This window comes from Nitrococcus mobilis Nb-231, assembly GCF_000153205.1.
Lineage (GTDB): Bacteria > Pseudomonadota > Gammaproteobacteria > Nitrococcales > Nitrococcaceae > Nitrococcus > Nitrococcus mobilis.
In genome coordinates, this window is record NZ_CH672427.1 from 2,906,596 (window position 1) to 3,134,841 (window position 228,246).

At 61.2% G+C, this 228,246-nt stretch carries 217 protein-coding genes, 1 tRNA gene and 7 pseudogenes (1 of these 225 only partly in view); 114 read left to right on the forward strand and 111 right to left on the reverse strand.

Features of this window, described 5'->3' with window-relative positions; genetic code table 11:
* Positions 1–91: 91 nt before the first annotated feature.
* Genes NB231_RS13240 through NB231_RS13250 form a run of 3 tightly spaced genes read left to right on the forward strand, consistent with a single transcriptional unit; the run spans position 92 to position 2,155 of the window.
* Entirely contained in the window at positions 92–877 is a 786-nt protein-coding gene (locus NB231_RS13240) for an energy transducer TonB (protein ID WP_156777016.1), read from the forward strand.
* 9 nt (positions 878–886) lie between these two features.
* Positions 887–1,648, forward strand: coding sequence for a MotA/TolQ/ExbB proton channel family protein (locus NB231_RS13245; RefSeq protein ID WP_232210472.1), 762 nt, complete (start codon positions 887–889; stop codon positions 1,646–1,648).
* Between the two features lie 54 nt (positions 1,649–1,702).
* Positions 1,703–2,155 carry an ExbD/TolR family protein gene (locus NB231_RS13250; protein ID WP_408634383.1) on the forward strand — a complete coding sequence of 151 codons (453 nt, stop codon included), beginning with the start codon at positions 1,703–1,705 and terminating at the stop codon, positions 2,153–2,155.
* Positions 2,156–2,659: 504 nt separating this feature from the next.
* Here the strand turns inward: NB231_RS13250 and NB231_RS13255 are convergent.
* On the reverse strand, positions 2,660–3,199 hold the full coding sequence (locus NB231_RS13255) for a thermonuclease family protein (protein WP_005003729.1): 540 nt from the start codon (positions 3,197–3,199) through the stop codon (positions 2,660–2,662).
* A gap of 24 nt (positions 3,200–3,223) precedes the next feature.
* Positions 3,224–3,445 (reverse strand): addiction module protein, encoded by a 222-nt coding sequence (locus NB231_RS17935; protein WP_084766337.1) that lies wholly within the window; start codon positions 3,443–3,445, stop codon positions 3,224–3,226.
* A 169-nt stretch (positions 3,446–3,614) separates the two neighbouring features.
* Here NB231_RS17935 and NB231_RS13260 point away from each other — a divergent pair, with 169 nt between their 5' ends.
* The 3 genes from NB231_RS13260 (at position 3,615) to NB231_RS13270 (ending at position 4,576) form a co-directional block, all read left to right on the forward strand.
* Positions 3,615–3,896, forward strand: a complete 282-nt coding sequence (locus NB231_RS13260) for a type II toxin-antitoxin system Phd/YefM family antitoxin (RefSeq protein ID WP_005003731.1) — start codon at positions 3,615–3,617, stop codon at positions 3,894–3,896.
* Positions 3,893–4,078, forward strand: a complete 186-nt coding sequence (locus NB231_RS13265) for a PIN domain-containing protein (RefSeq protein WP_005003733.1) — start codon at positions 3,893–3,895, stop codon at positions 4,076–4,078. Before NB231_RS13260 ends, NB231_RS13265 begins: the two co-directional genes overlap by 4 nt.
* Positions 4,079–4,174: 96 nt before the next feature.
* Positions 4,175–4,576, forward strand: coding sequence for an RNA-binding S4 domain-containing protein (locus tag NB231_RS13270; protein ID WP_005003736.1), 402 nt, complete (start codon positions 4,175–4,177; stop codon positions 4,574–4,576).
* 132 nt (positions 4,577–4,708) lie between these two features.
* Here NB231_RS13270 and NB231_RS13275 read toward each other — a convergent pair whose 3' ends face one another.
* From NB231_RS13275 to NB231_RS13305, 7 genes are all read right to left on the reverse strand, one after another.
* The gene (locus NB231_RS13275) at positions 4,709–5,128 is read right to left on the reverse strand and encodes an SRPBCC family protein (RefSeq protein WP_005003737.1); all 420 of its coding nucleotides are present in this window, start codon (positions 5,126–5,128) and stop codon (positions 4,709–4,711) included.
* A 194-nt stretch (positions 5,129–5,322) separates the two neighbouring features.
* Positions 5,323–10,929 carry an excinuclease ABC subunit UvrA gene (gene uvrA / locus NB231_RS13280; RefSeq protein WP_005003740.1) on the reverse strand — a complete coding sequence of 1,869 codons (5,607 nt, stop codon included), beginning with the start codon at positions 10,927–10,929 and terminating at the stop codon, positions 5,323–5,325.
* Positions 10,930–11,176: 247 nt separating this feature from the next.
* Complete coding sequence (locus tag NB231_RS13285; RefSeq protein WP_005003750.1) at positions 11,177–11,968, reverse strand: OmpA family protein; 792 nt, start codon at positions 11,966–11,968, stop codon at positions 11,177–11,179.
* Positions 11,965–12,351, reverse strand: coding sequence for a DUF4398 domain-containing protein (locus NB231_RS13290; protein ID WP_040662416.1), 387 nt, complete (start codon positions 12,349–12,351; stop codon positions 11,965–11,967). Before NB231_RS13290 ends, NB231_RS13285 begins: the two co-directional genes overlap by 4 nt.
* Positions 12,352–12,529: 178 nt before the next feature.
* The gene (gene murI / locus NB231_RS13295; RefSeq protein WP_005003752.1) at positions 12,530–13,384 is read right to left on the reverse strand and encodes a glutamate racemase; all 855 of its coding nucleotides are present in this window, start codon (positions 13,382–13,384) and stop codon (positions 12,530–12,532) included.
* Positions 13,385–13,427: 43 nt separating this feature from the next.
* Positions 13,428–14,081 carry a class II aldolase/adducin family protein gene (locus NB231_RS13300; protein WP_005003753.1) on the reverse strand — a complete coding sequence of 218 codons (654 nt, stop codon included), beginning with the start codon at positions 14,079–14,081 and terminating at the stop codon, positions 13,428–13,430.
* A gap of 66 nt (positions 14,082–14,147) precedes the next feature.
* On the reverse strand, positions 14,148–14,723 hold the full coding sequence (locus tag NB231_RS13305; protein WP_005003754.1) for a YcxB family protein: 576 nt from the start codon (positions 14,721–14,723) through the stop codon (positions 14,148–14,150).
* 163 nt (positions 14,724–14,886) lie between these two features.
* On the opposite strand from NB231_RS13305, the gene NB231_RS13310 reads away from it, so the two are divergent.
* The 4 genes from NB231_RS13310 to NB231_RS13325 all read left to right on the forward strand — a co-directional run bounded on the left by NB231_RS13310 (position 14,887) and on the right by NB231_RS13325 (position 20,891).
* Positions 14,887–15,828, forward strand: coding sequence for an ABC transporter ATP-binding protein (locus NB231_RS13310; protein WP_005003755.1), 942 nt, complete (start codon positions 14,887–14,889; stop codon positions 15,826–15,828).
* Positions 15,821–18,718: a Gldg family protein gene (locus tag NB231_RS13315; RefSeq protein ID WP_005003757.1), complete on the forward strand. Its 2,898-nt coding sequence runs from the start codon at positions 15,821–15,823 to the stop codon at positions 18,716–18,718. The genes NB231_RS13310 and NB231_RS13315 overlap by 8 nt, the downstream gene beginning before the upstream one ends.
* A gap of 2 nt (positions 18,719–18,720) precedes the next feature.
* Positions 18,721–19,707: a DUF4340 domain-containing protein gene (locus tag NB231_RS13320; RefSeq protein WP_005003759.1), complete on the forward strand. Its 987-nt coding sequence runs from the start codon at positions 18,721–18,723 to the stop codon at positions 19,705–19,707.
* 155 nt (positions 19,708–19,862) lie between these two features.
* Complete coding sequence (locus tag NB231_RS13325; RefSeq protein ID WP_198007302.1) at positions 19,863–20,891, forward strand: phospholipase A; 1,029 nt, start codon at positions 19,863–19,865, stop codon at positions 20,889–20,891.
* 69 nt (positions 20,892–20,960) lie between these two features.
* On the opposite strand, the gene fdxA is transcribed toward NB231_RS13325, so the two are convergent.
* Both fdxA and NB231_RS13335 read right to left on the reverse strand, forming a co-directional pair.
* Positions 20,961–21,284 carry a ferredoxin FdxA gene (fdxA, locus tag NB231_RS13330; protein WP_005003762.1) on the reverse strand — a complete coding sequence of 108 codons (324 nt, stop codon included), beginning with the start codon at positions 21,282–21,284 and terminating at the stop codon, positions 20,961–20,963.
* A gap of 103 nt (positions 21,285–21,387) precedes the next feature.
* Positions 21,388–21,993 carry an SCO family protein gene (locus NB231_RS13335; RefSeq protein WP_040662421.1) on the reverse strand — a complete coding sequence of 202 codons (606 nt, stop codon included), beginning with the start codon at positions 21,991–21,993 and terminating at the stop codon, positions 21,388–21,390.
* Positions 21,994–22,369: 376 nt separating this feature from the next.
* On the opposite strand from NB231_RS13335, the gene NB231_RS17015 reads away from it, so the two are divergent.
* A complete protein-coding gene (locus tag NB231_RS17015; RefSeq protein ID WP_005003766.1) occupies positions 22,370–22,978 on the forward strand; it encodes an MBL fold metallo-hydrolase in 609 nt (202 codons plus the stop codon).
* 173 nt (positions 22,979–23,151) lie between these two features.
* On the opposite strand, the gene NB231_RS13345 is transcribed toward NB231_RS17015, so the two are convergent.
* A complete protein-coding gene (locus NB231_RS13345; protein ID WP_040662423.1) occupies positions 23,152–23,823 on the reverse strand; it encodes a DUF6629 family protein in 672 nt (223 codons plus the stop codon).
* A gap of 467 nt (positions 23,824–24,290) precedes the next feature.
* Positions 24,291–24,443, reverse strand: a complete 153-nt coding sequence (locus tag NB231_RS18720) for a hypothetical protein (protein WP_005003772.1) — start codon at positions 24,441–24,443, stop codon at positions 24,291–24,293.
* Positions 24,444–24,510: 67 nt separating this feature from the next.
* Here NB231_RS18720 and NB231_RS13350 point away from each other — a divergent pair, with 67 nt between their 5' ends.
* From NB231_RS13350 to NB231_RS13365, 4 genes are read left to right on the forward strand one after another with little or no spacing between them, the layout of a single operon-like run.
* Complete coding sequence (locus tag NB231_RS13350; protein WP_005003774.1) at positions 24,511–24,735, forward strand: hypothetical protein; 225 nt, start codon at positions 24,511–24,513, stop codon at positions 24,733–24,735.
* Complete coding sequence (locus NB231_RS13355; RefSeq protein WP_005003775.1) at positions 24,735–25,190, forward strand: CCDC90 family protein; 456 nt, start codon at positions 24,735–24,737, stop codon at positions 25,188–25,190. The genes NB231_RS13350 and NB231_RS13355 overlap by 1 nt, the downstream gene beginning before the upstream one ends.
* Positions 25,187–25,378, forward strand: a complete 192-nt coding sequence (locus NB231_RS13360) for a helix-turn-helix domain-containing protein (protein WP_005003776.1) — start codon at positions 25,187–25,189, stop codon at positions 25,376–25,378. The genes NB231_RS13355 and NB231_RS13360 overlap by 4 nt, the downstream gene beginning before the upstream one ends.
* Positions 25,379–25,434: 56 nt before the next feature.
* The gene (locus tag NB231_RS13365; RefSeq protein ID WP_005003778.1) at positions 25,435–25,620 is read left to right on the forward strand and encodes a hypothetical protein; all 186 of its coding nucleotides are present in this window, start codon (positions 25,435–25,437) and stop codon (positions 25,618–25,620) included.
* Positions 25,621–25,986: 366 nt separating this feature from the next.
* On the opposite strand, the pseudogene NB231_RS13370 reads toward NB231_RS13365, so the two are convergent.
* Positions 25,987–27,340, reverse strand: a pseudogene (locus tag NB231_RS13370) (IS4-like element ISNmo2 family transposase).
* 440 nt (positions 27,341–27,780) lie between these two features.
* On the opposite strand from NB231_RS13370, the gene NB231_RS13375 reads away from it, so the two are divergent.
* Both NB231_RS13375 and NB231_RS13380 read left to right on the forward strand, forming a co-directional pair.
* Positions 27,781–28,440, forward strand: a complete 660-nt coding sequence (locus NB231_RS13375; protein ID WP_040662426.1) for an OmpA family lipoprotein — start codon at positions 27,781–27,783, stop codon at positions 28,438–28,440.
* Between the two features lie 425 nt (positions 28,441–28,865).
* Positions 28,866–29,795: a mechanosensitive ion channel family protein gene (locus NB231_RS13380; protein ID WP_040662429.1), complete on the forward strand. Its 930-nt coding sequence runs from the start codon at positions 28,866–28,868 to the stop codon at positions 29,793–29,795.
* Positions 29,796–30,087: 292 nt separating this feature from the next.
* Here the strand turns inward: NB231_RS13380 and NB231_RS13385 are convergent, their stop codons facing one another.
* The gene (locus NB231_RS13385; RefSeq protein ID WP_156777017.1) at positions 30,088–30,771 is read right to left on the reverse strand and encodes a hypothetical protein; all 684 of its coding nucleotides are present in this window, start codon (positions 30,769–30,771) and stop codon (positions 30,088–30,090) included.
* Positions 30,772–31,302: 531 nt separating this feature from the next.
* Positions 31,303–32,090: pseudogene (locus NB231_RS20375) on the reverse strand (transposase).
* Between NB231_RS20375 and NB231_RS13395 the strand changes: the two are divergent.
* From NB231_RS13395 to NB231_RS17950, 7 genes are all read left to right on the forward strand, one after another.
* Positions 31,971–32,525 (forward strand): gamma-glutamylcyclotransferase family protein, encoded by a 555-nt coding sequence (locus NB231_RS13395; protein ID WP_005003790.1) that lies wholly within the window; start codon positions 31,971–31,973, stop codon positions 32,523–32,525. The pseudogene NB231_RS20375 and the gene NB231_RS13395 sit on opposite strands and share 120 nt — an antisense overlap.
* 2 nt (positions 32,526–32,527) lie before the next feature.
* Complete coding sequence (locus NB231_RS13400) at positions 32,528–32,845, forward strand: putative signal transducing protein (protein ID WP_005003792.1); 318 nt, start codon at positions 32,528–32,530, stop codon at positions 32,843–32,845.
* 51 nt (positions 32,846–32,896) lie between these two features.
* Positions 32,897–34,801 (forward strand): ATP-binding cassette domain-containing protein, encoded by a 1,905-nt coding sequence (locus NB231_RS13405; RefSeq protein ID WP_005003794.1) that lies wholly within the window; start codon positions 32,897–32,899, stop codon positions 34,799–34,801.
* A gap of 84 nt (positions 34,802–34,885) precedes the next feature.
* Entirely contained in the window at positions 34,886–36,826 is a 1,941-nt protein-coding gene (locus NB231_RS13410) for an aconitate hydratase (protein ID WP_040662432.1), read from the forward strand.
* 89 nt (positions 36,827–36,915) lie between these two features.
* Positions 36,916–37,455, forward strand: a complete 540-nt coding sequence (locus NB231_RS13415) for a Slp family lipoprotein (protein ID WP_005003798.1) — start codon at positions 36,916–36,918, stop codon at positions 37,453–37,455.
* A gap of 436 nt (positions 37,456–37,891) precedes the next feature.
* The gene (locus tag NB231_RS19755) at positions 37,892–39,730 is read left to right on the forward strand and encodes an IS1634 family transposase (protein WP_005003802.1); all 1,839 of its coding nucleotides are present in this window, start codon (positions 37,892–37,894) and stop codon (positions 39,728–39,730) included.
* A gap of 175 nt (positions 39,731–39,905) precedes the next feature.
* Complete coding sequence (locus NB231_RS17950) at positions 39,906–40,382, forward strand: MEKHLA domain-containing protein (RefSeq protein WP_156777125.1); 477 nt, start codon at positions 39,906–39,908, stop codon at positions 40,380–40,382.
* 185 nt (positions 40,383–40,567) lie between these two features.
* Here NB231_RS17950 and NB231_RS13425 read toward each other — a convergent pair whose 3' ends face one another.
* Complete coding sequence (locus tag NB231_RS13425) at positions 40,568–40,810, reverse strand: type II toxin-antitoxin system Phd/YefM family antitoxin (RefSeq protein WP_005003808.1); 243 nt, start codon at positions 40,808–40,810, stop codon at positions 40,568–40,570.
* Between the two features lie 92 nt (positions 40,811–40,902).
* A complete protein-coding gene (locus NB231_RS13430) occupies positions 40,903–42,714 on the reverse strand; it encodes a carboxypeptidase regulatory-like domain-containing protein (RefSeq protein WP_040664099.1) in 1,812 nt (603 codons plus the stop codon).
* 526 nt (positions 42,715–43,240) lie between these two features.
* On the opposite strand from NB231_RS13430, the gene fadI reads away from it, so the two are divergent.
* From fadI to NB231_RS19770, 5 genes are all read left to right on the forward strand, one after another.
* Positions 43,241–44,557, forward strand: a complete 1,317-nt coding sequence (gene fadI / locus NB231_RS13435) for an acetyl-CoA C-acyltransferase FadI (protein WP_040664102.1) — start codon at positions 43,241–43,243, stop codon at positions 44,555–44,557.
* Positions 44,554–46,737 carry a fatty acid oxidation complex subunit alpha FadJ gene (gene fadJ, locus NB231_RS13440; protein WP_232210473.1) on the forward strand — a complete coding sequence of 728 codons (2,184 nt, stop codon included), beginning with the start codon at positions 44,554–44,556 and terminating at the stop codon, positions 46,735–46,737. The genes fadI and fadJ overlap by 4 nt, the downstream gene beginning before the upstream one ends.
* Positions 46,738–47,127: 390 nt before the next feature.
* Positions 47,128–47,898 carry a DEAD/DEAH box helicase family protein gene (locus tag NB231_RS19760; RefSeq protein WP_005003814.1) on the forward strand — a complete coding sequence of 257 codons (771 nt, stop codon included), beginning with the start codon at positions 47,128–47,130 and terminating at the stop codon, positions 47,896–47,898.
* Positions 47,847–48,635, forward strand: a complete 789-nt coding sequence (locus tag NB231_RS19765; protein WP_232210474.1) for a DEAD/DEAH box helicase family protein — start codon at positions 47,847–47,849, stop codon at positions 48,633–48,635. The genes NB231_RS19760 and NB231_RS19765 overlap by 52 nt, the downstream gene beginning before the upstream one ends.
* Positions 48,608–49,120, forward strand: a complete 513-nt coding sequence (locus NB231_RS19770; RefSeq protein WP_005003821.1) for a hypothetical protein — start codon at positions 48,608–48,610, stop codon at positions 49,118–49,120. The genes NB231_RS19765 and NB231_RS19770 overlap by 28 nt, the downstream gene beginning before the upstream one ends.
* Positions 49,121–49,256: 136 nt before the next feature.
* On the opposite strand, the gene NB231_RS13450 is transcribed toward NB231_RS19770, so the two are convergent.
* Both NB231_RS13450 and NB231_RS19775 read right to left on the reverse strand, forming a co-directional pair.
* On the reverse strand, positions 49,257–49,856 hold the full coding sequence (locus NB231_RS13450; protein ID WP_005003823.1) for an REP-associated tyrosine transposase: 600 nt from the start codon (positions 49,854–49,856) through the stop codon (positions 49,257–49,259).
* 559 nt (positions 49,857–50,415) lie between these two features.
* Positions 50,416–50,814 (reverse strand): hypothetical protein, encoded by a 399-nt coding sequence (locus NB231_RS19775; RefSeq protein WP_005003824.1) that lies wholly within the window; start codon positions 50,812–50,814, stop codon positions 50,416–50,418.
* Between the two features lie 46 nt (positions 50,815–50,860).
* Between NB231_RS19775 and NB231_RS19780 the strand changes: the two genes are divergently transcribed.
* The 13 genes and pseudogenes from NB231_RS19780 to NB231_RS18740 all read left to right on the forward strand — a co-directional run bounded on the left by NB231_RS19780 (position 50,861) and on the right by NB231_RS18740 (position 65,918).
* Positions 50,861–53,143 (forward strand): Eco57I restriction-modification methylase domain-containing protein, encoded by a 2,283-nt coding sequence (locus NB231_RS19780; RefSeq protein ID WP_005003826.1) that lies wholly within the window; start codon positions 50,861–50,863, stop codon positions 53,141–53,143.
* A 57-nt stretch (positions 53,144–53,200) separates the two neighbouring features.
* Positions 53,201–54,946: a hypothetical protein gene (locus tag NB231_RS19785; RefSeq protein ID WP_232210475.1), complete on the forward strand. Its 1,746-nt coding sequence runs from the start codon at positions 53,201–53,203 to the stop codon at positions 54,944–54,946.
* A 441-nt stretch (positions 54,947–55,387) separates the two neighbouring features.
* Positions 55,388–57,940 (forward strand): UvrD-helicase domain-containing protein, encoded by a 2,553-nt coding sequence (locus tag NB231_RS13460; protein WP_005003830.1) that lies wholly within the window; start codon positions 55,388–55,390, stop codon positions 57,938–57,940.
* A 139-nt stretch (positions 57,941–58,079) separates the two neighbouring features.
* Entirely contained in the window at positions 58,080–60,173 is a 2,094-nt protein-coding gene (locus tag NB231_RS13465) for a RecQ family ATP-dependent DNA helicase (protein WP_005003831.1), read from the forward strand.
* A gap of 3 nt (positions 60,174–60,176) precedes the next feature.
* Positions 60,177–61,550, forward strand: a complete 1,374-nt coding sequence (locus tag NB231_RS13470) for a DNA-processing protein DprA (protein ID WP_005003832.1) — start codon at positions 60,177–60,179, stop codon at positions 61,548–61,550.
* A gap of 197 nt (positions 61,551–61,747) precedes the next feature.
* The gene (locus NB231_RS13475) at positions 61,748–62,014 is read left to right on the forward strand and encodes a HigA family addiction module antitoxin (protein ID WP_005003837.1); all 267 of its coding nucleotides are present in this window, start codon (positions 61,748–61,750) and stop codon (positions 62,012–62,014) included.
* Positions 62,015–62,076: 62 nt separating this feature from the next.
* On the forward strand, positions 62,077–62,370 hold the full coding sequence (locus NB231_RS13480; RefSeq protein WP_005003839.1) for a CopG family ribbon-helix-helix protein: 294 nt from the start codon (positions 62,077–62,079) through the stop codon (positions 62,368–62,370).
* On the forward strand, positions 62,367–62,663 hold the full coding sequence (locus NB231_RS13485; RefSeq protein WP_005003840.1) for a type II toxin-antitoxin system RelE/ParE family toxin: 297 nt from the start codon (positions 62,367–62,369) through the stop codon (positions 62,661–62,663). The genes NB231_RS13480 and NB231_RS13485 overlap by 4 nt, the downstream gene beginning before the upstream one ends.
* Before the next feature lie 294 nt (positions 62,664–62,957).
* Positions 62,958–64,217 (forward strand): annotated as a pseudogene (locus tag NB231_RS20165) (DEAD/DEAH box helicase).
* Positions 64,193–64,447 carry a hypothetical protein gene (locus NB231_RS13500; RefSeq protein WP_005003843.1) on the forward strand — a complete coding sequence of 85 codons (255 nt, stop codon included), beginning with the start codon at positions 64,193–64,195 and terminating at the stop codon, positions 64,445–64,447. The pseudogene NB231_RS20165 and the gene NB231_RS13500 overlap by 25 nt, the downstream one beginning before the upstream one ends.
* Positions 64,431–65,108 (forward strand): hypothetical protein, encoded by a 678-nt coding sequence (locus NB231_RS13505; protein ID WP_005003845.1) that lies wholly within the window; start codon positions 64,431–64,433, stop codon positions 65,106–65,108. Before NB231_RS13500 ends, NB231_RS13505 begins: the two co-directional genes overlap by 17 nt.
* Before the next feature lie 39 nt (positions 65,109–65,147).
* Positions 65,148–65,711 carry a hypothetical protein gene (locus NB231_RS18735; RefSeq protein WP_156777019.1) on the forward strand — a complete coding sequence of 188 codons (564 nt, stop codon included), beginning with the start codon at positions 65,148–65,150 and terminating at the stop codon, positions 65,709–65,711.
* A 36-nt stretch (positions 65,712–65,747) separates the two neighbouring features.
* Positions 65,748–65,918, forward strand: coding sequence for a glutathione S-transferase family protein (locus tag NB231_RS18740; protein ID WP_005003850.1), 171 nt, complete (start codon positions 65,748–65,750; stop codon positions 65,916–65,918).
* A gap of 80 nt (positions 65,919–65,998) precedes the next feature.
* Here NB231_RS18740 and NB231_RS13515 read toward each other — a convergent pair whose 3' ends face one another.
* Entirely contained in the window at positions 65,999–66,208 is a 210-nt protein-coding gene (locus tag NB231_RS13515) for a dodecin (RefSeq protein ID WP_005003852.1), read from the reverse strand.
* Between the two features lie 286 nt (positions 66,209–66,494).
* Between NB231_RS13515 and NB231_RS13520 the strand changes: the two genes are divergently transcribed.
* On the forward strand, positions 66,495–67,256 hold the full coding sequence (locus NB231_RS13520; protein ID WP_156777020.1) for a hypothetical protein: 762 nt from the start codon (positions 66,495–66,497) through the stop codon (positions 67,254–67,256).
* A gap of 85 nt (positions 67,257–67,341) precedes the next feature.
* Here NB231_RS13520 and NB231_RS13525 read toward each other — a convergent pair whose 3' ends face one another.
* A complete protein-coding gene (locus NB231_RS13525; RefSeq protein WP_005003857.1) occupies positions 67,342–68,742 on the reverse strand; it encodes a YihY/virulence factor BrkB family protein in 1,401 nt (466 codons plus the stop codon).
* Between the two features lie 209 nt (positions 68,743–68,951).
* Here NB231_RS13525 and NB231_RS13530 point away from each other — a divergent pair, with 209 nt between their 5' ends.
* The gene (locus NB231_RS13530; RefSeq protein WP_005003859.1) at positions 68,952–70,607 is read left to right on the forward strand and encodes an isovaleryl-CoA dehydrogenase; all 1,656 of its coding nucleotides are present in this window, start codon (positions 68,952–68,954) and stop codon (positions 70,605–70,607) included.
* A gap of 41 nt (positions 70,608–70,648) precedes the next feature.
* Here NB231_RS13530 and NB231_RS13535 read toward each other — a convergent pair whose 3' ends face one another.
* The 7 genes from NB231_RS13535 to glpK all read right to left on the reverse strand — a co-directional run bounded on the left by NB231_RS13535 (position 70,649) and on the right by glpK (position 77,913).
* The gene (locus NB231_RS13535; RefSeq protein ID WP_232210476.1) at positions 70,649–71,071 is read right to left on the reverse strand and encodes a VOC family protein; all 423 of its coding nucleotides are present in this window, start codon (positions 71,069–71,071) and stop codon (positions 70,649–70,651) included.
* Between the two features lie 102 nt (positions 71,072–71,173).
* Positions 71,174–72,328, reverse strand: coding sequence for a methionine aminotransferase (locus NB231_RS13540; RefSeq protein ID WP_005003862.1), 1,155 nt, complete (start codon positions 72,326–72,328; stop codon positions 71,174–71,176).
* 597 nt (positions 72,329–72,925) lie between these two features.
* Positions 72,926–73,555, reverse strand: a complete 630-nt coding sequence (locus NB231_RS13545; RefSeq protein ID WP_040662436.1) for an ABC-type transport auxiliary lipoprotein family protein — start codon at positions 73,553–73,555, stop codon at positions 72,926–72,928.
* 24 nt (positions 73,556–73,579) lie between these two features.
* Positions 73,580–74,494, reverse strand: a complete 915-nt coding sequence (locus NB231_RS13550; RefSeq protein ID WP_005003866.1) for an MlaD family protein — start codon at positions 74,492–74,494, stop codon at positions 73,580–73,582.
* The gene (locus tag NB231_RS13555; RefSeq protein WP_005003868.1) at positions 74,479–75,252 is read right to left on the reverse strand and encodes an ABC transporter ATP-binding protein; all 774 of its coding nucleotides are present in this window, start codon (positions 75,250–75,252) and stop codon (positions 74,479–74,481) included. The genes NB231_RS13550 and NB231_RS13555 overlap by 16 nt, the downstream gene beginning before the upstream one ends.
* 2 nt (positions 75,253–75,254) lie before the next feature.
* On the reverse strand, positions 75,255–76,349 hold the full coding sequence (locus tag NB231_RS13560; protein ID WP_005003869.1) for an ABC transporter permease: 1,095 nt from the start codon (positions 76,347–76,349) through the stop codon (positions 75,255–75,257).
* A gap of 34 nt (positions 76,350–76,383) precedes the next feature.
* Entirely contained in the window at positions 76,384–77,913 is a 1,530-nt protein-coding gene (gene glpK, locus NB231_RS13565; protein ID WP_040662439.1) for a glycerol kinase GlpK, read from the reverse strand.
* A gap of 620 nt (positions 77,914–78,533) precedes the next feature.
* On the opposite strand from glpK, the gene bfr reads away from it, so the two are divergent.
* The 6 genes from bfr to NB231_RS13595 all read left to right on the forward strand — a co-directional run bounded on the left by bfr (position 78,534) and on the right by NB231_RS13595 (position 83,613).
* Complete coding sequence (bfr, locus tag NB231_RS13570) at positions 78,534–78,998, forward strand: bacterioferritin (protein WP_005003875.1); 465 nt, start codon at positions 78,534–78,536, stop codon at positions 78,996–78,998.
* Between the two features lie 154 nt (positions 78,999–79,152).
* Entirely contained in the window at positions 79,153–80,460 is a 1,308-nt protein-coding gene (locus NB231_RS13575) for a M18 family aminopeptidase (RefSeq protein WP_005003876.1), read from the forward strand.
* A 10-nt stretch (positions 80,461–80,470) separates the two neighbouring features.
* Positions 80,471–81,469, forward strand: coding sequence for a biotin--[acetyl-CoA-carboxylase] ligase (locus tag NB231_RS13580; RefSeq protein WP_005003878.1), 999 nt, complete (start codon positions 80,471–80,473; stop codon positions 81,467–81,469).
* Positions 81,466–82,218 (forward strand): type III pantothenate kinase, encoded by a 753-nt coding sequence (locus tag NB231_RS17035; RefSeq protein ID WP_005003880.1) that lies wholly within the window; start codon positions 81,466–81,468, stop codon positions 82,216–82,218. The genes NB231_RS13580 and NB231_RS17035 overlap by 4 nt, the downstream gene beginning before the upstream one ends.
* A gap of 129 nt (positions 82,219–82,347) precedes the next feature.
* A tRNA-Thr gene (locus NB231_RS13590) sits at positions 82,348–82,423 on the forward strand.
* Between the two features lie 662 nt (positions 82,424–83,085).
* The gene (locus NB231_RS13595; RefSeq protein WP_232210477.1) at positions 83,086–83,613 is read left to right on the forward strand and encodes a hypothetical protein; all 528 of its coding nucleotides are present in this window, start codon (positions 83,086–83,088) and stop codon (positions 83,611–83,613) included.
* Between the two features lie 317 nt (positions 83,614–83,930).
* Here NB231_RS13595 and NB231_RS13600 read toward each other — a convergent pair whose 3' ends face one another.
* Together NB231_RS13600 and NB231_RS17975 are read right to left on the reverse strand one after the other, a co-directional pair.
* The gene (locus NB231_RS13600) at positions 83,931–84,182 is read right to left on the reverse strand and encodes a hypothetical protein (protein ID WP_005003888.1); all 252 of its coding nucleotides are present in this window, start codon (positions 84,180–84,182) and stop codon (positions 83,931–83,933) included.
* Between the two features lie 255 nt (positions 84,183–84,437).
* Positions 84,438–84,695 carry a site-specific integrase gene (locus tag NB231_RS17975; RefSeq protein ID WP_232210547.1) on the reverse strand — a complete coding sequence of 86 codons (258 nt, stop codon included), beginning with the start codon at positions 84,693–84,695 and terminating at the stop codon, positions 84,438–84,440.
* Between NB231_RS17975 and NB231_RS17980 the strand changes: the two genes are divergently transcribed.
* Positions 84,616–84,846 (forward strand): type II toxin-antitoxin system MqsA family antitoxin, encoded by a 231-nt coding sequence (locus tag NB231_RS17980; protein WP_084766439.1) that lies wholly within the window; start codon positions 84,616–84,618, stop codon positions 84,844–84,846. The genes NB231_RS17975 and NB231_RS17980 overlap by 80 nt on opposite strands.
* Before the next feature lie 110 nt (positions 84,847–84,956).
* Here the strand turns inward: NB231_RS17980 and NB231_RS13610 are convergent, their stop codons facing one another.
* A complete protein-coding gene (locus NB231_RS13610; RefSeq protein ID WP_232210478.1) occupies positions 84,957–86,315 on the reverse strand; it encodes a right-handed parallel beta-helix repeat-containing protein in 1,359 nt (452 codons plus the stop codon).
* Between the two features lie 574 nt (positions 86,316–86,889).
* Here NB231_RS13610 and NB231_RS17040 point away from each other — a divergent pair.
* A complete protein-coding gene (locus NB231_RS17040) occupies positions 86,890–89,727 on the forward strand; it encodes a putative bifunctional diguanylate cyclase/phosphodiesterase (RefSeq protein ID WP_005003893.1) in 2,838 nt (945 codons plus the stop codon).
* 295 nt (positions 89,728–90,022) lie between these two features.
* Here NB231_RS17040 and cas2 read toward each other — a convergent pair whose 3' ends face one another.
* From cas2 to csm6, 13 genes are all read right to left on the reverse strand, one after another.
* Positions 90,023–90,352 (reverse strand): CRISPR-associated endonuclease Cas2, encoded by a 330-nt coding sequence (cas2, locus tag NB231_RS13625; protein ID WP_005003896.1) that lies wholly within the window; start codon positions 90,350–90,352, stop codon positions 90,023–90,025.
* Complete coding sequence (locus tag NB231_RS13630) at positions 90,353–91,177, reverse strand: hypothetical protein (RefSeq protein ID WP_005003901.1); 825 nt, start codon at positions 91,175–91,177, stop codon at positions 90,353–90,355.
* Positions 91,174–91,560, reverse strand: a complete 387-nt coding sequence (locus NB231_RS13635) for a CRISPR-associated endonuclease Cas1 (RefSeq protein WP_005003903.1) — start codon at positions 91,558–91,560, stop codon at positions 91,174–91,176. Before NB231_RS13635 ends, NB231_RS13630 begins: the two co-directional genes overlap by 4 nt.
* A 209-nt stretch (positions 91,561–91,769) precedes the next feature.
* Positions 91,770–92,138, reverse strand: a complete 369-nt coding sequence (gene csx16 / locus NB231_RS13640; RefSeq protein ID WP_332247707.1) for a CRISPR-associated protein Csx16 — start codon at positions 92,136–92,138, stop codon at positions 91,770–91,772.
* Positions 92,072–92,947 (reverse strand): CRISPR system precrRNA processing endoribonuclease RAMP protein Cas6, encoded by an 876-nt coding sequence (gene cas6, locus NB231_RS13645; protein WP_005003905.1) that lies wholly within the window; start codon positions 92,945–92,947, stop codon positions 92,072–92,074. Before cas6 ends, csx16 begins: the two co-directional genes overlap by 67 nt.
* Entirely contained in the window at positions 92,944–94,143 is a 1,200-nt protein-coding gene (gene csx2, locus NB231_RS13650) for a TIGR02221 family CRISPR-associated protein (protein ID WP_005003906.1), read from the reverse strand. Before csx2 ends, cas6 begins: the two co-directional genes overlap by 4 nt.
* A gap of 5 nt (positions 94,144–94,148) precedes the next feature.
* Positions 94,149–95,324, reverse strand: a complete 1,176-nt coding sequence (gene cmr6, locus NB231_RS13655; RefSeq protein WP_005003907.1) for a type III-B CRISPR module RAMP protein Cmr6 — start codon at positions 95,322–95,324, stop codon at positions 94,149–94,151.
* Positions 95,325–95,333: 9 nt separating this feature from the next.
* Positions 95,334–95,711: a type III-B CRISPR module-associated protein Cmr5 gene (gene cmr5 / locus NB231_RS13660; RefSeq protein WP_005003908.1), complete on the reverse strand. Its 378-nt coding sequence runs from the start codon at positions 95,709–95,711 to the stop codon at positions 95,334–95,336.
* Between the two features lie 2 nt (positions 95,712–95,713).
* On the reverse strand, positions 95,714–96,619 hold the full coding sequence (gene cmr4 / locus NB231_RS13665) for a type III-B CRISPR module RAMP protein Cmr4 (RefSeq protein ID WP_005003909.1): 906 nt from the start codon (positions 96,617–96,619) through the stop codon (positions 95,714–95,716).
* A 17-nt stretch (positions 96,620–96,636) separates the two neighbouring features.
* Positions 96,637–97,791, reverse strand: coding sequence for a type III-B CRISPR module-associated protein Cmr3 (locus NB231_RS13670; RefSeq protein WP_005003912.1), 1,155 nt, complete (start codon positions 97,789–97,791; stop codon positions 96,637–96,639).
* Positions 97,788–100,661 carry a type III-B CRISPR-associated protein Cas10/Cmr2 gene (gene cas10 / locus NB231_RS13675; RefSeq protein WP_005003915.1) on the reverse strand — a complete coding sequence of 958 codons (2,874 nt, stop codon included), beginning with the start codon at positions 100,659–100,661 and terminating at the stop codon, positions 97,788–97,790. Before cas10 ends, NB231_RS13670 begins: the two co-directional genes overlap by 4 nt.
* Positions 100,662–100,676: 15 nt before the next feature.
* Positions 100,677–101,654, reverse strand: a complete 978-nt coding sequence (locus NB231_RS13680) for an RAMP superfamily CRISPR-associated protein (protein ID WP_005003917.1) — start codon at positions 101,652–101,654, stop codon at positions 100,677–100,679.
* 73 nt (positions 101,655–101,727) lie between these two features.
* Positions 101,728–102,888: a CRISPR-associated ring nuclease Csm6 gene (gene csm6 / locus NB231_RS13685; protein ID WP_005003920.1), complete on the reverse strand. Its 1,161-nt coding sequence runs from the start codon at positions 102,886–102,888 to the stop codon at positions 101,728–101,730.
* A 180-nt stretch (positions 102,889–103,068) separates the two neighbouring features.
* Between csm6 and NB231_RS13690 the strand changes: the two genes are divergently transcribed.
* Positions 103,069–103,383, forward strand: coding sequence for a hypothetical protein (locus tag NB231_RS13690; protein ID WP_005003922.1), 315 nt, complete (start codon positions 103,069–103,071; stop codon positions 103,381–103,383).
* Positions 103,384–103,510: 127 nt separating this feature from the next.
* Here the strand turns inward: NB231_RS13690 and NB231_RS13695 are convergent, their stop codons facing one another.
* Entirely contained in the window at positions 103,511–105,220 is a 1,710-nt protein-coding gene (locus NB231_RS13695) for an aldehyde dehydrogenase family protein (protein ID WP_156777022.1), read from the reverse strand.
* 213 nt (positions 105,221–105,433) lie between these two features.
* On the opposite strand from NB231_RS13695, the gene NB231_RS13700 reads away from it, so the two are divergent.
* Positions 105,434–105,877 carry a cupredoxin domain-containing protein gene (locus NB231_RS13700; protein WP_156777023.1) on the forward strand — a complete coding sequence of 148 codons (444 nt, stop codon included), beginning with the start codon at positions 105,434–105,436 and terminating at the stop codon, positions 105,875–105,877.
* 79 nt (positions 105,878–105,956) lie between these two features.
* On the opposite strand, the gene NB231_RS17045 is transcribed toward NB231_RS13700, so the two are convergent.
* The 10 genes from NB231_RS17045 to arfB all read right to left on the reverse strand — a co-directional run bounded on the left by NB231_RS17045 (position 105,957) and on the right by arfB (position 116,739).
* The gene (locus NB231_RS17045) at positions 105,957–106,817 is read right to left on the reverse strand and encodes a DUF3943 domain-containing protein (RefSeq protein ID WP_050756115.1); all 861 of its coding nucleotides are present in this window, start codon (positions 106,815–106,817) and stop codon (positions 105,957–105,959) included.
* Positions 106,789–107,775: a formyltransferase family protein gene (locus tag NB231_RS17050; protein WP_005003926.1), complete on the reverse strand. Its 987-nt coding sequence runs from the start codon at positions 107,773–107,775 to the stop codon at positions 106,789–106,791. Before NB231_RS17050 ends, NB231_RS17045 begins: the two co-directional genes overlap by 29 nt.
* Positions 107,772–108,989, reverse strand: a complete 1,218-nt coding sequence (locus NB231_RS13715; protein ID WP_156777024.1) for an acyl-CoA dehydrogenase family protein — start codon at positions 108,987–108,989, stop codon at positions 107,772–107,774. Before NB231_RS13715 ends, NB231_RS17050 begins: the two co-directional genes overlap by 4 nt.
* A 115-nt stretch (positions 108,990–109,104) precedes the next feature.
* Complete coding sequence (locus NB231_RS13720; RefSeq protein ID WP_005003929.1) at positions 109,105–110,160, reverse strand: SDR family oxidoreductase; 1,056 nt, start codon at positions 110,158–110,160, stop codon at positions 109,105–109,107.
* Positions 110,157–110,597 (reverse strand): aromatase/cyclase, encoded by a 441-nt coding sequence (locus NB231_RS13725; protein ID WP_005003930.1) that lies wholly within the window; start codon positions 110,595–110,597, stop codon positions 110,157–110,159. Before NB231_RS13725 ends, NB231_RS13720 begins: the two co-directional genes overlap by 4 nt.
* Positions 110,598–110,611: 14 nt before the next feature.
* A complete protein-coding gene (locus NB231_RS13730; protein WP_005003932.1) occupies positions 110,612–111,856 on the reverse strand; it encodes an aspartate aminotransferase family protein in 1,245 nt (414 codons plus the stop codon).
* A 400-nt stretch (positions 111,857–112,256) separates the two neighbouring features.
* On the reverse strand, positions 112,257–113,879 hold the full coding sequence (locus tag NB231_RS13735; RefSeq protein WP_005003934.1) for a protein adenylyltransferase SelO: 1,623 nt from the start codon (positions 113,877–113,879) through the stop codon (positions 112,257–112,259).
* A gap of 102 nt (positions 113,880–113,981) precedes the next feature.
* The gene (locus NB231_RS17055; protein WP_005003937.1) at positions 113,982–116,021 is read right to left on the reverse strand and encodes a GGDEF domain-containing protein; all 2,040 of its coding nucleotides are present in this window, start codon (positions 116,019–116,021) and stop codon (positions 113,982–113,984) included.
* The gene (locus tag NB231_RS18745; RefSeq protein ID WP_005003938.1) at positions 116,018–116,164 is read right to left on the reverse strand and encodes a hypothetical protein; all 147 of its coding nucleotides are present in this window, start codon (positions 116,162–116,164) and stop codon (positions 116,018–116,020) included. The genes NB231_RS17055 and NB231_RS18745 overlap by 4 nt, the downstream gene beginning before the upstream one ends.
* A gap of 161 nt (positions 116,165–116,325) precedes the next feature.
* On the reverse strand, positions 116,326–116,739 hold the full coding sequence (arfB, locus tag NB231_RS13745) for an alternative ribosome rescue aminoacyl-tRNA hydrolase ArfB (RefSeq protein ID WP_005003939.1): 414 nt from the start codon (positions 116,737–116,739) through the stop codon (positions 116,326–116,328).
* A gap of 206 nt (positions 116,740–116,945) precedes the next feature.
* Between arfB and NB231_RS13750 the strand changes: the two genes are divergently transcribed.
* Positions 116,946–117,518: a hypothetical protein gene (locus tag NB231_RS13750; RefSeq protein WP_005003940.1), complete on the forward strand. Its 573-nt coding sequence runs from the start codon at positions 116,946–116,948 to the stop codon at positions 117,516–117,518.
* A 154-nt stretch (positions 117,519–117,672) separates the two neighbouring features.
* Here NB231_RS13750 and NB231_RS13755 read toward each other — a convergent pair whose 3' ends face one another.
* On the reverse strand, positions 117,673–118,872 hold the full coding sequence (locus NB231_RS13755) for an App1 family protein (RefSeq protein WP_005003943.1): 1,200 nt from the start codon (positions 118,870–118,872) through the stop codon (positions 117,673–117,675).
* Positions 118,873–119,110: 238 nt separating this feature from the next.
* Complete coding sequence (corA, locus tag NB231_RS13760) at positions 119,111–120,076, reverse strand: magnesium/cobalt transporter CorA (RefSeq protein WP_005003946.1); 966 nt, start codon at positions 120,074–120,076, stop codon at positions 119,111–119,113.
* A gap of 342 nt (positions 120,077–120,418) precedes the next feature.
* Here corA and NB231_RS13765 point away from each other — a divergent pair, with 342 nt between their 5' ends.
* Positions 120,419–122,029, forward strand: coding sequence for a GGDEF domain-containing protein (locus tag NB231_RS13765; RefSeq protein WP_198007305.1), 1,611 nt, complete (start codon positions 120,419–120,421; stop codon positions 122,027–122,029).
* A 156-nt stretch (positions 122,030–122,185) separates the two neighbouring features.
* Here the strand turns inward: NB231_RS13765 and NB231_RS13770 are convergent, their stop codons facing one another.
* Together NB231_RS13770 and NB231_RS13775 are read right to left on the reverse strand one after the other, a co-directional pair.
* A complete protein-coding gene (locus tag NB231_RS13770; protein ID WP_005003950.1) occupies positions 122,186–122,566 on the reverse strand; it encodes a YajD family HNH nuclease in 381 nt (126 codons plus the stop codon).
* A 74-nt stretch (positions 122,567–122,640) separates the two neighbouring features.
* A complete protein-coding gene (locus tag NB231_RS13775) occupies positions 122,641–125,556 on the reverse strand; it encodes an enoyl-CoA hydratase-related protein (protein WP_005003954.1) in 2,916 nt (971 codons plus the stop codon).
* Between the two features lie 394 nt (positions 125,557–125,950).
* On the opposite strand from NB231_RS13775, the gene NB231_RS13780 reads away from it, so the two are divergent.
* The 5 genes from NB231_RS13780 to NB231_RS13800 all read left to right on the forward strand — a co-directional run bounded on the left by NB231_RS13780 (position 125,951) and on the right by NB231_RS13800 (position 132,012).
* Positions 125,951–127,105: a glycosyltransferase gene (locus NB231_RS13780; RefSeq protein WP_005003956.1), complete on the forward strand. Its 1,155-nt coding sequence runs from the start codon at positions 125,951–125,953 to the stop codon at positions 127,103–127,105.
* Positions 127,080–128,249 carry a glycosyltransferase gene (locus NB231_RS13785; RefSeq protein WP_005003958.1) on the forward strand — a complete coding sequence of 390 codons (1,170 nt, stop codon included), beginning with the start codon at positions 127,080–127,082 and terminating at the stop codon, positions 128,247–128,249. Before NB231_RS13780 ends, NB231_RS13785 begins: the two co-directional genes overlap by 26 nt.
* 15 nt (positions 128,250–128,264) lie before the next feature.
* Entirely contained in the window at positions 128,265–130,079 is a 1,815-nt protein-coding gene (asnB, locus tag NB231_RS13790; protein WP_005003961.1) for an asparagine synthase (glutamine-hydrolyzing), read from the forward strand.
* 7 nt (positions 130,080–130,086) lie between these two features.
* On the forward strand, positions 130,087–131,199 hold the full coding sequence (locus NB231_RS13795; protein ID WP_005003963.1) for a glycosyltransferase: 1,113 nt from the start codon (positions 130,087–130,089) through the stop codon (positions 131,197–131,199).
* Positions 131,200–131,355: 156 nt separating this feature from the next.
* Positions 131,356–132,012 carry a sulfotransferase family 2 domain-containing protein gene (locus NB231_RS13800; RefSeq protein WP_005003964.1) on the forward strand — a complete coding sequence of 219 codons (657 nt, stop codon included), beginning with the start codon at positions 131,356–131,358 and terminating at the stop codon, positions 132,010–132,012.
* 208 nt (positions 132,013–132,220) lie between these two features.
* Here NB231_RS13800 and NB231_RS19790 read toward each other — a convergent pair whose 3' ends face one another.
* From NB231_RS19790 to NB231_RS13810, 5 genes are all read right to left on the reverse strand, one after another.
* Positions 132,221–132,718, reverse strand: coding sequence for a type I restriction-modification enzyme R subunit C-terminal domain-containing protein (locus NB231_RS19790; RefSeq protein WP_005003965.1), 498 nt, complete (start codon positions 132,716–132,718; stop codon positions 132,221–132,223).
* Positions 132,719–132,843: 125 nt separating this feature from the next.
* Positions 132,844–133,122, reverse strand: a complete 279-nt coding sequence (locus NB231_RS19795) for a DEAD/DEAH box helicase family protein (protein WP_005003966.1) — start codon at positions 133,120–133,122, stop codon at positions 132,844–132,846.
* 97 nt (positions 133,123–133,219) lie between these two features.
* A complete protein-coding gene (locus NB231_RS19800) occupies positions 133,220–133,486 on the reverse strand; it encodes a hypothetical protein (protein WP_005003967.1) in 267 nt (88 codons plus the stop codon).
* A gap of 1 nt (position 133,487) precedes the next feature.
* Positions 133,488–133,730 carry a hypothetical protein gene (locus NB231_RS19805; RefSeq protein ID WP_050756116.1) on the reverse strand — a complete coding sequence of 81 codons (243 nt, stop codon included), beginning with the start codon at positions 133,728–133,730 and terminating at the stop codon, positions 133,488–133,490.
* Between the two features lie 635 nt (positions 133,731–134,365).
* The gene (locus tag NB231_RS13810; protein ID WP_040664147.1) at positions 134,366–134,659 is read right to left on the reverse strand and encodes a GIY-YIG nuclease family protein; all 294 of its coding nucleotides are present in this window, start codon (positions 134,657–134,659) and stop codon (positions 134,366–134,368) included.
* A gap of 343 nt (positions 134,660–135,002) precedes the next feature.
* Between NB231_RS13810 and NB231_RS13815 the strand changes: the two genes are divergently transcribed.
* Positions 135,003–136,388, forward strand: a complete 1,386-nt coding sequence (locus NB231_RS13815; protein ID WP_040661712.1) for an IS4-like element ISNmo2 family transposase — start codon at positions 135,003–135,005, stop codon at positions 136,386–136,388.
* 36 nt (positions 136,389–136,424) lie between these two features.
* Here NB231_RS13815 and NB231_RS17085 read toward each other — a convergent pair whose 3' ends face one another.
* The 5 genes from NB231_RS17085 to NB231_RS13825 all read right to left on the reverse strand — a co-directional run bounded on the left by NB231_RS17085 (position 136,425) and on the right by NB231_RS13825 (position 138,251).
* A complete protein-coding gene (locus tag NB231_RS17085) occupies positions 136,425–136,610 on the reverse strand; it encodes a PIN domain-containing protein (protein WP_005003976.1) in 186 nt (61 codons plus the stop codon).
* Between the two features lie 66 nt (positions 136,611–136,676).
* A complete protein-coding gene (locus NB231_RS18760; RefSeq protein ID WP_005003979.1) occupies positions 136,677–136,832 on the reverse strand; it encodes a PIN domain-containing protein in 156 nt (51 codons plus the stop codon).
* A complete protein-coding gene (locus NB231_RS18765; RefSeq protein WP_005003981.1) occupies positions 136,829–137,002 on the reverse strand; it encodes a hypothetical protein in 174 nt (57 codons plus the stop codon). Before NB231_RS18765 ends, NB231_RS18760 begins: the two co-directional genes overlap by 4 nt.
* Positions 136,989–137,084: an AbrB/MazE/SpoVT family DNA-binding domain-containing protein gene (locus tag NB231_RS19820; protein WP_232210479.1), complete on the reverse strand. Its 96-nt coding sequence runs from the start codon at positions 137,082–137,084 to the stop codon at positions 136,989–136,991. The genes NB231_RS18765 and NB231_RS19820 overlap by 14 nt, the downstream gene beginning before the upstream one ends.
* 771 nt (positions 137,085–137,855) lie before the next feature.
* Positions 137,856–138,251, reverse strand: coding sequence for a hypothetical protein (locus NB231_RS13825; RefSeq protein ID WP_005003982.1), 396 nt, complete (start codon positions 138,249–138,251; stop codon positions 137,856–137,858).
* Positions 138,252–138,540: 289 nt separating this feature from the next.
* On the opposite strand from NB231_RS13825, the gene NB231_RS13830 reads away from it, so the two are divergent.
* The 3 genes from NB231_RS13830 (at position 138,541) to NB231_RS13840 (ending at position 140,644) form a co-directional block, all read left to right on the forward strand.
* Positions 138,541–138,996 carry a YaiI/YqxD family protein gene (locus NB231_RS13830; RefSeq protein ID WP_005003984.1) on the forward strand — a complete coding sequence of 152 codons (456 nt, stop codon included), beginning with the start codon at positions 138,541–138,543 and terminating at the stop codon, positions 138,994–138,996.
* A 22-nt stretch (positions 138,997–139,018) separates the two neighbouring features.
* The gene (locus tag NB231_RS13835) at positions 139,019–139,795 is read left to right on the forward strand and encodes an SDR family NAD(P)-dependent oxidoreductase (RefSeq protein WP_005003988.1); all 777 of its coding nucleotides are present in this window, start codon (positions 139,019–139,021) and stop codon (positions 139,793–139,795) included.
* 120 nt (positions 139,796–139,915) lie between these two features.
* On the forward strand, positions 139,916–140,644 hold the full coding sequence (locus NB231_RS13840) for an aspartyl/asparaginyl beta-hydroxylase domain-containing protein (protein WP_232210480.1): 729 nt from the start codon (positions 139,916–139,918) through the stop codon (positions 140,642–140,644).
* A gap of 144 nt (positions 140,645–140,788) precedes the next feature.
* On the opposite strand, the gene NB231_RS13845 is transcribed toward NB231_RS13840, so the two are convergent.
* The 6 genes from NB231_RS13845 to NB231_RS13870 form a co-directional block, all read right to left on the reverse strand.
* Complete coding sequence (locus tag NB231_RS13845; RefSeq protein ID WP_005003991.1) at positions 140,789–143,602, reverse strand: AMP-binding protein; 2,814 nt, start codon at positions 143,600–143,602, stop codon at positions 140,789–140,791.
* Positions 143,603–143,887: 285 nt separating this feature from the next.
* Positions 143,888–145,813, reverse strand: a complete 1,926-nt coding sequence (locus NB231_RS13850; protein ID WP_005003995.1) for an ATP-binding cassette domain-containing protein — start codon at positions 145,811–145,813, stop codon at positions 143,888–143,890.
* Between the two features lie 73 nt (positions 145,814–145,886).
* Entirely contained in the window at positions 145,887–147,548 is a 1,662-nt protein-coding gene (gene betA / locus NB231_RS13855; RefSeq protein WP_005003997.1) for a choline dehydrogenase, read from the reverse strand.
* A gap of 63 nt (positions 147,549–147,611) precedes the next feature.
* Positions 147,612–148,601 carry an alpha-L-glutamate ligase-like protein gene (locus NB231_RS13860; RefSeq protein WP_005004001.1) on the reverse strand — a complete coding sequence of 330 codons (990 nt, stop codon included), beginning with the start codon at positions 148,599–148,601 and terminating at the stop codon, positions 147,612–147,614.
* Positions 148,601–150,142, reverse strand: coding sequence for a UUP1 family membrane protein (locus tag NB231_RS13865; protein ID WP_005004004.1), 1,542 nt, complete (start codon positions 150,140–150,142; stop codon positions 148,601–148,603). The genes NB231_RS13860 and NB231_RS13865 overlap by 1 nt, the downstream gene beginning before the upstream one ends.
* Complete coding sequence (locus NB231_RS13870) at positions 150,139–150,720, reverse strand: ATP-dependent zinc protease family protein (RefSeq protein ID WP_005004008.1); 582 nt, start codon at positions 150,718–150,720, stop codon at positions 150,139–150,141. The genes NB231_RS13865 and NB231_RS13870 overlap by 4 nt, the downstream gene beginning before the upstream one ends.
* Before the next feature lie 176 nt (positions 150,721–150,896).
* On the opposite strand from NB231_RS13870, the gene NB231_RS18770 reads away from it, so the two are divergent.
* A complete protein-coding gene (locus tag NB231_RS18770; protein ID WP_156777028.1) occupies positions 150,897–151,055 on the forward strand; it encodes a hypothetical protein in 159 nt (52 codons plus the stop codon).
* 167 nt (positions 151,056–151,222) lie between these two features.
* Entirely contained in the window at positions 151,223–151,435 is a 213-nt protein-coding gene (locus tag NB231_RS13875; RefSeq protein WP_005004010.1) for an SDR family NAD(P)-dependent oxidoreductase, read from the forward strand.
* Here NB231_RS13875 and NB231_RS13880 read toward each other — a convergent pair.
* On the reverse strand, positions 151,413–152,033 hold the full coding sequence (locus NB231_RS13880; protein WP_005004012.1) for a hypothetical protein: 621 nt from the start codon (positions 152,031–152,033) through the stop codon (positions 151,413–151,415). The two genes, NB231_RS13875 and NB231_RS13880, sit on opposite strands and share 23 nt — an antisense overlap.
* A gap of 450 nt (positions 152,034–152,483) precedes the next feature.
* Positions 152,484–152,873, reverse strand: coding sequence for a hypothetical protein (locus NB231_RS13885; protein WP_232210481.1), 390 nt, complete (start codon positions 152,871–152,873; stop codon positions 152,484–152,486).
* Between NB231_RS13885 and NB231_RS13890 the strand changes: the two genes are divergently transcribed.
* Together NB231_RS13890 and NB231_RS13895 are read left to right on the forward strand one after the other, a co-directional pair.
* Positions 152,867–153,142, forward strand: coding sequence for a YaeQ family protein (locus NB231_RS13890; protein ID WP_005004014.1), 276 nt, complete (start codon positions 152,867–152,869; stop codon positions 153,140–153,142). The genes NB231_RS13885 and NB231_RS13890 overlap by 7 nt on opposite strands.
* Positions 153,143–153,191: 49 nt before the next feature.
* On the forward strand, positions 153,192–153,626 hold the full coding sequence (locus NB231_RS13895) for an FKBP-type peptidyl-prolyl cis-trans isomerase (RefSeq protein ID WP_005004016.1): 435 nt from the start codon (positions 153,192–153,194) through the stop codon (positions 153,624–153,626).
* 41 nt (positions 153,627–153,667) lie between these two features.
* On the opposite strand, the gene NB231_RS13900 is transcribed toward NB231_RS13895, so the two are convergent.
* From NB231_RS13900 to NB231_RS19240, 3 genes are all read right to left on the reverse strand, one after another.
* Positions 153,668–154,525, reverse strand: a complete 858-nt coding sequence (locus NB231_RS13900) for a PA4780 family RIO1-like protein kinase (protein ID WP_005004018.1) — start codon at positions 154,523–154,525, stop codon at positions 153,668–153,670.
* 87 nt (positions 154,526–154,612) lie between these two features.
* Positions 154,613–154,735: a hypothetical protein gene (locus tag NB231_RS20075; RefSeq protein WP_005004022.1), complete on the reverse strand. Its 123-nt coding sequence runs from the start codon at positions 154,733–154,735 to the stop codon at positions 154,613–154,615.
* Entirely contained in the window at positions 154,729–154,887 is a 159-nt protein-coding gene (locus NB231_RS19240; protein WP_005004026.1) for a hypothetical protein, read from the reverse strand. The genes NB231_RS20075 and NB231_RS19240 overlap by 7 nt, the downstream gene beginning before the upstream one ends.
* Before the next feature lie 840 nt (positions 154,888–155,727).
* Between NB231_RS19240 and NB231_RS13905 the strand changes: the two genes are divergently transcribed.
* On the forward strand, positions 155,728–156,582 hold the full coding sequence (locus NB231_RS13905; RefSeq protein ID WP_156777029.1) for a hypothetical protein: 855 nt from the start codon (positions 155,728–155,730) through the stop codon (positions 156,580–156,582).
* Positions 156,583–157,249: 667 nt separating this feature from the next.
* Here the strand turns inward: NB231_RS13905 and NB231_RS13910 are convergent.
* The 4 genes from NB231_RS13910 to NB231_RS18775 are packed head-to-tail and all read right to left on the reverse strand — an operon-like array spanning position 157,250 to position 161,350.
* Entirely contained in the window at positions 157,250–158,404 is a 1,155-nt protein-coding gene (locus tag NB231_RS13910) for an alpha-hydroxy acid oxidase (RefSeq protein WP_005004030.1), read from the reverse strand.
* Between the two features lie 52 nt (positions 158,405–158,456).
* The gene (locus NB231_RS13915; RefSeq protein ID WP_005004039.1) at positions 158,457–160,277 is read right to left on the reverse strand and encodes an ABC transporter ATP-binding protein; all 1,821 of its coding nucleotides are present in this window, start codon (positions 160,275–160,277) and stop codon (positions 158,457–158,459) included.
* Between the two features lie 13 nt (positions 160,278–160,290).
* On the reverse strand, positions 160,291–161,100 hold the full coding sequence (locus NB231_RS13920) for a DUF488 domain-containing protein (protein ID WP_005004042.1): 810 nt from the start codon (positions 161,098–161,100) through the stop codon (positions 160,291–160,293).
* A 55-nt stretch (positions 161,101–161,155) separates the two neighbouring features.
* Positions 161,156–161,350 carry a hypothetical protein gene (locus tag NB231_RS18775; protein ID WP_156777030.1) on the reverse strand — a complete coding sequence of 65 codons (195 nt, stop codon included), beginning with the start codon at positions 161,348–161,350 and terminating at the stop codon, positions 161,156–161,158.
* 33 nt (positions 161,351–161,383) lie between these two features.
* On the opposite strand from NB231_RS18775, the gene NB231_RS13925 reads away from it, so the two are divergent.
* Together NB231_RS13925 and NB231_RS13930 are read left to right on the forward strand one after the other, a co-directional pair.
* Positions 161,384–161,704: a non-heme iron oxygenase ferredoxin subunit gene (locus tag NB231_RS13925; protein WP_005004044.1), complete on the forward strand. Its 321-nt coding sequence runs from the start codon at positions 161,384–161,386 to the stop codon at positions 161,702–161,704.
* Between the two features lie 47 nt (positions 161,705–161,751).
* Complete coding sequence (locus NB231_RS13930; RefSeq protein ID WP_005004046.1) at positions 161,752–161,967, forward strand: hypothetical protein; 216 nt, start codon at positions 161,752–161,754, stop codon at positions 161,965–161,967.
* A 93-nt stretch (positions 161,968–162,060) separates the two neighbouring features.
* Here the strand turns inward: NB231_RS13930 and NB231_RS13935 are convergent, their stop codons facing one another.
* The gene (locus NB231_RS13935) at positions 162,061–162,267 is read right to left on the reverse strand and encodes a DUF3565 domain-containing protein (protein ID WP_005004049.1); all 207 of its coding nucleotides are present in this window, start codon (positions 162,265–162,267) and stop codon (positions 162,061–162,063) included.
* A gap of 301 nt (positions 162,268–162,568) precedes the next feature.
* On the opposite strand from NB231_RS13935, the gene NB231_RS13940 reads away from it, so the two are divergent.
* Positions 162,569–163,423 carry a universal stress protein gene (locus NB231_RS13940; protein WP_198007307.1) on the forward strand — a complete coding sequence of 285 codons (855 nt, stop codon included), beginning with the start codon at positions 162,569–162,571 and terminating at the stop codon, positions 163,421–163,423.
* Between the two features lie 57 nt (positions 163,424–163,480).
* Here NB231_RS13940 and mnhG read toward each other — a convergent pair whose 3' ends face one another.
* From mnhG to NB231_RS13970, 6 genes are read right to left on the reverse strand one after another with little or no spacing between them, the layout of a single operon-like run.
* Entirely contained in the window at positions 163,481–163,942 is a 462-nt protein-coding gene (gene mnhG, locus NB231_RS13945; protein ID WP_005004052.1) for a monovalent cation/H(+) antiporter subunit G, read from the reverse strand.
* The gene (locus NB231_RS13950; protein WP_005004054.1) at positions 163,939–164,220 is read right to left on the reverse strand and encodes a K+/H+ antiporter subunit F; all 282 of its coding nucleotides are present in this window, start codon (positions 164,218–164,220) and stop codon (positions 163,939–163,941) included. The genes mnhG and NB231_RS13950 overlap by 4 nt, the downstream gene beginning before the upstream one ends.
* The gene (locus NB231_RS13955; protein WP_040662460.1) at positions 164,217–164,705 is read right to left on the reverse strand and encodes a Na+/H+ antiporter subunit E; all 489 of its coding nucleotides are present in this window, start codon (positions 164,703–164,705) and stop codon (positions 164,217–164,219) included. Before NB231_RS13955 ends, NB231_RS13950 begins: the two co-directional genes overlap by 4 nt.
* Positions 164,702–166,345 (reverse strand): monovalent cation/H+ antiporter subunit D, encoded by a 1,644-nt coding sequence (locus tag NB231_RS13960; RefSeq protein WP_005004056.1) that lies wholly within the window; start codon positions 166,343–166,345, stop codon positions 164,702–164,704. The genes NB231_RS13955 and NB231_RS13960 overlap by 4 nt, the downstream gene beginning before the upstream one ends.
* Entirely contained in the window at positions 166,342–166,686 is a 345-nt protein-coding gene (locus NB231_RS13965; protein ID WP_005004057.1) for a Na+/H+ antiporter subunit C, read from the reverse strand. Before NB231_RS13965 ends, NB231_RS13960 begins: the two co-directional genes overlap by 4 nt.
* A complete protein-coding gene (locus tag NB231_RS13970; protein WP_005004059.1) occupies positions 166,686–169,610 on the reverse strand; it encodes a monovalent cation/H+ antiporter subunit A in 2,925 nt (974 codons plus the stop codon). The genes NB231_RS13965 and NB231_RS13970 overlap by 1 nt, the downstream gene beginning before the upstream one ends.
* Positions 169,611–170,233: 623 nt before the next feature.
* Here NB231_RS13970 and NB231_RS13980 point away from each other — a divergent pair.
* The 5 genes from NB231_RS13980 (at position 170,234) to NB231_RS14000 (ending at position 178,273) form a co-directional block, all read left to right on the forward strand.
* Positions 170,234–171,352: a helix-turn-helix domain-containing protein gene (locus NB231_RS13980; protein ID WP_005004064.1), complete on the forward strand. Its 1,119-nt coding sequence runs from the start codon at positions 170,234–170,236 to the stop codon at positions 171,350–171,352.
* A 69-nt stretch (positions 171,353–171,421) separates the two neighbouring features.
* A complete protein-coding gene (locus NB231_RS13985) occupies positions 171,422–172,699 on the forward strand; it encodes a metallophosphoesterase family protein (RefSeq protein WP_040662464.1) in 1,278 nt (425 codons plus the stop codon).
* Positions 172,699–176,244 (forward strand): ATP-binding protein, encoded by a 3,546-nt coding sequence (locus tag NB231_RS13990; RefSeq protein ID WP_005004068.1) that lies wholly within the window; start codon positions 172,699–172,701, stop codon positions 176,242–176,244. Before NB231_RS13985 ends, NB231_RS13990 begins: the two co-directional genes overlap by 1 nt.
* 254 nt (positions 176,245–176,498) lie before the next feature.
* The gene (locus NB231_RS13995) at positions 176,499–177,515 is read left to right on the forward strand and encodes an ABC transporter ATP-binding protein (RefSeq protein ID WP_005004069.1); all 1,017 of its coding nucleotides are present in this window, start codon (positions 176,499–176,501) and stop codon (positions 177,513–177,515) included.
* Positions 177,512–178,273 carry an ABC transporter permease gene (locus tag NB231_RS14000; RefSeq protein WP_005004070.1) on the forward strand — a complete coding sequence of 254 codons (762 nt, stop codon included), beginning with the start codon at positions 177,512–177,514 and terminating at the stop codon, positions 178,271–178,273. Before NB231_RS13995 ends, NB231_RS14000 begins: the two co-directional genes overlap by 4 nt.
* A gap of 60 nt (positions 178,274–178,333) precedes the next feature.
* On the opposite strand, the gene NB231_RS14005 is transcribed toward NB231_RS14000, so the two are convergent.
* The 8 genes from NB231_RS14005 to NB231_RS14035 all read right to left on the reverse strand — a co-directional run bounded on the left by NB231_RS14005 (position 178,334) and on the right by NB231_RS14035 (position 186,845).
* A complete protein-coding gene (locus NB231_RS14005) occupies positions 178,334–178,930 on the reverse strand; it encodes a CHRD domain-containing protein (RefSeq protein ID WP_005004072.1) in 597 nt (198 codons plus the stop codon).
* A gap of 189 nt (positions 178,931–179,119) precedes the next feature.
* On the reverse strand, positions 179,120–179,794 hold the full coding sequence (locus NB231_RS14010) for an SOS response-associated peptidase (protein ID WP_005004073.1): 675 nt from the start codon (positions 179,792–179,794) through the stop codon (positions 179,120–179,122).
* A gap of 312 nt (positions 179,795–180,106) precedes the next feature.
* On the reverse strand, positions 180,107–181,552 hold the full coding sequence (locus NB231_RS14015) for a type I restriction-modification system subunit M (protein ID WP_005004074.1): 1,446 nt from the start codon (positions 181,550–181,552) through the stop codon (positions 180,107–180,109).
* A gap of 12 nt (positions 181,553–181,564) precedes the next feature.
* Positions 181,565–181,720 carry a hypothetical protein gene (locus NB231_RS18780; protein ID WP_005004075.1) on the reverse strand — a complete coding sequence of 52 codons (156 nt, stop codon included), beginning with the start codon at positions 181,718–181,720 and terminating at the stop codon, positions 181,565–181,567.
* Entirely contained in the window at positions 181,711–182,229 is a 519-nt protein-coding gene (locus NB231_RS14020) for an REP-associated tyrosine transposase (RefSeq protein WP_005004079.1), read from the reverse strand. The genes NB231_RS18780 and NB231_RS14020 overlap by 10 nt, the downstream gene beginning before the upstream one ends.
* Positions 182,226–182,492, reverse strand: a complete 267-nt coding sequence (locus tag NB231_RS14025; protein ID WP_005004084.1) for a hypothetical protein — start codon at positions 182,490–182,492, stop codon at positions 182,226–182,228. Before NB231_RS14025 ends, NB231_RS14020 begins: the two co-directional genes overlap by 4 nt.
* A 97-nt stretch (positions 182,493–182,589) precedes the next feature.
* Complete coding sequence (locus NB231_RS17090; protein ID WP_005004088.1) at positions 182,590–184,080, reverse strand: restriction endonuclease subunit S; 1,491 nt, start codon at positions 184,078–184,080, stop codon at positions 182,590–182,592.
* Positions 184,080–186,845 (reverse strand): type I restriction endonuclease subunit R, encoded by a 2,766-nt coding sequence (locus tag NB231_RS14035; RefSeq protein WP_005004091.1) that lies wholly within the window; start codon positions 186,843–186,845, stop codon positions 184,080–184,082. The genes NB231_RS17090 and NB231_RS14035 overlap by 1 nt, the downstream gene beginning before the upstream one ends.
* 322 nt (positions 186,846–187,167) lie before the next feature.
* Here NB231_RS14035 and NB231_RS14040 point away from each other — a divergent pair, with 322 nt between their 5' ends.
* The 7 genes and pseudogenes from NB231_RS14040 (at position 187,168) to NB231_RS14070 (ending at position 193,954) form a co-directional block, all read left to right on the forward strand.
* Positions 187,168–187,752 carry an exopolysaccharide biosynthesis protein gene (locus NB231_RS14040; RefSeq protein WP_005004095.1) on the forward strand — a complete coding sequence of 195 codons (585 nt, stop codon included), beginning with the start codon at positions 187,168–187,170 and terminating at the stop codon, positions 187,750–187,752.
* 514 nt (positions 187,753–188,266) lie between these two features.
* Positions 188,267–188,821, forward strand: a complete 555-nt coding sequence (locus tag NB231_RS14045) for a TRAP transporter small permease (RefSeq protein ID WP_005004102.1) — start codon at positions 188,267–188,269, stop codon at positions 188,819–188,821.
* A 2-nt stretch (positions 188,822–188,823) separates the two neighbouring features.
* Positions 188,824–190,116, forward strand: coding sequence for a TRAP transporter large permease (locus NB231_RS14050; RefSeq protein ID WP_005004103.1), 1,293 nt, complete (start codon positions 188,824–188,826; stop codon positions 190,114–190,116).
* An 80-nt stretch (positions 190,117–190,196) separates the two neighbouring features.
* Positions 190,197–191,204, forward strand: coding sequence for a TRAP transporter substrate-binding protein DctP (dctP, locus tag NB231_RS14055; RefSeq protein WP_232210539.1), 1,008 nt, complete (start codon positions 190,197–190,199; stop codon positions 191,202–191,204).
* A 92-nt stretch (positions 191,205–191,296) separates the two neighbouring features.
* Positions 191,297–191,520, forward strand: a pseudogene (locus NB231_RS19825) (transposase); the annotation flags it as partial.
* Positions 191,521–192,038: 518 nt separating this feature from the next.
* Positions 192,039–193,235, forward strand: coding sequence for a hypothetical protein (locus NB231_RS14065; RefSeq protein WP_005004109.1), 1,197 nt, complete (start codon positions 192,039–192,041; stop codon positions 193,233–193,235).
* A complete protein-coding gene (locus NB231_RS14070; RefSeq protein ID WP_005004111.1) occupies positions 193,232–193,954 on the forward strand; it encodes a rhodanese-like domain-containing protein in 723 nt (240 codons plus the stop codon). The genes NB231_RS14065 and NB231_RS14070 overlap by 4 nt, the downstream gene beginning before the upstream one ends.
* On the opposite strand, the gene NB231_RS19830 is transcribed toward NB231_RS14070, so the two are convergent.
* From NB231_RS19830 to NB231_RS14085, 5 genes are all read right to left on the reverse strand, one after another.
* Entirely contained in the window at positions 193,948–194,193 is a 246-nt protein-coding gene (locus NB231_RS19830) for a hypothetical protein (protein WP_040662468.1), read from the reverse strand. The genes NB231_RS14070 and NB231_RS19830 overlap by 7 nt on opposite strands.
* Positions 194,194–194,208: 15 nt before the next feature.
* A complete protein-coding gene (locus NB231_RS19835) occupies positions 194,209–194,670 on the reverse strand; it encodes an acyl-CoA dehydrogenase family protein (protein WP_005004114.1) in 462 nt (153 codons plus the stop codon).
* Positions 194,671–194,728: 58 nt separating this feature from the next.
* Entirely contained in the window at positions 194,729–195,085 is a 357-nt protein-coding gene (locus NB231_RS19840; protein ID WP_005004118.1) for an acyl-CoA dehydrogenase family protein, read from the reverse strand.
* A gap of 7 nt (positions 195,086–195,092) precedes the next feature.
* Positions 195,093–195,359, reverse strand: a complete 267-nt coding sequence (locus NB231_RS19845) for an acyl-CoA dehydrogenase family protein (RefSeq protein WP_005004121.1) — start codon at positions 195,357–195,359, stop codon at positions 195,093–195,095.
* Positions 195,360–195,530: 171 nt separating this feature from the next.
* Positions 195,531–197,033, reverse strand: a complete 1,503-nt coding sequence (locus NB231_RS14085; protein WP_005004123.1) for a CoA-acylating methylmalonate-semialdehyde dehydrogenase — start codon at positions 197,031–197,033, stop codon at positions 195,531–195,533.
* A 199-nt stretch (positions 197,034–197,232) separates the two neighbouring features.
* Here NB231_RS14085 and NB231_RS14090 point away from each other — a divergent pair, with 199 nt between their 5' ends.
* The 4 genes from NB231_RS14090 to NB231_RS17095 all read left to right on the forward strand — a co-directional run bounded on the left by NB231_RS14090 (position 197,233) and on the right by NB231_RS17095 (position 200,415).
* Positions 197,233–197,952, forward strand: a complete 720-nt coding sequence (locus NB231_RS14090) for an SDR family NAD(P)-dependent oxidoreductase (protein ID WP_005004125.1) — start codon at positions 197,233–197,235, stop codon at positions 197,950–197,952.
* 246 nt (positions 197,953–198,198) lie between these two features.
* On the forward strand, positions 198,199–198,948 hold the full coding sequence (locus NB231_RS14095; RefSeq protein ID WP_005004127.1) for an electron transfer flavoprotein subunit beta/FixA family protein: 750 nt from the start codon (positions 198,199–198,201) through the stop codon (positions 198,946–198,948).
* Between the two features lies 1 nt (position 198,949).
* Positions 198,950–199,897 carry an electron transfer flavoprotein subunit alpha/FixB family protein gene (locus NB231_RS14100; RefSeq protein WP_005004128.1) on the forward strand — a complete coding sequence of 316 codons (948 nt, stop codon included), beginning with the start codon at positions 198,950–198,952 and terminating at the stop codon, positions 199,895–199,897.
* Between the two features lie 56 nt (positions 199,898–199,953).
* Entirely contained in the window at positions 199,954–200,415 is a 462-nt protein-coding gene (locus NB231_RS17095) for a DUF5658 family protein (RefSeq protein ID WP_005004129.1), read from the forward strand.
* Between the two features lie 9 nt (positions 200,416–200,424).
* Here the strand turns inward: NB231_RS17095 and folX are convergent, their stop codons facing one another.
* The gene (gene folX / locus NB231_RS14110) at positions 200,425–200,841 is read right to left on the reverse strand and encodes a dihydroneopterin triphosphate 2'-epimerase (RefSeq protein WP_232210482.1); all 417 of its coding nucleotides are present in this window, start codon (positions 200,839–200,841) and stop codon (positions 200,425–200,427) included.
* A gap of 325 nt (positions 200,842–201,166) precedes the next feature.
* Between folX and NB231_RS14115 the strand changes: the two genes are divergently transcribed.
* The 3 genes from NB231_RS14115 to NB231_RS14125 are packed head-to-tail and all read left to right on the forward strand — an operon-like array spanning position 201,167 to position 205,422.
* Positions 201,167–201,763, forward strand: a complete 597-nt coding sequence (locus NB231_RS14115) for a nitroreductase family protein (protein ID WP_005004133.1) — start codon at positions 201,167–201,169, stop codon at positions 201,761–201,763.
* An 18-nt stretch (positions 201,764–201,781) separates the two neighbouring features.
* Complete coding sequence (locus NB231_RS14120; protein ID WP_005004134.1) at positions 201,782–204,136, forward strand: glycoside hydrolase family 15 protein; 2,355 nt, start codon at positions 201,782–201,784, stop codon at positions 204,134–204,136.
* The gene (locus tag NB231_RS14125; protein ID WP_005004136.1) at positions 204,133–205,422 is read left to right on the forward strand and encodes a glycosyltransferase; all 1,290 of its coding nucleotides are present in this window, start codon (positions 204,133–204,135) and stop codon (positions 205,420–205,422) included. The genes NB231_RS14120 and NB231_RS14125 overlap by 4 nt, the downstream gene beginning before the upstream one ends.
* Here the strand turns inward: NB231_RS14125 and NB231_RS14130 are convergent.
* Positions 205,419–206,582 carry a hypothetical protein gene (locus NB231_RS14130; protein WP_005004138.1) on the reverse strand — a complete coding sequence of 388 codons (1,164 nt, stop codon included), beginning with the start codon at positions 206,580–206,582 and terminating at the stop codon, positions 205,419–205,421. The genes NB231_RS14125 and NB231_RS14130 overlap by 4 nt on opposite strands.
* Before the next feature lie 228 nt (positions 206,583–206,810).
* On the opposite strand from NB231_RS14130, the gene NB231_RS14135 reads away from it, so the two are divergent.
* On the forward strand, positions 206,811–207,029 hold the full coding sequence (locus NB231_RS14135) for a dodecin family protein (protein WP_005004139.1): 219 nt from the start codon (positions 206,811–206,813) through the stop codon (positions 207,027–207,029).
* Between the two features lie 454 nt (positions 207,030–207,483).
* Entirely contained in the window at positions 207,484–208,929 is a 1,446-nt protein-coding gene (locus NB231_RS14140; protein WP_005004142.1) for an alginate export family protein, read from the forward strand.
* A 152-nt stretch (positions 208,930–209,081) separates the two neighbouring features.
* On the opposite strand, the pseudogene NB231_RS18790 reads toward NB231_RS14140, so the two are convergent.
* Positions 209,082–209,330, reverse strand: a pseudogene (locus NB231_RS18790) (transposase); the annotation flags it as partial.
* A 146-nt stretch (positions 209,331–209,476) separates the two neighbouring features.
* Here NB231_RS18790 and NB231_RS14150 point away from each other — a divergent pair.
* Positions 209,477–209,929: pseudogene (locus tag NB231_RS14150) on the forward strand (IS5 family transposase); the annotation flags it as partial.
* 12 nt (positions 209,930–209,941) lie between these two features.
* Here the strand turns inward: NB231_RS14150 and NB231_RS14155 are convergent.
* Together NB231_RS14155 and NB231_RS20170 are read right to left on the reverse strand one after the other, a co-directional pair.
* Positions 209,942–210,148 (reverse strand): hypothetical protein, encoded by a 207-nt coding sequence (locus NB231_RS14155; RefSeq protein ID WP_005004149.1) that lies wholly within the window; start codon positions 210,146–210,148, stop codon positions 209,942–209,944.
* 226 nt (positions 210,149–210,374) lie between these two features.
* A complete protein-coding gene (locus NB231_RS20170) occupies positions 210,375–210,767 on the reverse strand; it encodes a putative inorganic carbon transporter subunit DabA (protein WP_156777032.1) in 393 nt (130 codons plus the stop codon).
* Positions 210,768–211,176: 409 nt separating this feature from the next.
* Between NB231_RS20170 and NB231_RS14160 the strand changes: the two genes are divergently transcribed.
* The 5 genes from NB231_RS14160 to NB231_RS14180 all read left to right on the forward strand — a co-directional run bounded on the left by NB231_RS14160 (position 211,177) and on the right by NB231_RS14180 (position 216,056).
* Positions 211,177–212,139 carry a LysR family transcriptional regulator gene (locus tag NB231_RS14160; RefSeq protein WP_005004153.1) on the forward strand — a complete coding sequence of 321 codons (963 nt, stop codon included), beginning with the start codon at positions 211,177–211,179 and terminating at the stop codon, positions 212,137–212,139.
* A 395-nt stretch (positions 212,140–212,534) separates the two neighbouring features.
* Positions 212,535–213,170 carry a carbonic anhydrase gene (locus tag NB231_RS14165; RefSeq protein WP_005004155.1) on the forward strand — a complete coding sequence of 212 codons (636 nt, stop codon included), beginning with the start codon at positions 212,535–212,537 and terminating at the stop codon, positions 213,168–213,170.
* Between the two features lie 91 nt (positions 213,171–213,261).
* The gene (locus NB231_RS14170; protein WP_005004161.1) at positions 213,262–213,648 is read left to right on the forward strand and encodes a Druantia anti-phage system protein DruA; all 387 of its coding nucleotides are present in this window, start codon (positions 213,262–213,264) and stop codon (positions 213,646–213,648) included.
* A gap of 573 nt (positions 213,649–214,221) precedes the next feature.
* Positions 214,222–215,652: a form I ribulose bisphosphate carboxylase large subunit gene (locus NB231_RS14175; protein WP_005004162.1), complete on the forward strand. Its 1,431-nt coding sequence runs from the start codon at positions 214,222–214,224 to the stop codon at positions 215,650–215,652.
* Between the two features lie 59 nt (positions 215,653–215,711).
* Positions 215,712–216,056, forward strand: coding sequence for a ribulose bisphosphate carboxylase small subunit (locus tag NB231_RS14180; protein WP_040662472.1), 345 nt, complete (start codon positions 215,712–215,714; stop codon positions 216,054–216,056).
* Positions 216,057–216,124: 68 nt separating this feature from the next.
* Here NB231_RS14180 and NB231_RS14185 read toward each other — a convergent pair whose 3' ends face one another.
* Positions 216,125–216,697 (reverse strand): hypothetical protein, encoded by a 573-nt coding sequence (locus NB231_RS14185; protein ID WP_084766349.1) that lies wholly within the window; start codon positions 216,695–216,697, stop codon positions 216,125–216,127.
* On the opposite strand from NB231_RS14185, the gene NB231_RS14190 reads away from it, so the two are divergent.
* From NB231_RS14190 to NB231_RS14250, 14 genes and pseudogenes are all read left to right on the forward strand, one after another.
* Positions 216,696–219,062: a CsoS2 family carboxysome shell protein gene (locus tag NB231_RS14190; RefSeq protein ID WP_084766350.1), complete on the forward strand. Its 2,367-nt coding sequence runs from the start codon at positions 216,696–216,698 to the stop codon at positions 219,060–219,062. The two genes, NB231_RS14185 and NB231_RS14190, sit on opposite strands and share 2 nt — an antisense overlap.
* A gap of 41 nt (positions 219,063–219,103) precedes the next feature.
* Positions 219,104–220,588, forward strand: coding sequence for a carboxysome shell carbonic anhydrase (locus NB231_RS14195; protein ID WP_232210483.1), 1,485 nt, complete (start codon positions 219,104–219,106; stop codon positions 220,586–220,588).
* Positions 220,588–220,845 (forward strand): carboxysome peptide A, encoded by a 258-nt coding sequence (locus NB231_RS14200; protein WP_005004170.1) that lies wholly within the window; start codon positions 220,588–220,590, stop codon positions 220,843–220,845. The genes NB231_RS14195 and NB231_RS14200 overlap by 1 nt, the downstream gene beginning before the upstream one ends.
* A 10-nt stretch (positions 220,846–220,855) precedes the next feature.
* Positions 220,856–221,200 carry a carboxysome peptide B gene (locus NB231_RS14205; protein WP_005004171.1) on the forward strand — a complete coding sequence of 115 codons (345 nt, stop codon included), beginning with the start codon at positions 220,856–220,858 and terminating at the stop codon, positions 221,198–221,200.
* Positions 221,190–221,474 (forward strand): BMC domain-containing protein, encoded by a 285-nt coding sequence (locus NB231_RS14210; RefSeq protein WP_005004173.1) that lies wholly within the window; start codon positions 221,190–221,192, stop codon positions 221,472–221,474. Before NB231_RS14205 ends, NB231_RS14210 begins: the two co-directional genes overlap by 11 nt.
* Positions 221,475–221,522: 48 nt before the next feature.
* A complete protein-coding gene (locus tag NB231_RS14215; RefSeq protein WP_005004175.1) occupies positions 221,523–221,840 on the forward strand; it encodes a BMC domain-containing protein in 318 nt (105 codons plus the stop codon).
* A gap of 42 nt (positions 221,841–221,882) precedes the next feature.
* The gene (locus NB231_RS14220; protein WP_040662475.1) at positions 221,883–222,200 is read left to right on the forward strand and encodes a BMC domain-containing protein; all 318 of its coding nucleotides are present in this window, start codon (positions 221,883–221,885) and stop codon (positions 222,198–222,200) included.
* Between the two features lie 43 nt (positions 222,201–222,243).
* Positions 222,244–222,333 (forward strand): annotated as a pseudogene (locus NB231_RS20380) (BMC domain-containing protein); the annotation flags it as partial.
* A gap of 135 nt (positions 222,334–222,468) precedes the next feature.
* On the forward strand, positions 222,469–223,035 hold the full coding sequence (locus NB231_RS14230; protein ID WP_005004179.1) for a ferritin-like domain-containing protein: 567 nt from the start codon (positions 222,469–222,471) through the stop codon (positions 223,033–223,035).
* Complete coding sequence (locus NB231_RS14235; RefSeq protein ID WP_040662478.1) at positions 222,980–223,243, forward strand: 4a-hydroxytetrahydrobiopterin dehydratase; 264 nt, start codon at positions 222,980–222,982, stop codon at positions 223,241–223,243. Before NB231_RS14230 ends, NB231_RS14235 begins: the two co-directional genes overlap by 56 nt.
* 14 nt (positions 223,244–223,257) lie before the next feature.
* Complete coding sequence (locus tag NB231_RS18800; RefSeq protein ID WP_156777033.1) at positions 223,258–223,524, forward strand: hypothetical protein; 267 nt, start codon at positions 223,258–223,260, stop codon at positions 223,522–223,524.
* Between the two features lie 525 nt (positions 223,525–224,049).
* Positions 224,050–225,726 (forward strand): NADH-quinone oxidoreductase subunit 5 family protein, encoded by a 1,677-nt coding sequence (locus NB231_RS14240; RefSeq protein ID WP_005004181.1) that lies wholly within the window; start codon positions 224,050–224,052, stop codon positions 225,724–225,726.
* On the forward strand, positions 225,708–226,478 hold the full coding sequence (locus NB231_RS14245; RefSeq protein ID WP_005004182.1) for a hypothetical protein: 771 nt from the start codon (positions 225,708–225,710) through the stop codon (positions 226,476–226,478). Before NB231_RS14240 ends, NB231_RS14245 begins: the two co-directional genes overlap by 19 nt.
* Positions 226,475–228,246, forward strand: partial view of a DUF2309 domain-containing protein gene (locus NB231_RS14250; protein ID WP_005004183.1) — the 5' portion only. 1,345 nt of this gene lie beyond the right edge of the window; only the first 1,772 of its 3,117 coding nucleotides appear in the window; the start codon lies at positions 226,475–226,477; its stop codon lies beyond the right edge, outside the window. Before NB231_RS14245 ends, NB231_RS14250 begins: the two co-directional genes overlap by 4 nt.

Consider the following 228,246-nt stretch of genomic DNA (forward strand, 5'->3'; position numbering starts at 1 on the left):
CTCGCCGCGCCGAGTTCCTGGTCAAGGGAGCGGCGGCGCGGGGCTGGTCCGAGTCGCAGTAGGCTCATTTTTACGATAACGAGGCGGCACCGTGCCTACAGCGGCAACATGGACCAATTTGTCTACGCAAACGACGCCGAACTGGTCGGTGGTCGGGTTGGTGCTCGCATTGCACGCCGTGTTGCTATGGGGAATAACGCAGATGCAGCAGCCGGCGCCGGGACTAACGCCCGGTGAACCGCTGATGGTGCGCTTCATTGAAGCGCCGCCGGCGCCCGAGCCGGTAGCACCGGAAACCAAACCTGCTCCGAAGGTCAAACCGGTGCCTAAGCCTAAGCCTAAGCCTAAGCCTAAGCCTAAGCCTAAGCCGCGGGTGGAGCGACCGCCTAAACTGGTCAAACGACCCAAGCCGGTGGAAAAACCGCTTATCGCGCAGACTCGACCCGAGCCGGTACCGATGAAAACGGCGCCGCCCGCCCCGCCTCGCCAGGAACCCGTAGCACAGCCACCGCCCAAGCCGTCACCACCCGTGCAATCGCCGCCGGAGCAAGCGCCGCGCTCGGCGCCAACTAGCGACACGGCCAAGGAAGCACCGATCATCCCGCCCAATATCGTGGCGGCTTATCGGGACAACCCACCGCCGAACTATCCGATGCGTTCGCGCCGCTTGGGTGAACAGGGCAAGGTCTTATTGCGGGTGCACGTCACCGCCAGCGGGCACGTCAGCCAGATCAAGGTGCAGCGTTCTTGCGGTCATCGCCGCTTGGATCGGGCGGCGCTGGAGGCCGTACGCAATTGGCGCTTCGCGCCGGCACGCCAGGCCGGACAGCCCACGGCCGCTTGGGTGCTGGTCCCAATTCAATTCGAACTAAGTTAAGGGTTGACCGTGGAAACCGAACATGCGTTAGGCTTCATTAATTTTCTGCAGCAGGCCGACGGCCTCGCCAAAACCATTTTAGCGCTGATGTTGTTCGCTTCGTTGATCAGCTGGTATTTGATCCTGACCAAGACGGTGCACAATAGCCTGGCGATCAGGCGCAGCCGGCAGTTTCTGGAGTTTTTCTGGGCTACGCCCTCGCTAACCGCCGTGGCCGCACACTTGGAGGAGCAACAGCCGAAAGACCCATTCTCGCGCCTGGCCCACCATGGCGTGATCGCCAGCTCTCATCACGAACGCTACGGGGTAAATCGCGTGAGTACAGCGGGCAGCGCCGGCGACTTCGTCACTCGTGCGCTGCGCAAAGTGATCGACGAGGAGACCGCGCGGGCCGAGTCCGGTCTTACGTTGCTCGCCTCAATCGGCTCCACCGCACCCTTTGTCGGACTACTTGGCACGGTGTGGGGTATCTACCACGCGCTCATTGCCATTGCCCAAAGCGGCAGTGGCGGCTTGGATCAGGTGGCCGGACCGGTAGGCGAGGCGCTCATCATGACCGCTATCGGGCTGGCCGTCGCCATCCCGGCGGTACTCGGTTACAACTTTCTAGTGCGTAGCAATCGGCTGATGTTGGCGCGGCTCGATGGCTTCGCCTACGATCTTTTCGCCTTTCTTGCTACCGGCGCTAAACTCGATGGGCAGGCCCAGCCGACCGAAGTCGTTGCTCATTTGCGCACGGCCGAACCGGCCGTGGCCGGCCGACGGAGCTAAGCTATGGCTTTCGGCAGCTTTAGTGGACAAAGTGGCCGCGATGGTGCGACCCCCATGACGGAAATCAACGTGATACCGTTGGTCGATATCATGCTGGTGTTGCTGGTGATCTTCATCGTCACCGCACCGTTGATCACCCATTCCGTGGAAATCGATCTACCCAAAGTGGCAAGCCAACCGAGCGAGGCGGAACCGGAGAGCGTGCAGGTCGCCATCGACTCCGAGGGCCGCTTTTACTGGGACAGCGAATTGATCGACCGGGACGAGTTGAGCGCGCGCCTGCTTACGGCCGGCGAACGACTGCCAACGCCTGAGTTGCACCTGCACGCCGACCGCTCGACCCGCTACGAGGTACTGGCCGAAATCATGGCTGAAGCAGGCAAAGTGGGGTTGGGCCGGATCGGCTTCGTATCCGATCCCCCGCAAGCTGGCGATCCGCATCAAACGCCAGCACAGCCCGCAGCGATTTCGGCCCGACAAGCACAGCCCCCCACTGCCGATCATTGAGGGTTTCGCTACACGGCGCGCTCCTGCTGCGGGCGATTTTAAATGCAACATTTGGGGCACGACAGTTTATGCCGGCGTTCACCTTGTCACCCGGTAGCACCACCTTCAGCTCCGCGTGCACCAAATTCAACCATAATAGCCCCGCGTAAATCCACTATCTAAAATAAGCAAAAAGATGGATGCCAAGGGTGGATTACTGCGAGGGGTCGTAAAATGCTAGTGATTTTGGCCGCGCCCTTGACGACCGCCGGCGGCGACGCGGATAGCACGCGCGCGCCTAAAGCGGCTCACGCCGTTGCCAGTAGACAATCAGCGAAGACGCATCAATCCTAGGCTGGATAGAGAGGTGGATTCGTGTGACTCGCGATAGAGGGTGAGCATCCCTGCTCATGCTATAAATCCTTTGTTGGAAAGTTTACAGAGATGGATCGGTTTTTTCGCGAGGTGTATCGCATTATTAGAAAATAACTCGCTCGACAGATCGCTACCCGCCCGATGGCGCCCCTAGAACCGCCTAAAGCGTCCAGCCGCACCCTGATGACCGAAACCCGGGTAGCCCTTGTCATCCGTAGTATCCGCGTCGTGCCAGAGTGAACGCCATCGCCATGGCATGACGAATGAGCCCGACCAGATACCGACCCCGGCAGCTTTGGCTTGCCACTCTTCGGCTAAGTAAGCACGGCTGCAGCAGCGATAGGCCGGCGCCCAGCCCCAGCGAACCATCCAGGCATTGAGATCCTGCCCTTGGAGATGGCAGACGGCGATCCGGTGCCCAGCGCGATCTCGTTCATTGCCTTCGCAGCGCACCGTCTGCCCGCCGATGCGGGCGGCCAACGCAGCCGCGGCCTTCTGCCCACATCGCCACGGGAATCCGTCCGAGTCGTAACAGGGCTGAGCGCGTTCGGGAGCATCGATGCCATACAGACGAATGCGTTCGCCCTGGATCTCCAGCGTATCGCCGTCCACCACGAGAGGAATGCCGGCTAAAGTCTCTGCAAATACAAGGTTTGGCAGTAACGCGAGCAGAATCAGAAAAAATCGCATGGAGTGCTTGGTTGGCCAAGTAGCTCAAGGCAACTGACGCTGTAGTCTCTCCCGGGCCTCAGTCCAAGGGCTTTGATCTTCCGGATTATTCTCTGCATCCGAAATGCGGGCATCGAGGAGTAATTTTTCTTTTTCAGTAACGGGTACGTCGTCGGGAGACAGCGTTTCCCATACAGCCTCGATCAGCTCCAATCGTTCGGCGGCGCTGAGGCACTTTACCTGCGAGATTAATGCTGCGTCGATCATGTGTGAAGGATACCGTAGAAGCTGAGTGAGGCCCAACGGAGTAGCGATATGCGGTAAAGGGCGCAAGGGGACGGATTTATTTTATAAATCGTCCCCATTTATATTGGTCCGCGGCGGATTTGTGGTTAGATAATGAATGGCGTAACCGCAACTGCAACTCGACGATGACTTGAAGCAGATTGGTACCCGTGAACTCAAGGGTCACCTGTCTGCCGTGTTGCGGCGGATGCGCGACGGTGAGGAGATTTCGGTGACCTCCCACGGCAAGGTGGTGGTGCGTCTTTCGCCACCACCGGCTGAGGGCGGTGTAGAGTCTGATGCGCTGGCGAGATTGCGCCGCCATGGTTGGTTGCGAGCCGGCAGCGGCAGCCGAATCCGCGGTTCAGCGCGTCCAGCCGCCGTGCCTGACGGTACGGTGGATGAGATTCTGCGCTGGGCGCGCGGCGATTGATCCAGTATTGGGATACCTCGGCGCTGTTGAAACTGTACCTCGAGAAGTCGGGGTCCGAGCAGGTACGCGATGAAGCCTGCCGCGCGGTGGTATGTACGCATCTGATCGCCGGGTGGAGGTGCACGCCGGCCAGGCTGAATGCCGCCGGGCGTGAGTTGGGCATGACGTTGCTTGCCGTGTAGGCTTACAGGTAGCTCCGGCCGAAAAAGTTAGCCGGCTGCAACCGGATCGCCGCTTCCAGGTGCGGCTGGCGCGGTCAAATTCGAGGTATGAATCGAATGTCCAAAACCGAGAGTGAGTCGGTTCGAATTGACCGCTGGCTTTGGGCGGCCCGGTTTTTCAAGACTCGGCGGCTCGCCGTCGATGCCATCAAAGGCGGCAAAGTCAGTGTGAACGGTGTGCGGGCCAAACCGGCGAAAGAATTACGGGTCGGCTCCGAGGTCCGTGTGACCAAGGGCTCATATGAATTCGTGGTGATTGTTCAGGCGCTTGCCGAACAGCGCGGTCCCGCGGTGGAGGCCCAGAAACTTTATCAGGAGCTGGAGTCGAGTATCGAGCGCCGCCAGCGCGTCAGAGAGCAGCATAAAATCGCGGCTGCGGCAATGCCACGTGTGGATCATCGACCCGATAAGCGCGCGCGGCGGCACTTAGCAGAGTTCAAACGTAAGCCGGGCGGGTAGTAATCCGGAGTTTAGGCGATCACGGCTCAGGTGGTGGAAACACGACTCTGAGCATCACTCACCGTACAACCCCCGCGCGCTGGCGAGGGTTGCCGGGTCGTGTAGCGCTTGCGCAACGATGAAACTCGCTCGCTAATCAAACGAGCGTTGCAGCTCGGAGAGCATCGCTTGGTAGACCGCGTCGCCGGGTTCGGCAACCGCGCCCGTGCTGGGCTCCCAGCTCGTCGTCCAGACCACCAGGGTGGTGTTATCCTCGGTAATCGGCACGGCCCGGATTTCGCCGACGAATTCTTGGACGTTATCCTTCGAGGCGGAATCGGTACCGACATCGATACGGTAGCGCATGATCCGCGCCTGGTCGTCCAGACCGACCAGCGTCTCGTAGAAGGTTCCGTTGATGATGCGCTTGGCGCCGATCTGGTTGCCGGCGTAAGCACCCACCGGCTCACACTCGACCTCGTCTGCCGCCCAGGACATGTCGTGGAAGTTCCGCAGTGCGCCCCAAACCCTATTGACGGGGGCGTCGACGACGACCGAATTGAAGCAGCCCATGTCTCGCTCCTTCTGTTCCAATAATTAACGAATTTGTTATCGCCGCGCTCTCGCAAGAGCAGTCCGGACGGCCAAATTAATGCTGAAAGTAGTGTAGTTGACGCATCGGGTGAAGTCTATGACAACCAATGCGCCCCGCAGGCATCTTCGATCAGCAAAGGATTCAGCCGCGTTTACCGCGTAGCGGCCGGCTATCAATCGGCGGCCGGCCGCGATTGAACGATAGCCGGGTTCGAGAAGCGGTTGCAAACGGATCCCCGCTCGGCCAGGAATTCATCGAGAAGGCGTGCCGTGTACGAGCCTTCGCTTACCTGGGCGACCGTCTCGGGTGCTCCCTCCGCCACAATTCGACCACCGCCTTGGCCGCCCTCGGGGCCCAAGTCGATGAGCCAGTCGACCTCGGCAAGCATATCCAGATTATGCTCGATGACGACCACGGTGTTGCCGGCGGCCACGAGCCGGTGCAGCACGCGGATGAGTTTTTCCACATCGGCCATGTGCAGTCCCACCGTGGGTTCATCCAGAAGGTAAAGCGTATGCGGCGAGCGGCCGCGGCGCTCGCCGGGCCGGGCCTTGGCGAGCTCCGTGACGAGCTTGAGGCGCTGCGCTTCCCCGCCGGAGAGCGTGGGGCTCGGCTGACCGAGGGCCAGGTAGCCGAGGCCCGTGTCCTGGAGCAAGCGCAGGGCATGCTGGATTTTGCGATGAACGCCGAAGAACTCGGCGGCCTCGGCGACGCTCAGCTGCAGCACAGCGCCGATGGACTGGCCGCGGTATTCGACGGCCAAGGTCTCCGGCGTAAAGCGCAGCCCGTTACACAGATCGCAGCGCAGGGTGACGTCCGGCAGGAAACTCATCGCCACCCGCTGCAGGCCCTGACCCTCGCAGGCTGGGCAACGGCCGTCCTTGGTATTAAAGGAGAAGCGCCCTGGGCCATAGCCGCGCACGCGCGCCTCTTCGGTTTGCGCGAACAGGCGGCGGACATCATCCCAGAAGCCGACATAGGTGGCCGGGCAGGAGCGCGGCGTTTTGCCGATCGGGCTTTGGTCGACTTCCAGTACCCGGTCTATCGACTCCCAGCCTATGAGGTCCTTGCAGTCGCGCAAAGGTGCCCGTGAGCGACTGCGCTTGGCGGCTACGAGCCGTCGTAGGTTGGCGTACAGAACAGTGCGTACCAGGGTGCTCTTACCCGAGCCGGAGACGCCGCTGACCCCCACCAGTCGCCCCAGTGGCAGAGACACATCGATCCCGTGCAGGTTGTGCCGGTTGGCGCCGACGAGCCGGATAACCCGGTCGGGGGTTTGTGGTCGACGGCGGCGGGCAAGCAGTGGATGACGCAGCGGCTCGGCCAGCAAGCGCCCGGTGAGCGAGTCCGCGCTTTGCGCCAGTTGCAGCGGCGTTCCGGTGGCCACCACGTGCCCGCCCGCCGCGCCGGCCGCCGGTCCGAGATCGATCACATGTTCGGCGCAGCGGATGGTTTCCTCGTCGTGTTCGACGACAACAATGGTGTTGCCCTTGGCCCGCAACCGCCGGAGGCTGTCGAGCAGCATCCGATTATCCCGCGGATGCAGGCCAATCGTGGGTTCGTCCAGAACATAACAGGCGCCGTGGAGGCTGGAGCCGAGTTGAGCGGCGAGCCGAATCCGTTGCGCCTCACCGCCGGAGAGCGTGGGAGCGGCGCGGTCCAAGGTCAGATAACTAAGCCCCACCTCCTTGAGGAAAGCGAGACGGTGGCATAGTTCCGGCAACAGATCGCGAGCAATCGCGGCCTCGCGCCCAGTAAGCTCGAGGCTGTCGAAAATGTGTGCGGCCGCCTCGACCGACAGAGCAGTGTAATCGGCGATGTTTCGGCCCTGGAACCGGATGGCGAGCGCTTCAGGGCATAGGCGGCGTCCCTGACAAGCCGGGCAAGGGTGCGGTTCGGCATCGCTCTCGGCCACCAGCCACTCGACTTCCTCGCCCGTTTGCAGCGCGTCAAACCCGGCGAGTACGACACCGACCCCATAACAGCTCGGACACCAGCCGTGCTTGGAATTGAACGAGAGGCGTCGCGGGTCGGCTTCTTGGAAGCTACGCCCGCAGTTCGGGCAGGCACGCTGGATAGAAAACAACGCTTCGCCCGGCTTGCCGAAGTCCACCTTGACGCGGCCCTTGCCGAGCTCGAGTGCCCACTGCAGCTGCGCTCGCAGTCGCGCCTCATTTTCGGGCTCGAGCATCAGCTCGGCGACGGGCAGATCAATGTCGTGCTCACGGTAGCGGTCCAGGCGCGGCCAGTTGGCCGTGGGTAGCAGCACACGATCCACGCGCAGTTGCGTGAAGCCTTTGCCCGCGGCCCACTTGGCGAGCTCCGTGTAATAGCCCTTGCGGGCGGTTACAAGCGGTGCGAGTACGTGAGCCGGTCGGCCCCGGTGGGCGCGCAGTAGCCGGGCGACGATGGCGTCCACGGTTTGTGCCTCGATCGGCAGATCGCAGTCCGGACAGTGTTGGACTCCGAGTTTGACGAACAGCAAGCGCAGAAAATGATACAGCTCGGTCTGGGTCGCTACGGTGCTCTTGCGCCCGCCGCGGCTGGTGCGCTGCTCGATTGCGACCGTAGGTGGAATACCGAAGATGGCATCCACCTCCGGTCGGGCGGCCGGTTGGACAAACTGCCGGGCGTAGGCGTTGAGTGATTCGAGGTAACGGCGCTGGCCTTCGTTGTAGAGGATATCGAAGGCCAGAGTGCTTTTGCCGGAGCCGGAAATTCCGGTGATTACCGTAAGCCGATCGCGCGGTACATGCACGTCGATGTTCTTCAGGTTGTGCTCGCGGGCGTGATGGATGTAGATGCTCTCGGCGCCGTGTTGCGCCGCGGGGACCGCCGCACCGGGTTCGGCTGTTGCGCTGTTCGAGGACAACGGCTTTGTTGCACGGGCTTTCAGATACGCCGCCAGGGCCTGCCCAGTATGGCTTGCCGCGACAGCCATGACCTGCGCCGGCGAGCCGCTGCAGACGATCTCGCCGCCGCGCTCACCGCCTTCGGGGCCGAGATCGATGATCCAGTCCGCCGCCGCGATGACATCGAGGTTATGCTCGATGACGAGCAGGGAGTGGCCAGCTTGCAGCAAGCGCTCGAAGGCGTGCAGGAGCGTGGCGATATCCTCGAAATGCAGCCCGGTGGTCGGTTCGTCGAACAGGAACAGCAGCCGTTTATGTTGGGCTTGGCGCCGGGCGGCGCCGGTGAGATGGCCGGCCAGCTTCAAGCGCTGTGCTTCGCCACCGGAGAGCGTCGGGACCGGCTGGCCGAGCTGCAGGTACCCCAAACCGACCGCCTCCAATGGCGTCAAGGCGGCGACGATATCGGGGTAGTCAGCGAAGAAGGCGCTGGCCTGGGTTACGGTCATGGCCAACACGTCGGCCACGGATTTCGGCGTTGTCCGGCAGTCGGCGGAAGGGGCGAGTTTCACTTCCAATACTTCGGCGCGGTAGCGGCGGCCGTCACAATCCGGGCACCGCAGATAGACGTCGCTGAGAAATTGCATCTCCACGTGCTCGAAGCCGTTGCCGCCGCAGCTTGGACAACGCCCGCTGCCGCTGTTGAAACTGAAGGTTCCGGGTTGATAGCCGCGCTCCCGTGCCAGTGGTTCGGCGGCGAACGCCTTGCGGATGGCGGTGAAGGCGCCCACGTAGCTGGCGGGGTTGGAGCGTGTGGTCTTGCCGATGGGTGATTGATCCACCAGCACCACCTCGTCGAGTTGCTCGTGACCGTGCAGTGCGGTGAATTGCCCGGGCCGTTCCGCCGGTCGACCCTGCAGTTTGCGCAGGGCGTTGTAGAGCACGCTTTGCAATAAGGTGGATTTGCCGGACCCGGATACTCCAGTGAGCACCGCGAGCCGCTGCAACGGGAGTCGCACATCGAGGTTTTTGAGGTTGTGCGCGGCAGCGCCGTCAATCTCCAGCCATAGACTGGGTGAGCCGCGTGGGCGTTCTATCTCGGCCGAGCCGATGGTGCGACGTCCGCTGAGATAGTCCGCCGTGAGCGAACCTCGCGCCTGCAGCAGCTCAGCCGGCGGGCCGCAGAAAACGATGTCACCACCGCGCTCGCCGGGCCCGGGCCCCAAATCGAGAATCCGATCGGCCGCGCGCATGACTTGGGGGTCGTGCTCGACAACCAACAGCGTGTTGCCGGCATCGCGCAGGCGCTGCATCACCTCGATGATGCGCTGCATGTCCCGCGGGTGCAGGCCAATGCTGGGCTCGTCCAGCACGAACAGCGTGTTCACCAGCGAGGTGCCGAGTGCCGTGGTCAGATTGATCCGCTGCACCTCGCCGCCGGAGAGCGTGCGTGATTGGCGATCGAGGGTGAGATAGCCGAGTCCGACCTCGCCGAGGTAGCGCAGCCGCGTGCGGATACCCTCGAGCAGCACCTCCGCCGCTTCGTCCATTGGAGCCGGAAGTTGCAGGAGCTGAAAGAAGTGGACGGCGCGCTCGAGCGGTAATCGCATGAGATCGTGAATACTGAGTCCCGGCAGTTTGGTCAGGCGCTCTCGCGGCAGTGCGGCGCCGGCGGGGTAGAAGCGTGCCGCGGGGTCGAGTACCGCGTCGGCGTCTTTGCGGCGGCCCAGGCGCCAAAGCAGGGTCTGCGGTTTGAGTCGCGCTCCGTGGCAGGCCGAGCACAGATCATAGCTGCGGTACTTCGAGAGCAGTACCCGCACATGCATCTTGTAACTTTTCGACTCCAGCCAGTCGAAATAACCTCGCACGCCGTACCAGCGGTCTGCGCCGTCCCCCTCACCGTCGAGGACCCAGCGTCGGTCGCTTTCCGTTAGATTGCACCAGGGGGTATCGGTGGGTAGGTCGCGGTGGCGTGCAAAGCGCAGTAGATCGCGTTGGCATTCGGCGGATTGCCCGGAGCGCCACGGTCGGATAGCCCCTGCGGCGAGGCTGAGTCGTTCATCCGGGATCACCGCAGCGTAGTCGATCCCCAGCGTGCGACCGAAGCCGCGGCAGACAGTGCAGGCGCCGATCGGTGAGTTGAAGGAGAAGAAGCTAGGATGTGGGTCGGTGTAGTGGAGGTCGCAGTCGGCGCAGTGCAGATCCGTTGAGAACCGCCACGGGGCTTGGGGTTGGCGGTGCTCGTCGAGGGGGTAGACGCTCGTTCGGCCGAGGCCATGCTTGAGAGCCGCCTCCAAGGCCTCGACGATCCGATTCCGGTGATTCGCTGCAAGGCGCAGACGATCTTGGCTCACCTCGATACGCTGGTTATCCGTAGAGTGCAGCCGGGTGTAGCCCTGTCGCCCTAGGAGCGCGCGGATCTCCTCCGGCGTGAAGTTTGCCGGCACCTCGACCGCGAAGGTGATTATGGCTCGTTGGCCTTCGCCGCGGGCGATTAACTGCTCGAAGATGCCATCGGCGGTATCGCGTACCACGCGGTGACCGCAGCGCTGGCAATACAGCCGTGCCGCACGGGCGAACAGCAGCTTCAGATGATCGTTCAACTCGGTCATGGTGCCCACGGTGGAGCGTGAGCTGCGCACCGGGTTGGTCTGATCGATGGCGATGGCAGGAGGGATCCCATCGATGCGCTCGGCGGCGGGTTTGTCCATTCGATCCAGGAACTGTCGGGCATACGGTGAGAACGTCTCGACATAGCGGCGCTGGCCTTCCGCGTAGACGGTATCGAAGGCGAGCGAGGATTTGCCCGATCCGCTGACGCCGGTGATCACCACCAATTCGCCTAAGGGGATATCGAGATCGAGATTGCGCAGATTATTTTGGCGCGCACCTCGGATTGAAATGCATCTTTTCGACAAAGACTTAAACATCCCTCTCGTCGCGGTTTGCGAGCAGTGCCTATGTGGAGATGGCGGGCATGGAGTCGCTCATCAAGCGGACTTTAGATCGTTGCGCTAATCGATCATAGGGCGAATGATCACCGGTGGCTGCATTCCGCTATAGGTGGGCTGACTTCGGATCATCGATCAATCCGCCACGGCAGCGCCCTGCAGCGCTCCGTGGCGGGGATGGTGAAGGATTTGAGGTCCCAGCTGGCGCTGGGGCTGGGTCTTACGGTCAGTTTGCTTGGTTCAGGAGGGTGAACTCCACTCGCCGATTGAGTTGCCGTCCCTGCTCCGTCGCATTGGAGGCGACTGGATTACTCTCGCCGCGCCCGACCACACGCATGCTCGCCCGCTCGACCCCCCGCTGTGCCATTGCATCGGCGACCGACTGGGCTCGGCGCTTAGAGAGGCGTTGGTTGTAGTTTGCGGCGCCGGTGCTGTCGGTGTAGCCCACGATTTTTACCTGTATCTGCGGACGCTCACGTAGGTAAGTGGCGAGTTTGTCAAGCGGTGCCTGCGCGGCCGATTGCAGCCGCGCGCTGTCGAAGGCAAACAGCACATGGCTGAGGGTGAGCATGATGCCTTGCTCGGTCTGTTTGGGCTTGAGCTCGGCGAGTTGTTCCCTGAGCACTTCGATCTGGCGTTGTTGCGTCTCCACTAGCTGACTGCGGCTCTGGAGCCGAAGCGTATCGCGTTGCTTCATGATCTGCTGGGATTGCACAATGGCGGCTTGCTTCGCCGCCTCGGCCTGGGCGATCTCGGCGTGCCGTTGTGCCGTGTAGGCTAGATGTTCGGCGCGGGCTTGGTTCTGCTCCTCCGTCCAAGCGGTTTGCGCTGCCTGTAGGCTGTCCTGCGCCCGGCGCAGTTCCACGGCGGTGTAAGCCTGAACCTGCTGGTCGGCGGCGGCTCGGGCGACCGCTTGCTGTGCCGTCCCGAGCGCATCGAGGTTTTGCTGCACGGGGGCCGACCTGCAGGCCGCGAGCAAAGCCGAGCCCAATAAGGCGATTAGGATACGATGGTTCATCGTCCGGCCCCTCCTTGCTGAATCTCCTCGCGCAGCGTCTCAAGACTCTTTTGCAGATCGGCCTTTTGTGCCTGTGCTTGTTTAGCCTCGGCCTGAGTCTGCGCCAAGCGCGCGTCTAGGGTCGCTTCTTCGGCGAGACGGCGCGCCTCGAGGTAGCTTTTAGGCTCGGTGGCGAGCCGGCGGGCCTTATCAAGCCGCTGTTTGGCTTCATACAAGGGTACCGATTGGCTCTCTCGGCCGACCGTCTGCTCGGCCTGGGTGATCGCGTACTGCGCTTTGGACAGCGCATCATCGGGTTTCTCGGGGGGGGGCGAGGCGCATGCTGAAAGCAGCACGGCGGCTGATAGCAGCATGCCATAACGCACGGGAGTTTTGGAGTGCATTCCTTGCTCCTCTGTTGGTTGGTTTATTTTGTGTTTTATTTGGCGTACCGATTACGGAACTCAACCCTTGATGATTTTTAGAGTTCGGTTAATCTTCGTTCCCCGTAACTATAGCCAAATAGGTGGTTTGCTGCGATCTTGGCGACCATATGCTGCTGTGGGAGCCGAGCCGCGTATGCTACCCTCCCGTTGCTTGTCTGCCCGGGTCGGATTGGGATGTGGGCAGCGCCGGTAGCGCATCGATCACCAGTGCGCTGTGGTCGGGGCCGGCCAGGCGTTGCGCAATGGCCCGGGCGGAACTTGTCGTCGCACTCGTCCAGATACGGATCAGGCCGCCGCCGGCGCTTGACCGAACCAAATCCTTTTCCTCGAGCCGCCGCCGAAGCTCGCGCGCGACCGCGGGGCCGGTATCGATGATGGCTATCTCGGGGCCGGCCGCACGCTCGATTAAGGGCCGCAAATGGGGGTAATGCGTGCAACCCAGTACGATCGTATCGCTGCCTTGGTGTAGCAGGTAGCTCACATGCGCCTCGACCCGCCGCATGGCCTCGATCCCGTCGATTTCGCCGCGTTCGACCAGCAGCACCAGATCCGGCGCCGGCCGGGTTACGACCTGCACCGCGCCTGCAAAGCGCGCCAGTAGTCCCGCGAAACGAGCACTCGCCAGCGTGCCTTCGGTTGCAAGTACCCCGACCACATTGCAGCGGGTGGCGGCCGCGGCGCGCTTCACGGCGGGTTCCATGGCGATGATGGGCAATTCGAACTGCCGGCGCAGTGCTTCGGCGGCCGCCGCGGTGGCGGTATTACAGGCGACGACCAGCGCCTTGGCCCGCTGGGTCTGGAGAAAACCGGCCAGCGCCAGGGCGCGCGTGCGGATGAACGCGGCGGAGCACCCACCGTAAGGCGCGTGAGCACAATCTGCAACATAAAGCAGCTGTTCCGTCGGTAGCAGCCGCCGAATGGCGTGGACGACCGACAGTCCGCCCAGGCCAGAGTCGAAAATGCCGATCGGGTCGTCGCACGCAGTGCCCATCGGGAGCCTTGTTCCTTGTCGTGGCCGGCGCGTCGCTTTCCGGTCAGTATCGATCCGTTAGTTCCAATGCTCGAGCCAGCAGGGCGAGCATGGCGCAGCCGGCCGCCTCGGCGCTGGACCCGAAGCTGACAACGCCGTCCTCGTGGCCGCCCAGCGCGAGGGCGCCGCTGCGGCGGACCTCGGCGGCGGCGAGCAGCCGGCCCACCTCGGCGGCCATCGCCGGCGTTCCGTAGGGCACATCGGCCGCAGTGAGCGCAACGCCCAGCGCTTGGGCGTGCCGCCATATCGCGGGACAGTGGGCGTGGAAGACATAGGTGAACTCCGGCGCGGTCGCATAGATGGCGCCGTGGGTCAGTGCCTCGGAAGAAGGATGAATCGGACCCTCGGCTAGAATGCGATTGTGTCTGGTATCGCACTCCCGTACCCACACATAATGCTTTGGTTCCAGTCGGGCGAGGTGGCCTGTTTGGGTGCCGCTGATTAGAAACGCCGGGGCACGCGCGTCATGCGGGTTCTCCTGCCGCCGGCTCAGGTTGCCGAAGTCGAGGCCGGCGTAGCGGGTAGGATCCTGCCCGATCAGCCCGAGCTTGCGCAGCAACTCCCGCCAAGCGTTCAGCGAGCGGATCAGCGCCGTCTCGGGTGGATCGCTCCAGCGGTGATCGAGCCGATATTTGATGACGCCTTCCTGTTCGGTCATCGCTTGCGCCGTGTCGTCGACACCTGACCACCCGCAATTAAAATAATCCGACCACGCCGGCGCGGCTCAGATAATCTCTCCGTCGTTGGCCTCGATTTTGCCCATGATCAACTCACGCAGACCAGGCGAGAGATCGCGCAATGGCAAAATGGTGAAGGCATTGCCGCGCGTGAACAACAACCAGGCTTCATCGAGCCTGAGCAACCGATTGAATTCCTGCCACGCCATTTGGCCTTGGCCGCTGGCGACCCGCGCCTCGATGCCCGCGTCGTCGAATCGGTAGCAAGCCGCCTCGCCTTGTTCGGTCTGATACGCTCGAAGCCAGCGTAGGAACATCAGGGAGCGCAAGAGCATCGGCAGTACGACCACGAAAATCAGCACTCCGACCAATACCCAGGTATACCAGCTGTAATTCTGCTTCAAAAGGAGAGTGGTTACGGCGTAGCCGATGAGAAGCGCCGCCAGATAACGTTTGCGCCCCAAGTAGCTGTTAAGGAGCTTGCGCAATACGCGGCGCAACATGGGCTTTTCGATTCGGACCGTAATCTCGTAAGATCGGGGCGGCTCGTTGCCGGCTTGGTTCGAACCGGAAAGAGGGGTCTGTTCGGGAATCGTGGCTGTATTGTCAACGACGCTGGACATGGCTAAATAGACTCGTATGTGTAACTGGAAAGGCCCATTTTAATCGTTCTAACCTGGCGCTACACTCTGCCCTTGGCAGCGGGTCCGGATCCGCCTGCCTCGTCGCCTCGGGGCGGCCGCACCTCTCGATCACCTAGAACGAATGCAAGGGGCCTGTTTCGCAATGATCGAAGCAGAACAATTGTCGCTTAGCTACGGTGCTGTCAAGGCCGTCTGCGATGTTTCCTTCCGAATAGCCCGTAGCGAGATCGTCGGTTTGTTGGGCCACAATGGGGCTGGTAAGACGACGATCATGAAAATGCTGACCGGCTATCTCGAGCCGAGCGCCGGGCGCATTACCATCGACGGCTTCGATATCACTCGGGAGCGCCATGAAATCCAACGCTGCATCGGCTATTTGCCGGAGAACTGCCCGGTCTATCCAGATATGAGTGTGATCGATTACCTGGATTATCAGGCGTCCTTGCAGGGCGTGCCGTCGGCCGAGCGCGCGGCAGCCACTCGCCAAGCGATCCGCAGCACGGGCCTCGAACCCCGGGCTATGCACAGTGTAGCCACCCTATCGCGCGGCTATCGGCAACGGGTCGGCGTGGCGCGGGCGATCCTGCATAAGCCGCGCATCGTCATCCTGGACGAGCCCACCAATGGGCTTGATCCGAGCCAGATTCAGCACATGCGCAAGTTAATACGCGAGCTCGCCCAGCACGCCACGGTGCTGCTCTCGACACACATTCTGCAGGAGGTCGAGGCGGTATGCACTCGGGTGCTGATGATTCGCCAGGGCCGCCTGGCGCTCGATGCCAAGCTCAGTGAACTTGATCAAACCCACGGCCTGCAGGTCTGCGTGGGCGCGCCGCCCAAGCGGGTCCGCGCCGTGCTTGCCGCGGTCGGCGGCGTTGAGCGTATCGAGGAGACCGGCGCCGAGCAAGGTCGCTACAGTTATCGATTGCAACTGGGAGAGAGCGACCCGGCGGGGATTGCTTGCGCCGTGGGACGCGCCATGCATGCAAACGGCATTGCGCTCTACCGGTTGCAGCCGGAGATCATGGAGCTCGAGGCGGTATTCCGTGAGATCAACGAGGCAGAGGAGGCCGTCCATGCCTGATGTGCTGAGGGTCGCGCGTAAGGAGCTCGCGGCCTTCTTCGGTTCACCGGTTGCCTATATCTTTCTGGCGGCCTTCCTCGGCGTAACGTTATTCGTCTTTTTCTGGGTGGAGACTTTCTTCGCCCGTGATCTTGCCAACGTTCGGCCATTGTTCCAGTGGATGCCGATCCTGCTCATCTTTCTCGTAGCCGCCGTGACCATGCGGATGTGGAGTGAGGAGCGTCGCTCGGGAACGCTGGAGCTGTTGATGACCGTGCCGGTTACTCCGTTACGGCTGGTGCTCGGCAAGTTTCTCGCCTGCCTCGCTCTGGTGGCGGTGGCGTTGGTACTGACCTTGCCGCTGCCGATCATGGTTGCTCTATTGGGGCCGTTGGATTGGGGCCCGGTGGTTGGCGGCTATTTAGCGACGTTATTGCTTGCTGCGGCCTATGCCGCCATTGGCTTGTATGTCTCTTCACGTACCGACAATCAGATCGTCAGTCTTATTGGCAGCGTGTTGATCTGTACGCTGTTCTATCTCATCGGCTCCAGTACCCTCACCGATCTGTTTGGGCAGCGGGTCGCGGATGGATTAGCGTTGCTCGGCACGGGCGCGCGGTTCGACTCCATCACGCGTGGCGTGCTCGATCTGCGCGACCTCTATTACTATCTCAGCCTGGTCGGTGTGTTCTTGACGCTCAACGTCTATTCGCTGGAACGGTTGCGCTGGGCGGGTTCCGAGGCGGCTGGGCAGGGCAGGCACCGGCAGTGGCAGGTCGCAGCGGCGCTGTTCATCGCCAATTTCGTAGCGGCCAATTTCTGGCTGCAACCGATTGGCTGGGCCCGCGCGGATATTACGGCGGGCCAGATCTATTCCATCTCTCCGGCGACTCGCCTCTATCTCTCCCAGCTCCAGGAGCCGCTGCTTATCCGCGGCTATTTCAGCGCCAAGACGCACCCGTTGTTGGCGCCGCTGGTGCCGCAACTCGAGAATCTGCTGCAAGAGTATGCAGTGGTTGGCGGCAAGCGCGTCCATGTGGGCTTGGTCGATCCTCAGCAAGACGCGCAGCTCGAGCGCGAGGCGAACGAGAGTTACGGCATCAAGCCCGTGCCGTTTCGCACCGAAAGCAAGTATCAAGCTGGGGTGGTCAACTCGTATTTCAACATCCTGGTGAAGTACGGCGATCAGTATGGAACGTTGAATTTCCGCGACCTGGTCGAGGTCAAGGGCGGCTCGGCAGGGCAGCTGCAGGTGGAGCTGCGCAATCCCGAGTACCAGATCACGCGGACCATCAAGAAAGTGATCTACGCCTATCAAGGGGGCGGCAACGTGTTCAGTCATATCACCGAGCCGGTCACCTTCCATGGTTTTCTATCGAGCGACCACCGCCTACCCGCCGATCTGGTGCAGTTGCGCAAGGGCTTGGATTCCATTCTTGGAAAGTTGCGTGCCGAGTCGCACGGAATGCTACAGGTTCGAATCCGGGATCCGCAGGCCGATGGCGGTGAACTGGCCCGGCAGATCCAGCAGCAATACGGCTTTCAGCCCATGGTCACGAGCTTGTTGGACTCCAACCGATTCTACTTTTACATGCTGCTGCAACGGGGTGATCAGACGGTGCCGGTGCCATTGCCCGAGAGCCTCGATCGGGCGGATCTCAAGCGCAACATCGAAGCGGCTTTGAAACGCTTCGCAACGGGTTTATTGAAGACCATCGCGCTCTATACTCCGCCGCCGCAGCCGGGCTACTACGGTAGCGGGATGGCGCGCTACCAGGCTTTGGAGGCCAAGTTGCGGGAGAATGCCGCAGTGCGCCCGACCGATCTGAAAACGGGTCGGGTGCCGGCGGCGAGCGATCTGTTACTGGTGGTCTCGCCTTGGGAACTCGACGATAAACAGCTATTCGCCATCGATCAGTTCCTAATGCGGGGTGGTACGGTCGCCATCGCCGCTTCACCGTTCGACGTGGGCCTTGGCCGCGCCGGCCTCACGGTTAGAAAGCGTCGGACCGGCTTGGAGAAGTGGCTCGCGGCCAAGGGCATCAAAATCACCGAGACCATGGTCCTCGATCCACAAAACATCGCGCTGCCGATTCCAGTGGAGCGCATGGCAGGCGGTGTACGGGTACAGGAGATCCGCAGTCTGGCTTACCCCTATTTGGTAGACATCCGGCCGGATGGCATGCTTGCCGACAGCCCCATCACCGCGGGTCTCGAGCAGGTCACCATGGATTGGGCCTCGCCGGTGCGGATCGAGGCGCAGGCCAATGAGGAGCGCAAGGTGATCCGGGTGCTGCAGAGCTCGCCCGAGGCGTGGAGTTCGGAGTCGGAGGTCATCGAACCAAACTTCGAGCGTTACGGGAGCATGGGTTTCGCCACCGGCGAAGACCGCGGCCGCAAGCTACTGGCGGGCGTCGTACAAGGGCGATTCCAGTCTTTTTTCAAAGACAAGCCCTCACCCCTGCTCGCGGATAAGCACGAGGATGACGACGCGGCGGGGGAGGCTAAGACGGATGCGGGCGAAGAGGATACCAAGCTAAAAGTCGCCGGTGTGATCGAGCGCTCGCCTGCCTCCGCCCGGCTTATCCTGTTCGGCTCCAGCAGCTTTCTCGCCGATTCCGCGCTTGATTTGATCGCTAATGCGACCGGGACCCAGTATTTGAATCCAGTACAGCTTGTGCAGAACGCCATCGATTGGTCGCTGGAGGACCCGGGCTTACTTGCAATTCGCGGTCGCAGCCATTTCTCGCGCTTGCTCGAACCCCTTTCGGAGGACACCCAGCGCTTTTGGGAATATCTTAGCTACGGTTTCGGGCTCGGTGGTTTGGCGATCGTCTTTGGTGTTCAACGAGTTATGCGGCGGCGACGGGAGCGCTACTATTTGGCCGTGCTGCGGGAAGGGAAGGTCTGAGCATGAAACGGCTGAACATTATTTTGGCTGGCGTGCTCGCGGCCCAGCTTTTGCTTGCCGGGATGCTATTTTGGAACGCCGAGCGCTACACGCTCGCTCAGCCTGGCCAACCTCTGATCGTTTTCGCACGCGATCAGGTCGACACCATTGTGATCGATACCCGTGAGGAAGGCTCGGTTACGCTGCGCAAGGGTGCCGAGGGTTGGAACCTGCCCTCCCGCGAGGGTTTTCCGGCCGACGCATCCAAGGTGGATGGCTTTCTCGTGGCACTGCGTGACTTGCGGCCGCGGTTGCCGGTGGCCGTTACCGAAGGGGCCGACCAGCGTTTTCATGTAGGCTCGGCGGATTTCGAGCGTCGCATCACGCTGAAACACGGTGAGGATGCGCTGGCCACTCTCTATTTGGGAGACTCGGCTGGACCAAACGAGGTTTTCGCTCGATCGGAGACGGGTAAGGCCGTCTACGAAATTGCCTTTGGACTCTGGCAGGCGAGCATCGAGCCCAACCAGTGGATGGATCGTAATGTCTTGCAACAAAAGCCTCGGGACATCGTCCGCATCGATCTGCCCTCGTTTACGCTGCAGCGTAAGGACGACAAATGGCAGCTCGCTGGGCTGGGCAACGGTGCCGGCACGGATGCGGAGGAAGCCGCTCGGATCATCGATCGATTGGCCCATCTCACGTTCGAAGACGTGCAGGGCAAAGCAGACCAGTCGATCCGAGCGCCGGTGCCCGAGTTGAGTTATACGTTGACGCTGCAAGACGGACGCACGGTGAAATACCGCTTTAGCAAGGCCGCTCAGGGTGATGATTACCTGCTACGGACCTCGGCCGATGACTATGTGTTCAAAGTGAGTAAGGCGGTGGTGGCTGAAATCCACGACCTCAAGCGGGAGGCGCTCGTCAAGCAGACGAAGGAGGAGCCGGCCGATAAGGCGACGACGGGTGCGGATAAGGGCCATACTGGTAATGCCGCCTCCAGTTCCTGATGCCTTTTGGGCCGTGCTCACTCGCTCGTCCGCTCGTTGGTGCCTACTGTCGCGGGCATGCCCTATGCCGCGCCGAGACTGAGCGCGCGCTAGGCGGTCAGTCGACGAGCGCTCTTACTCGGATGCTAGTGCGTTGGTTCGGGTTGTTGGTTCTCATGCTCATACCATCTGCGGTCGTCGCGCTCGACGCTGCGGGTCTGCAGGCCTGTGTCAAGTTGGAGAACGCCCAGGAGCGCTTGCATTGCTACGATGGCGCGATGGGCCGCCAGCCCCAAGAAGGTGGCGAATATGAGCAGCCAGCGGAGCACAGTCGCTCCAGCAGCTCGACGAATGCCTATGCCTCAGTCGAGCAGGCTACGGCCGCAGCCGAGCGGGCGGAGAAGACGCCGACTGCCGTTGGATTGAGCCGGCGCTGGCAAGTCACGTCGCAGCGGGGCTGGGCGCGCTTTTTCACTCCCTATAAGCCCGTCTATGCCCTGCCGCTGTCCTACAATTTCCGGCCCAACCAAAAGCCTACCGGCAGTCGCGACGCTGCCGATATCGACGACCTAGAGGTCAAATTCCAGTTCAGTTTCAAGGCGCCGCTGTGGCGGAATCTGCTCCTCAACGGCGGCGATCTCTGGTTTGGCTATACGCAGCTTTCATTTTGGCAGGCCTACAACAGCAATGTCTCGTCACCCTTTCGGGAGACCAATTACGAGCCGGAGTTGATCTATTCGCTGCGCACCCGTTTCAACCTGCTCGGGCTCCACGGCCGGCTGCTTACGCTGAGCCTCAATCATCAATCCAACGGCCGTTCCGACCCCCTTTCCAGGAGCTGGAATCGACTCATCGGTGGCGTGTTATTCGACAATGAACAGTTCGGCTTCCAGCTTCGAGGTTGGTGGCGGATTCCGGAGTCGGCCAGCAACGACGATAATCCCAACATCGAGAATTTTGTCGGACGCAGTGAATTCTTGGGGGTCTACCGGCACAACGAGCAGACTTTCGGATTGTTGCTGCGCTCCAACCTCAAGCCGGAGGCCCTACGTGGGGCGGTGCAGCTCAACTGGGTATTCCCTTTGTTGGGTGGACCGCTCAAGGGTTATCTGCAATGGTTCTACGGTTACGGGGAGAGCCTGATCGATTACGATCATGTCAACAATCGCTTCAGCCTAGGGCTCTCGCTGCTCGACTGGCTGTGATGATTCGGACCGTGGTGGCAAGCGGTGCCGTCACGGGCGGCGACACTGGACGGGCCTGCGGTGTCGGGTTCAGCGCTCCAAGTACTGGAGTTTGCCCGGTTTGCCGTCCCATTCCTCGGCGTCCTTAGGCGCGTCTTTCATCTCGGTGATCACGGGCCATTTTTGGGCGAGCTCGGCGTTGAGTTCGAGGAAATGATGCTGCTCCTCCGGCAGGTCATCCTCGGAGAATATCGCCTCGGCCGGGCATTCGGGCTCGCACAACGTGCAGTCGATGCACTCCTCGGGATCGATGGCCAGGAAATTGGGTCCTTCGTGGAAGCAGTCGACCGGGCATACCTCCACGCAGTCCGTATATTTGCACTTGATACAGTTTTCGGTGACAACGTAAGTCATGGTGTTCTCCGCAAAGGTTTGCTTTATAGGCATGCTAGGCAGGCGCTGCGGATGCATCAACCTACAGCTTTAAGGGGAAATCGGGTGCCCGGCTGCGAATGAACTAACTCGGATGGTTGATCAGATAGGCGATGTCGCCGGCGATGTCTTTGGGATTGTCGTCGTGGCGGCCCATCAGCCGCATTCGTCCCGTTTGATCGAAAATCAGCAGCGTGCTGGTGTGATTGACGGGGTAGTTGCCCGCAGCGTCCGGTTCTCCGTAGCTGTAGGTCAAATGGTAGCGGCTTGTCAATTTGGGCAGCGCTTCGGGATCGGGTCGCAGGGCGATGAAGCGGGGGTTAAACGAGTGGATGTAGCGTTCGAGCACCGCCGGCGTGTCGCGCTTGGGATCCACTGTTACGAAGACCACCCGTAGGTCATCGGCCGCCTCGCCCAGGCGCTGCACGACGGCTTGGAGTTTTGCGAGGCTAGTAGGGCAGATGTCCGGACAGTGTGTGTAGCCGAAAGACAGCGCCACGATTTTGCCGCGCAAGTCCTCGGCGGTGAGTCGTTTGCCCTCGGCGGTGGGTGCTTTAAAGAGCGCCAGTTTGGCCTGAGAGCCGGATATGTCGGTCAATCGGAACTCATGGGGCGAGGGATTGCACGCGGTGAGCAATAGCACACCCACCAACATAAGGATTTCTCGGCGCAGCACAGCCGCTCTTCGCATGGCGTGATTCATCGCAACCGTAATGATGAGCTTGTATTTACTTCAACCTTCGAGCCGCCGCACGCTGCGCTGACTGGGTTGGAAGCGAAGCTGTGACCCCTAAGCCGACCGGCCGCTAGCCCTCGGGCAGTGGTGGTAAACCCGCTGCCGGGTGCGGCGGCATTCAGCCTATGGAATCTACAGTCATGCTACCGCGTGCCGCGAGGCTCAGTCGAGTGGGTCGGTCGCTGAGTTTAGGTCCGCTCAGTGTACCGGGAGTGGGTACGGTGATCTGGCCCTGGCAGCGAAGCCAAGCAAATTTTATCTTATACTGGTTACGGCTGGCATTGTCCCATAGCCAGCATCGATGCAAGCTACAGATTGAGTGAGGCGAGCCATGCGCGAGATCGTCGCGGGTATTCATATGTGGTCGCGGTTGGCCCAGCCGCAAAACTACAATTTCAACGGCCATCTGGTGATGCACCCCGGAGGTAACCTCGTTATCGATCCGGTCGAAGCCGAAGCCGAGGAGCTGGAACGCCTCGTTGCCACGGGTGTGGCGCAGATCGTGCTCACCAATCGCAACCACTCGCGCGCCGCCAATCAGGTGCGGGAGCATACCGGTGCGCAGGTCCTGATCCATCCAGCGGATGCCGGTCATGCCCGGCAGCAGGGGACCGAAATCGATGGTGATCTGGCCGTGGATCAGACCATCGGACCGTTTCGGGTGCTCGATGCCTCGGGCAAATCACCAGGTGAGGTGGCGCTCTTTTGGCCGGAGCGGCGCCTCCTGTTGGTCGGTGATGCGATCATCAGCGATCCGCCGGGTAAATGCCGGCTGCTGCCGGAGGCGAAGCTCGATGATCCCGCTGCGCTGCGCGCGAGCGTCAAGCGCCTTTGCGAGACGGTCGATTTCGATCGTCTGCTGGTCGGCGACGGTGAGCCGATTCTGAGCGACGCCAAAGCCCGCGTGCGCGAGTTGGTGGAGAGTTTCTCGCAGGCGTAGCGATCGCCTTGCGGGCGCTGGCTTAAAGGCGGTTACTTATTTATAAGCCGTGCGGTGTGGCAGAGGAGCAGCCGCCCGCAACTTAATATCTGCAGCCGGGCGAAACCCAATCTTCATGGGCGTTTGAGTTCAGCTCGCGCCCGAGCAAGCACATCATCAGCTGGAACTGACGCTTAGCTTTTTGGTGGATGTTTTGCCTCATGATGAATTATATAAACAACAAACGCAGAGAGTATTGCGGCAAAGAAGCACCAGATGGATACAAAGGCATAAGCGAATAAGGCGGCACTAATGGTGACAGAGATAAAAATAAGGGCTCCAAAAATCCTGAGGCTGTTAACCGTGGAAAACAGCAAGGGAACTGCGACAATTACCGCATAGACAATTCTCAGCGTTGTTCTCGGTATGATGCCATCATAGATTAAGGTAGACTCATACAGTATTGAACCTTTAACGGTGGTTACAGATAACCAGTCCTGGTTTATCAATAATGGTATGTAGAGTGAGGCCCCAAAGAGAAAGCCGATAATGGTAAATCCCTTGAATAACGTTCTGCGCGAAGTTTTTGTTTCAACAAGAAGGGCGGCCAGGGGAACAAAGAATGGCCATAAGAAATAGGCAAAGAAAAGAAATCCCATTGCGGCCATATCAATACTAAAGCCGGCTCTTTGTTCAAAAGAAAGCCATAGAGCCCCTTCGGTGATTTGCTGTATCCCAAATAAAAGTGGAAAGCTCGCCAGTGCCAGATAACGTTTATCACCACGACAGGATTTGTTTAGAGTATAAACTCCAGTGGGTATCAGAATGGCTGCGGCAGTAAAACAAGCTGTTGCAGAAAAGCACATATAAACCACCCAACTAAATTAATTTATGCTTTCATAATTACATATTACAGATAAACCGAGTCGAAACTTGAAAGGGTAAGCTACTAGTTAGACTCGATGGCTTTTGTTTTACTTACAGGTCACGCTGAATTGGCGGGGAGAGCAAAGGGCTCTATTCGGCCGGTCTTGCATGCCAGGGTCAATGAAGGGTCCTGACATATCGGAGGCGTAGACCGTTCGCTGCCTTTTTGCCTTTGAAAGTATCAATTTTGGTCCTATGCGAGTCCCGCCATCTACTTTGTCAGACTGAATAGCTCTGTATTATACGCGGTCATTTTGTTTTTTGATGTTTGCATGATCGGATTTTATTACGGCACATCAAGCTGTGCTGTCGGTGTTATGGAAGGAAATAACCCGACAATTTTACCTTTAGGTGATCATGGTCGATATATCGTCTAATTTGTATGCCCCGAGTCGTGATTTCATTGCTAGCGCGTAAAGGCGGCATCGGCCCACCCGAGCCGGCGGTTGATGTTACGCGAGCTGCCGTTGACCACCTCGTCGGCCCGACGCAGCTCGCGGCGCAACTGCTCGGTGGTCGCGTCGATGCGGATCAGCAGGTCTTCGGTAGCACTGGGCATCGGATTACCTTGGTATTTGCGTCATAATGACGTAGCTTTACTTTCCAAGCGAGGCACAGAGCGAGACATGACCGACGACAGCCTGATCATCAAGCACCTCCAGGCCATACGCGCAATCCTCGGTGAACACGGCGAGCGCCTGGAGCGGATCGAAACGCGATTATCCAGCATTGAGCACACGGTCGGTTTCATCTACGCCGGCGCGGGCGATGACCGCGCCACGATGCAAGGGCTCGCCCGGCGCGTGGAGCGCATCGAGCGGCGCTTGGAGCTGCGGGAAGGCGACGATTGATGCTCGACACACTCAAATACAGCAAGCAGCTCCAAGAGCTCGGGCTTAGCGAGGCGCAAGCTAAGGCCCACGCCCAGGCGCTCTACAACGCGGCAAAGGAATCGAAAGCCAACTCCGGCGGGCGCTTCGATACGCTCGCCTACGCGCTGCACCTAGAGAGCGCCGGCGTCGATTTGGAGCAGGCCAACGCCCAAGCCCGCGCGCTGCACGAGCTCATGATGGAGTCGATCGCGACCAAGGAACATGTCGACGGTGTCGCCGGTACGCTGCGCTCCGGGATCAAGCTTGTGGAGCAGCGCCTGGAGGCCAAGATCGACGCCGTGGAGCAATCGTTGCGCTCGGGGATCACCGCTGTCGAGCAGCGCCTTGAGGCCAAGATCGATCGTATTCACTGGATGCTCGGCGTGCTGATCGCACTCAACGCCGCCGTGCTGGTCAAGTTGGTGCTGCTGTGACCGCCGAGGAGCTGCGCGCGGTGCGCCGTGAGCTCGGCCTGACCCAAATGCAGATGGCCGCGCAGCTCGGGCTGCACTGGCGCCACTACCAGCGCCTGGAGGCCGGCACGCACAAGATCATGCGGCAAACCGCGCTCGCCGTCGCGGCACTCGCCGGCACGCCGCCCGCCTCGGCGCGGCCACGATAACAAGAAAGTTTTCACCGTGGGCTTGCCGGTACATCACTTGGAATGAGGGGAACCGCATGAAAGACATCCTGATCGTGTTCGTCATACTGGTCGGAATCATCGCCGCCTGGGCGCTACTGCTCACCGCACGCGAGATCGTCGGTCCCATCTTGGTCCTCGGCCTGTTCCTGGCCGTTTATTTCCTGCCCTGGCTGGTCGCTGCCGGGCGCAAACATCACAACGCCGGGGCAATTTTGCCCTAGATTTGTTTTTCGGCTAGACGCTGCTCGGCTGGGTCGCGGCGCTGGTCTGGGCGTTTATGAACCCCGCCCCCGCTGCGCCGATCGCGGCCTCGACAGTGGCGCGCTCAAAACCCCAAGCTTTGGGATACCTACAGTATCCGCTCACTGATCGACGCACACGCGCTATGGCGTGCCGAGAAGGCGCTGCCCGGCTATAGTATCGGCCACTACAACATCACCGCCGGCACCTTCGGCGCGCTGGTGCGCGATGTGCGCCGCCGCTGCTTACGCCCGTAAGCAGCGAAGCGCCCGGTTGGGGGAGTCATCCGGTAGCAGGGTTAGGGTCTAATACTGCTACCTTAACGAATTCGTTGGCCGACGGATGGCTTAGCACGCCGCATGGCGGGGCCTGGTGAGCAAGGGATAGGGCTTAAGGGCGTCGTTTGACTGCACGGGGTTGTGGCAGGCGTTTTTGCCGGCCTATTGGGGACAACGCCATCGCCTGCAGCAATGCGGTGGCAAAAGCCTGCAGTGCCTTTCCAGACAGTAGCAACAGCTGGGAGGCGGCGTTGTTGAGCAATTGTAGCGCCGATTTGAAGCTGAGTTGGCGCGGGATTTTCTCGAAGCACTGCGCGGCTCGGTTCAAGTTGGCGCGCACGAGATTGTAGGCCAACAAATGAGCCGCGATCTCTTTTCTGACCCGCTCTGGGCTCTTGCAGCGCAGCCGCTCCATGGCCATATCGGTTTTGATGCTGCGCAGATCCAACTCGATCGTCCAGCGTGAGCGGTAGTGCTCGGCCAGGGCGCGGCGGGGGTAGCGTTTGGGGTTCGATAGGGTGGTGACGTAGACGATGCCGTTGACTGCCAGCTCGCGAATGGTCAGCGTCGGCGGCAGCTTGAGGTAGTCTTGTGCGCTCATCCACACGGGCTTGCGGGGCGGCTTGGCCCATTTAATGAGATGATCCTTGGCGCCGAGTCGCTCGCCGCGGTGCCAATGCGGCTTTCGCTGGGCATGCTTTTGAAAGAGCCCCTGCACCCCGTGGTGGACCAGCAACGCCATGATCGCGTAGGTGCAGTAGTAGCGGTCGGCGAGTAGCAGGTCGCCCGGCTGCAGGGTGTGCAGGAGGGTGCTGAACAAAGAGCTCTCTCCGCTGCCCTTGCCCTGATAAGGGCCGAGGGCATAATCGAGCACAGCACCCGCGCCGAGCGAAATCAGGGCCACGATGCGCACGATGGGAAACCCGAGGCCGGGTTGTTGGTTGCCCTGTTGGGGGAACTCACGCTGATTATCGAGCGTATCGGGCATCAGTGCGGTAGTGCCATCGGCGAGCACCACGCGATGGCCACGCCAACCCCAGGCTGAAGGCGCGCGTTGGTGCAGCGTCTGTCCGCTCTCCCGGACCGCGTTCTCCAAGGGCGCACGGGGCAGGCGTTGGCGGGCTTTGCAATACGGCCCGGTGTTGATGGAATTGGCGCTTTGGCCGCTTTGCAGCCGCTCGGACAGCACCCGCGCCACCGCGTGTTTGCACGAACCGTCCTGACTGAGCACCTGGAAGAGGAAGGCTTTCAATACCACCAAGGGGGTGAATATCCGATCACGCCCGCCGCACGCGCGTTCGGCGAACTGGCTCAACACACGGGTGGATAAAACATCGAAAAACGGCAGTCCGCGCACTTGTAGGAAGGACCTCTTCAAGCGCTGGATTTGCCATGAGCGGGCGCAGCGAATAGAGTTTTTCATGGCTAGGCTCTCGGGATCGGATGGGAGGGTTTTCTCACAATCAATTCTATCCGAAATGCTCCGAGAGCCTAGCCTTTAATAATCACACAACTTCATGATCAATATACAATTGTGGTCGTTAAGGTAGCAGTATTAGGGTTAGGGTCTACTCATTGGAGCTCGCGGCGATCCTGCAGGCCCCGCTGGGGATATACTGGGGGATCAAACATCTAAGAGAGCTCGCTGTGACAACAGGCGCGCATTGTCTCTCGCTTCGGAACCAACAACGGCCGGGCGGATGGTAATATCCCGCAGTTCGAATACCCCCTGAGTGGCGCCATTATTTATGCGAAATTTCGGTTGGGTGGCGCAGCGTAATCCAATGCGCCTTTTCAGCCGATGAGATAAATTGTTACCGGCGCGTGCCGATGGATGTCAGGGATGCAATTGAGGTTTTCCATATGAAAGAACGTCGTCTGTTTATTGTTGCAGGTGCAGTGAGCGCTGCGCTGGCACTGGCTGCGTGTACGACCAACCCTTACACCGGGGAGCGTCAGGCCGGTAAGGCCGGTGTCGGTGCTGGGGTAGGGGCGGCCGTGGGCGCTGGGATCGGTGCGGCCGCCGCTAAAAAACATCGTGGCAGAGGGGCGCTAATTGGTGCCGCGAGTGGCGCGGCGCTCGGTGGTGGCGTGGGTTATTACATGGACGTGCAGGAAGCCAAGCTGCGCGAAAAAATGCAGGGCACCGGGGTGAGCGTGACGCGTCAGGGCGATGCCATCATTTTGAACATGCCGAACAACGTCACGTTCGATATCGACAGCAGTTCGCTGAAACCGGCCGGTGCTAATACCCTAACCGGCGTGGCTATGGTGCTCAAAGAATACGATCAGACCGGGGTGAATGTAGTGGGCCATACCGACAGCACCGGTGGCCACGCGCACAATATGAAGCTTTCGAAGAAACGCGCCGACAGCGTTGCCAGTTCGTTGATCATACAAGGCGTGGCGGCCAACCGTATCCGCACCGCTGGTGTCGGCCCGGATGACCCGATTGCCTCCAACAGCACCGCCGAGGGCCGCGCCCAGAACCGCCGGGTAGAGATAACGCTGACCCCGCTGTAATAATCTACCCAAAGCCTTGTATTTGATGAGTCGTAGCCGGTCGGCCGACCTCGCCGGCCGGAGCGCGGCTCAGCGTCAGGTGGTGCCGGGCCCGGCACCACCTGGGCCAGTCAGGGCAGAGGCCGGGGTCGGACCAGCGTAATCCTTTGATAAATCAGAAAACCATTGAAAAATAACACTTAAATCAAAGCTTAAACGGACCATTGTTTTATTCAAAACGCTGTTCTAAGGAAGGAACTCAATGCCACGCGCAAACGCCAGACCCGCTGCCCAATAGCATCACACGGAACCTGACACATAAGGCGGCGGGCAATGACGCTTCCCAGAAACCCAGTGCTACTAAAGTCGCTAATCAAGTAAGCTCGTGGGGAGGTTATATTAGTCTACACTATAATAAAATCATGAGCTCCTGATAGGAGAATATTGTGCCAGATGCTGTTGACTCTGTTTCCACTCAAAATGTACCCACGAATATAGAAGAAATTGTTGCTTCTATGCAAGATACCGTGCTGGAAATTTGGGCAAATTTTGTGGATCATAGCCCTTTTCTGGTGATGGGAGTATTGATTTTATTGTTCACGTGGGGAATGTCTGCGCTTGCTGTCCGTCTAGTAGGCGCTTTTTTGAGTCACTCTAAAATTCGGGGGTCATTACGCGAATTGCTCGCTCGGCTGCTTAGTATTGGCATTTGGGTCGTTGGAATATTATTTGCTGCTATGGTGACATTCCCTGGTTTAACACCAGCCCGGGCCTTGGGTGCTATGGGTATTGTATCCATTGCTGTGGGTTTTGCTTTTAAAGATATTTTCGAGAATTTTTTCGCCGGAATTTTGCTGCTTTGGCGTTTTCCATTTGAGAATGGAGATTTTATTGAATGTGAGGGGATTAGCGGAAAGGTGGAAAATATTTCCGTTCGGCAAACTTTAATTCGCCAAACCTCTGGCGAGCTAGTTATTGCCCCTAATTCTTTTCTCTTTCTCAATCCTACTAAGGTGCTAACCGATTTGCCTCAGCGGCGAATAACGATTATTGCCGGAATAGCCTATGGTGAAAATGTAACCGATGCAGTCCGCGTGATTGAGCACGCCGTGGATGGATGTTCGACGGTACACAAGGACCGACCGATTGAAATTTTTCCACAAGCATTTGGAGCCAGCAGTATTGATATTGAAGTAACGTGGTGGGCTGATCCTACACCGGTGGATATTCGCCGTTCGCGGGGCGAGGTGATCGCGGCTATTAAACAGGCTTTGGACGAGGCCGGAATTGAAATTCCGTTCCCCTATCGAACTTTAACCTTCAAGCATCCCTTGAAGACCATGTTGCTGGGAGAAAAAGACGGAGAAATAAGCTAAGCTGAAAAGCGAAAAATATTTTACTAGTGATATTATTGATAAAGCCTCTTCTGGTCAGCCCAATTTCAGCTACACCGCTGCAGTCTAGCGAGGCTTTTTCAAAGCACCCCTTAGTAGAATGAACTTGGCCTATCGAGGTCTGGGTTGTTATTAATTATTTTCTGAACGTCCAAAAAGATGTTTCTTTTCACAAGCAGTTGCTGAATGCCGTCGTGCACAACATTCAGCCAGCGTATCCATTTTTTCAGTCGGTTATCCATTGAATCTAACGACACCCATCAGCCGCGAGCGGTTAGCGAGTCGGCTGGATGGGCTCATTAGGCTTATCAGAAGGCGTATTCGACCTGGTAAATTGCTCTAAGTGGTTCACAAGTTCCTCGTACTCTAATTGGTATTTCAGTGGACCTAATTTTAAAGTGATCTCTTTCGTTCGAAGATCTATCTCATCGATTATTCCAATTAGTGTTCCACCGATTGCACCGATCGTAAACTGACCAAAGCAGCCCTTATCCGGGTGAATAAAGGTCTTACCCTCAGATTGTTTAATAATCTTATCGACAGCCTCTCCGAGACGGTGCTCTGCTCTAACGTCCCCTAGCACCACAGTAAGCAATCGAATCCCCTTTTCATTGAATTCTGATACAGCCGATGCCCATAAACTACTGTTTCTGGTAATGGGCTTACCTTCAAGATCGAAGATCTGAATCTTCGCTCCACGAAAAGCTTCCCTTAAAGTACTCCTCTTCGCTTCTTCAGCTAGTGCCGCGACCAAATTTGAAAAATATGTTTCTATGAGAACGCTAGAACCACAGAGGCCTGCTAGACGTTGTGGCGCAGTGCATGGTGTAGTGGGATAATTATGAGGCAACGAAGCAACCCGATTCTGGAGAATTGTCTGGAGGGCTTTTTGTACCTCTGGGGTAAAAATCTCCTCCGGCCAAGGAGGCGGAGTCCCCGCGGCACGTTCCGAGAACAACTCCTTTGCGCCTCGCGGGTCAAGGCGAACGAGCCACTCGACTAGGGCTTCTCTAGCACTTGCAGTCGTTTGCAGTCTGGTTCTGGTAGCAACTGTCAAGAGACTCTTAGCACTGGTGACCATTCCCCCAGCTGATGCATGGTTGACAGCACTGCATGCCAATGCAAACACACACAGAAGCCACAGCGGGCTTCCATTTAGACACTTCCATTTCATTCTTGTCTTTCCCTCCCCACCTTGCCTGACTTCTAAGCATTTATCCGTCGTGCGTAGCATGGCGGATAAATGTCTGTTGGGCTAATCCGCCACGCGCTGTGTCGAGGCGTCGGCGGTGTTACGGCGCCCGTCAGGGGTGCCGGCGTCCCGAATCACCTCGGTAGGTGGTCGAAAACGGGGGATCATGTCGGTGAATGTGGCGGATTCATGGGGCTCTCCGGGCAATTTCGGTGTTCGGGACGCACGCAAGCTCAGGCCTCTGCGGGGCTTGGCAGCGGCGTGTCGGTGGCATCGGCTCAGCTCAATCGCTCGGCATCATCCGCTCTCCCGTCGTGGCGGCGTTGACAACAGCGTCCCGACGCGCAGCACACCGCCGTGGCAGGCCATGCACGGATAGACTACCGCCGTGTCGGCGGCGTTTGTGCACGCCTCACTGGTTGTCTCCTTGCTCGGTGCCGAGCGGCTCAGGCACTCGCCAATGCGCGCGAGCTTCACGCGGCGAGCGCGATTGGCGAGGAAGCCATAGTGGCGGATGCGCATGAACCCCTTGGGCAGAACGTGGAGCAGGAAGCGGCGCACGAACTCCACACTGGCTAGGCGCATGATCTTGACCCGGTGGCCGTCGGTGTAGCGAAAGGCTACCGACTCGTCCTCAATGCCAGGAGGCGGGTGTTGCTGATGGCGATGCGGTGGCTGTAGCGTGCCAGATACTTGACCACCGCCTTAGTGTGCCCCAGACAGGTGTTCCACGAAAAAGGCAAGATACGAGGTCTTGTAATAACACTCCAAGCGTCTGGGGGGTGCGCGATTGCAAGACAATACCTGACTCGGCACGGGGCAGCCCGAACTCTCCGGTGGCGTTGCGCCGTATTTGATCCGATAGGGCCCGATCTGTTGAGATCGTAGTATAAGCTTTGCGCGGTGCATTCAAACCACCTTAGCTTGGGAACAATGCAAAGCGAGAGAGGGATCGAGAACGGGAGATGACACAATCGCGACCGCGTCATTATTTTGCCTATGGTTCGAATCTGCACCCGCTGCGGCTGGGTCGGCGTACCCCGTCTTGCCGGCTGCTGGGTGTGGCGGAGCTTGCTGGCTACCATTTGCGCTTTCATAAACGCAGCGATGCCGACGGCTCGGCCAAGTGCAACATCCTGCCAACCGATGAGCTCCGGCATACGGTTATGGGCGCCGTCTATCAGCTCGACGCGCAGGACCGGCCCGTTTTGGATCGTATCGAGGGGCTGGGCCCGGGTGGTTATGAGCGGCGAACGGCGGAAGTGGTTTTGGCAGGGCAGCGCACGCCAGTATTCTTCTACGCTGCACTGGAGACCCATATCGACGCTTGGCTGACCCCGTTTACTTGGTACCGTGACCTCGTTTGGTACGGCGCGGCCTGGCACGGGTTCCCGGCGAGCTATGTGGAGCGCATTCGCCGGGTGGCGGCGCGTGCCGATCCCGACCCCGCGCGCTCGGCTGAGCAGCAGGCGTTGTTCCAGGCGATGCAGGTCTGGCGCCCGGAACACGGTTACGTGTAACCGTGCAGCGGGTCTACACATCGTCGGATCTGCTCATTGTCGGGCATTTGGCCGAAATATTGAAACGGCGCAACATCAATCATTTTGTGCGCAACTTCTATCTCACCGGCGGCGCCGGCGAGCTGCCGCCTACGGCCATCTGGCCCGAGCTCTGGGTGGACGACGAGGACTACGAGCTGGCGCGGCGGCTGATCGGCGAAGTGCTCGGCACCACCGGCTTGCCGGCGCCCGCTTGGGTGTGCTCCAGTTGCGGCGAGCGGATCGAAGGCCAATTCGCCGCCTGCTGGAACTGCGCCACCCCGGCGCCGCTCGAGGACTAACGGCGCGTCTGCTTTTGCGCTGAGCGCCTAAGGCGGCTAATCTGCGGCGCCATGATTACACTGCGAAACATTACTCTGCGCCGCGGTCCCGAGCCGCTCCTGGAAGAGGCCAATCTCGTCGTCTACCCCGGCCACAAGATCGGCCTCGTAGGCATGAACGGTTCGGGCAAAAGCTCCCTGTTCGGGTTGCTGCTCGGCGAGTTGCAGGCCGATGCCGGTGACCTGGCATTGCCCAGCGGCTTGGCCGTCGCTCATATGAGCCAGCAGACCCCGGCGCTCGCGCGCGCGGCCATCGATTATGTCCTCGACGGCGATGCGCAGCTGCGTGAAGTGGAGCGCGCCATGGCCGCGGCCGAGGCCTCGGGAGAGGGGGAGGCGATCGCCGCCAGCCACGCCCGCTTCGATGCCATCGATGGTTACAGCGCCCGAGCCCGCGCCGCGGAGCTGCTCGACGGGCTCGGTTTTGCGGCCACCGAGCAGATGCAAGCGGTCAAGGAGTTCTCCGGTGGTTGGCGGGTGCGGCTGAATCTCGCCCGCGCGCTTATACAGCGCTCGGATCTACTGCTACTCGACGAGCCGACCAACCATTTGGATCTGGAGGCGGTCCTTTGGCTCGAGGGCTGGCTGCGTGCCTATCCGGGCACACTCATACTCATCTCCCACGACCGTGAATTTTTGGATGCGGTCATCGACGGAATCGCCCATATCGAGCAGCGGCAGCTGAGTTACTATCGGGGTGGTTACAGCGAGTTCGAGCGGCAGCGGGCGGCCCAACTCGCCCAACAACAGGCCCTGCGCGATAAGCAGCAGCGGGAGATCGCACACCTGCAGCGGTTCATCGACCGGTTCCGGGCCAAAGCGAGCAAGGCGCGTGCCGCGCAGAGCCGGGTCAAGGCGTTGGAGCGCATGGAACGCGTCGCTCCGGCGCATGTGGACTCACCGTTCCAGTTCGCTTTTCCCGAGCCGCCCAAAGCTTCAAACCCCATGCTGCAACTTGAGGGCGTTTCGCTTGGTTATGCCGATCGCGCCGTGCTGTCCGACATTCGCCTGAGTTTGCGCCCGGGCAGCCGGATTGGTCTACTGGGGCCGAACGGTGCCGGCAAGTCCACTCTGGTGCGGGCCTTAGCAGGGAAATTAACACCTAGGAGCGGGGCGCTGACCCGCAGTCCGCGTCTCGAGGTGGGCTATTTTGCTCAGCATCAGCTCGAGCAACTCGACACCGCGGCGAGCCCGCTGCAGCATTTGCAGCGTTTGGCCCCGGCGGCGCAGGTGCAGGAGCTGCGGGATTTTCTAGGTGGCTTTGGCTTCTCGGGCGAGCCGGCCACCGCGGCTTGCGCGCCACTTTCCGGCGGCGAGCGGGCGCGGCTTGTGCTGGCCTTGCTGGTCTGGCAACGCCCCAATTTGTTGCTGCTCGACGAGCCGACCAATCATCTGGATCTGGCGATGCGCCATGCTTTGGTCGTGGCGCTGCAAGGCTTTGCCGGGGCAACGGTCACCATCGCCCACGATCGCCATCTGCTCAATAGCACGGTGGATGAGTATTTGCTGGTGGCCGACGGGAGCGTGCGGCGCTTCGACGGCGATCTGGAGGATTATAGGCAATGGCTTGGTGAGCGCCGCCGTCAACGCCAGGTCTATACTGCCGGTGGTGACACCGAGAAGGTTAACCGCGCGGCGGTGCGCAAGGCGGAGCGGCGTCGAGAAGCGCAGCAACGGGCTGCGTTGCAGCCGTTGCGCCAGCAGGTCGACGAGTTGCTGCAGGAGCTGGAACGGGTGGGCGACGAAATGAGTGCGATTGAAATCGAGCTTGCCGAGCCGGCGGTGTACGAAGCCGGTGAAAAACAGCGTCTAAGGCAGTTGCTGCAGCGCCAGGGCGAACTGCGAGGCCGCCAGACAAGCCTAGAGAGCGCTTGGATGGAGGCCGAGGAGGCTCTCCAGGCGAGGCAGGCTCCATAAACTAAAAGGGGGTTGTAAAACCCGCCGCCGGCCCGTATGCATTAGACTTATAAGCGCATGCTCGTGAAATGGGAGGCCGGGCTCATGGCCTATACTGTCGCCCACAAGCTCATCGCCGATCATCGGTTGGAGGGCGAGATGCAGCCGGGTGCGGAGATTGGACTGCGCATCGATCAGACCCTCACCCAGGACGCCACCGGGACGCTGGCCATGCAGGAGTTCGAGGCCATGGGTCTAGCCCGGGTGCGCACCGAGCTCTCCGCCCAATATGTGGATCACAATCTGCTCCAGGTGGATTTCAAAAACGCCGACGACCACCTCTTTCTGCGCAGTGCCGCACGCAAGTTCGGGTTGTGGTTCAGTCCGCCCGGCAACGGCGTGAGCCATCCCGTTCATATGCAACGTTTCGGCGCCCCCGGCAAAACTTTGCTGGGCTCCGACAGCCATACGTGTGCAGCCGGTTCGCTCGGCATGTTGGCGATCGGCGCCGGTGGGCTGGAGGTCGCCATGGCCATGGCGGGCGAGCCGTTCTATCTCAAGATGCCGCAGATCATGGGGGTGTGCCTGACCGGTAAGCTGCCCGACTGGGTCAGCGCCAAGGATGTGATCTTGGAGATGCTGCGCCGCCACGGCGTGGCGGGCGGGGTGGGTAAAATCATCGAATATTATGGCCCGGGCCTTGCCGAATTGAGCGCCATGGACCGCCATGTGATTGCTAATATGGGGGCGGAACTGGGAGCGACGACGACGGTTTTCCCCTCGGACGAACAGACCCGGCGTTTTCTGCGCCAGCAAGGCCGTGAAGCCGAGTGGCGCCCTCTGCAAGCCGACGCCGGCGCGGACTACGATGTGCACGAGACGATCGACCTCGCCGCGATCGAGCCGCTGATTGCGCTGCCGAGCAGCCCGGGCAATGTGGTGCCGGTACGTGAAGTCGCGGGGCGCCCGATCTATCAGAGCTATCTCGGCTCCTCCGCCAATCCGGGGCTGCGTGACTTCGGCATCGCTGCCAACATGGTCGCCGAGCGGCAGATCGCTCCGGGGGTGTCGTTCGATATCAATCCCACCTCACGCCAACTCCTTGACTCGCTGATCAAGTTCGATTTGCTGAGCGCCTTGCTCGCGGCCGGGGCGCGGCTGCATCAGACCGGTTGTAATGGTTGCATCGGCATGGGGCAGGCGCCGGCCACTGGCCGCATCAGCCTGCGCACGGTGCCGCGCAATTTCCCAGGGCGCTCCGGCACCGAGGAGGACGCGGTTTATTTGTGCAGCCCGGAGACGGCGGCGGCATCGGCTTTGACCGGCGTGATTACGGACCCGCGTACCCTCGATAGGGTTTATCCGCGCTTCGTGGAACCCGAGAGGCTGGCTAGTGCGGCGGATGTGCTGCAGCCGCCGGAGGAGGACGGCGCCGCCGTCGAGCTGCAAAAGGGACCTAATATTCGCGGGCTGCCCGCGCTCGAGCCGCTCCAAGACGAGATCGGGGGGCCGGTGCTGCTAAAGGCCGGCGACGACGTCTCGACCGACGAGATCATGCCGGCCGGCGTGCAGGTGTTGGCGCTGCGCAGCAATATCGAGGCGATCAGCCGGTTCGCCTTCAGCCGTCTGGATGAGAGTTACTACGAACGGGCCATGGAATATCAACGGCACGGCTCGCTTATCGTCGCCGGCAATAATTACGGTCAGGGTTCCAGCCGTGAGCACGCGGCCGTCTGCCCCGCCTATCTCGGCGTGCGGGCGGTGCTTGCCAAATCGTTTGCCCGGATCCATTGGCAGAATCTGATTAATTTTGGTGTGCTGCCGCTGCAATTCCGCAATCCGGAAGATTGGCAGCGGATAGGCCAAGGTGATGTCCTCGAGATCAAGGGGATTCACGAGGCCTTGCGCCAGGGCGATGAACTGCGTGCGAACAATCGGACCCGCGATGAGGTCTATCTACTTAGGCACTCCTTAAGTGAGCGGCAGATCGAGGTTCTGATGCATGGCAGCCTGATCAATTACGTTCGCCACAAGCACGCGGCTTGAGATTGCTATGGGTGTTGCAGAGTCTGTTTTAGCGATGAGAAAGGTTGTTGCACCCGAGCATCATAGCCGTGCAAGCGAGGTGCAATGGTATGCGATTGCAAAGGTGGTGGCTTTTCGCGGGCATGCTACTCGTTTTGAGTGGCTGCGGCTCACAACCGGTGATCCCCGACGCGCCTGCTAATAATCCGCAGCTCGCTCAGGTGCATGCTCGACCGAATGATTATCGGGGGCTGGCTGTGCGCTGGGGTGGAACGCTCGTCGAGGTTGAGAACCGCGCGCAGGAAACTGTATTGCTGATCATGGGCCAGCCGCTGGATGATGACGGTAGGCCGCGGACCGACGGCGCCAATCAAGGGCGCTTCATGGCAAAGATCAATGACTTCCTGGATCCGGTTATCTACTCGGCCGGTCGTTCGGTGACCGTGGTCGGCATGCTGGTAGGTTCGGAGCCGCGCAAGATTGGTGGCTACGCTTACCGCTATCCCGTCGTCGCTGTGGAAGCACATCATCTCTGGCTGCAACCACGGCAAATGGCTTATGGTTCCTGCCCCAATCGGTTCTGGTACAGTTCCCCATTTTATTATCCATGGTACCGATTCGGGTATATAGGGCCGGCTGGTTATTGTTAGCAGCGGGACTGGTCTGGGGGCGAATGCGATTCGCTACCGTGAACTCGCCGATGACCTGACTGCGCTCCACGAGTTCGCGCTGCAGACGTTCGATCGCTTTGGCCTGCTCAGCGCTCAAGGGCGGTTTTTGCCCATTTCGCAAGCTCCCCCTCGACAGCGAAAGTATCACTCACCTCCGTGCCCGGAGAAATCGAAGCTATGCACCATTGCACCTGATTCAGCGCGGCAACACTCGCCGAGCCTGCTTCTTCGCCGAGGAGGACTATCGCGCTAGCCCATCTTTAACGCTCTCTGCCTGATTTCGGGCTGATTTGGGCGTGTATGCGAAGAGAAGTTATTGATTCGTATAGTGGTGAGGGTGGCGCGCTGGATGTAGTGCCATAATATTTGTTGTTACCCCTTGTGCGGAGCGCCCGCCCACGCTAGCCTCGCGGGCATGTTCATCCGCCGCACCCAGACCCGCAGCACGGCCACCGGCGAGTCGTATGTCACGTATCGTCTGGTGCGCTCCGAGCGGCGCGCCGGTAAGGTCCGCCAGCGCACCCTGTTGAACCTGGGGCGGCACTTCCCAGTGGCGCAGGCACACTGGTCGGCGTTGTGTGCGCGCATCGAGCAACGGCTCAGCGGCCAGGCGGCGCTGTTCGACGAGGAGGGGAAGGGCCTCCCGCTCGCCGTCGAGCGCCAGGCCGAGCGTATTGCGGCGCGGCTGCTCGCCGAGCAGGGCGGTACGCCGGCACCGGCCGATGCTGGCGGTGTACCCGGCGGTGGGGGTGACGTGCAGTCGGTGGACGTGGACTCGCTCTCACTGGTGCGCCCGCGCTCGGTGGGCGTCGAGCAGCTCGCCCTGTGGGCGCTGCGCCAGGCGGGCTTGGAGGAGCAGCTCCAAGCGCTGGGGCTGACCGGCCCGCAACGTGCGGCGGCGCTGGGGCTGATCGTTGCCCGCATGGCCGCCCCGGGCTCGGAGCGGGCGACGTATCAGTGGCTCGCCCGGCGCAGCGGCCTCGGCGAGCTGCTGGAGGTGGACTTCGAGGCGATGAGCCCGATGCAGCTCTACCGTACCTCCGATATCCTGCTGCGCCACCGCGCGGCCCTCGAAGGGCATCTGTTCGCCCGGGTGAGCGATCTGTTCGCGCTCGCCCCGACAATCACGCTCTACGATCTGACCAACACTTACTTCGAGGGCGAGGCACCGGTCAATCCGGGCCGCGCGCCACGGCCACTCCAAGGAGCGGCGCAGCGACTGCCCGCTGCTCACCCTGGCGCTGGTGCTCGATGCTGCGGCTTTGTGCGCCGCTCGCGGGTCTTCGCTGGCAATGCGGCCGAGGCGCAGACCCTCCAGGGGATGCTCACCGGCCTCGCGGCGCCCGCCGGCGCGCTTGTGGTCATGGACCGCGGGGTGGCCACCGAGGCCAACCTCGCCTGGCTGGCCGAGCAGGGCTACCGCTATCTGGTGGTCAGCCGCGAGCGCCGCCGCGCGGTCGATTTTAAAGAGGCCATCACCCTCGACAACGCCGGCGGGCAGGCCGTGGAGCTACTCAAAGTGCCCTCGGCCGATGGCCAGGAGGTGCGCCTGTATTGTCGCTCCGAGGGCCGCGTGCGCAAGGAGCAAGCGATCGCCGGACGCCTGATGGACCGCTTCGAGGCTGGGCTCGACAAGCTTGCGACCGGACTCAGCCGGCGGGGCACCACCAAGCGCATCGACAAGCTCTGGGAGCGCATCGGGCGGCTCAAGGAGAAAAGCCGCGGCCTCGGCCAGCACTACCACATTGAAGTGATCGCCGGTGACAGCGGCGAGCGCGCCCGTGCGATCCACTGGCAGCGCCTGCCCGTGAAAGGCTCTCTGGTCACCGAGCCGGGCGTCTATTGCCTGCGCAGCAACGAGACCGGCTGGGACGAGAAGACAATGTGGCGCACCTACATCATGCTCACCGACCTTGAGGCGGTCTTCCGAAGCCTGAAATCGGAGCTCGGCCTGCGCCCGATCTTCCATCACAAGGAAGAGCGCGCCGAGGGGCACCTGTTCATCACCGTGCTCGCCTATCAGTTCGTCCAGCTCATCCGCCACCGCCTCGCCGCCCACGGCATCTGCGAGCGTTGGAGCACGCTACGCGATACCCTCGCCGGCCAGTGCCGGGTCACCGCCACGTTCAACCGCGGCGATGGCCGCACCCTGCACGTGCGCAAGGCCACCCGCGCCGAGCCCGATCAGGCGCGAATCTATCAGGCCCTCGGGGCCGATCCCGCCCCGGGCGGCGTGCAGAAAACAATCGTGTGAGCCCGCTGATTTATAAAATGAACGTAATGTAGTGCCACTCGCCGCCGCGGCCGATCTTAACTCTCTGAGTATCGGGAAGTTATTTTTGGGGACGTTAAACTTGGGCTAGTGTGGGAGAAGCGGGGCCGTGAGGCTTCGCCTTACCCCGATTGGGTTACCAGAGAAACATCCGCATATGAAAGAGATTAGTAAGCCTTGCCCAGAGAATGACTATCTTGGCGAACATGCGGAATTGATCTTGTCGAGCCTGTTTCGTATGACGGGTAGGAATTTGGTCGATCCCACGCTATCTGATAAAGACCGCTATCGATCGCTATTCGAAGCACCATTTGCTATTGTCTCACACAATACGGAAGTTGATCCGGTCTTCAACTATGGCAATAAAATTGCGTTAGAACTCTTCGAGATGAAATGGGTTGATTTTGTCAACTTGCCATCGAGGATTTCAGCAGAGCAGCAAATCAGAGAAGAAAGACAGCAACTGCTTGCACGTGTAACCAAGTATGGTTTTATAGAAGACTATAAAGGTGTGCGAATATCTTCTTCAGGAAAGCGGTTTCTCGTTGAAGATTCTATTGTATGGAATATGATAGATCAGAATGGTACTTATCGTGGTCAAGCCGCTGTTCTATACAGATGGTCAAAACTATGATTATTGATGATTCTAAAAACATAAAAAATGTGCTGTTTCGCCACGCCGCTGATTTGCGTTTTGTCGTTTTGCTGATTGGTATCGCAGTGTTTCGGTTCGTACCTTGAACTCGGCAGGCCGGTGAGTGGGGGCAGGTCTCGGGGCGAGGTCTGCTGGAACGGTCACGGCCGAGACGCTGCGTCACGTCAGAAGCGTGCAAGGATGCGCGATCTCTTCGGCAGCGGCGCCTCCAGAACGGTCTCACCCTGAATGTCGAGCGTGTTGACTTCTTCGGTGATGTCCGGCAAAGGCCCGCGCGCGGCAACATGCCGCACCAGCTCACTCGGTGGATGCCCCCTGCGCAGGATCGCCACCCTGTCGCCAGCTTCCGCCCGATCCAGCAGTTCGCTCAAGCGCCGTCGCGCTTCTGTTAGGCTAATCTCTATCATCGCTTTCCATACTTGTACATAAAGTATGTACAAGTATGAGCCGGCCGAATTACGTGCGCAGTGGGCTTCCGGTCACTACAGATAAGCTCGGTTCAGCGCGGGTGGGTTTGCTCCACCCGATCCTTCCCTCCGCCTTCCGGATCCAAGCAAATGAACGAAGGAACCCCGTCTTCGATGGCGTAGGCCGGGAGGTTCGACGAGCTCGAGCAGACCTTGCCGTCGTCGGTGAACACCAGGTCACGGAGCCAAGTGACGCGAGTCGGGCTCGGGTAGCTAACGAAGCGCTCCTCGCGTGGAATGAAGCGCAGGATGCGATCGGACATATTGGCGGTGATCCAGACGTCTCCGGTCTCGCGCTGAACGTTGAGCGCGTAGGGGGTCTCGTATTCGTCCGGCGAGAGCGTTGGTAGTGGGTAGACCTTGAACTCGGCGGTGGTGGGGTCGAAGCGCAGCAGGGCACTTTCGTCGAAGGAGGGAATCCAAAGGATTCCATCGGCGTCGAAGCGCGGGCGCCTGGGCCCCTTGAGTGGCGTGTCGTACTCGGTGATCTCCAGCGTCTTTGGATCGACGTGGCCGATCTTGTCCGCCCATACTTTTGTGTACCAGACACCGCCATCCCTCGGATTGATGTCGATGCCGTAGGGCAGATTGAAGAGATCCTGGTACTCGATGCCATCGAGCAACTTGTGCGGTGAAAGCTCAATGGGCTTATTGCCGCGCGGTGTTCGAGCCGCGTACCCGAGCAGCGCCGGAAAGAAAGTATCGGTGACCCAACGCCAAAAACCGTTGTGCGGAAGCTGCAGCACCTGGAGCTCTTTGGTCTGCGGGTCGAAGCGTCCCACTTGGTTTGACACGGCAATCGTGAACCAAACGATCCCTTTGTTGTCGATACGGATGGTGTGCGGATAGAGCGCACCCTTGCCGATCTCAATCACCTCGAACTCCTTGCGCTGCGGATCGAAGCCCATCAAGGTTGCCGAAAGGGCATTGGTGATCCAAAAACGCCCGTCCTCAGCTTGCACGAGGCTATGCGGTCCGTGCTTACCGGTGAAGATCCCAATTGGCAGCGCCGCGCCCGAGAACATTCCGCCCACCGGTAAATCCGAATCGGGTAGGGGGATCTCTTCGACTTCGGCCGTCTCGCGATCGAGCACCCAGACGACGTCGTGGCCCTCGTCCACGCCGTAGAGCTTTCCGTCTGCGCCGACCACGGTGTCATGGATGAAGGACATACCGTCGCCAACTAGCCACTCTTCGATCTTGGCACGCGCGAGTTCGGGGCTGGCGTCGTAGGTCTGAACGATGTCGATCGGCTGCCCGTCGAAGCCGGTTGCAAGCACTTCGCTGAACCGCTCGACCTGGGCGTCCGTGACGATCGCCATGTAGCCTTCCATTTTTTTTATCGATTTCTTCCAGGAATTCACACTTCGCTTGCCTCGGGTGAGCGGGTCTCCGATCTGGTGGCAGTAGTTGCACTGCGCGATGAAGGGTTGACGCTCCACGGCGTCATGCCACGGGAGCGACGTGAGGTGCGCCGATGCGGGAAGCGCGTTGGAGCGGTCGAGCTCGGATTCGAACGGACCGATCTGCAGATCGAGCGTTCGCCGATCATTGCGGTCGAGCGTCAACCTCTGCGTTTGATCGGCGAAGTTCGGGACTCGCGCCCGGACCGTCAGCTCGCCACCGAAGCTGACGTCGATGAAATACCGCCCATCGCCATTGGTGAAGACGGTCTCCTTGCGCAGCCGATCGGTGCTGAACACCGTCACCATCGCGCCGTTGATCGGTTGATCCGCCGGCGTGGTTACGATTCCCTCCAACGTCCCTGCCCGTGCCGGCACTGCGCGCTCGAGGGCCATGACGCAGAAGTAGAGCAAAAAGAGTTGTCGCAACGTTCGGTTCACTCTTCTACCACCTATATTGCCCCAGTTGAGCACGGCCAGGTCATTCCGTTCGGCTGGTGAGCCGGTCATTTGGTGGAGTTGATCGCCGGTTTCCGCGCCCAGATTTGGGGCTTAAGCGGGTTGTCGCAGATGGCCGCGCTCCGCTTGCATATCGGCCGTGGGCCGCGCGCACGCCCCAGCTTGGAGCGAGCCTGGCTGGCCATGCCTTATTGCAGCAACTGTTCAATGACATTTCCGAGGTTTATGAGGTTTTTTTCGCTGGAATCCGCAGCCCCAGAGTATAAGCGGAATTCGAAGTGAAATTGGGCGCCGGTAATCTTGGTCCTGGAGCGCGCCCGCCAATTCCCCGGTTCTGTGCCGGATCAAGGGTGATGGCACCGATGCATTCGCGATGCAGGGCTAGGCGGTTATAGTGTCGAAAGTGGGACTGGTTCCGGGGCGAGGGTTGGGGTGACGATTGCATGGAGATGGCGGTATGACGGCTGGGCAACATCCCGATATGGACGAATCGGCCACTGGTGCAGAAATGCGTGACGCGCACCGCCACCCAATGCGCTCCGGGGCGGCCGAGCGGGTCGCCGTGGTTGCGGGGCTGCGTACGCCGTTTGCCCGACAGCTTACGGCCTACCGCGATCTCAATCCCGTCCAGCTTGGTACGCTGGTCACTAACGAGCTGCTGGCCCGTATGGAATTCGACCCCAAGCTGATCGAGCGGGTGGTCTTCGGTCAGGTTCTGGCCTTACCCGAAGCGCCCAACATCGCCCGGGAGGTGGTGCTGCGGGCGGGATTGGACCCGATGACCGATGCCTACAGCGTGACGCGCGCCTGTGCCACCAGCTTTCAGGCTACGGCGGATATTGCGCAGGCCATACGCCTCGGTGACATCGAGGTGGGGTTGGCCGGTGGTGCGGATACGACCTCGGTTCTGCCGATTCGGCTCTCGACGCGGCTCGCCGGTGCCCTGCTGAGAGCCTCGAAGGCGAAGACGCTGCCCAAGCGATTGGCGGCGTTTCGCGCGTTGCGTCCCAAGGATTTTATGCCGCGCTATCCGGCCGTGCGGGATTACACCACTGAGCTGAGCATGGGAGAGATTGGCGAGCAAATGGCGAAGAGTCATGGCATCAGCCGCGCGCGGCAAGATGAGTTCGCACTGCGCTCGCACCGTTTAGCTCATCAAGCCTGGGAGGCGGGCAAGCTGGACGGCGAGGTGATGCATGCCTTCGTGGGTGAGGACCGCCAGCCTATCCACCGCGATAACAACATTCGCGGCGATACGTCGCTGGAAGCGTTGGCCAAGCTCAAACCGGCGTTTGATCGCCGGCACGGCACGGTCACGGCCGGCAACTCCACGCCCTTGACCGATGGCGCGAGCGCTCTGGTGCTGATGAAGGACAGCCGCGCCCGCGCACTTGGCTACGAGCCCTTGGGCTGGATCCGCTCCTGGGCATTCGCGGCGGTGAACCCTTTCCATGATGCGCTCATGGGGCCAAGTTACGTGACGCCGATCGCGCTCGAGCGGGCCGGTCTGCGGCTCGAGGAGCTGACTCTGATCGATATCCATGAAGCCTTCGCCTCCCAGACGCTTGCTAATCTCAAGTATTGGCCGGATCCGAACTTCGCCCGCGAGCAACTGGGCCGGGATGAGCCGATCGGCGAGGTGGATTGGGAGCGGCTTAACGTGCTCGGTGGATCCATCGCCTACGGTCATCCGTTCGCCGCTACCGGCGGGCGCATGATCGTGCAAACGCTGCGCGAGCTGCGCCGGCGCGGCGGGGGTACCGCCTTGGTGACGGCTTGCGCGGCCGGCGGCCTCGGTGCTGCCATGGTTCTGGAGGTGGCATGATGGCAACGCATGAGGCATCGGTGCGAGGTTCGGATACGCCGCGGCCGGCGTTGTGCCTCGAGCGGCGCGAGGATGGCATCGCCTGCATCCGGATCGATTGTCCGGGACAGAGTCAGAATACGCTCGGGCGTGCGGAGATGAACCAGGCCAGCCAGCTGCTCGATCGCCTGGAGCGCGATGAGTCGGTCAAAGGAATTATCTTTATCAGCGGCAAGGCCGGCTCGTTCGTCGCCGGCGTCGATATCCATCTATTTGAGGCTTTCAAAAGCGCCGCAGAGGCCAGTGCCCTCTCCGCTGAGGGGCAAGCAATCTTTGATCGCATCGCGGCTTTTCGGGTGCCTGTGGTGGCCGCCATCGACGGAGTGTGCTTCGGTGGCGGCCTGGAATTGGCGCTGGCCTGTCATGCCCGGGTGTGCACGGGCAGCGAGCAGACTCGTTTGGGTCTGCCCGAAGTTCAGCTCGGCCTGCTGCCCGGCGGTGGCGGCACCCAGCGGTTGCCGCGGTTGATCGGCCTGCCGGCGGCGCTCGATCTGATGCTGACGGGCAAGCGTTTGCGCGCGACGCAGGCACAACGACTCGGGTTGGTCGACGACCGGGTGCCGACATCGATCCTCCTGGATACGGCGCTGCAGTGGGTCGAGGTTTGCCAACGCGGCCGGGTTCGACGCGGTGGCGGTTGGCTCCAAGCGCTGACGGCTTGGGCGCTACGAGGCAATCCGCTGGGCCGCGCCATGGTCTTCAAGCAGGCGCGCAAACAAGTAGCGGCGCGTACCCAAGGCAACTATCCGGCACCAACACGTCTCATCGAGTGCGTGGAGCGCGGTCTGAGCGAAGGAATTGAGCCGGGGCTCAAGGCCGAGGCGCAAGCGTTCGGCGAGCTGGCGATGACCCCCCAGGCGCGTCAGCTCATCAATTTGTACTTCGCCACCAGCGCCATGAAAAAAGACACCGGCGTGGCCGACCCGGATGTGGAGCCTAGGGCGGTGCGGCGGGTAGGGGTGCTGGGCGCCGGGCTGATGGGCGCGGGGATCAGCTTCGTGACCGCCGCGCGGGCCAAAGTACCCGTGCGTCTCAAGGATGTCGAGCCCAAGGGCCTTGCCAGCGGATTGAAGTACATCGATGAGCGCATCGATCAGCGCCTAAGTCGGCATGCCATCAGCCGCTTCGAGGCGGAGCGGGCGCGCTGCCGGGTTACCCCGACCCTGGATTTCAGTGGCTGCCGCAGCCTGGATCTGGTCATCGAGGCGGTGTTCGAAGATCTCGAACTCAAACATCGGATGATTCGCGAGGTGGAGGCGAACTGCAACGCGGATGTCATTTTCGCCAGCAACACCTCGTCGCTGCCGCTCGCTCGGATTGCGCAGGCCGCCGAGCGGCCGCAGAACGTCATCGGCCTGCATTATTTCTCGCCGGTGGATCGCATGCCGTTGTTGGAGGTCATCGCCCACGAGCGTACCGCGCCGGAGGTGATCGCCACGGCGATGGCTTTCGGCCGGGCGCAAGGCAAGACACCGATCGTGGTGCGCGATGGGGTCGGCTTCTACGTCAACCGCATCCTGGCTCCCTATCTCAACGAGGCCGTGCATCTGCTGGAGGAGGGGGTGGCCATCGATCGCATCGATCAGGCGCTGGTGCGCTTCGGCTTTCCAGTGGGTCCGTTCAAGCTGCTGGATGAGGTGGGGATCGACATTATTGCTAAGGTGGCTCCCGTCCTGCATGAGGCTTTCGGCGAGCGCATGCGGCCGGTGAGTGCGGTCGAGCGAATGCTCGAGGCGGACCGGCTCGGCAAGAAAAACGGCCGTGGATTTTACCGCTACGGCGGCAAGCGCAGCGGCAAAGAAGTCGATGAGAGCGTCTATGGCCTATTGGCGGTGAGCACCCGGCAGGAGATGGCTGATACGGCGATCGTCGAGCGCACGCTCATCCTCCTACTCAACGAGGCGGCCCGTTGTCTGGATGAGGGGATCATTCGGGAGGCGCGTGACGGCGATGTCGGGGCGGTATTCGGCATCGGCTTTCCACCGTTTCTGGGCGGGCCTTTTCGGTATATGGACAGCCGCGGCCTCGATGCCGTGGCGAGCGCACTCGCGGGTTTCGAATCCAGCGTGGGCCGCCGCTACGCACCAGCCCCGCTGGTGAGCGCCATGGCCCGGGAGCCGCGTCGTTTCTACCCGGGTTAGGGCCTGTTGCCAACCACTCCGGCTTCTGAAGCTTACAATGCACTCAGTGCTCCGTGAGGCGATGCGGTAGAGCTAGGCCTCCAAAACCCGCTCAGCCGGTGCAGTGTCGAAAGGCATCACCTGGCCTTCTACTCGCATTCCCATGACGAACGCAGCAAAAGGCGCACAGAGCGAGCCTAGCGGTAGTCCTCGTTGATTATCAGCTTCCTGCCTGCCAACCCCACTTAACCGCAGCATTTTTCAGCGAATGGCCCGCAAAAATCGTATCTGCCGGGCGGTAGGCGGTTGGCGATCGGGCAGGTAGAACAGATGGTCGTACTCACAGAGGTATATCAGGCTCGCTTGTGATAGCCGCCACCGATTCGTGACGCCGAGTGGCGCATCAGGCGCGTGGACTATAGCTCGGACGGGGGCTATGTGCTCGCCTGCGGAGGGCTCTCCGAGCTGGTCCAGGGTAGAGAAGGGCTCTTCTTAAACAAGCTGGACGATGTCCGCATCCTGGACCCGAAGGGCACCGGGCTGGTGGACGATACTTCCAGCAACTTTGGTGCCAGCCTCCTGTACATCGATTCCCTGCTGCGTAAGACCGCCCCTTCGGATGAGTGCATTCATCTCGGTCACCGGGCGGCTATCGACGAGTTACCCTATCAGCTCGACCCGACGCTGCAGGCCCTGGCACAGCCGCACCAGCGGCTCCTGATCGCCGACGCGGTTGGCCTCGGTAAGACCCTCGAAGCCGGCATTCTCGCCAGCGAGCTGATCGCCCGCGGTCGCGGCAAGCGCATCCTGGTGCTGGCGGTCAAGTCCATGCTAGCGCAGTTCCAGCAGGAGTTCTGGAACCGCTTCACCATTCCCCTGGTGCGGCTGGACTCGGTGGGCCTGCAACGGGTGCGCAGCCGCATCCCGGCGAACCACAATCCGTTCCACTATTTCGATCGCGCCATTATCTCTATCGATACCCTCAAACAGGACATCGAGTATCGCCACCATTTGGAGCAGGCTTACTGGGACATCATCATCGACGAGGCGCACAACGTCGCCGAACGGGGCCGCCACTCCCAGCGCGCCGGCAGGCGAAGCTCCTGGCGACCCGCTCGGATACGCTCATCATGCTCTCCGCTACACCCCATGACGGCAAGGCGGAGAGCTTTGCCAGCCTAGTGAACATGCTGGACCCGACCGCCATCGCCAACCCCGCTGATTACACCCAGCACGATTATCGCGATAAGAGCCTGGTTATCCGCCGTTTCAAAAAGGATGTCCGGGATCAGCTCCAGGGCAATTTCCCGGAGCGGCAAATCGAGGTGGTGAAGACCCAGGCTACCGCAGCGGAAGAAGAAGCCTACGCCCGGCTGATGGACGTCTCGTTCCATAACCTGGATGGGCGTGGGCAAGGCGTCGGTCAGCTCTTCCGCACAACCCTGGAGAAAGCCCTGTTCCCCAGCCCGGCGGCTTGCCTGTCCACTGTGCGCAACCGCATGGCCCGCCTGCGAAAGCGCCTGGAGAAGGAGCGTGACGGCGAGCGTCAGACCACCTTGGTCGAAGACTTGGATACTTTGCAGGGCCTGGAAGTCGAGCTGCAGGCCATTACCCCGGAGCAGTTCAGCAAGTACCAACTCCTGCGCCGACAGCTCTGCGACGGGTTGGGTTGGGCCCCCATGGATCCGAATGACCGCCTGGTCCTTTTCACCGAAAGCCTGGTGACGCTGGACTTTCTGGCCAAGCGTCTGCCCGACGATCTTAAACTCAACACGGCCACTTCGTCCTCACGCCGGACAAGGCCCGAATCAGCGCCGAGATCCGCCGCGTCCGGCAGGAAGAGGGCACCGCCTGGCCCACGCTGCACTACATCTGGCCGCTGCACCCGGTCATGGAATGGCTCTCCGACCGCGTGCTGAACGCCTTCGGCCGGCACACCGCACCGGTCATCCGTCTGCCGGACAAATTGGCGGCCGATGAGCACATTATTCTCATGCACGGCGGCTTCCCGAACCGCCGCGGCCATGTGCTGATACAGGACTGGGTCGGCGTGCGCCTGCAAGGCACTCAGGTGGTGGAGCAGCTCGACTGGGTCGATGTGGCGAGCCGCCTTGATCTCCGCCCCGGCAAGCTCGCCAACCGCGGCCAAGCCGGCGACACCGCGGCGCTGCGTGCACTGCTGCTGCCGCCGGCGGTCGACGTCGCCTGCCTTCGCCTGCGGGCGCTCAAGGAGCGCTTCGAGGTCGAACGCAAGGATGCCCTCGAGGCCCAGCGCCAGCACCACATCGACCGCGTGTTCCGCGACTACCGGGATTGGCTCGACAACACCCAGACTACTGAAGACGACCCTTACTTACAGGCCGTCGCGGTATTTACCGGTCAAACGGCAAAGGAACAGGGTTAATGCCTCGATTCCTGTATCTGGCCCGCCTTTCCGAGGACCGCGGGCATCCTGCCCGCCACACGGCCGGCAGGCCGTGTGGATTGTCGATGCGGGCAAGATGGCCGCGGTCCAGCGAGACGCCTGCGGACCGTGCTGATCATCCAGACCAGGGCCAGTCCTCAGCCGTAGCGATCAAGCCGGCCTTGACGGGGTTCTGGCGTATGTAATGGATACAGGCATCCAGATGCGCTTGATCACGGATATAGCGATCAAAGTAGTCAGGCATCCACAGTCTGCCGGTACGGTCCAGCTTTTTGTTGATCTGCCGGGCGGTGTAGGACTTCCACGAATGCACGATGGCGGGCAAGGAATGCCCCTTTTCTGCTAGCTCCAGCAACACATGGACATGGTTCGGCATGACACACCAGGCCAGGAGCCGGTACCGCGCGCCGTCAAAATGCAGCAATGCCTTCTGAACGATCTGGGCAATGGCTGGGACTTGCAAGTGGCAAGCGCCATGACCGGCATCGGCGTATTGCTCGACGCTTTCCTGAAGTGCAGCCGCGCGTTCTGACTGGATTGTGTGCTGGGTATCTGTTTCGAGTTCCTGTTTCCAGCACTCTATCAGCACCTTGGGGACCGCGTCAGCGAGCCTGAAAGTCACGAACTGGGTCAGTTGCGTGGCATCGAGGTGAGGCAGGTAGCCGCGTGAATGCCAGCCTTTGGGTTCGGACGGGTTGGGTGTTTTGGATTTCATCGTGTGCGGCTGGTGCGGCGAGAGCTGTTGTCGCTCTGGTTTGTATCACGATGAATGATTGCTTTGCGAGGGCCAACAAGGACCGCAGGCATCCTGCCCGCCACACGGCCGGCAGGCCGTGCTATGCAGGGGAATGCGGGCAAGATGCCCGCGGTCCGGCAAGATGCTCACAGTCTTGGCACTGCAACATGGAGGTAGTTGCCGGATGCACCACATCGGCCTGATCAACGACAACGAGTTCTATTCCGAGCACTACCTTGCCGAGATCTTCGCCGGCGATATCCGCGGCGTGCTGGATGCCTGGCAGGCCCGCGAAACCAAGGCCCGGGAGGCGGCCAAGACCAACGGCGCGGGTGGCGCCGCCTACGCCGGTTATCGCACCCCCGCCAACCGGCTCGCCGGCCTCGCCCGCGAGCTGCTGCAGCGCATCGAAGGCACCGAGCGCCAGCGCCAGGGCACCGAGCGCGTGCGCGCAAGCCGCGCCGTCACGCGCCGGTTGTTGGAGATATTCGAGCTGCCCTTGCTCGGCGAGCTGCGCTCCGGCCAGGGCGAACCGCTGTTATGGATATTGGAAGCCCTGCCCGGCTTCGGCGAGGAGGCGGACCAGAATCCGCTCGCCTGCGCCATCCAGCCCGAACAGCTCAAAACCCTGAGCGACGAACCGCTGCCCAAAGACATCGGCGCAGCCGACGCACCCGACTGGCAGAAGCGCCTGAGCCAGCAGGTCTTCAGCCAGCCCAGCCCGCCGCGCTGGGTTTTGCTCACCGGCTTGCGCCAATGGCTGCTGCTCGATCGCGCCAAGTTCGCTCAGCACCGCCTGTTGCGCTTTGATTGGATGGAGCTGTGCAGTCGCCGGGAGACGGAATCCCTCAAAGCCGTGAGCGCTTTGCTGCACCGGCAATCCCTGCTTGCGAGCCAAGGCCAGGCCCTGCTCGACACCCTGGACGAGAACGCCCACAAGCACGCTACAGCGTTTCCGAGGATCTCAAGTACGCCTTGCGCGAGTGCATCGAGCGGCTCGGCAACGAGGCCGCCGCCAGAAAAAGAGCCTCTACTCGGGAGAAGGGGCCCTCGACCCCGGCGAGCTCAGTTTGGAATGTCTGCGCTACCTCTACCGGCTGCTGTTCCTGTTCTACATCGAGGCTCGCCCGGAATTGCACTATGCGCCGGTGGCCAGCGAAACCTACCTGAAAGGCTATTCCTTGGAGCACCTGCGCGAGCTGGAGCTGATGCCGCTGACCAGCGAGGCGGAACGGGGCGGGCGCTATTTTCACGACAGCCTCGATCGGCTGTTCCATCTAGTCCACGAAGGCTATCAGCCGAAACAGGACCTGTTCGCCGAGCAAAGCCGTCAGACCGGCCGCGATGCTTTCGAGATGCAGGCGCTCAAGAGCCATCTGTTCGACCCGACCCGTACCCCCCGGCTCAACCGGGTGGTGTTCCCAAACCACCTGCTGCAGCAGGTGATCCGACTTATGTCGCTGTCGCAGGAGGGCGGGAGCGGCGCGCGCAAACGCCGCGGGCGCATCTTCTACGCCCAGCTCGGCATCAACCAGCTCGGCGCCGTCTATGAAGCGCTGCTGAGCTACCGGGGCTTCTTCGCCACAACCGATCTCTACGAGGTCAAGCCCAAAGGCGAGCGATGGGATCCGATCGGCATCGGTTTTTTCGTCAAAGCCGAGGCGCTCTCAGACTACGCCGAAGAAGAAAAAGTCTTCCTCCGGGATGAGGCCGGGCACCAGAAGCTCCTCATGCACCCCAAGGGCAGCTTCATCTACCGCTTGGCCGGGCGCGACCGACAGAAATCCGCCTCCTGCTACACGCCGGAGGTGCTCACCCGTAGCTTGGTCAAATACGCGCTTAAGGCGCTCTATAAAGAACAGCTCGACCCGCTGCCGGACGATGCCGCCCGTGCCGAGCGGGTGTTGTCCCTCACCGTCTGCGAGCCCGCGATGGGCAGCGTGGCCTTCCTGAACGAGGCCATCAACCAACTCGCGGACCAGTATCTGCAGCTGGTGCAAAGCGCGAGCGGCACGCGCATCCCTCAGCAGGACTACGCCCGCGAGAAGCAGCAGGTCAAGATGTATCTGGCCGATCAAAACGTGTTCGGCGTGGACTCGAACCCCGTGGCGGTGGAACTGGCGGAGGTCTCTTTATGGCTCAATGCCCTGTCCGCGGACCGTTTCGTGCCCTGGTTCGGCCTGCAGCTCCACCACGGCAACTCCCTGATCGGCGCCCGCCGCGAGGTCTACCGCCGCGCTCAGCCCGGCCACACGAGAGATGGCAGCTGGCTTAAGACGGCTCCGGAACGCTTGCCGCTCGGCCAGACGCGGCCGCAAGGCCGCATCTGGCACTTTCTGCTGCCCGATGCCGGCATGGCCAAGTACACGGCCAGGGATGTTAGGGCACTCTACCCCAATCAAATCAGGAGTATCGAAAGCTGGCGTAGACAATTCACCCGGCCTTTCAGTCAGGACCATATCGCCCGGTTGGAAAAGCTCAGCGCGCGCATCGTGGAGCTTTGGGACCACCACGCCGCCAACCTCGCCGAATTGCGCCGGCGCACCACCGACCCCTACGCCATCCGCGGCCGCGCCGCCCGCGGCGAGCGCACCAGTCTGGAATACAAAGACACCGCTATGGACCAGGAGCTGCTGGCGAACGAGCTGGCGAACGAGCTGGAGAACGCCAGTGCCTACCGCCGCTTGAAACTCGCCATGGATTACTGGTGTGCGCTGTGGTTCTGGCCCATCGCGGCCGCCGCCGAGCTGCCGGAGCGGGATGAATGGCTGCTGAATCTGGAGAACCTGCTGCTCGGCGACACCGTGGCCACCCACTGCGTGGGCGAGCCGATCCAGCTCTACGCCGCCACCAACCCGGAGGCGGGCCGGCGCTTTATGGATAAGTTCGGCGTGGTCAATTTCAAAGGGCTGTTCGCCGCCTTCCCGCGCCTGGCAATGGCCGATGGCATTGCTCGCCGGCGCAAGTTCTTCCACTGGGAGCTCGCCTTCGCCGACATCTTCCGCGACCGCGGCGGCTTTGATTTGATTCTGGGCAATCCACCCTGGATCAAGGTGGAGTGGAGCTCCGGCGACATGCTGGGCGACTACGAACCACGTTTTGTCATCCGTAAGCTTACCGCGCCGCAGCTCGCCCGGCTGCGCGACGAGACCTTCGAGCGCATCCCGGCGCTGAAGCCGGGCTGGACCGAGGAGTTCGAGGAATCGGAAGGCACGCAGAATTTTCTCAACGCGCAGGTGAACTACCCGCAGCTGCGCGGCGTGTAAACCAACCTTTACAAGTGTTTCCTGCCACGGGCGTTGGCCAATGGTAGCGAGAAGGGCGTGAGCGGTTTTCTGCATCCGGAAGGCGTGTATGACGACTCCAAGGGCGGGGTGTTCCGGCGCGAGCTGTACCCGCGGTTGCGGGGGCATTTTCAGTTTGCAAACGAACTGACGCTTTTTGCTGAGGTGGACCATCACACGCGATACAGCATCAACGTCTGCGGGCCGTTACGCGCGCACATTGGTTTTCAGAACATCGCCAATCTCTTCATACCGCAAACGATTGACGCCTCCTTCTCAGACGACGGCGGGGACGCGGTACCGGGTATCAAGGAAGAGGTGGAGCAGCCAAACGGTGCGATCAAGACCGTCTGGAACACTAACGGCCACCGCGACCGCATCATCGAGATCGGTGCCCGTGAGCTGGGGCTGTTCGCCCGGCTCTACGACGAAGCCGGCACCGACGCTCTGGAAGCCCGCCTGCCCGCACTGCACGCCCGGCAGCTGCTGAGCGTACTGGAGAAGTTCGCTGCTCAGCCCCGGCGGCTGGGGGATCTAAAGGGCGAATACCTATCGCTGGAGATGTGGCACGAGCCCAACGCCCAGAAAGACGGCACCATCAAGCGGGAAACCCGCTTCCCTGATAGCCCGGAGCAATGGGTCCTTTCCGGTCCGCACTTCTTCGTCGGCAGTCCGTTCTACAAAACCCCGCGCGTCGAGTGCACCCAGAACAGCCACTACGACGTTCTCGACCTGCAAGCCCTGCCGGACGACTACCGGCCGCGCACCAACTACGTCCCCGCCTGCGATCCCGACACCCACCGCGCCCGCGCGCCGCGGGTGCCCTGGGTGGACGAGGGGGCGAGCAGTCCGAAGCGGGTGACGGAGTATTATCGGCTCACGTCCCGGACAATGATTGGTTCTTCCTCAGAGCGGACCCTGCAAAGCGCAATTATTCAGAAGCATGTTGCGCACATAGATCTCGGCTTTTCTATCCTGCCCAAGGATAAAGAAATATTGCTTACCCTAGCTGCAGGCTATGTGTCCGTCATTTTCGATTTCTTTGTTAAAAGCACAGGAAAGGGCCATTTCCGAAATGACATAGCCGCTCTTTTGCCAGTGTTGGACTTCAAACAACACGCTATTGCTGCCTACTCGCGAATTCTGACGCTGAACGTGATCACAGTTGGATATGCAGAACTCTGGGAGACAAGCTGGCAACCCGACTTCCAGCGCCAACACTGGTCCATCGCCCCCAACAGCGACCACCCCGGTGCCCGTGTACTGCCCCAGGACTTCTTCGCCAACCTGACTCCGCGCTGGCAGCGCGACTGCGCCCTGCGCGCCGACTACGCCCGCCGCCAGACTCTGGTGGAGATCGACGTCCTCGTCGCCCAGGCCCTTGGCCTCACTCTGGACGAGCTGCTCACGATCTATCGTGTCCAGTTCCCGGTCATGCGCCAGTACGAGGCCGAAACCTACTACGATCAGGCCGGCCGCATCGTCTTCACCCCCAGCAAGGGCCTGATCGGCGTCGGCCTGCCGCGCAAGGCCAAAAAGGCTGAGCTCGCGGAAGGCACCCGCTACGCCATCCACACCGCCGGCCGCAGCGAAGCGGGCATTGCCCTCGGCTGGGAAGACATCCAAGACCTGGAGGCCGGCACCGTCACCAAGACCTTCAGCGACGACACCCTCCCGGCGGCCCCACGCGCGCACCGTCGAATACCGCCCCCCCTTCTTCAAACCCGACCGCGAACAGGACTACCGCATCGCCTGGAATGCATTCGGCGTTGGGCGCTAAAATGAGGCGCACTGACTATGTTTTTTTGTGCAAATGCCCTGAAATTCGAAAAAGCGATGCCTTTGATGTAGCCAGCCATGCAACCCACGGTCGGCTTGTTTATCAGCCAGATAAAAAACTGCCGTATGCAGACACTCTCAAAAGGGGGAATGGTGGAAGTCATCGAGGCCGACCATCAGCATGCCTGCACTCCTATGCTGCGACCGGGTCTGAGCCGGAAATTTATGCGTGGCGCCCTCAAACATTCTGGTAACAAGGTCAGGGGTAGACGGTGGGTAGCGGAGTCGAGACTACACTGCGGGGGAACACGTTAGTCACTGACATTAGGTGGACGTCCACATTGAGTGGCCCGGCAGCACCAAGCAGCTCATAACAGCGGTTATACGAAGGATAGGGCAATACATTCCCTAACCGTCAATGAATTCACGCGGCGAGTTCTTAGAACCATGAACGTACTCGAATACAAGAATTACAGAAAATCCCTCACCGCGCTTCGACGCCGTGGAGGTCGTTTTCAGAAGGCTGCTGAAAAAGCGATCGTTTACCAAGACGATTTAAAAGACGAGCGCCTCAGGAAAAAACTTCCCGTAACGAATCATGGTGAAAACAGGATCGACAAGGCTGTTAAATATGACCTTGGGGGTAATGGCTGTCGCTTAGTTACCGTGCAGGACAATGGTCGAATTTTCCTGTGTTTCGCTGGAGCCCACGACGATGTGGACAAATGGTTAGACAAAAACCGTGGTTTAACGATACGGGTGGACGAAGGCAACCGCGTTATTCCTTCTTTCGAGTCTAAAGACTATACCAACCCGGAAGAGCGGCTTCAGCGCGACGCGGGCTACACGGACAAGCCGCTAGTATCGCTTTTGCAGCAACGACATCAGGACGCCATCATGAAGGGGTTGGCCTGGTCGTTAGCCAAGGCTATTGGCGAGGCTACCGTGGAAGTCAGTGATGATGAGATCCAGCAACTCGTTGATCGTATCGAAGACCTAGTGCAACAAACCGCTGTTTTTGATGCCCTGATGTTGTTACGCGAGGAAAATATTGACGGGGCCACCAACCGGATACGTGCGTTTACTGGTGAGCTTTGCAAATTAGGCGACCAGGAGCAAAGTCTGCCCTACCTCGAGGACAGCGAATACTTCCAGAATGTTGATGTGAGCTCCGAGCATTACCAGAAACTCATCGAAAACTTCGCTCGGAACGCGGACTACAAGGACTGGATGCTGTTCATGCGCCCGGCCCAGCAGCGGTTTGTAGATGCCGACTACGCCGGCCCTGCGAAGGTGACTGGTGTCTCAGGATCCGGCAAGACAGCCGTGGTTGTACGCAGGGCCATCGCGCTCACTGAACGGTATCCGGATCAGCAAGTCCTGGTGCTGACGCTCAATCGATCCCTTGCTGTGCTGATTGAGGAATTAGTCAACACTGCTGCCTTGGAGGAGGTGCGTGATCGTATCGAGGTGTTGCCGTTCTTCATGCTCTGTCAACGCTTCCTCTACCAGTTCGAGCCCGATAATACCCGCCTATACGACGATGTTACCTGGAAGTCCAGGGAACACATCGATGCGATCTGGCGCGAATACTATCGTTGCGAGCTTCACAACTACGACGCGCGTGCCCTGCAAAAGGTCCATGACAGCCTTATCTCACGCGGGATCGATGCAGAGAGCTATATCCGCGAGGAATTCGACTGGATTCGCAGCGCTACTGCGCCAGGGAACCGAGACGCTTACCTATCGATGGAGCGTACTGGCAGGACATACCCGCTGGATGCCAATTTCCGACAAGATCTTTTGAGGGGATTGGAGAGCTGGGAAAGGAAGATGACCTTCGTTGGGGTCACCGACTATCTTGGCATTGCCAACGCGCTATATCACCATATCGATAAGATCGAGCCAAGATATCGGTGTGTTCTCGTGGATGAGTCGCAGGATTTCGGGACCATAGATTTTCAGCTTATCAGGCGACTGGTGGCAGAGGACTCCAACGATGTGTTCTTGTGTGGTGATGCCGCACAAAAAGTATCTAGCAAGCATCACAGCTTGTCGGACGCGGGTCTGGCCGTGGCCGGTTCGAGGTCACACAAACTGGTCCTCAACTACCGAAATAGTCGGCAAATATTGGAGCTTGCACACGGCATGCTGATGGACAACCTGTTTAATGAAATGCTACAGATACATGACTTCGAGATATTGGACCCGGAATACGCCAATTTTGGTGGTCCAACCCCACTCTTTCTGTCAGCAGCGAGCCTTGGTGATGAGCTTGCAGCCGCCGTGACGTACGCAAAGTCTGAAGCCGAGGAGAACTCTGCTGCAAAGATCTGCATCGCAATTTGTGGTTTCTCGGAGCACGAACTGGAAGCGTTTGCCCAAAACCAGCGCCTGCCGCTGCTCAACGGCGAGACGGATCTCAAGGGCCACCAGGTTATCGTGTCCGACCTGGAAAACACCAAGGGATTCGAATTCCACTGCATGATCATAGTCAACTGCGCGGATGGCGTTGTACCGAATCCCCGTGCGCCGGTGGAAGAGGCATTTCGTGACTTGTCGCGGCTATACGTCGCTATGACACGAGCGCGCCATCAGCTGGTACTCAGTTGTTGCGGGGCGCCATCACCCTTCTTGGAAGGACAACTCAAGCATCTGAGTCAGTATTTGTGGGAGGAGTACATCGGACAAGAGCAAGACCTTGCGCCACTTGAGCCACCGAAACGCCTGGAGCAGTTGCGGCACGATACGCCGCCACGGGATATTCTCAGCATGACAGGCGAAGAGTACTTGTACCAGGAAGATGCCATAGGATGCCCCGCGCTACTGGTGGAAAAACTCCGAAAGCTAGTTACCGGCAAGAGTCGCATCGTGCAAGGCACTCCAGCTGAGTGGCGCTCTATTTCCGCAGCGCTCAAAGATACCCGGTCTAAACCAAGGTGCAGGCAACTGTTTGGCCCGGAGGGTTACCGCGTGTTTCGAGAGTGGTTCGACAACTAGCCCAGTAAACCTACCCAACACGCCACTGAACAAAAGCTCTCGTTCTTCACCGCAACTATGAAAGTTGGCTCACTGTACCAGGGTTTTGTGCGGCCGATACACGTCTGAAGAGACTGGCTACACAACAAGGAGAACGACAGTGAGAGAATACGCCGAACACATATTGCGTAGCGCACTGGACAATCCACAGGCGAGCTTCCATCCGGGCCAGTGGGAGGCAATCGACGCGCTGGTGAACGAACGCAAGAAGCTACTGGTGGTGCAGCGCACGGGGTGGGGCAAGAGTGTGATCTATTTTCTGGTGGCTCGTTTGCTGCGTGAGCAGGGGCGTGGTCCCAGTGTCATTGTTTCTCCGCTGCTGGCGCTGATGCGCAACCAGATAGATGCCGCGGACAGATTGGGTGTCCGTGCCATAACGCTTAATTCTACCAACTACGATCAGGCTGATGATCTCATCGCGGAGATTCAAGCCAACCGCGTGGACTGTCTGCTGGTGTCGCCGGAAAAATTGGCCAATGAAGATTTTGTGACGCGGGCCATCGAGCCAGTGCTGGAGCAGATTGGCTTCCTGGTAGTGGACGAAGCGCATTGCATTTCCGACTGGGGGCATGATTTTCGCCCCGACTATCGGCGGCTGCTGAATATCCTGATGCAAATGCCGCCCAACATGTCGGTGCTAGCGACGACGGCCACGGCAAACAACCGTGTGATTGACGATGTCGTGGCGCAGTTGGGCCATATCGAAGTGCAGCGTGGCCCGCTGATGCGGCATAGCCTGTCTTTGCAAAACGTTGTGCTGTCTGATCAGGGCAGCCGCCTTGCCTGGCTGGCTGATACTTTGCCGAAGTTGCCCGGCACTGGCGTCATCTACGTCCTTACCAAGCGCGATGCACAACAGGTACGCGACTGGCTCGTCCATTGCGGGATCAATGCCCAGGCATATTACAGCGGCATTGAGCATGACGATTTTACCGACACCAACCATTATCGCGAGCATCTGGAAGCGCGGCTACTCAACAACGAGTTGAAGGTGCTGGTTGCCACCACGGCGCTGGGTATGGGCTATGACAAGCCGGACCTGGCCTTTGTCATCCACTACCAGGCGCCGGGCTCTATCGTGTCTTACTACCAGCAGGTAGGCCGTGCCGGCCGTGGCATCAGTCAGGCTTATGGATTTTTGCTGGCTGGTTGCGAGGACCAGGATATTCACGAGTATTTCCGCCGCTCGGCCTTTCCATCCGAAAATCAGGTGCAGAAACTGCTGGATGTGCTGGGCGAGTCTGATGGTCTGTCAGTGGTAGAGTTGCAAAGGCACCTGAATCTGTGTCAGGGACAAATCGACAAGCTGCTCAAGTTCCTGAGCGTAGAAAGTCCGTCGCCTATCTACAAGCAAGACAGGAAGTGGGTGCGGACGCCAGTTTCCTACCAGATGGATCACGAACAAATCGCTCGTCTGACCAGAATGCGCGAGCAGGAATGGCAGGAGGTGCAGGCTTATGTCCAGACCGATGATTGTCTGATGATGTTTCTCGGAAAGGCACTGGATGACCCTTACCTCAATCCGTGCGGCAGATGTGCCAACTGTCTGGGGCAAACACTCGTTGCTACCGAGCCTTCGCTAGATACCGCGCGCAAAGCCTGCCAGTTCATTCGCCACGCGGAATTCGACTTCCAGTCCAGGAGGCAGGTGGCTTCCGGTGCCTTTCCCAAATACAATTTCACGGGCAATTTGCCGCAACGACTGCGCGCCTCGAAAGGTAAAATCCTTAGCCGCTGGAACGATGCTGCCTGGGGCAGACTGGTGGCTGATGATAAGCACGCCGGCCACTTCCAGGATGCGCTGGTCCTTGCCATGGCTGAGATGATTCGCGAGCGCTGGCAGCTTGCGCCGCCACCGCAGTGGGTCACCTGCGTGCCTTCGCTTCGCCACCCCGAACTGGTGCCGGATTTTACCATGCGGCTTGCAGGCCAACTGGGTCTGCCGTTCCGGGCAGTGATCGACAAGGTCAAGGATAACGCGCCGCAAAAGTTACAGGAAAACCGTTACCATCAGTGCAGCAATCTGGATGGTATTTTTGCCATAACGGGCGATGTTACAAATGAACCGGTGCTGTTGGTAGACGACATTATCGACTCAGGCTGGACGATGACCGTGCTAGCCGCACTTCTCAAACAGTATGGCAGCGGTGATGTGTACCCTGTTGCGCTCGCTTCTGCCGCCCCAGGGAAATAATGCATGCTGACCGCCCATACACAGGCTGTTTTACTGCTGACAGCGCATTTCCCCGGAACACAAGCCGGGGATAGCAGTCCCCTCACCAATACAGAGTGGGCTGAATTTGCCTGTTGGCTCAAGGATCACGACCAGCGTCCGGAAGACTTGCTTGCAGCGGATTTTGCTGGGTACCTGGATGGTTGGTCGCACAAGAAGATCACACTAGAACGCCTTGACTCACTGCTGGCTCGGGGCTCCGCCTTGGCTATGGCGCTGGAAAAATGGCAGCGGGCGGGTATTTGGGTGATTACCCGGTCCGATATTAATTACCCAAAATTACTGAAGAAAAAACTGGGCCAGAAGGCGCCGCCTGTATTCTTTGGGAGTGGCAACAGCAGGCTGCTCAACCAAGCGGGGATCGCTATGGTTGGCTCACGCCGGAGCACTGAGCAGGATCTGCGGTACAGCCGTGAATTGGGTGCATGTTGTGCCGGCGCTGCCTATGCCGTGGTATCCGGTGGCGCGCAGGGCGTGGACGAGTCGGCCATGTTGGGTGCGCTAGATGTCGATGGTACAGCTGTGGGCATACTGGCCAAGGAATTGCTGCGTTCGGCCAATTCCACCAAGTACCGTAGACACTTGATAGCGGGTAACCTGGCGCTGGTTTCGCCCTTTAACCCCGAGGCCAGCTTCAATGCAGGTAATGCCATGCAGCGCAATAAGTATATTTACTGTATGGCCCAAGCCGCCATTTCCGTGCACTCCGGCACCAGCGGCGGCACGTGGAACGGCGTGCGAGAAAACCTCAAGCATGGTTGGGTGCCGATGTGGATTAAGCCTACGCAAGACCCCGAGGCAGGCAATGCACTACTGGTGAAAGAGGGGGGCCACTGGTTGCTGGATAAGCCGTCCGAGATCGATTTTGCCGGGCTCGTTCAGCCTGCTAGCGTCCCCAAGCCTTCGGGCGAGCTGATGTCGTTGGCACAATCGGCGGTGCCTGCTAACGGCGATCGCCTGGAGGCCGCCAACATCAGCCTGCAAGCAGCCAGCGAGTTACCCGAAAACGATGCCCTCGCAGTAAAGTGTGGCGCCTCCAGCCAGACGCAATCGGCAACCGGCGCTGGTCTGAAAGTGCCAGATCCATGGCAGTGGGCCTTGGAGGCTGCCAGCCTGCCCCTGTACGAGTATTTCCTACGCATCCTCAAGTACCAAGCCGCCGCCCCAAAAACCATCGAGGAGCTGCAGGTACTGCCTCAGCTTGCTAAGGTTCACAAGGCGCAATTGCAGGCCTGGGTGAAAAAGGCTGCAAAGGACGGGCATATCGACGAGGTGTCATTGGAGGGTAAAACCGTCTGCTATCAATGGAATGAAAGTAGAAACTTGAATTTGCTTTGAAAATCTCTGAGCAAAGCCAGCACCAGAACGGCATCCCAACGAAACCCGAAGCGGTGCGCTACGTCGCCGAGGTACAGGTCGACCTAATCGAGGACGAAAGTGGCTGGTCGCCTTACCTCAGTGTTGGCGACGCGCCTGTTGGCTGAATGACGTGGAGATCGTCGATTACTATTAGGCGAAGCCGATCGAGAAATGCCATGATCGAACTCGCTAACGTCCATTCCGGCGAGGTGCTCTTGGAGGAGTTCCTCATTCCCATGAACATCAGCCAGAACCGCATTGCTCGAGAGATTGGTGTGCCGCCACGGCGCATCAATGAAATCTGCCTAGGCCAGCGCGCTATCAGCGCCGAGACGGCCATTCTGCTTGCCGATTACTTCGGCAACAGCGCCCGCTTCTGGCTCGGTCTGCAGATGGACTACGACTTGGAAGAGGCGCGCAAGCGGCTTCTTTACACAGCCTAGCGTTGTACGCCAGTGTGTAGATTCAACTCGGGCAAGTATTAGGCTTGTGCTAAATTGTGTACATGAGCACACGAGACGAAGATAACAGCCGGGGCGCTACCACCACCTTGACCGTCCGGCTGCCGCCGGAGATCAAAGACCAGCTGGGCGAGCTCGCCGAGCGCACTCGCCGCACGAAATCTTTTCTTGCCGGGGAAGCCATTGCCCGGTACGTAGCTCGCGAACTGGATATCATCGAAGGCATTCAGCGCGGGCTCGAGGACGTGTGGGCCGGGCGCGTAGTGCCGCATGACGAGGCGATGCGGGAAATCCGGGCGACCATCGCGAAAACCGCCAAAACGCCGCAGCCCCGGTGAGGCAGATTGTCTGGTCACAGGATGCGCTCAGCGAATTCAACGACATTGTCGCCTATATCGCCCGCGACAAATTGACCGCCGCCCTGAAGGTGGCCGACCGCATCGAGGAGGCTATTTCCAGCCTCGCCGCTATGCCAACAGGCCGCCGGGGGCGCGTGGCAGGGACTTACGAAAAGGTTGTTTCCGGCCTGCCCTATATCATCGCCTACACCCTCGAGCCGACGCCTGCCGGTGAGGAAATCCTTGCCGTGTTGCGGATAATCCATGGAGCGCGGGACTGGAAGGAAGGATAATGGCCTTAATCTGTCCTTCTGCTTGGGGGTGATGCACCGCCGCCAAATTCGTTGCAAGCTCCAAAGGGTGCGTCGTGCTGCCGGTGCTGCCGGTGCTGCCGGTGCTGACGATTACCTAAGTTAGCGCCCACGGGAAATACCGCACTGCGTACCAGTCCCGTTTTTCAAACCCGACTACGAATAGGCTGACTGCATCGCCTTAGTAGTGCGCCTCAATGGGGTATCGCCGGAGAGGTCTAGTGCATGTTCGAACAGCCATGGATGGCAGCTGAAACGAATTGAATCGGAGAGAGCATGCTTCCCACCGTTGTCGCCGGGGAGCTGCGCGAGGCCGTCAGCCAATTCCTGCGCAGTGCATTCCCCATTGCAACACCCTATTTCCAGCACTCGGAGCTCGCTGGAAGCGGTCCCCATGCGTTGATCGACGATCTGTTGGCGCGTCCCGGCGCCCTGTTCAAGGGACCGTACCTCGATATCAGACTGCCGTTTCGGTTGGCGGAAACCGGCGAGCTGCCTTTCCGGCATCTGCAGGTGCCGTTCCGACCCTATTTTCATCAACTCACGGCGTTCCAACGTCTCTGTGGTGACGCACCGCAGCCTACCATCGTCGCCACTGGCACCGCCACCGCCACCGCCACCGCCACCGCCACCGGCCCCGGCCCCGGCACCGGCTCCGGCAAGACGGAGTGCTTCATGCTGCCGGTGCTGGATGATTGCCTGAGTCGGCGGCAGCGGGGCATCAAGACCATCGTCATCTACCCGATGAATGCACTGGCGAGCGACCAGGCTCGGCGGTTCGCGCAAGAGGCGCACAAGCTGGACACCCGGTTGACCGTAGGCCTCTTCGTGGGCGGCGAGCAGCAGGATGCGCACACCACCATGGGACCGGAGCATGTCATCACCTGCCAGAAGACGCTGCGCTAGAACCCGCCGGATATCCTGCTGACCAACTACAAGATGCTGGATTTCTTGTTGATCCGGCCCAAGGATCAGCTGTTGTGGCGCTGCAACGTGCCGGGCACGCTGCGGTATCTGGTGGTCGATGAGTTGCACACCTTCGATGGCGCGCAGGGTACCGACCTCGCCTGCCTGATCCGCCGGCTGCGGGATCGGCTGGAGGGCGGGCCGGAGTTGGCCTGTGTGGGGACCTCCGCTACGCTCGGCTCGGATTCCATGGACGCCCTGGTCGGCTATGCCAGCGAGGTATTCACGACGGTATTCGATGAGGCGTCCGTTATCGGCGAGGATCGACTGTCCCCGGAGGAGTACCTGCTGGGTCGGACGCAGACGGAGCGGGCGGTGCGGCGTGAGGCGATTCGGTTTTTCGGTTGGCCGGAGCGCCACGAGCAGCGGCTGGACCCGAGCCGCTACGAGAGGCCGAGGATTATCTGTTTCACCAGGCCCGGCTCTGGCTGCATGACCTACCTAGCGAAGAGATTCCGCCCCTCAATGCCGCCGACCAGCGCAAGCGGGCGGCGGCCGCTGTCCGCCTGGGCGAGTTGCTGCACCAGCACCAGGCCTTCCATGAGTTGGTCCGAGCCACCGGCGAGCTGACGGATCTGAGCGTGCTGGCAGAAGACTGGCGGCAGCGCCTGAACCTGCCGAGCCCGGAGCAGGCCCAACGGCTGCTGACCAGCCTGACCTTGCTGGTGGCCGCGGCGCGCCTGTGGCGTGATCGAGAGAGCGAAGACCCGGAGCAAGGGTGCCAGCCCTTCCTCCAAGTGCGTCAGCAGCTATGGCTGCGGGAGCTGCGCCGCCTGGGGTGCAGTGGCCAAGAAGGGTGATAGTCATCTTAACGCGGATCTGCAGTCCTTCTATCAGGCGTGGTTTCAATACTCGTCGCAATCCACCCTGCTGGTGCCGCTGGTGGACGGGCAGGATTCCGACGGTCTGGCGCGGAGCTTGTGTTGCTGTTGTCTGCGTCTGCAGCCGGCGGCGAGTAACGGCACAGCGTGCGCGGAATGTGGCGGCGAGGCGCTGCGCCGGGTCTGGGTGCCGAACATGGTAAAGCCCAATAGCTCGGGCGAGCACGAGCGCCTGCAGTGCCACCACGATTGCCCGGAATGCGGCGCGCGGGATTCGCTCGCTATCGTGGGGTATCGCGCGGCCACGCTGACCAGTGTGATGACGGGGCGGTTGTTCGCCACCCCTTATAATGATGATTTCAAGCTGATCGCCTTCTCGGATTCGGTGCAGGATGCAGCCCATCGGGCCGGCTTCCTCGGTGCCAACACCTGGCGCCAAGTCGTCCGCCAGGCCATGGCCGGTTGGCTGCGCCAGCAGCCCATGGCGCTGACTTTGAAGGAAATGATCGAGCTGCTGCCGGCGTTCTGGCGCGATCGAATCGATCATGACGGGCGTTTTTGCGGCCTTTTCCTAGCGCCGACATGGCCTGGTTTACGATTACCGAGCGCTGACGCAAACCGGGCGTCTGCCCGCCCGTAGCGATTTTCCGGGGCTGGTCAGCCAGCGCCTCCCCTGGGAGTGCGTGGCGGAGTTCGGGCGGCGCGGCACCCTCGGGCGCTCGCAGCGGCCCCCGGCCGCGGTCACGCTTTCGCACCTGGCGAACAACTTCGAGGCGCTGGTGCTGGGCAGTCGCGATACCTGGGCGGTGCGCTGGCTGAAGAAAACGCTCGCCCGGGACGCCGTATTCGCGGCGGCGGAGGCGCGGCAGATTTTCCAGCTCTTTCGCAGGCGCTGACCCGCGCGGGTTGGCTGGTCGAGCGTGCGGCGAGTGGCGAGAGCGTTTATCTGCTGAACCCGGATCGGCTGTCGATTACCGGGCGGAGCCTGAGCGCCGAGTGCAGCCAGTGCCGGCATAGCCTGAGCTTTGCACCGGACTCGCGTGGTCTGTATGCGGGCCTGCCCTGCTTGCGCCCGCAGTGCCTGGGTGCGCTGGAAGTGCGCACCGAGCCGGAGCGCGCGCCGGCAGTCTATCGCAAGCTCGAGCTTGCGCAGGGGCTGATGGATGCCACCGTTGGCATCATTTCTAACCGCAAGTTCCGCGACGACGCGGACAGCGATCCCATTCTCCGTCGTCGCCGCTAACAGATTCCCACGGCCATCGAGGTTATCGCCCAAGCGGTGGGCGATCCCGAGCAGCCGGATCTGGGCGACCTGGCGATCGCCTCCGCTATTGGCTACCTTGATCTGCGTCTTTCGGAAATCGGCTGGCAGCAGCGCGAGACCGGACTGGCGCAGTGGTGCAAACAGATCGACGAACGCCCATCATTGGCTCAGACACGCCCCGCCTAGGTGCGGGGTCGTGCCGTTCTGGTCGAGGCATAGGAGGCATAGCCGATAGTGGTTGGGTGCTTGACGGTCGGTGAACACCGTTATTGCTCCAACCTGAAGCCGGCCTTGAGCACCACTTGGTAATGGGCGACCCGACCGTTTTCGATGTGCCCACGGGTCTCGATGACCTCGAACCATTGTAAATGGTTGACGGTTTTAGAGGCCCGATCGATGGCGTTGGTTATGGCCTCCTCGATGCTATTGGGCGACGAGCCGGCCAACTCAATCAGCTTATAGATATGATCGCTCATTGGGTCATTCTCTCCGCTTTGTTGGTCCGAATGGGTTGGGATGGTCATGTGTTTCTCAAACTATAATAGTCATGCGTTTCTCGAAGTTATAGCAGATAGGCGGTTGAGGCCATGAGAATGTGCTGCTATACAGTGCCTGCGTTGCGGGACGAGGACGGGTCCATGAAACGAGCTAATTTGATGGTCCAATTTATTCATGCATTAATGCACCCAAGGTTTGTCGTACGTCGCTACGGTGGGTAGCTGCAAGAGCGTGCTTGGGGCTTGAGCTGTCAACGGAGTTCTCATGCGCCACGGTGAGTGTTTGCATCGCTGTATGTGGGTAATCCTGCTGTTATTGATCATCAGCATGGCCGGTTGTGCAACGTACGGCGAGCGGGTCGCCCCGGTGCCTTTGCCCTCGGCTCAGGCTGGCGCAGTGGATGTCGATGGCGCCCAGATCTTGGCCCGTGCCTTCGTCGATTCCAAAGCGGCCGAGCAGGCATTCGGATTCGACATACGTGGTGCGGGGCTGCTGCCGGTGCAGTTCGTGGTGGACAACCAAAGCGGCCAGGCGATGGCCGTGCAGTCGCAGCAGACTTTGTTGATCGACCAGCAAGGCAATGCCTGGCCCTTGCTCTCGGCCAAGCGCGCGCAGGAGCGGGTGCAGTCCACGGTCGTGCAGGGCGAGAGCATCAAGGCCGGCGCCAAGACCTCGTTACTTACGGGGCTGGCGGGAGCGGTGGCCGGTGCAGCGGTCGGCATCGTCACGGGTGGCAAGGTCGGCTTATCCGCGGGCAAGGGTGCCGCGGCCGGCGCCGCGCTCGGCGCGATTGGCGGCGGCGCCTCGCGCTACTCCCAGGTGGGCCAGGATGTGCGCCAGGATTTAGAGCAGAACTCGTTGGAAAATCGGGTCATCGGCAAGGGGGAGCTTGTCCACGGTTATCTGTTCTTCCCAGGGAAGGACGAGGCCGACACGGCGCAGTCTTTGCGTCTCGGGCTACGCATTGGTCAGACGACGCGCGTCGTTACTGTTCCGATCACGGCATCGACGGCGGTGGGGGGGTAGGTCTGGTTTCAGGGTAGTATGGCCGTAGTGGCCGCCATTCGGGTAAATCCGCCTTTCCACCCGCTGTTGGGACGCTGTGCATCGCTTAGGGGGCGTTGCGGCTGCGGTGCGATTTGCGCGCATCGAGAGCGACCGAGCTCGGCTGTTCGGTGCTTGTCCCTGCCGATAGGGCGAGATCGCGGATGCTCAACTCGTCGAATCGCTCCGCGGGCGCCACTTCGATTTGCGTCATGTATTGCTGCACTGCCTCCGGGGCGTGTAATCGCTCGGGAGTCAGGCCGCGGTGCTCGCCGTGCCGGCGCAGCGTCGCGAGCGCCTCGCGAACGTGGATGGCTTCGAGCGGCACCGCCGGCAAATAACTCACCGCCTGCGGGCTCTCGATGCGCTCGAGCAGCCTGCAGTCGCTTAACGTGTTCAACACTTCATCGAACGGCTGCTGGGGGAGACGCAGCCGGGCCGCCAGCTGTTCGGCGCTCCACGGCGGTTCGTGGCGGTAGTAGCGTTCGGCTACCAAGACCAGCACGGTCAGCCCAATCCACTCGATCATGCGTAAGGACAGGCGCGGCTCTCGGTGTAGCCAACGCAGATACCGAGGGTGCTGATGATAGTAGGCGATGTTTGACCCGATCAACAGGATCAGCCAGCTCAGATAGAGCCACATCATAAATAAGATCAGGCCGGCGAAGGCTGAATAGATGGCGGTGTACTTGCTGGACGTGGCGATGACGGCGGCAAAAATCCAGCCCGTGATCTGCCAAAGGATACCCGCCACCATGCCACCGACCAGCGCCGAGCTTACCTGGACCCGAGTATTCGGGACGAACGCGTAGATGAACGTAAATGCGCCGATGATGAGCAGAAAAGGCACTATACGGGTGATCAGCTCGATGGCGAGCCCCAGCGGCTGCACCGCGCTCAGCTGTTGCACCGTCTCAGAGCCGAATACCGCTGCAGTAATGCCCAGGGCCGTGAAGATCAGCACAGGCCCGACGAGCAGCACGCTCAGATAATCGCTGAACAATTGTGCCGGTGCGCGCTGGTGGCGGATATGCCAGAGCTCGTTGAACGCCCGCTCGATCTTCTGCATAAGCCCTACCACTGTGTAGAGCAGCAACGCTAAACCTAAGCTGCCCAATACGCCGACCTGGACGTTCTCTACGAATTCGATGATGCGTTGGGTGATCTCGGCCCCTTTGGGACCGAGGGGTGCAAGGAACTGGTTCAGTGCCGGTTCGATCTGATTGTGGACCCCAAATGCCTTCAGCACCGAGAAGCTCACAGCCAGCAGCGGCACCAGCGAGAGCAAGGTGGTGTATACGAGGCTTGTCGCCTGCAGCATCAGCTGTCCTCGGGACAAATCCCGCAACACGGCGTAGCCGAGGCGCAGTACGAATACGCCCGCCGACTTCCACCAGGGATAATCGGTTGTTTCGGCATTCAGCACCTGCTGGATGAACCAGCGCTTGAGTCTTGTAGTGCTTGTCACGGGTTTTCGATCTTTTGTTACGCATCATTATGAGCTTGGGATAAGGGTATCCTTGGTCGCTTGCAACCGATTTTCAATGGCAACTTTTTTCAGTCATACCACCAAGGGATCGGCGAAATGCCCCTCTTGATGAAGACGGATCGAGCGGCTCGCCGGCTTTTTGGGAGCGTATACTGCTTGGAAGGGGTGCGCTGCTCGGGAGATTGTCCATGTCTTCGCGCCATCCGCTTACTGATTTGCCGACTCATCAAGTCACCAATCAGCCGCCGCCGCTCGGCGACTATCAAGCCTTCTCTACGGATCGGGTGCTGTGTGAGGCCGTCAGCCGCGAAGGGGCGCCGTGGGTCAGCGAGTATCTGCGCGCGTTGGGGGCGCTGACCGGCAGCGAGCAGCTCATGGAGCAAGGCTTTTTGGCGAACCGCCAGCCGCCGGAGCTCGTCACCTTCGATCCCTATGGTCGGCGTATCGATGAGGTGCGTTATCACCCGGCCTACCATGAGTTGATGGGTTTGGCGATTCGCCATGGTGTGCATAGCATCGCCTGGGATCGTCAAGGCGAAGGGGGGCACGTCGCCCATGCGGCGGCCTTGTATTTGTTGACCCAGCCGGAGCAGGGTGTGTGTTGCCCCATCACGATGACCCACGCGGCGGTGCCGGCGCTGCGCCTGGAGTCGGCGGTGGCGCAGGACTGGGAGCCGAGGATTCGGGTGCGTGAATACGATCCGCGCTGCTTGCCCAGTTCCGAGAAGGCGGGTGTCACCTTCGGCATGGCCATGACCGAGAAGCAGGGCGGCTCCGATGTCCGGGCCAATACCACGCGTGCTCAAACATTGAGAGGGGACCAATACACGCTGACCGGACACAAGTGGTTTTGTTCTGCGCCGATGTCGGATGCCTTCCTCAGCTTGGCGCAAACGCCGGCGGGATTGACTTGTTTCCTGGTGCCGAGATGGCGTCCGGATGGCCGGCGCAATCCGTTTTTTATCCAACGGCTGAAGGATAAGCTGGGTAATCGCTCCAATGCCTCGGCCGAGATCGAATATTCCGACACCTGGGCACGGCGGGTGGGCGAGGAGGGGCGTGGCGTGCGCACCATCATCGAAATGGTGCAGCAGACGCGCTTGGATGCCGCAACCGCCCCTGTGGGTATGATGCGGCAAGCTTTCGTACAAGCTCTGCACCACGTTCGCCACCGTAGCGCCTTCGGTAAGCCGCTAATCCATCAGCCGTTGATGCGCAATCTGCTTGCCGATCTGGCGCTTGAGCTGGAGGCGGGTGTGGCCTTGCTGCTGCGCATCGCGCGCACCTTCGATCGAGGCGCGCAAGACCCCCATGAGCGCCTGCTCGGGCGAGTGGGCACGGCATTAGCCAAGTACTGGACCAACAAGCGTGCCCCTGAGTTCATCTACGAAGCGATGGAATGCCTCGGTGGTAACGGTTATGTGGAGGAGTCCATTCTACCGCGGCTCTATCGAGAAGCCCCGGTAAACAGTATCTGGGAGGGCTCCGGCAACGTCATCTGCCTGGATGTGTTGCGGGCCATCGAGCGCGATCCGCAGATCGTCCCCGCTTTCCTGACGGAAGTGGACTCGGCGCGCGGTGGGCACCGTAGGCTCGATGCGGCTATTGAGCGGTTCAAACAGGAGCTCGGCTACCGCGAGGCGGCTGAACTGCGGGCTCGGCGGATAGCGGAGCTCATGGCGCTTACCCTGCAGGCGAGCCTGCTGGTGCGCCATGCCCCGGCCGCGGTGGCCGATGCCTTCTGCGAGAGCCGGCTCGGCGGCACCGGAGGAATGCTTTATGGCACGCTTGCCGCGGGGGTTGGAGTCGATGCCATCCTGGAGCGCGCCTGGAGTGCCGAGTAAGAGCGGCGAGCGGTGCCGCCCGGCGCTCCGGATTCGCCCGCCTACCACGTGCCGGTGTTCTCCATGGAAACCCAGGGTTCTTGCGGTGCCAAAGGCTCGTTTTTCTGCAGCAGTTCGATGGATATGCCATCGGGTGAGCGAACGAACGCCATATGGCCGTCACGCGGCGGCCGGTTAATCGGGACGCCATTGTCCATGAGGCGCTGACAGGTGGCGTAAATATCATCGACCCGAAACGCCAAGTGGCCGAAGTTGCGTCCACCCTCGTAGCGCTCCGGATCCCAATTGTAGGTCAGTTCGAGCATCGGCGCACCTTCGCGCAAAGCCCGCCCCTCGTCCTCGGGTGCGGCCAGGAAGATCAATGTGAATCGGCCCCGTTCGCTCTCGCGCCGCCTGATTTCCTTTAGCCCAAGCGTGTTGCAGTAAAAATCCAGCGACTCCTCGAGGTTGCTGATGCGGACCATGGTGTGTAGGTATTGCACGGCGAATCCCCCTGCGCTGTGAGTGATCGTTGAGCGTGAGCACCGGGATAGGAGATGGGAGCCAGTGGCGGCGAAATCTAGGCCTCAAAGAGCGCATAGACGGGCACTGGCCTGCTCCAAGGTCGGCGCTGTCTTGGCGAAACAAAACCGCAGCAGCCGCTGTTGGGGCGGCGGATGCTGGTAGAAAACGGAGATCGGGATCGAGGCCACTCCGGCGTTCGCTAGCAGCTGATCGGCGTACTCTACATCATTGCACGTGGAAAGCTCGCTGTAGTCCAGGAGCTGGAAATAAGTCCCGCGGGTCGGGGTGAAACGAAAGCGGGAGCGCCGCAACATAGCGCAGAAATGGTCCCGTTTCGCCTGGTAGAAGGCAGGGAGCTGCCTATAGTGTTCCGGCTCCTCGGTCATGAAGTGCGCGAAGGCGTGTTGGGCCGGGGTCATGGTGCTGAAGGTCAGGTACTGATGGACTTTGCGCAGCTCCGCCGTCAACCGAGGTGGAGCGATGCAATACCCCACCTTCCAACCGGTGCAATGGTACGTTTTACCAAAAGAGGAGACCACGAACGATCGTGCCGCGAGCTCGGCGTGGCGCAGCAGACTTTGATGTTGGCAGCGGTCGAATACGATGTGTTCGTAGACTTCATCGGCGAGCAGCAAGACATCGGTACTCTGCGTTATTTGCGCTAACGCTTCCAGATCCGTGGGCTTGAATACTGCCCCGGTGGGGTTGTGCGGTGAGTTGAGGATGATCAGCCGGGTGTGTGCCGTCAGCGCATCGCGCACCCGATCCCAATCCACGCGGAAATTCGGTGGACAAAGCGGCAGGTGCCGAACGTGTCCGCCGGCCAGAGTGACTGCGGGCTCATAGGCGTCGTAAGCCGGATCGAAGACAATCACTTCGTCGCCGGCGCGCACGACGGCGCAGATTGCCGCAAACAGGGCCTCCGTCGCGCCGGAGGTGACCGTAATCGCTGCCTGGGCATCCAGCGCGCACCCATAGAGCGCGCATACCTTCGCAGCAATGGCCTCGCGCAGCATCGGCTCCCCCGCTAACGGTGCGTACTGGTTATGACCGGCATGAACCGCCTCGGCGAGCAACGCGCGCAGCCGCTCAGGGACAGGGAAATCCGGAAAGCCTTGCGAGAGATTGATGGCGCCGTGCTCGAGTGCTTTTTGCGACATCACCGAGAAGATGGTCATGCCGAGGTGCGGTAATTTGCTACGAATGGGGCTCGGCATCGCGGCATCGTCCTCGGCAAGGGGTCATGCCGCCGAGGTTGGCAGAGGAGGTGAGCCAATTCAATGCAGCTAATGGCTGTAAGTGGAGCAAGTCCTGCTCGAACGATTTTCCATGTGCCGGTCAGCTCCTTACGGGCAGCCTTGCTGCGCTTGCCGGTATCGGGGGCATCCCCGCAGTCCATTGTTACCGGAGCAAGCGCCCGCCAGCGATTTGCCTATATGGCTCTATCCCTGTTTGCTTGGCGGTGCATCCCTGCGGCAATCGTTCGAGCAGGCTCGCCCCGCTCCCAGCCGCGACCTTTGTTCATGAAGGTCGTATATTGATAGGCATTAGTCGTGCCAACGAGTAAACCCCTTTTAAACCCGTGCTTCTCGACGCGCCGTGCGACTCGCGCTGTCGCCGTCTGGCGTCGCTGTTTCAGGGGCATTGAGCTGCGCGCTACTCGCCTGCTGCTGACCGCCGTCGTCAGAATGTGACGGCCTGGGTCGTCCGGTTCCAGCCGTACGGCCGCGGCCTCGACGGAGACTTGCCCGGCGGGAAAACTCACAGGGCGGACGGACGGGCGGCCAGCCGTGGTCGCGGTGAGCTACGCTGTGTCAGGATGCGCGGGCCTGGTCTGCCAACGCCTTTCGGCAGAATGTCACCACCTCGGCCGCCAATTGCTGCAAAGCGGTGTTTGCCGCCACCACACCGCCGTACGCATCTTCGCTGGGGGCGGTTGTGTTGAGTTCCAGCACCTGGCTCGCAAGCAGCGTGTCGTGCGCCAAATTCACGAGTTGGACGCGCACCACGAGCCGTTCCCGGCTCGGCGGCGCGTTGCTGAAGTCCTGCTCCAAGCGCAACAGCTCGGTGCGTAGACTGTAGTCCACGGCGATGCCGGCGGGGGAGGCGAATGCCGAGCGGAATGGGCCGAGTTGATTCAATGCGCTAGTGAGCGCTTCCCGCAGCATACGGGCCGGGTCGTCCACCCAGCGGCTCAGCGAATAGTAGCGGATCTCCCAAGGCGTGCGCCGGTAGGCCATGGCCGTTGTGTCGTAGCCCGCGGCGACCTGCGGGGGTTCAACCACGATTGCGCCTTGGCGGTCCTCTGGTGGGGTCGAGGCAACGTTGCCAAGCGGTGCTTTGAGTTGCAGTTGATACAGATGGGTTGCTTCTTGGGGGGGCGACGGTAGTACGGAACAGCCGCTTAGTAGCGTAACGGTGGCAAGCAAGACCGGTCTGAGCACGCCACTCTCCTCGTGGTCGGTTTATTATTCGCCGGGTCCGGATGGGCGCCGCCCCGTGCCCCGCAGCAGAGCGGCGGGTTCGCGTTCGAGCTTCTGGATTAGGCGGTCGAGATGGCTCGTCGTGCGACGAATCTGAGCGAAAAGCGCCTTAAGCTCCGGCATGGTGGTGCGAAGGCCCGTCTCGCCGGAGCGACCGAGCCCTGTCAGGGTGGTCGCCGTTTGATTCAGGCTCCGACTCAACTGATCCAACCCCTGCAGACTGCGATCCAGTCGCCCAAGGGTTTTCGGTATGTGGCGCGTAATTTGGGCGCTGTTTTGCGTAATTTGATCCAGGTGCACCAGGGTCTGCTCGATGCGTTCGCTGTTGGTGGCCAGAGTACTGGATAAGCGGGCGAAATCGGCAAGAATGCTCGCTATGGCTTGGCGGTTGTGCTCCGAGAGCAGCTCTTCGAACTGCTTGCCGATTCGGTTCAATGTGCCGATGCCTTCGGAGAGTGCCTGGTCGAGCTGCGTCAACGCGGAGTTCTTTGATCGAATCACAGGATAGGGCTCACCCGGCGGAGCCGATAGGGGCGCTGCGTTCGCGGCGTAGCCAGAGAGCTCGACCAAGGTCGCGCCCGTTAACCCGCGCGGTTTAAAAGCGGCCCTGGTGGCGGTGTTAATGGGCGTGGATCGTGCCGCGGCAAGCACTACATGCACCCGACTGGGGTCGCGGTGGTCGATTGCGATACGCACGACCTTGCCCACGCCGATCCCTTTGTAGGTTACCTGGGCACCCGGAGTGAGCCCAGCCACCGACCCCGCCGTGTACACTGAGTACTGTCGAAATTGTCCTGTGTGCTTCAGCCCACCGGCGAACCACAGTCCGGTTGCAACTAAACCGATGGTGAGCAGGACGACGAACAGCCCTACCAACGTGTAGCTTACTTTTGATCCCATGAGGCTCCTGCCCGCTGCATCCGAGCGCCTCCGAAATAGCAGCGTACGGCTGGCTCAAGTGACTGCGTGAGCGCCTGCGCGGGACCTGAGGCAAGGACCCGGCCTGCGCCGATGAAAGCGATCTCATCGGCAATTTCCCACAGCGAGACGGGATCATGGGTGACCAGAATCACGGTCAGCCCCAGTAAATTACGTAAATGCACGATCAACTTGTCGAACGCCGTAGCGCCCACCGGGTCGAGCCCGGCCGTGGGTTCGTCCAGGAACAGCAGATCCGGGTCCAGCGCAAGTGAACGGGCGAGCGCCGCGCGCTTGGTCATGCCGCCGGAGAGCTCGCTTGGATAAAGCGTGGCGGCCTCCGGAGCCAACCCGGCCAGGCGAAGTTTAAGCCGTGCAATCTCGTAGACGGCCGAGCGTGGCAGCGCGGTGTGTTCCCGCAGCGGAAAGGCGACGTTATCCAACACCGTCATTCCAGTGAACAGGGCGCCACGCTGGAACATCACGCCCATCCGGCCGCGCAGCCCCCGCTCGGCGGAACGAGACAAGGTGGTCGTGGCCTGGCCGAAGAGCTCGATCGTGCCCGCTACAGGTTGCAACAGCAGCGCCATGGCTCTCAATAAAACGGTTTTGCCCGATCCGCTGCTGCCGGCGATAGCGGTGAGGCAGCCGGCTTGGATATCTAGGTTCAATTCATTATGTACAGTTCGATCGCCAAGGCGGGTCACCAGGTTGCGGATCCGTATTGCCGGGTCAGCCATGCTCAAAGACCTAACCAACTGAAAAGGACGATCGAGAACACGGCGTCAGCCACGATGACCCAGAATATGCCCTGGACCACGCTGATCGTGGTATACCGTCCGACTTCATCGGCGCTGTAACGAATTCGGAAGCCCTGGTAACAACCGATGCTGGCGATCAGGGCGGCAAACACCGGAGCCTTGGCGATGCCGACCCAGAACATGTTCGGGGGCACTGCGGTGGGTAGGCGTCGCAAAAAGACGTCGAAGTCCACGCCGTACAAGAGGCTCGAAACCAACATCCCGCCCAGCAGACCGATGGCGTCTGCCCAGACCGTGAGCAGCGGTAACGCAATGAGCAGCGCTAAAAATTTGGGCAACACCAGCATTTCGAAGGGGGTAACCCCCATGGTGCGCAGCGCATCGACCTCTTCGGTGAGGTGCATGGTCCCAATCTGCGCCGTGTAGGAGGCGCCCGTGCGCCCGGCGACGATGACCGCGGTCATCAATGGCCCCATCTCGCGCAGGATGATAACGCCCAGCAGATCAACCAGGAAAATGTTGGCACCATAAGTTTGCAGGATATCGCCGCTTTGATAGGCCATGACGATGCCGATCAGAAAGGCAAGTAGGCCGATGATTGGTATCGCCATTACCCCTGCGCGTTCGAGCTCTACGGCGATCTCATGCCAGCGTAAGCGATGTGGGCGCAGCATCCGGGGGAGGCTGTCGGCGGTAAGGCGACCGATGAAGGCCAGATACTCGGTTATACCAAAACAGCCGTCGGTGACCCTGCGACCCAGCCGTTCCAATGGATTGCTGTATGGGCGCCGCGGTGTCACCTCCATTTCGCTGGCGACGAGCTTGAGCACGGCGTGTCGCTCGGCGCTGACGTCCTCCAGCTGCACACTGGCACCAGCGGTGCGTAGCCGGCGGCAGAGCCGTTGCACCATGACCGCGCCGGCGGTATCCAGGGTGGAGATTTCGCCCAAGTTGATTCGCCATTCACCGCTTGTCATCGGCGCGTTACGCCGGATTTGCCGCTCTACGGCGGCAAGCCGCTCTACAGACCAATCCCCCGAGCAGATGACACGCCGCTGTGCGACCCGCCAGTTCAATCGGGGCTCGGGTTCTGTGGTTGCAAATGCTTCTCTAATGACGTGTATCCTGGCTGCGACTGGGGTCGTTGTGTCCAGCGGTCAAAACTTGGCGCAGCGCCTGGGCCCAGCCGAGCAGGCATCGTTCGCGTTCGCTCACGCTGATGCTCGGCTGGTAAAGGGCCGCGGGCCGCCAGTGATGCCGAATATCCTCCAACGAGGGCCAGATGCCGGCCTGCAACCCGGCCAGATAGGCGGCGCCGAGCGCGGTGGTTTCGATCACGTGCGGACGCTCCACGGTCAGGTCGACCAGGTCCGCCAGACGCTGCAGTAGCCACGCATTGGCCGCCATGCCACCGTCGACCCGCAGCCTTTGCGGAGGCTCACCGGCGTCGCTCGCCATGGCGACCATGAGATCGTGGGTCTGGTAGCAGACCGCTTCCAGCGCCGCGCGGGCGATTTCCGCCGGCCCGGTATCATGAGTGATCCCGGACAGCGCGCCGCGCGCATGGGGATCCCAATGCGGGGCGCCCAGCCCGGAGAAGGCCGGCACCAGGTAAACGCCTTTGTTCGATTCCAGCCGCCGTGCGTACTCCTCGCTTTCGGCCGCGTTGCGCAGTAGCCCGAGTGAGTCACGCAGCCACTTGATCGCGGCGCCGGCAATAAAGATCGAGCCCTCCAGGGCGTAGGTCGGCTCACCGCCGAGGCGATAGGCGAGCGTGGTGAGCAGCCGATTACGTGAAGCTACCGGCCGCGCACCGGTGTTGAGCAGCGCAAAGCAGCCCGTGCCATAGGTGCTTTTGACCATGCCGGGGCTGAAGCAACCCTGACCCACCATGGCGGCGTGCTGATCGCCGGCGACACCTTGGACGGGTAGGGCGCGGCCGAAATGGGTTGGCTCTGTCCGGCCGAACTCGGCTGCACAGTCGCGTACTTCAGGCAGCATTTTCGGCGGCACCTGGAATAGTGTGAGCAACTCCTCATCCCATTGCTGGGTGTGGATGTTGAACAGCAGAGTGCGGGCGGCATTGGTGGCGTCGGTCGCATGTATGCGCCCGTTGCTGAGCCGCCACAATAGATAGCTATCGACGGTGCCGAAGGCCAGGCGACCCATTTCGGCCTGGCGGCGCGCACCCTCGACATGGTCGAGGATCCAGGCGAGTTTTGTTGCCGAGAAGTAGGGGTCCAGCAGCAGCCCCGTGCGGGCGGTGATGTCTGCCTCGTGCCCTTGGGCGCGTAGCTGGGCACAATGCTCGGCCGTGCGTCGATCTTGCCAGACGATGGCGTTGTAGACAGGCTGTCCGGTCTGTCGGTCCCAGACCAGCGTGGTCTCACGCTGGTTGGTGATGCCCATGCTGAGCACTTCGGCGCCGGCCTTCTCGGCCCGTGCGAGCGCTTCGCGGCAGACGGCCACCGTGGAGCGGTAAATATCGTCCGGGCGCTGCTCCACCCAGCCTGCCTGGGGGTAGAGCTGGGGGAATTCCTGCGCCGCCGCGGCCGCGATGCCTCCTGCAGTGTCAAAGACGATTGCTCGGGAGCTGGTTGTGCCTTGGTCTACGGCGAGAATGGCCGGTCGGTTTGCCATGTCTTTATTTTCGCTAGCCTCTTGCCGACGACAGTGCCGCCGGGGGATGAAATTACTGAGCCCCATCGAGGTAAGTTCGGCTCTGCTTGGAATGTTTCGTTGCCGGCGGCAAATGTCAAGTCGCGGCATGGCGGCTGTTGGGTTTGCCCGTTTATGTTGCACCGGGCAAATTCACTGGGTTCGATATCAGCGTTTTGCGAAATGAGTCACGGTCAGCAAGGCTCGGCGTGCAGCGCTGGGGTTGTTTGCAAAAATTGTAGATAAGTTCGCAGTTTCCCCGGTCGGACGTGGCTAATCTACCCAACAGTCACGATCGGTGCTAATAGCGCCGGTGTGGCGGGATAGGAGTGATGCAACCGTTGCTGCGAGTAGTAGCTGAGCTTGGCCCGAGCCCTGTGGCTCGGGCTTTTTTATGCGCGCCCGGCTCGGTCCGGCCCGGTGCGGGTTAGTGAATCACGCCGTGCCTCCGTCGCTCGAGGTAATGCCAGGCACTTGCCACTGCGGATCGAAACAAGAATACTTATCTAGTCAAATATCAAATTAAATCAATAGTTTATCACTTGAAATAAGAGCTTGCAGCGCCTATGGTACAGATGAACATCTAGCTGGAGGAGCTAGCCATGAAAGGCGACAAGAAAGTCATCGATTATCTGAACAAAGCGCTGACCAATGAGCTGACGGCCATCAATCAGTATTTCCTGCATGCCCGCATGTATAAGAACTGGGGGCTGCACGAGTTGAACGAGCATGAGTATCACGAATCCATCGATGAGATGAAGCACGCTGACAAGCTCATCGAACGGATTCTGTTCCTCGAAGGGCTGCCGAACCTGCAGGACCTCGGCAAGCTGCTGGTCGGTGAGAATCCGAAGGAAATGCTGGAGCTCGACCTCAAGCTCGAACGGGATGCGGTGCCGTTGCTGCGCGAAGCCATCGCGCATTGCGAGACGACTCAGGACTACATCAGCCGCGAACTGTTCGAGGACATCCTCGAGAGCGAGGAAGATCATATCGACTGGCTTGAGACTCAGCTCGACCTGATTAAGCGCGTCGGGCTTGAAAACTACTTACAGTCAAAGATGTAAGATGTTCAGCGCAGGCTGGATAAAAAGCCCAACTGCGGTTGGGCTTTTTTTTGTGGTGGACGCCGGGCAAAGTGCATACCCACGGCGGAGCCGCAATCAATGCTAGTATGAGCCGAATCGGTAATTGTCTTGGGAGCGAGGTTCGGGAGCGGCAATGCAATCACCGCAGGAACGCGAGCCGGCGCGGCGTTTGCTGGAATTCATCGATGAGAGCCCTTCGCCGTGGCATGCGGCTGCACGGCTGACCGCCGCTTTGAGCGCGGCCGGATTCGTCGCGCTGGATGAGGCACAACCCTGGGATCTGGTCCCTGGCCGAGGGTACTACGTCATTCGCGGTGGCTCCTCGGTCATCGCCTTTCGCCTCGGCGAGCGCCCGCTGCAGGGCGCGGGGCTGCGGATTATCGGGGCGCATACGGATTCGCCCGGTTTGCGGGTCAAACCAGCCGGCGCGAGCATCCGCGGCGACATGGCGATGTTGGGCGTGGAAGTCTATGGTGGACCGATCCTCGCGAGCTTTGCCGACCGCGATCTGACGTTGGCCGGGCGGGTATTGGTGCAGACCGGAACGGGCCAGGAAGAGCGGCTCTACCGGTATCCGGGGGCACTGGTGCGGCTGCCCAATCTGGCGATCCACATGAATCGCAACGTCAACGAGGAAGGATTGCGTTTTGACCCACAGGAGCAGCTGCCGCTGATCTTCGAGTGCAGCGAAACCGAGCCGGAGCCGACGGAAGACCGATTTCGGCAGCGCCTCGCCGGTTGGCTGGATATTTCGCCGCAGAGCCTGCGGTCTTGGGAATTGGCCGTGGTGGATACGCAGCCCGGTGCCTTCTTCGGTCCGGCCGAGGAGTTTGTTGCCACGGCCCGACTCGATAATCTGGCTTCCTGTCATGCAGCCCTGGAAGCCATATTAACGGTGGAGCCTACTGCCGGAGTGTCACTGATCGCCTGTTTCGATCACGAGGAGGTGGGCTCGGAGAGCTACCAGGGGGCCGCCGGCTGCTTCCTGCCCGATACGCTAGAGGCTATTCGTGTGGCGCTCGGTGTCGAGCGTGCCGTATTACAGCGCGAGCTCGCCGGCGGTTGGCTGCTCAGCGCGGATATGGCGCATGCCTATCACCCCAATTTCCCAGCTTATTATGACGAGCCCCACGCCCCGCGAGTGAACGCCGGCCCGGTGATCAAGCTCAATGCCAAACAGCGCTATGCCACCGATGCGGTGGGCGATGCTTATTTTCAAGCGCTCTGCGAGCGGGCCGGCGTGCCCTGGCAGCGCTACGTTCACCGCGCAAACCTCCCCTGCGGCAGCACCATAGGCCCGATCTGTGCCGCCCGCCTCGGTCTGCGCACCGTGGACATCGGTGCGCCGATGTGGTCCATGCACAGTATTCGCGAGAGCGCCGGCGCATTCGATCACGGCTACATGATCCGTGCGCTCAGCGCATTTTTTGCCGAGGTGTAAGGAACTCGCCGTGCAGGTATCGACGCGCCGGGCCGCGGGACGAGAGGCGCGGCTTTTCGAGTTGCTGGCCGATGGGCGGTTTCATTCTGGTGAGGCCATTGCCCGGACTTTGGGCGTGAGTCGAGCGGCGGTTTGGAAGAATATGCAACGCCTGCGGGCACTGGGCGGCGCGATCGATGCCGTCCGTGGGCGTGGTTATCGCAGCCGCTATCCCATCGAGGCGCTCTCGGCGGAGAGTATCGCCGCCCATCTGGACCCGCTCGTGCAAGCGCGGCTGGATCGGCTCGATGTCGTGACAAGCATCGATTCCACTAATGCGGCGCTGCTTGGCGAGGCGCTTAGCGATCGGCGGGTGCTTTTTGCCGAGCATCAACGCTGTGGCCGCGGCCGGCGCGGCCGGCGCTGGGAATCACCTTGGTGCGGCGGGCTGTATCTGTCACTGCGCTGGGTTTATACCGATCTGCCTTCAGGCCCTGGTGCGCTGGCCCTGCTAGTCGGGGTGGCACTTGCCGATACGCTGGAGGCGCTCGGCTACGGGGCCATCGGTGTCAAATGGCCGAACGATTTGATCCGGGATGGGCGCAAGCTCGGCGGGGTGCTCATCGAACTCGCCGGCGATCCGACTGGAACGTGCCGGTTGGTCATCGGGGTTGGCATTAATTGGCAATTGCCGCCGGCGCTCGAAGCAGAACTCGATCAGCCCGCCACCGGTCTCATGGATACCGTTCACACTGCTCGGCTGCCGGGCCGCAATCAGGTGGCAGCGGCGCTAATCGATGCCTTGGTGCGCGCTTGTCATGCCTTCCCCGCTGATCTCGACGCCGCGTTGGCCGAGCGCTGGCCGCGGCGCGACGTGCTCTACGGCCGTGAAATCACCATCCGCCAGCCCTCCGGGTTCGTCACCGGGCGCATGGCCGGCATCGACCGGGAAGGCGCTCTGCTGCTCGACACGCCAGTCGGTCAGCAGCGGTTTTACAGCGGCGATATCCGGGTGAGACTCACCGAATGAAGCTGCTGCTCGATATCGGCAATAGCCGGATCAAGTGGGCCTGCGCCGAGGGTGGGCGGCTCGTCGGCGCCGCCGCTGCTGCTGTGCTCCCTCATGGGGGCGCTGTGCTGGAAGAGCTGCTTGCGAGCTGGGCTGTGCTCCAAGCCCCGAGCGGCGGTGTGCTTGGCGTTTCGGTCGCCGCGCCGCGCATCGCCCGCGAGATCGATGATTGGGTCGAACGACACTGGGCCTGTCATCTGCAGTGGCTTACTACCCCGCGCGCCGGGGGCGGCATTCAGATCGCCTACCCGCAGCCGGCGGCATTGGGTGCCGATCGTTGGGCGGCCATGGTAGCTGCTCGGCACCGGGGCTGCTTGCCGGCTTGTGTAGTCGATTGTGGCACCGCCGTGACGCTGGATGCCGTAGACGGCGCGGGGCGCCACCTGGGCGGGGTCATCGTGCCCGGGCTTGGGGCGATGCGGCGCTCGCTCACCGAGCGCGCCCATCAGCTCCCTGCGGTCGGCGACGGTTGCATAGAGGCACTGGCGACGGACACCCCCACCGGCATCCGCAGCGGTACTCTGCTGGGCCTCGCGGCACTGATTGACGGTCTGGTCGATCGATTGGCGGAACGCAGCGGTTTGCCGCTGCAGCCGCTGTTGACCGGGGGAGACGCCGCGCTGCTTCTCCCCTGGCTTACCCGACGGTATGAGCACGCGCCCAACCTGACCCTGGAAGGGCTCGCCGTGCTTGCGGAGGAAGGGATCTGAGGCCAATCGTTATTTTTAAGCTGGCGCCGGATTGACAACCGAATGGCGCGCCGCGCTATGCTAAGCTTCCTAGGTGTGCGGACTGACGATTGCCCGGTGCGCAGCGGGGGTAGCCTGCAAGACAAGCAAGCTGGCGTAGCTCAGTTGGTAGAGCAGCTGATTTGTAATCAGCCGGTCGGGGGTTCGAATCCTCTCGCCAGCTCCATTAAAAACAATTAGTTATAATTGCTGTTCCCCGTGTGTGACTTTCTGTGTAGACGATATGTAGACGCTGACCGCTTCCAGATTACGCTTGCCGACACCTATGAATCCTTCCGGCCATCATCATCTGATGTGGGTGGCTAATTGAGCGGCCGGCCATACGCGTCGCGATCGCTCAATGACCGCGCATTCAGCAGAAGCGGGCATTCAGTTCTAACCGCCTTACGTTCGATATCGACCCGGGGCGAACGGACAAGGGACTGCACGGAACTGGCAGCGACAGTGGGGTTCCATGTGCTCAAGATGAAAGCACGATATTGCGGATAGGGGAGATGCGGCCACTGAAGAGGCCTGTCCATTCAGTGGCTTATGGATGTCTACTCTCTGCTGGACGCTCAGGAGCATCTGATTTATTCATCACACCGGCGGAGGCCGGTGTCCAGGCTCTTGATTTGACTGGATTCCGGCTTTCGCCGGAATGACGAAAAGGCAATTGATCGGGGTTTTCCTCAATATCGTGCCGGCACAGTTATTCAGTATACGTGCCGACTAGATAATCACTGTTGGACGAAGCCGCTTCGCGGAGGAGAACGGCGGCGTTCGATTTACTGAATAATGGCGACTAAACCCCAAGCTAAAGCCATGGCAGCGATCCATCGCGCTCAGGTGCGTGATGAACTACGCCAAGCAGATGAACAGAGCCTTGACGCTCGGGTCGACCGCTACCTTGAGGTCAACCATGCGGGCATCATTGGCAACCACTATTTCGCCGCTGCGTCCTCGGAATGCATCAATTTGTACCGTGACGGGCACTTCATTGCGGCGGTAATGGCTACCCAGGCCGTTAATGAGGGCATGCTCAAGTTCCTGGAGGAGAGGAACGGCCTTTGCTGTGCCAACCACGATGATCTCATGAAGACCTTACGGCAAAGGGACATCATGACGCAGAAATGTGTCGGGGCAGCAGAGAAAATTTGGAAAAGTTTCCGGAACGACGTGCATCACATGAACCCGAAGGTGTCCACCATTTCGTTTCCGGAATTGGCGAGGACGAACCTTCAGTCTTTGGCCGTCGTTGAGGGAGAGATATTTGGAGTTGATATCGTTGATGGGAAACTGTGCCCGAAACAGCCCAAGTACTGGGACATACAGAGCGACGACACCGTCCCAGTCTTCCTGAGGCTCGGCATATGAAAACCGAACAAAGCGTATATGGACTCGGATATCGAAAAGCGATGCTGGTTCCTTGCTCTGATTTTTGCTGCCGGTGATGTGAGGCTTTATGCGGCAACGGGCGAACGCGATGGCGGTGTCACCATGAGCGTATGGAAGCAAGACGATGGGACATGGAGCAACGCGCACGGCGATCGTGGCGCGTGTAGCCCTGATCAGGTCTTGCGATCACGGCTTGTGCCCTGCGGGCGGCTTTGTTCAGCATTCCAAGATTGCCTCCCACCGCCTGGTGCTTGATGCGGCTTGGACTCCACGCGTACTTGACGGCGTGCGGCGGCTTACGAGCCGTGGATTCTGGAGTTGAACCGTGTGTACATCTTCGCCAACCTGTCCCGTGTCTTTCGTTGAGCCCGGGTGGCGCCGCGAGCCCAGTATTCGACGTCGCGCTTCGTGATGCCGTGCTTGAGAAGCTCGGCGGAGTGCTTGCCGGCTTGAACCTGCTTGGCCCAACTGGTGGTGTGGCTCAACTCGTGATTTAGGCGTGCCAGTTCGCCGGCGAGCGCATCCAGGAATTGTTGGTCTGGGTTCATAGCGTTCCCCCTGCCTATATGGTTTTCGAGGACTTCTCGCCGCTGGCCGTGGTTCCGAACGGACGCGGCGTTTGGGGTTATGGAAGCAAAGCCGACGCATATTGAGCATTGGCAATATTTAAGCCGCGATTGTCAATCAATTGACTAATCAAATAGATAAAAGAGAGCAGCGCAACAAATCGCTCAAATACAGTACGTTAGTGTAAAGAAGTTCGACAGTATCATCCGCCGCGCAACAATCAGAAGAATTCGGCATCAGTGTGCTTCTGCGATCCAGGCGCTGGCCGCCTCGCGCGTCTGATCACTCAGGTCGAACTGCACTGGCTGTTGCGTCTTCGACTGCATCACAATTGCCCGCCGAGCGACCTGCGTGCCGGGCTGCACATCGCGGATGCGGAGTCGCACCAGATCACAGCCTCGGAGTTTGCCGTCGATGGTCAGCTTGAACAGCGCAAGCTCGCGAGTCCTATGGGCCAGTTGCAGCTGTAACTTTTTTTTAGAACGCGGTGACACGGCAGTGGTGGTCAAGAGCGTCCCGGCGCAAGTATGCGAGAATTGCGGCGAATATTATCTCGACGGGGCCGTAGCTGCGCGTGTCTCCTCACAAGGAGAAGCCGCTGTTGCCCGCCATGCTGGGGTGGCAGTTCTACGCTATGCGGCTTAGTTTCAGCCTTCAGCGTGCTCCGTATATGTTCGGGTATCAGTCGCGGAACTATGATTTGAGCATTTGAACCATGGAGATTGGCAGTCGGAAGGCGGCCCGTGGCGGCTAGTTCAGCGGACTGATCGATGCCGCAAAGATAGGGGCCGACTCACCCCGGCGCCATAATACACAAAGGCCCCAACAAATCTCTTGTGCCGCAGCGTATTGTAAAAATCCCGATCGGCCGCTGGATCATCGCGCAATGTGCTGGCTAGCCGCTGGCCGCGGAGCTGTTCGGGACGCGGCGACAGGTCAAGGCGCCCTAATGGCGCTTGGGGGGCGCGAAGATAGTCCGAGGCTTTGCCGAGTGGTGCCGTGATATTTGCCCGGCGCTGCATGCGGCCGGTGGTGGGAGTGGACGCAAAGATCGCGTTCGCCTCTGCCACCTGCTGGAACCGACGGTTGGCATTCCAAACGGCGATCCCGATATCGCTGGCCAGCACAGTATTGTGGAAGATATCTATGGACTTCGGCGCCACCCCTTTGTGCGGCATGATCATGATCGCCCGTCCCACACCTGCCGTGTTGACAAAGGCGTTATTGTAGATAGCGGCTCGGCCAGTGGCCTGGAAAAGCGCTTCGGTTGGATTCTGATAAAAAAAATTGCCGTATACAAGATAGCGGTCGAAACGGCCGGCCCCCTTCTGCGGCTGGTATCCAAGCAGCACATTCGGGCGCGCCAGGCCCCCTGTGGCGCCCCCAGCGGCCTTGCTGAACGCGTTGTGGCGCAGGATCGTCACCTGCGGCTGCCGAGGCATGCCGGCAAGCTCCTTCCTGGGCTTCTGCTGCTTGATCTCAATGTTGTAGCCGATGGTGTTGCGGACCACATTTCCCTCGATTACGCCGCCGATAAACGGCGCAGAGCCGTCCGAGTCACCGAAATACATCCCGGTACCCGCGCCGTCGATCACATTACCCCGCACTACCCAGCTCCAAGCAGGACACTTAGTGGAAATGCCGACGATCTGCTGATTGGCATCGTGGTTGGAGATCTTCAGATTCTCGATCGTAATGTGGTGGGCGTAGCGTGAGGTTCCCTCGGCTTTGACGCCGTCGGCGCCGAGTTTTTGCCCATCGAGAACCAGATTCCGGATCGTAATATAGCTCGCGTTCTTGATGCTGATCGTATTGCGGCCGCGATGTGCCAGGAACAGCGCCGAATCGCCACGAGCGGGTCCCTCGATCGTGATCCGCCTCCCAGCCAGCCCATTAAGGTTGTGCGCTGCAAGACCGTAACGATACACGCCGGCTTGCAATCGGAGAATGTCGCCGGGCTGTAGAGTCTGCACCAATTGCCTATAGTCGGTGGGTTCGCCCCTGAGCACCGCGGCCGGCGCAGCACTTGCGAAACTCAGGGCCGTCAAGACGACCAACGGCACTCTATAGGCCACTGATCTCAAAGAGGATACCGCCATAGCGTTCTTTTCCACACCCACCCCCTCGGCGACCACCGGGGTATCAGAAGCTTCGAGGCTGGATCACCCCGTGTGCTTTTGACGCCGCCACTGGTGCTACTTCTCTTTCCTCTCTTTCGAAACCCTTGGCGGCCGCAGCCGCCCGGACCCACATCATTATCCACAACTCGACTCTTGCATGGCACGTGTAGCTTCGAGCGCGAGCACAAAATCGCGACCACGTTACAGCCCGATTTCAGGATGCGAAAATAAATCTCCACTTGCCAGCGACAAAGCTAGCATTGCAGCAGTTCGCGGCGGCTGTGTTCAATCCAACGGATGAGTTGTGGGTAATGATGTGGGTCATGGTGGCGCGTGATGCAGTTGTGCGATCACCGATCAACATCGGTGGTATTATCGCGTTCAGTGTCGTGCAGGTGTTCACCGGGCACAGCATGCGGTTGCTTTTACTGAGGACGATGGCCAGTCCGTGCACCAGTTGTTCGTGGCCGTGAAAAAGTTGTTCAACACCGGCTGATATGTCATGCCGGTACCGTAAGTACAGGGAAGACTTAACCAGGTCGTTTTCGACAGAACGTGGCCTACGCTAATGGATAGCGCCGAGAGCTTGGACACGGGCACGCAGCGTGCCTTTGCAACGGTAAACTTAATCTTGGTTGGGCTGGGCACGGCTGTAATGCTCGGCTGGTCCCTTGAGTTGCCGACCGTCGTACGGGTGAACCCGTCGTTCGTGCCGATGCAATTCAATACCGCAGTCGGGGTTGCCCTCGCTGGGGTGGGTTTGCTTGCTGGGATTTCCCGCCAACGCTGGCTCGGTCTCGTTACGGCCACGCTGGTTTTCCTACTTGGCCTTACCAGCCTCATGCAGGATGTGACCGGGGTTCGGCTCGGGATAGACACCCTGTTCCTCCACCCGTTCATCACGCAGATGAGCACTTTCCCTGGGCGTCCTTCGCCCAACTCGTCCCTTGCGTTCATCTCCCTGGGTGTGGGTATTTTTTTGTTTGCCTGGGGTTTGCGCCAACGTTGGATTTGCTGGGCAATCGGACTTTTGGGCAGTGCAACAGCCACCATAGGGGCTGTATCTCTATTGGGCTATCTCACAGGGGTCGAGGCGGCCTTTCGGTTGGTAAACCATGCGGGAATGGCCCTTCCCGCGGCGGTGGCGTTCGTGGTGGCCGGTGGCAGTCTGTCTGGATTTGTCGCTCAGACGGCGCGACTCGGGATGCCAGATCGGCAGATTGATTGGGCACCGTGGGCCGCTGCATTGTCCGTATTGGTCGCCGCAGCTTTCCTCTGGTGTGGATTGCGAGCGAATGAGGCAGCTTATTCGCAACGACGGTTAACCGCCGAGGCGTATTTCTTGCGCCAGGGTATTGCCGCTCCGATTCGGGAAGACCTTGAGGCATTGCAACGCCTGGCGTGGCGATTGGAGCGCGCCGGGGTGCCGCCGGGCGCCGAATGGTGGGCGGATGCACGGCGGTATCTTGAGACCGAACCCTACTACGTTTTGCTGTGGGCCGACAAAGACTTTGGCATTAGGTCGGCAATCTCTCTCGTACGGCCGGATCAGCGCTACGCGTTGCACCTGCCCACTATAAACGACACATCGAACGGGCCGCTCGTGGAGCTGGGCAGCCGAAAAATTTTCCGCTCCGCGGTGATTGAGTTACCCGAAGGAGGGGCTGGCTTCTACGCGTTTATGCCCATACGCCAGGGCCGGAGTGTGGCGGGTTACCTCGTCGCCCTCGTCGACCTTAATGCCATGCTCTTTCCGCTGTTGGACGAGTATCTACAGCGCGGGTATCGGTTCGTGCTCTTCGAGGACGGCAATAGGCTGGCTTTGAACGGCGGGGCACAACCCTTCGTCGCTGCGCGTTCCGCCGATTACGAGGTTGCGATTCCTATTGCCGGCAAGGCATGGCGGTTGGCCCTATACCGAATGCCGAAGGGGGTGGCTGCTACCCGGACGGCTTTGCCGGAGACGGTCCTCGTCCTCGGGTTGGTGCTTGCGGTGCTGCTCGGTATAGCGCTGCGCAGCCGGCAACTGCTGGCGGTGCGAGCCAGTCATCTGACTCGCTCGAAACAGGGGCTCGAGAAAGAGGTCGCGCAGCGTGGCGAAGAGCTGGCTTACCTTGCTACCCACGACGCGCTGACCGGGTTGCCGAACCGGATGCTGTTCAGTGAACATCTGCGCCAGGCGCTGGTTGAAGCGGATCGCCACAACCGCCGCCTGACGGTTATCTGCCTCGCGATCGACCACTTTCAGGAAGTCAATAATAGTTTGGGGCATGCTGCTGGCGACGATTTGCTGTGTGCGTTCTCGCAGCGCGTGGGTCAGTGCCTGCGCCGCAGCGATGTGCTCGCGCGTCTGGGAGGGGATGAGTTCATCATCCTATGTCCGGAAATAGTCGCCCCAGACTTCACGATTGGCATCACGGAAAAGATTCTTAGCATTATGGAGGAGGGCTTTCATGCGGGCTCGAATGAGGTTGTCGTGACCACCAGCATAGGTGTGGCGCTGTATCCGGAATCCGGCAAGACCGTCGAAGCGCTGATAAAAAACGCCGACGCGGCGATGCGCCAAGCCAAGGCGGCGGGGCGGAATACCTATGTTTTGTACGGGCCGGAGTTGGGGAAAACGGCGCATGCCAGAGTGGACCTGAGACGGGCATTGCGGTACGCCGTTCGCAACGGTGAGTTGCGGGTGCACTATCAACCGCAGGTTGAATTGGCGGACGGTCGTATCGTGGCGGCCGAAGCGCTGGTGCGCTGGGAGCGGCCGGGGCACGGTTTGGTGCCGCCGAACAGCTTCATTCCGCTGGCCGAGGAGAGCGATCTGATCGTACAGATCGACAGTGAAGTCCTGCGTCACGTGGCCGCCGACCTCCAGTGCTGGAGTGAAAACGGTTTCCCGCTGCCAAAAATCAGTGTTAACGTTTCGGCCCGGCAGTTGTATAGAGGCCGGCTGCTGGATGACTTTCGTCAAGTGCTCGACCACTACCCTGCGGCGCGCGGGCGGCTGGAGGTGGAGTTGACCGAGCGCCTGCTGGTCGACGCCGTGCCGCAGAATCGCCGCGTATTGGATGCGTTGGTCGATCTAGGCGTAACCTTTGCCATCGACGATTTCGGTACCGGCTATTCCAGCTTTGGCTATTTCCGCGATTTTCTCATCCACACTCTCAAAATCGACCGCAGCTTCATACAACAGTTAGCGGAGGAAGCCGCTGATGCACGGATCACTCTGGCGATAATCGGGCTGGCGAAAACCTTCGATATAGAGGTCGTGGCCGAAGGCGTGGAGCTTCCGGCGCAACAGGCGTTTCTCTGTCAGCACGGGTGTGCCCGGGCACAAGGTTGGTTGTTCGGCAAACCCATGCCGACCGACGAATTCATCGCGCATTGGAAACAAGCACGAGCTGTTTGATCCCCTACCGCGCCGCCCTCTTATATGGCAGAGGGCCAATTCTCTGCATTGTTGCATCGAGCATCGGCCGACCGTATAGCTCACTGCCGCAACCGTCTTAATCCCTTTTCTGTCAGGGCATGGTTCGAACACTACAGAACAAGGCAAAACACGGGCCGACAAGCTGTCTTAATCCCTTTTCTGTCAGGGCATGGTTCGAACTGTTGGGCCGAAAAAACCTCCTTCGATCAGTAGGCTGAGCGGAGCTGTATCGGGTAGGCGCATTTGCCGAAAGTTAGCTCCTGCAAGCCGGTGGTCAGGCGGCTGAGCTCTGGTCGTCGCCGTCTTGCCAGGGACCGGACAAGCCCAGCAGTTGCACGCCCTCGGGCAATGGCCGGCGTCCCAGCCAGCGGGCCGGTCGGCTTTCTTGCACGGCATAGATGCGCACATCATCGGCTTTGCGGTCGATCAGCTCAGCGAGCTCTTGGGCCAAACGATTGTGCTCCGGCGGCGTCAGCCAGCAGTAGAAGACGCTGTACTGCAGCGGCAAGCCCCAGCGCTTCATGCGCCGGTGCACCCGCGCAAGCCGGCGCGGCTCACAGATATCGTAACAGACCAGATGCGGTGTGCGACGTGCTTGCGCCATCTATGGTATCCGTAGCTTGCGGCGCGCCTCAGCGGCCTGTTCGCTGGTGCGGGATGGTCCATGGGCGCGCGTCATATATTCCCAGCGCAGCGCATCGAGGTGGCGCTGCAACTGCTCCGGCAAGGTGACGGCGGCGGCCAGTTCGAAGAACCGGACCAGCGCCGGGCGCTCGAGCTCGTGGGCTTGCTGGCGACGCCAACGTACGTACCGCCACAGCAGACGAACCTCCAGGCAGCGCTCCAACACCTCGACGAGCTCGCAACCCTTGGAGGACAGCGCCTCAACCACCGGCTGTAGGCCGTGCTGGTCGATTTCGGCTTGCAACCAGGCGTGGAGTAGCTCGCGGAGCAAGGCGCTCTCCCGCTCGGCGGGCACGTCCGGGCGGAATTGGCGCAGATAGCGCAGCAGCCGCTTGCGGTTGGCGGCGAAATCGCCGCGAAACCGGCGCCGGAATGCCAGACTCCAGGCGTGCAAGAGCTGCACCTCGCGCCACCAGCGGAAGGCTCCGGCACCGCTGCTGCAGTCGATGGCCGCGGCCAACTCGCGCACCGCGGCGTTGGCTGTGGGCCGCGCTTGATGGAGCACCGCTTCCATGGCGCCGCCGGCGGTTTGGAAATGAACGGTGCCGCCGCGCCGGACGATCTCAAGGCAAACCGCCAGTAACCCCTCGCCGCTCGCCGTGATCACCGCGCGCCGCACCCGCCGTAGCGGAATTCGGGTGTCGGCCCGCTGCGGGCGGCTTACCCGAATGCTGTCCGACTCCAACTCCAGGCGGACCTCGCGGCGGGCATTCACGTACAGGGCGCGGCTACTTGAAGTGCTCATATCTCGCCCGCCTCTTGCTGCAGACTGATGCAGTGCTCTACCAGCGCGGCACACAGCCGCCGCAGCCAACGCCGGTGCAATATGGCCTGGGTCTCGTAGGCCGCATAGAAGGTGGCGCGGGCGGCTTTGCTCATGCGTACGCCGCCGCCCTCTTGGCTGAACGACTCCGCGCGCAGTTGCCGGTCGGCGAACAAGCGCCAGACCAGACGTTCCACGCGTGGGCGCGCCACCTCGGTGAAATCGCAGGCAAGCGAGTCGCGGTTGTAGCTGCAGTCGTGCAACATGCCGAGCATGGGGTCGAGCCCGGCCTGGGCGATCGCGCGCAGGGCGAGCCGGCGTGGCTCCCGAACATCGTAGGCAGCGAGGTAGAGTTTGCGGGGCATGGAGCCTCCCTTGAAAAACCTCGAACAACTCCCGAATTCCGTCATCCCGGCCTACGCCGGGATGACGATGCGAAATGCGGTTTTTCGAAGTCTCCCTTGGCCTGTGATGGCGCCACCTTAGGCGCAAGAGCGCCGCGATGCAGAAACGGCAAGCTTGCCGCGCCGTCGGCGGGGAATGGCGAATTGTTAAAGAGCCTCGTGAGAACCGATCAGCGGCGCACCGCGGCAATGCGCTCGGCGTAGTAGGGCTCGAGCCGTGCGCCGTGGCGCTCCAGCGTGTCCGCGGAGAGCTCGCGGCCGCGCAGCTCGGCCGGTAGCATGACGCTGAGGTGCTCATAGCGGGCGCCCCGGGCGCAGACCGCGGCCACGAGCTGGACCGGCAGCGTGCCCACCACCCGGTCGCCGGCTTGGATCCAGGCGGGATCGAGGTGCGGCACGATGCGCCCGCCTTGCAGGCCGCGGCGCGCCAGCCACTCCAGCGCGCCGGCATGGCGGGTGACGAGCCACAGTGTCACGGCCGCGCCTCCAGTCGATAGCGCCCCAGTCCCATGACCGCGCCCTTGCCCACGTGTAGCCACTGACCCAGCCAAAGCCAGGGCCAGAGCGGCGCGAACTCACCGCTCAAAGCGAGCTCGCCGATAAGCCCGCCCATGGGTATGCGGCGGCGCTGACGGGCGGAGTAGCGTGCCCAGTCGAACCACTCCAGATGCACGGCGTTGACACGCACGGCGCGGGCCGCCGCGGCGAGCCCGCGGTAGTCCGCGCGCAGCGGTGCCGCGGCTTCGAGATCGTGCAGCATAGACACGCGCCGGGTCAGCGCGGTGAACAGTGTGGCGAAGTCGAACTCCGCCGCGGTCAAATAACGATTCTCCCGGCGCAGCCGCAGCGGGTGCTCTAAAATCATGCGCACCCGGGGCGGCGCGGCCGGTGGCTGGGGTATCTCGGCGGCAAAAGACGTCTTTGCTGCGGCATTGATCGCCAGCGGCCGCGCCTCGCGCAGTGTGAGCGGCACGCCGTTGAGGCGCAGTTTGGCGGCGGCGTCGAGCACTTCGCGGTGGCGGCGGGCCGCCGCGCCGATCAGGGTGAGCTCCAGCGTCACCGATGTGTCTCCGGCATCGGTTCGGGGCGAGACCACGTAAGGGTGGGGCAGCTCGGCATAGTGCCCGGCGAGCCCGCCGGCCTGAGCATGGCCGCGGGTCTCGAACAGCAGCCCATAGCCGCAGCGGCGAATGACCGGACAGTCCGCGCAGGCTTGCGCGCCGGTGATGCAGGCGAGCTCCCGCAATGCTTTGCCGAGCGCCCCGCGCCAGAGCGCGCCGGGATAAGGCGGCAAGCGCAGCGGGGTGGCAGGCGCGAAGGTGAGCCGCATGGGCAGCAGGGGAATCATGGAGTTTGCTCGGGGAGCAGGACGGTGAAGCATTCTTCCAGCAGCGCGCGCAGCCGCTGCGGCGAGGCGAGCGCCTGTTGAACCCTGTCACTCTTAGCTTTGTCGCCATGGGCCAGTGCGTTGCGCGTCTTACGCAGTAATTGGTACTGAGTGTAGCTCGCCGGTTTCTCTGTCTCGAACCACTCTTTCGCTGTCTCACGCTCCGCCTGTTCATTCTGGCGCCCGACGAAGCCGCGCTCTTGGGCCAGCTTGGTAATGAAAGCCTCAAAGCCATAGAGGGAGGCACGCAAGTAGTCATCTTGGCGCAAAGCATTCAGGGCTTGGGTACGCTGACGTTCATAGAGGTAGTTGCCGTCCACCCATTTCATGCGCTCTTCCAGCAGCGGCTGGAAGAGCGCGCCGGGACCGCTAAGCGGATGCTCGTGCAGGTTGTTGCGGGCTTTTTTCAGCAGGCCCCGGGCCCGCTGCCCCTGATGGATGCTCTCGCAAAAGGCGGCTTGGCGCAGGTTTTCAGCAACGGTGGCATGATCGGCTTTGATCAGCTCGGCTACGGCGCCGTAGTCGCCCAGCCAGTCGTGGCGCTGCAGCGCTTCGATCCAGGCGGTGATGTTGAGCAGGCCGGAGAGGTCGCAAACCTCGGCGGTGGCCGTCTCCGGGCGGTAGGCGCCGTACCAGAGCCCCTCGATAGCAAGCTCCGGCCGCGCGGCACGTAGGTAGAGCGCTGCGGTCAGGGCGATCATCGGCAGGTGGCGGTAGGCGTGGGTGACGTCGATCGAGAGGTGCGTGGCGCCTTCGGTGGCCTGATCGAGAATCTGCAGCAGCGCCACCTGCTCGTTTTCTTTCAGAGCTTCGGGGATGATCCGAAGCTCGATCTCGCAGCCCAAAGACGCGGCAAGCAGCGGCGTCAGAGCATCCAAATGTTCCTGGGTTACGGCTTGCCGGTCCACCCAGTCCCCCAGTTCGAGCCGCTTCTCCTCCTCTTGCCCGGCCAAGTCCACGTCCCGTTCGAACAGATGGTCCCACATGCTGCCGGCGGTGCCGAGGATCACCAACCGATCCGGGCGTTGCCAGCGTTGCAGACAGTAGCCGAGGTAGGCAGCTTGCTCCCTGGTGCCGTCGGGCAGGCGGTAGGTTGTCTGCCGGTAGCCGTCTTCGTTCCGGGGAGTACGGCCGAGAAAGGAAACCAATACATACATGGCGCTTATTCTCCGAGGTAGCCACGTACCGTCAAAGTGTGTTTGTGCGCTTTTCTCTGCGCCGGTTTGCTGCCCTTGCCGTCAGGGTTCCATTTGCCCTGCTTTTCCATGCGGGCGCGGATGTCTTTGGCGGCGCGCCGCTTGTCCTCACCCTCGAAGGCGCCCGCTTCGAGCTGCTGGATGAGGTGGACGTAGTCCGGCTGGCTTTTGTCATCACGCTGATCCAGCAATTCCTCGAGGCGCCGGGGAAAAGGATCCATGGCTTCGAGCTCAGCCTTGCGAGTCGCGGCTTGCTGCTTCTCGGCGGCTTCTTGTTCGGCCTGGCCGAGTGCCCACTCATCGACGGCCATGGCGCCGTAGCCCACGGCGGTTTTGGCGCCGAAGCCGAGCCAGTCGAAAGCGTGCCGAAAGGCCGCATCCAGCAGCGCTTGCCAGCGCTGCGCTGCCGCTAGGGAGGCATCCAGGTGCTCGAGCAGCGGCCGGTTGCACTCCACGTAAAAGCTAAAGCGAATGCCTGGGGGCATGGCGAGAAACCGAATCGGGTTGGGCGAGCCCGAGTCGTGGGGGCTTTGCCCACCGGTGTAGTAGTGGGTCTGATGCGGCGTCATGATCTCCACCTGCAACGCTTGCTTATCCTTATCCGGCACCGGATAAGCATCCCAGAAGGCGAGCGCGCCGCGCCGGGTGTCCTCGTCGTCAGCAGCGGGTTTGCCGAACAGCGTGTCGATGGCCGGTTCGCTCCAGCCGTCCGCGTTTGGTTCACCGAATTCGCCCTCGGTCAGCTCACGGGCGGCTTGGCGGACCACGCCCTTGATGCCGCTGCCCGGCAAATAGGGCAGGCCGTAAGGCGAGAGAAAGGCAAAGCCGTTTTCGAGTGGATGTTCCATACCGAGCCCGGTGGCGAACGGCGCCGTGCTGCGTGCGGGCAGTTGCCAGAGCCCTCGACGCGGCTGGTCGAGCAGGGATTGCGCGAGCGCCGCCTGGCGCTCGGCGAGCGCATGCATGCGCCGGCGGTCGTCGTCGGAGAGTGTGCCGGCCTGCCGCGCGGCGTCGGCCTCGGCGCTATCCGGCACGGACCAGGTTGCTCGGTCCCACACGCGAAAATACAGATAAAATTTGTGCCCTGGAGCGGCGTCGGAAAAATCCTGCCCGAGGTAGGCGGGTACGGCGGCGACGGCCATCTAGACCTCCTAATGCTGTTGGCGCTTCTCGACCGCCGGAGCGATCTGGCGCACCCAGCGCAACCAGGCCAGCGCCTCGGCCGTGATTTGCTGGAACGCCCGCGGCTCGGCCACTAGCAGTGCCTGCATGAACGGTGCGAACTCGGAGCGGCCGATTGCTTGCGGAAAACGCCTGGTGAGCCAGCATCGCAGGTGCTCGCCCAGCTTGGAGTGGTGCCCGTTGCGCTCTTTACGCCCTTTCTCCTCGAGAAAAGCCAGTGTCTGCATGAGCCCGCTGTTCATGATCAGCGCCGGCAGACCCTTGGCGAGCTTGGTATAGGGTTCGGTGCAGCCCTCGGCGCACTGCCAGGCATCGGCGGCGCGCTGCTGCTCCAGGGTTTGGGTCATACTCAGCCCTCCACCAGGTTGACGGTGACTAATCCGCGGCCGGTGGTGGCATCGCCGCCAAGCTGGATGAGCGACTCGTGCAGCGCCGTGCGCATCTGGCTCATGACGGCAGCCGCGTCCAGCGACGGGTGGTCGCTGTGCTCGGCCGAGGCCATGAGCGGGGCGAGCAGCAACGACTCCGGCGGCAGATTCTCGGTGTAGAACAACCCGCCGCCGTCCGCCGTTCCGGTCTTCTCGTTGATGCGCACGTGCGGCTCCACCAAGGTGGCGTTGCGCGCGAAATAGCCGAACTCGGTATCGGAGAGCACTACTAGGTGGCGGCGCAGCTTGTCCCGGAAGTAGTCGTAAGCCGTTCCTGGCGGCAGTGCGCGGTCGGCCAGCCAATCGGCCACCGCGCCCACGGCCGCGTCCGGCTCGGCCTGGTATTGAAAGACCTCCAAATTGAGCTTGCCGTCGTCGAGCAGCGGTGTGTTGCCTTCGGCGCCCGCGATGGGCAAGCGGCAGTGCCCGTCCTCCACCTGCGGGAGGCTCCAGCCGGAGTCGGTGCCGGTGAGCCGCAGCAGCCGCTCGGCGCGGGCCAGCGCCTGCGGGCAGGTGGCGTAGACGAAGCCCTGACGGGCGGCACGCACGGGGAAGAGCACGAGCTGGGCATCGCCGAAGCTCACGGCGCCGGCGCGGTGCTCTTCACCATTCGAAGGGCCGAAGATCGCGTCGATTTTGGCGGCATCCCCGCCGAGCTGGGCGAAGCCATGTCGCACGGCGCCCTTGATGCCGGAGCCGGCGAAGCTCGGGTGATGAGTGTGGCACTCCCGTTGGATGGGATTGTCGATGACTCCGGTGGCCGACCCGGCGCCCATGTGCACCGGGCTGACGCAATAGAGGAAGACGGCGGCGGTTCTCTCGTACATGCGGCTTGATCTCTATCTCAGGCGTTGGCGATGGTGCAGCGGTTGAAGCCCTCGGCCCGCCGCTGCGGATCGTTATTCTGATCTTCCAGCTTCCATAGTCCTCTTTCGGCAAGCTTGCCGAGCACTTGCGGGTCGCCTTGCAGCCCTTCGAACCAGTACACGGCCCCGGTGGGGGCGCAGCGCTGGGCGGGCTTGGGCGCGTGGCGGGCCAGGTCCCAGCCGCTCACGGTCACGGCACGCGGTATCGCCGCGCTGACCAGATGGGCCGAAGCGCCGGAGAGATGCCAGCGGCCGCTCGCGTTCAGGCCGGGCAGGCGCCAACCACCGGGGAAGAGCCCCGGAGCGGTGAGCACGACCCGAAAACGCCCGCTCGCGGCGATGCCCTCAAAATCGGTGGCGGGCTCCTTGATGGTTTCGGGGCAGCGCAAGACGGCTCCGCGGCCGTCGCCGCCGAGGCGCAGCAGGCCTTGTACCGGCAGGATGGACGCCGCGACGCCCTCGATACCAACCAAAAACCCGACCTCGGGGCACAGGGCGATCACCTCGGAAGTGTAGAGCTTACCCTCGGCGGCGCTGCGTCGGCTCGGATCCAGCGCGATGCCGAGCCGGCGCTCCGGCTGCCAGAGCGAGTCGGTTTTTATCAGGTGAGCGGCGTCGAGCTCGGTGCCGGTGAGATAGCGGCGCCAGCCCTCGGCGCTGAGCCAGTAACCGGCCGCGGGTTTAGCCGGTGCATCGATGCGCAGCAGCGCCAGCTCCCGCGTGGCCCGGCTGCAGGCGATGCCCTCGGGCAAAAGTCGGGGCTCCAGGCGATGGACCGTAGTCTTGTCGAGATCCTCGGCCAAAGTCACCTGTAGGTCCGCCGGCAGTGGGTACACGGGCTCGATGCCGGCGGCGCTTGCGCGGGCGAGCCGTACCGGCCCCAAAGTAAAGCCTCCGGGTTGCGCCGGCGTGCCCAGGGCCTCGGCGTAGCCTGCGGGCAGGCGCGCGCGGCCTGCGGCGAAGGCATTTGGGTCGACTCCCGCGTCGATCAGCATACGGGTGCGCAGCGCACCGGCGAATACGGACGGCCAGGGCGGCATGAGCGCCTCGCTGTCGGCCCCGGCGCCACCGAAGAGCCGATTGCCGCGCAGATAGAGCACATCGAGCGGCTCGATGAAGCGATACTCGGTCATGTGTCCAAGCTCCGTGTCTCCCGAGCCAGGAATTCGGCTACCGACAGCATGTTCTCGATGAAATCGGCGGCCTTGGCCGGGTTCTCGACGGGGCACAGCTTGGCCAGCCGTTCGGCATGGATCGGAGCGCCTTCTTTCTCCAACTTCTGGCGCTGGAATTGGTAATGCAGCATTTGCCCGAGCAGGCGACGGAACGGCGCCTCTCCGCCTACCGCTACGGGCTTCGGTAGATCCCGCAGCCAGCCGCGGACGTTGTAGGCGGCCCGGCGCGAGGCGCCGGCGTTTTTTTGCAGCGCGGCCGAGAGGGTGCGGAGTGCTCCGATCACGTCCTCGCCGCCCATCTGCCAGGGCAGAGTGAGCTCGAGGGCGCCGCCGGCGCGCTTGATGATGGTGAGTGAGAAGGCATCTCGGCTGCCGCGATTATATGCCTTGGCCGTTTTCTCGGCCCCCCGCAGCGCCCGCAGAACCGCGCCCAGCGGGGCCTGGTGATGGGCGATAACGGCGCCCATGGAGGCAGTGGCGTTTTCGCCCATGGTCAGATACAGCCGTCCGCGGCGCCGCGCGAAACCGTTTTGAAAGCGCATTTCGTGAGCCGCCTCGCCCTCCTCCGGCGCCAGACCGGAGTAGGCAAGACGCAGGCGGCGCATGGCGGAGAGCAGATCGGAGACGGCGAACATGGCCATGAGGTCGTCGCCGCCGGCGTAGAGCACCCGCCCGATGTGCTCGCGCTCCACCACTTCGCGGGCGATCACCGTAGAGAAATCGTTCAAGGCGCCGGAGATCGCCAAATGGCGGCCGGGTGAGACGGCGCGTTGCGCGTTTAGATAATCATCCAGCGGGGAGTTGTCCTGGAAGCGCGCTTGCAACCCGGCCTGTATTTTTGGATGAAAGGCGGCGCGGTACGGGATGGTGAAGCGCTCATCGCCGGAGAGCCAGGCCCCCATATAGTCCCCGTCCATGAGCAGCAGCGCGTAATAGGTCTCGGGTTTGTAGCCGAGCGCGTGGGCCAGCCGGCTAATGGCAGCCTCCGCCTTGCCCTCGTCACGCTGTGCCTCGATCCAGGCCGGGATGCGTTCTATGAGCTCTCGATTCGGGTGCTCGCGCAGCTTGTCGGCCAAGCGCCGGGGCAGGGCCACACGCTCGCCGCGTTGCTCGATTTCATTGCGCAACTCGGTGTCGATCGCCAGTGGTGCGTCGCCCAGTTTGTCCAAGGTAGTGGCCAGCGCCATGGTGTGGGTCGAGACCACGAACCGCGAGAATGACATATTGAGCGTGTCCTTGAGCTCTTCGCAGAACAGCGTCGGCCACAGGCGCTTGAGCGTGGCGAGCGCGCCCAGATGCTCGCCTTTGCGCACCCAGGTCGGCCGCTTACGGCCGAGCCGGCTCCAGAGAGTGTCCGCTTGATCGCGTTGGCCCGGTGGTAGGCTCAGATGTGCGGGGTTGTCAGTGAGCCATTCCGCCTCGGCGGTGAGCGAGCAGCGGTAGCCGTGCTGCTCCAGGGCGTCGAAAGCGCGCACGGACTTGGCGGCGACGAGCACCCGATCTACGAGATCGTAGACCGCCGGGTACAGCACGCCGGGATTGGGTTGGTAAAAGGTGGCCGCGCCATCGAGCTCCAGCGGCCGGCTTAGCACCCGCCAGGCGCGGCTGCCGAGAAAGCCGGGCTCTATCGGGTCGCCCGGATAGAATGGGCGTAGCGCCTCGGCAAGCGCGCCAGTGCGGACCTTGCGCTCACCGTCGGCGGTCAGCGCGCTGTAGGGCACCGCCGCCCAGTGCACCTCGGGGAAGCCTTGGAGTTGCTCGCGGAGTTGGCGATGAGCATGCAGGTCGCGGCGATCCTCGACGCCGGCCTCTTGCAGCACCCGCTGCAGGGCAGCCTCGGTGCGCCCCACGGTCCACTGGCGCAGTTGTTCGGTGATGTCTTGGGCGATGGCCTCGGCCGCGCTCGCGGGCACCAGGGCCAGGAAACGGTTCGGCAGCGCGGCGCTGAACAGCGGGTTGCCGTCGGTAGGGTCACGCATCCAATTCTGTGCGCCAAAGAGGTTGCGGTCGAGCCCGCAATCGCGCAACAGCCACAGATCCACCTGCGGGATGCCGCGCAGCCGGGGAAATAGGATGGCCTCCGGCCCGAGGCGCTCACAGACCACGCGCATGGCTTCCCAGGACAGCCGTGCGAGCAGATGCGAACCGGCCCACAGATCCGAGGTGGTGCGGGCCGCGGCGATGAACTCCTGCACCGGGCCGATGCTTATATTAAGCAGGGCGCACTCGCCGTTTGCATCCGCCACGAAGGCACCGGCGAAGGCGGAGACCAGATCGAGGTGATCCCAGATGCTATGGTCGGGGATGCGGGTATCGGCCGGTAGGAAGCGCCACAGCTCGCCAAGCCGCGCGGTATCATCCGCGGTGTCGAGCTCCGGGCCGAAGCGCCACAATGTGAGTGCCATCCGGCGCGGATCATCACCGCCGGCGGCTTTCAGCAAGCGCTTGAAATGGGCCTGACTTTGGTCCTTGACGGCTTCGATCCTGGTTTCGCGCAACCCGCCCTGTTGGCGCAAGTCGAAGGCCTTGCCGGTCAACGGGTGTATGGGCACCGGCTGCTCGGCGAAGTTGACCTGGCTCCAGCGGGCATAGGGTCCTTCTTTGCCGTCACGGGGAAACTGCGGTCGGTCGGCGGCGGAGGCCCACCAGTCCGCCTTGCGCACAGTCGCGCGTAAATCCCCGGCCATGCCCTGCGGAAACAGGCGCTCGTGCAGCACGCGGCTGGTGCCGCCCTCGGGACCGGCGGGGTCGCGCAGCAGCACCAGCGCTTTCTCGGCCGGATCGTGCAGACGCGCGTGCAACTTGGCTTGCCAGAGTCGGTCGGTCATTGGGTCTTCCTCGGCTCAGGCGTTGACGCGCTCGAGCGCGTTTTCTTCATCCAGATATTTGTGGGCGTCGGTCCAGACATCGATTAGGCGGCGTTTCTTGTCGGCTGCGTCAGACTCGGGCATTTTGTTCCAGAGCGCGTCCGAGGGTCGGCAAGGGAAATGGATGAGCTCGCCGTGTAGGCGCCCGTGCGTATCCTCTACGACTTTGAGGCGCAGACTGTTAGGAAGACGATCCCGCGCGCTCCATCCCGGCAAGGCGTGCTTGGTAACGGGATAGGAGAGCAAACAGCGATCCGCACTTTCTTTTGCAATCGTTGCTCGCACTCTTGCTAGCTGTTGCAGCACCTTGTCCCAAGATGGCCAAGAGTCTCGGGTGCGCCAGATCAGAGGGCCGCGCTCGTCACGGCCGATTCCGCGCACCCAGTCCGAGCACAGCGCGTCGCGCCAGTAGATCAGGTAGTCGTTCCACACGGCATCACGGGCGCCGTCGAGCACATACGAGCCCCAGCCGTTGCGGCTGCGCCCGCCGACCGTGCCGAACCGGCTCATCAACGCCAGGGCCTCCTCGATGCGGTTTGAACCGTTCGCCGCTGCGGCCGGCCAGGCGATGCGCAGCTGCGCCGTCTCGCCGGCGTCGATGGCCGGCTTGGCTTGCGGGTTTCTATCGAAGCGGCCGTAACCAAGATAAATGAGCGCATCCACGTTGCCGCTTATCGAGCGGTTAACTTGTTTGTCACTTACCCGCCACTCGCCAAGCCGCAGCCGAATTTGGCTTTTCATGGCCTTTTGGTCCGGCCACGCATTGCCGAACAGCTCTGCCTCCTCGCCACGAATCCGCCCCCAGTCGCGCCCCCGGACGGCGAGCACCAGGCGCCACCATTGACGTAGCTGAGCTTTGAACGGCGGCGTGCGCCAGGCGCCGCGCTGCTCGGCGTCGCCGAGGAAGGCGGGGCTTAAAAAGCGCACGGTCAACGTTTTGGTGTGCATCGACATGGCGTAGTCTCTTGCTTCGCTCGGCCAGGCTAACGCGCGGCGGCGGATAGTCGCGCAGTGGCAAGCTTTCCGGTTACGGCTCGCCCTCGATGTGGATCGACTGCGGCGGGAGGTCCAGTGCATAGCCGGTGTGCGGACGCCGCCCCGAGGCTTTTATGTGGTAGCGCTCAGCCGCCCGCGGTGTGAGCCCGCTGCGCTCGCTGAGTGCGCGGTTGAGTCGGCTGCGGGTGCGCTCGAAATAATTGCTGCGCTGGCCTTGCTGCAGCTCCAGGGCGGCGCTCGCAACGGCTTCATGAATCGGGGTGATGCCGTGGCCTTCCAGGTATTCGATCAGGCGCAGTAGATCCTTGGCTGCGTTCTCATCGAACGGTATCGGCGGGAGATCGTGGTGAGCGCGCTCGGCGAACCAAACGAGCCAGATGAAATGGGTGCTGGATAGACGTACTTCGTGGCCTTGCAGGTATACTCGGCGCCGGGTCAAGTCGATGCGCAGCTCCGGGCGGTCGAGACTTTGCTGGGCGCGTTCGACGGCGGTGCTGAACGGAATTTCGCCGTCGAGCAATGCCGGGTCCAGCCCATCGCGCAGACGCACGAACGGCAGCCGCGCCAGGCGCACTTCGGCGTGCGCCGTGCTGACGGTTTCCCCGGTGTGCGCCACCTTCAGCCGGCGCGGCTGCGGTGGCGGGTAGAAAAACTCCGGGTGCGATTCGAATGGCGTATTGACCAGCACGTGAGAGAGTTCGTCTTGCGGGCGGGCGTAGAGGGAGAGCGCGTAGCCGGCATAAAAGCCCATAGTCTTGCGCCCCCCGGCGAGCGAAACGTGCAACCGGAGCTGCGGATCGTGAGTTAGCTGCCGCAGTAGTGCATTGATGCAGTCGGCCACGGCCGCGTTGCCGTCGGGGTCCGTGATGTCATCGAGCTCGCGGCCCTGCCGATCGCGGATGACATGCAGGGTCTCGGGGCCGAACCGGATCGCGCCGCGATCGAGACCGTAGTCCGCGCACAAGCGCTGGAATTGTCCCGGCACGCCGCCCGGACGGTCCAGCAGCGTGTGCTCGATGCGACGCCGGCCCTCGCCGGTGGTTACCACATGGATTTCCGTCGGCAGTCGGCGCTGCTCGACCGGTCCACCCACCGCCAGCGCATACAGGGTCTCGGTGACGATCTGAGGCGTCAGCCCGGTGACGCAGACTAAGATATCGCGCGCGTGGCTTAGCCCTTTGTTGCCTTCCATAGCCGATGTTTATTCTATTTCTGCCGGATCCGCATGATTTGACGAGACATCTTATGCGTATGCCGCGTGTGAAGCTGTGAATCAGTGAGCACCTTATGAGCGCGTTGCGCACGGATTGCAGGGCTGGCCGGGGTTAAGGAAGGGTGGACCGCCGCGGGCCCCTTTGCTCTAATAACAGCCATGACACAATCCGACGCTCGAGTCGAGGGCGGACGTTCCGGAGCCCTCGACCTCATTCTGCGTATCTGGACGATGCTCGGGTTCGCCTGTGCGGCCGCCATTATCGCTATGGTGGTGCTTGGCGCTCTGGGTACTTGGGGCCTTTACCTAGGGTCTGTGGCTCTGCTCGGAGGGCCGACTGGATTCTTCTGGTTGGCGCGGCGCGGTGCTCCCGTGCGGGTGCTGCCATTATTGCTGCCGTTTGCCAGCATGATGGCCGGTGCCGTTGGGTTGCTGGTGTCGGGCTGGACGTTCATGATGCTGGTCCGGCATTGATATAGCTGCGGATTCCTTGGGCTCACCCCACGCTCAGGGCAGATCTCCGGGCTCGGCGCGGGTCCGATTATCGCACGCGCTGCTTGGGCGCTGACCCGGCATCAGACTTTCCAGAAGCATGCCCAACTTAGCCGCGCAGCGCCGCCGAGAGCACGGCCGACAGGCGCAGGAGACCCGGTTTGGCTTCGAAGCGCGTCAGCGCCTCACCCAGCCGGTGGGCGGTGCGATGGTCCGCGAACCACGCCGGAGTCGGGCGGACCCGAAAGGGTGCGTATACTACCGAGCGCTCAGGGTGGTCGAACATGAACGTGTTGTGGACCACGCCGCGGCCGGAGCGGATGTCCTCCAGCGGATGGCCGGGGAAGGCGCCCCACGTGGGGCTCGTCATGCCGTAGCTCACGCCAGTCCAGACGTTTATGCCAATGTTGCCGTAGCGCAATCGTTCGATGGCCGAGTCCAGCTTCTTGGCATAGGCACGCTGGGTTTTCGGGTGGATGAGGATTACGCAGGAGAGCGTTCCCCAACAGGCTTCGTTGGCAAATTCCACCATCGCTTCCAGAAAGGAGGCGGGGGTCGAGGCTGGCAGGCGAGTTTGGGCGAGGATGCCGCAGAAGGCTTCGTTGGCGAGGGCGAATTCCCCCGGCTCGGCCGGCACGCCCGGGATGAGGGTCCAGGGTGTGGCGCTGCTCGAGCGTGGGTCAAGTGCTACGGCTTGGGGATAGTGTTCTAGAAACCGTGCGTACCGCGCTTGCGCTCCAGGGTAATACGCCTCGCGCGGTGGGATCGCGGCCAGTGCTTGCGCCACCTTCTTGAAAAAAACCTCACTCTGGGGCCAGCGCTCGGCGACGGCGAGCACCTGCGCCGCGTTGCAGTTGAAGCTCGCGTTGTTTGCCACCATGGCGGCGACGTGGCGAGCCTGGTAGGCGAGGTCTGTGTCGCTCCACGGTCCCGGTACTGCCAGGACCGGCGTTACGGCCCCAAGTTCGCTGCTGATCGGTTTGTCGACCAGGGGTTCGCCCGCTGCTTTGCGCCGGGCTTGCTCCTTGGGATCGGCGCCCCAGAGGATGGCGTCGTGCGTTTGGTTCGAGCCGGTTATGTGGATCGTATCCACTTTCTCATGCTGAACCAAGTGACGGCCGACGTTCGCCCCGCCACGGATCACGTAAAACACACCTTCGTCGATCAGTGGTCGGAACGACGCCTCCCAATAGGGCTGTAAATAGGCATTGACCGGGCTCGTCTTGAGGATGACGACCTTGTTTTCCACGAAGAGCTTATAGAGCGCGTCCATGGGGCCGATGGAGGAGACGTTGCCGGCGCCGAGAACGAGGGCCACATGGCCGGTCGGGAATTCGTCCGCAGCTTTCATCCGGTAGCTGCGGCCCTGGGTAGGCGCTCGGTCGGGTGCGATCCACACCTCCCCGTAAAAGCCGCGGAACAAGAGACGGTCCCACCGGCTGGTCGGAAAGACCCGAGCGACCCATTGGCCGTTGCGGCGCTGGCTCATCTCCGAGAGCTGGGGGCGGCCTCCCTGGGCCAATGCCTCGGCGAGCAGGCGTAGGTTACGGGTGGTGGTCAGGGGGCCACTCAGCCACTCCTCGCCGGCCCGCGGTTCGTTCGGGTCGAGCCCCTTGGCGCGGCACGCCGCCCGTACCCAATCCTTTGCCACGGCCTGCGTGCACGCGATACAGCGATCGAGCAGACGGATGCGCCGCTCAATGGGTGTGCGCACCCAGTCGTCCTTGCGCGCGGCAAGGCGTTCCAGCAACGTGTCCACCCGCTCGCTCGGCGTCGGGCTGACTTCCGGGGCATCGGCGGAGAAATTCGGTGAGTTCATGTTTTTGCGTAAGTGATCCGAGCGCATTACTCCGCACGAATGGAATTGATCGATTTTCAGAGAAGCTTATACTTTTCGGCTACAGCGCGCCTCACGGATTGCTGGCTACTAAGGCGGTTGTTGAAATAGCCACATATCGATCTGCCATAATTTTACGTAGCAACAATACGTTATGAGGCATCCTGGCGTGGCTCTTTCAACGCATTCCTTAGTATGAGTCGAAAAAACAAGCGTACCATGGCTATTGTTGCGCGCTTTATGATCATGGGGTTCCTGCTTTCCCTGCTTGGCGGGTGTGCAACCGCACCTCCGGAGCGATTTTCGCAAGTCACCCGGGCTTCGGTAGGTGAGCAACGCATACAACGTGTCAGTCTCGTTGCCAGCAATTACTGGTTTAGACCGGAGCGGATTATCGTCAAAGCGGGCGTTCCAGTCGAGCTATCCGTTCGGAAGGAACCTGGAATCATCCCGCACAGCTTTGTAATCCATGCGCCCGAAGCCGGTATCAACGTCAATGTTGAGTTGAATATAAAGCCTAAGGTGATTGATTTCGTGCCGCAAAAGGCAGGAATTTTCGAGTTTTATTGCGATAAGTCGGGCTTATTAGAGAGCCATAGAAAAATGGGAATGACCGGGATTATCGAGGTTACTCAATGAGCAAGATACGGCTGTATTTTTCACTAAATTCGCTCTAAGATCAGCCAAGTGGTACTTATCGAATAAATTTAGAGTTTCCTTAAAAATCCCAGCTTAGCCGCAGAGTCGTTCGAATGTTCCCTGTGCGATCTTGGCTTACACCGATATTGAAGTATTCCAGTGTAGTATTAATGGGGTCAATCCACCAATAATTTTTTGGATCGAGCCTCTTTTTCAGGTAATAACGTGCTTCCCCAATTATCCAGCCAACGCCGGTTGTTACTATAAGATCCTGCGTACTGGGCTGCTGAGCCCAGGATTCATAAAAGTATTCCCAGGTAAATGAGGCGCCGAAGCTGAACGCGATACTTCCAGGAACTCCAAAGTGGGCCTCGCGGGCACGCAAGTACGTTTCGGAGCCCCAAAGCGGATGAAGCACGAAGTTGAATAACAGTGGGTCATCATCGAATTTCGGTGGAGATGTGAAAGCTTTGACGAAATTATCGGCGCTTGGACTGTTTTCGAGGATGCCAGCAGCAACAAAACCACCGAAGCCTATTGCCATAAAGCTCAAACTATACAAAACTGGTTTTTTAAAATCGATTTTAGGTGTGGACTGTTGTTCGGCCATGTTCCCGAATGGGTTTCGGGTAGCGGGAGTCGTACCGGTCGCTTTACGCGGCTCGCTCTCGATCCTGTCGTGCTTTTCTTGAGTCGCGCCGTGAGTCTCCTCCTCAAAGATCGCGTCTGGAGAGCCGCTCAGTACTGTCGATACCGCATTCCGGCGGACCATAAAACGCCTGATGGTCATATCGCCGTGGTCGAAAATGAGCGGACAAGTCGCCGATGTTTTCGATACCGAAGTGATCACCGGTTCCGGTACGCTGCGGTGTTCTGCGGAGTTTTGGAACGGTAGGGCGGCGTGTGCTGAACTACTGATGCCCAACACGGCGTTCAGCAACTGAGCGCGCCACCACGTGTGCTTTCCCTTTCGACCCATGTTTTCTGGCCTTCTTGCTCCTCGTTATGGAGGTCTTAGTGGACAAAGGCGTGCAGGCTCCAGCGGAAAGATGCGAGATTGGCGCCGCTGAGAACGAAAAATATCGGCGAATAAATCTAATTAAATTAGCCATGCTGTAGCCTTGTCGATACAAGCTCACAATATCCTCGCGCGATGGGTTTGAAAAATAAGAACCGCCTTCTTGAAGGCGTTTAGTGCTTTTCGCAGCTTCTAGATTTTCGATAATTGATGTAAAGAGCTTGCATCCCAGCAGGTTTATCTGTTCATCCAAGGAGAAAATATCATGTTTTTTTGTTGTCACAATCGGAGTTTGGCCGAGAATTGCACCAGCATCGATCCGACAATCGGTGATCTCGTGGGCCGTCACCGCAAATCGGCAATTATTATTGAGGGCACAATAGAGAATTGGATGAAGCCCTCGACAAAAAGGTAATGGAGCAGGGTGGAAATTAACAACTCCGTGCTTGGGGAGTCTAATAAGAGGCTCCTGTAAAATCTGATCGAAATAATAAATAGCAATTAGATCGATTGCTAATGCATTCAGCTTTTGCTTAATCTCCGGATTATTGATGTCGATTACTCGGAGATAATGAATCCCAAGATCTTCGCATAGGTTTTGAATGGATTGGTAATGTGGCTTTCGACCAAGACGTTTTGCCATCCAGGTCGAGCATTTGGCAAGATGGCGATGAAGAATGAAATTGTAGAATAAATAAGCGGTAAACGATAAGCCCGACCGCCGTAGATGTTTAAATGTCTGAGTGAGGAAAAACCGCCAAGAACCACGGATAGGATCTGTGGTGATGACGATTTTTATTTCATCTTTGTGCCGTTCCAAGATCGACTGAATCGCCTTGGCGCTGGAAAAGCTTTCGATGTTAAACAGCGCTATTTTCATAAGTCACCGCTGCTTATTTCTTGCTGAGTTGGATCCAGGGCGAAATCGAAATCGAGAGTGCCATTCATGGCGGCTTGGCCTAAAATTCGGTCAACCCAAAGCGGAGTGGGTGGGTGGTACTGGATAGCGAGGATGTCCCTTAGGCTTTGGTTTAAGGGATTGGCGGTTAAATAGGAAACCCCGCCGCAGAGCTCGGCCAGCGCGGTCACAATACCGGGGAGCTCGCGGCAACAGTTCTGCTTTAGAGCGAGGGCCTGGGGTAAGGCGCTTACATCGAGAATGTCGTCTTTGGCGAGCAGTTGCGCGAAAAGAGACACCGTTGCTTCAAGGTTCAGGTACTTGGCATATACCTCGCCAAACCGTGTTTGCAGGTGAGGAAGCTCCGAGCGGTAGCGAGTGCCGCCGTCGTTCGTCGGTATCGTCGACTGCTGTACGTGTTGACTCGCGTACTCGAGTGCGCGCCGAGCCACACCGAGATAGACGGCGCTGGCCGACAGACAGAACCACATCAGGCTGGCTTTGAAGATGCCCGAGTCATCGCTGCCTGCGCTGGTTTTGTGCATGACCAATCGAGTGGGCAACAAGCACCCGTCCAAGACGAGCGCATCCGATTCTGAAGCGCGCATGCCCATGAACTCCGGGCCTTTTTGAACTGAAAGACCGGCGGAGGCAGTGGGAAGCAAACCGACGATCAAAGTCTGCGGATCGATTTGAGCATGCAGGCATGCGAACTGCGCTCGGCCGATTAGGCTGCAAGGCACTTTGCGGCCAGTCAGTAAATACCCATCGTCGACTTGAGCCGCTTTCGTATTGGAACGCACGAGACAGCCGCCGAGGTTGGGCTCGGCGAAGGCTGAGGCCACGATGCTGTTTTGCTGAGTGATTGCCTGTAGAAGCATCCAGGATAGATCGCGTGTTCTTTTCCAATGTTCGACGATCATTCCTAAAGTAAAAATATGCATCGTCGTTGCAATGGCGATGCTAGGGAAAACATAACCCAGTTCATGCTGAACGGCACAAACATCGGCAATGCTCGCCCCTTGACCACCGAATTGCTTGGGAATCGCTAAAGTGAAATAACCGCAGTCGGTTAGAGCAGCCATGCACTCCTCAGGAATACTGGTATGCTCTTCCTCCAAGGAGCTTTTCCTAAGTCGCTCCACGACGGTATGAGGGAGGTAGGCTTCAATGGCGTTCCACATGCTTTTTGCCACGATGACCTCCGCTTCCTCTGAAAGTTAGCTAATTAAATTCCTTTGTAATTTCGGCGAAAGCTGGGGTCCAGTAAAATCAAGCTGAATACTGACCTTCGCCGGATTAATCAGCTCCCTATAAAGCCTTGCTTGCATATTCTCGAGCGCTTTTGTTAATGCGCTGCTCACACCAAAACGTGAAACTGCGTAGGAGTAAAGGCGTTGTGTGCTTGCTGATAAAAGCGAACTCGGGTTTTCTGCAGGTATGGATATTGAGATAAGGCCGGAAACACTCGAGCGCTTGCCGCACCATCTCGTAGTTCCGTGGCAAGCTTTTTCTCATAATGGGCAAAAAGAAACGCTCGAATACTTGGGGGTCGATGATCGTGACTTCTCCTCGAGGAGTGAGTCCCGCCTGTTGCCTCGCCCTATTTACCGTGCGCTTGCCTAAAGAGATGACCGTTTCCAAGGTGGGTGCGTGGATGCCCGAGCAGGCATAAACGGTCTTGCCTAAACTGTGTGATGGGTTTTTCAAGCTCCAAATAATGGCTTCGGTGACTGTATCTAGAGAGACGATATCAAGACGAGCGTCGCCGTTGCCAACAAGAAAGGGAAGTAAATTATGATTGTATAAGTAAACTAGCTGATAAATGCTGAGGAAGCGGCTGACTGCGCCATCCGACTGTCGCCCCATCACAATACTCGGGCGGATGACGGTAAATGGGAGTCCCGAATTCTTTACCTCTTCTTCGGCGAGGTACTTGGAATACTCATAAGCGTTATTGAAGTCGGACAAACTCGGAATTTTATCCGGTTTTTTTTGTAAGGTGTCGACAAAAGCTGTCGATATATAAACGAAATTCTGCAGACGAGGTGCATATCGTTTGGCGAAGTCAATCAGCTCTGCAGTAGCTTCTGTATTGCTCCGAAGTGCATTTTGCTCGCTTTGGTTCCAGCGCACATCGGCAGCGCAGTGGATTATAAAATGGGCGTTTTTGAAAACCTCCTTCGGATCCGCAAGCCCAAGATTTTTTTGCTTGAGATCAATAGGAATGAACGGGAGGTTTGAACCCGCAATAGGCTGATTGCTACGCCCGAGTGAAAGGATAGGCCGAAGCTTTGCCACTTCGGGAACGATGGCGGAGCCTACCAGTCCGCTGGCACCTGTAATAATGGCATTCCCGTAGCTCATGACACCCTCAACTGTTTTTCGATGTCTTCTAACATGCCGTGACAGTTTTCCTCCAAAGCCTGGATGGCGATGGGGGTTAGGATATCCTCGATCGAGGGAATGCCAATGCGGAAATTCATAAGCAAGCAAACTCTTGTTTGTCCTGCTTCATTATAAAGCTGCCACGATCCATCCAGACTCTCAAGATCACCTTCCAACTGGCGGAAATCGATTCGTGCACGACTGGCGTCGTAGTGATCTATCTCGGTCCACTCCATAACGGAATCACGCAAGGTGGCCGACCATCGGGAAACGGTCCATTTCGGCCGTTTATCTTCGAGTATTGTGACCTCGTTGACCGACGGCATGAAATTCGGATAGCATGAAATATCTGAGACGATCTCCCAGACATCTTTAATGTGGCGAGTGATGCTTCGATTGACTTCAACGAGTGCCATAATAAGCACCTCTTTTATGAGGATTCCTGCAATGTCCTGCAATGATGCAAGGCTTGCTGTAAAACACCGTGCATGTAATCCACGTCTGAGCGCTCAAGACAGTAAGGAGGCACAAGTCTTAGCACAGTCGGGTTTGACAGGCAGGGGCTGAGAAGTAAACCCGTTTTCAAACAGTATTCCAAGGTTGTCGCTGCATAAATATTGGAAGAAAAGTGCAGCCCTCTCATGAGACCAAAACCAGTACAGGCCGATAGCACATCGGAGAACTGGTTGTGCAAGTGCTCGAGCGCGCTTTCAATCCAGGCGCCTTTCTGCTCCACGTCCGGTAAAAAATTCTTTGCTTGGGCGATCTCGGTCACGGCGATCACAGTTCTGCACGCCAAAGGATTCCCACCATAGGTCGAGCTGTGTAGGTAGGGGTTGTGATCGAAAGGAGAGAAGGCCGATTCGCTTGCTATGAGCGCCGAGACGGGAACGATTCCGCCGCCGAGTGACTTGCCGGCTAGTACAATGTCTGGCTCGATGTTGCTGCGTTCAAAAGCCCAGAGCCTACCGGTTCGACCGAGCCCCGACTGGATTTCGTCAGCGACCAACAAGGTGCCGTACTGCCGGCACAGCTTATAGGCCGTTTGTAAAAAGGCCGGTTCGACGGGGTGGATTCCGCCTTCTCCTTGAACAGCCTCCACGAACAAGCCTGCGATATCCCCGGTGGCCAGAGCGGTTTCGAGTTCGATCGCGTTCTCGCGCTCAATTCTCACCACATCTTGCAACAGCGGATGGGCGTCTGCTTTAAACCCTGCATGGTCGGTCAGAGACAGCGCACCGGCGGTTTTCCCGTGATAAGAGCCGCTAAGGTGCGCTAGTTTTTTTCTTTTTGTCTTGAGACGGCAAAGTTTGATGGCCGCCTCCACGGCTTCGCTACCCGAGTTGAGGAACATGGCTTTCTGTAAATGCGAAGGGGCCAAAGCCACTAGGCTTTCTAAGGCCACAGCCAGTTCGGCGTGGCAGAGGACTCGGCTTGTGCCCGATAAGCCGTCGCTCAGCAGGTCCTGGAGGGCGGTCAGGATTTTCGAATTGCCGTGACCGAACATGAAAAGAGCAAACGATCCGCAATCGAGGAAGCGCTTTCCTTTATGGCCCGTAATCCACGCTCCCCCGGCCGCCCGTTCGTATTCTCCTGCGCCGGAAACCCCGTAGACGATTGCCCAGCCCTTGGAACCGTAGGTTCTGATCTCTTGCAAGAGTGACTGATAGTCCATGTCCGGGCCGGATCGCAAATGCGAATGATTGAGAGAAGACTGATTATAACAAGAGTGTAGCTAATATTCTCTGGTAGATGCGAGATGCCTCGAGCGCCCACGGGATAGCTGTGTCAAACCCTCCAGTTCCAGCTCCTGAGCTATGCTGGACCGGCTTATCGCCGAACAGGACCGTGCTCAGCACGGGCGCGCTCCCGGTGCAGGGCCGGTCGAGGCAATGGGAGCGGCTGGGAGCCAGAGCTGTTCCAGGCGATGCGCCGTAGGCGGACTTGAGGCCGGCATGGCTTGAGCACGAGCCGCCTTGCACACAGGTTTGCCGACAGCGGCGCAAATCCCTATGCAAACCGGGGCCTGATGGCTGCGCGTACGCGAAGCGCTTTACCCGCTCGCGCAAGCGCACTCAAGAGCTGCAGGACAGCATTGAACACCCGGCGCGCTGACGCGCCCACTCGGGGCGTTTGGCGGCAAACTGCTCTTTGTCCGGTTGCTCGTCGTACGGATGGCGCAAGAGTTCCAGCAGCTCATGGAGCAGCGCATAGTCGCCCTGCTCGCACTGGTCGATGGCGAGTTGGGCGAGGTAGTTGCGCAATACGTACTTGGGGTTGACCCGGTTCATGCGCCGCCGCCGTGCCTTGGCATCGTCGGCGCTCTCGGCGCCTAGGCGTTCGAGGTAGCGGCGCAGCCAGGCCGTGGTACGCGCCCTGTGCTCGCCGGTCAGCGCCTCGGGCGCGTAATAAGCGGGCAGCAGCGGCTCGAGCAGCGCCGCGTCGCTCACCTCGTGTGCCCCTGCGCCAGCGGGGCTGAGCCGGGCGAGATTGCGGTAAAAGAGTGTCAGATCGGTTTCGAGGAGCTGCAGCACCTCCAGTAGTTCGTCGATCAGCGGCTTGTCCCGAGCGGGATCGACCTGGCTGAGCCCGAGTTTGCTCGCCATCATGGCCAGCCAAGCGGGTCCGTATTCCTTGGCGTAATTGGCGATGGCCTGCTGCAATGGCTCGACTTGACCGACCACCGGCAAGATGGCGTTGGCGAGCTGAGTGAGGTTCCACAAGGCCACCTGCGGCTGCTGCTCAAAGCGGTAGCGCCGGCCGACGGCGTCGGTGGTGTTGGGCGTCCAATCCGGATCGTAGCCTTCCAGCCAGCCATATGGGCCGTAATCGATGGTTTGGCCGAGAACGGACATGTTGTCGGTGTTCATCACCCCGTGCACGAAGCCGACTCGCATCCAATGCACGACCATGGTCAGGGTTCGCCGGCAGACCTCCTCGAACCAGGCAATGTAGGTCTGTTGGCTCGCCTCTCCGAGGTGGGGGAAGTCCGTGCGGATGGTGTAGTCCAAAAGCTGGCGCAACAGCCGCGTATTTTGATGCGCAGCGAGAATTTCGAAGTGGCCGAAGCGCGTGAAGCTCGGTGCCACCCGGCAGACGATGGCGCCCGGTTCGAGGGCGGGACGGCCGTCGTAGAACATGTCGCGCATCACTTGTTTGCCGCTCAGCACCAGGCTCAGCGCGCGGGTGGTGGGCACTCTCAGATGATGCATGGCCTCGCTGCAGAGAAACTCCCGCAGCGACGAGCGCAGCACGGCAAAGCCGTCGGCCTCGCGTGAATAGGGCGTGGGTCCGGCGCCTTTGAGCTGGAGTATCCAGCGTTCACCATGCGCGTTTACGACCTCGCCGAGATTGATGGCGCGCCCATCGCCGAGCTGGCCGGCCCAGACACCAAACTGGTGCCCGCCGTAGCAGGTGGCGTGCGGGTCCATGCCCGGCAGCAGACGGTTGCCGGCGAATACCTGAGTGAACACCTCGCTGCGGCAGTCGGCCTCGGACAGATCGAGCAGCGCGGCGACTTCCCGCGAAAAGGCGATTAGACGCGGGGCGGTCGCGGGCTGTGGCGACACCCGCGAGAAGCAGGCACCGGTTACCAGGCGCCGCTGGTTATGGCTGTGTGGGTCCGCCGGCAGCTCGCGGGTGAAGCGGTTGTCGAAAACGAGCCGCTCCAGGGACGGGGTTTGCAACTGAGTATTCATGAAAGACCGCATTGGTTGTAAATGCCTACTGTAACAGTAGGCCAGCCCATAAAGGGAAGAGCCTTTAGACTGCGCTGCGCGCGGGACGGGATAAAATGGCCATCATTTGAGCTTGTGGGACTTGCGCGTCTGCGGTGAGGCAACCTGGGGGGGCTTGAGGGTTGCAAATTCCACGCGATTTCGCCCTCGGCTTTTGGCGCGGTAAAGAGCTTTGTCCGCCGCCTCGAGGAGGCGACTGGCGGACAAGGCGGCATCCGGCTTGGCGCAGACAAGGCCGATGCTTACGGTTACATAGCTTGCGGTTTTTGAATCCTGGTGCGGAATGGCCAGATTCTCGACCGCGCGGCGCAGCGTTTCCGCCGTGTCTTGCGCATAAGGGCGCTCCACCTGGGCGAGGACGACGACGAACTCTTCTCCGCCGTAGCGGGCCGCCAGATCCCCGGCGCGCCGAGCTGCCCCGGCAATCACTGCGGCAATTTTCTTCAAGCAGGCATCTCCGGCTTGATGCCCGTATCGGTCGTTGTAACCCTTGAAGTGATCGATATCGATGAATAGCAAAGCGATTCGAGCGTTGCTCCGCATGAGTTGGCGCCATTGCTGATCAAGAAACTCGTCGAAATGACGGCGGTTGGCCAATCCGGTCAGACTGTCACGAATGGACAGCTCCCTAAGGTAACCTTCCGCCCACTTTTGCTGGGTTACGTCTTGCCCATACGCGTAGATGATGCCGCTCTCGGGGATCGGTGTGAGGACGAAGGAGTAGATCGCCCCATCTTGCTCGATCTCCAGCGACCGATGGCGACCGTCTTTGAAAATGCGAGTCACCACGGCACGCCATTCCGGTGGCGCCAGGATCCCGTCGGCGTCTTGGATGAGGCCGAGGAATCGTCGTGCCGGGCCGTTGGCGTAGCCGACGGTCAAGGGGTTGTCGATCCGCAGCACCGGCATCGGGTTTTTATCCGGAAACATGGCCAGCGTGCGGATACGTTGCTCGGTCTTCCAGCGTAAGGTCAGCAACCCAAAGAGCGTAGTGCCGGCAATGATGACGGTGAGGGCAAGCGCCCCCATAAATAGATCGCGCGTCGTGTGGTAGGCGGCAAGCGCCTCGTTTTCATCGATTTCAGTCGCGAGCCCAATCCCGAGCGGCTTGTCCCACAGCCATGCGCCGAGCACCCATACTCCTCGGTAATCCCGGTAACCAATAGCAGAGTGGCCAGCGGCTTGCTGGACGATAGCCGAGCGGGCCATCAGTGTTGGCGGACGCTGCTCGATCGGTACGGTGGGCACCTCGCCCCGCGTCAGATCGACGCCTGGATTACGGATCGAGACAGTGAGTATGCTCGATGCATCCTTGGGGATGAGGCCGATTCTGCGCAGTTGGTCGGTGAAGCGGCTTGCGGTGAGCATCCGCGTCTCCCGATCGAAAAAATAGGTTTCCCCGGATGCGCCGATGCGGCCGACGTGGGCCACCTCGCTGAAGCTCAGCAAGGGGTCGATTCGGATCATCAGCGCCGCAAGAATAGAACCGTTGGCTGAGGTGATGGGTGTCGCGGCAAACATGGCGGGTCGCAAAACGGTCGAGTGGGTTCCAGGCTTCGATTCGGCTTTAATCGGAGGGATGAGCACAGCCTCGCCAGCGAAGAGACGGTTCATGAGATCCGGGCGTTGGCGAGCGATCAGGCGCGCCGTGGTCGCATCTTTCTCTTTCGAGGTGAGGCCCCTCAAGGTGGTGTCGATGATGAAATAGTGCCAAGCGCCGTTGCCGCTTAGGAGTTTGTCTAGATGAGCCGATATAGCGAGGCTTGTGGGGGCTGCGCGATGGAGGGGGCGCTTGGAGGCATCCGGAGCAGAGCCTACGAGCGCTCTTAACTCACGGTTGCCGGCGATGTGCCGGAGTTGCTGCTGGCGCTCGTTGGCCCAGATTCGCAGGGCTTCGTGGCTGGCCCGCAGCGTGGTTTCAAGGCTTTGAATCACCTGCTGGCGCAGCGTGGATTCCACCCGTGTCACGATGACGATGCCAAGCACCGCCACGGCCACGAGGGGGAAGGCGACGAGTGCGCCGGCCATCGCGTCGCGCCACCAGGTGCGGCCTGCCTTGAGCAGGCTAGGTTGATTCGCCTGCGGGCCTATTGCGGCATTCACAACAACCCAAAATCAGCGCTTGAGGGCGCATCGAAACGGCACGCAACCGACTTCACGCTGAAGGGCGTGCCCTTGTCGGTCAGCGTGGGCTTGAGCCGTTCCGCGGTGATCGCCTCGTCACCGCGGGAAAGACTCTGCTGCATTTCGAGAACTATAGCACAATCCGCGATTGCGCCTGCTCAGCCAAGCGGAACCAAGGCCACACCCGGAAACGACTCTGGTACACGCTGGCTGGGGGCGGGGGAGGCCGGTGCTGATTCCTCGGCGGTGGTCACGTCGGTGCAGAATCAGTACAACTCCCGGGTTAAGTGTCAGGCTTGCCCCGCAGGGCCTTGACTCGGGCGCGCTTGGCTTTGCCCGCTAGGCGCCTTTCCCGGGCGCCACGAGTGGGTTTGGTCGGTAGGCGGGGCTTGTGCGGCACCATCACGCTTTGGATCAGATCCCGCAGGCGGTTCAGCGCGTCTTCCCGATTGCCTTCCTGACTGCGCCGGCGCTGGGCCTTTATAACCACCACGCCCTCCTTGGTGATCCGCTGATCATTTAACGCCAAAAGTCGCGTTTGGTAGCGCTCGGGCAGCGATGAGGCGCGGATGTCAAAGCGCAGGTGAATGCCGGTGGCGACTTTGTTGACATTCTGACCGCCCGGTCCCTGGGCCCGGATCGCGGTGATGTCGATTTCATGGTCAGGAATCTGTATGCGTTTGGAGATCTGGAGCATTTCGAAATCGGAACTAGGCCCTGATTCACTAGATTGAAACGTGGTTGGAGAGTTGCGTGGTGCTTGGTATTCAAGCGGATGCGCTCGGTTTCGGGGCGAAATTCGGTCGCCGAGCCCATCGATTGCGGGGCGAAGTCGGCTCGGTTATCGTTTAAATTGTTGAGGTCGAGAGCCGGTTGGTATCCCTGAGAGGGCGATTTATGTCCATGTTCCGGTTTCTTGTGGGAATCATTATCGTTCAAGGCGCGACCGCCGTGCTTGTCTTGGCCGCTGTGCAAACCCCGGCGGTCAACTGGCTGCTTTTCGCGCTGCTTGCTTTGATTGCGAGCGTTTTGAGCGCGTTCTGGTTTGCCTCTATTGCCAATCACATCAAAAAAGACGCTCTCGCTCGCATGAAGGAAACATCGGTGCGGGAGCGGGAGCGACTGCTCGTGTCCACGGAAAAGGAAAAAAACCGCATATTTCAGCAAACCTACCAGCGATTCAATAAGGAAACCAGCCGCGCCCACGCCAAGGCCAATTTCAAGGTGGGAGCGGCCGTCGTTGGTGCCGTGGGCGTGGGCGTGGGACTGCTCTCATTGCAGTTTGTGACTTTGGGCTTGTTGCCTTTGTTCGCGGCCGCCGGCGGATTGGCGGGCTATGGGGTGCGCGCCCGTCAGGAGGCCCTGGCACGCAAAGGGAAACCGGCCAAAGGCTTCTTTGCTCGCCGCCAATCGATAAAGTCACTCGAGGCGGAGCCCTCGCTGCCGATCGTCTCGCCTAAAAAAGCTTCCCGATAGACTGGATACCCTCTCTATAGATGGGCCGAGTGGTTCCAGCCATGACAGCTTATCCATGATCGACCCAACATTGGCGGGGGGATTAATTTCTTCGGCTTTTTTGCGCCGGCTAAGTTCGTTGTTGCATTGGACGGTGAGTCAGCGTCCATCGTATTCAGCGCCAGGTTCTGCTCCCATTTCGCGTTGTTTGGCGGGGGGGGGTGGTCATCTTAGTAAGGGGTCCGTGCACTTCAGGCGCGGACTGGGGTGGCGCTTCGCCTTGCGCGCGGCGCTCTTTGGCGATTTCCGTTACGGCGGCCGGCGCTATCAGGCCTAGCGTTGCGGCATGCTCGGCCATGCTGAAACTATCCGAGGCCAGTACCAGTGTGCTGCCTGCTGCGGCAACTTGCTGGGCGAGCGCTTCGATCTCATGGGTGCGGCGCGTGGCGCGACTGATGGCGCGAATGTAGATGGCGTGTACTTTGTCGGGATACTCCTGGAGGACGCGGGCGTACGTTTCAGGGTCGTGTTGCCCGCTGTCGCCGATCAGCACGCAAGGCAAGTCTTTGTATAGCGCCAGTATGCCGCGGATCAGCTCGAGCTTGTGCTCTTTGGCCCGGCGCGGCAGCGGCCGCAGTAGGGACACTCCCCACTCCCGTAGGAACAGTAAAGGGCCGGCGGGGATGTTGTGGATGTTGAAAAAAGTATCCAGCATTTCATAGAGGCTCCAGGGCCCACGCGAGACGAATAGCACGGGGTTTGTCTCATTGCCCGAGACGCCTTGATACAATGCGCGGTAGAAGGCGGCGACGCCGGGGAAGGCCACGCGGCTCGCTGCATCCTGAACGAACATTCGCCACAGCATCATGAATCGGTTGGCAACGCCGGTGTACATCACCGTGTCGTCGATGTCACTGATCACCACGAAACGGGCCGAATCCGACGGAATGAATACCTCGGCTTGGCATTTGAGATCTATTTTCGGCTCCAAGACTTCGAGTTCGAGCATATGCCAGAGTTGGTCGGGCGCCAGCGCCGAGCCCGGCGCCATCTGCACCCGGAAATAGCCGTCCCGGTCCGTGCTCGTATGCGTTTCGTTGCCATAAAAACGCGCGGCAAGGCGCACCCCGGCGGCGCCGCGGCGCGTGAAATGCCGCACGGCGGCGAGGAGATCGTAGCCGAAGCCACCCTTCGTCCGCCGAGTGTGTCTCATGTTGGACTGACGCAGCACGCGCCCGATAGCGAAAATCTGTTCAGACGAGCCGTAGCCCCGATAGGGATGGAGGGCGAAGCCGTGCTGCTGCGCATCGGTTCTTACCGATTTGCCGAGGACGCGTACCGCGCGCCGCAGCGCCCGCCGTATGTCGTGGCCCATGATCGCTGCCCGATTTCGTAAGATTGAACTTATTGTATTAAGTATATCAACTATATAGGGACTGCAGCTCCGGCGCTAGGCCAACCGGGGGATGAAATGCGGTAGTGGGAAGCCGCAGCAGTGCGCTCAGGGCTGGCGATTCGCTTGATCGATCATGAGGCGCTACGGATGTGCCCGCTTAGATACGCGGCAATGGGGGCGAGAGGCTTGGACACATGATTTTGCGTACGGCTTTGGTTTACAGCCATTCGGCCCGCCGGAACCGATAGTAGAGGTAACCGCAGACCGCTAGGATAACAAGGAGCGCAGCGGGATAGCCGTATTTCCAGTCCAGCTCGGGCATGCCTTTGAAGTTCATGCCCCAGATTCCGGCGAACACCGTCGCTACCGCGAAAATGGCGGCCCAGGCGGCCAACCGCTTGTTCACCTCGGTTTCGTCGAGGGCAATCATCGACAGGTTGACCTGGATGGCCGTCGTGATGGTCTCGCGAATGGTGTCGATGGTCGTGTTGATGCGCTGGAGATGATCGTAGACGTCCCGAAAATATTCGTGGGTATTGATGCACATGGCGGGTACCCGGCCACCGAATAGGCGCCCCGTCGCCTCCATCAACGGCACCACGGCGTGTCTGAGCACCATGGCCTTGCGCTTGAGCTGGTAGAGGCGCTGAATGCTGCTGCGCTCCGAGCCTTTGGTGAACATCTGCTCCTCGAGGATCTCCAGCTCCGTTTCCAGTCCCTCGACCACTGGGAAGTAGCGGTCTACTACCGCGTCCATCAGCGCATAGAGCACGAACGCCGCGCCCTGGCGTAGCAGTTGCGGCTCGCGCTCGCAACGGGCGCGTACGCCGAGCAAGCTCTGCTGGCTGCGGTTGCGCACCGAGAGCACATAATTCGTGCCGACGAAAATGTCCACCTCCCCCTGATGCAACTTGCCATCGACTAGCTCGATGGTGTGCAAGACGACGAACAAGGAGTCCTCGTATTCCTCGATCTTGGGGCGTTGGTGTCCGTGATAGGCGTCTTCCACGGCCAGTTCGTGAAGCTGGAAGGCTCGCTGCAATTGCTCCAGCTCGGCAGGCTCGGCGTCCCGCAGCGCGACCCATACGAAACAGTCCTGGCGCTCGAGGTAGGTGCCGATTTCCGAGACTTGGATGTCACGCAGCTTCTTGCCTTCCTGATAAGCGACGCAGTTGATGAGCATGGTTAGACTCCGGGCGATTCGGACACCAAGCAGCGCTACTCAGTGTACCAGAGCCACTAGCGGCCAGACCGGCCAACCGAACTAAGTGCGTAAATCAACCGAGCGTCGGGCGCGTCACGGCTGGACGGGTTATCGCTCGGTAAAAGATGCGTTGATGGTGTTGACGTGCGGATGTGGTAGGGTCGGTGTGGCTTATGTCTGTAGGGGCTTGAGAAGAAATTTTGAGAATCGAGTGCGAAGACAACAAAATCCGCTTTCTTGGAACTCACCGTGCACAAATGGCTCAATTGTAATATTTTCTAATAATTAAAAAAGAACGAAAGGAAGCATATGAACTCGGAAATGCATGGCCGCCTGCGCTCGTGCGCCAATCTTCCGACGCTTTCGGCCGTTGTTCGACGCATCATCAAAATCGGTCGTAATTCAGACATGGATCTGGGCGAAGTAGCGAAGCTGCTTTCGAGCGATCCGGTGCTTGCAAAGCAAATGTTGCGTGTCGCCAACTCGCCGCTGTATCGGCAGCGCCGCAGGTCCGATAATCTCCGCCAAGCCTTAGTTCTTCTCGGCTTGAACGACGCGGTCATCTTGGCCCTGGGTTTCTCTCTGGCCAGGTGTCTTCGTAATGCTGGCGGGCAAGAGATCGACCTTGATGGCTTCTGGCGGCGCGCCCTCCTTTCCGGGCTGGCTTGCCGGCTGCTCGGTAAGGAGCTGGGCATGCGCTCGCTGGAGGATCTCTTCCTCGCCGGATTCCTGCAAGACATTGGGATGGTGGCTCTGGGTAGCGTTTTCCCCGACTGCTATGCGTCGGCGCTGGAGGGGGCTCTCGATCATGACGCCGTGGCTATGAAAGAGAGAGAGTGGTTTGACGCGGACCACCTGGAGGTGGGCGCGTGGCTTATGCGTGAATGGGGGCTGCCAGAATATCTGCCGTTGGCAGCACTGGCCAGTCACGATTTTGATCAGGCGCATGTTCCGGTGAAGCTGACCTCTTTCATCGGGTGCGTTGCGCTTTCAGGGCACCTCGCGGACATTTTTTTAGCACCGGAGATGGAGACAACCATCGCTGTTGCGGCACAAGCTGGAGACGTATGGTTGGGCATAGATAGTCAAGCTCAGGGTAGGGTTCTGGCGCAGATGGCGAACTCGGTGCCAGAGATTGAAGCTCTGTTTGAAAAACCGGTTTTGCCGGCGGCGCAGGCCATGAGCGTCGTCAATCAAGCCCGGGATTTGCTTGCCGCATATAAGCCCCAGCCGCCCCAGTTAACGACTAAGGTAAAATACAAGGGAGTGGATGAGTTTCCGCAGGTCGATAGCGATTATGGCGAGCCTCGCGACCAACCAATACATCGTGTTGCGGTGTCCGATGCCTTCAGCCGTAGTCACTTCGATGAGTCGCTGTCGAAGGAGTTTGCTTTGGCGAGTGAGCTGCGCTGGCCGCTAAGCCTGGCCTTTTTGGAGCTAGATCCTCTCAATGCGCTTAATGATTGCTATGGCAGTCAGCTTGACGATGCAGCGCTTATGGCCATTGCCCAGAAGATACAGATACAGGCAGGGCTGCGTGCAGGTGATGTGCTGGCGCACTACGAGGACGAGAAATTCATCCTTCTATTGCCCGGTATAGAACTTGCTGCTGCGCATAAGGTCATCGATCGGATTCGGGGTTCTGTGAGGGCGTTGGAATACCCGGGGGCCTCGGCGGAGGTGTTGCGCATGACATTATCCGCGGGCGCTGCAGCTCATATGGATGGTGGGCGCTGTTTCGAGAAACCCGAGGATTTGGTGCGCGCGGCTGAACGCGCGCTTTATTTAGCCAAGCGCGAGAGTCGAAATCACTCGGAATCAATACTGGGCAAGAAGGAGCATTCGGGCAGGTCTGAGCATTCGGTAGACCGGGCCAATACTCGCCGCGATTTTAGCCGTTTGTTTCGCTGGCGCCGTTTGTTTCGCCGGTAAGATAAAGAGTCTATGGCAAACAGCAGGTCGCGGCTAACGGATCGACAACCTATCGAGGCGCTCGACGTCGATCGCGCCTGTCGAGCGGGCGTGCGAAACTGATATGGAAGTCTATTGGCGCTCTGGCCGTTTCACGGCGCTGAGAATAACGGTTGACTAGCGGTTAGGGTTTTTCTCCCATTGTCCCTTGAGATCGGCGAACGGTTTGTAGGTGCTCGGCGCCGCTCGCGGGTCGGCATGGGCGCCCGCTCGACTCGTATCCAAGTGGCGGGCATGTTCGTTCTCATGGCAGTAGAGACAGAGCAGCTCCCAGTTGCTGCCATCGGGCGGATTGTTGTCGTGGTCGTGGTCTTTGTGATGCACGGTGAGCATGGAGAGATTGGTGCGGTCGAACTCGCGGGTGCAGCGCGCGCAGATCCAAGGATAGAGCTTGAGCGCTTGCGCGCGGTAGCCACGCTCCCGTTGCGCGCGGCTGTGCTGCGCCGCGGCAACGAGTCGATCCAGCTTGTCGGCATCGGGTGGTGGTTTCTTCGGCATGGGGTGTCCTCGGAGCAGTAGGACAGACAAGCCAAGCGTCCATAGGGCGTCATTTTAATCAATTAGACTGAATTTCAGCGGCCGCGTTGCACTTTTTGGTCGCCCCAGCGTATCGCGAGCTCGTCCGCGTTTTTCAGACCCGTGCCCGGCAGGGCGTGATTCAACATGGCCTTGCCGGTGCCACCGGTGGCTGAGCTTAGTCGATCCTCCCAGACCGCTTGATGGGCCGTGGGGCATTCGTGCCAGTCGAACAGATGAACCGTAGGAACCTCGATGATCCCTGCTTCGACCAGACGGCGCACCGCATCGGCCTCGGCGGCGTTGCACAGATGGGTGCCAACAATGCGAGCGCCCGGCATGAGAATGCGCCGCTGGCCCTTGCCTACCGCTGGAGCATAGAAGCTGTAACGCCGCTGCGCCATATCCTCGCAGTAGACGATCCGGCCGGTATGGGGGGGCACGAGTAGGGTGGAGAGCGCGAGGGTATCTTGGCGGGCGCGTTCGATGATGAGGTCGGGTACGCCGGAAGGGACGTTGCACTGCCGTAGCAGCTGGCCAAGCGCTCCCGCCAAGGGTTTGACGGTTCGCTCGGTGAATGCTCGCAGCGCGGCCTTGCAACCCGCGCTGTCCGTGCGGCTATCCGGTAGCTCCAGCGGGGCCTCGCCCCAGAGGAATTTGGGCGCGCGTTGTTCCAGCGCCTCGATGGAAAGAACGCCCACAAGCGCATCGCCGAGTTCCAGCGCCCGCACATGATCCTGCTGGGCCTGCGTGCGCGTTATCACGGCGAGCCGGGCCCGGGCGGCCTGGGCGGCCGCCAGCAGATTTTGTCCGGTGGTATCGTCGTCTTCTTCGCCCGTCATGCCGTAGTAGACCACCACGGTTTCGCCGGGGCGCAGCCCGGCTCGCTGCAGCATGTCCGCCGGCTCGGCCGTGCCGGGCTTACCCAGAAACGTCATAAGCTCGTCCGCAGCGGCGCCCTGCAAGGCCAGAGTGCCGCCTTCGGCGAGGGCCTGGAAGCCGCGGGCGAAACCCGGTGCGCCGGCATGGCAGACGGCACAGTCGACTAACACTTGATCGTTTGCGCTCCGTACGGCGGCAAGCCATGTCTCGCCCTGCGTCTGCCATTCGGTCCAGCGGCTCGGATCGACGGGAACCTGGGTGAAGCAGCCCGCGAGATCCTCTGTCTCGCGGTTGATGGCGCCCGCTCCGAGCTCGCGCACGGCCGCGGCGTGCGCTTCGCTCGAGACCAGGCTGGTGGTTTTGACGCCGCGGGCGAGGCCCAGCTTGACCGCCCAGCGACCGGCATCGCAGCCGGTGTCCTCTACCAGCATCCGCTGGCCGGGTTGAATTTTGAGGGCGTTGATGAGGCCGCGGTAGGCCGTGCCTGCCGCGATCAGGAAGCTGCCCGCCGCCTCGAGCGGCACTCCGGCGGGTAGGGGGAGGCATTGCGGGCCCTGCACGAGCATGAATTGCTGATGGGCGCCATCAGGTGTTTCGTAGCCCTGGTGGATGAACCGGCTCATCATTGGCTCCGCGCCGGCCTGCGGATCGAGCAGCTCGCGGCGGCCGGGGTAGATGGCTACCAACTCACCCACCTGCAGGCGGCCCTCGGCCTGAACCGCCTCGCCCAGCTCGGCCACCAATCCCAGACCGCCCGAGCCGGTGACATGCTCATCCTCATCGTGCAGGTCGAAGACGCTGAAGGGCAGACCGGTGATGGCCGAGACGTCGGTGCGGTCGAGCTCCGAGGCGAGGACATAGAGCAGCGCTTCGTTGGGCTTGGGTTGCGGGACCTCCAGCACGATCTCTGTTTCCTTCTCCTTGGGGGCGCCATGCTCGGGCTCCCCGGTGGCGGGATCCTTCACTACGGCCCAGGCGTATTGCATCTGCGGCAACGGCGTCACCCCCGGTACGAAGGGGCTGCCGATGGGTAAGAGCCAGTATTCGTCCTCCAGGCGCTCGAGCTCTGCGGCGCTGAACTGCGGCCGGCGCCGCAGGGGCAGGGCCGGTGAGCACTTGTCCAGGAACAGCCGAATGCCTTTTTTGCCGCCATGCTCGGGGTCCAAGACGAACCGAGTGAAAGCATCCACCTCGGCGGCGAGTCCCACTTCGATTCCCTCTTCGAGCCCCGTTTTGACCAGCTCGGCAATGGCCTCGGCCACCTGGCCGCGGCCCGCGTAACGGGCTTGCGCCAGGCACTGCTGCAGATATGGATCCTGTTCGATCTCCGGCCAGTCCACGACTTCGGGAGCGTCCCACTGCGCCCGCTGTTGGCGGCGAAAGCCCATCGTCTCGGCGACCGGGTTTTGAGTGCCGCGAGCGCATTGGGCGGCGAGCAACCGGGCACGGCTGAGCACATCGGTCGATCCGGTGACCACTTCGTCGAGCAGCCCTCCGTCCTTGGCAATGTCGGCTCGGATTGGGCGCCCGCAGAGCAGCCAGCCAAGCGCGATCGGCAGGCTGGTAAGGGGCTCTGCGAGCGCGGCCTCCACCAAGCGCGGTAGGCGTTGGGTGCCACCAAATGCGGGCGGTAGAAAGAGGTTGATCTCGGGTTGGCCCATGCGGGTGCGCGCATTGCCGATCCGGAAGTGGCAAGCCATGACCAGCTCGCAGCCCCCGCCCAGAGCGGGACCGTCGATGGCGGCGATCACGGGTTTATCCATGGCCTCGATACCGGCGAGCAGCGCATGGGCCTTGGCGGCCAGTGCCCGCGCCGCGGCCGGCTCATTGATCCCCCCCAGCAGCTCGCGGATATCGGCGCCGGCGCTGAAGGAACCGGCCGCGCGGGCGCTGAGTACCACGGCTCTGACCTCCTCGTGATGCTCGAGGTGCTCGAAGACCCTGGCAAGCGCCTCCAAGACCCGGCTCGAGAGAGCGTTGACCGGCGGGTGGTGCAGCAGCACGGTGGCGATCAAGGCGCCCTGACTCGCGGGCACGCGATCGTAGCGCACGCGTAAATATTGCTCATCCTCGAAGACCGGCTGTGGCATGGGGCGTCTCCTGTGTTCGGTTGCGTGCGGCGCGGGGCCGGTCTGTCCGGCGATTCGTTGCAAAGCCCAGAATGTGCGCCGCTCGGCGCCATGGTGCTGAATTGATCCTAACCCTTTAGCGACTGGCTCAGAAGAGCGGGGCGGCGAAGTCCGCTCTGCAGGTGGCGGCCGCTAGTAATACAATGCCCGGGCAGCCGCGTCACCGTGGCCACGATGCATGACGGATTCATCAATGACCGTGCCCATATGGATGCTGCTTGGTTTCGCAGTCTGGACGATCGTGCTGTTGGCGGCCACGGTGGGTGTGTATCGGGGCATGACATACTGAAACGCACTTGAGCAGGTGGGCTCATAGCATATGAACGATTTCCTAACGACGAGGCGGTCCTGATCCGTGGGGGCGCTCGCCAGCGAAGCGCACGGCTCGAGCCGGTATCCGCCTCAGCTCGCCGTCCTGCTTACCGATTTCGGCGATGGCGGGGTCGAGCGCATGCTCGTCAACATCGCCCGTGGGCTGACCGAATGCAATATACGGGTAGATTTTCTGGTGAAACAGGCGAATCTGCCTTATTTGTCCACGTTGCCCAGCCGGGTACGCCTTATCGAGCTCCAGGCGGACCGGGAAGGGGGCTTGCTTGGGGCTCTCGTCGCCTATTTGCGCACCAACGCTCCGGAGATTTTGCTATCGGCCAAAAGTGCCGATGACCGATTGGCGGTCAAGGCGCGCTCAGCAGCGGGCGTTGCCACTCGCGTCGCGCTGCGCACCGGCACGAACCTATCCGCCCGGCTGGCGGTACGTGGAAAAAACCCGCTGCGCCGTTGGCTCGAGCGATACCGAGTGCGCCGGCTCTATACTCAGGCCGATTGCGTGATTTGTGTCTCGCACGGTGTGGCCGACGATTTGGCCCGGATCACCGGGCTCGCCCGGCAAGCCATCCATGTTCCCCATAACCCCGTGGTTACGCCCGAGCTGTTGGCGCTCGCACAGGCGAGCGCGCCTCACCCGTGGCTGGCGGAACAGCGGCAGTGGCCGGTAGTGCTCGGTGCCGGGGGGCTGCGCCGGCAGAAGAACTTCCCCCTTTTGCTGCGCGCCTTCGCAAGCCTGCGTCGGCAGCGGCCCTGCCGGCTGATCATTCTGGGGGAAGGGCGGCAACGCGCGCGGCTTGGTCGTCTCGCCGAGCGCTTGGGGATCACCGAGGATGTCAGCTTGCCGGGCTTCGTCGACAACCCATACGCTTACATGGCGCGAGCAGCGCTGTTCGTGCTCTCCTCTCATTGGGAAGGCTCGCCCAACGTGCTCACCGAAGCCATGGCGGTGGGTACGCCGGTGGTGGCCACGGATTGTCCGAGCGGCCCTCGCGAGATCCTGGACGGGGGGCGCTATGGCGAACTCGTCGATGTCGACGATCCGATCGCCTTGGCCCGGGCCATGGACCGAACCCTGACTAGCCCACCGTCGGCCGAGCGGCTGCGTCAGGCTGTGCGCCGCTACACCTTGGCGCACAGCAGCCGGGAGTATTTGGATGCGCTCGGACTGCGCCACGCTTGACCGGGACGAACCAGGCGTTACGGATTTGGCCATCTTTGTGGCCACCTCCGGTCACAGTGGCATGGATCGCATTATCACCAACCTTCTGCCCGCGCTCGCAGAGCAGGGTTTGCGAATCGATCTGCTGCGTATCGATCGGCACGGCCCTTACCTGGCAACTCTGCCAGCAGGGGTCCGGGAAGTTCGGCTGGGAGCCGTACACGTCGATACCAGCTTGCTCGCCCTGGTTCGTTATTTGCGTCGGGTTCGCCCCCGGGCATTGCTGGCTGACAAGTACCGGGTCAATCGGGTGGCGCTGTGGGCACGCCGTCTGGCACGCAGCGAAACTCGGCTTGTGGTCCGCATTGGCACCACCGTGAGCCACGATCTGGCCCAGCGCGGGGGGCTGGATCCCTGGCTGGAGCGGGTTTGGATCCGCTGGCTCTACCCAAAGGCGGACGCGGTGATCGTCCCGTCGAGAGGCGCAGCGGACGATTTAGCGACGCTCGCCCGATTGTCGCCCCAGCGGATCACGGTGCTTCCCAATCCGGTGGTCAGGCCCGAGCTGGCGGCCCGGGCGGCGGAGGAGCTTCGCCATCCCTGGTTCCAAGACGCCCGTGCGCCGGTTATCCTCGCGGCGGGCGAGCTTGCGCCGAGGAAGGATTTCGCTACCCTGGTGCGCGCTTTTGCCCGCGTGCGCGGCCGTCGTGAGGCCCGGCTGGTCATTTTGGGCGAGGGCCGTAAGCGTGACAATCTGATGCAGTTGGCCGCTGAACTCGGCGTTGCCGAAAGCCTGGATCTGCCCGGTTTCATACCGAACCCGTATCCCTATATGGCCCGCGCCGCCGTGTTCGCCTTAACCTCCACCCTGGAGGGATTTGGCATCGTTTTGGCCGAAGCGCTCAGTTTGGGAACGCCGGTTGTCGCGACGGACTGTCCCAGCGGTCCGGCGGAGATTCTCCAGGGCGGCCGCTACGGCGCCCTGGTACCGGTCGGCGACGACGCCGCACTCGCTGCGGCGCTAGAGCGAGCGCTGGATGCGCCGGCGCCGCCCGCGCAGTTGCAACGGGCGGCGCAGCCGTACACGGTGGCGGCCAGCGCGACCGCCTATGCAAAAATCCTTGGCTTGGTTGGGCAGGGCACGACTAAGCGCTTCGACGGCTGAATAAGGGATGGGGTGATGTGCGGCATCGCGGGGGTTTATCTACGCAGCGGCGAGCCGAATCCCGAAGCGCTCTCGCAAGCGGCCCGCCGGCTGGGCCATCGCGGCCCGGACGCCCAGGGTTTCTGGTGTGGCGCCCGAGTCGGTCTTGCCCATCGCCGGCTCTCGGTCATCGATCTTGCCGGCGGCCAACAGCCTATGGCCAGCCAGGATGGGGCGCTGCAACTGGTCGCCAACGGCGAAATATACAACTTCGTCGAACTGCGCCAGCGGCTGCAGGCGGTCGGCCATCGGTTCACTACGCGCTCGGATGTCGAGACCATCCTGCATGCCTATGCGGAATATGGCCTGGAGTTCGTCCGGCATTTGCACGGAATGTTCGCCTTTGCCCTCTACGATCGAGTCCGCGATCGGCTGATATTGGCGCGCGATCGCCTCGGTCTCAAGCCGCTCTATTTGGGCTGCGCCGCCGCTGGCGTCGCATTTGCCTCCGAGCTGAAAGGGTTGCTGCCCCTGCTTGGCAAGCGCCCGGAGGTGGATCCGGTCGCGCTGATCCAGTACCTGCAAAACCAATTCAGCAGCGGCCCGCGCACCATCCTGGCGGGTGTGGAGCGGGTGTGTCCCGGCGAGCTGGTGGTGATCGAGGCGGGGCGAATATCGCAACGTCGCCACTACTGGTCGGCCACCGAGGTAGCTACCAGCGAGACGAGTTTTGCCGAGGCAAGCCGCCGCTTCGATGAATTGTTCGTGCAGGTCATGACCGAGCACATGCGCTCGGATGTCCCGTTTGGGCTGTTTCTCTCCGGCGGTGTGGACTCTTCGGTACTGCTGGCGATGCTGAGTCGGTTGCAAGATCGGCCGATTGCGACCTACTCGGTGGGTTTCGATGCGCCGGGGATGGTGAACGAATTGCCCGACGCGGCGTGCATCGCCCGGCGCTACGGCAGCCGTCACCACGGTTATGCACCCTCCAAGGAAGTCTTACTCGGGCTGCTGCCGCGCGCCGTTTGGGCAAGCGACGATCTGATGCGCGATTACGCGAATCTGCCGGTGTTGTATCTGGCCAGGCGGGCCGCTCGGGAACTCAAGGTGGTGTTCTCGGGTGAGGGCGGCGACGAAGTGTTCGCCGGCTACGGACGCTATCGGGTCAACCGCCTGGAGCGCTGGCTCAAGGCCATGCGTTACCGCGGTACAGGGGGATTTCGAACCTCGGCCATGCTGCGCGGCCGCGCGGTCGGCGGACTGCTCGGCACGGCGCTGTGGGCGGTGCGCCAAGAGGCGCGCCGACCGTTCATGGAGGCCTGGCAGGCGGCGCCGAGCCACTGGTCCGATCTGCAGCGCATGCAGTACGTCGACCTTACGACGGCCTTGCCCGACAATCTCTTGGTGAAAGCCGACCGCATGCTCATGGCCTGCGGGGTGGAAGGGCGTTTGCCGCTGGTCGATCATCGGATCGTCGAGTTCGGTCTGGCGCTGCCCGACCGGCTCAAAGTGCAAGGCTCGCAAGGTAAGTATTTTCTCAAGCGCTGGGCCGAGCGGCTGGTTGATCGTACGGTTCTCCATGCGCCGAAGCGGGGCTTTCACGTGCCGGTGCGTCGTTGCTTTGATGGCCATCTCGATTGGCTCCAGCGCAGGCTGCCGGCGCACCCGGCCGTGCGCGGGTGGTTTCGGCCCCGGGGCGTGGCGGCGCTGCTGGCACGTGATGCCGCCCGGGGGCAGCTCGGGCGGCCCGGCTTCGCCTTGGTGCAATTCGCCTTGTGGCATCGGCTCCTGCTTGATGGAGAAGGGCACGATCCCGGGTTTCATGTCGATCCATTCGAGCTCTTGTCCTAAGGTGCCTATGGAATCCCAAGGCCGGCGGCTGGCTGTCATGTGCTCCTTCTCCGGTCAGGGGGGCGTGGAGCGCATGATGATGAATTTACTCGAAGGCTTCGCTGCCCGCGGCTGCCGGGTGGATCTGCTGGCGCTGGGTGAGCCCAGGGCCGCATTGAACCACTTGCCGGCCGGCGTGACACACGTGGATCTGGGCGTACGCCATAGCACGCTTGCGGTGCCGGCGTTGGCGCGCTACCTGCGCCGGCACCGCCCCGCGGCAATGCTGGTCGCCAAGGACCGTGCTATTCGCAGCGCCGCCTTGGCACGCCGCCTGGCAGGGGTATCCACACGCCTGATCGGACGCCTGGGCACGAACCTCTCGGCTTCACTGGAGGGGCAAAGTCGGCTCAAGCGTCAGGGCCGCTATCTGCCCATGCGCTGGTGCTACCCTATGGTGGATGCCGTGGTGGCGGTCTCCGAGGGGGTGGCGCAGGATATCCGGCGAATTACCGGATTGTCTGTCGAGCGGACACCGGTCATCCACAACCCGGTGGTAACGGCCGGATTGCGGGCGAGCGCGCGGCAGCCGCTCGATCACCCGTGGTTTCGCCACGGTGAGCCCCCGGTGGTTCTCGGGGTTGGCCGGCTGACCCGGCAGAAAGATTTCCCGACCCTGATGCGGGCGTTCGCGCGCTTGCGCCGCGTGCGCCCGTGTCGTTTGTTCATCTTGGGGGAGGGGCGGCAGCGCGCGCAGCTGCAGGCTTTGACCGAAGCGCTTGGAGTGGCCGCGGATGTGCAGATGCCCGGCGCCGTAGCCAACCCCTATGCTTATTTGCAGCGGGCGGCTTTGTTCGTGCTCGCTTCAATTTGGGAGGGCTCGCCCAATGCGCTGACCGAGGCGCTGGCGTTGGGTACGCCGGTCGTGGCGACCGATTGCCCCAGCGGGCCGCGGGAGATCCTCGCCGATGGACGCTATGGGCCATTGGTGCCGGTCGGCGCTAGCGAGGCCCTGGCCCGCGCCATGGCGGCGGTGCTGGAGCGCCCACTCGCGCCGCAACGCCTGCAAGAGGCGGCGAGCGATTATACGGTCGAGGCGAGCGCGGCGGCGTACCTGCGAGTTTTGGGTATCGATCTCTGATCGTAAGATTGCGCGATTGATCGGAGCGGGAACGGGAGCGGGGCGGCTTGTCGGGACATGCCGTGGATACACCCTTGTAGGCTCGTGGGCCGCCATCCAGGCGGTCTGCGTTTTCGGCCAGCCAACCCACTTCCGCATGGCAACGTTGTGGTTGATATGCTGATCTCCTACACGCATCGATTTCTATTCGTCCACATCGCCAAGACCGGCGGGACCAGCATCCGTGCCGCATTGCGGCGCTATCGCTGGGGCTGGCCCTACAGCGGTCCGCTGCTGCTGTGTGACCTGCTGAGCCAGATGACCCGTCCGCGGCATATCCTCGGGATCAAATTTCCCCGCCACGCCAAAGCCATCGCTGCGCAAGAGATGCTGCCCAGGGCGTTCTACGAGTCGCTGTTCAAGTTCACCGTGGTGCGCAATCCATGGGATCTGCAAGTGAGTTCCTACCACCATCTGCGCCACGAGCACCCACGGTTGCTGGACGGCGTGCCGAGCTTCGAGGCCTTCCTCGAGCGCAAGCTCGATCCGGCTCGCGGGCGCGAGGATCTGCTCGATGTTTCACAGGAGCTGCAGTCGGATTACGTGGTCGATTTAAGAGGCAATCTCATTGTCGACTACATCGCCCACTACGAGCGCCTAGAAGATGATTTCACCGAGATTTGCCGCCGCATCGGGCTCAGCCACCCGCCCTTGCCGCGCCTGCGTCAAGCCGAGGGGCGCACAGACTATCGGGATTATTACAGCGCCAAGGCCCGGGCGCTGGTGACCAGACACTATGCCGCCGACCTCGAGCGCTTCGGCTATTCGTTCTGAGGTTCAGGTTGCGTGATGGAATAGAACTGAAGTTCTTTCGGTGGCTGAGCGAATTTCTTCTTCTAATCTATCTCCAGTCTATCTCCAGTATTCGGGGCCAGCTTTTGTGATCACATACAATCAAGTACTTCCGCCCAGCGTTGTCTCAGCCTGGTGCCGTCACCGGCCTTGAGCTTCTCCGTATACCGCTTGCGGCTCATGCATCCTGTCACCGTGCCTGTCCAACCAACCCGGAATGGATGGTGTCGAGCTGCTGGAAGATCCCCTCGATCACAATCTCCTTCCCGGCGAAGAGCGCATCCGGCCCGCCGGCGTGCAGGTTGCTGAAAGGGGGCTCGTAGAGGGCGGATGCCGCCATCACGCCTCGCGCCGTGAGCTGATCGATTACCATCTCGATGAAGCGGATCTGCCGGACGGTGAGGCTGCGGTCGTTGAGGTATTGCGAGAAGGCGGCCTGGGCGGCGCCGCGATCCATGCCGCCCAGACTCCGCACGAAGTGTGCAAGCGAGGGTGCCCCGCTGCGGGTCAGCAGGCCGGATAGCAGTGCCGCGCCGTCATCCTCGCCGATCTCGGTCAGCACCTTTTCGAGCCCCTGCAGGTCGGTTTCGGTGAGCGGCCGGGTGGTGCGCAGGCGCTGGATGACGATATGGCTTAGGTGGCTGCACAGGTAGCCCCGGACCTTCTTCTCGTCGTGCGCGCCGGTCATCTTCGGTATGGGCACCCCAGCTCCAGCTCGAAGAGCTCGTAGGTGTTCCGATCCAGCTTTTCGCGTGGTGTCGCCGTCAGGCCCACCAGCAGCGCGTCGAAGTAGCGGAAGATCGCGCCGTACTTTTAGTACACCGAGCGGTGCGCCTCGTCGATGATGACGAGATCGAAGTGGCCGACGCCGAAGCGGGCCGCGCCGCCGTCGGTCTCATCAATGAGCCCCATCAGGGTCGGGTAGGTGCAGCCGTAGACGCGGTCTTCGGTGTCCTTCTCCGTGACCAGATTCACCGGGCTGGCTTCCGGCAGGTGCGCCTTGAAGGCATTGCAGGCCTGGTTCACCAGCGAAATGCGGTCGGCGAGGAATAAGGCGCGCTTCACCCAGCCCGCCCGCTGCAGCACATCCACCAGCGCGATGGCGGCGGCGCCGGATCAGGCGCGCCAGCTCGTCCTTTTTGTGGAAGCCCGCCACCCGGCGCGGCGGATAGCTCACATCATCCCACAGTCAAGTGGCGTAGCCGTTGCTGTAGAAGATCACCGGCCGCTGGCCGTGCATCGCCTCCAGGCAGTCGGCGTAGAGCTTCCTCTGCTGCCGGCCCATGGCCGGGTCGGCGGTGGTTTTCTTGGCCTCCACCACCGCCAGCGGCTTGCCGTCGTCGCCCCACAGCATGAAATCGACATAGCCGCTGCCCCGGTTGGTGGGCATCCCGGCGACCTCGTATTCGCGGTCGCGGGGCTGATCCAGCGGCCAGCCGGCGTGATGCAACTCCACGTCAATGAGATAACGGCGAGTCTCCGCCTCGGAGTAGTCGTGGGGGTCTGGCTTTTGCTCCGGCGGTGCGGACCTCGGCGAGCTGTTCGCGCACCGCCTGCAATTCGGCGTCGAGCGCATCCCGCTCGTGCTGGCGCTTGAGCGCTCCGGCATTGTGCTCGGCCAGTTGCTGCTCCAGCGAGCGCCTCCAGCTCCCGGCGCGGCACCGCCGGGGCGCTGTCCGGGGCGGGCGGCACGCGCGCATCCTGCCACGCCGCACCTTGCCGCGAGGCAGCGGGCGTGTACGTGCGCACCAGCCAATAGCAGATGTGGTGTAGCTCCTTCACTACCTGCAGGGCGTCGTCCCGGCGCACGGCACGCTGGCTATGCACCGCCTGGTTGCCCACCTTATGGATCACCCGCGTCTTCTGGAACACCGCCTGCGGCAACAGGTTCTGAAACGTCGGCTCGTGCAGCAGCGCGCCGAGGCTCTAGTCGTAGGGCAGCCGCGGGGAGGCGTCGTGTCGATAGATCCAGTGAACCACCGCATCCAGCGTGAAGCGGGCGTGGAAGCAGGCCGCCCGCGGATCGTCCATGTTCGGCTACAACCCCATGATGTTTGGAAGAATACGCGGGGAAGCTCGCCGAGCCATATTGGGCAGGTTTCTCTATGGCGTTTTCGACATTTCACGGCCGGAATTTTTCAGTATTATTGCCGTATTGCACCAGGCCCGGAATCCAAAACTCTGGCACACACGTAAGTAGGAGCCACTGAAGGCCGTCATGCTGCGCGCAGTCGCAGCATCCAGGGATGATGGATCCTGCAATTGCGTCTGGTGGTTTGTGCAGGGTGACGCAAACCAACTTTCATTCTGCACGCAGCGAGCGCAGCGGCAGAACCTATTTCACCCAGTCAGCCGCGAGATCCGCCCAGCCAGGGTTGGTCTTTTCGATCAACGCAACTTTCCATTTCCTGGGACGATTCTTGATCTTCTTTTCGACGCTGATGGCTTCCGTAATATCATCGCCCTGTTGAAACCAGACCAGCCGGGTGACGTTGTACTTGCGGGTAAAGCCTTCAACCAAGTGTTTTTTGTGTTCGTATACACGACGCTGAAGGTCAGTCGTGACGCCCGTGTAAAGGGTACCGTTTTTTTTGCTTGCCAGAATATAGACGCAGGCTGTCTTGCTCATCATGCTGGCTGTTTGTTGTGGATCCTGCGACGGCGCCTTCGGCTTGCGCAGGATGACAGGCCTGTTCGGTCATGCTGCGCGCAGTCGCAGCATCCAGAGCTGCTGGATCCTGAAACTGCGCCTGACGGCTTGTGCAGGATGGCGTCAAAAACAGGCGCTACAACTCCCCGTTGAAGGCGCGGGACTGGCAATCGATAGGGTCAGACTCTAATACTGCTACCTTAACGACCACAATTGTATATTGATCATGAAGTTGTGTGATTATTAAAGGCTAGGCTCTCGGAGCATTTCGGATAGAATTGATTGTGAGAAAACCCTCCCATCCGATCCCGAGAGCCTAGCCATGAAAAACTCTATTCGCTGCGCCCGCTCATGGCAAATCCAGCGCTTGAAGAGGTCCTTCCTACAAGTGCGCGGACTGCCGTTTTTCGATGTTTTATCCACCCGTGTGTTGAGCCAGTTCGCCGAACGCGCGTGCGGCGGGCGTGATCGGATATTCACCCCCTTGGTGGTATTGAAAGCCTTCCTCTTCCAGGTGCTCAGTCAGGACGGTTCGTGCAAACACGCGGTGGCGCGGGTGCTGTCCGAGCGGCTGCAAAGCGGCCAAAGCGCCAATTCCATCAACACCGGGCCGTATTGCAAAGCCCGCCAACGCCTGCCCCGTGCGCCCTTGGAGAACGCGGTCCGGGAGAGCGGACAGACGCTGCACCAACGCGCGCCTTCAGCCTGGGGTTGGCGTGGCCATCGCGTGGTGCTCGCCGATGGCACTACCGCACTGATGCCCGATACGCTCGATAATCAGCGTGAGTTCCCCCAACAGGGCAACCAACAACCCGGCCTCGGGTTTCCCATCGTGCGCATCGTGGCCCTGATTTCGCTCGGCGCGGGTGCTGTGCTCGATTATGCCCTCGGCCCTTATCAGGGCAAGGGCAGCGGAGAGAGCTCTTTGTTCAGCACCCTCCTGCACACCCTGCAGCCGGGCGACCTGCTACTCGCCGACCGCTACTACTGCACCTACGCGATCATGGCGTTGCTGGTCCACCACGGGGTGCAGGGGCTCTTTCAAAAGCATGCCCAGCGAAAGCCGCATTGGCACCGCGGCGAGCGACTCGGCGCCAAGGATCATCTCATTAAATGGGCCAAGCCGCCCCGCAAGCCCGTGTGGATGAGCGCACAAGACTACCTCAAGCTGCCGCCGACGCTGACCATTCGCGAGCTGGCAGTCAACGGCATCGTCTACGTCACCACCCTATCGAACCCCAAACGCTACCCCCGCCGCGCCCTGGCCGAGCACTACCGCTCACGCTGGACGATCGAGTTGGATCTGCGCAGCATCAAAACCGATATGGCCATGGAGCGGCTGCGCTGCAAGAGCCCAGAGCGGGTCAGAAAAGAGATCGCGGCTCATTTGTTGGCCTACAATCTCGTGCGCGCCAACTTGAACCGAGCCGCGCAGTGCTTCGAGAAAATCCCGCGCCAACTCAGCTTCAAATCGGCGCTACAATTGCTCAACAACGCCGCCTCCCAGCTGTTGCTACTGTCTGGAAAGGCACTGCAAGCTTTTGCCACCGCATTGCTGCAGGCGATGGCGTTGTCCCCAATAGGCCGGCAAAAACGCCTGCCACAACCCCGTGCAGTCAAACGACGCCCTAAGCCCTATCCCTTGCTCACCAGGCCCCGCCATGCGGCGTGCCAAGCCATCCGTCGGCCAACGAATTCGTTAAGGTAGCAGTATTAGAGTCTGGCCCCATTGAATCCAGATTGGTCAAGGCCCGATGTACTCGAACAACGGCTGTCGGCCTGCTTTTGGGTCGAACGTAGCCGTAGCTTCGCAGCCTTCCACGTGCTCAAGCCAAGCGAGCAAATGGTCGGGGAAGTCCGCGTTACCATGGCGGTAGTCCGCTAATGCCCGCCGAACGACTTCGCGGTCGGCGACGATCAACTGGCGCACGTCCAGCAGCGCTTCAATCTCATCGGCAATGGCCGCGCGGTCGAGTTTATAACTGCGCTCCAGTACCTAGGCCAGCTCGCATAGCGCTACGATCGAAATGTAGCAGGGGCTTTCTGGTGTGCATTGTACCTGCATGTACGACGCCGCCTGCTCGTGCTGCTCGGGATCGCCTTGCGCATCCACCAGGAACCGCACCAGCGCATTGGTATCCAATCCTTTCATCCGGATTTCGCGGCGCCGTCACGAATCGCTTGCTCCATGTCCTCAATCGACACGGATTTGCCATGACTCGGGATGCGACCTTTCAGCTCATTCAGGTCAGTCTTGGCGAGCGCGACCGTTACCACACCCTTTTCATCGACGGTCCAGGTCAGCTGGTCACCGCGCCGCACGTCCCAGGGCCTTGCGCACTTCCCGGGGGATCACCAGTTGGCCTTTTTCACTCACGGTAGAGGTGCCTGTTACCTGGCCCATATTTCACGCCTTTCTTCAAGTTGGCTGGCGGGTAGAGCGGCGACTTACTTATTGTAAGTCAATGCGTCTTACGCTAAGGCCGGTGTGGCCGTTTCTCGTATCGTACTTGGGTTAGCACCGTTGATCTCAATGCCGTCGGTCGACTGTGAGTTCGTTCCGAAACTACTACAGCACCAGCTCACGGGCACTGCTGGCGAGGCATTGCGCCGCCGATCTCGATCGCTTCGGTTATTCGTTCTGAGATCCCAGGCCGCGCTCGCACCTCACTTGCCAAGCCGCCTGGCATTGGCCGTGGCCCTGGAGTGGATCGGGTGAGCCCGCGTCGGGTGAGCCGTGCAGATCCGTAGGATGCGGTTCGTTCCTTACCGCATCCTACGCGCTATAGCCAAGCACCTTGGGCTCGACCTGAAGGATAGTCTATGAGGGAGGGTGTTATGCGATACGCCTATCCAGTCAATCTCGAACCGGAGGAAGGGGCGGTTTCGTCGTCTCGTTTCCGGATGTGCCCGAGGCGTTGCCCGAGGGGGATACGCGCGAGGAAGCTCTAGCGGAGACCGCCGACGCGCTGGTCGTGGCGAATGGCCACACGCAGACCGTTGTCCAGAGTTGCAGAGCGTGTTGGCGTGTCGGTTGGTGCTCGCTGCGGCGGGGCCGGCCACAGCGAGCAGGCCGAATCCCAGCAAGACGCCACGCGCTAGCGATTTGGTGTGCTCCATGAAACTACTCGGAGAATACGGCCGATCAAGCAGGCAAGCGACAGCCCTCTACACTTCATTGCGATAAAAACGCAATTGATAACAAGACATTCAGTAAATAGGGCGCGCGGGTGGCGGGAGTGGCAAGCTGATTTGCCCAGTGCGGGCGCGACGAAAAGCGTGCGTATTGCAGCGCTGTCTCCAGTTCGATGATGCGCTGGCCCAGGGCCCGCAAATAACCGTCAATGCCTTCCTCGAAGGCCCAGAAGACAAGCGAAAGGACGAGTGAGAGGAAGATAAAATACCCACGCAGTCCGGTTGCATCAGGCAATGCGCCACCGGCCCCGGTCGCTGCCGCAACCAGGCCGACGAACAGCACCGCGAATACGCCGAGGCTGGTGAAGCGCAGATTGCTGTAATGGCGGTGGCTTGCCAGAGTTTCCGTGTACTCGACTTCCGGGTTGCCGGGCATGGATCGCCTCCTGATGTTGCTGTGCACTTGCCGCTCCGGTTTGTGCCGTAGAGGACGTATGCGAGTCCGTCAGGCCTTTTGCTGGCGGTTTAGGAGGCGAATTCTAAGGCTGACTCGCGAGCCGAGTGAAGGGCGCATGCTGTCTTCGAGGGGCATTCTGTGTTTTTCTTGAAATAGTGCCGGCGAAAATTGTTCAATTGTGCCATCGCGCGATGCGCGCCGGTGCCTTCAGATCATTCAGCGGCGGGATCCTCCACTAAGGGGTTTGTTCTCACACAATGGACTCGTCATGAGGATATGGGTGGATGCGGACGCTTGCCCAAAGGCGATCAAGGCGATTTTGATCCGCGCCGCCGAGCGCGCCGAGGTGGTGCTCACGTTCGTGGCCAATCAGCCGGTACCGATCCCGCGGTCCCGCTATATCAAATCGATCCGGGTAGCACCCGGTTTTGATGGGGCCGATTGCGAAATCGTCAAGCATGTGGCCGATGATGATCTAGTCGTAACGGCCGATATCCCTCTGGCCGCCGAGGCGATCGCTAAAGGCGGCTATGCCCTCAGCCCGCGTGGGGAGCTGTACACATCGGATAATATCAAGGCCCGCTTAACCATGCGGGATTTCATGGATACGCTGCGTGCCAGCGGGATCAACACCGGAGGGCCGGCGCCGCTGAGTCAGAAGGACCGGCAGGCTTTTGCGGGTCAGCTTGATAAGCTATTGGCGCGGCAGGCTAAACAACGATGAACAAGAGCGTATTATCTTTCCGATGAACCGCGACAGGCCGGTTTCGTTCATAACCGGCGCCTCATCCGGAATCGGTCGCAGCCTGGCGCGCCGGATCGTGCAGGATGAGGGCCATGCCGTCGCGCTGATTGCGCGGCGTAAGGATTTGCTTGATGAGCTCGCATTAGAGATCGAGCAGGCCGGTGGCACGGCCTTGGCAATCGAATGCGATGTCACCGACGCCACAAGTGTTCGGGACGCGCTGCGCACGGTGGAGTCGACCCTCGGACCTGTCACACGATTGATCGCCAATGTCGGCGGCGGTGAGCGCACCGATGTGGAGCAGTTTTCGGCCATGCACATCGAGCGCGTATTCACTCTGAATGTGATGAGCACAGCCATCTGTATCGAGGCGGTTTTGCCGGGCATGCTCATGCGAGGGAGCGGGCATATCGTTGCTATGGGCAGCCTGGCAGGCTATCGCGGCCTGCCCGGTGCGGCGGGCTATTCGGCGGCGAAGGCCGCCCTCACCAATATGATGGAAAGCCTGCGTATGGAGTTGCGTCCGCGCGGGGTCCAAGTGACCTTGTTGTTGCCCGGCTTCGTCAGGAGCAAGCCCAAACGCAAAAAAAGACCGTTCGAGCTGGAGCTGGAGGCGGCAACCGCGCGGATGCACCGGGCTATACTGGTGCGTAAGCCACGCTATGCGTTTCCCTGGCCGCTGGTGTGGATCGCCAGTGTCTGTCGGTTGCTGCCGGCATCGGTGTATGATGTTTTGCTCGCCGGGCGTGGGTCCAAGCCCCGTGTTCGCGCGGAGTGAGGCGATATGATCATCGCCGCCAACGCGGGTTAGGACTAAACGATGGGGAATATCGTACAGATGAATGCAACGGCAATGTTCGCGGCCCTGAGAGCGGCTCGAAAAAAATCCGTACGGAGCTTGGGCAAGCGGATCCTTAGAAAAATCGACCGCTACATGGCGGCGAACTCCCTGGTGCCGGATGAACCGGTGCTCGACTCCCAGTCGTTTCCCTGGGTGGCCGATTTGGAGGCGAACTGGCGCGATATTCGCGCCGAGCTCGAAAAAATCCTGGAGTTCCGCGACCACATCCCGCGGTTCCAAGACGTCTCGGCCGATCAATATCGCATCTCTCCGGATGATCAATGGCGCACCTTCATCCTCTATGGGTTCGGCTACCAGTCAGAGCTGAACTGCGGGCTGTGCCCGAAAACCACGGCCGTGCTGCAACGAATTCCCCATTTGCAAACCGCATTTTTTTCCATCCTGGCGCCGGGCAAGCACGTGCCGCGGCACCGGGGCGTAACCAAGAGCCTCATTCGCTGTCATCTCGGGCTGATCGTCCCTCGCCAGCGCGAGCAGTGTTATATGGACGTGGGTGGGGTGCGCTGCGTTTGGGAGGATGGGCGCGCTTTCGTGTTCGATGATCGGTATCCGCACGAGGTTCACAACAATACCGAGGAGGAGCGCGCCGTGCTGCTGCTCGATGTCGAGCGGCCGATGCGGCGCCGGGCGGTGGTGCTCGGTCGAATCTCGCTGTGGCTGCTCAAAAGGACGGCTTACGTGGTCGAGGCGCGGCGCAATTTGGCGCATTGGGAGCAGCGCCTGCAGGCTCATCTGGCCGGGAAAGCGGGAGGTGCTGGCGGCTAGTTCCATTTTCCCTGAGCGAAACGAAGGGTGCACGCGGAGTCTCCGGCGCGTTCATAGTGATGCTTCTAATGATGCCTCGGTACGGTTGGATGACAGCTCGCAAAGCGCTTAAACGGTATGCGCAGGAATCAGCGGTCGTCTCCGTCAGTCCTCTATCAAGTCAGGCTCACCACTCCCAAAAACGATGAAGGTCCGCGCTTCGTCCCTTAAGCGTATGATCTCTTGCCAGTCGTCACCGTGCGGTTCGATCGGCCGCCCCACACTGACCCGCAAATGTAGGCGGCGGGGGAACCATTCGGTTCCACGTAGCACCGAACGCGTGCCCGACAGGGCAACCGGTATCAGCGGTGTTCGCGCGCGGGCCGCGACTTGGAACGCGCCCAGATGGAATCGACGCACGCCTGGGGCTCGCGTGAATGTGCCCTCTGGGAAGAAGGCGAGCGAGTCGCCTGCACACAGGACCTGCTCGGCTCGATCAGCCTCTTGACGGGCGCGCTGTGAGTCGAATCGCTCCACCATCAGGGTCCCTAGGCGCTCGAGCAGTACGCGGGCAAAGAAACTGGAGCGCAGCTCCTGCTTGGCGAGGAAGCGAACGTTCCTCGGCAGGGCGGCCGTCAGCACCAATGGGTCGATGTAGCTAGCGTGATTGGCCACGAATACTACGCGTCGGTCGTTTGGCAGGTTTTCGAGCCCGGCTACCTCTATGGGGATGCCGAGGAGCTTAGCCACGGTCCGCAACGCCGAGCGCGATACCGCCCAGCGCCAGCGTCGGCGCGGTAATACGATCACCGCCAGCCAGGTTGGTAAGGCGATCAGGCCAAAGACGCTCCAGGCGTAGCCGGCATAGAGAGTTTCCTTGGTCCCCTTGAGATGTTGGCTAAGGCGCGCGCCGGCGACCGAGGCACTTAGCCGAGCGATTTGCCACCATACTGAACGGCTGGGCTTGCCAAGCCGGTTGTTCGCGTACAATTCGCAAGTGGCTCGGCGGCGGATTTTCCCGCTGGATGTTTTCAAAACGCTGTGCGCAGGAGGCAGGCGAACGTCATCCGGCGGGATGTCGGTGAGCTCGGTGACCCGCTCCATGATCTGACGCTCCATCAGCTGGCGGCGGTCAGGGTCCTGCTCATGGGTTTCCGCTACAATGACGAGCCGCTCGATGCCGGTGTCCTCCTCTGGGCTGGCGAAGACTGCAACGCAGCCCTTGCGGACGCCTTCAATCTCCCCGACCGCCTGCTCGACCTCATGTGGATAAACGTTACGTCCGGCACGGATGATCATGTCTTTTATCCGCCCGGTGACGAACAGCTCGCCTTTTGCCAAATAGCCAAGGTCTCCGGAATCAAGCCACGTGCCGTGGAAAAGGTCTGCGTTCAGGCGGCGGTTGCGATAGTAGCCGGAAGTGGCGGATGGGCCGCAAAATTGGATAGCCCCCTGGCGACGTTCCGGGAGTTCGCGATCGTTGGTGTCTACCACCCGGACCTCATAGCCGTCCAGTGGAGGCCCGCAGGAGACAAAGTGCAACGGATTGGGGTCGTTTTCAGCAGCGGGCTGCGCCTCGCCGCTGCGGGTAAACACCTCCCGATGTATTGCGTCTACCCAGGGGCCGCGCCCGGGGCGCGAAATAGTCAGCCCGACCGCAGCCTCGGCCAGCCCATAGACGGGCATCAGGGTCTCCCAGCGCAGTCCGTTGGCGCGGAAGGTGGCATAGAAGCGATCGAGGGTCGCCGGACTGACCGACTCGGCCCCGTTGAAGGCGATGCGCCAGCTGGAAAGATCCATTCCCTCCAGCGCGCCGCTGCGAGCGGCACGAACGCACAGTTCGTAGCCGAAGTTGGGGGATGCTGACAGGGTGGCGCGATGCCGGTGGATGGTCCACAGCCATTGCAGCGGATGGGCGAGGAACGCCAGCGGCGACATAATCGCCAGCGGGCAGCCGAAATAGAGGCTGCCGAACCAGGCGCCGATCAGGCCCATGTCATGGTAAAGCGGCAGCCAGCTCACGAAAAAGTCCTCCGAGGTGGCTTCGATGCGCCCTCCTATGGCCCGGATGTTAGCGAGCAGGTGTTTATGGGCCAGGCTGATGCCTTTCGGGTCGCCGGTACTCCCTGACGTATACTGCAGCATGGCCAGATCGTCGGTGCGGCGATTCAAGCCGGGCCGGCCACCGGGGAGCTGTGCCAGGCGGTCGGCGGTGATGACGCACTCCAGCTCGGGGGCTTCCGCCTTGAGGAGTTGGGCAATGCGACGAGCCTGCGGTACCGTGACCAGCACTCGGGCGCCTGCGTTGGTCAGGATGCGGCCGTGGCGGCGCAGGTGTTCCTCCAGCTGGGTGGGTCTGGCCGGAGGATAGAGCGGCACCGGCACGGCTCCGGCAAGCAGGATGCCGATGAAGCTCACGAAGTAGTCCCGGCTCGTTGGTAGCATCAGTGCCACGGTATCGTCGGCGCCGATGCCCCGTTCGCGTAGCCCGGCGGCCACCTCACTCGCGCGGCGGTCGAGCTCGCCGTAGGTCAACTGTTCCGGCTCTTCTTTGTCCCCGTAGATGTAAAGATGTGTGCGTTGCGGGTGTTGTTGGGCGTGCCAATCGAGCGCTTCCAACAACGTCCGGGCCTGTTCCGGGTTGCCGCCGGGTTCCTTGGCCGATGGTGCGTATTGCGGTTCTTTTCGGGGCAGCCGGCGCGGGGTGGCGCCGGCTTTGATCACAGCGTCAAGTAATTGCTCCGGTGTTTCGGCCTGCACGGCCGATTCCGGGAGATTTACCTGGAATTCGCGCTCGCAGCGCATGATCAGCTCTGCGCGCGCCAGACTGTCGATGCCCAGATCCTGATCGAGCCGATCGCCGGGTCGTGGATAGACGGTTCGGGATGGGCCTCCGCTCTCCTTGCCAACCGCTCGAACCAGCTCCAAGAGCTGGTTCATCTCATCACCGTGCCGTCGCTGGATGGACTTGGCTTCCATAGAATGCCGCTCCTTGCCTGTGGGCAAGAAACCTGGTCGTCCCACCACAGATATAGCGGCATCCCGCATCTGGAACAAGTTTTGCCTAAAGGCCGGCTACACGATGGATTACCCGTTCTGTGCGGTCATTGCTAGCAAGTCTTTGCGTGCGACCCGTTGCTGCGCCAAGAGTCGGATGAATTTGTCGAGCGGCGTGCGCTTTGCGCTCAGCGTGGCATTCGGCGTCATATGCCCGGACCGGGTGATGACCTCCGGTGCGCGTCGGTAATTGGGGTGGGTAATGGCTCAGCGCGCGCCGCCTTCCAGTGCCGCTTTCATGTCTTCCAACTCGGCCCAGCGCTCCAGCGCCCGATCGAGTTCTGTCTGGCGGGTGTCCAGCTCGGCAAGGGTCTTCTGGATCGTGGTTTGGGGTTCATTGTAGAACGCCGGGTCACTGATCCGCGCCTGCAGCTCCCCGACCTTAGCCTCCAGAACTTCGATCCGCTCGGGTAGCTGATCGAGCTCCCGCTGGAGCTTGTAGCTGAGCTTGCGGGGCTTGGCGGGGTTCGCCGCCCGTGCGGAGGTCACGGGTGGGGATTTTGGGAGGCTGGGCTGTGGCGCCTCCACCGCGTCGGCCCGTGCCAGCGTATGGCCGCGGCGGAGCCAATCGCTGTAGCCGCCGACGTATTCTCGCACGCGGCCGCGACTTTCGAAGACCAGAGTGCTGGTTACTACATTGTCGACGAACGTCCGATCGTGGCTTACCAGCAGCAGAGTGCCGGGATAGTCCACCAGTCGTTCCTCCAATACCTCGAGCATTTCGATATCGAGATCGTTGGTTGGCTCGTCCATGACCAGCAGGTTGGCCGGGCGCGTGAACAGCTTGGCGAGAATGATTCGGTTGCGCTCGCCGCCGGAGAGGGCGCGCACGGGTTGGCGAGCCCGCCGAGCGCTGAACAGGAAATCCTGCAGGTAGCCGATGATATGGCGGTCCTTGCCGTTGATCCGCACGTGATCGCGGCCCTCACCGACATTGTCCGCGACCGTCTTGTCCAGCTCCAGTGTGGTGCGTAACTGGTCGAAATAGGCCACCTCCAGATTGGTGCCGAGCTGAACGTGACCGCGCTCGGGTGCGAGCTCGCCGAGCAGGATGCGCAGCAGCGTCGTCTTGCCCACACCGTTGTTGCCGATCAGCCCGATGCGGTCGCCGCGCATGATTTTGATCGAAAAATCCTCGATCAGGGTGCGTCCTTGATAGCCGTGGGTGATATGGCGCGCCTCGATGACTTTGCGCCCGGACGGATCCGCCTCCTCCATACGCAGCCGAGCCTTGCCCTGCTGGGCGAGCCGCGCGGCACGTGTCTCGCGCATCGCCTTCAGGGCGCGTACCCGGCCCATGTTACGGGTTCGGCGCGCCTTGATGCCTTGTCGTATCCAGGCCTCCTCCTGCGCCAGCTTGCGGTCGAAGAGCGCATTTTGGCGCTCCTCTGTTTCCAGCCATTGTTCCTTTTGCTCGAGGAAGTTGCGGTAATCGCCGGGCCAACTCGTCAGGCGGCCGCGGTCCAGCTCGACGATGCGGGTGGCGAGCTTTTGCAGGAAGGCGCGATCGTGGGTAATGAACAGCACGGCGCCTGGGAAATCCCGCACCGTCTGTTCCAGCCATTCGATGGTGCCGATATCGAGATGGTTGGTCGGCTCGTCGAGCAGCAGCAAATCCGGCTTGGCCACCAGCGCCTTGCCCAGCGCCACGCGCCGGCGCCAACCCCCGGAGAGGGTCTCCATACGCTTATCGGCCGGCAGCTTGAGCTGCGTGATAAGGGCGTCCACTTGCTGATCCACCTGCCAACCGCCGTGGGCTTCGAGCCGGTGCTGCAGATCCTCGAGCTCGCGTAGGCCCCGAGCGTCCAGCTCCGCGGCGGCACGCGCGTGATAGGCATCCACCAGCGCTTGGACGGCAGCCATGCCCGATTTGACCACCTCCCGCACGGTGCGGGCATCGCCTTCCGGTAGGCTCTGCTCCAGTTGACTGATCTCGATGCCGTCCAGCGACTGAATGCGACCGCTATCGGGTTGCAGCTCGCCGGTGATGAGCTTGAGTAGGGAGGACTTGCCCGCGCCGTTGCGACCGATCAGGCACACCCGCTCGCCGGGGCCGATGGCGAACTCGGCGGTATGCAGCAGGGGCGTGTCGCCGAACTCGAGGGAGACTTGGTCGAAGCGTATCAGGTTCAAGGTGCTCCTATGATATTTAACCCGCTGGCGAATGAGTCATTATACAGGCGCTGGGCCGAGGATTCTGAGCGGGTCAGCGTTGCGTGGATCGCCAACTCTGCGGCTCGTACCAGGCTCTGTCCTCCGGCGGCAGGGGGTCGGCGCCGCGGATGGCATCGGCCAACTTCTCTGCCAGCATGATGACCGGCGCATTGATATTGCCGCTGGTGATCCGCGGCATGATCGAGGCATCCACCACGCGCAGACCCTCCACAGCGTGAACGCGCCCTGTGTCGTCCACCACGGATTCCCCGTCATGACCCATGCGGCAGGTGGCGCAGGGATGGTAGGCGCTCTCAGCCATGCGTCGCACCCAGGCATCGATCTCCTGATCGCTTGCCACTTCGGGTCCAGGGGCCAGCTCCGCGCCCCGAATCCCAGCCAATGGCGTTTGGTGTATGATCTCGCGGGTCAAGCGGATGGCCGCGCGCATCTCGCGGCGGTCGTGCTCGGTGGCCAAGTAGTTGAACAGAATCCGCGGCGCGGCTTTGGGATCGGCGCTGCGCAGTGTTACCTGTCCCCGGCTCTGCGGTCGCATGGGGCCGACGTGCGCCTGAAAGCCGTGGGTGCGGGCGTAGCGGCTGCCATCGTAGCTCATCGCCATGGGCAGGAAATGGTATTGCAGATTGGGGAAGCGCACCCCCGCCGCGCTGCGGATGAAACCGCCGGACTCGAAGTGGTTGGTGGCGCCGAGCCCTCTGCGGAACAGCAGCCATTGCAGGCCGATCAGAGCCTGATTCCAGGGCCGCAAGGCCCGGTAGAGAGTGATGGGTTGGCGGCAGGCATATTGGACGTAAACTTCAATGTGATCCTGCAGGTTCTGACCGACACCGGGTAGATCCTGCTGTACCTCGATGCCGTGCGCGCGCAGGTGCTCTGCTGCTCCCAGCCCCGAGAGCATGAGCAACTGTGGCGAGTTGATGGCACCGGCGCAGAGTAACACCTCGCGTTCAGCCATGACCGTACGCACGGCGCCCCGCTGTTCAATTTCCACGCCGCGCGCTCGTTTGCCCTCGAAGACCAGCCGACGCGCATGGGTGCGCACCTGGATTGTCAGGTTGTGCCGAGCCATGATCGGTCGCAGATAGGCGTTGGCGGTCGATGCGCGTACGCCGTCGCGCACGGTCATGAACATAGGACCGAAGCCTTCCTGCTGATAGCCATTCATGTCCGCGGTGTGGGGATACCCTGCGGCGATCCCAGCCTCGATGAAGGCCCTGTAGAGCGGGTTTTTCATCGCGCCGGTGGTAACGTGCAGCGGACCGCCGCAGCCGTGGTAGTCGTTGGCGCCTTGATCGAAGTCTTCGGCTTTCTTGAAATAGGGCAGAACGTGCCGATAATGCCAGTCGGTCAAACCGAAGTCCTCGGCCCAGCCCTCGTAGTCGAGGGCATTACCGCGCACGTAAGCCATGCCGTTGATGGATGAGGAACCGCCCAGCACCCGCCCACGCGGGCAATACATAGCCCGGTTGTCCATAAACGGATCGGGTTCGGTGTGGTAGTACCAGTTGTAGCGGTCGTTGGCGAGCGGATGGGCGAGCGCCGCGGGCATCTGGAGGAGCAGGCTGCGGTCCATCGGCCCGGCCTCGAGCAACAGCACCGAGATGGCCGGGTTCTCCGTCAGCCGATTGGCCAATACGGCGCCGGCCGAACCGGCGCCAATGATTACGTAATCGTACGCGGTCTCGTTTGCCATCGCCTGGGATTCGTGCGTTTGTCGTTGCGTTGCCGATCGGCGCCGCGTAGGTAAGTGTACAGCCTACCCGGAGCTGATCGAGGCGGGAAGCTCCGCCCGGCGGCCCTCGATTACGCAGGCGCTTGCGATCTCGCGGCCGATCGCCGCTCGTGCGCACGCCTCATGCGGTATCTTTGGCAGCGCATCGACGGCATCCAGCCGGGGGCCGAGGCCGGACCGGTTTGCCAGCTGCACACTGAGCCCGGGGCGGGCGTTGAGCTCCAGCACCAGCGGACCGTGGTCTTGGTCGAGCACCAAATCGACACCGAGATAACCCAACCCGCAAAGCGTCTGGCAATGAGCGGCGAGTTCCAGCAGCCGATCCCAGTCCGGCACCTGCAGGTCGACTACGGAGCTCAGGGTGTCGGGATGGAGGCGTATCGGGCGATCGCGCCATATCGCGGTCGTCGTATGCCCGTCGGCGATGTCGATGCCTACCCCGACCCCGCCGAGGTGCAGGTTCGCCTTGCCATCCGAGGCGTGAGTAGGTAAGCGCATCATGGCCATCACCGGCACGCCGCGGTAGACGACGGTGCGGATATCGGGTACGCCGCGGTAGCTTACCGCATCGAAGCGGGCGTCGAAGCGCACCCGCTGCTCCACCATCACGCGGTCGGGTAGCCCGCCGAGGCTGTGCATACCGGAGAGGATGTTGGCGACATGGTAGCTCAGCTCGTCACGGCTGAACGGCAAACCGCTGGCGCGCCGCCAGTGCTCGCCGAGCCGGCTGGTGACTACCACGATGCCGTTACCTCCGCTACCCTTGGTTGGTTTGATTACGAAATCCTCGCGTCCGTCCAACATGGTTTCAAGGGCGTCGAGTTGGCGTATGCTGGTGATTACGCCGAGCAGCTTCGGCACGGCGATTCCGGCCGCTTCGGCGAGCCGCTTGGTGAGCAGCTTGTCATCTACCAGCGGATAACGCCGGCGCGGATTGTGTTCGAGGATATAGGCCGCGTTGCGTCGGTTCATGCCGACGAGGCCGAGTTCGCGCAGGCGCCGGAAGGGGTTCATCAGGATCGTTGTTCCCAGTCGCGCAGTGCCGTCCGGAAGCGCCACAGCTCGGTGAGGCGGTAGCCGGTGTAGCGACCGAGCAGTAGCGCCACGGCCAGGACCAGCAGCAGCAGCTCGGGGAACACGAAGGCCAGATGGGCGAGCAGCGGCTGGTTCATGGCGAGGTAGGCCAGGATCGCCACGGCGAGGCTGCCGAACCCCTTCTGCAGTGCATCGCGCGCACCGGCTTCCTCCCAGACCACCGACATTCGTTCCACCGTCATCGCCAAAATGACCATCGGGAATAGCGCGACCGAGAGCGCACGGTCGAAACCGAGACTGTGGCTGAACACGCTGATCACCGCCATGATCAAAACCACCACGACCAGTACCGACGCCAGTCGAGGCACGAGCAGCAAGCGCAGGCGCTCGAAATAGAAGCGCACCAGCAATCCGAGCGCCACCACTACGCAGAATAGCGTGATTCCGACGACCAGTTGGGTCTCGCGAAAGGCCATGGCGATCAGCACCGGCATGAAGGTGCCGAAGGTTTGCATGCCCACGATGTTGCGCATCAACACCACGATCAGCGCGCCGACAGGCACCAGCAAAAGGATGCGATAGACACTCTGCGTCTGCACCGGCAGCGAGAACAACGATAGCGAGACCAGCAGCGAGTCCAGGTCTGCGGCGTGTTGGGTGGCCACAGTCATTACGTCCCGTTGGGTACGGGTGGCCGCAAAGCCCCACTCGACTACTCTGGCCCCTTCGACGTGCACCGTCGGATGCTTGCCCGTGCCCCACAGCAGGCGCGTGGCTGGGAGCCCGGTGGCGCCGGTCTCCGGGTCGATGGTGATCCAGTGCCGCTCGTTGTGGACCTGCAGCCACGGTTGCAGGTGCTGGGCACGCATGCCTTTGTTCAGCTCCAAGGTCCAGGCTACGCGCGCCGGGATGCGCGCACCGGCGAGGATTTTGATTAGATTGCGTACGTGCCCCTCGGGGTTGGCTACGCCGTCGCGCAGCAGGCGCACGCGATCGTCGCCGCTTGGTTCGTTGTAGCGCAGAACCAACCGCCGCGCGAACGATTCGATGTCCGCTGAGGCCGCGCGCACGCTATCGAGCAGCCCGCGCACCGCGGCACCTTGCGGCTCCCCGTAATCCGGCACCTCCGGATAACCGGGCACGGGCGAGAGTTGCTGAGCTAGGCCGGTACTCCCCTTGGTGAGCTGCAAACGGTAGTATAGGGTTTGCCTGCCGCGCGCTCGCCGCGCTGTCCAGATCGCGCGGCGCTCGGCCCCCTTGCCGTCGCTGATGGCAGTGAATGCCGTTGCGATGAATTCTTCCTGTAACCGCGTGAAACCGGTGTTGCTATCGGGCAACGGCATATCCACGCGTACTGGGCCACCGTCGGCCCGTAGCTGCACACGCATGTCCACCGTCCACACCTCGGCGGTGGTGTCGGGAGTCAATGGTAGCCCCAACACTTCGGCTTTGTAGGCGGTGATAGCAAGCCCGATCAGGATCAGCGATAGCGCCAGCAGGCGCACGTGTAAGTCTTTCACCGCGAGTCACTAACCGCTGTGCGCGAATGCGCTTCCGCCTCCAGCTTGTGAAGTGAGGTATGTTTGCACTTGCGTTGGGCCAGAAAACTCTCGCGTGGATCGACGAGCGCTATATCGCCGAGAAAGCGCCGCCCCAGGAGCACCGGATAGTTGAAGTTGCCGCGGTCGGCGAGTGAAAATTCCGCCTCGTGTTCGCGTCCATCGATGCAGAATGCCATCTCCACGACATAACGGGGCTGGAGGTGCGCATTCTTGCGCTTGATCAGCACGGTATCCACCACCGGTCGCTCGTAGACGAGCGTGGGCAGCTCGCCCTTGTAGGTCTCCTTGTGTGCTTTCAGCGGCACATTGAAGCGCACCCATTTCGCGCCGTCGCGTTCGAACTCCACCACGTCCACGGCATGCAGCGACGAGGTTTTCGCCCCGGTATCGAGCCGGGCCTTCAGGAGCAGCTTCTGCGGTTCGAGAACTACCCATTCGATCCAGCCGAGCAGCGAGCGCGACTGCGGGTCGTCAGCCGCCTTTACCGGCGCAAGGGGGCCGAGAATGCCAATTGCAAGGGTCACGATCAGCGACATACGGGTCATGACGGGTATCTGTGTTGGGATTAGGGGTTAAAATAATAGGGCGCAGTCTAACTCGAATTCCCTTTGAAAATCTTCCCGGATTTCTGTCTTCAATCAGCGAATGAGCGCTGCGTTCGCCCATTTGATCGATGTTTTCGTGATGCTCTCGAGTGCCGGCGGCGGTGGGTATGACGGCACGCATCGATCTCGCCGGCAGCGAGGCAATTATCGACGCGGTTGCGGCGGATGCCAAGCAGGCCGGTGGCGGTGGTGGTCAATTATCTGGGTGCGCCACTGCGCCGCACGTAAGGGTAATGCCGCAGCGTTGTGGTTCTACGATAGGCTGATCCGCTGTGCGGAGAGCTGCATTGGCGTTGTCATGAGCTCCTCGCGGCGGTCTGCTTGGCTTCCTGCCGGGCAATTGCGAGAAGATCACTACTGGCACCGTCGATGGCGGGGTAGGGAACCGCTTTTAGCAGAGCGTAGAGCGTTTGTCGCGAGTCCGAGGTAGCCCATGAGCAAGCTGGATGGCAAAGTCGCGCTCGTCACTGGCGCCAGCCGCGGTCTCGGCGCGGCCATGGTGATCGGGTTCGCCGCCGAAGGGGCTACGGTCGTGCTTGCCGCCTGTACCCGCGCTGACCTGGACCGCGTGGCCACAGCGCAGGCTGCTAATCGCAGCCTGCGCTCGGTTGACCGCTATGGCCTTAATGCAGCGGGGCCAGTTTGACGTTCTTATATCCCAAGGCATGGGCGATGTCGTACATCGCTTGATTGAGGATTTTATGGGTGTTTTTGTCGGCGGCGTGACCGTGCTTGGCATCGATGTCGGTCATCACCTCGACGTGGATTTTGTGTGATAGCGCGTGGTCGAACAGATAACCGGACCACCAGGTACGATCGGGCGTCGTACCCGCCTCTACCAGCGCCTTGGCGAGCTCTGCACCCTGCAAATCCGCCGGTGCGGCCGGCAGTTTGACGCCCGCCTCGGTGGCACGCTTGAGTGCGGCGTGAACGGCAAAAGTCATGCCGTTGATAAAGTTCGTCACATTTTTTTCGCCGTATTGCTTGTTCAGCTTGGCGACCTCGGCGTTGACGGTCTCCTCGCCGAGCATTGATACCAGCGCCTTCGAAAACGTGAAGTGCTCCGCGCCGCCGCCGGCCTCGACCAAGGCGGCGGTAACCTCTAGCGCCGGCTCGCCGTGGTAGACGGGGCCACCGAACCAGTTGGTCGCCGCATTGTCGTGGCCGCCTGCCGCAAACGTCGCGCCACTTAATAGCAGCCCCAGGCTTGCGGTCAACGCCGCAAAGACCTTGATCATCTTCATCTTGCTCACCTCTTAGAGTTGACTGCCTGTCAGCCGCTGCGCCAAAACGATGCAGCGCCGCTCAGGTTTGAGCTACGGATACCAGTGAGGAAATCCCCGGCGCCTTGGCTAGCTCGTAACCTTGTGCTTGCTGCGGTCGATCAGCGTGGCAAGCCGTCCATCGCCAAATGAATAGTAGTATTCAAGACAACTACTATGAGCGAAGCCAGTTTATTGTCAAGCCCACCGTCTGCTAACGCTCCGCCGCGGCAGGTACGCTCCGTGTGTATTGCGGAACGAGGCCGAGACTTTACGCCAGAGCTTGAGCCTGCTCGTTGATGAGTCGGTGACCGCGCGAGCGACCGGGCCGAGTGGCCACGGAGCCAGCACATAGCGACGTTGATACTCCGTGTCGAACTTGGCGCGGATGACGAAGAAGCCTCTGGCCAAGTGCACAGCCTGAAATGACCATCACTCGATGATCAACGGGTAATCGCCGCCTTCCCAGCGATCTGCGGCTGGCCAGTAGAAGGTGAACACGACCGGGTTGCCCACGGTGAGTTCCGTCGTGGCAAGATCGACAAAGGGAATTCCAAAGCCACTATCTTGCGTCGGCGTGTCGTAACTGGTGCGCCAGCCGTCGATACTCCAGTGGATGGACGCCGCGGCCGTAAGCTTCAGGCGCAGGATGCGGGTCCGCCGGCAGGCAGCGGCACTTGTGGTTGGAACGCCAGATGCCGTGGCGCGCGCCGACCTGGTCGATCTGGTAGCGTTGCCGGGTTGCGGCGGCGTGTCGAAGACACAGCCGGCGGCGAGCGTGTACAATCCGAAGTTTGTCTCCCACGGCACCCTGCATGGCATTGGGCGCCACCATTTACAAGGTCGAGCTGCAGGTCAGCGACATGGACCGGCACTACTCCGCCACCCATGCACTGACTCTGGCGCGCCACAGGAATCTCACCGTACTGGAGATTCCCGGCAGCACGGTCGCCGAGCTGGCCGCGCCGTTGCAGCGTGGCATACGCCTACAATGCTTGATCCAGGATGGCCAGCTGCAACTGATGAATGACGCTGATGCGGCCGCGGTAGCCCCGGTGGTGCGCATGGCACTGCCCGAAACCGTGAGCTGATAGCCCTAACTGTTCGCACCCGCCCATCACTTTTCACCGGAGTCATCCCATGCGTTGGTTACTGTCCCTGCTCGCCCTGCTTACACTCGCCGCCTGCACCGATGCCCCGCCGCCCCAGGCCAACGGGAGCGTGGACAAACTCACTGTGACCGACACCAGAGTCGGCACCGGTGCCGAGGCCACGCCCGGCATGAAGATCACCGTGCACTACACCGGCTGGCTGTATGACGACGGCACCAAGGACAAGCGCGGCAGCAAGTTCGACAGTTCGCACGACCGTGGCGAACCGTTCACCTTCGTGCTCGGCGCGGGCAACGTGATCAAGGGCTGGGATCAGGGTGTCGCCGGCATGCGCGTGGGTGGCGAGCGCACCCTGCTGATTCCAGCTTCGCTGGGCTATGGCGCGCGTGGCGCCGGCGGCGCCATCCCGCCGAACGCATCACTCGTATTCGACGTGGAGCTGGTCGACGTCAGCCCGCACTGAAATCCCGCCGTCAGGCTCCTAACGGGATTTGTGCAAGCTCCTCAGCCTTCCTGCGCTGCTGCCTCGCGGCCCTGCTGGCGGATTATCGCCTCCTCGCGGGCGTCGATGATTGACTGCATCACGCTGTCGACATCGGCGATGCGTTCATCGAACTCGAACTGGCCGGTGAGCTCGCTGTCCGGGTGCAGCTCACCCAGTTCGTACAACGCCCACATCTCCTCGCCGTAGTGGGTGTCGAGCAGCTCCGGCGCGAAGCGCGACAGGCTGATCGTGATATTGCCTACGTCACGGCGCAGCATTGTGCGGGCATTGTTGTTACCCGCGGCGCTCACTACCTGCGGCAGATCGATGATCACCGGGCCGTCCGGCCCGATCAGGACGTTGTATTCGGACAGGTCGCCGTGGATCAGGCCCACGTAGAGCATGCGCGCGACCTGCTGCATCAGGAAACGGTGGTAATCGCGTGCCTCATCCGCCGACAACTCGACCTCACCCAGCCGCGGCGCCGAGTGGCCGTCGGCATCGGTGACCAGTTCCATAACCAGCACACCGCTGAAGTAGCCATAAGGTTGGGGCACGCACACGCCGGCGGCGACGAGCTGGTACAGTGCGTTGACCTCGCTGTTCTTCCAGGCCTCTTCGGTTTCCCGGCGGCCGAACTTCGTCGCCTTGCCCATCGCGCGCGCCTGCCGGCTGCCGCGCACCTTGCGCCCTTCCTGATACTGCACGCGCGCCTGGAAACTGCGCTGCGCCATGTTCTTGTAGACCTTGGCGCAGCGGATATCGTTACCGCAGCGAACGACGTAGACGGAGGCTTCCTTGCCGCTCTTGAGCGGCCGGAGCACCTGGTCGACGACGCCCTCGTCGATCAGTTCTTGCAGTCCCTTGGGAGTTTTCATAGATGGAATAGCTTCACTATGCGGAGCAACGTCTATTATGGCTGATCGATGGCCCGCGATCTGCGCTCACGCGGTCGCCAGGGAATTCTACACTGCCGCGGCGATCTCGAACGAGTGCCGCCGCGCAGTATGCTCGAACACGTTGGCCGTGGGCATCAATTCATTCGGGCGATGCCGCGCGATGAACGCCGTGATGCTACCCGTCACCATGCTGACACCTCGACACCGGCGTTGGGTACGGCACGCACCGGCTGGCCTGGCTGCGCCAGCTCGAAATAGCCGAGCAGCTTCAGCACGTCCTGCGGGAACGCATCGGTGCTGTCGAAGTAGCGGCGCAAGGCGCCGGCGGTGGCCAATAGCAAACACTAAACACTGCGCTGTAAGCACGCCCGCAAAGCGGGGTAAGGGTAACAAAGCCAAGGTATCGGAGGAACCGCCAAGGCCCGCCGAGCGGCGGATCGTCACGGCATGGGCACAGCGATTAAAGCGTGTCTTCAGCATCGAAACTGAAACCGGCGCTGCCTGCAGTAGACCGATGAAAGTCACTGCGCTTGTATCGAAGACCCCAAGGTCGCCCGCCATTAGATCAGTCGCCTACCCGAGAACTGAGGCCCGCCACAGGCCACCTTGTTCGACTAAGGAAAAGCGATCAATGAATCACGGGGAGGTTGCCTGAAGGGCAAGGCAAGGCCGTGGCTGGCCGGTTGTTCGGATATGACCGGAGAAATGGCCGAAATCAAGTGGACTGAGATGGTTATTGCACACCGGCGGCCCGAATATTTAGAGAGTGATGGGCTCTGGCAGGATGGTTTTCAGCAAAAATGGGGTATGCTTCGAATGGCACTTAGTTAAGCCGTAAATTACTGAAAATAAAGTGTAAAATCATAAACAAGGATATTGCAATCGCGTTGTCGAAACCGATCCAAGCCGAAAATTAGCGATTCGTCCCATCATAAGCCATTGAAATCGCTTTGTGTCCTCGCCGAGGCGCGCCATCGTAATCTATTGATATAGTAGAATTTATTAGCTTAAGTAAGTGCCATTGGGGTATGCTTCCTATGTTTTCAGCCCAAAGCCAGGGTCGTATGTAACGGGAATCCGGCCATTCCATCAGGCAAGTTGTTCGTTTGGGTTTCGACGCTGCGGAATTGTGTGGGCTGAGTCTTAGTAGGTGCGCGGTCGGAAAGATGGGGGGAAGGTCCGTGAAACAATTCTGTGTTGCTGTTGGCTTGGTGATCGGCTTGGTCGCGGCGGGGTGTGCGTCTACCGGGCCCTCTACCTCGACGAGCACCGGGTTTTCGCTACCGTTTTCTGGACCAGCCCAATTTGAGCACTTGGCACCTACCAAAGCCACGGACCCGAGTCAGATCAACGTGCCGATCGGGCAGCGGCGCGCCGATCAGATTGCACGGCAATTGGGACTGAAAAAGGAGAACGTGCTCACCGAGCAGCAATTTCTCGAATTCATCAGCGGCGGGGGTGTTGGCGGCGACAAGAAGAGCGCGGCGTTGGCGGACAGGAGCGTCCAGATCTTTACCAATACGAATGGGCGTCCGCTGACTTCTGACGTCGACGGCGTCTCAACGGAAACGGTTCTCGCCAGTTACGGGCTCTTCGTGAACAAAAAAGGGCTGCTGCTAAGCTTGGCCAACCGAATCGCGCCGACGAGGATAGCGAACAGGTTGTTGGCTCCCGACGGTTACATCAACACGTGGTTCATGAACAATGGTGCGGAGGATTCCTTGGTCCAGCTTTACAAGTCGGCGTATACGGTAGAGGCCTTGTATGGCAACCAAGCGCAACAGACGTCGGGTCCATGGCAACTTGTGACCAACACCAAAGATGGCGCGAGCACGCAGGTTGGGATGTCAATGGCACCTGCGCTCTGGCTGACCAACTTCGCCCTGCTCTACACGCTGAAACCAGAAATCGCGGCGTACATGCCCGCCTACTGGACACCGATCCCCACCGCCGTGGCCGACGCAATTCTGGCGACTAAGGCTACTGGTTTTGTCCAGTACAGTGAGTATGCATCCTACTTTCCATCGCCGCGTTGATGCGAGCGTCGAGCTGCTGAATCGTTTCCCCTGACGGTTGGTGATATGACAGTCGCTCGCGTTTCGGGAGAGTTCGACCTGGTGTATCTCTGGCCGAACGGGATCATGAATGTCACCACGCAGGACGGACGCGCAGATCGGGAATCTCCAATTCGTAGGAGATGTTTTGGCTCCGAAATCAACCGGACACGATCGGCATGGTTTTGTGTGAGCGCAGTTGGCCGAACACGTAACCAGCTCACCAGGGCATGATCGGGCGTCGTACCTGCCTTCACCAGCGCGCGGTAACATTTAGCGCCGGCTTGCCGTGGTAAACCGGGCCGCCGAATCAGTTGTTGGTCGCCGCGCTGCCGTGGCCCACCTGCGGTAAACGCGGCGCCGCTTAGCAGCAGTCCCAGGCTTTCGGCCAACGTCGCAAGGCCCTTTATTATCAGTATCTTGCTCACCTCTCATGGTTGGCTGCCTGGTCAGTTATCGCATCAGGAAGATGTGGCGTTGCTCAGGTGGTGGACCTGAACGAGGGAATTCCCGGCGTCTTGGCCGGCTCGGATTGAGCGCGCGGAATCGTCGAAGTTCTTATGCAGCAAGCGACGTTTTCCTCCGGGGGCCCGGAGCTTGCGGCAGCGCCCACTATTGGGCGCGTGACGATGAGTGTCGGCACCCCCATTCATGGGTCGCCGGGACGCTCCGACCAGAGAACCTTTTCGCTCACCTGCCGGATGTTGCGTAACCCGCAGAGCGCCAGGGTGATATCCAGCTCACGGTGGATAAGATCGAGGCAGGTGGTTACTCCTTTTTCTCCCATCGCGCCCAGGCCATACAGAAAGGCCCGGCCGATGAACACCGCTTTGGCGCCCAGGGCGATAGCTTTCAGCACATCCTGGCCGCTGCGGATGCCGCCATCCATATACACTTCCGTGCGGTGGCCGACCGCGGCGACGATTGCCGGTAGGGCGCGAATCGACGACGGTGCACCGTCCAACTGGCGACCGCCGTGATTGGAGACGATAATCGCATCGGCCCCGGCGTCGATGGCGGCGCCGGCATCCTCGGGTTCCATGATACCTTTGATGATCAGCTTGCCGCCCCAGCGCGCTTTAATCCAGGCAACATCGTCCCAGCTCAGGCTCGGATCGAATTGCGCTGCGGTCCAAGCAGAGAGCGAATCGAGATTGCTTGCCTCTTTGACGTGCCCGGCGATGTTGCCGAATGTGCGCCGGCGGGTGCGCAGCATGCCCAAGCACCAGTGCCACTTGGTCGCCAGATCGATCAGATTCTCGAGCGTGAGGCGCGGTGGAACGGTCAAGCCATTGCGCACGTCCTTATGGCGTTGGCCGAGAATCTGCAGATCGGCGGTCAGCACCAACGCGGAGCATCGTGCTGCCTCGGCGCGCTTGATCAGCCGCGCGATGTAGTCCCGGTCGCGCATCATGTAGAGTTGGAACCAGAACGGCTGAGTCGTGTTTGCCGCGACGTCTTCGATGGAGCAGATACTCATCGTCGATAGGGTGAAAGGGACACCGAACGTTTCCGCGGCCCGCGCCGCATGAATCTCGCCGTCCGGATACTGCATGCCGGCCAACCCGATCGGTGCCAACGCAACGGGCATGCGGTATGACCGGCCGAGCAGGGTGCTGCGCAAGCTGCGCTGCGATATGTCCACCATGACGCGTTGGCGTAATTTAAGCGCTGAAAAATCGTCTTGGTTAGCCCGATAGGTGCTTTCTGTCCATGAGCCGGAATCGGCATAATCGTAGAACATTCTGGGCACGCGGCGCTTGGCCAAGCGCTGCAGATCGTCGATGCAGGTAATGATTGGCATAGCGAATCCGGGGGTGTGCGGATCGGTGGTCGGGATGGCGACTGGATGGCGTTCAACGATAGCCCTGCGCTTGGAGCGAGAACAAGTGGGCGTAGTGACCGTCGCGCCCCATCAGCTGCGTGTGACTGCCGCGCTCGACGATACGCCCATCCTGGATGACAATGATTTGATCGGCCATGCGCACAGTCGAGAAGCGGTGCGAGATGAGGATGGCGATGCGCCCACCGGTGAGGCGGCGGAAGTGCTCGAAGATGGCCGCCTCGGCTTCGGCGTCCATGGCGGCAGTGGGCTCGTCGAGTACCAGGATATCGGCCCGCGCGCGCATGAACGCACGCGCCAGTGCGATCTTCTGCCATTGTCCGCCGGAGAGCTCGCGGCCGTCGTGGAACCACTTGCCGAGCTGGGTGTGAAAGCCGCCCGGCAGGGTGTCGATGAATGCCGTGGCCAGGCCCTTGTCGGCCGCCTTGCGCCAGCGCGCCTCGTCCTCGAAGTGGCGGACGTCGCCGGCGCCGACGTTCTCGCCGACGCGCATTTGGTAACGTGCGAAGTCCTGAAAGATCACCCCGATGCGCTCGCGCAGCGTGCGCTCGTCCCACGCGCGCAGGTCGAGCCCATCGAGCAGGATGCGGCCGCGCTCTGGCATATACAGGCGCGCCAACAGCTTGATCAAGGTGGTCTTGCCGGAGCCGTTGCGGCCGACCAGCGCCAGCGATTGGCCGGGGCGAATATGCAGATTGATGTCGTCTAGCGCCGGCGCTGAGGCGCCCGGATAGGTGAAGCCGACCTGCTCGAAGCGGATACCATCGGCCGGATCAGGGCCGTGCTGCGCCCGCCCGCCCCGAGCCGCCACCGGCGTTTCTAAATATTCGTACAGCGTGGACAGGTACAGGTTGTCCTCGTACATGCCGCCGATCGCCGCCAAAATCGCCGACACCGCCGCCTGGCCTTGGCGGAACAGCATCAGATACATGGTCATCTGACCCAGGGTGATGCGCCCGGCGACGGTGGTGACGGCGACCCAGGCGTAGGCGGCGTATAAGGTCGCCGTGCCGATCAAACCGAGGCCGAAGCCCCAGCTGTCGCGCCGGATGGTGAGATCGCGGTCGGCGCGGTAGAGGGTGTCGAAAATGCCGCGATAGCGCTCCAGCAGCAGCGCTCCCAAGCCGTAGAGCTGCACTTCCTTGGCGTGGTCCTCGCGCGCCAGCACGGTTTCCAGGTACATTTGCATGCGCGTCTGCGGCGAGCGCCAGCGGAACAGCCGGAAGGCATCGCCGGAGAACTTGGTTTCGGCCAGAAAGGCCGGCAATCCGGCCAGTAACAGCACCAGCACCGCCCACGGCGAGAACCGCAGCAGCAGCGTGCCATAGCTGATCAAGGAGACCGCGTGTTGAGCCAGCCCAAAGGTGCGCATGACCAGCGACAGCGGCCGACTGGAGGCTTCACGGCGCGCGCGGGTGAGCTTGTCGTAGAATTCCGAATCCTCGAAGTGCGCTAATTCCAGCGTCAGCGCCTTGTCCAGGATCATCACGTTGATCCGCTGCCCGAGCTGCGCGCGCAGCAGCGATTGGCACAGCGACAGACCGCGTTGTGCCCCGGCGAGCGCTGCGACCAGCCCACCTTCGAGCGCCACCCAGGTGAATACCCACCGCAGCGACGCCCCGCCGTCGGCCGCCAATGCGGCGTGGGCGGCGACCACCGCATCGACGATCTGCGCGCCGAGGAAGGCAATACCGGCCGGCAGCAGACCCGCGGCGAGCGTGAGCAGTGCCAGCGCGACGGTCAGCGCCCGGTTGGTGCTCCATACCAGCTCCAGCGCGCGGGCGCTGAACCGGAACACGCCCAAAAAACTACGTGCGCTCAGGTGATCGGGCATCGATACACAGGCATTAACATTCCGGTGCCGTATGGTTGAGGCCCTTTGTCAGGAGGCTGCTGCCCAGCACACAGAAGTAGAGACGGCCGCGCTGCGCGGCGAAGCGCTCGACCAGCCGGCCCACGGTGACTACGCGGGCATCCAGGCTCACTTGCTGAAAGGGAATCACCTTTGCGAATGCCTCGAACCACTCGGCGAATCGCGGCGGTCGCATGCCGCGCAGCGCCAGCGCCGTGGGGTGCAGCGGATCCTCGGTTTGCGCGCGCTGTTCGGCGGCGGTGTTCTTGCCGGGGTAGGTGACTCGCGCCCCTCGCACTTTGGCGAAGCTTGTCAGACGGTGCGGAGTCGAGCGTGAGCCTCCGATGATATGTTCGATCTGTGCGCCTCGCGCCGTGAGCGCATCAGCGACAAGCGAGCGGTGGCATCGCCAGGGCACGGCCTCCGCGCACATCAGCGCGACCGTGCCCTGTGCGAGCAGTGCATGCAGTTCCGCAAGTCCGGTCACGAAGTCCGCAGTTAACATGTAGTCGGCGAACCCCCTGAAACTCTTGTTGCGCCACGCGGTATTGGGTGAATCCTTGTGTGTCCGGCGCAGGCCGCCAAGCTGCGGTAGATGCGCATAGTGAATCCCCCGTGGGCGCAGGGCCGAGGGCAGCGTGTCGCCGTTGAACTGAGGGTTGTGCCGCGAGCGGGGAATGGTTCGGATATCCGCTAACACGTCGATGCCGAAGGCCCGTAGCAGCGCCAGCAGCTCGTCGAGCGTCCGGGTCGTGTGGCCGATCGTATAGAGCCGAGCCCCTTGCCAGTCTTGCGTAGGATTCATTTTTCACCGCTGGTATGCGCGATCGCCACGCCATACGTGGTTCGCAATCGAGATATCAGACTTGAGAACGCTCCGGTTGTTCCTCGATTGTACTGCGGGCGCTTTCAGACTCGCCGCGCTCGCGCTCTTCTCCAAAGGGTGCAATCCGCTCGGTGCTCTCCACCCCGACGCAAAAGTAAGTTTGGTCCATGGGTGAAGGAATATCGCCTTGGCGTAGATCAAGGCTCGGCAGTGGTGTGTAATGGCACATCAAAGCTACGCTGCAAAGTCTCGGAGGTGGACCGTGAGTGATTGGGTTACGGTAGCCGAAGAGGGTGAGATTCCATTGGGCGAGTGCAAAGCAGTATGGGTGGATGGCGATGCGATCGTCGTTTTCCATTTGGAAGATGGCTACTACGCGCTTTACGACTGCTGTACGCACGAGGACTACGAGCTCTCTGAGGGGATCGTGGAAGGTGATGAAGTGGAGTGCTGCATGCACGGCGCGCGTTTTTCGATCAAAACGGGCGAGGCGGTTGCGCCGCCCGCCTATGAGCCGGTGCATGTCTTTCCGGTGCGGGTCGTGGACGGCCGCGTCGAATTGCGCAACGACCTCGATGATTGAATGCTTGTGATACCCGGGTGTTGCGGACCCTCGGGTGCGACCAGCTTATGAACAAAGCCACTAACGCGTTGGCGGGTCATTGTCTGTTTCTGTTTACCGCGCTCGATGAGGCGCTGCACCGGCCGGTACAGGTGCATGGTCGAATTCGGCATCTCGATGCCGCCGCGCATCTGCTCGTCCAGGGCGATCGCGCGGATGTCTTAGGTGGCTCGAGTGTGGCCAGTACGGTGCTGCCACCGAGCGATATGGTCAAAAGTTACTAGGGCTTGTTGTGTCAGTGCAAGAGCGGTTTCGAGGCGATCGAAGCTTGTCGCGGGGGTGTGTTTTTTCGAACCACGCTGATCCGTTTTGACCCCTCAAAGGCGATCCGGAGGAGCGCCGGTGTCGCATTTCTTGCAGTTGAGCGTCCGGCCGAGCATTCGGTTGCGGCCTTGTGGGGTGATCACCCAGGGGCGATTGATCCACGGTGGTTTGTGGCGCACATGCTGATTATGCCCGCATTCGAGCTCGGCGACCCAGTGCCGCTCGTTGTCCCGATGAAAACCGATGATGTGTTGCTGCATATCCTCTGACCTGTTGCCGAGCCAGTCGGTTGCCGCGGGTGTTGTTCATATCGAATCGAAGAGGCGCGCCGCCACCGCGCCTGACTACTCTACTTCAATCACCCATTCATTGTAGTGTTCGCGCGCGACGGAATGAGTCTTTATGAGCTTTCGGATGCCGCCATTGTAAGATTTTATGCGGTTTCGCCGCCGCCCTAAACCCGTGCCCACATCTGATATCAGGGTAAGCTATGGTTGCGGTCTGGGTCAGATGGAACGTGGCGGGGTTGAGATGGGCGTCGTTGCGATCAGGAGTGAGCCTATGAAAATGCTCGTGGCGACGGATTTCTCGGCCCGCTCGCAATGCGCGCTGCGGCGAGCCGGGTGGTTGGCGCGCGTGCAACGTGCTGAGCTCACAATCGTCCATGTGGTGGACGATGATCGGCCGGCACGCCTGGTCGAGCTCGAAAGGCGCGAGGCGCAACGCTATCTCGTTGAACAAGTCGATACGCTTACCGAACTGCGCGAACTGGACTACCGCACCGCCGTGGTTACCGGCGATGCTTTTGACGGCATCCTGCGCACAGCGCAGTCGACGGCCGCCGATCTCATCGTGATGGGCTCGCATCGCAGGCAACTGCTGCGGGATGTTTTCATAGGGACCACAATCGAGCGCGTGATTCGCACGGGGTCGCGGCCGGTTCTCATGGTGAACAACGCGGTCGAGCGTCCTTATCGACGGGTGCTTGCGGCCGTGAATAAGACGGAGCCGGCGGTAAACGCGATCCGGACCGGCAAAGCGCTGGGATTGCTTGATAACGCTCGCCTCAGCTTGGTGCATGGTTTTCAGAGCCTGGCCAAGGGGTCAATGTCGATCGCCGGAATTGAGCGGGAGCGGATCAATGAGTATCTGGCTGAAGAGCTGCTGCGGGTTGGTATGGAGCTGCAGGCGTATTTCAAAGCGAATGCGGTCGATGTTGATAGGCCGTCGCTGCGCATCAGGGAGGGCGGCGCGTTCGAGGTGATTTTCCGCGCCGTGCGGGACATAAGCCCCGATCTCTTAATTATCGGCACGCAAGCTCGAACGGGACTCGCCAAGCTGCTTTTGGGAAGCGTGGCCGAAACGGTGTTGAGGTCCGTCGAGACCGACATCCTTGTCGTGCCGTTTGACCGATGAGTCCGGGCCTTGCCGGCCTACCGATCATTTGAGCGCACGCCCACGACTGGGCGGGCGTTAGCGAGGGTCGTGCTCATGGCCGTCTCCCGGATGATGCCCGCCGGGCAGGTCGATCGGCGCAGGCCGGATCGCTCGGTGGTGGGGGAGCAACGCTCTCTTATCCGCCGACAGCGCGCGCGCTTTAACCTCATCATAGGCTTGGCCTTCGATACGGTCCCGAAACAACGCGGCGCGTACGAGCAGCATCAGGGCGACCGGCGTCGTCAGGGTTAGGAAGATCGCGATCAGTATTTCATGCACGACCGGCCGGGTTTGCAGCGCTGAGAAGAAGACCATCGAGGCGATCAGCACACAGCCCGCGCCGAGCGTTGTTGCCAATGTCGGTGCATGAACGCGCTCGTAAAAACTATTGAACCGCAGCAGTCCCAGCGATCCGGTAAGGGCCAGCCCCGCCCCCAACAGGACCAGCACAGAGGTCAGCAAGGCCGCCCAGGGCGGCAATCCTGTGACAGGCGTCATTCGATCACCTCGCCGCGCATCAGAAACTTCGCCAGCGCCGCTGTTGTAACGAAACCGAGCACGGCGATGACGAGCGCCGCCTCGAAGTATGCTGTGCTGCCCGAGCGGATGCCGAAGATCAGCAGCAGCAGGATGGCGTTGATATAGAGCGTATCGAGGCCCAGCACTCGGTCCTGGGCCCGCGGCCCGCGGAGCATCCGAAAGGTTGCGCCCGCCATGGCGAGTGCCAGGAGGATCTGGGCGATCGTGAGTGACCCGATCAGCACGTTGGCTATCATTCGAATATCTCCAGCAGCAGCCGCTCGTAACGGCCCTTGATGATATCGAGCCAAGCGTTCTCGTCGATCAGATCGAGAATATGGACGGTGACGACCCCGGTGGCGGAGTCGAAGCCTACCCACAGGGTGCCCGGCGTGGCGGTGATGATGCAGGCGAGTACCGCCAGGCCGTATGGATTGCGCAGCTCGAGCGGGATGTTCACGAAGTTCGAGGTTCGCCCCCGCTGGCCGGGGCTGAGAATGATCCAGGCGACGGCGGCGTTGGAGCGGATGATGTCGCCCAGGACTATGAAAAAGAGCCGGATGATGGTTCCCGGTCGTCGCAGCCGGGATTTGCTCGGCTGCACCGCACGCATGGTCCATGGGATGCACAGGGCGAGGGCGGCGCCGAGCAGGAGATGGCCCACGGCCACCGTCTGGTTGAGCAACAGCCACATGGCCAAGAGGCATGCGGAGAGTAGCGGGAAAAGTAGCCAGCGCCTCATGAGTCGCCCCCTCTCGGCGCACTTTGCTCGCTAGGGGTGGCCAGCACACCCCGGACGTAAGTGTGCGGGTTGTGTACAGATCGAGCCGTTGCCTGCACATACTGTAGGATCGGTTCCGCTCGAACCGTCAGCACGGCACAGGCGAGCAAGAGGGCGGCGATCGGTGCCAGTTCGACCAGTCTCACCTGTGGCACGGCGCGCTCCAATGGTATCCAAAAAACGCGCATTCCGGCGCGGCTCATGGCGATGAGGGTGGCGAGCCCGGAGACGATCAGCAAGGCAAGCAATGCCCAGGAGGCCGGCGAAACCACGGCCTCGGCCCCGGGAGTGCTCAAAAGGGCCGTCAGCAGCGCGAACTTGGCTATGAACCCGGACAAAGGCGGCAGCCCAGCGAGCACCAACGCGCAGCCAATAAAGCTCAGACCGAGCACCGCCAGTGTTACCGGTGTGGCGATGCCAACCTCCTCGACCGCCTCTACATCTACCTCGCCCTCCTCACCGAAGACCTCCAGCGTAACGGCGAGTATGTCCGCCCCCGGCCCGCGACCGCGCTCAATGAGTTCGACCAACAGGAAGAACGCGCTGATGGCAAGGGTCGAGCTGATCAGGTAGAACAGCGCCGAGGCGGTTACCCCGGGGTGGCCGGTGCCGATCGCCGCCAGCACGGTGCCCGAGGAGATCAGCACGGCAAAACCGGCGAGCCGCGCCGTATCCTGAGCGGCGAGAACCCCGATCGCGCCGAAGGCGATGGTCGCCATCCCGCCGTACAGCAGCCATTGCTGGCCGAACGGCGCCAGGTTGGTGTCTCCCTCGCTAAACAGCAGCAGCGAGAGCCGCAGCACGGCATAGACGCCGACCTTGCTTAGGATCGCAAAAATAGCCGCCACCGGAGGGGTGGCCACAGAATAAGCGCTCGGCAGCCAGAAGCCCAACGGCCACATTCCCGCCTTGACCAGAAAGGCGATGCCGAGGGCGGCCGCGCCGACTTCCAGTAGCATACGGTCGCTTGCCGGGATAAGCGGAATGCGGGTGGCCAGATCGGCCATGTTGAGGGTCCCGGCCACGGCGTAGAGCAAGCTCACGCCGATTAAGAACAACAACGAGCCGGCGAGATTGACCGCAATATAGTGCAGCCCGGCTTGCACACGGGCGGTGCCCGAACCATGCAGCATGAGACCATAGGAGGCGGCCAGCAGCAGCTCAAAAAAGACGAACAGGTTGAACAGATCGCCGGTCAGGAAAGCGCCGTTGAGTCCCACCAGCAGGAATTGGAACAGGGAATGGAAATGGGCGCCCGCTCGGTGCCAACGGGCGAGCGAAAACACGACGCTAGCGAGTGCCAGCACGCTCGTCATTACCAACATGAGTGCCGCGAGACGGTCGACGACCAGCACGATGCCAAACGGCACGGGCCAGTCCCCGAGTCGATAGACCCCGACCTGAGTGGCGGTGGGCTCGGTGGGCGGTGCATTCGCCAGACCCAACAACGCGAGGCCAGTCCCAGTCAAGGCGATGATCGCGCCGATATTGATGGCCGCTTTGAGCCCGTGCCGGCGCTCATCGATGAGCAGCATCACGGTGCCGGTCACCAAGGGTAGGACGACGGGCATGATCAGTAGGTGGTCGGTCCAGGCGATCACGATTCCCGCTCCGCACCATCGACGTGATCCGTGCCGGTCAAGCCGCGCGCGACCAGCAATACGACCAGAAACAGCGCAGTCGTAGCGAAGCTGATGACGATTGCGGTGAGGATTAGCGCTTGGGGCAGAGGGTCGGCGTAATGGGTGAGATCGCCGCTGCGGTCCACCTCCAGAATCGCGGGAGCGCCGGTTCGCAGCCGCCCCATGGCGAAAATGAACAAATTGACTGCGTAGGAAAGCAACGTCAAACCGATGATCACCTGGAAGGTGCGCGGCCGCAACAGCAGCCAAACGCCGGAGCCAGCCAATACGCCGATGCCGAGGGCCAAGATGATTTCCATTACGTCTCTCCGGCCGAGGGTGGAGTTACCGTGGCCTTGGCGCTCGGCGTTCGATGGCTGCGGATCGACTGGTGGGCGAGTGCCAGCAGGATCAACGCCATAGCTCCCACGACAAGCACGAACACCCCAAGATCGAAGAGCAGAGCGCTGGCGAGTGGCGCTCGACCGATGACGGGTAGTTCGGCATGGGCGGCGTACGAGGTTAAGAAAGGATAGGAGAACAGCCATGCGCCGACTCCGGTGCCCGCCGCGAGTAGAAGCCCCATGGCGATCCAGCGCACAGGACGCACGTGCAGGCGCGCCTCCACCCAGCGGATTCCGCCGGCTATATACAGCAGCAGCAAGCCTACGGTCATCGTGATGCCGGCTATGAAGCCGCCGCCCGGCAAATTGTGCCCGCGGATGAGTAGAAACATGGCCAACACACCGATGAAGGGGAACATAAGCTGCATGATCACCGCTGGGATGGCTAAATAATCGGTCAAGGTGGTGCCGGGTGGCCGCAGTGGGGGGGCGGCGTCTCGGGCGTTTTGGAGCCGTTGCTGCTCCGGGATATCGATGCTGTCGGATGCGGGACGGAAGCGGCGCAGCAGCGCGTAGACGGCGAGGGCGACAATGCCAAGCACGGTGATTTCTCCCAACGTGTCAAAGCCGCGGAAGTCCACCAGGATGACGTTGACGACATTGGTGCCGCCGCCCTCGGTATAGGCGTGCTCCAAGAAAAAACGCGAGATACTCGACGGTGCGGGGCGGCTCATCACCGCATAGGCCAGCAGCGACAAACCACTGCCGGCGACGAGCGCGAGCGCGAGGTCGCCAAGGCGGCGCGCGCGTATCCTGAGACGGGCGCCCGAATCGATGCCTTCGATTCGTTTCGGAAGCCAGCGCAGCCCGAGCAGGATCAAAACGGTCGTAACGATCTCCACCAGCAGCTGCGTCAAAGCGAGATCGGGCGCGGACAGCCAGACGAACGTAATACTGGTGACCAGGCCCGCCCCACCGACCAGGATCAAAGCGGCCAAGCGGTGATATTTGGCCAGACAGGCGGCGCCGACGGCGCAAGTGGCGCCGACCGTCCAGAGCAACGCAAAAGCAGGGTCGAGTGCCGGCGAGGCGGTGTGGTCGACGGCGAGTTCGCGCCCGTAGAGCGACCATAGCGCCGCAATGAGTGCCGTGCCCACCAGCAAGCGCAGTTGGACTTGCAAGTGGCGAGTGCCGAGGAGATTTTTCAGTGCCCCGGCCCACCGCCACGACACCGTAACCAGTACACGCTCGAAGATGTGCTGGCTTTTTAGGTGGCGCCACAAGGGGGGGCCTTCGACGCCGCCTAGCAGGTGTTCCCGCAGCAGCCGATAGATCAAGGCACCGCCCAGCAATGCGGCGACGCTCATCAACAGCGGCAGAGTAAACCCATGCCACACCGCAAGGTTGTATTGCGGCAGGGCGGGGCCGAGCACGGCGTAGGCCGCCGTCTCCAGGACCGGCCCCACCGTGAGTTCCGGAATAATCCCGACCACGAGGCAGGCCACCACGAGCAATTCCACCGGGAAGCGCATCCAACGTGGCGGTTCGTGCGGTACGCGTGGTAACGCCACGGCGGGCGGGCCGAAAAATGTCTCGTGAATGAAGCGCAGCGAATAGGCGACACTGAACATGCCGGCCAGCGTGGCGACAAGCGGCAGCGTCTGATCCACTAGCGAACCATCATGGGCTGCGATGGTTTCGGCGAAGAACATTTCCTTGGAGAGAAATCCGTTCAGCAGCGGTACGCCGGCCATTGCGGCCGCAGCGACCATGGCTAACGTCGCGGTGATGGGCATGAAGCGATACAACCCGCTCAGGCGGCGAATATCGCGCGTGCCGGTCTCGTGATCGATGATACCCGCGCCCATGAACAGGGAAGCCTTGAAAGTCGCATGATTTATAATGTGAAAAATTCCCGCTACCGCCGCGAGTGGTGTGTTCAGACCGAGCAGCAGCGTGATCAAACCCAAATGGCTGATCGTCGAGTATGCCAGCAAACCCTTGAGATCCTGTTGGAAGATCGCGAGATAGGCGCCCAATACGAAGGTTACCAGGCCGGACATTCCCACGATCCAAAGCCAAGCATCGGTGCCGGCTAGGGCCGGCCACAGGCGTGCCAGCAAGAATACCCCGGCTTTCACCAGGGTGGCCGAGTGCAAATAGGCCGAAACCGGGGTTGGGGCCACCATGGCCTGCGGCAGCCAGAAGTGAAATGGAAACTGTGCGCTCTTGGTCAGCGCCCCGAGTAGGATGAGGATCAGCGCCGGCAGATAGAGGGCATGCGAGCGGATCAGCTCACCTGCGGCCAGCACCTCATCGAGATCGTAGCTGCCGACCACGTGTCCGAGGATCAGCATTCCGGCGAGCAGGCACAGCCCGCCGGTCGCGGTGACGGTCAGCGCCATGCGGGCGCCGTCGCGGGCGCCGGCCCTGTGATGCCAGTAACCGATCAGCAGGAACGAGAAAAGACCGGTCAGCTCCCAGAAGAACACCAGCTGGATCAGGTTGCCGGCGAGCACGACGCCCAGCATGGCGCCCATGAACGCCAGGAAGAACGAGAAAAAACGCGGCACCGGGTCTTGCGGTGACATGTAGTAACGCGCATAGAGCACGACTAAAAGCCCGATCCCCGTGACCAGCATCGCGAACAACCAGGCAAAGCCGTCCATGCGCAGGATAAAATTCAGCCCGAGCGTGGGAAGCCACTGCGCCTCGTAACGCATGACCCCGCCGGCAGTTACACTCCAATAGCAAGCCGTCGTCAGGATTAGGGCGGATAGCGCGATCAAACCCGAGAGCCAGGCTTCGATATTGCGGGCGTTGGCGGGTAAGAATGCAGCGACTAAGCTGCCCGCGAATGGGAGAATAGTTAGGCTGATGAGCAGTGTAGCGTTCGACATTATTCTCGGTTAGTCCGCCCCTGTTCGCGTTTGAGCCGTTCCTATCCGGTCGTGCCCAGTCCTGCGCCCCGCGGCTTTCTGTGCTCTCTCTTCGGTTGACCTCATTGGTATCCTCCATGCTGTGCCGGTTTGCCTGGGACCACAGATTATCTTGCCGGCACTATCACATGCCCTCGAGAACAAGCCGCTGCGACCTACTCCTACCTTCAGTGATGCGGTGGTAGTAACGGTGCCTACACTCCTGCCGACCACCGCAATGTACATTGGACGGTATGATTTATGGTTAAAAAAATTACCATTTTGGTAAAATTTATTCTTCCATAAAATAACCCGATGGACATTACCTTAAAGGACAATAAACTGCGTGAGCTATGCGAGAAGGAGGCGGCCGTAAGCTGCCAGCTCAATGCAGTGCACGCCTGTAAGCAGCGCCCGCGGCGGGTTGATTTAAGGGCGGCCGCACCCACTGAAGGGAACGCACGCGGGGCAATATGCCGTCGATCTTCAGGGCGGTTGTAGACTGGTGTTTGAGCCCAATCATCAGCTTATCCCTGAGAGAGCGGATGGGGGCATCGATTGGTCCGACGTCAGCGAAGTTCGTATCGTCTATATCGGAGACTACCATGACCAGTTGTGAAGCGATGTTCACTGCGAACTGGGTGTCTCCTCCAGGCGAGACCATTGCCGATCTGTTGGAAGAGAAGGATTGGTCTCAGGCGGAGCTGGCGAAGCGCTTGGGCTATACCGCAAAGCATGTCAGTCAGCTGATCAACGGCAAGGTGCCGCTCACCGATGATACAGCGTTGCGTCTAGAGCGGGTCCTCGGAGGTGGTGTATCGTTCTGGATGAGTAGAGAGGCGCAATACCAGGAGCAGTTGGCGCGTCTTGCGGCCAGGGAGCGCCTTGGCCGTTGGACCGGTTGGCTCGATGAGTTGCCCACGCGGGAGCTGATGAAGGCCGGCGCCATCTCGAAGCGTCGCCTGGATGCCAAAAATAAGCCGGCTGTGATTGAAGAGCTATTGCGGTTCTTCGGTGTCGCCTCACCGGACGAGTGGCTTAGTCATTACGTTGGCATGCAGATCGCTTATCGACGGACACGTGAGGAACAAAGCGATACGGGCGCTATATCGGCCTGGCTGCGGCTTGGTGAAATCGAAGCGGAGCATCTAGCGGCCTCCAAGTACGACAAGGCGCGGTTCGTCGCCACGCTGCGAAAGATCCGTGCGCTGACGGTCTTGCCCCCCGAAGTATTCGAGCCACAACTGCGGGCGCTATGCCGGGCCGCGGGTGTAACCTTCGTGCTGGTTCCGGCGCTACCCAGAGCGCATGTCAGTGGCGTCGCCCGCTGGCTGAATAGTCATCGGCCGCTGATTCAGTTGTCTTTGTACGGCAAGAGTAATGACCGATTCTGGTTCACGTTCTTTCATGAGGCTGCCCATATTCTCCTGCATGGCAAGGAGGCCGTTTTCTTGGACGAGCTCGTTGGCGACCGGCTCGAATCAGTTCAGGAGAGAGAGGCGGATGAATGGGCTCAGGACGCACTTATCCCACGTGAATATATAAATGAATTGCCCTTCTTGCGTTCCAAAGGTGCGGTTCGCGCATTCGCTGACCGCATTGGCGTTCACCCTGGTATCGTGGTCGGGCGATTGCAGCATGATGCAGTAATCCCGCGCTCCTGGATGAACGATCTCAAGGATTGTGTCCAGTTGCAAAGTCCTGCCGTTGCCGAATCCGGCTGATGCACTACACCAAAAGATCAATATCCACCGGGCCATTACGGGAACACAAGGCTGCCAACTGGAGGGGGCGTGTCATCATTTCGATTCATTCACACGGCGGATATTCACCTCGACAGTCCGCTTAAGGGGCTTTCACGGCATGAGGGCTCTGCCGTGGAGCAGATTCGGTCGGCGACCCGAGTGGCCTTCGACAATCTGATTTCACAGGCTATCGAGGAGGAAGTCAGTTTTGTCATCATCGCCGGTGATCTCTATGACGGCGACTGGCGGGACTTTCAGACCGGCCTCTTTTTCTCCCACCAAATGGGGCGGCTCGGAAAAGTCGGCATTGAGGTTTTCCTTCTCTACGGAAACCACGATGCCGAAAGCCAGATCACAAAGCGACTTTCGTTACCGGAGAACGTGAAGGTCTTTCCGTCGCGAAATCCCGGGACATTCGCGCTCGACGAGCTATCCGTGGTTCTGCACGGGCAAAGCTTCCGCCAACGCGACGTGACCGAAAACCTAGTTCCCCAGTATCCGGACCCGGTTGAGGGCATGTTCAATATCGGGGTCCTGCACACGGCGCTCGGCGGTCTGGGCGGTCATGAGAACTATGCCCCGTGCAGCCTCGATGACCTGGTTGCTAAAGGATACGATTACTGGGCTCTCGGACATGTCCACAACGGCCAGATTCTCCATGAGCATCCGCATGTCGTTTTCCCCGGCAATATCCAAGGGCGCCATATCCGTGAGACCGGTCCTAAAGGCGCGCAGCTTGTTACAGTAGAGGATCGGCAGATTGCCGAGTTTACATCCCTGTTCCCGGATGTCGCTCGCTGGGCACGCCTGCCCGTTTCCGTCGAGAAGTGCGCTCGCACCGCCGACGTGATTGATCGCGTGCGTCAGGCGATTGAAGAGGCCGTTTCGTCCGAGGCCGATGGGCGGCTCCTGGCGTGCCGTATAGAGCTGAGAGGGCAAACCAGCCTTCATGCAGAACTGCTGGTCTCAATGGACCATCTCCTGGCGGAGGCGCGCTCGGCGGCTTTAAGTATCGGCGCCGACGCGGCCTGGATCGAAAAACTCGTTGTTGCGACGGAACCGGCGCTCGATCACAAGGCGGCCGCCGGCCGGCAGGACGCACTCGGAGAGCTGCAGCGCATGATCGGTGAGGCCGGTTCCGATGAAGGCCTCGTCGGCAAGCTCGAAGCGGATATTGCAGAGATGGTTCGCAAACTGCCGCTCGATCTTCGCAAGGACGTGGAAGACCCGGTCCTGCGATCCGCTATGGAGGGCGACTATGCGGCCCTCATCGCTCATGTCGCGGATTACCTGAACGGACGGCTGATAGCGGGGGAGCGTAGCTGATGCGTATCGAAAGACTCGATCTTCTTCGCTATGGCCGGTTCACTGATACGTCTCTCGTTTTCCCGGAAGGGCAATCCGACGTTCACATTGTGTTTGGACCGAACGAAGCCGGCAAATCCACATCTCTTGCCGCCTTTGAGGATCTCCTGTTCGGCGTGCCGCACAATTCGCCGTACAATTTCATTCATGATTACGCGAGCATGCGCGTCGGCGGCGTGCTCCAACACGGCCAAGCCTCACTGGAGGTGCGCCGCCGCAAGGGCAACAAGGATACGCTACTCGGTCCTGATGAACTGCCGCTCCCTGCAGGCGAAAGCGCGTTGGCTGCATTTCTTGGCGGCGCCGACCAAACCTTCTTCACCCGCATGTTCAGTCTTAATCATGAGCGGCTGGCGAGGGGCGGCCGCGAAATCCTGGAAGCCAAGGATGAAGTTGGACAGACGCTGTTCTCGGCCGGTTCCGGGGTTGCCGGTCTGCACGATCAGATCGCCGCGCTTGTGAAAGAGGCTGGCGCCCTCTGGGGACCGCGGCGGGCTGGCCACCGGAAATACTACCAGGCGCTCGATGCTTTGGATGAAGCTGACAAAGAACTGCGCGCGCACACGATTACAGCAAACAAATGGTACGAGGCGAAGCAGGCTCTCGACGCGGCAAAGGACGCCTACGCCGAACTGGAGAAGGATATCGAATCCCGAAGCGCGGAGCAGCGAAAACTGAATCGCATCCGCCGGGTCTATCGCCTCGTGCACAAGCTATCGGTGTTTGAGGAAGAGAGTGCCAGTCTTGGTGATGTGAAATTGCTGCCCGAAGATGCGGGCATGCGACTAGAGACGGCGATGCGGGGTGAGGCGAATGCGCGGTCGAGGATCGAGGAGCTCACGGGCCATCTCGAGCTTGCAAAGACCGAACGTGCGGATCTTGTTTGTGACGAGGCCTTTCTTCGACGCACCGAGGATATCGAGCAGCTTCACAAACAACGCATTGAGGTCCAGAAGGAGAAAGTCGATCTTCCCAAGCGTCGCGCGGAGCTCGAAGTGGCTGAGACACGGCTGCGCACCCTCGCGGAGGAGCTAGGATGGTATGCCGACGACATCGACACCGTCCTGTCCCGACTCCCCCAGCGGGCCAAGGTTGGCGCCGCTCGCACGCTTCTCACCAGCCGTGGCGAATGGGTATCGGCCGTCGATTCCGCCAACACCGCCCTGGATGAGGCAAATGCCGAGCTCCGTGAGCTGAAACGAGATCTGGAAGACTCGCAGAGCGCACTCGACGTGACGATGCTCGCCGCCGCTATTCGCGCGGCTCGCGAACTCGGTGACATCGGCAGTCGGATTAGAGCCGCGGAAATGGAGGTTGAGGACAACCAAGCAGCGGCCGAAAGAGCTTTGAAGCCGCTCCGTCCACAGGTCGCCGGCGAACAGGCGCTCGCTGAAATGCCGGTGCCGCCCCGCCGTGTTGTGCAGGAGCACCGCGACGCCGTTCATAGCCTCGACAAGGAGGTGCGCTCCTGTAACGAGCGGGTCCGCATCGCGGAAAAGGATATCGTCCAGTGGCGGCAAGCTCATGACGAAATGGCGCGCGATGAGGACGTGGTTCCATCGGAAAAGCTCGCACAAGAGCGCGAAAGACGCGAGTTGGGATGGACACTGGTGCGCAGACACTACATCGAGGGTAATACGGTCTCCGAAGAGGAAATTACCGCTTTCAGCGAGAACGCGCAGGCTCTCCCCGAAACTTATGAAAATGCCGTGGCGGCGGCCGATCATCTGGCGGATCAGCGCTTCGAAAATGCTCAAGCGGCCGGCAAGATGGCGGCGATCGCGCGGCAGATTGAAGTGCAGCAGGGATTGCTGAACACGTTGCACGAGGAGAAGGAGGAGCTCGAAACTAAAAAATGCCACTTCGATTCAGAGTGGGCGGAACTCTGGAGTGAGGCGCCCCTCGAGCCGCTTGCGCCCGATTTCATGCTGTCATGGCTCGATGCGCGCAACGAAGTGTTCGAAATTATCGGGCGCCGAGAGCGCGCACACAGCCAGGTCGCGGCGTTACAGAAAGAAGAGGCGGATACCCGGGCGCCAATACTCGACGAGCTGGCGGCCCTCGGTGCAGACACCGAGGGCCTGAAGGATCAGCCCCTGCGGATGCTCCTAGAGGCTGCGGCAGCAGTGCAACAGCTTCACGAGAAAAAGGCAGAAAGCAGGACGGCCCTGGAAGCCAGACTAAGGAAGCTTGAGGCTGACCAAGACCGTAAAACGGCCGCCCTTGAAAAGGCTGAAGCGGCTTGGCGCAAATGGGAAGACGAATGGAAAGAGGCGTGCAAGGCGCTTGATCTCGCCGCCACCGCTGCTCCCGGCGCAGTCGCCGATCAGCTTGAAACCATTGAGGAAATGCGCAGCCTTGCGAAGGATATCGCTCAGTTGCGCCATGAACACATTGGCAAAATTGAGCGGGATATCGAGAGTTTCGCCGCCGCAGTTGAAAGCCTACTAAGCGCTGTGGCGACGGATCTCGCCGCCAGCGAGCCGAACGCGGCAGTCGTTGCCCTGGAAAGCCGGCTTGATGATACGCGCCGGATACGTGATCAGCAGGTGGAAAAAAACAAAGCCATCGCCTCTCTTGAAAAGCGCATCGAGGAATGGGAGATGACTGCGCGCGAAGCCCGCGATACGCTGCGCGAGCTCCAGAATATCAGTGGGGTGGAGGACATCGATCAACTCAAAGATGCGATCGTCAAATCCCGAAGGAAACGGGAACTCGGCGCTGCACAGGCAGAACTTCGAAAAACCCTGACCAAGGAAGGTGACGATCTCCCATTGCCGGATCTAAATGCTGAGTGCGAAGGGGTTGATCTCGACGAAATCGCGGCCAGAGAGCAGACGCTTCAGACGGAACTGGATGATCTTCGTCGTCGGCTGACCAAGGCAACCGAGGAACGCGCCAATGCCCGGCAGGCATTCGAAGCGATTGGTGGCGACCACCGCGCCGCACATGCTGCCGCAGCAAGACAGGAAGCCTTGGCGAGCATGCGCGATTGTGCCGAGAAATTTGTTCGGGTCCGCACGGCGGCCACACTTCTCCAATGGGCCATCGACCGTTACCGGAGAGAAAAGCAAGCCCCGCTTCTCAAGCGAGCCGGTCAAATGTTTGCGATGCTGACGTCGAATTCCTTCAGCGATCTGAGGGTCGAGTATGATGAGCAGGACCGTGCGCATCTTGCCGGTATCCGGCCTGATGACACGACGGTGAGCGTCGATGGCATGAGCGATGGAACTGCCGACCAGCTCTACCTTGCCCTACGTCTGGCGTCGATCGACGAGTATCTGAGCCGTGCGCACCCATTGCCGTTCGTGGCCGACGACCTCTTTATCAATTTCGACGACACGAGAGCGGCGGCAGGCTTTGAGGTGCTCGCCGAGCTTGGATGCAAGACACAGGTCCTCTTTTTTACTCACCATCGGCATTTAGTCGACGTAGCCCGATCAATCCTGGGGCAATCGATCAATGTCGTTACTCTGGGTGAGGATAAGGTGGCTACGGCGGTGTAATTTGGGGAGGCGATGCAAGCGGCTGAGCGCGAGGTGCTGGAATTCATGTCGGGCCGCTTCGATTGGGACGACGCCAGGCTGGTGGGCGAACTGGAGCTTGTGCAAACCAGGGGTTGCACAGCGCATAGGCCTGCAGCAATAGGCAGTCGCAACCGCCAGACTTACCCGTAGTTTGGATTTTTATTGTCTATAAGTTGATTCGAGGTTGTGTGCGGGTACGCTTCAACTCACAATCCGTACGGAGCACGAGGCCAGTGAACCGCAAAAGCAACGTTGTGCGCCAGCGGGCTGAGCGGGATTTGGCTCGCCTCCCGGAGGCCTCCCTCTTGGCGCTACCGCGCCCCCGAGTGGTCATTTCCGTCTCGAACCTCTCCAAGACCTACGCCTCCGGCTTCCATGCCCTAAAGGACATCAACCTGGAGATCCGTCGCGGCGAGATCTTTGCTCTGCTCGGCCCCAACGGGGCCGGCAAGACGACGTTGATCAGCATCATCTGCGGAATCATCAACCCCGGTGTAGGCACGGTGCTGGCGGACGGACACGATATCGTCACCGAGTACCGCGCGGCCCGGTTCAAAATCGGTCTCGTGCCGCAGGAGCTCACCACCGATGCGTTCGAGACCGTTTGGGACACCGTCAGCTTCAGCCGAAGGTTATTCGGCCGGCGGGCGAATCCTGGTTACATCGAAAAAGTACTCAAGGATTTGTCGCTGTGGGATAAGAAGGACAGCAAGCTCATCACGCTCTCTGGCGGCATGAAGCGCCGGGTGCTGATCGCCAAGGCGTTGTCCCACGAGCCGGAGATCCTGTTTCTCGACGAGCCGACGGCCGGCGTCGACGTCGACTTGCGCCGCGAGATGTGGCAACTGGTACGCGCACTGCGCGCAAGCGGCGTTACGATCGTTTTGACTACCCATTACATCGAAGAGGCCGAGGAGATGGCCGATCGAGTGGGAGTGATCAACCAGGGCGAGCTTATTCTGGTGGAAGATAAGGCCGAACTCATGCACAAGCTGGGTCGCAAGCGCCTGATATTGCATTTGGAGGGCTCGCTCGAATGTATCCCGAGCGCGCTCGCCGCCCACGCGCTCGAGCTCGCCGCCGGGGGCACTGAGCTCGTCTATACTTATGACCCGCATGATGAGCAAACCGACATTACCGCTTTGCTCGGCGATCTTTACAAGGCAGACATTCGGTTCAAAGATTTGCGTACCAAGCAAAGCTCGCTAGAAGAAATCTTCGTTAGTTTGCTGAGAGAAGAGCGTCGATGAATCTTCATGCCGTGGGGGCGATTTATCGGTTCGAAATGGCGCGCGCGGCGCGCACTCTATTGCAGAGCATCGTTTCGCCGGTGATTTCGACCTCGCTCTATTTTGTCGTCTTCGGCGCGGCGATCGGTTCACGCATTACCGAGATTGGGGGGGTCAGCTACGGTGCTTTCATCGTGCCGGGGTTGATCATGTTGATGCTTTTGACCCAGAGTGTCTCCAACGCTGCCTTCGGGATTTTTTTTCCGAAATTCTCGGGGACGATCTACGAGATCCTATCGGCGCCCGTTTCCTATTTCGAAGTTGTGCTCGGTTACGTCGGGGCGGCGGCGACCAAATCGATCATTCTGGGCCTGATCATCCTGGCGACGGCGAGTCTGTTCGTGCCGTTCGGGATCGCTCATCCCGCGTGGATGCTCGTCTTTTTATTGCTTACGGCGGTGACGTTCAGCCTGCTCGGCTTCATCATCGGCATTTGGGCCGACAATTTCGATAAGTTGCAACTCGTGCCGCTGTTGATTATCACGCCGCTGACGTTCCTCGGTGGCAGCTTTTACTCCGTCGACATGCTGCCGCCGTTTTGGCAGACGGTTACTTTGTTCAACCCCGTGGTTTACCTCATCAGCGGCTTTCGATGGAGTTTTTACGACATCGCCGACGTAAGCGTGGGCGCGAGCCTCACCATGATCACGGTGTTTCTGGGCCTATGCCTGGCCTTGGTGGGATGGATTTTTAAGACGGGCTATCGGCTCAAGGCGTAAACACCTCTTACAACCGGGGCTGCACTGACGCAAAAACATCGTTTGAGAAACAGAGCAGCTCTACGCCCGTCTCAACCCCGCCGTTGCTGATAAACCCAAGCCGAAGAGGCCGACGACGAACAGGCCAAGGGCTGCGGGTTCAGGTATCGCCACCGCTGTAATCTGACCCCGAAGTTCGCCGCCAGGGAAAGACGGGGTGTGGATATTGATGTACAGCCCCTCGTTCAGGAGGCTGGGTAGCTCGTCGGCGAGCGTGGTGCCGGCGTTGCCTTCGCCGAGATCCCAGACACTGAAGATCGTGCCGGCCGCTGCATCGATCACCAGATCATTGTTAAGATCGTTGTTAGGCGAGATAAAACCAAAGACCACGTCACCATTGGCCCCGGCGGGCGCGCGATGGATATGTGCCGCGCCGACATTGTCACCGTCGACCCCCGATGTCTGGTTGCCGTCTAAGTCCAAGTCGACTATTGAGATCAGTATCGCCAATTCGGTCTGGGTATCGTTCAGAGTCAGCTCGGCGGAACCGCTGGCGAGGCTCGTAACGGGGGGTACTTCCTGGTCCCCCGAGAGATCGGCCTCGAAGACCATGACCGCCTGCGCCTGTAATGCGCTCCAGCTCAACACCGACAGTAGAACCAGTAGGAATGCTTTCATGGCCGGCCTCTCCGTAACAGGTCGTTAGGCACTCCGGAAAATATGTGGCTTCCCTTTCTATAGTCGTTATCCGTAAATAAGCCAGTCCGCTCATTGGATAATTACACTTCATTGCTCAGCGAGGTGGGGCTTTCGAGCGCTGGGTTGTCCGGCAGGGTTTTTAGCGAGCAGCGGTGTGGGTGTTGCGGCTCAGGGAAGGTCTGCTCCGCTCGCTTCGATAAGCGTTGCCTCGTCATTGCGTGGATTGCCGACCCGCGGCGAGACCGGGTAGGCGCGGATTTCTTCGATGGGCAGCGCGACCGTGGCTGTGCGTATCTCGCCACGCTCTGTGAACTCGGGATCCAGCCAAGCGCGCCAGCACGGTGCGCTGAGCACCACGGGCATGCGGGGGTGAACCTGGCGTGCGAGCCCACGCGCCGGCTCGGTGATGATCGCGGCGCGCTCGCCGGGTTCTTGCGCGCTCGGGGTCCACAGCCCGGCCAACAGCAACAACCCGCCGTCGCGCCGAGTGAAGCGATAGGGTTGCTTGCGGCCGGCTTCCTCGCGCCACTCGTACCAGCCGTCGGCGGGGATAATGGCGCGGCGCTTGGCAAAGGCGCTGCGAAAGTAAGCCGAATCGGCGACCTTCTCCGCGCGGGCATTGATCGGGACCGGCGCTCCTTTCTTTTCCTCCGCGTAGGGCGGTTTGAACCCCCAATGCGCCCAGGCCGCTACCGGCCGGCCATCCACGCCGGCATGGATCGTCAGGATGTTCTGGCTCGGGGCGATATTGTAACGGGGCGGCCAATCATCGGCTTCGGCCTCGATGCCGAAAAATCGAAGTATCTCTTGGGCATTGCGGGAGAGATCATAGCGACCGCACATGGCATTCACCGATACGCACTAGAAAAGTGAGCAGTAGTGAGCAGTAGTGAGCTGTAAATAGCTCTGTCGGGCACCACCACTGACGAGCGGTCAGTTTTACACCAATGCGAGATCGAATCGCGATTATTCACCCGCAATGCATCCAACGCATCGCCCAGTGCGCGCCTGCGCGATGAAATGCGCGGCGATGGTACCTCGCCGGCGCCGCGGTAGAGGTCGCGTGGCCGTCTTGGCATGTGCTTGCCCTCATTGATCGAGTTGGCCGACCTGGTGTCAAGAAAACAGGGTCTGCTCCCCTGCTATTATTAATTATCATTCTCGTTCTTCCGCCCCGAGCTCCGTCGCAACGGCGGCGAATTGCTCCAGCGCCGCCTCAAGATTTTCCACGATTTCAGCGGCGATCACATCCGGCGCGGCGAGGCTGTCAAGGTCCTCTAGGGAATCGTCCTTCAGCCAGAAGATATCGAGGTTCAGCTTGTCGCGCTGGGCGAGCTCCTCGTAGGTGAAGCGGCGGAACCGTTCGGTTTCCTGGCGCGCCTGATAGCAGCGGACGAAGTCTTCCAGATCGGCATTCGTCAGCCGCTTGGTCTTTTGCGTCTTGTGGACGTTCGTCCGGTAGTCGTAGACCCAAAGCGCTTTCGTCTGTACTTCGCGTGAGGCGGGTCGCTTGTCGAAGAACAGCACGTTCGCCTTGACGCCCGGGCTGTACCAGATGCCCGTGGGCAGGCGCAGGAGCGTGTGGAAGTTGAACCCCTGCAGCAGCCGCTTACGAATGCCTTCTCCGGCCCGTCCGGCCTCGAAGAGCACGTTGTCCGGCAGCACGACCCCCGCACGGCCGTTCGCCTCCAGGATCGTCATGATGTGCTGAAGGAAGTTGAACTGTTTGTTGGTCGTGGTGAATTTGAAGTCCTCGCGTTCGTAGTGCTCGCGTTCCGTCGTGACCGAACCGTCCTCGCCCACCACCTTGTAGCTGGACTTCTTGCCGAAGGGCGGGTTCGTCAGGACCACCTTGAACCGCTCGCCGCCGTCCGAGGCCAGCGCGTCCCCTTGCTCCACTGGGCTGCTGTCGTTCCCGATGCCGTGCAAATAGAGGTTCATGGCGCAAAGCCTCACAACCTCGTCGACGATATCAAGCCCGTGGAACGCTGTATGACGCAAGGCGCGCAGCTTCTCGCGGTCTTGGGTCTGGGTCTTCAGGTGGTCATAGGCGGCCAGCAGGAAGCCGCCGGTGCCGCAGGCGGGATCGCAGACGGTCTCGCCGATCTTCGGATCGACGCATTTCACGATGGCTTCGATCACCGGTCGCGGGGTGAAGTACTGCCCGGCGCCGGACTTCACTTCCGCGGCGTTGCGTTCCAGCAGCCCCTCATAGATCTCGCCCTTTACGTCGACCTTCAGCTCGATCCACGGGCCTTCCTTGTCGATCAGGCTCACCACCCGCTTCAGCTTGGCGGGGTCGGAGAGCTTGTTCTGGGCCTTGCGGAAAATGGTGCCGATCAGCCCGTCCTCGCGGCCGAGCTGCTCCAGCGTATGGCGATACTGCAGCTCCAGCTCATCGCCGTCCTTGTTCGCCAGTTGCGCCCAGCTCCATAGCGGCGGGATGGCCGAGGTCTCGCCCAGCAGGTCTTCGCGTTCCTGGTCCATCTTCAGGAACAGCAGGTAGGTGATCTGCTCGATGTAGTCGCCGTAGGAAATACCCTGATCGCGCAGCACATGGGCATAGTTCCAGACCTTGGCGACGAGTTGTTCGTTACTCATGTGGCAGAGTCTTCATTGATTGTGTGCCGGGTCGGCCGCCTCGGCAATCAGGTTCATCGTCAGGCGTACCATCAGATCCTTGGCCTTGGGGTCGCTTTCGGCGATCAGTGCCGTAGGGCGGATAAGCAAAGCGCATCCGCCAAACATCGCCGGACGATTCACTCCCATTCGACTCCGGCGATATGGCTCGGCTCACTTTTCCCCCAATCCGCCTCATACCATCCGCGCTCCGCGCACCGTGCGAAGCTCGACCACCGCCAGTCACGCGGGCGCCGGACCAGCCCGTGTTTCACCGGATTGTAATGGACATAATCCATATGGAGTCGCCAGTCGCGATCGTCGCGGATGGTGTGCTCCCAGAACCGGCGCTGCCACAGGGCACGTTCCCCGCGTTCGTCGGAGTGCGGGGTGATGGCACGCGAGGTCAGCTTCTTGATCTCTCGCCAACGGCCGGAATAGTCGGCGTCGTTCTCCGGGAGGCGCCAGATGCAATGCAGGTGATCGGGCAGAACGACGACCGCCTCAACGGCGAAGGGCCGCCTTTCGCGCACTGTTCGGAACGCGCGGCGCAGGGCCTCGATGTTTCGATCGCTCGTGAACACCGGCCTGCGTTCGCGCGTCACCGCGGTGAAAAAGTATGTGCCGCCCGGGATCTTCACGCGGCGGTAGTTGCTCATGCCAGCAAAGCCGCTTCTTGTGCTTCGGGTTCGGCATTTGGCGGATGCGCTGCGCTTATCCGCCCTACGACTAAGAAATCTTTAGCAGTTGCCGTCTCCGACAGTTCGTCCTCTTCGTAGATATTCCGGAGGTGCATGAGAACGTTTTCCGGCGTAGTGCCGAACAGCTCCCCCAACTGCCGCTGAGTGAGCCACAGGGTCTCGCCCTCCAGCCGGACTTCCACCGGCTGGCCATCGCTCTCGAAGATGCCGATCTCGCTCATGGGGACGATGCCCTTTTCGCCATCGTCCCTTCACCCAATCGACGGGCTGGCCGGACAACAGGCCGGGTCGGAGGCCCGAAACAGAACTTCCGGTTGATCATGCCGTGGCCTTCCTGCGGGTTTTCCCTTTCGGCGCGGCCTGGCGGGCGGCGCGGATACGGGCCAGTAGCTCGGCGGCGGGCTCGTCGCTCGGGTTCTGGGGGACCAAGCGGCCCGTGAATGCATCCTTTAGTATGGATTGGCGCAGGGCGGCGGAGCGGGTGAGTTCGGTTTTGCACCACTCAGCCACCGTTGCAACTTCGATCAGCTTTTCTTCCAGACGGCCCACGATCTCTCGTTGTTCGTCAGCACTCGGGAGCGCTATCGGGAAGCCCGAAATCGCCGTCAAACTGATCGAGGCGAGGTTCACAGATTGTTTCCCTTTTTGCATGAAGAAACCTTGCCCAAAGGCATTTGCGTAATAGGAAACAAACCTGGACGATATCTCAGGAATAACGGGTCTTGCTCTGAAAACGTGATTCTGATGAATGCATGGTGCGATTTGGCCGTCCCAGACCCAGCCACGGCCCAGTTTGTCGCGGTCACCCCCTTCATTCAAAAGTATGTCTCCAGCCTTGAGTAAAGTCTGTTCAGCCTTATCGCGGTTGACCGTAATTTCCTTAATTTCTGTAAGATCGATGTGGCCATTTTGGACATTCGCGACACGTAGATAGGGTACCGTCACGGGATTTTTGGATTCGCGTTTCTTGTCTACGGTTACACCACCCTTGATATGAGTCAGTTGAGCGAGACTTGCCCATACCCAGCCGTCAGGGAGATCCGGCAGCCCTGAGGTGCTGGGCGCGATGGGTTCCTTGTATTTCCCCCGGCCTTCCCAGCTTTCGCGGCGGGTTTGCAGGATGCGGGCGAGCAGGTCGCGGCCATGTTCGAGGCGATGGGCGTTTTCCGCGCGCCAGTCGGCGGTGAGCTGGCCGGTGACGGCGGCCTTCAGCACCGACTGGCGATAGCGTGACAGGAGCTTCTGCACGTCGCGCAGCGCCTCTTCGCCCTTGTCCAGTCGGGAGAACAGCGTCTCGATCTTCTCGACGATGCGGCGTTGTTCGTTGGCAGGGGGAAGAGGAAAATCTACATGAAGGATGTGGTCGCGCTTCAGGTTATTAATGTTTGATCCCTTGGCGTCTCCAGAAACACATTCTCTATAGGTTCGCGTTTGAAAGAACCAGCCGAAGAAATGGCAATCTATTTCAGATGTTGGTCTTAGTGCGCCGCAAAAGGATCCAAATGTCTCCCCTTTGACTTTACGTAACTGCGCGGCCTTGCCCACAAGGCCAATACTGCCGCTGGACATCGCAATTAGAACATCGCTCTCTTTAAGCCACTGCTCATTGGATATCCGCGCTTCCCGGACATAGACCAAGTCCTCATGGTTGATTCGGCCATTAATATTGTTTGCGCGGAGAAGCGGCGCAAAACCCGGTTGAGATTCTTTGCTTGCCTCCGATTTTTTGTAAGTCACCCCCCTTATCAGTTGCGCCAACTCTGTGACGCGGCAACGTGCCCAGTTTTCTGGCAGTGCTCGGTTCTCCATCACGCCACCAACGCCCCTTGCAAATCATCCAGCATGTCGTTCAATTTCGGCCCCAAAACCTTGCGTGCTTGAAGAATTCCACCCTTGTCGGCGAGACTCGGCACTTCCTGAAAGTCCCGCGGGGCGATTTCGGCATTGGCGGCGATGAAGGAAGCGATGGCGCGCAGCCAGTCTTCCTGCTCCGCCGTGTACTCCCGCCCTGCTCGTTTCTCACGCCCCATCCAGAGATTGAACCGTTGCTCCACCACGGTGGCGAACGGCTCCAGAACCTCGGTCTGCCCGAGCGCGAAGCGCACCAGGCTCACCACCTCGGTCAGCTGCTCGTCGACGGGTGCGCCGCGCACCTTGGCGGCGTCGAGCCGCTTGTAAGCCTGCCAGACATTGGCGGTGGTCAGGTGGTGCGGCGGGTCGGTCAGGCGCTGCACCAGCTCGCGAATTGCGGCGTAGGTGAGCCGTTGCCGGCCCGGCGACTGATTGTAGAGGATCTGCAAGGCGGTCAGCTCGTCGCGGTTTTCCTCGATGAAGGTCTTGAAGCTGGTGATCGTCGCCTCGGCCTGCTTCATGTCGAAGCCCGCGCTCGTGAGTTTATCAATGGTGATCTCATCGATCACGATGTCGGTCTTCTGCTTGATGTCCTTGAGCACGGAGCGGGTGGCCGGGTTGTCGAAGGGCCGGCAGGCGGCGTCGGCCAGCTCTTCGATGACCTCGCGTTCTTGGTCGGGCGTGGGCGCGGCGCCGTGGCGCGCCTCGATGGCGGCCTGTTGCCGGTCGGTGTCGATGGCGTCGAGCAGATCGCGGGCCAGATCGCGCGGGGTCTTGCCTCCGGTTGCCTCAGTTATGCGGGTGCGGTCCTCGTCACCCAGCTTGCGATCGAGCGCGGCCAGGCGAGCGGCGAGTGATGACAGCGCGTCCTCGTCGCGCCGCCCCATAGCGATCTGCTCGATCAGGGCGTTGAAGCTGATCGAGCGTTTGCGCTCCAGCGGCTGGCTGGCGTTTTTCTTGGTCTCGGATACACCGACCGCGTCGATCAGGATGAAGCGGGTCTTGGTCCTGGCATCCGGCGTGACCGCCTGCAAATCGGCGGCCGGTATGGTTCGCACGCCCCGCCCCTTCATTTGCTCGTAGTAGCCCTCGGATTTCACGTCGCGCATGAAGAGCAGCACCTCGACCGGCTTGATGTCGGTGCCGGTGGCGATCATGTCGACGGTGACGGCAATGCGGGGGAACGGATCGACCCGGAACGCCTTGATCAGCGCCTTGGGGTCTTCGCCGGTGTTGCGGTAGGTGATTTTCTTGGCGAAGTCGTTGCCCTCGCCGAAGACCTCGCGCACCGCGTGGACGATCTCTTCGGCGTGGTTGTCATCCTTGGCGAAGATCAGCGTCTTGGGCAGCCATTCCCCGCTGCGGTCGGGGAACAGTTCGCTGAACACGCGGCTTTTGTAGGTTTGCAGGACGGTTCGGATCTGGTTCGGGTTGACGACGGATCGGTCGAGCTCCCTGGCGGTGTATTCCAGATCGGCATCCAGCGTTTCATAGCGGATCTTGCGGGTGCGCCGGTCACGCACCGGCACCTGAAATCCGGCCGCGTCGGTCTCGACCTTGCCGCCCTGCTCGGTGACATGCGTGCGGATGCGGTAGATCTCGTAGCCGACGTTCACGCCGTCGGCGACGGAGCGTTCATACGGGTATTCGGCGACGAGGTTCTGGTTGAAAAAGCCCAGCGTGTGCTTGGACGGCGTCGCGGTCAGGCCGATGATCGAGGCGTCGAAATACGCCAGCACCTGGCGCCAGAGCCCGTAAATGGAGCGGTGGCATTCATCGGTGACGATGAAGTCGAAGGTCTCGATGGGTATGTCGGGGTTATAGGACACGGGTAGTGGCTCGCCGGGCTCACCCTGCCATTTCTCGAAGCCGGATGTCTCTTCCTCTTCCGCGGCTAGATCCTGGCCGCGGAGCATCGAATAGAGGCGCTGGATCGTGGTGATGACGACCTTCGCGTCGCGGTCGATCCGCTGCGATTGCAAGTGCTGGACGATGTAGGTGTCGGTGAAGCGGTTCGCCGCGCCCGGCGGCTGAAACGCCTGGAACTCGCGCAGGGTCTGATCGCCCAGGTTGTTGCGGTCGACCAGGAACAGAATGCGCTTCGCGCCCGCCTCGCGGATCAGGCGGTAGGAGAAGGAGCACGCCGTGAAGGTCTTTCCCGCGCCGGTGGCAAGCTGAATGAGAGCGCGCGGTTTGGCCTCCGCCAGTGAGGTTTCGAGCCCGTTGATCGCTTCGATCTGGCAGTCTCTCAAGCCCCGCGGGTTGAGCGGCGGCAGGACGCGTAAGCGGGCCCGAAGCGTTTCAGGCTGGTGCAGCCACTCGCGGAGCGTCTCCGGGCGATGAAACGCAAACAGCCGGCGCGACCGGGCCTTCGGATCACGGCGGTTGCAAAAGAACGTCTCCTCCCCCGTGCTCTCATAGTCATAAATGAGCAGATCGTCCCAGCGCGCCAAGTGCTCGGGAAGCCTGACCATATACTTCACGGACTGCTCCGCGACGCCGCTGAGGGTAACCCCGCGCTTCTTCGCCTCGATGACACCGGCCGCCTTACCCGCAACGAACAAAAGGTAATCACAGGTGCCCGCCGGCAGGGGAAACTCCCGCACGGCGACGCCGAGCGCAGCCTTGCGATCGAGTGCCCCGCGGTCTTGCAGAACCCAGCCAGCCGCCGTTAGCAGCGCATCGATTTTCTCTCGCGCAAGCTGTTCAGGCGATGAGTTCACGTAGCAAGCCCCCACCAATTCCCGGCACAAACCGACGCATCAGGCTTCGCGGCACCTGCTCCGTCCTGTCAACCGACCTGGTTTCCCCATACGCACAGCTCATCAGAGTGCCCGGCACATCTGTAGACGTTGGACCAGCTGCGCACGCGGGATACGCTGATGAGTCCAAATGAAAACACGGTAGCAAGGCCATCAGCGACTGACCAATCGTCCTACAAGTATCTAAGTATGGGGCGGATCTGTCCAAGTGCGTGACGGTGGTGCGTTTTTCGATAGCGCCCTGGGGACGCTGCCCGCCCTATGTCGACAGGAGCGTACTACAATGCAAGAAGTCAATAATCTGGAGCAGCTGCTCGAGCGCATTGACGAGGCCGCAGACAGTGGCGGTCAAGTCTCGTTGCGCGAGATCATGGAGACGGTGGGGCGCAGGTCCTTTGGGCCGATCTTGCTGCTCGCCGGGCTTATCAGCGCGGTGCCGGTCATCGGTGGCATCCCGGGCGTGCCGATCGCGATGGGGCTATTCGTGCTGTTGACCGCCGGGCAATTGCTCTTTCGCAGGCGCTATTTCTGGCTGCCGCGCTGGCTGATCGAGCGTTCCGTGGCACGAGGCAAGATCCAAAAGGCACTGCGGTGGCTGCGTCGGCCGGCACGGTCCGTCGATCGGTTGCTGCGCCCTCGCCTCAGGATGTTCACCCAAGGCATCGGAACCTACGCCATCGCGCTCACGTGCGTCCTCATTGCCGCCGCCATGCCGCTCATGGAGCTCGTGCCGTTCAGCGCCGGCGTGGCCGGCCTCGCCATCGCCGCCTTCGGTCTTGCCCTGATTGCCAACGACGGCTTGCTGGCGTTGTTCGCCTACTTTTTTACGGCCGCGACGTTCGCAACCATTCTCTACGGTTTCGCCTGAATGATTAGCGATGAAGCGTCCTCGTCCGCGTCACGAGGGGCGAAAAAGTGCAGACGGCAGCAAAACGCCTCCCGGTCCCCCTTGTCGCCGGAGTGGATTCGTGCCCTATGGCACCCTCGAGAGGGGATTGGCGAATCGGAGCGACTGCCGACCGCAGGTGTCGACACCGACCAGGCGAGGCTACCCGCGGCGAGCCACCGAAAAGGTGGTTTATACTGCTGTGCGCGGTCACAGGGGCACTCGAGGGAAAACAGAGCGCTGGCCACCGTGCCGCGCTCTATCAATGTGCGATGTGGCCCGCAACCGTCCAGCTGTCGATCGGCGGCAAGGACGCCGGATGGTGCAACCAGGGGATGGGGCAATGAGGCAATCATTCATTTGTCTTCCGAGGTTCCGCTGCGGGAGCCGCTTGAGCCCTCGTTGTCCCCGTGTCCTCCGCGTGGCAGCCGTCACTGCCTTCTGCACGGTGCGCGAGGCGATGTACCTTGGGACTTTTCGAGGGAATCAGTAGCTCATGCGCTGGATCGAGCGCTGGGCTGGCCCAATGTTTCGAGCGGTGACGCGGCTGGAAGAGCTCTGCCTGGCGACGGGAATCCTGGGGATCGCGCTGCTGACGATAGCTAACGTTTTGGTCCGCACGACCTTGGGGACGAGCTTGCTTTTCGCCGAAGAAGTGAGCCGGTTTCTCATCGTTTTCGTCACTTTCGTGGGCATCGGGTATGCAACGAGCAAGGGCCGCCACATTCGAATGACGGCCCTATACGACGCCATGCCTTTGCGCGCGCGTAAGGTACTCATGTTGCTTATCACGGCGAGCACGAGCCTCTTGTTGTTTGCTCTCACTTGGTTGGCGCTGCGGTACACTCTCGGGACGGTGCGAGAGTTAGGCGCAGTTTCGCCGGTGTTACAGGTGCCCCGTTATCTCGTTTACCTTTCTGCACCATTCGGATTCTTCCTCGGTGGTGTGCAGTACCTCTTAGCCTTCCTTAAGAACCTGTCTACGTCCGAAGTCTATCTCTCGTTCGAAAAACTCGACGAGTACGACGACAGCCCCCCGAAAGGCATCTGATTATGATCGCGCTTGTCATTCTGGGCATCCTGCTTGTCCTGCTCTTTTTGGGTTTTCCAATGAAGGTGCCACTCACCGCGGCGGCACTAGCTGTGGTCCTGCTCTTCTTCCCCGGTGGCGATCCGGCCACGCTGGTTCAGCAGATGATCGGAGGCGTGGAACCAGCGGCTCTCATTGCCGTGCCGATGTTCATCTTCGCCGCCGAAATCATGACCCGCGGCCAAGCGGCTGATCGGCTGCTCGACCTAGTGATGCGCTTGGTCGGACACGTACGCGGTGGCTTGCCCGTGGCAAGCGCCGTGAGTTGCACCCTGTTCGGCGCATTGAGCGGTTCCACCCAGGCCACGGTCGTAGCCATCGGCGGACCTTTGCGACCCAAGATGCTCAAAGCGGGCTATTCGGACAGCTTCACCACGGCCCTCATCATCAATGCGAGCGACATCGCGCTTCTTATCCCCCCCAGCATCGGTATGATCGTGTACGGCGTGGTCTCGGGAACTTCGATCGGGGAGTTGTTCATAGCAGGTATCGGGCCAGGGTTGCTCATTCTTGCCTTATTCTGCGCCTACAGCGTGTTCGCCTCCGTACGTCTGGGTATCGCGCCTTTGCCGCGCGCTACCTGGAGCGAGCGTTTCATTGCGCTCCGGCGCGCGCTTCTGCCCCTGGGCTTTCCGATCATCATCATCGGCGGCATCTACGCGGGTGTGTTCAGTCCCACGGAAGCAGCCGCCGTCTGCGTGCTGTACGCTGCGATTCTGGAGGTGGGCGTGTACCGGGAGCTCAAGCTGAGAGACCTACCCCGCATCGCGCTATCGACGGGTTTGGTGACATCGGTGGTGTTTGTGCTTGTCGCCGCGGGGGCAGCCTTCTCGTGGGCCATTTCCTACGCGCAACTCCCTGATCAACTCATCAATGAGACCTTGGGTCTCGGCCCTGAGTCGGGCTACGCGACCATCATGGCCTCGATCGCCGTCGCGTTCTTTCTCGGTTGCATGTTCGTGGATCCCATTGTCGTGATCCTGATCCTGACGCCCCTCTTTCACCCGGTGGCGGTCGGCGCGGGAATCGACCCTGTTCTGGTCGGCACGGTGGTCACGCTGCAGGTTGCTATCGGTTCGGCCACGCCGCCCTTCGGATGCGACATCTTCACGGCAATCGCGATTTTTCAACGACCCTACCTGGAAATCGTGCGTGGCACGCCTCCCTTCATTCTGATCCTGGTGGCCGCCTCCGTACTCCTCATCGCCTTTCCGGACGTCGCGCTCTTGCTACGCGATTTGGCGTTTTCCAAATGAACCTTGCGGCTGAACCGGTGTTTCGACGGATCACAGGTTGGCCGCCGATTTCCAAAACAAAGTGCGCCGTGTTTTTGGTCGTGCTGCTCTTGGCTAGCTCTTTTTTTGGATGCAGCAAGCCGCAGGCAGAAGGGGCTCAGGAGATCTGGCGCTTCGCCATCGAGGAGACGCAGGGCAGCGTGCAGGACACCTACGCGAAGCGTTTCGAGCAGCTCATCGAGGAGCGCACCGACGGAGAGGTCGACGTAGTCGTCTACCCTTACGGGACTCTCGGCACGAGCGATCACATCCTGGAACAGCTTCACAATGGGACCCTTGATTTCGCCATGTCGTCGCCTGGTCACCTCGGCAAGTTCATCCCCGAAGTGCAGGTCTTTTTGCTCCACTTTCTGATGAGCGACGATGAGGCGGTCAACATTTGTGCATTGCAAAAGCCCGAGGTCCGCGCTTTTCTGGACAAGCTCTACTTGGAGAAGGGCTTGCATTTTCTCAGTGCCATCTCCGAGGGCGCTATGGCTTGGACGACACGCGAGGCCGTGCGCACGCCGGACGATTTCGATGGGATGAAGTTCCGCGTGATGACGTCGCCTCTTTTGATCGCTGCCTACGAAGCCTACGGCGCTTCGCCCACGCCGCTACCCTACTCGGAGGTCTATAGTGCGCTGCAGCTGCGGATGATCGACGGGCAGGTCAATCCCGTGTTCGCGATCGAGGAGATGAGCTTCTACGAAGTCACCGATTGGTTGATCTTCCCCAACCATGCCTACTTCATCGCGACTGTTGCCGGTAGCCCCAAGTTCTTTGAGAGGCTGTCGCCTTCCCGGCGTGAATTGGTTGAACACGTCATTAATCAGCTTCAAGGCGAGATCGAAACGATTCAGCAGCGCTTCAATCGAAAGCGCCTCGAAAGCATCGAGGAGCGCAAGCCCGAGATGAATGTCGTCCGGCTGGACGAGGCCCAACGTGCTCGCTTCCGCGAAGCGGCGGCCCCCATGCGTAAAAAATTCATCGAACTGGCGGGCGAACGTGGCCAGCAGCTTCTTCGGACCTTGCGCGCAGCCGTTACGGACTGCGCCGCTCGAAACTAGAAGGTCATTCAGCAATCCCAATTGGGGCTTGTTTTCGTTTTGGGGCGGTCATCTGGGCAAGACGGATCGTTTTCGCCACTTGCCGGCCGGTGATTGCGGGAAAGCGCCTGTCGCTCACACTGAACGGCAACCTACGATACCAACTGAAGGCGCCATAGCGCGACGGCACGGCCCACGTCATCTTTGAGCCGTTGGCTTTCATCGCGCGGCGGGCGGCCTTGGTGCCGAAATTGCGGGTGAACCTCACCCGTTCCTCGGTGTACTCGCGCCAAACAACAAGTACCGCGTACGGGTGACGCCGGCCAAGTGGGGCAGGGGCGGTTAGCGTGCCAGGAGCGCGGATCCGGAGGCGCCGACACAAGCGGAATCTCGTGCCTCGATGACCCCGGGTCAAGTCCGAGGCAGGTTCTGGGCGAGCGCGGAAAGCGGTTGTCGGCGGTCCTGTCGCTGGGGTGGATTCGTGCCCGATGGCACCTTCCAGAGGGGATTGGCGAATCGGAGCGACTGCCGACGGCAGGTGTCGACGCCGATCAGACGAGGCTACCCGCAGCGAGCCACCAAAAAGGTGGTTTATACTGCTTATACGCTCGGAGCGAGTCCTTGGCTGCATTCATTTGCCGCAGGTGTGCGGCGCGGCGGGACACAGGCGAAACGCCCATCTTGAGCGGTCTGGAGCGCGGTGTATCGGTGTGACCTTGCATGCATCCCGAGCCCACCATGAGGTTTCGGTTGCTGCCGGAGCGATCTAGAACTTCGGCTCTCACTGCAGGGGGGAAATCCGTGAATACAAGGCATCTCATCGGGGCGGCAGTTTTGGGTGCTGCTCTCGGGGCCATGGGCTGCAGCGACTCTGGTGACCGGGCGGCTACGGTCGAAGGTGCGGCGGAGGCGAATTTCGCCGCGGCCACGTGGGGCGGAGCCGGGCAACCGCCGGCGCAGATGGTCCAGAATCAAGCCATGTCCGGGCAAGCACAGCAGCCGCCAGTGCAACAGCGGCAGGTGGCGCAGCTTCCGCCCGGCGTGTATCGCATGCAGCTCGCCAAGATGATCGACCCCAACGGGTTCAAGCAGCCTATGGTCGCGGCGACCGCCATGATTCCGGTGGGCTGGCAGGCAAATGGCGGCGTAGTCTGGCAGACCGGCGGCATGTGCGGTAACGGCTACACATTCGACTGGCGCGCCACCTCGCCCGACGGCGCCATGGTGGCCAACGTCTTCCCCGGCATGTCGTGGACATGGACAAACTTCTCCGCCGGAGTGTCCGGCACGGGATGTCCGACCCTGCAGATCACCAGCGTCCAGCAATATCTGCAGCATTTGGTGCGGCAGAGCCGGCCCGGCGCGCGCATTCTGGATTTCCGGCCGCGGCCGGACATTCAGCAGAGCTTCAAACAGCTCGAACGGGTCGACGCAATGCCTATGGGCGAGATGCGTACCTGGGTCGAGGCGGGCGAGGTCCTGATCGGCTACAACGAAAGGGGACGCGAACTGCGCGAGAGCGCGGCGGCCGTCGTGATCTTCTTTTCCAGCCGCATGCAGGGCGCCCGTCCCGGCGAGACCATGGATGCGCTGACGGCTCAGGCACTGCCGGGCTTTGCCTTTCGCGCCCCGGACGGCCAGCTCGACTTCAAGCTGGCCGAAACGATCCGCACTTCCATCAAGCTCGCGCCGGAGTGGGAGAAGCGGATCAATGCGCACAACAATAAGATCGCGCAGACCAACATCACCGAGGCGCGCAAACGCGCGAAGATCACCGCGCAAACCTACGACGAGATCCGGCAGATGCAGCAGGATTCGTGGGAGTATCGGCAAAAGGTGCAGGACCGCTCCGCGCGTGAGTTCAGTGAAACGATCCGCGATGTGGAGACCTATGACGACCCGATGAGTCCGACCGGCCAGATCCAGCTTTCGAGTCAGTATGACAGCGCCTACCGGCTCAATGACGGCACCTATGTGTTGACCGACGATCCATCCTTCAATCCGTACGCCGTGTTCGGCCAGGACGCGACCAAGCTGGAGCCGACGCCATGATCCGTGCCGTGATGATATGGGCCGCCGTCCTTTTTTGGACAGTTGTAGGCTTGACGGCCGCTGCCCAGGCGCAGAACAGCTTCGGCCAGGCGCCGCAACCCCAGCAGCAAAATCAACAAAAGCAGGGCTATCAGGCGCCCCAGCAGAACAATTCGCGGCAAGGCTACCCGCAGCAGGGGCAGCAAGGCTTCGGCCAGCCGAACGCCATGGAGCCGCAACAACAGGGCGGCCGCGGCCCGCTGGATCAGCTCGCGGCGATGGAACGCCGGGATTTCGGCGTTCCGCCGACGGCACGGCTTCATGCGGGTCCCATGCACGGGCCGACGCCGGCCTCCATCCCGGGCGGACAATTGATCACCACCAAGGGTTTGGTTGAACTCCTGCGCGGCCGGCAGATGCCGGTGCTGGTGCTGGATGTTCTCGGCGGCCAGGACATGATACCGGGCGCGCAGTTTGCAGTGCCCGCCCATCAGGCCGGCTCCTTCAACGACCAGGTCCAGCAGCAGTTCGGCCAGTTCCTGCAAGGCGCAACCGGCGGCAACAAGGAATACCCATTGGTGCTCTACTGCCTGTCGCCGCAATGCTGGATGTCGTATAACGCCGCACTGCGCGCCATTAATCTGGGGTATACAAACGTTCTGTGGTACCGCGGCGGTATCGAATCCTGGCGGCAGAGCGGCCAGCCGACCCAGCCCGTACCGCAGCCGGGCTATCAGTAAGCGGACGGGGCTCCCAGCTCTCCCGGTTCGCGCCGATCTTGGCTGTGTCCTCCGGGGCGCCAGCTCTGAACGTCCGGCCGCATGGTGCAGGTGAAATAATAGCTGTTACCGATGTCGTATTCGCCCGAGACGATACCGCGGAGCTGATCGATACACCGCCCTGGGGTTCGCGGGCGCGGTTGACCTACAGCCCGGCAGCTCAATCCCATGCGCCGTCCGTACCCAGATTGTTCGATCATCGCCGCCGGGCGCGTTCAGCGGATTTCCTCCGTGGCGCCCTCCATGAGAATGCGCCGACCTATGATCACCCGCATGATCTCGTTGGTTCCCTCCAGGATCTGATGCACGCGGGTGTCGCGGACATAGCGCTCGAGTGGGTACTCGCGAATGTAGCCATAGCCGCCGTAGAGCTGCAGCGCGTCATTGCAGACCCGAAAGCCCACGTCGGTGGCCAAGCGCTTGGCCATGGCGCAGTAGGTGGTGGCGTTCGGGTCCCGGCGATCCAGCTTCCATGCGGCGAGGCGTACCAATTGCCGTGCGGCCACCAGCTCGGTGGCCATGTCGGCGAGCTTGAATTGCAGGCCCTGGAATTCGGCCAGTGCCCGACCGAACTGGCGGCGTTGCTGCAGATAGCCGCGGGCGGCTTCGAGTGCCGTCTGCGCGGTACCGATTGAGCAGGTGGCGATGTTGACGCGGCCGCCGTCGAGCCCCTGCATGGCGATCTTAAAACCCTCGCCTTCCGCGCCCAGGCGGTGATCGGCGGGAACCCGTACCTCATCGAAGGTGATGGAGCGTGTCGGTGGCTGAAACTGACAACAAAGACGATAAGAATTCTGTCACCATTGTCTTAGCAACGACGCATTGCGTCGAAGCGGGTCGCGCCCTGCGCGTCTGCAGATCCATGACTACCAGGAGCTCGGTGGCGCCCGCCCCGGAGCTGAACACCTTGGTGCCGTTGATTCGGTAATGCTGCGCGCTACGGCGCGCCGTGGTCTGCAGGGAGGCGGCATCGGAGCCGGCGCTCGGCTCGGTGAGGCAGTAGCTCGCGAGCTTGCGGGCGCGGCTCAGTCCTTCGCCCCAGGCCGCCTTGAGGGCATCGCTGCCCCAGGCGGCAATCATCCAGGTCGGCATTCCACTATTAGATGTTTAAGGCTGCGGTGGAGGTGCAGCCCGCCGCCAGCTCCTCGAAGATGAAGCTGGCATCCAGCCGGGAGAGCCCCAATCCACCCATCTCTTGGGGCGTGTAGACGGCGCAGAATCCCAACTCGCCGGCCAGTGCGATGGTCTCCTTAGGGAACACGCACTCCGCGTCCCAGCGCGCCGCATTGGGGGCCAGCTCGTGATGGGCAAAATCGCGCGCGGCATCCTGAAAGGCGATTTGGTCTTCGGTCGGTGCGAAATCCATGCCTCCAATCCTCGCAGTGAAGGCGCCTGGGCAGCCTTGAGCCCAGGCCCGCAGCGCCTATTGATCATCGCCAGGGCGGGCTTCCCCGGTAGGCCGACGACGCCTCGCCGAGCGCAACCGGAATTCGGTCCACTCAGTCGAGGTGGTCGGACAGCGCTACGCCGGCGCCACTCAGCGTAGGTTGATTGTCATATTGGGGCGGCTCCCCGCCGCGGTGCCCGTTTCAAACCAGCGTTCGATTACGGTCTTGGTCTCGGTATAGAAGCGAACCGCATCCTTGCCATAGGCATGCAGATCCCCATAGAAGGAGCCCTTGCTGCCGGTGAAGGCAAAAAACGGCAAAGGTACCGGGATCGGCAGATTGACCCCGATCTGGCCGACTTCGATCGCTTGCCGGTACTTGCGGGCGGCCGCTCCGGAAGCGGTGAAAATGGAGGTGCCGTTACCGTAGGGATTGCTATTGACTCGCTCGATGGCTTGGTCGAGATCGGCGACGTGCATCACCGCCAACACGGGGCCGAAGATCTCTTCCCGGTAGCAGCTCATCGCGGGCGTGACCTCATCGATCAGCGTGGGGCCCAACCAGTTGCCCTCGGGGAAGCCGGCAACACTGCAGCCACGACCGTCGAGTAGTATCTTGGCCCCTTCCCGCGCCGCTTCACCTATGATCCGCTCGACCCGTGTCAGGGCTCGGCGGCTAATGAGCGGTCCATAGGCGGCTGCCGGGTCCGTCGCTGGGCCCGGCCGGAGCTTGGCCATTGCCGCGTGCAGCTCGTCGACCCAACTTCGCGTTTGCTTGCCGACCAATACGGCCACCGAGATGGCCATGCAGCGCTGCCCGGCGGCACCGCAGGCGGCACCCGCCAAGTGGTCGATCACTTGCTGTTTATCGGCGTCGGGCATGACCACCATGTGGTTTTTCGCGCCGACCATGCACTGGACGCGCTTGAACTGCGCCGTAGCGGTGCGGTAGATGTGCTGCCCCGCTGCAGGTGAGCCGACGAAGGAAACCGCGCGAATATCCGGATGCTTGAGCAAGGCATCCACTTGCGCCTTGCGGCCGTGAACGATCTGCAGCAGCCCCGCCGGGAACTCGGCCTGCGCGAACAGCTCGGCCAGGCACATCGGGGTGAGTGGGTCTTGTTCGGAGGGTTTGAGCACGAAAGCGTTGCCGCAGCCGATCGCCAATGGAAACATCCACAGCGGAATCATGGCCGGGAAATTGAACGGTGTGATCCCCGCGCACACGCCCAACGGTTGCCGCCAGCTGGTGGTATCTATGTTGGCGGCGACATTCGCCAACGTCTCCCCCATGAGATGAGTGGGCAGGCCCATGGCGTGTTCCACGACCTCGATTCCGCGCCATACTTCACCTTTGGCGTCGGTAAAGGTTTTGCCGGTCTCCTCGGCCAGTGTCTGGGCGATCGCTTCTTGGTGCGCCTTGAGCAGTTCCTGATAGCGCATCAGGTAGCGCGCCCGCTCGGGTACGGCGATTTCTCGCCAGTGCTTCTGGGCGGCTTTGGCGGAGGCGATCGCGCGTTCGATTTCCGCGTCCGGCGTGACCGGGCACTCGGCGATGACCGTGTTGGTAGCGGGATTGGTGACATCGATCCACTCGTGAGTTTCACTGTCCACGAACTGGCCGTCGATGAAAAGCGGGACCTTCTTTGCCATGGAGCTCACTCCTGAGCTTAGCGATATTCTTGCGCGGTGGGCCGTGCGAGTCGACCGAGTAGTGGCTGCACTGCGCATGAACCTTCCTATAATTCAGTCTAATGAGGTTTACCTGAACGTCAATTTGGCTTGGTCTCGCGCTGATCGAGGGCCGGCGGCCGGGTGATGGCGTGGAAAACGGTAGGTGGGGAGTCGGCGGATGCAAGTTGCGGGCAGTGTGTTCTTGGTTACCGGCGGCGGCTCTGGGTTGGGTCAGGCTACGGTCCGGCACTTGGCGGTGCATGGCGCTCGAGTGGTGATCGTAGATCTCGATGCCCCAGCGGGGCAGTCGCTGGTCGCGGAGCTCGGTGAACAGGCGCGTTTCGTTACGGCGGACGTGGCCCATGCGCAGGCGATGCAGCAAGCCGTGACAACCGCCGTAGAGGCCTTCGGCGCCTTGCACGGGCTTATCAACTGTGCGGGCACGGTGCTCGGGTGCAAGGTCGTGAACCGGGAAGGTGAGCCGCATCCGCTCGAGTCCTTCGCCCGGACGGTTCAGGTCAATCTGGTGGGGACCTTCAACGCGATTCGTCTCGCGGCAAAGCTTATGGCACAGGGGCCGGCCGGCGCTGACGGCGAGCGTGGCGTCATCGTCAACACGGCGTCGGTGGCGGCTTACGACGGCCAGATCGGGCAGGCGGCTTATTCGGCTTCCAAGGCGGGCATCGTAGGGATGACCTTGCCGCTTGCCCGCGAGCTCGCCGCCTACGGCATTCGCGTGGTGACCATCGCGCCCGGTGTTTTTGCAACGCCTATGATGGCGAGTTTGCCGGAGCAGGTGCGCACGACACTGGGCGAGCAGACGCCGTTCCCCGCTCGGCTCGGGCACCCGAGTGAGTTTGCGGCACTGGTTCAGCATGTCATCGAGATACGATGTTGATGGTGAGACCATCCGCCTCGACGAGTCTGCGCATGCCGCCGAAGTAGCGTTCGCCTGTACGGCAGCGCAAGGGCGGGCATTGCGTGCGAGAGTGCGAGTGATCTAACGTTTACGTAAACTTAATTTGTGGGGAAGTGGCAGTGGCGCGTTGGCAGTCGGCCGCGCTTAAGCGGCAGTTGCGCCTGCCGAGCGCAGGATCAGGGTAAGTGCCGAGCGTGTAAGCCCGCAGCACAATGGGGAATCCTCATGAAGATTCTGGTGCCGGTCAAGCGTGTGATCGACTACAACGTCAGGGTTCGGGTCAAGGCGGACGGCAGTGGCGTTGAGACGGCGAACGTGAAAATGTCGATGAACCCGTTCGACGAGCTCGCCGTGGAGGAGGCCATCCGCCTTAAGGAGGCGGGCCGGGTCGAGGCGATCGTCGCCGTTTCTATCGGCGCACCGGCCTGTCGGGAGACTCTGCGCACCGCGCTCGCGATGGGAGCCGACCGCGCGCTGCTGGTGACCACGGAGTCGGAACTGCAGCCTCTGGATGTGGCTAAGGTGCTCAAGGCCGTGGTGGGGCAGGAAGCCCCCGAACTGGTAATCATGGGTAAGCAAGCCATTGACGATGACTGCAATCAAACTGGGCAGATGCTGGCGGCTTTGCTTGGCTGGGGACAAGGAACTTTCGCCTGTGGCGTAGCGCTCGCCGAAGACTCGGTGACGGTTACCCGGGAAATCGACGGCGGCAATCAAACCGTGCGCTTGAAGCTGCCGGCCGTGGTGACCGCAGACCTGCGACTCAACGAGCCACGTTACATCAAGCTGCCGAACATCATGAAAGCGAAACAAAAACCATTACAGAGCATGACCGTGCAGGAACTCGGCGTCGAAGTCGCAGCGCGGCTCAAGACGCTGCAGGTGAGTGAGCCACCGCCGCGGCGCAGCGGTGTGAAAGTTTCCAGCGTCGCCGAATTGGTGGACAAGCTGCACAACGAAGCGAAGGTACTTTGAGATGGGCGTGCTGGTCATAGCCGAGCACGACAACGCCACATTGGCCGGCGCGACCTTGTCGGCTATCACGGCAGCGGTCCGGCTTGATGATGCGGTGCAGGTGCTCGTCGCCGGGCATGGCTGTCGCGCCGTGGCTGAAGCAGCCGCGCGGGTGCAGGGTGTGAGTCTGGTGCGGCATAGTGAAGCCGCCCACTACGCCCGACCGACAGCCGAGGATCTGGCGGCATTGGTCGTGGATCTCGCGGCCGATTTTACCTATGTGCTGGCTCCGGCCAGCACTTTCGGCAAGAATTTCTTGCCCCGGGTGGCTGCGATTTTGGATGTGGCAATGATCTCGGACCTCATCCGGATCGAGGGCCCGGACCGTTTCGTGCGACCGATCTACGCCGGCAACGCCGTGGCTACGGTGCAGTCGACGGACCCGATCAAGGTGGTGAGTGTACGCGCGACGGCATTCGATGCGGCGCCAAGCGGCGCTACGGCGGTACCGATCGAGGCGCTGGAGGCCAAGCCGCACAGTGATCTTGCGGAAGTCCTTGCCGAGCAGTTGACCCAATCCGAGCGCCCCGAGCTGACGGCCGCCGAGATCGTCGTCGCGGGGGGGCGTGGTATGGGCAGTGCGGAGGGTTTCCGGCTGCTTGAGGAGATTGCCGATCGGTTGGGGGCGGCCATCGGGGCCTCGCGGGCAGCCGTGGATGCCGGCTATGTCCCCAACGACTATCAGGTGGGGCAAACCGGCAAGATTGTCGCACCCAAGCTCTACATTGCAGTGGGCATCTCCGGGGCCATCCAACACTTGGCGGGAATGAAGGACGCTAAGGTGGTGGTCGCGATTAACAAGGACGAGGCCGCGCCGATTTTCCAAGTAGCCGATTATGCGCTGGTGGCTGATCTATTCCAGGCATTGCCCGAGCTTGGGGCGGAGCTGAAGCGGGTGTTGGCCAAGTGATGGTATGGCTGCTCGAATGCTTGCGCCGCGCTGCATTTTGTTATTAAAGTCACATAATGTTCGATGTATCTCTGCCAACCGAACGACGCGACGGTGAGCGACGCCGTCGGCCCATATGGGGCAGCCGCCATTTCTGGCTCGGTGGTCGCCGCCAGGGTCCGCGGCGTGCCGGTGGCCACGACCGCAGCTGCTACACCGATGTCTACGACTCCGGGGTAGCGGTTAATGTGGTTATGATCATGGGCGGTTGCGTGCTGGATGCGCTGCTGACCTTGTATTTGCTCGACAATGGCGCTATTGAAGCCAACCCTTTGATGGCTGCGGCGCTGTTGCTCGGTGTGCGGCCGTTCGTTCTGCTGAAAGTGGCGCTCACCGGTAGCTGTTTGTTATTGCTTGCCATGCACCATCGCTTCATTCTGTATCGGTGGTTGCGCGTGCAGCAGGTGCTGATTTGCCTCGCGATCGGCTATGCGGTTTTGTTGTTCTATGAGCTGGGATTGATCCAATTGATCACATGAGTGGACCGTTCAAGATCGCGAGGCGGCCATGGTCAGCGACACCGAGTCAGCAAACCGCAGTGCGTGGGGCTTGTCCACCTCGACCGCCGCGTGTTTAACTCCATCGAAGCTCAGCACCAAGCTTAGAACATCGAAGACCAGTTTCTCCAGTAACAGGAATCGGTTGTTCTCCACCAAGGCGATGACCTGCTTGGTGATTACCCGGTAGTTCAACGCATGTTCAACCGCGTCCTCGCTTGCCGCGGCACGACCGTCGTAGTCGACCCGGATGCTAATGACGACATCTTGCAACTTCGTCTGCTCATCGGTGTTCAGGCCGATGTAGGTGCGCAGCCGTAGATTTTTGATATGGATTTGTGAGTGGTCGAACGTGATGTCGCGCCGCACCATACTCAATGCTACCTCACTCAATGCTACCTCACTCAATGCTACCTCACCGTATTGCGACTGCGGGCCGCCTCGGCGCAGCCGTGTGCTCCCCGTACCGAGCGTGTGGGTTCATGTCGCCGCATGGCGGTTCGCGGCTCGAATAGCTCCCGCCCGGTATAGGGCGAGGCACACTACCCGAGCGGCCGGCCAGTTAGCATAGCGCCGCTCGGGGTTGGCTGTCAGCTTTGGCTGTTGAGCTGTGCGGCGGTTTTCCCTAATCAGCGGTAAGCGTCGGCTTTGTTATGATGGTTCCCAGGGCCGCCAGCCCCGCAGTTAAGCGTGTTTGCATTAATGCCTGTTCTCATTTTTCAAGGGAGGCCATATGAGCGTTGAGCCGGTGGCAAGCGTTGGCGATGCGCAAGGCGCTGTAGCGCACGCGGTGGCGCGTGCGATAAGCGAGCGGCGCTCCATCAACCGTTTTCAGCCCCAGGCGCCGCCGCGAGAGGTCGTTCGGCGGGCCCTGGATCTGGCCCGCTGGGCACCGAACCATCACCTGACCGAGCCGTGGCATTTTTATCTCCTGGGCCCCGAGACCAAGCAGGCCGTGGTCGAGCTCAACGCCGAGTTGACCGCGACCGCCAATGGGCCTGCGGCCGGTGAGGCCAAACGTCGGCGCTGGGCCGCCATCCCCGGTTGGTTGGTGGTAACCTGCGATCAGAGCGCGGATGCGTTGCGGGCGCGGGAGGACTATGCGGCATGCGCCTGTGCTATCCATAATTTGGCACTTTATCTCTGGAGCGAAGGTATCGGCGCGAAATGGACCACAGGAGCGGTAACGCGCGAGCACCGCTTCTACGATCTGCTCTGGATCGATCCCGCGCTCGAGACCGTGGTCGGATTGGTGTGGTACGGTTATCCGGCCGAGGCGCCGCAATCGCGCCGCCGGCCTCTGGAGCACAGTCTGGTCGAGCTGCCGTAAGATGCGGAGGGAAGCGCTATGCGAACTCCTTTCCACATCTTCTACGCCGGTACCAACGAGGCTGCCGCGGATGAGCGGGCAGCGCAAGCCAGGTGGCCGCAGGCGGCGGGGGGTTATGTGCGCTGGAACTGGTTGCCATGGAAATTCTTGCTGCGGCGTGCGGCCCGTGCCCATGGTTTTCTGGATCCGGTTGCCCTATTGGCGCGTTTGCAGCGCTTTGCCCAACCCTCGGAAGTCCACGAACCGATAGAATTGCTGCGGGCGGGCGTCGTATTCCACGCCCGTGGTTTGATCAACGCCAGGGTAATCCAACACAATTTGGATTGGATCTGGCCGTATTGGATCGAGCGCCAGTTCGATCCTGGCGATGCGGCGTTTTTGCCCCGGGCTTTTTCCATCACGCACGTCAACCTCACACACCGCAACTGGACCGCCCTTGGGATACCGAGTTGTCCGGATCTGCCCATCGTCGACCCGCGGGGGTTGGTGACCCCTTTTCTTGACGGTTGGTCACTGGATGCCTGGGTGCTCGGCGGTGACGGCGCAGTGCTTTACCCCAGCCGAGTGGAATCATCCAACCAGCGCTTGGACTTGAGCGACGGGCTTGCGGTGATCACGGACAGCCGCCGCCACGGTGTGCGCCTGCTCGGCGAGTTGAAGGTGGCGCATCGGGACGGTACCCCAACCCTGCAGGCCCATTATACCGGGTATGCCGCCGCGGGCGGTTTCCTGGCGGTGGCTCTGCGCCCATACAACCCGGAGGGCATCAGCTTCATCCACCAAGTGGCGTTGAGCGAAGCACGCCGCGAGTGGTTGGTCGAGGGGCGGCCCGTCGTTCAGTTCGGTGAGCCGATCGAGCGGCACAGCGCCTCGGCTTACCGGCACGGCGATGTCGCCACTCGGCTGGCCGAGCAAACGGATACGGCCAGCGCGGATTGCGACGTGGGTTTAGCGAGTGCGGCGGCGTTGTTTGCCTTGCCGGCCGGTGCGCCACGCCGGGTCGAGATCAGCGTACCCCTGGCAGAGCGCGCCCAGGAGATCGATACGGTGCAGTTATGGCCGGATGTCCTGGCGGGCTGCGCGCGGTTGGAGATTCCGGAGACAGGGCATAGGTTCCTCTACGAGGCGGCGCTGCGCACGCTGGTACTGCATACGGTAAACGACGTCTATCCTGGCCCTTATACCTACAAGAGATTCTGGTTTCGCGACGCCGTCTTCATCATTAACGCCTTGCTGGCGGCGGGGCTGACCACGCGCGCCGAACGTGCGCTAGCGCGCTTCCCGCAGCGGCAAAATCCGGCGACCGGCTATTTCCACAGTCAAGAGGGAGAATGGGATTCAAATGGGCAGGCGCTGTGGAGCCTGCTGCGCTATCGCGACCTGACCGGCCGCGCGCTCTCGGAGCCTTGGCTGCGTTGCGTGCGCAAAGGCGCGCGCTGGATTGCCCGTAAACGCCTGCCGGAGGGGCGCGGCGAGCCCCACGACGGTTTGTTGCCGGCGGGGTTCAGTGCGGAGCACTTAGGCCCGAACGATTATTACTATTGGGATGATTTCTGGGCCGTGGCCGGTCTCAGGGCCGCAGCGACCCTGTGTGAGGGCTCCGCAGAGCCGGCCGACGCCGCGCGTTTTAGCTCGGAGGCCGAGGCATTGGAGCGGGCCATTGCAAGGTGTCTGCAGCGCGATGAGCAGCGGCTTGGCCGTCCCGCCATGCCGGCCTCGCCCTACCGGCGCTTGGACCCCGGAGCCGTGGGGTCGCTCGCGGTGGGCTACCCATTGCAGAGTTGCCCGATGGATGATCGCCGTTTGCTTGGCACCGTGGAGTACCTATTGGATAAGTGCATGGTAAATGGTGGCTTTTTCCAGGACATGGTGCATTCCGGAATCAATGCGTATCTGACGCTGCACATTGCACAGGTGTTGTTGCGAGCGGGCGATGCGCGCTGTGTATCCCTGCTCGATACGGTCGCCGCGTTAGCCAGCAGCACCGGTCAGTGGCCCGAGGCGATTCATCCCCGAACTTTGGGGGGGTGTATGGGTGATGGCCAGCACGTCTGGGCCGCGGCAGAATGGGTAATGATGATTCGTAACGGTTTTGTCCGCGAAGAGGGTGAGCGGCTCGTGTTGGCGGGTGGACTGCCACGGCGTTGGTTGGACTCGGGTGAGCGGCTTGCCTTCGGGCCGGCGCCGACCCGGTTCGGAACTGTGCGGGTGAGCGTGGGTCCGATGGAGAAGGGGCGGGGCATTCCCGTGTGCTGGGAAGCGCAATGGCGTCGGCGCCCTGAAGCGATCGTCGTGGCTCCTCTGGAGGGAGATGCGGTAGTGGCGGCGGCGGAGGACGCCAAGGTGTACCTGCACTGGAGGTCCACTGCATGAACATCGTGATGATGACCAACACTTACCTGCCGCATGTGGGTGGTGTGGCCCGCTCGGTGGACGCTTTCACACGCGCCTATCGCAAGCGGGGACATCGGGTGCTGGTCGTTGCCCCGGTTTTCCCGGATACGCCTGAGGAGGAAGACGACGTTGTTCGCCTACCGGCGATCCAAAACTTCAACGGCAGTGATTTCTCGGTGATGTTGCCTATCCCGGGCTATCTGGATTCGGTTCTGGATCGGTTTCGCCCGGAGATCGTCCACAGCCACCATCCATTTTTACTCGGAACGACGGCGCTGCGCGCCGCCTCGCTGCACGGCTGCCCAGTCGTGTTCACCCATCACACCATGTACGAGCAGTACACGCATTACGTTCCCGGTGACTCACCCGCTTTGCGGCGCTTCGTGATCGAACTCTCCACCAGCTACGCCAATCTCTGCGATCGGGTGTTCGCGCCCAGCGAGAGCATCGCCGAGGTGCTCAAACGCCGCGGTGTGCGCGTGCCAGTGGAAGCCCTGCCTACCGGGGTCGTGCTCGAGCAGTTCAGCCGCGGCGACGGTGCGGACTGGCGACGCCGCCTTGGTATTCCCCAGGAGGCATTCGTCATCGGCCATGTTGGGCGTCTCGCGCCCGAGAAAAATCTGGTTTTCTTGGCACGGGCCGTGGCGCGGGCGATGGGCGGCCGGCGCGACGTCCATTTTTTGGTGGTCGGTGCCGGTCCCTCGGCAAATGAGATGCGGCGCGTGTTCGACGCGGCCGGATTGGCGGATCGTCTGTACTTGCCCGGTGTATTGAGCCTGCCTGAACTCGCCGATGCCTATCACGCCATGGATGTGTTCGCCTTCGCCTCGCTCAGCGAAACTCAGGGGATGGTTCTCGCCGAGGCCATGGCCGCCGCCCTGCCGGTGGTTGCCGTGGACGCCCCCGGTGTTCGAGAAGTCGTGACGGACGCGTACAATGGCTATTTACTGCCGACGGTCGATGAGGCGGCCTTCGCCGCGGCGTTGTGTAATGTCATGGCCTTGGATCGGCAACAGCGCATGGCCTGGACCGAAGCGGTTGCGAATACCGCCCGGCGCTATTCCCTGGAGCGGTCTGTGGATGCCGCTTTGCGGGCCTATCGTGTGCTGGAGGCGAATCAGGCGGCGCGCAGTCCCGCAGCCCGTGAACCTTGGTATGCCAACATCCGGCGCATTAAAGCCGAGTGGGAGCTGCTCAAGGGCGTTGCCCAGGCGGCCGGTGCGGCGGCAGCGGGTCGCGACGAGCACCGAGAGGATGCGCTCTAAGCCGCCGGTGGCGACTTCCCCGATACACACGGGTGGGGTTTGACCGCGAAGGGGGTCACGTCTAGGCCGGTTAACAAGCGGGCGGCGGCGATACAGGTCAGGCCGAACGGCAGGTAGCCACCGTAGCCGAGCAGTGGCATGGCGAACAGGTGAAAGCGCTCCACATAAGCAATGCTATAGCTCCAACGCGCCAGACTGTGCCAGTTCCAAAGCTCCCAGAAAAAGCCGCAGATCAGCCCGGCCAGTGCGGCTAGCCAGAGCACCGCCCAGTCGCCCTGAGCCAGCGGCGTGAGCAAGGAGCGCTCGCCGGCAAGGGCTTGCAGCGCGGTAATCACGACGAGCGGAGTGAGCCAGACCGCCCAGTAGAGCCCGTCCGGATAGACGCCCAGCAACCCCAGCACGGTCACCGCCGCTACCAGTGCCACCACCGCCCAGGAGCGCGGCGGCCGCGGTGGTCGCCACCAGCGATCGAGCCCTCGGCTCAGGCCGGCAAACGTGGCCAGCAGATCCCGCGTGCTGACCACAGCGGGCAGCACGGTGGAGAAGGGCAGGCTGCTCGATAGAACGGCGCCAGTCGTCGGCGCCGCTTCGCTCACTTGGTGATAATGCCAGTTGCCGACGAATTGGTTGAGGTATTCGAATACCCACCAAAATGCGGTACTGGCTGGAAACAGCATGAGCAAGCGCCACGGTGCGTCGCTGAGCAGGCAGCGCCCGGCCCGTTGCTTGGTCAATGCGTTGACCGTGATGATGTAGCCGAGCCAAAGGCCGCTGAAGGAATGGCGGCGAATGAACGGGGCCGTCGGAATTCCTCCCCAGGCGAGCGCCCAGGCGGCGAACAGCAGCGCCGCGCCGAACCAACCCCACCAGGGGAAAGCGAGCTTTTGCCGGGCTCGATAGCCGGAGGGTGCACCGGTCGCGAGCCGGAATAGAAACGGTACCAGCACGAGCATGGTGGTGCCGGCATAAGTCCAGAAGATCGGCCAAGAGAACTCGGCGTGGGCCAGCCGGGGTGTTTCGAAGGGGAACATCCAATACGCTGCTATGGGCTCGCCGAGTGCCAGTCGGCCCAGGCTAGGCGGCGCCATGATCAATATGAGCGCCAGCAATGCCTGCGCGATTCGGGCGATCGGTTTTCCTGTTTTGGCTCGATAGCGCATGTACCGGACCCCACGGTCGCTTGGCAGGAAATTCAAAGCCTGTAGCTAGATATTCTGCCCAGCCCTCAGCGTGATCACGCTCGGCATCGGCCGAGCCCCCGACGCGTGGCGAACCGAACCGAATCTCGCTGACTACACTTTAAATTGCAGGCGAGCACGGCCGCGCAGTCGGCGCTCGTCAACGCTCGGAGACATTCCGTTAATCATTGTGAAAGGAGGCCATACGCTATGTCGAGCAGCGCTTATAAAGTGGTCGAGGTCATCGGGACCAGCGAGAATTCCTGGGAAGAGGCCGCCCGCAATGCGGTTGAGACCGCGGCCCAATCGCTCAAGCACATGCGCATCGCCGAGGTAAAGGAGCTGGACATGACGGTCGGTGCGGACGGCCGGGTGATGAGCTATCGCGCGAAGATGAGCCTGTCCTTCAAATACGTCCCAGGGGGCTGAGTAGCGACGCGGTTGGCCCGGTCCTATCCGGTCGGCCGGGCCAACGTTCGGTGCTCCAATCCGCATGATACTTGCCGCCGCACAGCCGAAAGCGCGGCGGTTGCGACACCGTCTCCGGGTGCGGGTAGGACGGCCTGGCCGCTTGAAGAGCCACCGCCTGCGAGGCGTGCTCGGGCCGCAACCGTGTTGCCCGGCGAAATGGCGGATACCTGCGTTGCGCAGTCACAACAAATCAAATATTAAGGATATACAATAAAATATAAACAATATTTCATGTTGCATGGCCGATGCTTTGGTTGTATCTTTACGACAGAAGTCAATATTTCATCCAAGACTGCTAGTCTTGGAGCAGTTTCTGTTGTTTTTACGCTACAGTTTGTGGGCAAGGGGTACGGGTTCAAGCAGCTGCAATAACGTTCGCTGCCGGGGGCGGGCGTAAGGGAGGGAATAACGAATGGCCAAGTTCAAGCGGTTAACCACGGGTGCGCTTGGGGCACTCGGTGCGGCCGCGCTGCTCTCGGGCAGCGCCCAGGCGCAGAATATCGGGCAGGAATTGATCGATGCCGTCATGGGCGGTAAGGTCGATCTCACGCTGCGTACGCGGTTCGAGCATGTGGATGACGATGCGCTTGCACCCGGTGGAGGCAAAGTCAAAGATGCCAATGCGTTCACGTTGCGCAGCGTCTTGGGCTACGAGACTGGGCGTTTCTACGGCTTCGGGGCCTACGCCTCGGCGGTCGATGTCAGCGCTTTCGGCGGCGAGGCCTATAACAGCACGGTCAACGGCAAGACCGACCGAGCGGTGGTGGCCGACCCGGAAACCACCGAGGTCAGCCAGGTCTATGCGAGCTATCAGGTGCCGCCCGGCGCCTATGGGGCGGATCCCAATAATTACCTAACGGGGACCAATATCAGGTACGGGCGCCAGCAGATTATCTTCCAGAACCACCGCTGGATCGGTAACGTGGTGTGGCGGCAGAAGTTCCAAATGTACGATGGTGCGCGGTTAAATTACGACTCGAAGCGCTTCGGGGTTAACTTCAACTACGCGTATATCTACAACGTCAACCAGATCTTCACCGAGCGCAGCGGCAATCGAGCCGACTGGCGAATGAACACCCACCTCGTCAACCTCGATCTGGACGTCGGGCATTGGATTCCCGCCGTGCCGGCGCATTTGATCGGCTACGCTCTTCTCTTTGATTATAACAATGGCGCGCCGGTAGGGAGATCCGTACCGGTGGGTAGCGCGCTCGTTGGGCAATCCTCCAGCCGGGCCTCCAACAAGACCTTCGGCGTGCGCTTGAACGGCAAGTTCCCGTTCGCTCGGCAGCGCGGCCCGCAGGCCCTCACGCTGGTCTACACGGGCGAGTACGCGCACCAGAGTGATTATGCTAACGGCGCCGGCGTCATCGATGCGGATTATATCTTTGGCCAGCTCGGGTTCGAGTGGTTTGGCGTCCACCTCTCCGGGGCCTACGAGCTCCTCAGCGGTAATGGCAGGTACGCCCTGCAAACCCCGTTCGCTACCCTGCATGGGCATAACGGTTGGGCCGATCAGTTCCTGACGACACCGGCCCAAGGCCTGCAGGATGTCTGGATCCAGGCGGGTTTGGATACCACGGGGGCGGTTGCTTCCCTGCCGGATACCTGGCGGCAGGTTCTGGGGAACATCAAGTTGTTGGCGCGTTACCACGACTTCAACTCCGACCAGGGCAGCATCCACTATGGGCGGGAGTTTGATATCCAGGCCGTCAAGCAGGTTACCCCGCAGCTCTCGATTCTCCTGAAATACGCCAACTACTGGGCGGATGGGGATAATACGCCCGCGACTCAGCTCGCCAGCAATATAACCCAAGACACTCAAAAGTGGTGGGTTCAAGGCCTGTTCAAGTTTTAAGGCGCTCAATACAGCCATTGGAAACGCGTCCTGGGGGCTTTTGCCCTAGGACGCGTCCCTCGCAAAACCGCGTGTTGAAGTCTGAATGCGCGCGTCCACCGCAGTCAAATAGGATTGACCCAGCCCATCGCTTCGGAGAAGCTAGTGTCATGTCACGCATTAAAGGTCGTATAAAGGCGCTTCAGTTTGATGCGTGCGTCTTGCGTGGTGAACTGCCAGTTCACCTTCGCCTGGAGCTGATCGCGATGCTCCTGCCAGGCTGAGACCTGCTCGCGCAACTGCGCAATGGTGTCGATTCGTCGATTCAGGCATTGGCTGATCATCACATTGAGCTCGATTTCGGCGACATTGAGTCAACTGCCGTGCTTCGGTGTGTAAATGAACTCAAAACGGTCCCAGAGGGGAATGGCACTTAGTTAAGCGAATAAATTCTATTATATCAATAGATTACGAAGGCGCGCCCAAAAGATGACAGGAAACTATTTCAATGACTTATGATGGGACAAATCGCCAATTACCGGCTTGGATCGGTATCGTTAATGCATAGAGTGTGAAGAACACGGACAGCGCCGAACACAAGGGATATGACGCGGGCAAGAAGGTCTCGGGAATCAAGCGCCCTATTGCGGTGGATACCCAAGGGTTGCCGCATGCCATTGCGATCACCACGGCCGATGTGACCGACCGCAAAGGGGCCTTGGCGGCCATGGATCGCTGCGCATCGAATCTACAGTTGGTTCAGAGCGTATTGGTGGATGGGGGTTACACGGGGCGCCCTTTTGCACAAGCCGTACAGAAGAAGCTTCAGGCGACGGTATAGGTAGTGAAACGCAACCAAGCGCACCCCTTTGCCGTGTTGCCCCAGCGATGGGTTGTGAAACGCTCCTTCGGCTGGCTGGAAAAACGCCGTCGCTTATGGAAGAACTGCGAGCATAAGCTCAATACCAGTCTGCAATTCGCCCATCTGGCGTTCCTCGTTCTGCTCATTAGAAGATTGTAAACAGGCTCTTAGTTAGCGTTCTTCCGGCGGAAGTGCCATCTTGCCCCGTTTGGCGAGGGCAGCACGCCGTTCGCGCGCCAAGCGCCGGACGCTTCCCACCATTGGCTTCAATTCCGCCGCAGCGGCCAGGGAGTCTTCTACGGTTGCAGTCTTGCGTGCCTGACCTGGCGCCGATGCAAACTGCGGCTTGTGTGCCTGCTCCGACTCATCCTTTATCATCCTCGCATCCTCGCGGTTGGTTTAAATGCGACAATTCAGGTAACCAGTGAACAGCCTGGCGACTTTTAAGACCTCATCATATCTTGCCGAACAGGTAAAAAATTGTCAATCGCCAGCGAAATTGATCCGGATTGGCCATTGAGTGCATCTCGATGTCGCGCCGGCGCATCGAAATTCTTCCTTGAGGCCGTCGACAGATAACCAGCATTATCAACGAATTAAGGCATCAACAGAATTCAAAAATTGAATGCCGGTCCGATTTAGAATATCCGGCGATTTTTTTGCGCTTCGATCTTCCATTGAAAAACATGCAGCCACTCATGACTAATTGAACGACAGCTTTATGTCGCTCGCCGCCGCCATTCGTAATCGTGCAAAGGCTGGAAGCGGCGAACTCGAGACGCCGGGTGCGAAGGCGTGGAGCTACGATGAAGAAAGCGCTATTAGTCAAGCTCCATTCCGGCCGAACTTGCGACCGGTCACGGTCGCTCCGCCGATTCGGCCCCGCGGGCGTCGCCTGTTCGTTCGTATGCAAGTGCAGCTGTTGCCACTGGGATCGCAAATGACTGGCTTCAGCGCTGTGCCTAGAGGCACGATGGCGCCACAGCGCCAGCCCCATCAACGGCGCACGGCGAAAAGTTCTACCATCGCTGCGTGTCTGGCCGCTGAGTCGTCTCACTTGGCTCCTCAATGACAATGAGCGTTAAGTTGGATTGAGTGTATGCAGGAAAAGTGATAAATAGTATTTTAATATGCCTAACTATTGGTTAAATAATTATTTAAAACATAACGTGTTTCTAGATTCCTTAGCCATGTTCGGCAAAGCGGGTGAGATGCTCTGAACGAAGGATGCTGGAGCGAACAATAGCCGAAGAGCAGCTATTCTGATTGGATGCAGCGCTTCTCGACCCGGCAAGCTTGCCTGGAGGAATCGGCGCGCCACCGCTGCCCCAACGCCTACTAGAGGCCGCCGTCACTCGTACCGCTATCGAAATGCGGATGACGTATTTTTAGAGGCGCAATGTGACATGACCATCCGGCGCATCACTCTTCATCAGCTCAGGATTTTCGATACCCTTGCCCAGCACATGAGCATCACACGCACGGCGGAGGTGCTCCACCTGACTCCGCCGGCCGTCTCCATCCAGGTGAAACAATTGGCCGAGGCGACCGGTCAGCCCCTGCTGGAGCAGGTGGGGAAGAAGCTTTATCTCACCACAGCGGGCAAAGCCGTGGCTTCGACCTGCCGAGACGTCTTAGCACGCATGGAGCGCCTCGTCCAAGAGCTGGCCGCAATCCAGGGGCTGGAAAAAGGCATGCTCAGCGTCGCCATTCTTACCACGGCGAAGTACTTCGTGCCGCAGTTGCTCGGCAAATTGAGCGAGCAGCACCCCGGCATCGAGGTCTCGCTGTTTGTGGGTAACCGAAAGTCGATTCTCGACCGCCTGGTCCACAACCAGGACGATCTCTACATCCTGGGCCAGCCTCCCGAACACCTGGATGTCGTGACCATTCCCTTCGCCCGCAATCCATTGGTCGCTATTGCCCACCCGCAGCATCCGCTAGCTGCGAAGAAGAATATCTCGCCAAAGCGCTTGGCCCAGGAACCGTTCATCGCACGGGAGCCTGGCTCCGGTACCCGCCTCAGTTGCGAGGCCTTCTTTCACCGCCACAATGTGACACCCAAGGTGCGCATGGAATTGGGCAGCAACGGCGCCATCAGACAGACCGTTGCGGGCAGACTGGGCATCTCCATCATCGCCAAGATCACCGTTGAAGCGGAGGTCGCTCTGGGCAATCTCATCATATTGGACGTACAAGGTCTGCCGCTGGAACGCCAGTGGCACGTGGTCTATCCCGAGCGCAAAGTCCTAGCGCCTGCTGCACAAGCGTTTAAGGACTTTCTGATCTCGGAACATATGTGTCAGGTTCCGGACGATTCCGCAGTTGAAGTGCAAATCGATCAGGGTATCGCTGCTGCCAGGCTTTGAGGGCCTGTATGGGTGTGCGGAGCTCGAGCGCTTCCGCGGCGGCGATGATTGGACTCACGAGCGCGGCCGGAGCCACGCATCTGCGCAAGTTCTGCTCAGTCGCCCGTGATGCGCCGTGAGTAGGGGCGTGCGCGGGCTGGGGGGTGAGCGATTATAGCCCCAGGTGGCGGGCATCCGATCTGGCAGGACACCGGTGAGGAGAGGCTGCGGGCCGCCGAAACGCCGGCTCATGCTGCCTATACGCTATACTGGCTACATGTAGAAGAATTACCCTGACGAGCGTGTCTGTCGTATTCGCGAGGGCACCAGCGATATTCAGAAAATGGTGATCGCGCGCTAGGTGGTGGCGGCGCAGAAACCCGTTCCGATGGGGGGCGGAAGAGGGAGAGCGGAATATGTCCGAGGCGATCGATCTGCTGCTCGCAGGGTATCGCAGTTATCGTGCTCTGTTCTACGAGAAGCGGGGTGACCTCACCCGAAAGCTGGCCCGAGAGGGACAAAGCCCGAAAGTGCTGGTCATCGCGTGCTCCGATTCACGTGTCGACCCGGCGGTCCTGTTCAATGCCGATCCCGGCGAGATCTTTGTCGTACGGAACATCGCTGCATTGGTGCCGCCCTACACGCCGGACGATAAACATCACGGCACCAGCGCGGCGATCGAGTTCGCGGTACGTGATCTTAATGTGAAGGATATCGTGGTGCTCGGCCACTCCAGCTGCGGCGGTATGAAAGCCCTGTCGAAGTTGGCGCGAGGCGAAGTCGTGGATCGCGAGTTCATTGGCCCATGGGTGGAAGTCGCCCATGAAGCCTGTCAGCATCACGCCGCAGATGACCCGGGGTCGAACGCCAAGGTCGAAAAAGGGGCGATCAAAACGTCCCTCAATAATCTCATGGGGTTCCCGTGGATCGCTGAAGCCGTCGACGCTGGAAGCCTAGTCCTGCACGGCTGGTGGGCCAATCTGCACACGGGTGATCTGTTTGCGCACGAGCCGCGCACCGGGGAGTTCCATCCGATCGTCGGAGCCGTCTAGAACCTGACATTGTCCCACATCCTGGCTGAATATTGCCGTCGCGCTCGGGTAGTCTGCGGCCATGGTCGTGGACAGGTACAGCGTTGGGTGAGTGCATGGCGCGCGGTGGCGCACCCTCGGCGCCGGTCTGGGTGTTGGCGTCGTACCCGGCGAGCCGAGCGTCACGCTGGCCGATCTCGGGCGCATTGTGTGCAACAGCCGTTTTCTCATCCGCCCCACGTTGCGTATCCCGCAGCTTGCCTCGCATGTGCTCGGGCGCTGCCTGCGCCGATTGCCTGGCGACTGGCAGGCCCGCTACGGCGAGGCACCGGTGCTGGTGGAGACCTTCATCGACCGTTGCCGCCCCCGCGGTGGGTGTTATCGGGCGGCGAACTGGCAGTATGTCGGTGACACCCGTGGCCTGCAGCGACTCGATGACCTTACGATGATGTACCGGGAGCTGACCCGGATCCTCCCGGCCCGCCAACGCCCGCCTTGATGTCAGCGAACTTATGGGTAAGGATCAGGCCTAGTAGGACCGTGTCGGCTGTAAGGAAGTTGCTCCGGCGCCGGCAGAAATGGTTGCCGAAAGGGGAATCGCAGGTGGTGGTATCACGTTGCATTCTATATCGAATTCGCGTCGACATACGGTCACGGTACTAAGCTGACCCGATTGGCTCAGACCCTGGGGTGGGGGATTAGCCGGTATCTCGCGCGGCCATGCACATCTCCTTTGCATCGCTCGTCTGCGGTGATCCCACCTGCTGTGCGAACACCAGCGGCTCCTTCCGGCCGGTACTCCTTTGATTAAATAATCATAAAAACAAGCTTTAGAAATTTAAACTATAAGCAATCACTTCTTCCCGCTAGCCTGCGAGCTCGCGCGAGCGGGGTCGATCATGATTAAATGATCGATTAAGTAAAACTTAAAAAAATTAAACTGTTTTTTATCCTCCCTCTCTCAATAAACTCTGCACCAATGTACCAATTTCGGTTCTGGACGCTTTGGCTGCGAACCAGGAGCGCGAAGCCGTCGAATAATCCTTAATTTTGCAAGCAGGAGGACTCCCACATGAGCGTGAGCTACCAGGCGGGCGTGAAAGAGTACCGCACGATGTACTGGACCCCGGACTATGTGCCCCTCGATACTGATTTGCTGGCGTGCTTCAAGTGCACTGGTCAGCCGGGGGTCCCTCGTGAAGAAGTTGCCGCCGCTGTGGCCGCGGAATCCTCCACCGGCACCTGGAGTAGCGTGTGGTCCGAGCTCTTGACCGATCTTGAGTACTACAAGGGCCGCGCGTATCGTTTGGAGGAGGTGCCCGGGGACTCCGAGTCCTTCTACGCGTTCATTGCCTACCCAATCGACCTGTTCGAGGAAGGCTCTGTCGTCAGCGTACTGACCTCCTTGGTGGGGAACGTGTTCGGCTTCAAGGCCCTCAAGCACCTGCGTCTGGAGGACATCCGCTTCCCCATCGCCTACGTCAAGACCTGCATGGGTCCGCCCAGCGGCATCCAGGTCGAGCGCGACAAGCTCAACAAGTACGGCCGTCCGCTGCTGGGCTGCACTATCAAGCCCAAGCTGGGTCTGTCGGCCAAGAACTACGGCCGCACTGTGTATGAATGTCTGCGTGGCGGTCTGGACCTGACCAAGGACGACGAGAACGTCAGCTCTCAGCCGTTCATGCGTTGGCAGAACCGCTTCGAGTTCGTAGCCGAGGCGGTGCTGAAAGCGCAGGCCGAGACCGGCGAGCGCAAGGGGCACTATCTGAACGTCACTTCCCCCGATCCCGAGCAGATGTACGAGCGTGCCGAGTTCGCCAAGGCATTGGGCATGCCCATCATCATGCACGACTTTCTCACCGCCGGTTTCACAGCCAATACGGGCCTTGCCAAGTGGTGCCGTAAGAACGGCATGCTGCTGCACATCCACCGCGCCATGCACGCGGTGATCGACCGTCATCCTAAGCATGGCATCCATTTCCGGGTGTTGGCCAAGTGCCTGCGCCTCTCCGGTGGCGACCACCTGCACGCCGGCACCGTGGTGGGCAAGCTCGAGGGCGATCGCTCCTCCACGATGGGCTTCGTCGATCAGCTGCGGGAAGCCTTCGTTCCCGAGGATCGTGCCCGCGGCGTGTTCTTCGACCAGGACTGGGGTTCCATGCCCGGCGTGTTTCCGGTCGCCTCAGGCGGCATCCATGTTTGGCACATGCCCGCCCTGGTCACCATCTTCGGCGACGATTCCTGCCTGCAGTTCGGTGGCGGCACTCAGGGACACCCCTGGGGCAATGCGGCGGGCGCCGCCGCCAACCGCGTCTCGCTCGAGGCTTGCGTGAAAGCGCGCAATGAAGGTCGCGAGCTCGAAAAGGAAGCGGCTGACATTCTGTCCGAGGCGGCAGCTCGCAGCCCTGAGCTCGCCATCGCGATGGAAACCTGGAAGGAAATCAAGTTCGAATTCGAGACCGTGGACAAGCTGGATGTCATTAAATCTGCGAGTTACGGCTAAGGAGAGGTCGAGGCCGATTTTTGCGAATTCCCGACCGAATCGATACGAGGAACTGAATCATGGCAACGATGTACGAAATGGTTGACTACCAGACCGCCCAGACCCTGGAGACGTTCGGGTTCCTGCCAGCCTTGACCCAGGACGAGCTCGACGAGCAGATCGCCTACATCCTTTCCCAGGGTTGGACGCCGTCAATCGAGCACGAGCATCCGTCCAACCTCATGAACGATTATTGGCCGATGTGGAAGCTGCCTTTTTTCGGCGAGACCAGTCTGGAGAACGTCCTGCGTGAGCTGGAAGCCTGCCACCGTGCCTATCCGACTCACCACGTTCGTCTGATCGGCTACGACAGCTACACCCAGAGCCAGGGGCTGGCGTTCGTCGTCTTCGAGGGACGCGGCTGAACCCGGAAACGGAAGGCAAACATCGACGCGACGGGGTAAACCATGGCACGGACTGCAAACACGACCAGCTATACCGCCCGGGAGGCATCACGCGTCAGGCGTCGTGCTATGTCTACCAACGGCAAGGCCGGCTTGCAAATGATGACCAGTGCCTCGGGCAGCAAACCCAAATCGGCTGGAAGCCGCGCAACCGGCGCTCCAGCCTCCAGGGCTGCCGCTATGGTGCAGAGTGCAAACACAACCAACTCCACCGCCCGGGAGGCATCACGCGCCAGGCGCCGTGCCATGGCTACCACCGGCAAGGCCGGCTTGCGAATGATGACCAGTGCCTCGGGCAGCAAACCCCAATCGGCTGGAAGCCGCGCAACCGGCGCTCCAGCCTCCAGGGCTGCCGCTATGGTGCAGACTGCGAACACGACCAACTCCACCGCCCGGGAGGCATCACGTGCCAGGCGCCGTGCCATGGCTACCACCGGCAAGGCCGGCTTGCAAATGATGACCAGTGCCTCGGGCAGCAAATCCAAATCGACTGGAAGCCGCGCAACCGGCGCTCCAGTCTCCAGGGCTGCCGCTATGGTACAGACTGCAAACACGACCAACTCCACCGCCCGGGAGGCATCACGCGCCAGGCGCCGTGCCATGGCTACCACCGGTAAAGCCGGCTTGCGCACGATGACCGGCGCCTCGGGCAGCAAACCCGCAACGGCCGGAAGCCGCGCACCTGCTGCCCCCGCCTCCACGGCTGGCGGGTGGCAACCATCACCTCGGGCAGCAAGCCCAAATCGGCCGGCGGCGCGCCCGGCGCCCCGACCTTCCGAGAACCGTTACACGCCAAGCGCCGTCACGCTGACCGCGCGCGAGGCCTCCCGGGCGCGGCGCAAGGCCATGGCCACGCGCGGCAAGGCCGGGCTCGGCACCCCAGATCTCACCCGTAGAGATTTTAGTCCGGCCCAGCCCAAAGCCGCGACCAGTCGGGAGGCGTCCGCGTGTGAGTGCGGCTCCAAGGGTAGACAGGCCCGTGCCGAGCACAACCCCGGTCAGAACACCAGGCAGGATTCCGCTTCAAGGCCTACCCGGCAGACGGGCAACCGTGCGCCTTCATTACCGAAACAAACGCCGACGAAAGCGAAGTTGATCAATCGTAAGGTTACCGATGCAGCCGCCATGGGGTCGGCGCGTGCCGCCTCCCGGGCGCGGCGCAAGGCTATGGCCACGCGTGGCAAGGCGGGGCTGAATCCGAATGGCATAAGTGAGGCGCAGACCGTCCGTGTGGCCAACCCCGACATGTCCAGCCGCGATCTAGCCCGTGCCGTGCGTACGCAGCGCAGTCAGCGAGGCGGGGCGGGGCAGAAGAAATCGGGGCCGTGCGGTCGCAAGCGCAGCAACCGGAGCGTCGCGGGTAACGGCTCGCCCGGTGCCGCACAGGACGCGCCCTGGAAAGTGGGTGCCAGCGAGACCACATACGGGCAGACGGTAACCGGAACCCAAGTCGGGCGCAGTCGGCGTACTACGGGCGATGAGCCCAGCACGTGTCGGGAGATCACCGGCACCGAATATATGGGCGCTAACATTTTCCGGGAGTTCTGCCAGAGCGAGCCGAGCAAGTCATCGCGCAGGGGAGGGGTGAGTCCCACCGGCGGCGGCAACCGCGTCACCGGCAACGAGGTGGGACGCAGCCGCAGGGTGACGGGAGACGAATCGGGGACTTGTAAGCGCGTGACCGGATCACAGTACGTCGCGGCCGATCAATCCGAGGCATTCTGCGGCACTAAGAGCGAACCCGCTCCCATGAAGGTGCCGAGTTCCGAGACCCGCGGGGGCAAAACCGTAACCGGCAACAACGTGGGGCGTTCAGCCCGAGTGACCGGGGATGAGACCGGCGCGAACCGTGAACTCACCGGTACCCATTACATGCAAGTTGGAAATGGCAAGGCGCCGCCCAAGGTCGGCGCCAGCCGGACCTTGCGCGGCGGATCTGTGACCGGCACGTTGGTCGGGCGCAGTGAACGGGTGACCGGCGACGAGCCGGGTACCTGCCGTAATATCACGGGCGATGACTACATCGGCCGGGAGCAGTACAGCGGTTTCTGTCCGACGACACCCAAGCCCGAGGACTGCAAAGTGGGTGTGTCCCGGACACTGATGGGACAGCCTGTCAGCGGTACCCTTACCGGGCGCTCGACCCGGGTGACCGGCGACGAGCCGGGTACCTGCAAGGCGATTACTGGGACACCCTACGCGGGCGCAGAACAATACCGCAGCTACTGCAGACCTGAAGAGGCTCAGCAAGCCGAGGTGCGTACCCGTCAGCTGCGATCCACGCCCGGTTCGAGCCTTACAGGACAGCAGCCAGGCATCGGCGGCAAGCTGACCGGTGCCGAAAAAGGTGCCTGCGAAACCGTCAGCGGCACGCCCTATGTCGGTGCCGAGCAGTTCGCCGCGGCCTGCCCGGCCACGCCGGCCGAGCCCGGCAGCCCGGATTTCCCGCAAATGCTGAGCGAGCCTCCGTGGGAGAAGTTTAGCGTGACTCCGCCGTCGCAGGCGGCGCAAGTGAAGACTCGCGCTGGTGGCGTGACCGGCTCGACCTACGAGAAGGGTCAGATCACCGGGCCGTTTGGTATGGCCACTGGCAAGGTCACCGGCACGGAGGAGGCCCGCTTCGGGTCCGGTCGCAATAACGCCGCGATGGCGGCGGCCGAACTACCGCCTACGGCCGGCGACGTCGACGGCCGCGTGAAATCGCGCATCACCGGTGAGGGAATGGACGCCGGCCTCAAGATCACCGGCGATGACTGGGATCGGGGTGACCGCGTCACCGGAACGGAGGGCACCTCCGCCATGGGGCGCAACCCGACGCGTCGGGGTCCGATGAGCGCCATGCCCGCGCGTTCTCAGCCGCCTAAGCGCAACGAAGAGGCGCCAGAGCCGCTGAGCAAGGTGACTGGAAGCAGCGGCAACACTGCCCGCGGGGCGCTGGTGACCTATTCCGGTGGTGCTCGGGGCTAACAGGCATGTTAAACGATCGCAATCGCTCACCTGCAGACTCTGTGGTCCACGCGACCGCTCCGCGGCGGCGCCCGGGAGCGGTGCGCGCACCATTCGCAGGGCTGCGGCACGCGACCGGGTGGGGCCAGCAAGGTGCGCATCCGCTCGCCCGGAGCGAGGAGAACGCCCGCTTGTTCGACTACGAACGGCGAATCAAATCCGCCTTCGATGCGATCGTGCCGACGCTCAAGCGCGTTTCCGCCCTGCAGCACGAGGAGCAGTTCGAACTGCGCGCGCAGGATCTCGCCCGTGAACGCCTCGGCTTCGAGCTGCCTGAACAGATCCTCGCCGACGCCTGGGTGGAACAACTCGATATGCGCCGCCTGTTCGCCTGGTGTGTGTTCGAGACCTATCGTCGTTTTTGCGATGAGTTCTTTACGACGGATCCTCTGAAGTCGGATGACGAGGCTGCCTTTGACCAGTTTCTGCAGGAATGCGGCTTCCACCTCCTGGACGTGTCGCCCTGCTCGGACGGGCGACTCGCTCACGTGGTTCGCTACGTGCTGCGGCTCCCGTACCGCATGGTTCGGCGCAAGTCGTATGCCGGTGCCCTGTTCGACATCGAGAACAGCCTGGAAAAGTGGACCGAAACCGAACTGCTGAGATTTCGCGAGGGCCGGCCGAATACGGCTGATGCGCCGACACGCTATCTCAAGGCAGCCGTGTATCACTACAGCTCCAGGGATCCGGCACACGAAGGTTGCGCCGCTCACGGCTCCGACGCCGCCGCGGCCGCGCGCGCCGGCCTGGAACGGTTGCTCGCGTTTCAACAGGCTGTCCAGAACACCCATTGTTGCGGCGCGTCTATCGATTTGCTCCTCATCGGGCTGGACACGGATACGGATGCAATTCGCGTTCATATTGCGAACGGCGCCGGAGAGATCGATCTGCACGGCATGATTGAGGCGCGTGATCTGTATACCCAGACGCAGCGCCTGACGGCGCAGCAGGCCCGCGCGCGCATCGAGACCCGCGTCAAGGAGGCGGCACCGGATGTGCCGGAGGGCACGCAGCGCCTGATTGCCCGTCTGCTCGAGAACAATCTGTCACAGATCGAGTACGTGCGCAGATATCACAGCGAGCACTACCGGGATATCGGCCATGCGGAGCGCTTCATCGGCGCGGGCAAGGGGTTCGAGGAAGTGCAGCTGCGCAACCTGACCTACTTTGCCTACCTCGACACCGTCGAGGAGGCCGCAGATGATCTCGACGTGGGCGTCAAGATCTTCTCGCGTCTCAACGTAGCGCATGGTCTGCCTGTTCCGGTCGTCATCCGTTACGACTATCAGGGCCATGTGCCCGGTGCGCGTGAACGCGCCGCTGAGCACTGCCAGCGGGTCGCTCAAGCCATGAGCGCGCGTTACGCGGATCTGATCGGTCGCGGCCTGATTCATATGCTGATGCTAGTGCGTGACTGTGCCGCCGGCGGTTCCATCGAAGTGCTGGGCTGTTCCGTGACGGAACAGGAAATGTGGGAGTCACACTGATGAAAATTTGTCAGGTGGAGCGGCCGCTGGTGGCGACCAACCGCATCCCCGGACTGGAACACAAGTACCTGCAGGTGGTGCGAGACGGTAGCTCTATGCTGGTGGCAGTGGATGGCGTCGGCTGTATTCCCGGCGATTGGGTAATTTGCGTGGGTAGTTCGGCAGCGCGCGAGGCGGCCGGCAGCAAGGAATATCCGAGCGATCTGACCATCGTCGGAATCATCGACCACTGGCCGCCGGAAGAAGCGCAGAGCTGATGGAGGACTAATGGATATTCTCCAGGTCGAAGCGCCGCTGGTCTGCACCCGGCGGGTGGAAGGATTGAAACAGACGAGCCTGCGGGTGCTGCGGGATTCCCAAGGCAGGCGGCACGTAGCGGTGGATCCCGTGGGTGCGCGCGAAGGTAACTGGGTGTTCACGGTCAGCGGTTCGGCCGCGCGGTACGCCAGCGGCGATTTCGGAATACTCACCGATCTGACCATAGGCGGCATCATCGATCACTGGGAGGCTGACCTGCAACCCGCAACTGCCAAGCAGTGCGGGCAATACGAGGGTGAGACGAGTCCTGTGTCGACCAACGAGGTGATCAGGAGAAATAAAAATGGCAGATGAAACTTACGGTATCGCGCTGGGTATGATCGAAACGCGTGGCCTGGTCCCCGCCATCGAGGCGGCGGACGCCATGACCAAGGCCTCGGAAGTACGTCTGATCAGTCGTGAATTCGTGGGCGGCGGCTATGTCAGCGTGTTGGTGCGCGGCGAAACTGGAGCGGTCAACGCGGCTGTGCGTGCGGGGGCCGACGCCTGCGAGCGCGTCGGTGACGGACTGGTTGCCGCGCATATCATTGCCCGCCCGCACCGCGAGGTCGAGCCCGTACTGGGTTAGAAAGTAAGGCGTTAGTGAACTCTTAAGTCCGACGACGGAGATATCAAGATGGCAAACGAAACTTACGGTATCGCACTGGGTATGATCGAGACCCGCGGGCTGGTGCCCGCCATCGAGGCGGCGGATGCCATGACCAAGGCCGCGGAGGTGCGTCTGATAGGGCGCGAGTTCGTGGGCGGCGGTTATGTAACCGTATTAGTGCGCGGGGAAACCGGTGCGGTCAACGCGGCCGTGCGTGCCGGGGCCGACGCCTGTGAGCGCGTGGGCGACGGCCTGGTTGCCGCGCACATCATTGCTCGCCCGCACCGCGAGGTCGAGCCGGCTCTGCCGCGGGGCGCCGATTCGTCTTCCTCAGCCGCGGCCTAATCCATGCCGCAGCAACTCTCTACACAACAGGAGATTTCAACCATGGCTAAAGATACCTACGGTATCGCATTGGGTATGATCGAGACCCGCGGGCTGGTGCCCGCCATCGAGGCGGCGGATGCCATGACCAAGGCCGCGGAGGTGCGTCTGATAGGGCGCGAGTTCGTGGGCGGTGGTTATGTCACCGTGTTAGTGCGCGGGGAAACCGGTGCGGTCAACGCGGCCGTGCGTGCCGGGGCCGACGCCTGCGAGCGCGTGGGCGACGGCCTAGTTGCCGCGCATATCATCGCCCGCCCGCACCGTGAGGTCGAGCCGGCTCTGCCGAGGGGCGCCGACTCGTCTTCCTCAGCCGCGGCCTGATCCATGCCTCAGTAACCTCTCTACGTAACAGGAGATTCCAGCCATGGCCAAAGATACCTACAGTATCGCACTGGGTATGATCGAGACCCGCGGGCTGGTGCCCGCCATCGAGGCGGCGGGTGCTATGACCAAGGGCTGGTTGCCGCGCAAATCATTTCCCGCCCGCACCGCGGAGTCGAGCCGGCGCTCGGGGATGAGATGGGCGGCAATCGTCCTGGGCGTAGCTGAGTGATCAGAAGGGAATAGCTCGACAGACGGTTCCGTCATCATGATGCAGCGACCTTCCGACCAACGTGTTCTCGGCTATCTCGGTCGGGCGCTAAGCCTTGAGCTCACCGCGGTTCAGCAATACAGCACCCAGGCGCGATTGCTCGCGATCTGGGGGCTGGCTGAACCGGCAAAGCGCATGCGCAATGAGGCTACCGAGGAAATGGGCCATGTAGACCGAATTATTTCCCGCATGCTGGCTTTGTGCGTGGCGCCGAGCGCATCGCAACTTCGTCCGGTACAGGTCGGACAAGACCTGCAAGCGCTGTTGCGGCACAACCAGACACTGGAGTTCGAGCTTATTGGCCTCTACACCGACGCAGTCCGACACTGCGCCTGTCAAGGCGACCATGACAATCGATTGTTTTTCGAAGCGCTTCTTGCCGAGGAGGAAGCCCATGGGGACGAGTTCGCTCGCTGGCTCGAGGAACTCGAAAGCCCCAGGGCCGTTGATCCTGTCCAACAGCGCGCGACTATGCACAACAATAGCGCGCGAGTAAAGGAGAAACGCTATGGGCAGTCAGTGGCGGGAGCGCAAGCGCCCACATCGTCTGGAGCGGCGTTATGAGTTTCCGGATTACCCTACACTCCGTGATTTTTTGGACCGTGCTGCGGAACTCTCTGAACATGAAGGACTTTATCCGGATATCGGGTTCGGTCGCGATTATGTGAACATGACCATTTACGCAGCAGAAGGCGAAGATGAGCTGGGTGACGCTCAGCGTCGCTTTGCCGAGCGGCTCGATGAGCTCTACCCCTGCGATGGTCTTCACTGAGAGGTGGTGACATCATGAGCAAAACTGACATAACCGGTGAAAAACTGGTCTATTCCATGGGTAAAGACAAGGCGGTTGTAGATAAGGCCGATTCGCCGGTACACGATGCGAGCGACGGCGAAAAGAAAAAAACCCTTTCACAGGCCGGTAACAAATCCACGGGGCGGAGGCCTTCCTCAGCTGGCGCGAAGTCCCGTGGTAATGGTGATCCCTATCAGATCAAGCCTCGTGGTAGTGGTGATGACCCCTATCAGAGCGGACGCCGTGTGTGGCCCGACTGAATTTTCACGTTCCATGAAGTGAACTGCACGGTGTCGCGCAAGCGCTCGCCATCGGTGAGCTGGGTAAAGGCCATGCGTCGATTCCCTCCAATCGCGAACTTGCGCGGAAGGCGGGCGTCGGCGACAAGTCCGGTTCGAGTCGGTGCCGGGCATAAATTGCTCATTTTATCCGGCAACTCGGACGATGACTGCGAGAGACGCAGCTTTGTAACTTCTCATTAAGTCCGGGCGTAATGTGTGCGGGGTGGCGGAGGCAAGATTACGGTCGTGCATTAAATGTAAAATTATCAAGCGCTTATTGTTGATGGTAAGCAACGAGCCACACTCTTCAATGTCTTCTTACCCGGACTTAATGAGAAGTTACCAGCTTTGCAGCTTTCCAATAAGCTAATGATTTACATTGTAAAATGAAATGAAATTGCTATCAGAACAGGAAAGTACGCATGTTCGTGCGCTGGCCCGATATGAGCTGGGGCTGAAACCGTACTGCATCGGCACGGCTGACCGGCGGGACTTTTAGAGGATATGGAACAGCTAATCATCGCACTGGCGGCGCTGCCGCTTTTGTCCGCTCTATCGATACAGCTGCTCTCCGCGCGGCTCGGCCGGCATGCGGCCCGGTTGAGTGTCGCCGTCACCACCGTGACCTTCGCGCTCGCCGTGGCGATGTTATCTTCGTCCATCGGCGGTGCTTCCGGGGAGGTGGCCCTCGCAGGATCGTGGGGCATTCTCAGGTTCGACCCGCTGGGTGCCCTGATGGCCGTGGTTATCGCGGGCATCAGTTTGATCGTACATATCTACTCGGTGCGGTACATGGTCGAAGAGGCCGGCTACGCGCGGTTTTTCGTGCTGCTGGACGCTATGACCGCGACGTTGCTGACAATGGTCGTTGCGGGCGACCTGATCACTTTGGTTGTGGCCTGGCATCTGGTTGGCGTTCTGTTGTACTTCCTGCTGGGCCAGGACACCCGCAGCCATTCGGCCCATCGGTACGCTTTCTGGACACTGATCACCTATCGCATCGGCGATCTCCCACTGGTGCTCGCCGCCGGGCTGCTGCATTACGCCTACGGCACCTGGTCGCTGTCCGAGATCTTCGCGCGTATCGCTGTCGAACCGGCGGCTCCCATGGTCCTGGGCATGCCGTTGATGGAGCTGGTCGGGAGTCTGATCGCCGCGGCCGCATTCGCGCGCTCAGCGCAGTTTCTGCTGCATACCTGGCTGCCCTACAGCATGGCGGGCCCGACACCGGTATCGGCCTTGATGCACGCCGGAATCGTGAATGCGGGCGGGTTTCTGATCAATCGATTCGCGCCGGTATTCGTGCATACTGAGAACGTGTTGCCTGTCGTGTTCGTCGTTGGGTTGGTGACCGCTCTGATCGGATCAAGCTTGATGCTGACCCAGAACGACATCAAAAAGTCGCTCGGCTACTCGACCATGGGCCAGATGGGCTTCATGATCATGGAGTGCGGCGTCGGCGCCTTCTCGCTGGCTATCTACCACCTCATCGCCCACGGGGTGTTCAAGGGCACGCTTTTCCTGGGCGCCGGCAGCATGATCAATGCGGCGCGCAAGAGCGACGGCGTTCCCAAAGACGAGCTCTACAGCTTCGTCGTGGAAAGACAGCCCGCCGCCGTCCGTCAGCCGTGGCTGCTGATGGTGGCGATCACCGTCGCCGTCCCTGTGCTCTTGCTGTTGACGGCGCATCTGCTCGTCGCCGAGGACTACTTCCAGAAGCAGGGTGCCATCGTGCTGCTGTTCTTCGGCTGGGTGACCGGTGCGCAGTTGCTCTACACCACCTACCGGATGCAGACCCAGAATTTCTGGCGCCTGCTCAGGTTGAGTGTCTTCTCTCTTGCGGTTGTGGTGTTTGGCTACACGCTCATCAGCCATGCCTTCAATCTGTTCTTGTACCCGGACGAGGCGTTTCGTGAGGGCATCTATGCAGCCGCGAACATGGATCTGCTTCGCTTCAATGTCCTGGCTGGCCTGATGACTGCCTTGATCGTGCTGGGCTGGCTGGTCACGTACTACGCAGAACAGAGCGGAAGCCGAGCACCGGGGCATGCCGGGCAGCTGTGGCTGACTTTCTATGCTTTCATTTCCCGGGAGCTCTATCTCCCAGATTTGTTCACGCGCCTGACCCGGCTGCTACTGGGGGCCGCGGGGCGGCTGAACGTATGGCTGAGGTGGGTCTGAGCATGCTGTACTGGCTTGCGGGATTGTTTTTGCCGCTTTTTCCGTTGAGCATGGGCTTCAATGCCCTGCTGGTTCGAGTGCGCAATGGGCCGCTTCGCGCTGTCCTATTGCTGGTATGGCCCCAGCTCGGCTTGAGCCTGGCATTCGCAGCAAGTAACGAAGTGCCGGATTGGGTTCTCATCGTGGCGCTGTTTACCGCGGCCCTGTATGCCTTTCGGGCAATCGCGCTGCGCGAGATGGGCCAGTGGATCGGTTTCCTTGCGACCTCGGCATGGGCACTGTTATGGCCCGTGCTGATGAGCGGCGCCGAGGCGTCCCCGATCCGCCTGTACGCGCTGGGCTTCAGCGTACCGCTCGCCCTGCTGGCGTTGCTAGGCGCTCGGCTGGAGTCGCACTTCGGCGCCGCCTACACGGGTCTCTACGGCGGACTCGCCGAGACGCTGCCGCGTTTCTCCGGCGTGTTGGTGTTCGTAGTGCTGGCCGTCATCGCCGTACCGGTGTTTCCGGGTTTCTTCGCCCTGTTCAACACTGTTGTCTCGACGACCGCAGCAGCGCCGTCGGTGGCGTTGTCACTGGTGGTGATATGGCTGCTGTGGAGCTGGGCGGGCGTGCGACTGCTGCAGGGGCTGATCATCGGTCCAGCCAACGGCATAGAGGCGCCGGACCTCAGCGCGGCTGCCCTTTGGAGTTATACCTCAGCCATTGTTGTTCTGCTTATCAGCGGCTTGTACTTCGCGGGAGATCTGCTGTGACGTTGCCGGTCGGTCAGAAGCTGAAGATCCGCGCCATGGTTTATGTGGCCGCCGAGCCCATTCCATTCTTCTGGCCCATGCGCGCCTTCATTCATCACAATCCACTCTACGGGCTCGAGCGCCTGCCCTTTCCGGAAGCAGTTGAAAAGGGCGCACGGCTGTTTCATGGTCGGGGGTTTCTGCGACGGGCGGACTATCAGCGCTACCTGGGCCAGGGCCAGGTCGACCAGGCGGCACTCGCCGCCCGCGTGGAGGCCTTTGCGGCGGAGCGCGAACCCGTGCCCGGGATTGATCTGCCGCGTTGGCTGATGGCCCTGCTGACGGAGACGCAAAACCCTCTCACCGGAGCGGAAATCATGGCGGAGACCGCCGACGTGCAGGCGGCCTTGCATGGCCAGGCGCCGCCATCGCCGCCGCCCGATGAGCAGGCCATTGCAGCGCGACTGCGCGGGGCGCTGCTGGGTCCGGTCCCGGTGTACGAGGCCGTAGACCTGCTGCATGGGACGGACGTTGGTTCGGAGCTCGACGAGTTGGTCATCAAGAGCTGCCTGGACTTCTTCGACGAAGGCCAATCGGTCTGGGGCATGCCGGGGCGCGAGCGGGGCTTCTTCGCCGCATGGCTCGACCTGGCCCGCCGCAATGGCCGCCTGTACCTGAGCGGGCTGCATATCGACCGTGTCCTTGGCAGCGGCGACAGTCCGGAAGACGTCATCGCCGACGTGATGCGGACCCTCGGTGTCGCCGAGGAGTACTGGACGGCCTACTTCACCCGTGAGCTGGCGCGGCTGCACGGCTGGGCGGGCTTCATTCGCTGGCGCTCCAGCGCCAAGCACTACTACTGGAACGAGCGCTATCCGGCGGACCTGGTGGACCTAATGGCGGTTCGCCTGACGCTTGCCTTGGCGCTTTTGAAGGAGCGCGGACGCAGCGCGGTCGCTACGGCCGGCGGTTTAGAGCAGGCCATCGAGCAGCACACCCGCGAGACCTACCTGCACTACGAGCTGCACAGCGGCGCGGTACTGCCGGCGCTGGCCGCGCGGGTGGAACAGACCTTAGCGGCCAATCGCAGCAAGAAGATCGAATCCCTCTTCGTCGACTATGTCCGACGAAAGCGGGCGCACGAAGCCGGGCAACTGGTCGTAAAACTGCGCGATCTGGCGCAAAGGGCGGGCGATCTTGAGGCGCTGTCCGCGCTTGCCGACGATCGGCTGCACAGCCTGTTGGACACGCTGCGTGGATTCGAACGACAGGAAGGGATGATCTGGTTAGGCGCCATGGAGACGCACGCGATGAACCGGCTGCTGGAGGGCATCAACCTCGAGCCATCACCGCCGCGCGACAAGCGTCCGTTTGCGCAAGCGCTGTTTTGCATCGACAACCGCGCCGAGCGGATTCGCCGCCACCTTGAAAGCGTGGGTGACTACCAGACCTTCGGTATTGCCGGTTTCTTCGGTGTGCCGGTCAGTTTTATGGAGCTCGGCAAGGGCAGCGAGACTCATCTGTGTCCGGTGCTGCTGACGCCGAAGAACCTCGTTCTGGAAATGGCAGTGTCGGAGCGGCGGGGGGATATTGCCTCCGTAACCGCCCTCGAGAAGGTGCTGCACGAGCTCAAGGAATCGGTACTCAGTCCCTTTGTCACGGTTGAGGCCATCGGTTTGCTGTTCGGCTTCGACATGGTGGGCAAGACCCTGATTCCGCGACAGTACAACCGGTGGCGCCGGCATCTGCATGAAGGAAAGCCGGGGACCCACCTACTGCTCGACAAGCT

Bases quoted from the DNA above. Each gene is read 5' to 3' on its own strand.
- NB231_RS13250 (WP_408634383.1), top strand. From the start codon at position 1,703: ATGACGGAAATCAACGTGATACCGTTGGTCGATATCATGCTGGTGTTG.
- NB231_RS13255 (WP_005003729.1), bottom strand. From the start codon at position 3,199: ATGCGATTTTTTCTGATTCTGCTCGCGTTACTGCCAAACCTTGTATTT.
- NB231_RS17935 (WP_084766337.1), bottom strand. From the start codon at position 3,445: ATGATCGACGCAGCATTAATCTCGCAGGTAAAGTGCCTCAGCGCCGCC.
- NB231_RS13270 (WP_005003736.1), top strand. From the start codon at position 4,175: ATGTCCAAAACCGAGAGTGAGTCGGTTCGAATTGACCGCTGGCTTTGG.
- NB231_RS13275 (WP_005003737.1), bottom strand. From the start codon at position 5,128: ATGGGCTGCTTCAATTCGGTCGTCGTCGACGCCCCCGTCAATAGGGTT.
- uvrA (WP_005003740.1), bottom strand. From the start codon at position 10,929: ATGTTTAAGTCTTTGTCGAAAAGATGCATTTCAATCCGAGGTGCGCGC.
- NB231_RS13285 (WP_005003750.1), bottom strand. From the start codon at position 11,968: ATGAACCATCGTATCCTAATCGCCTTATTGGGCTCGGCTTTGCTCGCG.
- NB231_RS13290 (WP_040662416.1), bottom strand. From the start codon at position 12,351: ATGCACTCCAAAACTCCCGTGCGTTATGGCATGCTGCTATCAGCCGCC.
- murI (WP_005003752.1), bottom strand. From the start codon at position 13,384: ATGGGCACTGCGTGCGACGACCCGATCGGCATTTTCGACTCTGGCCTG.
- NB231_RS13300 (WP_005003753.1), bottom strand. From the start codon at position 14,081: ATGACCGAACAGGAAGGCGTCATCAAATATCGGCTCGATCACCGCTGG.
- NB231_RS13305 (WP_005003754.1), bottom strand. From the start codon at position 14,723: ATGTCCAGCGTCGTTGACAATACAGCCACGATTCCCGAACAGACCCCT.
- NB231_RS13310 (WP_005003755.1), top strand. From the start codon at position 14,887: ATGATCGAAGCAGAACAATTGTCGCTTAGCTACGGTGCTGTCAAGGCC.
- NB231_RS13315 (WP_005003757.1), top strand. From the start codon at position 15,821: ATGCCTGATGTGCTGAGGGTCGCGCGTAAGGAGCTCGCGGCCTTCTTC.
- NB231_RS13320 (WP_005003759.1), top strand. From the start codon at position 18,721: ATGAAACGGCTGAACATTATTTTGGCTGGCGTGCTCGCGGCCCAGCTT.
- NB231_RS13325 (WP_198007302.1), top strand. From the start codon at position 19,863: ATGCTCATACCATCTGCGGTCGTCGCGCTCGACGCTGCGGGTCTGCAG.
- fdxA (WP_005003762.1), bottom strand. From the start codon at position 21,284: ATGACTTACGTTGTCACCGAAAACTGTATCAAGTGCAAATATACGGAC.
- NB231_RS13335 (WP_040662421.1), bottom strand. From the start codon at position 21,993: ATGCGAAGAGCGGCTGTGCTGCGCCGAGAAATCCTTATGTTGGTGGGT.
- NB231_RS17015 (WP_005003766.1), top strand. From the start codon at position 22,370: ATGCGCGAGATCGTCGCGGGTATTCATATGTGGTCGCGGTTGGCCCAG.
- NB231_RS13345 (WP_040662423.1), bottom strand. From the start codon at position 23,823: ATGTGCTTTTCTGCAACAGCTTGTTTTACTGCCGCAGCCATTCTGATA.
- NB231_RS18720 (WP_005003772.1), bottom strand. From the start codon at position 24,443: ATGCCCAGTGCTACCGAAGACCTGCTGATCCGCATCGACGCGACCACC.
- NB231_RS13350 (WP_005003774.1), top strand. From the start codon at position 24,511: ATGACCGACGACAGCCTGATCATCAAGCACCTCCAGGCCATACGCGCA.
- NB231_RS13355 (WP_005003775.1), top strand. From the start codon at position 24,735: ATGCTCGACACACTCAAATACAGCAAGCAGCTCCAAGAGCTCGGGCTT.
- NB231_RS13365 (WP_005003778.1), top strand. From the start codon at position 25,435: ATGAAAGACATCCTGATCGTGTTCGTCATACTGGTCGGAATCATCGCC.
- NB231_RS13375 (WP_040662426.1), top strand. From the start codon at position 27,781: ATGAAAGAACGTCGTCTGTTTATTGTTGCAGGTGCAGTGAGCGCTGCG.
- NB231_RS13395 (WP_005003790.1), top strand. From the start codon at position 31,971: ATGACACAATCGCGACCGCGTCATTATTTTGCCTATGGTTCGAATCTG.
- NB231_RS13405 (WP_005003794.1), top strand. From the start codon at position 32,897: ATGATTACACTGCGAAACATTACTCTGCGCCGCGGTCCCGAGCCGCTC.
- NB231_RS13410 (WP_040662432.1), top strand. From the start codon at position 34,886: ATGGCCTATACTGTCGCCCACAAGCTCATCGCCGATCATCGGTTGGAG.
- NB231_RS13415 (WP_005003798.1), top strand. From the start codon at position 36,916: ATGCGATTGCAAAGGTGGTGGCTTTTCGCGGGCATGCTACTCGTTTTG.
- NB231_RS19755 (WP_005003802.1), top strand. From the start codon at position 37,892: ATGTTCATCCGCCGCACCCAGACCCGCAGCACGGCCACCGGCGAGTCG.
- NB231_RS17950 (WP_156777125.1), top strand. From the start codon at position 39,906: ATGAAAGAGATTAGTAAGCCTTGCCCAGAGAATGACTATCTTGGCGAA.
- NB231_RS13425 (WP_005003808.1), bottom strand. From the start codon at position 40,810: ATGATAGAGATTAGCCTAACAGAAGCGCGACGGCGCTTGAGCGAACTG.
- fadI (WP_040664102.1), top strand. From the start codon at position 43,241: ATGCGTGACGCGCACCGCCACCCAATGCGCTCCGGGGCGGCCGAGCGG.
- fadJ (WP_232210473.1), top strand. From the start codon at position 44,554: ATGATGGCAACGCATGAGGCATCGGTGCGAGGTTCGGATACGCCGCGG.
- NB231_RS19765 (WP_232210474.1), top strand. From the start codon at position 47,847: ATGCTCTCCGCTACACCCCATGACGGCAAGGCGGAGAGCTTTGCCAGC.
- NB231_RS19770 (WP_005003821.1), top strand. From the start codon at position 48,608: ATGGAATGGCTCTCCGACCGCGTGCTGAACGCCTTCGGCCGGCACACC.
- NB231_RS13450 (WP_005003823.1), bottom strand. From the start codon at position 49,856: ATGAAATCCAAAACACCCAACCCGTCCGAACCCAAAGGCTGGCATTCA.
- NB231_RS13460 (WP_005003830.1), top strand. From the start codon at position 55,388: ATGAACGTACTCGAATACAAGAATTACAGAAAATCCCTCACCGCGCTT.
- NB231_RS13470 (WP_005003832.1), top strand. From the start codon at position 60,177: ATGCTGACCGCCCATACACAGGCTGTTTTACTGCTGACAGCGCATTTC.
- NB231_RS13475 (WP_005003837.1), top strand. From the start codon at position 61,748: ATGATCGAACTCGCTAACGTCCATTCCGGCGAGGTGCTCTTGGAGGAG.
- NB231_RS13480 (WP_005003839.1), top strand. From the start codon at position 62,077: ATGAGCACACGAGACGAAGATAACAGCCGGGGCGCTACCACCACCTTG.
- NB231_RS13515 (WP_005003852.1), bottom strand. From the start codon at position 66,208: ATGAGCGATCATATCTATAAGCTGATTGAGTTGGCCGGCTCGTCGCCC.
- NB231_RS13520 (WP_156777020.1), top strand. From the start codon at position 66,495: ATGCGCCACGGTGAGTGTTTGCATCGCTGTATGTGGGTAATCCTGCTG.
- NB231_RS13530 (WP_005003859.1), top strand. From the start codon at position 68,952: ATGTCTTCGCGCCATCCGCTTACTGATTTGCCGACTCATCAAGTCACC.
- NB231_RS13535 (WP_232210476.1), bottom strand. From the start codon at position 71,071: ATGGTCCGCATCAGCAACCTCGAGGAGTCGCTGGATTTTTACTGCAAC.
- NB231_RS13540 (WP_005003862.1), bottom strand. From the start codon at position 72,328: ATGCCGAGCCCCATTCGTAGCAAATTACCGCACCTCGGCATGACCATC.
- NB231_RS13550 (WP_005003866.1), bottom strand. From the start codon at position 74,494: ATGGGATCAAAAGTAAGCTACACGTTGGTAGGGCTGTTCGTCGTCCTG.
- NB231_RS13555 (WP_005003868.1), bottom strand. From the start codon at position 75,252: ATGGCTGACCCGGCAATACGGATCCGCAACCTGGTGACCCGCCTTGGC.
- glpK (WP_040662439.1), bottom strand. From the start codon at position 77,913: ATGGCAAACCGACCGGCCATTCTCGCCGTAGACCAAGGCACAACCAGC.
- bfr (WP_005003875.1), top strand. From the start codon at position 78,534: ATGAAAGGCGACAAGAAAGTCATCGATTATCTGAACAAAGCGCTGACC.
- NB231_RS13575 (WP_005003876.1), top strand. From the start codon at position 79,153: ATGCAATCACCGCAGGAACGCGAGCCGGCGCGGCGTTTGCTGGAATTC.
- NB231_RS17035 (WP_005003880.1), top strand. From the start codon at position 81,466: ATGAAGCTGCTGCTCGATATCGGCAATAGCCGGATCAAGTGGGCCTGC.
- NB231_RS13600 (WP_005003888.1), bottom strand. From the start codon at position 84,182: ATGAACCCAGACCAACAATTCCTGGATGCGCTCGCCGGCGAACTGGCA.
- NB231_RS17980 (WP_084766439.1), top strand. From the start codon at position 84,616: ATGGTCAGCTTGAACAGCGCAAGCTCGCGAGTCCTATGGGCCAGTTGC.
- NB231_RS17040 (WP_005003893.1), top strand. From the start codon at position 86,890: ATGGATAGCGCCGAGAGCTTGGACACGGGCACGCAGCGTGCCTTTGCA.
- cas2 (WP_005003896.1), bottom strand. From the start codon at position 90,352: ATGGCGCAAGCACGTCGCACACCGCATCTGGTCTGTTACGATATCTGT.
- NB231_RS13630 (WP_005003901.1), bottom strand. From the start codon at position 91,177: ATGAGCACTTCAAGTAGCCGCGCCCTGTACGTGAATGCCCGCCGCGAG.
- NB231_RS13635 (WP_005003903.1), bottom strand. From the start codon at position 91,560: ATGCCCCGCAAACTCTACCTCGCTGCCTACGATGTTCGGGAGCCACGC.
- cas6 (WP_005003905.1), bottom strand. From the start codon at position 92,947: ATGATTCCCCTGCTGCCCATGCGGCTCACCTTCGCGCCTGCCACCCCG.
- csx2 (WP_005003906.1), bottom strand. From the start codon at position 94,143: ATGTATGTATTGGTTTCCTTTCTCGGCCGTACTCCCCGGAACGAAGAC.
- cmr6 (WP_005003907.1), bottom strand. From the start codon at position 95,324: ATGGCCGTCGCCGCCGTACCCGCCTACCTCGGGCAGGATTTTTCCGAC.
- cmr5 (WP_005003908.1), bottom strand. From the start codon at position 95,711: ATGACCCAAACCCTGGAGCAGCAGCGCGCCGCCGATGCCTGGCAGTGC.
- cmr4 (WP_005003909.1), bottom strand. From the start codon at position 96,619: ATGTACGAGAGAACCGCCGCCGTCTTCCTCTATTGCGTCAGCCCGGTG.
- NB231_RS13670 (WP_005003912.1), bottom strand. From the start codon at position 97,791: ATGACCGAGTATCGCTTCATCGAGCCGCTCGATGTGCTCTATCTGCGC.
- cas10 (WP_005003915.1), bottom strand. From the start codon at position 100,661: ATGACCGACCGACTCTGGCAAGCCAAGTTGCACGCGCGTCTGCACGAT.
- NB231_RS13680 (WP_005003917.1), bottom strand. From the start codon at position 101,654: ATGTCGATGCACACCAAAACGTTGACCGTGCGCTTTTTAAGCCCCGCC.
- csm6 (WP_005003920.1), bottom strand. From the start codon at position 102,888: ATGGAAGGCAACAAAGGGCTAAGCCACGCGCGCGATATCTTAGTCTGC.
- NB231_RS13690 (WP_005003922.1), top strand. From the start codon at position 103,069: ATGACACAATCCGACGCTCGAGTCGAGGGCGGACGTTCCGGAGCCCTC.
- NB231_RS13695 (WP_156777022.1), bottom strand. From the start codon at position 105,220: ATGAACTCACCGAATTTCTCCGCCGATGCCCCGGAAGTCAGCCCGACG.
- NB231_RS13700 (WP_156777023.1), top strand. From the start codon at position 105,434: ATGAGTCGAAAAAACAAGCGTACCATGGCTATTGTTGCGCGCTTTATG.
- NB231_RS17050 (WP_005003926.1), bottom strand. From the start codon at position 107,775: ATGAAAATAGCGCTGTTTAACATCGAAAGCTTTTCCAGCGCCAAGGCG.
- NB231_RS13720 (WP_005003929.1), bottom strand. From the start codon at position 110,160: ATGAGCTACGGGAATGCCATTATTACAGGTGCCAGCGGACTGGTAGGC.
- NB231_RS13725 (WP_005003930.1), bottom strand. From the start codon at position 110,597: ATGGCACTCGTTGAAGTCAATCGAAGCATCACTCGCCACATTAAAGAT.
- NB231_RS13730 (WP_005003932.1), bottom strand. From the start codon at position 111,856: ATGGACTATCAGTCACTCTTGCAAGAGATCAGAACCTACGGTTCCAAG.
- NB231_RS13735 (WP_005003934.1), bottom strand. From the start codon at position 113,879: ATGAATACTCAGTTGCAAACCCCGTCCCTGGAGCGGCTCGTTTTCGAC.
- NB231_RS18745 (WP_005003938.1), bottom strand. From the start codon at position 116,164: ATGCAGCAGAGTCTTTCCCGCGGTGACGAGGCGATCACCGCGGAACGG.
- arfB (WP_005003939.1), bottom strand. From the start codon at position 116,739: ATGCTCCAGATCTCCAAACGCATACAGATTCCTGACCATGAAATCGAC.
- NB231_RS13750 (WP_005003940.1), top strand. From the start codon at position 116,946: ATGTTCCGGTTTCTTGTGGGAATCATTATCGTTCAAGGCGCGACCGCC.
- NB231_RS13755 (WP_005003943.1), bottom strand. From the start codon at position 118,872: ATGGGCCACGACATACGGCGGGCGCTGCGGCGCGCGGTACGCGTCCTC.
- corA (WP_005003946.1), bottom strand. From the start codon at position 120,076: ATGCTCATCAACTGCGTCGCTTATCAGGAAGGCAAGAAGCTGCGTGAC.
- NB231_RS13765 (WP_198007305.1), top strand. From the start codon at position 120,419: ATGCATGGCCGCCTGCGCTCGTGCGCCAATCTTCCGACGCTTTCGGCC.
- NB231_RS13770 (WP_005003950.1), bottom strand. From the start codon at position 122,566: ATGCCGAAGAAACCACCACCCGATGCCGACAAGCTGGATCGACTCGTT.
- NB231_RS13775 (WP_005003954.1), bottom strand. From the start codon at position 125,556: ATGCCACAGCCGGTCTTCGAGGATGAGCAATATTTACGCGTGCGCTAC.
- NB231_RS13785 (WP_005003958.1), top strand. From the start codon at position 127,080: ATGCGCTCGGACTGCGCCACGCTTGACCGGGACGAACCAGGCGTTACG.
- asnB (WP_005003961.1), top strand. From the start codon at position 128,265: ATGTGCGGCATCGCGGGGGTTTATCTACGCAGCGGCGAGCCGAATCCC.
- NB231_RS13795 (WP_005003963.1), top strand. From the start codon at position 130,087: ATGGAATCCCAAGGCCGGCGGCTGGCTGTCATGTGCTCCTTCTCCGGT.
- NB231_RS13800 (WP_005003964.1), top strand. From the start codon at position 131,356: ATGCTGATCTCCTACACGCATCGATTTCTATTCGTCCACATCGCCAAG.
- NB231_RS19790 (WP_005003965.1), bottom strand. From the start codon at position 132,718: ATGACCGGCGCGCACGACGAGAAGAAGGTCCGGGGCTACCTGTGCAGC.
- NB231_RS19805 (WP_050756116.1), bottom strand. From the start codon at position 133,730: ATGCGCGCGTGCCGCCCGCCCCGGACAGCGCCCCGGCGGTGCCGCGCC.
- NB231_RS13810 (WP_040664147.1), bottom strand. From the start codon at position 134,659: ATGAGCAAGACAGCCTGCGTCTATATTCTGGCAAGCAAAAAAAACGGT.
- NB231_RS13815 (WP_040661712.1), top strand. From the start codon at position 135,003: ATGAAAAACTCTATTCGCTGCGCCCGCTCATGGCAAATCCAGCGCTTG.
- NB231_RS18760 (WP_005003979.1), bottom strand. From the start codon at position 136,832: ATGAAAGGATTGGATACCAATGCGCTGGTGCGGTTCCTGGTGGATGCG.
- NB231_RS19820 (WP_232210479.1), bottom strand. From the start codon at position 137,084: ATGGGCCAGGTAACAGGCACCTCTACCGTGAGTGAAAAAGGCCAACTG.
- NB231_RS13825 (WP_005003982.1), bottom strand. From the start codon at position 138,251: ATGCCCGGCAACCCGGAAGTCGAGTACACGGAAACTCTGGCAAGCCAC.
- NB231_RS13830 (WP_005003984.1), top strand. From the start codon at position 138,541: ATGAGGATATGGGTGGATGCGGACGCTTGCCCAAAGGCGATCAAGGCG.
- NB231_RS13835 (WP_005003988.1), top strand. From the start codon at position 139,019: ATGAACCGCGACAGGCCGGTTTCGTTCATAACCGGCGCCTCATCCGGA.
- NB231_RS13845 (WP_005003991.1), bottom strand. From the start codon at position 143,602: ATGGAAGCCAAGTCCATCCAGCGACGGCACGGTGATGAGATGAACCAG.
- betA (WP_005003997.1), bottom strand. From the start codon at position 147,548: ATGGCAAACGAGACCGCGTACGATTACGTAATCATTGGCGCCGGTTCG.
- NB231_RS13860 (WP_005004001.1), bottom strand. From the start codon at position 148,601: ATGAACCCCTTCCGGCGCCTGCGCGAACTCGGCCTCGTCGGCATGAAC.
- NB231_RS13870 (WP_005004008.1), bottom strand. From the start codon at position 150,720: ATGTCGCTGATCGTGACCCTTGCAATTGGCATTCTCGGCCCCCTTGCG.
- NB231_RS18770 (WP_156777028.1), top strand. From the start codon at position 150,897: ATGACGGCACGCATCGATCTCGCCGGCAGCGAGGCAATTATCGACGCG.
- NB231_RS13875 (WP_005004010.1), top strand. From the start codon at position 151,223: ATGAGCAAGCTGGATGGCAAAGTCGCGCTCGTCACTGGCGCCAGCCGC.
- NB231_RS13880 (WP_005004012.1), bottom strand. From the start codon at position 152,033: ATGAAGATGATCAAGGTCTTTGCGGCGTTGACCGCAAGCCTGGGGCTG.
- NB231_RS13890 (WP_005004014.1), top strand. From the start codon at position 152,867: ATGGCATTGGGCGCCACCATTTACAAGGTCGAGCTGCAGGTCAGCGAC.
- NB231_RS13885 (WP_232210481.1), bottom strand. From the start codon at position 152,873: ATGCCATGCAGGGTGCCGTGGGAGACAAACTTCGGATTGTACACGCTC.
- NB231_RS13895 (WP_005004016.1), top strand. From the start codon at position 153,192: ATGCGTTGGTTACTGTCCCTGCTCGCCCTGCTTACACTCGCCGCCTGC.
- NB231_RS13900 (WP_005004018.1), bottom strand. From the start codon at position 154,525: ATGAAAACTCCCAAGGGACTGCAAGAACTGATCGACGAGGGCGTCGTC.
- NB231_RS20075 (WP_005004022.1), bottom strand. From the start codon at position 154,735: ATGGTGACGGGTAGCATCACGGCGTTCATCGCGCGGCATCGCCCGAAT.
- NB231_RS13910 (WP_005004030.1), bottom strand. From the start codon at position 158,404: ATGCCAATCATTACCTGCATCGACGATCTGCAGCGCTTGGCCAAGCGC.
- NB231_RS13915 (WP_005004039.1), bottom strand. From the start codon at position 160,277: ATGCCCGATCACCTGAGCGCACGTAGTTTTTTGGGCGTGTTCCGGTTC.
- NB231_RS13920 (WP_005004042.1), bottom strand. From the start codon at position 161,100: ATGAATCCTACGCAAGACTGGCAAGGGGCTCGGCTCTATACGATCGGC.
- NB231_RS18775 (WP_156777030.1), bottom strand. From the start codon at position 161,350: ATGTGCCATTACACACCACTGCCGAGCCTTGATCTACGCCAAGGCGAT.
- NB231_RS13930 (WP_005004046.1), top strand. From the start codon at position 161,752: ATGAACAAAGCCACTAACGCGTTGGCGGGTCATTGTCTGTTTCTGTTT.
- NB231_RS13935 (WP_005004049.1), bottom strand. From the start codon at position 162,267: ATGCAGCAACACATCATCGGTTTTCATCGGGACAACGAGCGGCACTGG.
- NB231_RS13940 (WP_198007307.1), top strand. From the start codon at position 162,569: ATGAAAATGCTCGTGGCGACGGATTTCTCGGCCCGCTCGCAATGCGCG.
- mnhG (WP_005004052.1), bottom strand. From the start codon at position 163,942: ATGACGCCTGTCACAGGATTGCCGCCCTGGGCGGCCTTGCTGACCTCT.
- NB231_RS13950 (WP_005004054.1), bottom strand. From the start codon at position 164,220: ATGATAGCCAACGTGCTGATCGGGTCACTCACGATCGCCCAGATCCTC.
- NB231_RS13955 (WP_040662460.1), bottom strand. From the start codon at position 164,705: ATGAGGCGCTGGCTACTTTTCCCGCTACTCTCCGCATGCCTCTTGGCC.
- NB231_RS13965 (WP_005004057.1), bottom strand. From the start codon at position 166,686: ATGGAAATCATCTTGGCCCTCGGCATCGGCGTATTGGCTGGCTCCGGC.
- NB231_RS13970 (WP_005004059.1), bottom strand. From the start codon at position 169,610: ATGTCGAACGCTACACTGCTCATCAGCCTAACTATTCTCCCATTCGCG.
- NB231_RS13980 (WP_005004064.1), top strand. From the start codon at position 170,234: ATGACCAGTTGTGAAGCGATGTTCACTGCGAACTGGGTGTCTCCTCCA.
- NB231_RS13990 (WP_005004068.1), top strand. From the start codon at position 172,699: ATGCGTATCGAAAGACTCGATCTTCTTCGCTATGGCCGGTTCACTGAT.
- NB231_RS14000 (WP_005004070.1), top strand. From the start codon at position 177,512: ATGAATCTTCATGCCGTGGGGGCGATTTATCGGTTCGAAATGGCGCGC.
- NB231_RS14005 (WP_005004072.1), bottom strand. From the start codon at position 178,930: ATGAAAGCATTCCTACTGGTTCTACTGTCGGTGTTGAGCTGGAGCGCA.
- NB231_RS14010 (WP_005004073.1), bottom strand. From the start codon at position 179,794: ATGTGCGGTCGCTATGATCTCTCCCGCAATGCCCAAGAGATACTTCGA.
- NB231_RS14015 (WP_005004074.1), bottom strand. From the start codon at position 181,552: ATGAGTAACGAACAACTCGTCGCCAAGGTCTGGAACTATGCCCATGTG.
- NB231_RS18780 (WP_005004075.1), bottom strand. From the start codon at position 181,720: ATGGGAGTGAATCGTCCGGCGATGTTTGGCGGATGCGCTTTGCTTATC.
- NB231_RS14020 (WP_005004079.1), bottom strand. From the start codon at position 182,229: ATGAGCAACTACCGCCGCGTGAAGATCCCGGGCGGCACATACTTTTTC.
- NB231_RS14025 (WP_005004084.1), bottom strand. From the start codon at position 182,492: ATGAGCGAGATCGGCATCTTCGAGAGCGATGGCCAGCCGGTGGAAGTC.
- NB231_RS17090 (WP_005004088.1), bottom strand. From the start codon at position 184,080: ATGGAGAACCGAGCACTGCCAGAAAACTGGGCACGTTGCCGCGTCACA.
- NB231_RS14040 (WP_005004095.1), top strand. From the start codon at position 187,168: ATGCAAGAAGTCAATAATCTGGAGCAGCTGCTCGAGCGCATTGACGAG.
- NB231_RS14045 (WP_005004102.1), top strand. From the start codon at position 188,267: ATGCGCTGGATCGAGCGCTGGGCTGGCCCAATGTTTCGAGCGGTGACG.
- NB231_RS14050 (WP_005004103.1), top strand. From the start codon at position 188,824: ATGATCGCGCTTGTCATTCTGGGCATCCTGCTTGTCCTGCTCTTTTTG.
- NB231_RS14065 (WP_005004109.1), top strand. From the start codon at position 192,039: ATGGGCTGCAGCGACTCTGGTGACCGGGCGGCTACGGTCGAAGGTGCG.
- NB231_RS14070 (WP_005004111.1), top strand. From the start codon at position 193,232: ATGATCCGTGCCGTGATGATATGGGCCGCCGTCCTTTTTTGGACAGTT.
- NB231_RS19830 (WP_040662468.1), bottom strand. From the start codon at position 194,193: ATGATCGAACAATCTGGGTACGGACGGCGCATGGGATTGAGCTGCCGG.
- NB231_RS19835 (WP_005004114.1), bottom strand. From the start codon at position 194,670: ATGCAGGGGCTCGACGGCGGCCGCGTCAACATCGCCACCTGCTCAATC.
- NB231_RS19840 (WP_005004118.1), bottom strand. From the start codon at position 195,085: ATGCCGACCTGGATGATTGCCGCCTGGGGCAGCGATGCCCTCAAGGCG.
- NB231_RS19845 (WP_005004121.1), bottom strand. From the start codon at position 195,359: ATGGATTTCGCACCGACCGAAGACCAAATCGCCTTTCAGGATGCCGCG.
- NB231_RS14085 (WP_005004123.1), bottom strand. From the start codon at position 197,033: ATGGCAAAGAAGGTCCCGCTTTTCATCGACGGCCAGTTCGTGGACAGT.
- NB231_RS14090 (WP_005004125.1), top strand. From the start codon at position 197,233: ATGCAAGTTGCGGGCAGTGTGTTCTTGGTTACCGGCGGCGGCTCTGGG.
- NB231_RS14095 (WP_005004127.1), top strand. From the start codon at position 198,199: ATGAAGATTCTGGTGCCGGTCAAGCGTGTGATCGACTACAACGTCAGG.
- NB231_RS14100 (WP_005004128.1), top strand. From the start codon at position 198,950: ATGGGCGTGCTGGTCATAGCCGAGCACGACAACGCCACATTGGCCGGC.
- NB231_RS17095 (WP_005004129.1), top strand. From the start codon at position 199,954: ATGTTCGATGTATCTCTGCCAACCGAACGACGCGACGGTGAGCGACGC.
- NB231_RS14115 (WP_005004133.1), top strand. From the start codon at position 201,167: ATGAGCGTTGAGCCGGTGGCAAGCGTTGGCGATGCGCAAGGCGCTGTA.
- NB231_RS14120 (WP_005004134.1), top strand. From the start codon at position 201,782: ATGCGAACTCCTTTCCACATCTTCTACGCCGGTACCAACGAGGCTGCC.
- NB231_RS14125 (WP_005004136.1), top strand. From the start codon at position 204,133: ATGAACATCGTGATGATGACCAACACTTACCTGCCGCATGTGGGTGGT.
- NB231_RS14130 (WP_005004138.1), bottom strand. From the start codon at position 206,582: ATGCGCTATCGAGCCAAAACAGGAAAACCGATCGCCCGAATCGCGCAG.
- NB231_RS14135 (WP_005004139.1), top strand. From the start codon at position 206,811: ATGTCGAGCAGCGCTTATAAAGTGGTCGAGGTCATCGGGACCAGCGAG.
- NB231_RS14140 (WP_005004142.1), top strand. From the start codon at position 207,484: ATGGCCAAGTTCAAGCGGTTAACCACGGGTGCGCTTGGGGCACTCGGT.
- NB231_RS14155 (WP_005004149.1), bottom strand. From the start codon at position 210,148: ATGATAAAGGATGAGTCGGAGCAGGCACACAAGCCGCAGTTTGCATCG.
- NB231_RS20170 (WP_156777032.1), bottom strand. From the start codon at position 210,767: ATGGGGCTGGCGCTGTGGCGCCATCGTGCCTCTAGGCACAGCGCTGAA.
- NB231_RS14160 (WP_005004153.1), top strand. From the start codon at position 211,177: ATGACCATCCGGCGCATCACTCTTCATCAGCTCAGGATTTTCGATACC.
- NB231_RS14165 (WP_005004155.1), top strand. From the start codon at position 212,535: ATGTCCGAGGCGATCGATCTGCTGCTCGCAGGGTATCGCAGTTATCGT.
- NB231_RS14175 (WP_005004162.1), top strand. From the start codon at position 214,222: ATGAGCGTGAGCTACCAGGCGGGCGTGAAAGAGTACCGCACGATGTAC.
- NB231_RS14180 (WP_040662472.1), top strand. From the start codon at position 215,712: ATGGCAACGATGTACGAAATGGTTGACTACCAGACCGCCCAGACCCTG.
- NB231_RS14190 (WP_084766350.1), top strand. From the start codon at position 216,696: ATGGCTACCACCGGTAAAGCCGGCTTGCGCACGATGACCGGCGCCTCG.
- NB231_RS14185 (WP_084766349.1), bottom strand. From the start codon at position 216,697: ATGGCACGGCGCCTGGCGCGTGATGCCTCCCGGGCGGTGGAGTTGGTC.
- NB231_RS14200 (WP_005004170.1), top strand. From the start codon at position 220,588: ATGAAAATTTGTCAGGTGGAGCGGCCGCTGGTGGCGACCAACCGCATC.
- NB231_RS14205 (WP_005004171.1), top strand. From the start codon at position 220,856: ATGGATATTCTCCAGGTCGAAGCGCCGCTGGTCTGCACCCGGCGGGTG.
- NB231_RS14210 (WP_005004173.1), top strand. From the start codon at position 221,190: ATGGCAGATGAAACTTACGGTATCGCGCTGGGTATGATCGAAACGCGT.
- NB231_RS14215 (WP_005004175.1), top strand. From the start codon at position 221,523: ATGGCAAACGAAACTTACGGTATCGCACTGGGTATGATCGAGACCCGC.
- NB231_RS14220 (WP_040662475.1), top strand. From the start codon at position 221,883: ATGGCTAAAGATACCTACGGTATCGCATTGGGTATGATCGAGACCCGC.
- NB231_RS14230 (WP_005004179.1), top strand. From the start codon at position 222,469: ATGATGCAGCGACCTTCCGACCAACGTGTTCTCGGCTATCTCGGTCGG.
- NB231_RS14235 (WP_040662478.1), top strand. From the start codon at position 222,980: ATGGGCAGTCAGTGGCGGGAGCGCAAGCGCCCACATCGTCTGGAGCGG.
- NB231_RS18800 (WP_156777033.1), top strand. From the start codon at position 223,258: ATGAGCAAAACTGACATAACCGGTGAAAAACTGGTCTATTCCATGGGT.
- NB231_RS14240 (WP_005004181.1), top strand. From the start codon at position 224,050: ATGGAACAGCTAATCATCGCACTGGCGGCGCTGCCGCTTTTGTCCGCT.
- NB231_RS14245 (WP_005004182.1), top strand. From the start codon at position 225,708: ATGGCTGAGGTGGGTCTGAGCATGCTGTACTGGCTTGCGGGATTGTTT.